The following is a 169,735-nucleotide window of genomic DNA, read 5'->3' on the forward strand; positions in this document are numbered from 1 at the left end:
GTCGGCGAGGTGACGGTACGAACGGGGAGCACCCGGTACCGCCCGTGGGAAAGTGGGGATAACTCAGAGGTTTGAGGTCTTGACCACGGGCGACCGGTTCGCGAGTCTACCGTACCGGGGGGCCTGCAGTGCCGTCAGGAGAAGCGGGATGGGAGAAAGAACGGCAGTTATGGCGGGAGGGCTACCGCCTGATAGCCGGCGTGGATGAGGTGGGACGCGGCCCGCTGGCGGGGCCGGTGGTGGCCGCGGCCGTGATCTGGCCTCCGGCGAGTTCCCTGGCCGGCCTGAGGGACTCCAAGCGCCTCACTCCCCGGCAGCGCCAGGTGCTGGACGCCCTCATCCGGGAGCGTGCCCTGGCCTGGGCGGTAGCCGCAGTTCCGGCCCGTTACATAGACACCCTGGGCCTGTCCCGCGCCGTGGCCAACGCCATGTGCCGGGCGTTGAGCCGGCTCTCCGTAGCCCCGGAGTACGTGCTGGTAGACGGTTATCCCGTTTCCCAGATCCCCTGGCCCCAAGAAGCCCTTATTCACGGGGATGCTTTTTGCGCTTCCATCGCCGCCGCGGCCATACTGGCCAAGGTGTGGCGCGACTCCCTCATGGAAAACCTCTCGAGAAGGTATCCGCAGTACGGGTTCGGGCTGAACAAGGGCTATCCCACTCCCGCCCACCTGGAGGCCCTGCGCAGATACGGCCCCTGCCCCCATCACCGGCGTTCCTTTGCGCCCGTACTGGCCGCGGTCGGTGCCGGCGGCGGACAACCCGATCGGGGCGAGCAAGGCCAATGAAACGAAGGACTGCGAACCGACGCCATGAGTTGGGCCGTCGGGGAGAAGAAGCCGCGGTAGCCTACCTTCAGGCCCACGGGTACATCATACTAGACCGCAACTTCCGCTGCCGCTGGGGAGAAATCGATATCGTGGCCCGACAGGCCAGAACTCTGGTCTTTGTAGAGGTAAGAACCCGCACCGCTTCCCCATTGGGTTCGGCCGAGGAGAGCATAGGACCGCAGAAAAAAGCCAGGCTGCGTCGCCTGGCCGCCTACTATCTCTACCGAACCGGCAGAGGGGAAGTCGACTGTCGTTTCGACGTGATCGCCATCACCGCCGATGCCAACGGCAACATCCTGGATCTGAGGCTATTCACCGACGCCTTCTAGCCGAAGCATGACCAGACCGGCGGGGAGTTTCGGCCAGAAGTAGGTAGACTTCTGCGGCATGCGGCCGCCGGCCGCAGCCACGGCGGTAATCTGCTCCAGGGTGGGGGGATTAAGAAAGACCGCCGTCTGGCAGTCGCCGTCGCGGACCGCCTTCCAGGCCTCCACGGGATCTCGGGTATAGGCCACACAGCGGCCGTGGGCAACCTGATCCGGATGCAAGTTAAACACCGGCAGCAGGATTTCCTGGTGCAGGACGGTCACGTCCAGCAAGGGAAGGGTACCCGGGGCCGGGCGGTTCTCGCGGGTGCGCCCGGGGTCATAGACCAGCTCCAGGGTGTCTCCTCCCTGGTAGAAACCGAAGCTGTAATTCCCGCGGCCGGCTTCGGCCAGGAGGCGGAGAAAGCCCTCCAGCTGCCCGGGATCTTCCGATAGCCCGGCGTAGGTGTAGGACCGGCGTTCAAAACCCCCGGGAAGCAGGGACCATCGCGGCGGATCCAGGTCCCGCAACAACCGGTGGGTAGGCAGTACTATCAGCCCGGGATCTTCCAGGGCCACCAGGGTGGCCAGTACAAACCCGTACCGCTCTCCGTGTTCTTCGGCAAAGCGGCAGGCGGTTTCGTAACGGTGGTGGCCGTCGGCGATGTACACGAGCCGGTCGGTAAAAAGGCGGGAGATTGCCGCGACGGTTTCCGGCTCGTCTACGGACCAGAGCCGGTGAGTCACCCCCTCCCGCGTGGAAGCCTGGGCAAGAGCCGGCCCTTCCAAATAGGGCCGTAATCGAGCCGTTACCTCACCGGCCGGGTCCCGGTAGAGCACAAAGATGGGGCTGAAGTTGGTTCGGCAGGCAAGCAAGAGTTCGTAGCGGTCGCCCTTGGCCTTGGGGAGGGTATCCTCGTGCGGCAGAACGGTTCCCCGGGAATAGGGGACCGCACGTAAGGCGGCAATTAGACCCAGACGGCGGACGGTTCGGCCCTGCCAGGAGAACTCGTCCTGGCACAGGTAGAAGCCCGGCGCGGCATCGGGCACCAGCACGCGCTCCTCCAGCCATTTCTCCAGGTAGGCGCGGGCACGGGTATAGCGGTTTTGCTCCGGGCCGTCGTCCGCCAGGGTTTCGCCCAATTCAAGGCGAATGACATTATAAGGGTGACGCCGGTAATACCATTGCTGCTCCTCAGGCGAAATCACGTCGTACGGAGGACTGATGGCGGCGGTCAAGTCGGGCACCAGGGCCGGGTTGTACCGCAGCCCTCGAAAGGGAAGCACATCGGCCACGGAAGTTGTCGCCTCCTCGCTGCGAGCTGGGGGGCCGAGAGGTGAACCGACCTTTTTCATTGTAGTATACCGGAGGGGAGCGGACAACCCGCCGACGTTCTGGCTTGAGCGTCCAGGAAAACCGTGCGCAAGACAGTTCCGCCTAAGGACTGACAAGTTACAAGCCGTTAGGGAGGTCGACAGGAGATCATGCTGGCCCGAGCTTACGGAGTGACCCTCCTCGGACTGGAAGCCCAACTGGTAGAAGTAGAGGTAGACGTGGGCCCCGGTCTGCCCGGCTTTACCCTGGTGGGGTTGCCCGATACTTCGGTACAGGAAGCCCGGGAGCGGGTACGGGCGGCACTCCGAAACTCCGGCCTTGATTTCCCCGCCCGCCGGATCACCGTGAACCTGGCGCCGGCCGACCTGCGCAAGGAGGGCCCGGGACTAGACCTGGCCATGGCCGTAGCCCTCCTGGCAGCCACGGAACAGGTGCCGGCCTCTACCCTGGCCGAGTACCTGCTGGTAGGTGAGCTTTCCCTGGAGGGCAACCTGCGCCCGGTAGCCGGCGTCCTGGTGGTGGCCGGAACCGTAAAGGAACAGGGCTGGGGCCGAACGCTCATAGTGCCCCGGGCAAACGCCGCCGAAGGCGCCCTGGTGGGAGAAGAAGTCCGGGTGCTGGGAGCGGATACCCTGGCCGAAGTGGCAGCCTTCCTTCGGGGAGAGCTACAACTGCCCGGCGGTGAGGCTCCGCCCGGGGAAGCGCTTCCCGGCTCTTCGCCCGGGCCGGACCTCTCCGAGGTGGTCGGGCAGCGCCTGGCCAAGAGGGCCCTGGAAATAGCGGCCGCCGGTCACCACAACCTCCTGCTGATCGGTCCCCCGGGTACGGGCAAGACCATGCTCGCGCGGAGATTGCCCGGTCTGCTTCCACCCATGACCCGGGAGGAGTGCCTGGCGGTCAGCAAGATCTACAGCGTGGCCGGCATGCTTCCTCCCGACCGGCCCCTGATTACCGACCGTCCCTTCCGCTCGCCCCACCACACGGCCTCACCGGTCAGTATTATCGGCGGCGGCCGCACCCTCAGACCCGGAGAGGTGACCCTGGCCACGCACGGTGTACTCTTTCTTGACGAGTTACCGGAATTCCCGCGAGAGGTAATAGAAGCCCTCCGCCAGCCTCTGGAGGACCGGCGGGTCACCATCAGCCGCGCCGCCGGCAGCGTGGTCTACCCGGCGGACTTCCTGCTCGCCGGCGCCGCCAATCCCTGCCCCTGCGGCCGTCTCGGTTCTCCGGGGCAACGCTGCCGCTGTACCGAGCGGGAATTGAGGCGCTACCGCAGTCGTCTCTCCGGCCCCCTCATGGATCGGCTGGACCTCATCGTGGAGGTGCCGCCCGTGGACCTGCACGAGCTGAGGCGGGGCGACAACGAAGGTCCGACCTCGGCGGAGGTAAGGGAGCGGGTGGCTGCCGCCCGGAGCCTTCAGCTCCGCCGGCTGGCCCCCTTGGGCCTCACCAGCAACGCCCAGATGGAAGCGCGCCACCTGCGGCGCTTCTGCCCCCTCACCGCCAGAGCCCAGGCCTTGCTTCACCAGGCCTATCGCCGCCTGGGCCTTTCCCTGCGGGGGCACGATCGCCTGCTAAAGGTGGCCCGAACCATTGCCGACCTGGACGGCTCGGAGGTTATCCGCGAAGGCCACCTGGCCGAGGCCATCCAGTACCGGAACTGGAGCTGGGAATCCCGAACCGAAAGCCTCTAGGGAAGCGGCCAGAAAAGAAAGCGCAGCGGAAGATTGGTGCCGCCCGGCGGCATGAACATGATCTCGGCCCGCCCGGCCGGCAGCACCGCCGCCTTGATCATGTCCGCGGCCGCCGACCTCACCCCGGTACGCGGGAGGGGCACCAGGAATCCGTTTGCCCATACGGCTCCTGCCATTGCGCCGCCCCGGGGGTTGAGCAACACCACCCGCTCCTCGGGCGTATCCAGAGTGAAGGAGTAGACCACGCCGTATCCGCCGCGGTTCTCCACCTCCCGGCCGGTCAGAACGTCTGTGCCCCGCGGAAGCCAGTCCCCGGGGACGGTCCAGCCTGCTACCCGGCCCTCCGGCAGGGAAGCCTTTATCTCCCAGTTCCCGGCGGCAAAAGTACCCCGCGTATGTACGTTATCCGGAGGCAAGACCGAGAGCTGGGGGTAGATGGGCCCTATCTCTCCCTCGGCGGGTAGGGCGGCCACGGTAAGCGTAATCCGGCCTTCGACTCTTAGATCGTAGATTCCGTAAAGGACCTCTCCCGGCTTGATCGGCCGGTACTGGCTGTAATTCACGATGTAGAGTTCACCCGGGGACAGTACCACTTCCGACCGGGGTGCAGACCCCCAGTAACGGAGCATACCCTTCCGGCCCACTCCGAGGGGGTCCCGTTCGGGACCGGCGATGCCCTCGCGCTCCACAGTAAGGCGGGCGGGCGTCTCGGCAGGGTTCTCCGCCAGCAACAGGATCCGCAGGGGCCCACCGGTTCCGTTGGCGTGCCAGAAGAATACCCGGGTCGGTCCTTCGGCCGTATCCCGATAGAGAATTCCCGGGCCGGGCACCGCTTCCGGGCTGTTGCTGAGCAGCAGGCGGGGGCCTCCCGCCGCCTCCTGGGTAATTACGGAAACCAACTCCGGGTAACGGTTGCCGGGGAGGGTAAAGCTATCCCCCGGTAGAGTGTGAAGCAGGTAGTAGGCAATCTCGTCCATCAGCCGCTCCTGAGTGACGGTAATGGTCACCCGGTAGGGCTCGCTCCACAGCCCGTGTTCGTCCTTTACCCTCAGGCTGACCGGATAGGTGCCCGGGGCGAAGAATACCTCTCTCCTTCCCTGCCACTCCTTCTGTACCAGATCGTCACCGTCCGGATCGTAGCTGTCGTCCACGTACTCCACCCGTTCCCCCTGCGCCACCACCGTCTTGCTGACCTGGAACCGGGCTACCGGCGCCCGGTTGGGCGGAGGCAAGACTTCGATCGTCACCTGAGCCGGCAGGCTCCACCGGCCTTGCTCGTCCCTGACCTGAAGGGTAAGGGTATACTCGCCCGGCGCCGACCAGGGGGGGCGATTGGTCCAGCGTTCTTCTACCAGGGCCAGCCCTTCCGGGCTATAGCTCTCACTCCGGTATTCCAGCTTCTCCCCCAGATAGACCTGCTGCTTGTTTACCGCAATTACCGCCACCGGCAGCTTCTCCGGGGGATATACGAGTATTTCTCTGGTTTCCGCCCGATAGTCCACCCGGCAGGCCAGGTTTTGAACCGCAAACCGCAAGGGTATCAGCACGACGCCCCGGTCCAGCACGGGAGCCACCGGCAATACTTCCTCGCGCTCGTCCACCTTGGCCCGGGTACTGCCCACCTGGAGAACGAGGCGCGGCGTACCCTCCACGGTTGCCGTCCGGCTCTCCTGATCCCATGCCACCGCCAGGCCAAGGCTTTGGGCAAAAAAGCGCAGAGGCACGAGAGTGGTACCGTTAACCATCCTTGGTGCCGCCGCCAGTTCCACCTGGCGGCCCTGAATCTCTGCCCGACGGCTATCCAGTTTGAGTACTGCCAGGACCTCCCCCGGGGCGGCGGCCCAGGCCGAAGCCGAAAGGAAGGCCAGCACCGCGAAGAACAGCACTGCCCCGCCAAACCAAGAGAATGCGACCCTTCTACCGTACATTCGGTACCCCACCTCCGGCGTGTGTCGGATACGGCTCAACCCCAGGTTGGCCGCTTCCAGATATTAAGACGGGCGAGCTTGCGGTCGGAGTTTCACCCTTCCTGCCGGTAATGGCGATGTATGGCACATTACAATCTGATATAATTCTTTCCAGGAACGTCCCCGGCCTTCGCAGGTTCTGCTTTTTTCGGTGAGGAGGAGAGAGGTTTGAGCCGGCCGCGCCGGCGGCAAAGGGCGCGAATAATTGCTCTCCTGACCGACTTCGGTTCGGAGAGCTACGCGGGCATAGTGAAAGGAGTGGTTCTTTGCCACTGCCCTGAGGCCGTCCTGGTAGACCTTACCCACGACGTCGCGCCCAGGGCGGTGCGTGAGGCAGCGTGGCACCTCTTGACCGCCTACCGCTTCTTTCCCTTGGGGACCGTGTTCCTGGCGGTGGTAGATCCGGACGTGGGAACGGAGCGCCAGGCCCTGGCCCTGGAGGCCGGGGGTTATTACTTCGTGGGACCGGACAACGGTCTGCTCTACCCGGCGGCCGCCTCCGCCGGCATGACCGCCGCGGTGGCTCTTCCCATACCCCCGCATGCCAGCCCTACCTTCCACGGCAGGGACGTCTTTGCCCCGGCGGCGGCCAGGTTGGCGGCAGGAACGTCCCTGGAGGATCTGGGCACGCCCACCCGGCCGCGCAGCTGCCTGAGCTTCTACTTGCAGGGCCGGGAGGGAGAAGTGGTAAGCGTGGACCACTTCGGAAACGCCATTACCAACCTCCCGCCCCTGCCCGGGCGTAATAGTTACCGCCTAACCCTTTCCCGCCGGGGAGAACAGTACTTCCAGAGCGAACTCCCCGCTTACGAAACCTACGCCCGGGCGCCGTTGGGCACCCCATTTCTGCTGGTGGGTTCGGCCGGAACCCTGGAGGTGAGCGTCAGGAACGATTCTGCCGCCCGCCTTCTGGAAATTGAGGCCGGAGACCGGATAAGGGCGGAATAAAAGCGGCGGCAGCCCGCGGGTGGGGCGAATCGACCGGGCCATGACCTTGCAGAACGGCAGACAGTTAAGTCGACGCATAATCGGGGGCACGGTAGTAACCGGCGCGAGCATCGTGTCTCCGGGGGAAGTGTGGGTGTCCGGGGGGCTCATCAGCGCCGTGGGCCCCGTCGGTATGCGCAGCCCGGGCACCGGCACCGTTACCCTAGAGGTGCCGGACCACCTGGTGGTACCCGGGTTCATAGACCTGCACCTCCACGGCGCGGCCGGGGCGGCGGTCATGGAGGCCTCAAAGGCGGGCTTGATGCGGATTGCCCGTTTCCTGGCCGCCCACGGGACCACGGGGTTTCTTGCCACCACCCTGAGCGCCTCTCCCCGGGAGGCCGTAGCCCTGTGCCGCGCGGTCCGAGAGCTGCAGGACGTCCGCACCGGCGGAGCCAGGGTCCTAGGGGTGCACCTCGAAGGACCCTACCTTAATCCCCGGTACGCGGGTGCCCATCCGCGGGAACGACTGCGGGCCCCGGACGTTGCGAAAGTGGAGGAGCTCTTGACCCAAGAGCCGCAGGCCATAAAGATGGTCACCCTGGCCCCGGAAAGGAAGGGTGCGCCGGAGGTAATCGGCTTGCTTCGCAGCCGGGGAGTAGTCGTGGCCGCCGGTCATTCCGGCGCCACCTACGAGCAGGCCGGGCAGGCCTTACAACTGGGCGTAAGACACATAACCCACCTGTTCAACGCCATGAGGGCCTGGCATCACCGGGAACCGGGACTGGCCGGTGCAGTCTTCTCGGATTCTGTCGCACCCCTGAGTTTCGAACTGATTGCCGACGGCCACCACCTGCACCCGGTTACGGTAACGATGACCCTTCTGGCGGCCAAAGCCCTCCCGGTACTGGTTTCCGATGCCCTGCCGGTCCTGGGCCTGAGTGAGGGCAGATACCGGGTGGCGGAGCAGGAGATAATGGTAGAGGGAGAAACGGCCAGGCTTCCCGACGGCCGGCTGGCCGGCAGCCTGCTAACCCTGGATAGGGCTCTGAGGAACGTGGCCCGTTGGCTGAACCGGCCTCTGCCGGAATTGATCCCCCTGGCCACGGTCAACCCCGCCCGGGTGCTGGGACTGCAATCGCAGTTGGGGGAGTTGCTGCCCGGCCGCCGGGCGGACTTGGTGGTGCTTGACGCCGAGGGAAAGGTTTGTCTTACAATGGTAGGGGGTGAAGTCGTCTATTCTCTCCCCGAATTCGACCAAAGCTGGCGGTAACACGGGTTACGGAGACTATAACGGTTAGGAGGTAGAGGAAAGATGTATCCAACGCGGTGGGAGCGCGGCCCTTTCGGCGACCTCATGCGCGAAATCGGGCGGCTGCGCGAGGAAGTTGACCGGGTAATGGGAAACGTATTCCAGCAACTGCCGTTCCTGGGCCGAGAGGCCCCGGCCTGGCAACCGAGCATTGAGCTTTTTGAAACCGACGCCGAAGTGGTGTTCCGGGCCGACCTGCCGGGCGTCGACCCCAAGGAGTTGGAGGTGGAAGTGCAGGAAAGGGAGCTGACCATCAAGGGGCAGCACAAGGAGGAAAAGGAGACCCAGACCGAAAACTACTATCACGCAGAACGCCGCTACGGCACATTCTTCCGTCGGGTGCCCCTGCCGGTCCAGGTGAGGGCCGGCGAAAGCAAAGCCTCCTATAAAAACGGGGTGCTGGAGGTAAGGATGCCTAAGGTCCAGCCGCGGCAGAAAGGATATCGGGTTCCGATAGAAGACTAGTCTGCTTTCCGTCCGGCGTTGCCCCCGCAGACCCTGCTGGTGTATACTACCGTTGTCTGGCCCCGGCGCCTGGCGAACGGCCTCAGACCTTCGCCGGGCGCCGAAGTCCGCCGGAAGGCCGACAACAGGGGATGATGAGTCTGGAAGCGCAACTCGACCGGCGCCTGAGCTGGCTGGCCCTGGGCATGATAGAGGGGATAAGGCGGCAACGTCTTTTCCGGTTGGTAGAACATGCCGGATCGCCTGAGGCTGCCTGGCACTTATCCCCGGCGGATCTGGCGCAGGTTCCGGGGTGGAGCGAGAGAACGGTTGCGGCCTTTGTGGCTCAACGATCGCAGGTTTGCCCGGGAAAAGAATACGAAACGGCCAAGAGGCTCGGCGTGGAGATCTGGACCTGGGAGGACGAAGAATATCCTGACCTGCTCAGAGAAATAGCCGACCCCCCTCTAGCCCTCTACGCCCGAGGTGGGCGTCTTCGCGACGGGCTTCTTACCGTGGCCGTAGTCGGCACCCGTCGCGCCACGGCCTACGGACGCCAGGCGGCCAGGCGGCTGGCCCGGGAACTGGCCGCAGCCGGCGTCTGCGTAGTCAGCGGCCTGGCCCGGGGAGTAGACAGCGAGGCCCATCTGGGGGCTCTGGAGGCCGGCGGCTTCACGGCAGCAGTGCTGGGGTGCGGCGCGGACGTGATCTATCCTCCGGAGAGCGCACGGTTGTTCGAGGCCATCGGGCGCAAGGGGCTCATCCTGAGCGAGTACCCGCTGGGCACCCCGCCCCGGGCGGCCAATTTCCCGGCCCGGAACCGAATCATAAGCGGGCTGTCGCGGGGTGTGGTGGTAATAGAGGCGGGTGAGAAGAGTGGAGCCCTGATTACCGCCGACCTGGCCCTGGAACAAGGCCGAGACGTTTTTGCCGTCCCAGGACCCATCAACAATCCTTACAGCCGCGGGGCGAACGAACTGATAAAGCAGGGAGCCAAACTGGTACAGTCGGCGGCCGACATTCTCGAGGAATACGGGTTACAGGGCTTTCCCTTCCGGGCGGTGGGAGAGCCCCCGGCCATGGGCCCGGAAGAGAGGAAAGTCCTGCACCTGCTGCGCGGCGGCCCGGTACAGTTGGAGGAACTGGCGGAAATAACCGGGTACCATGTATCGAAGCTGGCGAGGATCCTAACCCATCTGGAGCTGAAAGGGCTGGTAGAGCAGCTGCCCGGCAAGCAGTTCGTGGCCCAGAAGGCGGATTGAGGTGAGGCAGATTGGCCAAGACCCTGGTAATAGTCGAATCTCCGGCCAAGGCGAGAACGTTGACCCGGATCCTGGGGCGCAACTACCTGGTCAAGCCATCCATGGGCCACGTCCGGGACCTGCCCCAAAGCCAGTTCGGGGTGGACGTAAAGAACGGGTTCGAGCCCAAGTATATAACCATTCGAGGCAAGGGAGAAATCGTGCGCGAGCTGCGCGAGGCGGCCAGGAAAACCGGGCGGGTGCTGCTGGCCTCAGACCCCGACCGGGAAGGAGAGGCCATAGCCTGGCACCTCCAGCACCTCCTGCAGCTGGGTGCAGATGAGCCTTGCCGTGTGGAGTTTCACGAAATCACCCCCCCGGCGGTTGCCGAGGCAGTACGGCACCCCCGCACCATAGACTTCCGCCTGGTTGACGCCCAACAGGCCCGCCGGGTGCTGGACCGCCTGGTGGGTTACAGCCTCAGTCCGCTGCTGTGGAGAAAGATTCGGCGCGGACTCAGTGCGGGTCGGGTACAGTCGGTGGCGGTACGGCTTATATGCGAGCGAGAGGAAGAGATCCGCAATTTCGTTCCCGAGGAATACTGGACGCTCACCGCCAGACTGGTCACGCCCGACGGCCAGCCTTTCCAGGCGCGACTGGTTACCTCGGAGCGCATTCCCGACCGGCAGAGTATGGACAACGTGCTGCGTGCCCTGGAGGGCGCGGCCTTCCGAGTAAGGGAAGTCAAGAGCAAGGATAAGAGGCGGCAGCCGCCGCCGCCGTTCATTACCAGCACCTTGCAACAGGAGGCGGCCAAGAGGCTGAACTTCACCGCCCGGCGCACCATGTCCGTGGCCCAGCAGCTTTACGAGGGCGTCCCGCTGGGGCGGGAAGGTCCAGTGGGCCTGATAACCTATCTGCGTACCGATTCCACCCGCGTTGCCGCTGTGGCCCAGGAGGAGGCGCGGGCCTACCTGCGCCGGCGTTTCGGTGAGGCCTATCTGCCTCCTGCGCCTCCCGGACCGGTCAGGAAGAAAGAAGGGTCGGTACAGGACGCACACGAGGCCATCCGGCCCACCGGCGTTTACCGGGAACCAGAAGGTCTGAAGGAATTCCTGACGCCCGATCAGTATAAGCTCTACCGCCTCATATGGCAGCGCTTCCTGGCCAGCCAGATGGCGGCAGCCCGCTACGAGATCACCACCGCCGACATCCCGGCCGGGGAGTACCTCTTCCGGGCCGTAGGTCGGGTGCTCAAGTTCACCGGCTTCCTGGAGCTTTACGAGGAGATTCCCGACGAGGAAACCGAGGCTGGCGAAGAACTACCGCCTCTTGAAGCAGGCATGCTCCTTGAACTAGAGGAGCTGTGCCCCAAGCAGCATTTCACCCAGCCGCCTCCCCGTTATACCGAGGCCTCCCTGGTAAAAACCTTGGAAGATAAGGGAATCGGCCGGCCCAGCACCTATGCCCCCATCATCGAAACCATCCTGGCACGGGGATACGTAAAGCGCGCCAACCGCCAGTTCGTGCCCACCGAGCTGGGATTCGTGGTGGTCAACCTGCTCAAGCAGTACTTCTCCCAGGTCATAGACGTGGAGTTCACCGCCCATATGGAAAAGCAGCTTGATCTGATTGAGGAAGGAAAGCTGGCATGGCGAAAAGTAGTAGGGGAATTCTACCGGCCTTTCCAGCAGGTACTGGCGCAGGCGGAAAGGGAGATCGAGGTAATAGAGTTGGAAGAAGAGACCGTCGACGAGTATTGCCCCAAATGCGGCCGGCAGATGGTAGTCAAGAGCGGGCGCTTCGGCCGGTTTCTCGCCTGTCCCGGCTTCCCCGAATGCAGGACCACCAAGCCTTACCAGGAATCGATCGGGGTTAGCTGTCCCCTGTGCGGGGGGAAAATAGTCCTGAGACGGGGCAAGAAAGGGCGGGCCTTCTACGGTTGCAGCAACTATCCCCAGTGCACGTTTACCTCCTGGGACCGACCGACGGAGAAGGACTGCCCGGTCTGCGGGGAGCGCCTCCTGGCCAAGGGCGCACGCTCCAGGCTGCTTAGATGTCCCAAGTGCGGCCACCAGGAGAGGGAGGAAGCAAATGAAGGCGGTTAGGATCATCGGCGGCGGGCTGGCCGGCTGTGAGGCGGCATGGCAATTGGCCCGGCGCGGCGTTGAAGTTGAGATCTGGGAAATGAGGCCCGAAAAACTCACCCCTGCCCACCGTACCGGCTATCTGGCCGAGCTGGTTTGCTCCAATTCTCTTCGCTCGCAAGCCCTGACCACCGCTCCCGGCCTGCTGAAAGAAGAAATGCGCCGCCTGGACTCGCTGATCATTCGCTGGGCGGATGCCACCCGGGTGCCGGCCGGCGAAGCTCTGGCGGTAGACCGAGAAGCCTTTGCCGGCGGGATTACCGACGAGCTTCGGCAACTGCCCCGGGTAAAGGTGGTACACGAGGAAGCGCGCGAACTACCAGAGCCACCGGCCATAGTGGCTACGGGCCCTCTTACTTCGGACGAGCTGGCGCGGGCCATCGGCGAGTTTTTCGGCGAGGATCACCTATACTTCTACGATGCCCTGGCGCCAATTGTCAGCGCCGAATCCCTCAATTTCGAACGCCTATTCCGGGCCTCCCGCTACGGAAAGGGAGAGGACGCCTACCTCAATTGCCCGTTGACCGAGGAAGAGTACTACACCTTCTACCGGGCCTTGCGCGAGGCGGACACCTATGTCGGACACGAGTTCGATCGGCCCGGATTTTTCGAAGGGTGTCTGCCCATCGAAGAGATGGCCGCCCGAGGTCCGGACACCCTGCGTTTCGGCCCCATGAAGCCGGTGGGCCTGACCGATCCCCGTACCGGTCGCCAACCTTTTGCCGTCGTACAGCTGCGCCCTGAAAACCGGGCGGAAACCATGTTTAACCTGGTGGGCTTCCAGACCCGGCTGCGCCGGCCGGAGCAAGAGCGCGTCTTCCGGCTCATACCCGGCCTGGAAAGGGCCGAGTTCCTGCGCTTCGGGGCCATGCACCGCAACACCTACCTCAACGCTCCGAAGCTTCTGTTACCCACCTTTCAGGCCCGGCAGGAACCCGAACTGCTGTTCGCCGGCCAGATCACCGGGGTAGAGGGGTACGTCGAGTCCGCTGCCTCCGGGTTGATAGCGGGAATCAATATGGCCCGAATCCTGAGCAGAAAACTGCCGGTAGTGTTCCCGGAAGAAACCTGTCTGGGCGGTTTGAGCCGACATATTGCCACGGCGGTTCAGCCCTTTCAGCCCATGAATATCAACTTCGGCCTGCTTCCTCCCCTGTCGAAAAGAGTCCGCAATCGACGGCAACGGCGTGAGGCTCTGGCCCGGCGGGCGTTGGAGGCACTGGAACAATTCAAGGAAAAGGAATTGGGCTGATCTTGTCAGAACATTACGGATGTGTTAGTATAAATCGAAAGGCGGAGGGTTATACTCTTAGGAGGGTGGATTTTGGTACCGCAGTTGGAGGATTTTCTCCAATATTTGCGTCTGGGACGAGGGGCGTCGGAGCACACGCTGCGGGCCTATCGGGCAGACATCGAGGAGTTTCTGCGGTTCTGCCACGGCCGGGGCAGAGAATTCCTTCGCGCCGATCAGTGGGTGGCGAGGGCTTACCTCAGCGGCCTTTACCGGCGCGGATTGAGCCGGATTACCGTAGCCAGAAAGGTAGCGGCCCTGCGGTCCTTTTACCGATATCTCCTGCGTCAGGGCGGGGTGGAGACCAACCCTTTCTCCCTGGTAAGGCCCCCGAAGCTCCGGCGCAGGCTCCCACGGTTCTTTTACTACCACGAAGTCGAAGCCCTGCTGGCCCTGCCCAGGACCAATACGCCGGCAGGCAAGCGGGATCGGGCCCTACTGGAAGTGCTCTATGCCAGCGGGGCCCGCGTAGCAGAAGTGGTAGGGCTCAATCTGGGTGATGTGCGCCTGGAGGAAGGCTACGCCCTGGTACGGGGCAAGGGCGCCAAGGAGCGCGTGGCCTTTCTGGGCGCAGAAGCGGCGGCGGCACTCAAGTCCTACCTGGAGGAGGGCAGGCCGGCGCTGGCACGAGGCGCTCCCACGGAAGCCCTGTTCTTGAACTGCAGGGGGAACAGGCTCAGCCAGCGCGGCGTTCGCTACCTGCTGGCCCGCTACATGCGTCAGGCAGGGTGGGAGAAGAAGGCCGGGCCTCATGCTCTGCGCCATTCCTTCGCCACCCACCTACTGGAGCGGGGAGCGGACCTTCGGGCGGTACAGGAATTGCTGGGGCACGCCAGCCTCTCCACCACCCAGGTTTACACGCACGTGAGCGGGGCGAGGTTACGCGCGGTGTACGATCGTACCCACCCTCGGGCCTGAAGGGAGCGGGGTTATGTTTCACGGTACTACCATCGTAGCCGTGCGCCGCTTCGGCCGCATGGCCCTGGGAGGAGACGGGCAGGTAACTCTGGGCCAGCACACGGCGGTCAAGCACCGGGCCCGGAAGGTGCGCCGTCTGTACGACGGCCAGGTTCTGGCGGGTTTTGCCGGTGCCGTAGCCGATGCCCTAACGCTGTTTGAGAAGTTCGAGGGTAGACTGCAGGAGTTTCACGGCAACCTGCCCCGCGCGGCGGTGGAACTCACCAAGGAATGGCGCACGGATCGCTACTTGAGGCAACTGGATGCCTTATTGGTAGTAGGAGACAAGGAAAGGCTGCTGGTGATTTCCGGGACGGGCGAGGTGTTGGAGCCCGACGATGACATCGCCGCGGTGGGTGCCGGCGGGCCCTATGCCCTGGCTGCGGCCCGGGCCCTGATCAGGCATACTCAACTGGAGGCAGCAGCCATCGTTCGGGAAGCCCTGTTGATCACCTCGAGCATATGCGTTTATACTAACGACCAGATCACCGTGGAGGAGCTTTAGGCCCGAGATGGAGCAATTAACGCCCAAGGCCATAGTACGCGAATTGGACCGCTACATCGTGGGACAGCACCAGGCCAAGAAATGTGTGGCCGTTGCCTTGCGCAACCGGTACCGAAGGATGCGAATACCTCCTCCCCTGCGGGACGAAATTGCGCCCAAGAACATCCTCATGATCGGGCCTACAGGGGTGGGCAAGACGGAAATCGCCCGACGCCTGGCCAGGCTGGTAAAAGCGCCTTTTGTCAAGGTGGAGGCCACCAAGTACACGGAGGTGGGATATGTCGGAAGAGATGTCGAATCCATGGTACGAGACCTGGTGGAGGCAGCCGTACGCATGGCCAAACAGGAGAAGGCACAGACGGTCATGGAGCAGGCGCGAGTCCTGGCGGAAGAGAGGATCCTGGACCTTCTGGCCCCGGACACCAGGCGCCAGGCCGGCACGGCCAATCCCCTGGAGTTCCTGTTGAGGGGTCCCGGCACCGGGTCGACAACCGATCCCCAGGCGGAAGAGCGAAGGGCGATCCTCCGCCACAAGTTGGCCCGGCAGGAACTGGAAGACGAGTTGGTGGAGATAGAGGTGGACGAACGAACCCCGCCGGTGCTGGAGATGTTCGGCGGCGCGGGTTTGGAGGAGCTGGGGATCAACCTGCAGGACCTGCTGGGCGGGCTGGTTCCCCGCCGGAAGCGGCGAAGGCGGGTGAAGGTGAGCGAGGCGCGCCGCCTGCTCACCCAGGAAGAGGCGGAAAAGCTGGTAGACATGGAAGAAGTGATCGGTACGGCTATTGAAAGGGTAGAGCAAAGTGGAATAATCTTCATAGACGAGATCGACAAGATCGCCGGCCGCGAGGGTGCATACGGGCCCGACGTATCGCGCGAAGGGGTGCAAAGGGATATACTACCTCTGGTGGAAGGCTGCACGGTGACCACCAAGTACGGACCGGTGCGTACCGACCACTTGCTGTTTATTGCCGCTGGGGCTTTTCACATCTCCAAGCCCCAGGACTTGATACCCGAACTTCAGGGGCGCTTCCCGCTTCGGGTGGAGTTGGATAGCCTCAGCGAGGAAGACCTCCGGCGGATACTGGTGGAACCCGAGAACTCCTTACTGAGGCAATACATCGCCTTACTGGGAAGTGAGGGAATCAAGCTCAGCTTTACTCCGGGGGCAGTTGCCCAAATTGCTAAGATCGCTTATACTGTAAATTGTCAAAGTGAAAATATCGGGGCTAGGCGACTGTATACCGTCATGGAGCAGCTCTTGCAGGATTTGCTCTTCGAGGCGCCGGATGTCGCCGTTTCCGAGGTGGTAATCGACGAAGATTACGTGGAGGCAAGACTGGCCGGAATAGTTAAGGATCGGGATCTCAGTTATTACATTCTTTAAGTTAAAGAGGAGGTAGGCCAAGGTGAAGTCGTTGCTAGAAAAAACCCGCGACATCAACCGTCTGCTACAAAAGAGCGCGGGGAATCCGGTGGATTTCAGAGAGATGGCCAAGGTGCTTTCCGAAACCATCGGGGCCAACTGCTATCTCCTGAACCGCCAGGGGAAGATTCTGGGGTACGGGTTCATGGAAGGTTTCACCTGCCCGATTATGGAGGAAATCGTCTACCGCTCAGAGGAATTCCCCGAGGACTATAACGAGCAGCTCTTGCGCATGGACCGCACCCATGCCAATTTCGGACAGGTGGGCAACGCCTGCGTATTCAGACCCGCGGGGGAGAAGTGCCTCTTCACCGGCAAACTGGTCACGGTGGTACCCGTGATGGGTGGCGGGCAGCGTCTGGGGACGCTGGTACTGGCCAAGTTCAACGTCGAATTCAACGAGGAGGACCTCATCCTGGCCGAATACGGGGCGACCGTAATGGGAATGGAGCTCTTGCGCTCCAAAGCCGAGAAGATCGAAGAAGAAGCCCGCAAGCGGGCGGCGGTGCATGTGGCCCTCGGCACCTTATCGTACTCGGAGCTGGAGGCCGTAGAGCACATCTTTGCCGAGCTTGACGGCAAAGAGGGAGTACTGGTGGCCAGCAAGATCGCCGACCGGGCAGGGATAACTCGTTCGGTGATCGTCAACGCCCTGCGCAAGTTCGAGAGTGCCGGGGTTATCGAATCCAAGTCCCTGGGCATGAAGGGAACCTACATCCGCGTGCTCAACGACAACCTCTTCGAAGAACTGGCCAAGCTCCGCCACCGCTGAGGCATTGCCCCCAATAGCGGTTTGTGCTATACTACCTCTGGCTTAGCACACACGTATCGGATCCGGGTAGGGGTGCCCGGCGCTGCCGGGTTCTACCCGGAAATGAAGATATGGAGGCCAAACCGCTATGGAGGTGGCATGAATCGGCGTGGCTATTATCTCTATGAAACAACTGCTGGAGGCAGGGGTACACTTCGGCCACCAAACCCGCAGGTGGAACCCCAAGATGGCTCCCTACATCTTCACCGAACGAAACGGGATCTACATCATCGATCTCCAGAAGACGGTGAAGAGGACTGAGGAAGCCTATAATTTTGTCCGCGACCTGGCCGCCCAGGGGGGCAAAATCCTCTTCGTAGGCACCAAAAAGCAGGCTCAGGAATCAATCCGCGAAGAAGCAGAGCGTTGCGGCATGCCCTACGTAAACGTGCGCTGGCTGGGTGGAATGCTGACCAACTTCCAGACCATCAGGCACCGCATCGAACGATTGCTGGAATTAGAACGGCTGGAAGGCTCCGGGCGCCTGGCCGCCCTGCCCAAGAAAGAAGCGGCCCGGCTCATGGCAGAAAAGGAAAAGCTTGCCCGCTTTCTGAACGGTATCAAGCACATGAAAGGCCTGCCCGATGCCCTTTTCGTTGTAGATCCCCGAAAGGAAAAGATCGCGGTAGCCGAGGGCCGACGGCTGGAAATCCCCATCGTGGCCATCGTAGACACCAACTGCGATCCGGAGGAGATCGACTACGTCATCCCCGGCAACGACGACGCCATCAGGGCGGTGCGCCTGCTCACCAGCAAGATGGCGGACGCCGTTCTGGAGGGCTTGCGGGGCCAGGAGTCAGAAGTGGCCGAGGCGCAGGCCTAGAGAAGTGCAGCGAGGAGGGAGCAATTCGTTGTCCGCGATAAGTGCCTCTTTGGTGAAGGAACTGCGCCAGCGCACCGGCGCCGGGATGATGGACTGCAAGGAGGCCCTGGTGGCCACCGGAGGGGACCTGGACCGGGCGGTAGAGGTCCTGCGACAGAAGGGGCTGGCCAAGGCGGCCAGGAAGGCGGCTCGGGTGGCGGCCGAGGGTCTGGTGGAGTCCTATATTCATGCCGGAGGCAGGATTGGGGTTCTAATCGAGGTCAACTGCGAAACCGATTTCGTAGCCCGCACTCCGGAGTTCAAGTCTCTCTGCCGGGACCTGGCCATGCAGGTAGCCGCCTCCAAGCCCGAATACGTCAGCCGCGAGGACGTGCCGGCCGAGGTACTGGAGAAGGAAAAGAGCATCCTGCGGGCCCAGGCCCTCAACGAAGGCAAGCCCGAGCGCATAGTGGACAAGATCGTGGAGGGACGGCTGGCAAAGTTCTACGAGGAGCGCTGCCTGCTGGAGCAGCCCTTTATAAGGGATCTGGACCGCTCGGTAAAGGATTACCTGGCCGAAAAGATAGCTGCCATCGGCGAAAACATCGTGGTACGGCGTTTCGTACGCTTTGAACTGGGCGAACGCTAGGCGGAGGTCCGGCCACCGATGCCCGAGCCGAAGTACAAGCGGGTGGTGTTGAAGCTCAGCGGGGAAGCGCTGGCAGGCACCAAGGGTTTCGGCATCGACCCGGAAGTGCTGAATTCTATTGCCCAAGAGGTCCAGGAGGTTCGGGACCTGGGGGTGGAAGTGGCGATTGTGGTCGGCGGCGGAAACCTGTGGCGGGGCATCACCGGCAGCGCCCAGGGGATGGATCGGGCTACCGCCGACTATATCGGCATGCTGGCCACGGTCATGAATGCACTCGCCCTGCAAGACGCCCTGGAGAAGCACGGGGTGGACACGCGGGTACAGACGGCCATTGAAATGCGACAAATCGCCGAGCCTTATATCCGGCGGCGGGCCATCCGCCATTTGGAGAAAGGGCGGGTGGTTATTTTTGCCTCCGGAACCGGCAATCCGTTCTTCTCTACGGATACGGCCGCAGCCCTGCGGGCGGCGGAGATCGAAGCCGAGGTCATCTTGATGGCCAAACGGGTGGACGGGGTCTACGACGCCGACCCGCTGGTTAACCCCAGGGCCAAGCGCTACAAAGACCTGGCCTACATCGAAGTAATCAGCAAGGGCCTGGCGGTCATGGATTCCACCGCCACCTCTCTTTGCATGGATAACAAGATTCCCATTATCGTTTTCGGTTTGGCAGAGCGAGGAAACATCAAGCGGGCCGTTATGGGTGAGGATATCGGTACTTACGTGGGGGGAAAGGCCTGATGCAAGACCTCTTGAAGGACGTTAACGAACGCATGCAAAAGGCCTGTGAAGTCCTGCGCAAGGAACTGGCGGCCTTGCGTGCCGGCAGGGCCAGCCCCGCCCTGCTGGAGAAGATCGAGGTCGACTATTACGGCGTTCCAACCCCGGTCAACCAAGTAGCCACCATAACCGCTCCCGATGCTCGCCTGCTGGTGGTTCAGCCCTGGGACAAGAGCCTGGTGCCCAAGATAGAAAAGGCCATACTCAAGTCGGACCTGGGAGTGAACCCCACCAGCGACGGAACGGTGGTGCGGATTCCCATACCGCCCCTGACCGAAGAGAGACGCAAGGAAATGGTCAAGGTGGTGCGCAAGAAAGGCGAAGAGGCGCGGGTGGCCATTCGCAACGTCCGCCGAGACGGCAACGAGCGGGTCAAAGGGGCGGAGAAAGAGGGCCTTATCTCCGAAGACCAGGCCAAAAGGACGCAGGAAGAAATCCAGAAGCTTACCGACAAGTACATCAAAGAAGTGGATAGGATCCTGGAAGCCAAGGAAGAGGAGATCCTGGCCTCCTAGGTGACGCGTCTTGACCCTGCCGCCCGAAATGCCGGATCTAATCGGCCTGCCGGAGAAGGAAGCCCGGGCGCGCCTGGCGGAATTGGGGATGGCGGTGGAGATCCGGGTTACAGTGCCTCCCCGCAAGAAAACCTCCGAAGAACCACTGAGGGTGGTACGGCAGAGGCTCCTGGCCCCCGGGCGCGTGGAATTGGTGCTGGCCGCCTTTCCCGAAGGAATACGGGAATCGGTCTGATTGTGGCTTCCACTTCCTTTTTCCTGCCCGACGAGCTTTGAGCCCCCTTCCTGCGAGGGGGTTAATAAGTTGAAGGAAGGTAAATCGAGCGTGGTCGCGTGGCTATGGCGGAACCGAAGGGTATGGCGGCGTCTCCAAGCGCGACGGCTCAGGCGGCGCATAGATCCCAATCGCCTTCCACGGCACGTAGCCATAATCATGGACGGCAACGGCCGCTGGGCCCGGCGCCGTGGCCTTCCCCGAGTGCTGGGGCATCGGGCGGGCGTGGAAGCCCTGCGTTCAATAGTGGAAGCCTGTATTGACGTGGGCATCGGCGTACTTACGGTTTACGCCTTTTCCACCGAAAACTGGAAACGGCCGCCGGAGGAAGTCAACTCCCTGATGGAGCTCCTGGTTGAGTACCTGCAAAAGGAACTTGCGGAATTGAAGCAGAACGGGGTGCAAATCCGACCTATCGGCGACCTGGAATCGCTGCCCCCGCGGGTCCGGGCCGAACTGCGGAAAGCCCAGGAGGAAACCAGGGAAGAACACAACCTGATCCTTAACGTAGCGGTCAACTACGGCGGTCGGGCCGAACTGGTACGGGCAACGCGGCTGATCGCGCAGGCGGCGGCCAGCGGCAAGCTGTCTCCGGAGGCCATTGATGAGCGCACCCTGGCCGAATACCTCTATACTGCCGGCCTTCCTGATCCCGACCTTATAATCAGGCCGTCCGGGGAAATGCGTCTGAGCAATTTTCTGCTCTGGCAAAGTGCCTATAGCGAACTGTGGGTCACTCCCACCCTTTGGCCGGATTTCAGCCCCGCCGAACTGTGGGCGGCCATAGCCGAATTCCAGCGGAGGCATCGGCGCTTTGGCGGACTCGAGCCTGAGTAGACGTGCATTTACGGCTGCGATAGGCATCCCCCTGCTGCTGGCTCTGGCCTATGCCGGTGGCTGGCCCTGGCTGGCGGCGGTCGCCCTCTTGCAAGGCCTGGCTACCGCCGAGGCAAGACGAATGGGTGCCCATCTGGGATGGGAACTGCCGGCATTGCCGGATTACATACTTGCCGTTTTTTTTCAGTTGGCGGTGTATTTCTGCGGATTGCCGGGCTATGCTGGGGCCGTACTGGTTGCCTTGGCCGTACGGGTGGGCGTTTTCCTCCTCGCCTATCCGCGCTACCCTTTGGTTTCGGTAGCCGTCGGCTGGCTGATCGGTACCTATTTGGGGCTCTTTTCTTTTCTGGTAATGATCGAAAGAAGCCTGGGGTGGTCTTTCTTGTGGAGCCTCTTGTTCATTACCTGGGCCAACGATACCGGCGCCTACCTGGTCGGCCGGAAGTACGGCCGGCACCGTCTGGCACCCGTACTGAGCCCCGGTAAGAGCTGGGAGGGGACCATCTCGGGATGGATGGCGGCAGTGGCAGCAGGTTTGATCCTGGCCCACTGGTTTTCCGGCCCCGCAGTAGAATGGGCGGCATTCGCCTGGGTCCTGGCCGTAGCGGGCCAGATCGGGGACCTCTGGGAATCGGCGCTCAAGCGCCAGGCGGAGATGAAGGACGCAGGTGCACTCCTGCCGGGGCACGGGGGGGTGCTGGATCGTTTCGACAGCCTGATGTTCGCGGCCCCCGTAGCCTTTTTCTTGGTCCCCGCCCTTGGCCTTTAGGCGCAATTGGGAAGGCACTCTAACCGAGCCTTCCAGGGTCCCTCAAAGAGGAGGAGAGCATGAGAAACCGGCTTGTCCGGATACAACGATTAGGCATAGTGATCTTCCTGGTACTTGCCAGCCTTTACCTCCTGTATTATCACCTCCTGCCCGCTCTCTGGCAAGTACTGAGAACGGTGGTTCCCTGGGTACTGCCGTTTGTGGCCGGCTGGTTTCTCGCCGCGCTGCTCGACCCGGCAGTAGACTGGCTGGAACACCGGGCCCGCTGGCCGAGGACGTTGGCCTCTGCAGTGCTGGTGCTCCTGGCAACCATCGTCCTGTCGCTGTTCCTGGCCGTATTGGTAGCCAAGATGGTTGCCGAACTCGCACACCTGGCGGTAGAACTCCCCCGCTACGGAGCCCTTCTTAAGGAAGGGATACTGCAGCTTGACGCCCTCTACAAACAACTTCCACCCCAGGTACTCGAGGCCACGCAGGGCTCGATCGAAACCCTGATGGGTTACCTGCGAGGTCTGCTAACCCGGGTAGTTCAAGACCTGGTCGGGGTGGCCGCCGGCATTCCCCGGGGGTTCATTGCCCTAATCGTGGCCCTGGTGGCTTCCTTCTTCTTCAGTCGGGACCGGGATCTCATTCGCAAAGGGACCCTTTCACTCTTCCCGTGGTTATACCGACCGCAGGTGGCCGACGTCTTGCGAGAAGTAGGCGCGGGAGTAATAGGGTATTTTAAGGCCCAGGGATTACTCATAGGGTTCACCGCACTCCAGGTACTGGCCGGCCTTTACCTCCTGAAGGTGAAGTACGCGCTGACCCTGAGCCTTTTTATCGCCTTGCTGGACATCCTACCGGTGGTGGGACCGGGCACGGTGTTCCTGCCCTGGGCGGGCTGGGAATTGGTCAACCGGCACTACGGCCTCGGGTTGGCCTTGATCGCTCTTTATGCTACCATAACCGTAGTCCGCCAGATTCTAGAACCCAAGGTGGTGGGCCGGAACCTGGGCCTGCATCCTTTGGCCGCTCTGGCCAGCATCTTTATCGGCATCCAGGCTCTGGGCCTGGTTGGAGCCGTACTGGGACCGCTGCTGCTCGTGTTCCTGAAGGCAGCCTACCGGGCGGGATTGCTTCGCAGGCAACAACCTTAGGTGGAGAAGGGAAGGAACAGGTGAGCAAGGGAGTAGCCGTGTTGGGGTCCACCGGGTCTATCGGCCGACAGGCCCTGGAGGTGATCCGGGCCTTCCCCGACCGCCTCCGGGCCGTTGCCCTGGCCAGCCGGGGCAAAGACCCGGCACTGCTGCGGCAACAGGCGGTGGAGTTCCGGCCAAAGCTGGTAGCCGTGGCCGATCCCCAAACCGCCGCCGCCCTCAAGACCGAGCTTCCCCCGGGAACCGAAGTGGTGTGGGGCGAGGAGGGCCTTGCGGCCTGCTGCAGCCTGGCGGAGGTGTCGCTGGTGTTAAACGCGGTAGGCGGGGTGGAGGGGCTTGCCGCCAGCCGCGCGGCGGTACACGCCGGAAGGCATCTGGCGCTCGCCAACAAGGAAAGCCTGGTTGTGGCCGGAGCGCTCCTGCTAAGGGAGGCGGAGGCTCGCGGCGTTTGCCTCCTCCCGGTGGATAGCGAGCACGCCGCGCTCCACCAGTGTCTTGCCGGCCGATCCCGACCCGTGGCACGACTCATACTTACCGCCAGCGGGGGTCCGTTCCGAGACTGGCCCGTGGAGAGACTGCCTCAGGTTACCCCGGAAATGGCCCTGCGGCACCCCACCTGGCGAATGGGTCCCAAGATCACCGTAGACTCCGCCACGCTGGCCAACAAGGCCTTGGAGGTCATCGAGGCCCACTGGCTCTTTGGGGTACCCTATTCCCAGATCGAGGTGATCTTACACCCCCAGAGCTTGGTGCACTCGCTGGTAGCCTTTGCCGACGGCAATCTCCTGGCCCAACTCGGGCCTCCCGACATGCGGCTGCCGATTCAATATGCCCTGAGTTACCCGGAAAGCTGGCCTTCGCCCTTCGGAGCCTGGAACTGGGAAGGCATACCACCCCTAACCTTTGAAACCCCGGACCAGGACCGTTTCCCCTGCCTGCGCCTGGGTTACTGGGCGGGGCGGCAAGGGGGTACCTACCCGGCGGTGCTGGCAGGTGCCGACGAGAGTGCAGTAGAACTCTTCCTGGCCGGCATCATAGGTTTCGAAGAGATCCCCAGGCTAATAGAGGAGGCGTTGACCTGCCACCGCCCCGTCGCCGAACCCACCTGGGAAGAGGTTAAGGAGGCCGTGGCCTGGGCGCGGCGGTGGGTAAAAGAGAGGAAGGGTGGGCGCTGGTGAGCCCTCAGGAGATATTGATAGCCCTCGTGTTCTTTTCGCTCCTGATAGCCGTACATGAGTTCGGTCACTTCCTGGCCGCCAAACTATGCCGGGTACGGGTAGAGGAGTTTTCCGTGGGCATGGGGCCGTTGTTGGTCGGGAAGAAGTGGGGTGAAACCTTCTATTGCCTTCGGGCGGTGCCGCTGGGCGGCTACAACAAGATGGCGGGAATGGAACCGGAAACGCTTGACGACCCCCGGGGCTTCTATCGGCAGAGCGCCGGGCGGCGCCTGGCGATCCTGATTTCCGGATCCCTGATGAACTTTCTCCTGGCGGTTCTGATTTACGCTTTCATCTTTTGGGCCCTGGGCTCTCCGTCCAACCAACCGGTGATCGGCCGGGTATTGCCGGATTGGCCGGCCCAGGAGGCAGGCCTGGCCGCCGGCGACCGGATAGTGGCCATAAACGGCCGGTCGATAGACTACTGGCAGGATATGGTGAGCATAATCCACCGGAGCCCGGGAATGCCGCTGGAACTCACGGTAGAGCGGAAGGGCCGGGTGTTCAGGGTAGAAATCGTGCCCCGGCTGGATCCCCAGAGCCAGGTGGGAATGATCGGGGTCGAACCCTCCCTGATACGATTCAGCCCGTTCGGGGCCCTGGGGCAGGGAATACGACAGACCGCGTTGGTGCTCTACCTGGTCCTGGTAGGTCTGGGCCAGATGTTTGCCCGACAGGTGCCGGTAGACCTGGTCGGGCCGGTGGGCGTAGTGCAGCTACTGGGTGAGGCGGCGCGCTTCGGAACCGCCAGCGTACTGAGCTTTGCTGCTTTTATCAGCCTAAACCTGGGCCTCTTCAACCTGTTTCCCATTCCGGCTCTGGACGGAAGTCGCCTGCTGTTCCTGGCCGTGGAGGCCCTACGGGGCCGTCCCGTGGACCCCCGCAAGGAGGGACTGGTCCACCTGGTCGGCTTCGCCGTTCTGGTCGGTATGCTGCTAATCATCACCTACCGCGATCTGCTGCGGATATTCGGCTAGGGGAGGGCAAATATGCGCCGGCCCAGCCTGGCTCTGCGCATCGGAACGGTCACCGTGGGGGGCGGCGCCCCGGTAGTGGTGCAGTCCATGACCAAGACCGACACCCGGGATGCCTCGGCCACCCTTGCCCAGATCCGAAAACTGGCCGCAGTGGGCTGTGAACTGGTCCGCGTGGCGGTACCCGATTGGGAGGCGGCCGCCGCGCTGAAAACCATCAAGGCCCGGTCGCCTCTGCCGGTAGTGGCCGACATCCACTTCGACTACCGGCTGGCGCTGGCCGCCCTGGAGGCCGGGGTAGACGGGTTGCGCCTGAATCCCGGCAACATAGGAGGCCCGAAACGCATCAAGGAAGTGGTTCGCGAGGCGGCGGCCAGGCAGGTGCCCATCCGCATAGGCGTTAACGCCGGTTCCCTGGAGAAAGACCTGCGCGGCCGTTACGGTCGTCCCACGCCCGAAGCGCTGGTGGAAAGCGCCCTGCGCCACATCCGGCTGTTGGAAGATCTCGGGTTTACGCTGATAAAGGTCTCGCTTAAGGCCGCCGACGTACCCCTGACGGTAGCCGCCTACCGGCTGCTGGCCAACCAGGTACGCTATCCGTTACACCTGGGTATCACGGAAGCCGGGCCTCTGGTTAGCGGAAGTGTGAAGTCCGCCCTGGGCATCGGCATTCTTCTGGCGGAGGGCATCGGCGATACCATCAGGGTTTCGCTTACCGCGGAGCCCCGCTGGGAGGTAAAGGTAGCCTACGACATCCTGCGCAGCCTGGACCTGCGCCGGCGGGGAGTGGAAATCATCTCCTGCCCTACCTGCGGCCGGTGCCACATTGATGTGGCCGCCCTGGCCCAGGCGGTGGAAGAAAGGCTGTCCGGCGTCGCCGAGCCCCTTCGGGTGGCGGTAATGGGCTGCGAGGTTAACGGGCCGGGAGAGGCCCGGCAGGCGGACGTCGGTGTGGCCGGGTCCCGCCGAGGCGGGGTGATCTTCCGCCGGGGCGAGATAGTGAGACGGGTGAGCTCGGAGGCGCTGCTGGAGGCCTTGACCGAAGAAGTAGCCCAAGTCCTGGGTCGACCTATCCACTAGACGGAGGTGTTCGCCGATGCGGTTTTCCGCTCTTCTCGCGCCTACCCTGCGGGAAGTACCGGGTGAGGCCGAAGTGGTCAGCCACCAGTTGCTCCTGCGTGCCGGGATGATTCGCCGGGTGGCGGCAGGAGTTTATACCTACCTGCCTTTGGGGTGGCGGGTGGCAGAAAAGATTATGCGCATAGTACGGCAGGAGATGGATCGGGCCGGCGGACAGGAATTGCTGCTTCCCATCATTCAGCCCGCCGAATTGTGGCAGGCTACGGGCCGCTGGGACGTGTACGGTCCGGAAATGTTCCGGCTGAACGACCGCCACGGCCGGCCCTTCTGCCTGGGGCCCACCCATGAAGAGCTCATTACCGCTCTGGTCAGGGCGGAGGTCCGCTCCTATCGACAGTTACCCCTGCTTCTCTACCAGATCCAGAACAAGTACCGGGACGAGCGCCGGCCGCGTTTTGGCCTCCTCCGGGGCAGGGAATTCATCATGAAGGACCTCTATTCCTTCGACCGGGACGAAGCCGGAATGCAGGCCAGCTACGAACGCATGTACGAGGCCTACTGCCGGACTTTCAGCCGGCTGGGACTGAGCTTCCGGGTGGTGGAGGCAGATCCCGGAGCCATCGGCGGTGGGCTCTCCCAGGAATTCATGGTTACCGCCGCCACCGGGGAGGCGGGAATAGTGTTCTGCCCGGCCTGCGGCTATGCCGCGGACGTGGACAAGGCCCCCTGCCGTCCCCAGGAGTTGCCGCCGGAGGAACCCCAACCTCCCAAAGCCGTTCCCACCCCAGAGGCGCGTACGGTTGAAGAGGTGGCCGCCTACCTGGGAGTGCCGACCGATCGCATTCTCAAGACCCTGTTCTACATAGCCGACGGCCGCCTGATAGGCGTAATACTGCGCGGTGATCGGCGGTTAAACGAGGCCAAGCTGATCAACCTCCTGAGGTGCACCTCTTTAGAGATGGCCGAAGACCGGCAGATCGAAGAAGCTACGGGGAGCCCGCCGGGCTTCGTTGGACCGGTGGGCCTGGAACAGGTCCCGATGTACGCCGACCAGGAAGTGTTCTACCTCACCAATGCCGTCGCCGGAGCCAATCGCGAAGGATACCACCTGGTGAACGTGAATCCCGGCCGGGACTTCCGGGCCCTCAAGGGCGATCTCCGCTGCGCGGAGGCTCAGGACCCCTGCCCGCAATGCGGGCGGCCCCTGGAGGCAACGCAGGGAATCGAGGTAGGCCAGATTTTCCAGCTGGGCACCAAGTACAGCCGTGCTCTGGGCGCCACCTACCTGGATGAGCGGGGCGCGGAGCGCCTTATCGTGATGGGCTGTTACGGAATCGGCATTAGCAGGACCATGGCTGCGGCAGTCGAGCAGCACCACGACGATGCGGGCATCATCTGGCCGGCCTCCATAGCTCCCTATCAGGCGGTAGTAGTGGCGGTCAACCCTGCCGAATCCCGCCAGCGGGAGGTGGCGGAAGCCCTCTACGGGCAGCTCCAGGCGGCCGGAATAGAAGTGGTTCTGGACGACCGTCCGGAGCGGGCGGGAGTGAAATTCGCCGATGCCGACCTCATCGGTTTTCCCTGGAGGATAACCGTGGGCAGGAAGGCGGCAGAACAGAGCCGGGTGGACGTCCGGCGCCGGGGAACCGCGGACGAGATCTCCCTGCCTCCCGAGGGGGTACGGGAATACCTGAAACGGCAATTGACCGAAGAAGGTATAAACTAGGGCGGTCCGGCCCAGAATCTTCCTGGGTGGCGGATCGTGTCAATCTCGGTAATCATTCCGGCCTACAATGAAGAACGGACCGTGGGGAGCATAGTCAGGGCGGCTCTGGCCGCCCGTCCCCTGGTAACACAGGTGATCGTGGTAGACGATGGTTCCGGCGACGGCACGGGAGCGGAGGCCCGGCGCGCCGGCGCCGAGGTGTTGGCCTGCGCACACAACCGGGGTAAGGCCGAGGCACTGCTCCGGGGAGCGGAAAACGCCGGCCAGGACACGCTGATGTTCCTGGACGCCGACCTCCTGGGGCTCAAACCGGAGCACGTGCGGGCCCTGGCCCTGCCGGTAGTCGAAGGCCGCGCTCATATGACCATAGGAGTCTTTCGGAACGGACGCCCGGCCACCGATCTGGCCCAGCGCCTGGCGCCCCAACTCTCCGGACAACGCTGCCTCACCAAGGCGATGTTCGCGGACACGCGCCCTCTCCTGGGGCCCGGATACGGAGTGGAGAAGGCGTTGAACCTTTATGCCCGGCGCCACGGCCTGACCGTAACCCATGTCCCCCTGGTAGGAGTAAGCCACGTCATGAAGGAAGAGAAGCGGGGTCTGTGGAGGGGAATCGAGGCCCGGGTCCGGATGTACCTGGACCTTTGGCGGGCCTGAGCCGCCGGAGCAGGCGGTGAAACCCTGGGGCGAGAATGCCGAGACGGGGGCAGACGCAAGCTGCCTTGCGGGCGCCGGTGAAGTATGGTATACTAGAGTTGCATAAGCCGGGGGAATGACTTTGCGCTACTCAGAGTGGGTGAAGGAGACTACCCACTCTTTATTTTGGTGGGTTGAGCCAAAAGGAGGACTGCAGTTGACGGAAAGGGCCAAGGATAAGCTGACCGCCCTTCTCGAACCGGTAGTGGAGGAGACCGGTTATGAACTGGTAGACCTTGAGTACCAGAAAGAAAGCGGACACTGGGTCTTGCGCCTGTTCATTGACCGTCCGGAGGGCATCACCCTGGACGATTGCGAAGCGGTGAGCGAGAGGGTGGGGCGTTACTTGGACGAGGTGGACCCCATCCCCCACCGGTACTTTCTCGAGGTTTCCTCGCCGGGGGTGAACCGCACCCTGCGAAAGGACAGGGATTTCGAGCGGTTCCGGGGGCAGAAAGTGTGGGTGCGCACCTACGGGCCGGTCGAAGGGCGTCGCCAGTTTCGGGGGCAACTCCAGGGATTAGAGGCCGGCTGCGTACTGGTTCGGGAGGGGGACATGGTATGGCGCATCCCCCGCGAAGCGGTGGCCAAGGCCAGGCTGGAGGCGGAGTAAGCAGGGGAGGACCAGAAAGCATGAACGCGGAGTTTATGGAGGCTTTGAGAGAGATCGAGCGGGAGAAGAGCATACCTCTGGAGATGCTACTCGAGGCCATCGAAGCCGCCCTTCTGTCTGCCTACCGGAAAAACTTCGGTACGGCGCAAAACGCACGGGTGGAAATCGATCGCACCACCGGCGCCCTAAGAGTACTGGCGCAAAAAACCGTGGCCGAGAAAGTAGACGATCCGCGAGAAGAGATCGGCCTGGAGGAAGCCCAGCGGCTTAACCCCCGCTATCAGCCCGGCGACAAGGTGGAGGTAGAGGTCACGCCCCGGGATTTCGGGCGCATCGCCGCCCAAACCGCCAAACAGGTGGTAGTCCAACGTATCCGTGAGGCCGAGCGCAACCTGATCTACGACGAATTTTCCGGCCGGGAACAGGATATCGTCACCGGCGTTGTACGGCGGGCGGAGATGAAGACCGTATTCGTAGATTTGGGTAGAACCGAGGCCATCCTGGCTCCCGCCGAACAGGTGGCTACCGAAGTCTACCGGCAGGGAGACCGGATAAAAACCTATATTGTCGAAGTCAGGAAGACCACCAAGGGGCCGCAAATCCTGGTTTCCCGTACCCACCCGGGTTTGGTCCGTCGTCTTTTCGAGCTGGAGGTGCCAGAAATCCACGAGGGTGTGGTAGAGATCAAAGCAGTGGCCCGCGAGCCCGGCCTGCGCACCAAGATCGCCGTGCATTCCCACGATCCTAACGTGGACCCCATTGGCGCGTGCGTGGGGCCCCGAGGCGTAAGGGTGCAAACCGTAGTCAACGAGTTGCGGGGCGAGAAGATCGACATTATCCGCTGGAGTCCGGACCCGGCCGAGTTCGTGGCCAGTGCCTTGAGCCCGGCCAAGGTGGTTTCCGTAGAGCTGGACGAGGACAGCCACGCCGCCAGAGTGGTAGTTCCGGATTACCAGCTCTCCCTGGCCATAGGGCGCGAAGGACAGAACGCGCGCCTGGCGGCCCGCCTTACCGGGTGGAAAATAGATATCAAGAGCGAATCCCAGGTAGCCGGGTAGGCGGCCGGGGGCGACCGGAACATGGTCAAACCCAAGAGGATCCCGGAACGAATGTGCGTGGGGTGCCGGGCCAAGCGTCCCAAGAAGGAACTGGTGCGGGTGGTAAGAACCCCGGAGGGGCAGATCCTGGTGGACGCTACGGGCAAACAGGCAGGGCGGGGGGCCTATATATGTCCCGAGGAAGCCTGCCTTAACCGGGCGGTCAAAAGCAAGGCCTTGGAAAGGGCCCTGGGCGTTCCCGTTCAGACGGAGATCCTGGTCGACCTGGCGGTCCAGATCCGGCGGCGCAAGGAAGAGCAACTGCACGGGGGTGACTGAATGACGAAAAGGCGAGTATACGAGCTGGCCAAGGACATGGGCCTGGGCACCAGAGAACTGGTGCGTATTCTGGAGATCCTTGGCATGACGGTAAAGTCCCATATGAGCACGGTGGAACCGGACGTAGTGGACAAGGTGGCCGAATACCTTAGGCAGGGCAGGGGACAGGGCAAACCCCCAGCGGAAGCGCGAGCCGTGGTTGCTCCGCCCAAGGAAGAACCCAGGGCGAAGTCTGCTCCGCCCAGAGCGGGAGCACGCGACCGGACTGCACCCGCGCAGCCTCCTGCGGCTGCGGCCAGGGCACCAACCGGGGAAGGCAAGACCGGTGCCCCCACGACAGAGAAGGCCGCCGCCGCACCGGCACGCGGAACCCCCGCACCCCCGGCTCCGGATAAGCGCCGGGTAAGACCGGTTCAGGTAGCAGCCCATTCCTACCTGCCGGAGCTGGAGGAAGAAGAGGAGCCCCGGGTGAGACCCCGGCGCCGCAAGAAGGCCAGAGCCTTTCGGGAAGGACCACCCAAGCCGCCTACGGCGCCGGCCAAGAAGGTGACCCTGGAGGGCAGCCTTACCGTGCAAGAGCTCGCCAACAGGATGGGTCGCCAGGCCAACGAGATCATTCGCAAGCTCATAAGCCTGGGTATCATGGCCGGGCTAAACGACGAGCTCGATCAGGAAACCGCTGCCCTGGTCGCCGGCGAGTTCGGAGTAGAGGTTCGGCTGAGGACTGAACGCCCGGCAACCGAAATCGAGGAGCCGAAAGACGATCCTTCGGCCATGCGCGAGCGCCCGCCGGTGGTCACGGTGATGGGGCACGTGGACCACGGCAAGACTTCCCTCCTGGACGCCATTCGGCATACCAACGTGACCGCCCAGGAGGCCGGAGGCATTACCCAGCACATCGGCGCCTACCAGGTAGAGGTTAACGGCCGCAAGATAACCTTTATCGATACCCCCGGGCACGAGGCCTTCACCTCCATGCGGGCGCGGGGCGCGCAGGTAACGGACATCGCCGTACTGGTGGTGGCGGCCGACGACGGAGTAATGCCCCAGACTGTGGAAGCCATCAACCACGCTCGGGCTGCCGGAGTGCCCATAGTGGTGGCCATAAACAAGATGGATAAACCGGATGCCAATCCGGAACGCGTGAAACAGCAGCTTGCCGAGCACGGTCTCATTCCCGAAGAATGGGGCGGGGAGACCATCTGCGTTCCGGTTTCCGCCCTCAAGCACCAGGGCCTGGAGGATCTCCTGGAAATGCTCCTTCTGGTGGCAGATCTTCAGGGACTGTCGGCCGATCCCACCCGACCGGCCAAGGGCGTGGTTCTGGAGTCGGAGCTGGACCGCGGTCGCGGCCCCGTCGCCACCGTCCTGGTGCAAAAAGGCACCCTGCGTGTGGGGGATAACTTCGTAGTCGGGGCCAGTTTCGGCCGGGTTCGGGCCATGCTGGACGACCAGGGCCGGACGGTAAAGGAGGCCGGCCCTTCCATGCCGGTGCGGGTGTTAGGGCTGGAGGAGGTTCCCCAGGCGGGGGATATTCTCCAGGTTGTTCCCGACGATAAGACCGCCCGAGAAGTAGCCGAGGCGCGACGGGCCGAACAGCGGCGCGGCCTGCCTCAGGAGCGGCCGACTTCCCTGGAGGATCTTTTCCGGCAAGTAGAAGCCAAGGAAACCAAAGAACTAAACGTGATCGTAAAGGCCGACGTACACGGTTCGGTGGAGGCGGTAAGGCACGCCCTGGAGAGACTGGGCAACGAGGAAGTCAAGATCCGGGTAATCCACGGCGGAGTAGGCGCCATCAGCGAAAGCGACGTGATGTTGGCGTCGGCTTCCCGGGCCATGATAGTGGGCTTCAACGTGCGGCCGGAGCCGGGGGCCCGGCACGCGGCCGATGAGGAGAAGGTAGAAATACGGCTGTACCGGGTGATCTACGAACTTCTGGAGGAGATGAAGTCCTTACTCAGCGGCCTGCTGGAGCCGGAAATCCGGGAGGTGCAGCTGGGCCGGGCCGAAGTCAGGGCCACGTTCCATGTGCCCAAAGTGGGAGTGGTGGCCGGGTGCTACGTGCTGGAGGGTAAGGTAGCCAGGAATGCCTTGGCCCGCCTGATCCGAGACGGAAAGGTAATCTACGAGGGCCGGGTCGGCTCACTTAAGCGCTTCAAGGACGACGCGCGCGAGGTAGTGCAGGGCTACGAGTGCGGTATCGGGCTGGAGAATTATAACGATATCAAGGTAGGAGATACCATCGAGGCCTACGTGCAGGAAAAGGTCAAGAGGGAACTGTAGGCGGAAGAGGGGAAGAAGCCATGGCCCGGCAACGGGTACAGCGGGTGGCCGAGCAGATAAAGAAGGAGATAGCGTCCATTCTGAAGCACGAGATGAAAGATCCCCGGCTCGGTTTCGTCAGCGTAACCGACGTGGAGCTATCTCCCGACCTTCACTACGCCAAGGTCTACGTCAGTGTTCTGGGGGATGATCAGGCCCAGAGGGAGAGTCTGGAGGTACTCAACAAGGCCACCGGCTTCGTCCGTCGCGAGATCGGTGAGCGGCTATCCCTCAGATTCGTTCCGGAGCTGGCCTTTAGGTTCGATCCTTCCATCCAGCGGGGAGCCCGCATCGCCGAGCTTCTACACCAACTGCGGCGGGAGCAAGGGGAGACCTCAGGAACAGATAACGGAGAAAGCAAGCATGAACCGGCCGATGAATGATGACCTAACCGCCTTGGCAACGGTCCTGGAGGATGCCGAGGAGCTACTGGTAGTCACCCACCAGATAGCCGACGGCGATTGTTTGGGCTCCATGCTGGCAGCCTACCTGGCCTTTAATCGGGGCCGCCGCCGGGTCCGGGCGGTGCATCCCGAACCGGTTCCGGCCATTTACCGCTTCCTGCCGCGCTGGGAGGCAATAGAGCCGCCCCGAGTTCTTACCGAGGCGCCCAGGGCGGCGCTGGTGCTGGACTGTACGGACCCGGCCCGGGTGGGGCAGGAACTGGCGTTGCTGCTGGAGAGAGTTTCTCTCATTGTCAACGTGGATCATCACCTGGGCAACCGTTATTTCGGCCACCTCAACTACGTGCGACCCGAGGCGGCGGCCACCGCCGAGTTGATTTACGACCTGCTGGAAACCATGGGTATCGGCCTTACGCCGGAAATAGCCCTGGCCCTTTACACCGGGCTGGTAACCGATACCGGTTGCTTCCAATTCGAGAACACTTCCCCCCGCAGTCACCTTATTGCCGCCCGCCTGCTGGAGGCGGGTGTGGCTCCCCAGGAGGTACACCGGCAACTTTGGGAGGAAAAGCCGCTGGTCACCCTGCGGCTACTGGAAAAGGTGCTATCTACCTTAAGCTTTGCCGCCGACGGTCGGGTAGCCTGGGTCACGGTAACTCAGGCGGTGCTGGCCGCCGTAGGGGCAGAGGCGGAACACTGCGAGGGGCTGATCGAATACCCCCGGTCGGTGGCCGGAGTAGAAGTGGCCTTACTCTTTCGAGAAACCGAAACGGGCGAAACCAAGGTGGGCTTTCGCTCTAAGCAGAAGGTTGACGTAAACCGTCTGGCGGCAAGGTTCGGTGGGGGTGGCCACCGCCGCGCCGCCGGCTGTCGCCTCCGATTGCCGCTGGAACGGGCCGTACCCCTGGTGGTGGAGGCCGCCGCCGAAGCCCTGCGCGAAGAGGACTAGCATGGACGGCTTCCTGTGCGTACTCAAGCCTCCCGGCATGACCTCCCATGACCTGGTAGCGGAGGTCCGGCGGCTGACCGGGCAGAGACGGGTGGGCCACGCCGGTACTCTGGATCCCGACGCCGCCGGGGTGCTCCCCATGGGACTGGGTAAGGCCACCCGTCTGCTGGAGTTTGCCCGGGACGAGCCGAAGGCCTACCGCTGCCAGATGATACTCGGACTGACCACCACCACCCAGGATCTGAGCGGGGCGGTGCTGGAACGCCGTCCGGTAGGCGACCTAACGCCCGGGCAGGTCCGCGAAGTGCTGCGAGAGTTCGAGGGTGAGTATCGGCAGCTACCCCCGATGTTCAGCGCCCGGCACCACCGGGGGCGCCGCCTGTACGAGTGGGCCCGTGAGGGGATAGAAGTAGAGCGCCGGCCGCACCCGGTTTACATCTACGGTATCAGGCTCTTGGACCTCCGGCGGGAACAGGGGCGGTGGGGGGTTCTCCTGGACGTGAGTTGCTCCTCGGGCACCTATATACGCACCCTCTGCGCAGACATAGGCACGAGGCTGGGCTGCGGAGGCTGCCTGGCCTTTCTCATCCGTACCCGCGTAGGCCCGTTCCGGTTGGAGGCCAGCCTTACCCGCGAGGAACTGGCCGACGCAGGCCGAGAAGGCATAAATCGGACTTTCCTTCTTCCTCCGGATTTCGTCCTGCAATCGCTGCCCCAGGCCCGGGTGCCGCCGGCGGTTCTCAGACCGGTCCTCAACGGCAACCCCGTTCCCGTCACGACCGTAGAATGGGCGGGGAAAGGTGTCGCGGAGGAAGGCCGGCCGGTGCGGCTCTATGCCCCCGACGGCCGGCTGGTAGCCGTGGGAAGGGTAGAGGGATCCCGCATCAATATGCTCAAGGTGCTGGGTTGGGAGGAGAAATAAGGTGAAAGTCATCGTCCCTCCGCCTTACCCGTTCCTGTCCGATTCGATAGTCACCGTGGGTAGCTTCGACGGCATCCACCTGGGACATGCCCGACTTATCCGCCGGGCGGTGGCCGGGGCCAACCGGGACGGCCTGCCGGCGGTTCTGCTCACCTTTTCTCCGCACCCCCAGGAGGTATTAAAGGGCAGGCCGCTGCCCCAGTTGCTGTCCCCGGCGGACCGGGAAGCGCTGCTGGCGAGCCTGGGGGTCCAGGTGTTGGTCTATTGGCCTTTTTCTACCCGGCTAATGTCCCTATCCCCGGAAGAATTCGTGGAGCGCCTTCTGGTGCCGCATTTCCGGCCCCGCGCCGTGTTCGTAGGCTTCAACTTTACCTTCGGCCACCGCGCCAAGGGAACGGCCGAAACCTTGAGGGCTTTGGGCCACAAGGCCGGATTCGAAGTCTGGGTTGAGCCGCCGGTGACGGTGGACGGGCTGGTGGTAAGCAGCAGTGCGGTGCGCGCCGCCCTCGGCCGGGGCGACGTCCTTACCGCCCGGAGACTCCTCGGTTACTGGCCGTTCCTTCGCGGCCGGGTGGCCCCCGGGGAAGGCCGGGGCCGCCACCTGGGTTTTCCCACGGCCAACCTCGAGCCTCCCGAGGAAGTCCTGTGCCCGCAGGAGGGCGTGTACGCCGCCTTTGCCGACCTCGGGCCCCAACGTTGGCCGGCGGTACTGAACATAGGCCACCGCCCCACCTTCGGTTGCGACCTTCCCCGGACGGTGGAGGTCTTTCTTCTGGACTACCGGGGGGAAGAGCTTTACGGTCGGGAACTCAGGGTCGAGTTCAGAGGACGGCTGCGCCCGGAGCGCCGGTTCACCCACGCGCAGGAACTGGCTGCCCAGATTGCCAGGGATGTGGCCGAGGCCAGACGCCTGCTGACCGCGTCCGTGGAACCCTAAGCACGCCCTTCCGGCCGGAAACGTAATATGGGTTAGGCAAGGCTGGGCCGGGAAGGGATGACAGGTGCGGGTCATTCTCAGCCGACACGCCCGCCGTCGGCTCATGGAATTGAGGCAAGAAGGAATCACCTTGGAGGACGTGGTGGACGCGGCCCGGCGCCTGCCGGGGCGTCTGCCGACGGCTACCCGCTTCCGGGGTTTCATCTCCGTCGGCGGCCGGGTATTCGACCTGGTAGCCAAGGATACGGTTGCCGGCCGCCTGGTAATAACTATAATCGGTCAAAAAAATTGAGTTGCTAAGCGTACAGGCTTACACTATAATTATTGCAGGATTGGGTTAGGCAGGAGGTGAAACCGTTGGGGCTAGAAACGGCCAGAAAGAGAGAGATAATCGGCGCCCATCGGCGGCACGAACAGGATACCGGGTCCCCTGAGGTACAGATAGCCCTGCTCACCGAGCGCATAAACCATCTGACCGAGCACCTGCGGACCCACCGCAAGGATTTTCACTCGCGGCGGGGCCTGCTGAAGATGGTCGGCCACCGGAGGCGCTTGCTCAACTACCTGCAGGAGAAGGATGCCGACAGGTATCAAGAACTGTTGAAGGCGCTGGGGCTACGGCGGTGAAAGCCCACCCCGCTTTTTTTATGGTTGCAAAAGGAGGTCAACGATAGCGTAGATGTCGGTTTTGCGGAAGACTTTGTCTTTGGCAGGGCGAGACTTGATTGTGGAAACCGGCAGGGTAGCCGGTCAGGCCGGAGGCAGCGTGCTCGCCAGCTACGGCGATACCGTGGTGCTGGTAACCGCTACCGCCTCTGCCGAACCGCGGGAAGGGATCGACTTCTTCCCCCTTACCGTCGACTACGAGGAGAGGCATTATGCCGTCGGCCGCATTCCCGGCGGCTTCATCAAGCGCGAAGGCCGTCCCAGCGAGAAAGCCATCCTGTCCGCGCGTCTCATCGACCGCCCGATCCGGCCGCTGTTTCCCTCCGGCTATCGGAACGACGTACACGTGGTGGCTACCATTTTGTCCGTCGATCAGGACAACCCGCCCGACGTCCTGGCGGTCAACGGGGCTTCGGCCGCCTTGACCCTGAGCGAGATCCCCTTTGGCGGGCCTATCGGCTGCGTATTGGTCGGTCTGGTAGACGACGAACTGGTGGTCAATCCCACCCTCCAGCAACAGGAGAAGAGCCGCCTCCACCTGGTGGTAGCCGGAACCAGGGAAGCGGTGATGATGGTGGAGGCCGGAGCCGAGGAGGTTCCCGAGGAAGTAGTCCTGGAGGCCATTGCCCTCGGGCATCGGGAAATACAGAGGATCGTCGACTTCCTGGAGGATCTCCGGCAGGAGGCCCTAAACTCAGGTCTGGCCAAGGAGAAGCAGAGCGTTACCGAACCGGTACTGCCTGCAGAATGGGAAGAAGACCTGGCGCCCCCCGCCGAGGACATTCTCCGCGCGGCGCTGGAATCCTGTCTTAGCCAACGGGCCGATAAGAAAGCGCGCGAGCAGCGCCTCGAAGAGGCCAAGCAGGCCGCGTGGGAGAAATTCCTTGAGCTGTCGGGCACTCAAGAGCCGGACGAGCAGTTAGGCAGCCTGGTAAAGGCTTTTCTGGATAAGCTGGCGAAGAATCTGGTTAGGCAGATTATCGTCAATCGAGGGCTGCGTCCCGACGGGCGCAGGTGGGAGGAGATCAGACCGATAAGCTGCGAGGTCGGGGTCCTGCCCAGGACGCACGGTTCCGCCCTGTTTACGCGGGGTGAAACCCAGGTGCTGACCGTGGCCACACTGGGAGCGGTAAGCGACGAGCAGATCCTGGACGGCCTGGGAGTGGAAGAATCTAAGCGTTTCATGCATCATTACAACATGCCCCCCTACAGCACGGGCGAGGCCCGTCCCATCCGCGCTCCCTCGCGCCGGGAGATCGGGCACGGCGCCCTGGCAGAGAGGGCTCTCGAAAGGGTACTCCCCGGGGAAGAGGAGTTTCCCTATACCATTCGTCTCGTTTCCGAAGTACTGTCCTCTAACGGTTCAACCTCCATGGCCAGCGTCTGCGGGAGTACACTGGCCCTGATGGATGCCGGCGTGCCCATCAAGGCGCCGGTGGCAGGTATAGCCATGGGCCTGGTCAAGGAAGGGGACGCCACCGTGGTGCTCTCCGACATCCAGGGTCTGGAAGACGCCCTGGGGGACATGGACTTTAAGGTGGCAGGGACGGAAAAGGGAATCTGCGCCCTGCAAATGGACATCAAGGTCCCGGGAATAGGGACGGAGCTCCTGGCCCGCGCCCTGGAGCAGGCCCGCCGGGGCCGGCTGGAGATTCTGCAAAAAATGCTGGCGGTCATAGACAAACCTCGGCCGGAAATCTCGCCCCTGGCTCCGCGTATACTCCGAATCAAGGTCGACCCGGACAAGATCCGGGATATCATCGGTCCGGGCGGGAAGATCATCAAGAAGATCATCGATGAAACCGGTGCTAAGATAGACATCGAAGACGACGGTACGGTCTTCATCGCCGCAGCGGACGGCGAGGCCGGCCGGCGCACGGTGGAAATCATCGAAGCCTTAACCAAAGAGGTAGAAATCGGCCAGATCTACACCGGCCGCGTGACCCGGACTACCGATTTCGGGGCGTTTGTGGAGATCATCCCGGGCGTGCTCGGCCTACCGGGTAAGGAAGGCCTGGTGCACATCTCGCAGCTGGCCGAAGGGCGGGTAGGCCGGGTGGAAGACGTGGTGAAGCAGGGAGAAGAAATTCTGGTTAAGGCCATTGGCTTTGATCCGCAAGGACGATTGCGCCTCTCGCGCCGGGAGGCGGTAAGGGCAGAGGTGCAACCGGATAAACCCGGCGGCTATAGCCGGGTACGGCCGAAAAGGCGGCGGCCGCAGTGAGCCGGTCGCCTTTCTAGTTTTCCGGTTCAAGGGGGGAGGAATAAAGGCTATGGAGGTAAAAAAGATCTTGGTGGTAGGCGCGGGACAGATGGGCGCCGGAATCGCCCAGGTAGCCGCTCAGGCCGGACTGGAGGTAGTCGTAAACGACGTGGCCGATGAGTTCCTGGAGCGCGGGCTGAGGATTATTGACCAGAATCTGGAACGCAACGTGGCCAAAGGGAAGCTCACGGCCGAGGAGAAGGCTGCAGTCATGGGCCGGATTCGCACCAGCCTTGACCTGGCGGCCGGGGCCGACGCGGATCTGGCCATAGAGGCGGTAATCGAGAACCTGGAAACCAAGAAGCGGGTATTCCAGAACCTGGATGCGGTGCTTTCCTCCGAAGCCATCCTGGCGAGCAACACCTCTTCCCTTTCTATCACCCAATTGGCAGCCTTCACCAAGAACCCGGCCCGGGTGGTGGGAATGCATTTCTTCAACCCGGTGCCGGTCATGCAACTGGTGGAGGTTATATCCGGCCTGGCCACCAACCCGGCAGTAGTGGAGACGGCCATGGAAACCTGCCGCCGGGTAGGGAAGACTCCCGTACTGATCAAGGATTCTCCCGGCTTTGCCGTGAACCGCCTGCTGATTCCCATGCTCAACGAGGCCATCTACGCCGTGTACGAGGGCGTGGGTTCACCGGAGGACATCGATACGGTGATGAAACTGGGGGCCAATCATCCCATGGGTCCCCTGGCGCTGGCAGACTTGATCGGGCTGGATACGGTGCTGGCCATCATGGAAGTGCTGTACCAGAATTTCGGCGATCCCAAGTACCGACCCTGCCCGTTGCTGCGCCAATACGTGCAGGCGGGCTGGTTGGGTCGCAAGACCGGACGGGGCTTCTACCAGTACTAGCACAGCCGGCGGGCTGACAAGGTGGCGGCTGCGGGGGTCCGGCCAACGGGTCGTTTCCCCCAGTCGCCCTTTGTTGTGTCCGGGCCACCACGGACCCGTAGTCACCATGACCCCTGCAGTTACATTAACAGAGGAGGACGCATTCCGACCGACATGTACCAGAAAACAGTACTACCAAACGGCACCCGCCTGGTGGTCGAGGAAATCCCGTATTTCCGCTCTGCAGCCATCGGGATATGGGTGAGGGCGGGCTCGCGAGACGAGGATCTGTCGATCCGCGGGGTTTCGCATTTTCTCGAGCACCTGCTCTTCAAAGGCACTTCGCGCCGCTCCGCCAGACAGATCGCCCAGGAGCTGGACGCCGTTGGCGGCGTGCTCAACGCCTTTACCACCAAGGAATACACCTGCTTTTACGCCAAGGTCCTGGCCGAACACCTTCCGATGGCGGTGGACGTTCTGGCGGACATGTTCTTCAATTCCCTGATGGCGGAGAGAGACATCGAACGGGAGAAGCGGGTTATACTGGAGGAAATCCGCCTGTACGACGACTCGCCCGACGAACTCGTGCACGACTTGTTTGCCCAGGCCCTGTGGCCCCACCACCCGCTGGGATGGAGCGTGCTGGGCACGTACGACACCGTAGGCGGCCTTAACCGGTCACGAATCCTTTCCTACTACCATGACCTCTACACGCCCGAGAATACGGTGGTGGCCGTGGCCGGAGGGGTATCGGCCTCCCAGACCGTAGAACTCCTGGCCCCCGTATTCGGCTCCCGAAAGGGTCAGGGCCGGAACCGCTCAACCGAGCCGCCCCGGTCCCAGGCCACGGTTCGGCTTACGCCCCGGGACACGGAGCAGGTCCAGCTCTGTCTGGGTACCCCCGGGCTGGCCCAGGACGATCCCCGCGTTTACGCCCTTCAGATCCTGAATAACGTGACGGGCGGGGGCTTGAGCTCCCGGCTCTTTCAGGAGGTCCGGGAAGAGAGGGGGCTGGCCTATTCCGTGTATTCCTACCACAGCGCCTACATGGACGGGGGTCTTTTCGCCGTGTATGCCGGGACCGGTCCGGGCGCGGTGAAGGAGGTAGTGGGCCTGGTCTTGAAGGAATTGGGGCGGCTCAAGAGGGAGCCCATCAGTGAGGAAGAGCTGCACCGGGCCAAGGAGCAGATCCGGGGGAATCTCTTGCTCAACCTGGAGAACGTGAGCTATCGTATGAGCCGGCTGGGAAAGAGCGAGCTGTGCTACGGCCGGATCATAACTACCGAGGAGATATTGGAGAACGTCAATAAGGTTACCCGCGAAGAGGTGCAGGAGGTGGCCGAACGCCTGTTCGTGCCGGAGAAATTCGCTCTAACCGCCATCGGCCCTCTAGGCAGGGAGGTCGATCTGGAAGGCCTGCTTGCCGAGGCGGGGCTGTAGGGCAAAGGGGGCAGCCGAATGGATAAGCTGGAAGCAATCTTTGCCCGCCAGCGGGCCCTGGACGAATTCCTGGTTCGGGCACGGGACATTTCTTTTGACCTGCCCACCTGGTTGGAGAAGGAGGTCCTGGCCCTGTTGGCCGAACTGGGAGAGCTGCTTCAGGAGCTCAACTTCCGCTGGTGGAAGGACCCCCGGCCTTTGAACCGGGAGGCGATTAAGGAGGAGGTCGTAGACCTACTTCACTTCCTGGTCAGCCTGTGCCTGAAGCTGGAAATCGGGCCGCAGGAGCTTTACGAAGCCTACCTGGCCAAGAACGAAGAGAATCTCCGGCGCCAACAGGGTCTAAGCCACAGGGAGGGTTATGCTGCACCCCGGCGAGAGCAGGTCTAAGGTCCGGGACCCCCACATAAGTATGGGGTGGAGGCGAGGGTGATGTATCCCCAGTCTGCCGGCAGAAGGCGGGGATAACTCAGGGGGTGAGGGTGTTGACCTGGTTTGCCGGTCTGCTCGCCTGCCTCATACTCGGTTCCGTGTGGATGCGGGTGCTCAACCTCCGGCACCGTGCCTGGCGGACCAGGGAACTGCCTACCGATCCCATACCTTCTCTGCTTTCCCGGGCGCTGACGCAGTTGCTGGGCGTGGCTGGGGGAATCTACCTGGTTCTGGTCATGGGGGTTTCGTTTCTCAGACTCTCCGTTCCCTCCGAGGTACGGTGGTTCGGGATCACCGTGGAGCCCCTGGCCTTTGTATCCATAGTACTGGCCGCCGTTCAACCCTTCCTGGAGCGCCTGCAGCCGCGCCAGGGCTAGGGAGAGCGCGATCCGGAGCGCCATGAAGCTCAGCGAGTTCATAGGCAAGGAAATCGTAAACGTGCACGACGGCACCCGCCTGGGGGTAGTCGGTGAAGCCGACCTGCTGCTCGACGGAGAGACCGGCGCCATAGAGGCCATAGTGGTGCCCGGCCGGGGAGGGCTTATGGGGCTGTGGCCCGACCGCCAGCCGGTAGTCATCCCCTGGACGGCGGTAAAGAAGATCGGCACCGAATTGATCATCGTGGACCTGGGTCAGGCCCACCTCCGCCGACACTATCCTTTCTAGACCCCACCCGGCATTACGCCGGAACAAATCCCACCCTCATGCTCCTTCCGGGCCGCTCCGGCCCATTCGACTCTTCCGCCCGACCATCGGCAGGTAAAAAGTATATCCGTGTGCAAATATGTCTAACCTGTAGACAAGCTCTAGCCCCGCCGGGGCCGGGAAAGGAGGGACGGGTGTTGATCAGAGTGGTAGTAACCGGAGCCGGGGGAAGGATGGGCAGAGAGGTCTGCCGGGGCGTCCTGCACGACCCGGAGCTGGAACTGGCAGGCGCGGTAGACGTCCGGTCCGTCGGTGCGGACATAGGCGATCTGATAGGCGAGAGACCGGTCGGGCTGCGGGTTACGGAGGACCTCAGGCGCTGTCTGGAAACCGGCCAGGCCTCCGTAGTGGTGGATTTTACGAACTCCCAGGCCTGCATGGGCAACGCGCGGTTGGCGGTTCGGTTCGGCCTGAACCTGGTAATCGGTACCACCGGCATGTCTACCCGGGAGATTGATGAATTGCATGCCCTGGCCGAAGAGCAGGGAGTCGGAATCCTGCTGGCGCCCAACTTCGCCCTGGGAGCCGTGTTGATGATGCACTTTGCCCAAACCGCCGCCCGCTACTTTCCTCAGGTGGAGATCATCGAGATGCACCATGACCAGAAACTGGATGCGCCATCCGGAACTGCGCTCAAGACTGCCGAGCTGATTCTGTCGGCCCGGGGCGAGGCTCCCGGAGCCAAGGTGCAGGAACAGGAACGCCTGGCCGGGTGCCGGGGCGGCAACTACGAGGGCGTCCGCATCCACAGCCTGCGTCTGCCGGGCTTCGTGGCCCACCAAAAGGTGGTCTTTGGCGGCAACGGACAGACGCTCAGCATCCAGCACGATAGTCTGAGCCGGGAATCCTTTATTCCCGGCGTATTGCTGGCCATCAAAGAGGTCGGACGGCTAAGGGGTCTGGTATACGGGCTGGAGAATATCCTGAACCTGTAGGCGTTCACGGCAACTACCGGGGATGCCGGGTTACCTTTCCCCGGCGGGCGGCGGGCACGCACGCCCCGCCCCGCTTCGCCATATAATAGCCAGCAGCAGGGGAAAGGAGGTCAAGGCCGTGCAATCCAGACTGCTGGCGAACCTCACCGTCTCGGTGGTGGGGGGGGACGATCGTGAACTCATCCTCATTCCCGCCCTGGTCGACCACGGCGCATCGGTGAGGGTAGTGGGATTCCCCGGTCTTTCCTTCCGGGGGGCAGTGGCCATGGCCGACCTTCAGGCCGCGGTACAAGGGGCCCATGTCGTCATTTTTCCCACCCCGGGGACCGACGAACGCGGGGCGGTGCACGCGGTCTACAGCCCTTCCCCGCTTCTGCTGAACGAGGAAACAGCCTCTCGCATTTCCCCCGGAACCGTAGTGATCATCGGGCAGGCCCGACCTTTCTTCCAACAATGGGCGCTCCGCTACGGCTGGAAGCTGGTAGAAACGGCCCGAGAAGACGAGGTGGCAATCTTAAATTCCATCCCAACGGCAGAGGGCGCCATCCAGCTGGCCATGCAGGAGTTGCCCATCACCATTCACGGGTGCCGGGCCCTGGTCCTGGGGTTCGGACGCGTGGGCCAGACCCTCGCCGGCGACCTTCTGGGGCTGGGAGCCAGGGTGGCCGCGGCCGATCGCAGTCCGGCGGCGCTGGCGCGGGCCTTCGCCATCGGGTGCCGCCCGGTACCGATGGCCTTCCTGGCCGACGAAGTGGCCGATACCGACGTGATCTTCAATACCGTGCCCGCACCGGTCCTGAATGCGCGTCTATTGGCCCGAGTGTCCTCGCAAAGCCTGATCATCGATTTGGCCTCACCGCCCGGCGGTACGGACTTTGAGACCGCCTCTAGACTGGGTATCAAGGCCAGGCTGGCCCCGGGGCTTCCCGGTAAGGTCGCTCCCCGAACCGCAGGTGACATACTGGCCCGGGTCATCCCCCGACTAATCCGGCAGCACCTGGGTCTGGATCCTCTGCCCGAGGATCAATGGGGGGGTGCTACGCGTGCGTCTGCAGGGGGTTAGGGTCGGATTTGCCCTTACCGGCTCGCATTGCACTCTGAACAGGGTTCTACCCGAGCTGAGGCGGTTGGTGGCCGAAGGCGCCGAAGTCTGTCCCATACTCTCCCCGGCGGTGGAGACTACCGATACTCGTTACGGCCGGGCCGCCCAGTGGGCGGAGGAGGTCACGGCCATTACCGGGCGACGGCCCATTACCAGCATTGCCGAGGCCGAGCCCATCGGGCCGCAGAAACTGCTCGACGTACTGATAATCGCGCCCTGTACCGGCAACACGCTGGCCAAACTGGCCAACGGAATCACCGATAACGCGGTGCTTATGGCCGCCAAAGCCCAGTTGCGCAACCAGCGGCCGGTAGTGCTGGCCATCTCCACCAACGACGCGCTGAGTGCCAACGCTAAGAACCTGGGCTTGGTGCTGAACATGAAAAACGTCTACCTGGTCCCCTTCGGCCAGGACGACCCGTACAACAAATGGGCCTCGGTCGTAGCCAAGATGGAACTGTTGCTCGACACCACCCTGGCGGCACTGGAAGGCAGGCAGATCCAGCCCCTCTTGGTGGGTTCCGGTGCCGTCTCCGCCCGGTAAGGAGTCCGGGCAATCCGGCCTCCCGGTTCTCCCGCCCCCCTGAACCGCCGGACACCGAACGGGGCAAAGCCCCGTTCGCTCCTGGCCGGCGGCCGAACGAGGGCGGCCGGCATGCCGGTAGGGCGACCCGGTATCCCGGGAAAGTCGGCGGATACTCACTCTCTTGAGGGCAGTGCTGGTTTTGCCCGAGTGCCTAAAGCGTCCGGGCTGCCGAACCGGGCGAGAGCCGAGCGCGAGGCACACGCCAGGCTCATGAATGACCGGGCCCGGCCGGCGCTCCGGACGGTTCTTACGCGGGGAGCCAGCCGAAAGCGCGAAGGCAAAGCCGTTCGGCCGCCTGAGCGACCGGCACGAGGGGACAGCACTGCCCCGGGACAAATTGGGGATGGCTCAGGGCAAAAAAGTGCTACCGCATCGGGCGAGAATGCGCTAAAATGGGGACAAATACGCATGGCAGGAGGTGCTGGGATCTTGGCCGGCCTAAGGGTTGCGGTAGTGGGTACGGGAGCCGTGGGGCAGGCCATGCTCCAGGTGCTGGAAGAAAGGTCCTTTCCGGTGTCACAGGTGCGGGTCCTGGCCACCAGCCGCTCGGCGGGCAAGAAGGTAATGTTTGCCGGTGAAGAGGTCACGGTAGAGGAGACTACGCCAACCTCTTTTCGGGGCGTGGACCTGGCCCTCTTCGCAGGCGGAGCGGCCAGCAAGGAGTTCGCCCGGCCGGCAGTCTCCTGCGGGGCCGTAGTCATCGACAACAGCAGTACCTTCCGCCTGGAGCCCGATGTGCCCCTGGTGGTGCCGGAGGTCAATCCGGAGGCGGTAAAGGATCACCAAGGCATCATAGCCAATCCCAATTGCTCCACCATCCAGATGGTGGTGGCCCTCAAGCCCCTTCACGACGCCGCCCGCATCAGGCGGGTAGTCGTATCCACCTATCAGGCGGTCTCCGGAGCGGGAGCAGAGGCCATGGAGGAACTGCGTTCCCAGGTACCGGCCGTTCTTTCCGGCCAAACGGTTCAGCCGGAGGTATTTCCCTGGCCCATAGCCTTCAATCTCTTCCCCCATATTGACGTGTTCCTGGAAAACGGATACTGTAAGGAAGAAATGAAGATGATCCTCGAAACCCAAAAGATCATGGCCGCTCCGGAGATGAGGATTACCGCCACCACGGTGCGGGTACCGGTTTTCGTAGGACACTCGGAAGCGGTCAATGTGGAAACGGAAAAGAAACTTACCGCCGAGGAGGCGCGCCGCCTGCTTGCGGCAGCACCCGGCGTGGTGGTGGAGGATGACCCGGCCCGGAATCTCTATCCTCTTCCCATAAGAGCTGCCGGCCGGGACGAGGTTTTCGTAGGACGCGTACGCGAGGATTTCAGTGTAGAATGCGGTCTTAACCTCTGGATCGTGGCCGACAACCTGCGCAAAGGCGCCGCCACCAATGCGGTACAGATTGCCGAGCTCTTACTCCGGTACGGGCTTCTCTGAGCCCGGGGACAAACTCGGAGGTGGGATCCTTGCGTGATTTCGGCCGTGTAGTTACGGCCATGATCACCCCTTTCACTTTGGACGGGGCGCTGGACGTGGAGGGTGCCCAAGTTCTCGCCCGCTGGCTGGTGGACAACGGCAGCGACGGGTTGGTGGTGGCCGGCACCACCGGAGAATCGCCCACGCTCTCGAGGGAGGAGAAGCTCACCCTCCTGAAGGCGGTCAAGGAGGCGGTGGGCAGCCGGGCGGCGGTGATTGCCGGTACCGGCTCCAACCACACGGCGGCCAGTATTGAGGCGACCGTCCAGGCTACGGCCGCCGGAGCGGACGGGATCATGCTGGTGGTCCCTTATTACAACAAGCCCAGCCAAGAGGGGATGTACCAGCACTTCTCCGCCTGCGCCCGCGCCACCGACCTGCCGGTAATGCTCTATAACGTTCCCGGCCGGACCGGGGCCAATTTGCTGCCCGAAACCGTGGCCCGTCTGGCCGAGATATCCAACATCGTGGCCATAAAGGAAGCCAGCGGGAACCTGGACCAGGTGAGCGAGATCAGGCGCCTGGTGCCCCCCGCCTTCAAAGTATACAGCGGCGACGATTCCCTCACCCTGCCCATGATGGCCCTCGGGGCCTACGGGGTGGTGAGTGTGGCTTCCCACCTGATCGGCCGCGAGCTGAAGGCCATGGTGGAGGCAGCGGCCTCCGCCCGCATGGAAGAAGCACAGAGTCTGCATTTGCGCTTCTTCCCCCTTTTCAAGGCTCTCTTCCTGGCTCCCAACCCGGTACCGGTAAAGACCGCACTTTCCTGGCTGGGCCTTCCTTCCGGCAGGCCGCGCCTCCCTTTGGTGGGTTTAGCCCCGGGCGAGGAGGAACGTCTCAAGAAGGCGCTGGAGGAAACGGGAATATCTTTAGGGCGCTAAATTGCCGAATAACGAGCTTGCGGCTTGAGCAGGGCAGAAAAACGGTTTATAATAGGCCCGGAGAGACGCTGGCCGCCGGCACGAGGAGTGCCGGTGCTTTACTGTTCGCGGGCGGGGTGGTTCGGGAGGTGTATGGATGCCCAATTCGGATGCCAAGCTGACCATTATTCCTTTGGGCGGCCTGGGTGAGATCGGCAAGAACATGCTGGCCATCCGCTACGGCGGTCACCTGTTGGTAATCGACTGCGGTCTCATTTTCCCGGAGGACGATATGTTCGGGATCGACGTGGTCATCCCGGACATGACTTATCTGCTGGAGAATAGGGGCCAGCTGCGGGGAATAGTCCTCACCCACGGCCATGAGGACCACATCGGAGCCCTGCCTTATCTCCTCCGCGAACTGGACGTGCCCATATACGGCACCAAACTCACGTTGGGATTGGTTGAGGCCAAACTGCGCGAACAGGAGGCTCGGGCTACCCGCCTGTGCTGCCTCAAACCCCGGGAAGTGGCCAAGGTGGGACCGTTCCGGATAGAGCTGATCCGGGTGAGCCACAGCATAGCCGACGCCGTGGCGGTGGCGGTGCATACCCCGGTGGGAACAATAGTGCACACCGGTGATTTCAAGTTCGATCCCACGCCGGTAGACGGCGAGGTTACGGACTTCTACAAGTTCGCCGAGCTGGGGGAGAAGGGCGTACTGGTGCTGCTGTCGGACAGCACCAATGTGGAGCGTCCGGGACACACCCTTTCCGAACGCACGGTCGGCGAGGCCTTTGCCGAGGCCTTCGGCCAGGCTAAAGAGAGAATTATCGTGGCCAGTTTCGCCTCCAACATCCCCCGCATCCAGCAGGTAATCAACCTGGCGGGCAAGTTCAACCGCCGGGTGGCGGTGGCGGGACGCAGCATGGTGAACGTGGTTTCCATCGCCACCGAACTGGGCTACCTGCACATTCCCCCGGGAACCCTGGTCGACCTGGAGGAGGTCAACCGTCTGCCCCTCCAACAGGTGGTTATCCTGACCACCGGCAGTCAGGGTGAGCCCATGTCCGCCCTGAGCCGCATGGCGGCTGCCGATCACCGCCAGCTGGGCATTGTGCCCGGCGATACGGTGCTCATCTCCTCCAATCCCATCCCGGGCAACGAGAAGATGGTAGGCCGGGTGATCGATCAACTGTTCCGGCAGGGGGCGGATGTAATCCACGAGGCCATATCCGGGATTCACGTGTCGGGCCACGCCAGTCAGGAGGAACTCAAACTCATGCTGAACCTGGTACGGCCACGATTCTTCGTACCCGTGCACGGCGAATACCGCATGCTGGTCAAGCACGCCCGCCTGGCAGAACAGGTAGGGATACCTCGCCAGAACATCTTCGTGTGCGAGAACGGGCAGGTGCTGGAGTTTACCAAAGAAAAGGGAGTGGTTTCCGGCACGGTACCGGCCGGCCGGGTGTTGGTAGACGGGCTGGGCGTGGGCGACGTGGGGAACATCGTGCTGCGGGACCGGAAACAGCTGGCGCAAGACGGCATCCTCATTGTGGTGGTAACCCTGGACCGGGAGGCGCACGCGGTAGTGGCCGGTCCGGACATCGTGTCCCGCGGGTTCGTCTACGTGCGGGAGGCAGAAGCCTTGCTGGAAGAAGCCAAGGAGAAGGTGAATGCCGTCCTTTGCGAGTGTCTGGAAAGACAGGCCAGCAACTGGGGAGCCATCAAGGGCAGCGTTAGGGAGTCTCTGGGTCGCTTCCTCTACGAACGGACCGGGCGTCGGCCCATGATACTCCCGATCATTATGGAAGTCTAGAGTGCCGATTGGCGGGGGTAGGGATGCTAAGGAGCGAGGCGCTTTTTCGGGAGACGGAAGAAAAATTCCGGGAGGTGTTGGCCGCCCAACAGCCGGCGCTCGCCGACCTCGGCGAGGTCGATCTGGTCATAGGAATCCCCTTTTACAACGAGGCCGATACTCTGGACCGGGTGATCCAGGAAGCGGCAGAAGGGGTGAGGACCTACTACCCGGAAGGCAGGGTGGCGCTCGTATGCGTGGGTTCTCCAGCCGGGGTAGCCGCGCTGGAAAGCGTGCGGGAGCGCTCGCCTGACGGACGGTTGCAGAAGCTGGCCTTTCTCCTGCCGGATGAGGCCCTCAACGGGCGCGGCTGGGCTATAAGAGCCATTATGGAATTGTCCCACCGGCTGGGAGCGGACCTGGCCCTACTGGAGGCCGACCTGATCGAGGCCAACGGCGAGAAGGGGCTACACGGGCAGTGGCTGCCCGCCCTCCTGCAGCCGATACGCGAGGGCGGATTTGACCTGGTGCTGGGCCAGTTCAACCGTCACTACTGCGAGGCCACGGTGACCCGGCATTTGGTATATCCTTTGTTGGCATCTCTCTACAATTACAAGATTCGTGATCCTCTAAGCGGGGTTATGGGCATTCACCGCCGCCTCCTCAGACAGTTTTTAGAAAATCCGAGAATCTGGCACGGAGACGTGGGCGGATACGGGGTAGACCCGTGGCTCGTTACCACCGCCATATGCGAGGAGGCCAAGATCTGCGAGGCCAGGCTCGGCTCCAAGCCCCGCCATTACTCCGCCGGCAAGCGGGAACTGGTCTTCCGTCAGGTGGCCAAGACCCTCTTTGAAAGCTACATTGCCCAGCGGGAACGGCTGGCCGGCATCTACTCCGGGCCGGTACAGTACGCGGACCAATACGGCGCCTTGACCGTCCCGAGCCCTTCCGGACCGGAACTGCACCCGGCGGATGTGGTGTCGCGCTTCCGCCAGGGCTTTAACCTCTTCTACAGCACCTTGCTGCCCAGGGTCCTGCCGGAGGAAGCTTTTGAGGAGCTGGCAGAGCTGGCAGAAGCTCCTCCGGAACGTTTCCGGTTCTCCGCGCGGCTCTGGGCCCGAACCGTGTATTCCTTCCTCCTGGCCTTCAAGTTCCGGCAGGACATAGCCCGGGGAGACCTGCTCAACGCCCTGGTCTATCTTTACCAGGGCCGGGTGGCCGGCTGGCTGAACGAACTCGGCACCACCAGGGACTACTTCGACCGCCTGCTGCCCGAACAGGCCGAGCACCTGATTTCCCTGGAGGCGGAACGTCTGATCGAGGACCAGGTCCAGGAGTTTCTCCGGGAAAGATCTTCCTTCCTGGATGGCTGGAAGAAGGAGGAGGGCAGGCGACCCGTACTCCCCAAGATTACCTACCACGAATTCATCCCCGGGGTACCCCTGGTGCTGCCCCAGGAAGTGGCTGCCGCCTCGGGGGAAAGGGTGGAGCTGGCACCGATCTACGAGGACCTGCTGGCCCGCTACCGCCGCCGGTTCGATACTTTCGTACATGAACGCCTGAATCTACCTCCCTCGGCGGATTCCGTCAGCATAGCTCAGGGGATCCGGGATTTTCTGAAACGGGGGGAGGACATCTTGGCACGGGAACTCCTGCGCGGCGACCTGCACACGGTAGAGGGAACCCGTCAGGTGGTGGAAGCGATTTTCGATAACCTGCCACACGGGCCGGTTTTTGCCCTGAACCCGGAGGTGATCAGCCAGCTGCTTTGGAGCCATCCGCCGGTTAATCTCCTGACCCTCCTGGGCTATGAAGAAGTGGTGGAGCTGTTCTCCCAGTGGTCGCCCGAGGAGGCCCTGGCTCTGGCGAGCTGGTCGGAAGAGCGAGAGTACATGCACCGAATTTGGGATTGGCTGAAGAACAACGCCGGGCCGGAGCACTTTATCACCGCGCGACTGAAGCCCCTGGTGGTCAGTCACGAGGACTTCCCCTCGCTTGCGGAAATGAAGGAGGCCAGTGCCCTCAGCCGCCTCACCGGTACGGTGGTGGTCAGTAACCTCCGCAAGGGCAGGGGGGGAGAATTCCCTTACCTCCGGTACTTTACCCTGATCGGCAAGCACATAGTTGAGGCGGAACGGTTCAGCGCCATCTGGCAGGAGTACGCCCACGAACGGAAGGACTTCGCCAGGCGCGTTATCAACTCGCTTACCGGGCACTGGGGTAGGAGCCCGCTCTCGGCCCACAACTTCTTCGAGAACGGCCACCAACGGGTTCTGGCACAGCGTTTTGGCCAAATGGCGGTCGATCTCGGCCGTCGCGCCGGAGAAGAGGCCAGACCCGGGCTGGCGCAACTGGCGCGCTTCCTCGAGGACATGGTTTTCTCCTACCATTTGGCTCAGACCATGCCCGACGGTCGCTTCATTCCTTGCTCGGCCTGGACCTGGGCCAGCTACAGCTTCAAGGGAGGCAGGGGCGTTCCCACCCCGCTTTCCCTGCACGTAGAGCGCGACTGGTTTACCCGCCAACTCCTGGAGGCGGTGTACGGTGCGCTGGGAGGGGACGCGGCAGGGATCGAGGCCCTCATAGCCGAGCTCATGGGCGAGGGCAGGGAAGCAGAGGAATTGACGGAGGAACTCTGGGGCACTCCGATTCAAAAGGAGTTGCTGCTGGTCCAGCATTTGCCGGCCAGACAACCGGCGGCAGAGCCGCTCGTGCGTTACCCGGGCAATCCCATACTGGCCCCGGTGCCCGAGCACTGGTGGGAATCCAAGTACGTGCTGAATACCGGTGCCCTGCGCCTCCAGGACAAGGTATACCTGTTCTATCGGGCGCTAGGCAACGACGATGTGTCGCGCATCGGCCTGGCCATCAGCAAGAACGGATTGGAGATTGAGGAGCGGCTGCCGGAACCGGTATTCGTTCCCGTGGGAGAAGCAGAAAGCCGCGGCTGCGAGGACCCACGATTGGTGGTGCTGGACGATCGCATATATATGCTCTACACCGCCTACGACGGCACCACCGCCCAGATCGCCCTGGCCTCCATAAGCTGCGAGGACTTTCTGGCCCGCAGGTGGGAGGCCTGGCGGCGGCACGGCATGGTCTTTCCCGGCTACTGGAACAAGGATGCCGTGCTCTTCCCGGTCCGGTTCAAGGGCCGCTACGCCCTCTACCACCGGATCATGCCCAGCATATGGCTTACCTATGCCGAGGAACTGACCTGCCCCTGGCCGCAGAACCAGCACCACATCGTCATAGGGCCGCGTTCGGGCATGATGTGGGACGCGCTCAAGATCGGCGCCGGCTCGCAGCCTCTCCGGACCCGCTACGGGTGGCTTCTCATCTACCACGGGGTGGACTACTCCCGGGTATATCGGTTGGGAGTCATACTGGTGGCCGCGGACGACCCGGGCAAGGTGCTCTACCGCTCTCCCAATCCGGTGCTCGCGCCGGACACCGAGTTCGAAATCGGTCAACCCGGGGTGAGCTGGGTTCCCAACGTAGTGTTTACCTGCGGGGCGGTGCCCCGGGAAAACCGGGAGATACTAGGCGATGAAGACGAAATCCTGGTCTACTACGGGGCTGCAGATACGGTAATAGGAGTGGCCACCGCCAGGGTAGGGGATCTCATACCGGCGGAGGTCAGACGGGAGCTCAAGACCAACCGGCTTAACGGCGCACGCTCACGCAGGTAGGTAAGGAGTGCTTTTCGGATTGGGCGCGCACAGGCGGTTGGCCAAGGCCTTGGCCGACCTGGGGGTAGCCTCGCGGCGTCGGGCCGAGGAGTTGATCCGGGCGGGCCGCGTGCGGGTAAACGGGGTAACGGTCACCGATCCCGCCCGAGGAGTGGGGGAGGGCGACGTGCTGGAGGTAGACGGAAGGCGTCTTCGGCCTGCCCCCGAGCGCGTCGCCTTGTTGTTGTACAAGCCTGCGGGCTACCTCTCCACGGTTACCGACCCTTTCGGCCGGCCCACGGTGCTGGACCTGGTGGGGCCGCAACCCTACCGGCTCTATCCCGTGGGCAGGCTTGACCTGGACGCCGAAGGCCTGCTGCTTCTCACCAATGACGGAGAGCTGGCCTTCCTGCTTACCCATCCCCGGCACGAAGTGGAGAAGACCTACCGCGTACTGGTGAAGGGCCGGCCCGGGCCCGGCGCACTGGAGCAGCTACGGCAGGGAGTAAGACTTGAGGACGGTCGGACCTCACCCGCGCGGGTCCGGCAGGTAGGGCGGAGGGGAAGCGATACCTGGCTGGAAATCACGGTTCACGAGGGGCGCAAGCGGCAGATCAAGCGCATGTGCCGGGCCGTAGGGCATCCGGTCCTGTCTTTGACCCGCACGCGCCTGGGTTTTCTTACCCTTAAGGGACTGGCCCCGGGTCGGTACCGACGGCTGACCGCCGAGGAGATTGGTCGCCTGAAGGCGCTGGCCCGCGGGCAGGGGAAAGAATTACCTACCTAGAGCTTCTCCTGCGAAATCATAATAAGTCTATGGATCCCAGGTTGTCTCCCCGGACCATCGTGGCCACTTACGTAGGCACGGTGGTGGGTGCGGCTTTCGCCTCCGGCCAGGAGATCCTGCAGTTCTTCGGGTACTTCGGCGCCTGGGGGCTGGCCGGGCTGCTCCTGACCACCGTCCTCTTCATCCTCTTCGGCTACCTGATCATGGAAGGCGGACACCGCCTGGAGGCGCGGTCCTACCGGGCCGTGATCATGGAGGCCGGAGGCCCGTGGCTCGGCCGGGCACTGGACGGGGTGGTCACCTTTTTCCTTTTCGGCGCCCTGCTGATCATGGCCGCCGGTGCCGGAGCCTTTTTCCGTCAGCACTTCGGACTCCCCTTCGCCCTGGGCAGTGCGGCCATGGTGGTGGCCGCCGCGGCCACGGTTCTCGCCGGGCTGGGCGGGGTCATTGCCGCCATAAGTATCATCGCCCCCGCGTTATTGCTGGGCGCCCTGGGGCTGGGGGCTTATACGGTCATCAGTGCCTGGCCGGGAACATCCGGCGGGTTCTTCTGGTCGCTGCCGCAAGAGGCGCCCGTGCCGTCCTGGCCCCTATCCTCGGTCCTGTACGCCTCCTATAACCTGCTGTTGGCCGTGGCGGTGCTGGCGCCTATAGGCCCTCGGGCACGCCGGAAGGATCTCTGGTTGGGCGCGCTGGGCGGAGGTACCGCCCTAGGCCTGGCGGCCACCTCCATTTTTCTGGCCCTCATGGCCCAGGGAAGGGCAGGCGCGGCCTCGGAGCTACCCATGCTGGCCGTGGCCGCCAGGCTGGGTCCGCTCGTGGCCTGGAGCTACGGCCTGATACTGCTCGCCGAGATCTATACCACGGCGGTAAGCAGCCTTTTCGGCTTTGCCTCCCGGCTTGGCACCGAAGGAGCCCGCTTCCGGCTGGCGGTTTCCGCCGCCGGCGCCGCGGCCTTCATCCTGGCCCAGTTCGGCTTTTCCGTGCTGGTGGGAACGATCCTTCCCGCAGTAGGGTATGCCGGGCTGCTCTTCTTGGGCGCCCTGGCCCTGGGGTACCGGCCCCTGAGGGAGGCCTGGCCACGAGTGGCACGACTCGTCGCCGCGCCGCACCCTCTCAGGAAGGCCTTTCCCAGAGGGCGGGTCGTGGAGAAAGAGCCCCATGGGAACGCACCGAAGAACGGTCAGGAGGCCCCCAGGGACGAGTCTCCGCGGAGATAAAGCCGGTTTTACGGGCTGACGCAGGCGAGCAGGCGAGGGAAGATAATCTCGGAGGTCCCGCTACGGGTGACTTTCCCGGCATATAACTTCCGATAAGAAATATTATGTTAACCTAGGTAGGAACAACCGCCGCTGGATAAGGGCGGTAGCACCGGCTTGCGGCGCCCCTCGGGGCCGCAGGCACCGTTGGCAGGACTAAGACCCAGCAGAAGGCCGGTAGACTTCCTGCCACAGGCGCGCCGGCAGCACTTCGCGCAGCAATACCTGACCGTAGTCCGTCTTGCCGCTGAAGGCATTCTTATCAGTCCAGTCTTCCGGCCGGAGGTCCGGAGCGTCGGCTTCATTTATGGGAAAGCCTTCTGGGCCCGCGCACTCCAGCAGGAGGCGCACCAGTTCGTCCTGGCCGAGATTAACCAGCGTTTCTCTCAGGCGCCGCGCCCGGCGGGTCACCGGGCTGCACAGGTAGGTTCTGCACACCAGCGGCCGCAAATCGTACCGTCGGCACAGGCCGGCCTGCCGGTCCAGCAGCACGCACTCCCCTTCTTCCCCGCGCCTTAGTGTTATGTCAACCGCGCGGCCCCAGACCCCTACCCAGCCGTAGGCCCTCACCGCCTTCAGCGCGCGCCCGGCCGTCTCCCCTGCCGCCGGTTCGCCCGCCTTCTCGGGCCGGAAACGGCCTTCCGAAAGCCCTCCCCTGCCCCGGCCCGCTTCCGGCCCCGTCCCCGCCGCCTTCCCGCCGCCGGCCGACCGCTCACCCAGCCGGAGGGCATCAATACTGGTGAGCGGGATGCGCTCCGCGCAGCAGCGCGGGCACCCGTAGCAGGCTCCGCCAGGGTTCCGGCGCCGGGCCAGACGCGGTTCGGCGCTCAGAAGCTCCATGGCCCGCAGGTAGTCGCCCACGGTGGCCCGGGAATCGAGTACCAGCAGGTCGTAGCCGCATTCGCCGCCAAAAGGCACCAACTCTACTCTTACCATCGGCCCTCACTCTTATCTCCGGAAGCCCGCACCTCACGGCCCACCGCGGGCCCGCTCGGAGGCCCACAGCTCCCGCATGGTGGCCCGGAGGTGGTACGGGTACAGGCTCCTGAGCCTGCCCTCCTCTCCGCGCGCCCATCCCAGCGAGAAGCCGCCCACCGTGACCAGCACCCATCCCGGCGGCGTCCGGGCTTCCAGCGCCTCGCCCCGCAGGTAGGAGCGCAGCGCCCGGTCCTCGGGGGCAAAATCGTGCACCTGCCGCGCCCGGCCGGGGTCCAGAGCCACGGCCAGGGCGTGGTTGGGCTCGAACCTTCCCTTGCGCACCCTTCCCAGCCACCAGCCCGGCCGCAAGACCCGCAGCCCCTCCCACGCCTTGGGTGACAGCGGGGGTCGGAAGAGCTCGTTCCCCTGCTCTACGACTTCTTCCTCCGGCACCGGCAGTTCCCGAAGGTACTCCCGGCAGAACTCGAGATACCGGTCGCGGGCCTCCGGGGACAGCGGCGGCAGCGGCGCGGGCTTCCGCCTGGGAGCGGGCCCTTCGCGCCGACGGAGGAGGGCGTAAAAGTGGCCGTGCCCCTCTCCCCGCTGCGGCCACAGCCGCACCGCCCGCTCCAGCTCTCCGGCGCCGTCCGGCAGCCATTCCGGGTGCCCCCGATCGAACCGGAGCGCCGGCGGAGGCTCCACCAGCTCGAACTCCCGGTGGTGCCTGAGGAAGCGATGCACCACCCCCTCGTTCTCTTCCGGAGAAAAGGAGCAGGTGGCGTAAAGCAGCCGGCCACCCGGCCGGACCAGCCTGGCCCCCTCCTCAAGCACGGCCAGTTCCCGGCGCGCGCACCGGATAACGGTTTCCGGGCTCCAGTAGCGGGCCGCCCCGGGATTCCGCACCAGGAGGGCTTCGCCCGAGCAGGGGGCGTCGATCAGCACCCGGTCGAACCAACCGGCCCAGCGCGCCGCCAGCCGCTGCGGGGACTCGTTGGTGATGAGGGCGTTGGTTACCCCCATCCGCTCCAGATTCCAGGCCAGGACCGAGGCCCGCCGGGGTTGTATCTCGTTGGCCACCAGGCACCCGGTATTCCCCATGCGCGCCGCCAGGTGGGAGGCCTTGCCCCCGGGCGCGGCGCACAGGTCCAGCACCCACTCTCCGGGCCGCGGATCGAGCAGCAGGGCCGCGGCCATGGTGGCCAGATCCTGGGGGTAATAAAGCCCGGCGTAGTAGAAGGGGTGCGCGCCCGGCCTGGCCCCGCTATCGGTAAAGACGAAGCCCTCCGGGCACCAGGGCACGGAGGCCAGGGCAAAAGGCGAGCGGCTCCGGAATTCTTCCGGGGTTACCTTTAAGGTATTGACCCGCAGTCCGGCCCGGTAGGCGGTCAAAGCGGCCTCAAAGGCCGGAAACTCCGGTCCGAGCCAGCCGGCCATGCGGGCGGCAAAGCTACGGGGTAACTGCGACGAACCGGCCATGCGCTCTCTTCGCCGTCCTTTCTCCACCCTTACTGGTTTCTCCGCTTTCGGCGGCAGCCCTTCCCGGCCGGGTGGCCGGGAGCCCCGGCAGAGGTAAAGGCGGGCCGATTTCAAGAGGGCCCGTCTCCCCCTTCCGTATGTTATAATAAGCCAAACTGCCGGTAAATCCGTGCGGACGGGGTGAGAACGGTGCCGAAACTGGGTATACTCACCGGCGGCGGAGACAGTCCCGGTCTCAACGCCGTAATCCGGGCGGCAGCCAAGACCGCCTTCAGACAGGGCTGGGAAGTGACCGGCTTCCTGCAGGGCTACAGCGGCCTGGTAGAGGAACGCTACGTCATACTGGACCAGAGCGCCATCAGCGGGCTCCTGCACCGGGGCGGAACCATCCTGGGCGCCAACAACCGCGATAACCCCTTTCACTACCCGGTCCGGGAAAACGAGCGGATCGTCTACCGGGATCTGTCCGACCGGGCCCTCCTCAACCTGGAGCGCCTGGGAATACAGGCTCTCATAACCATCGGCGGCGACGGCACCCTGGCCGCGGCCTCCGAGCTGGCGGCCAAGGGAGCGCGCATAGTGGGCGTGCCCAAGACCATAGACAACGATCTCCTGGCCACGGACCAGACCTTCGGCTTCGACACCGCCGTGACCGTGGCCACCGAGGCCCTGGACCGCCTGCACACTACCGCCGAATCCCACCACCGGGTCATGGTGCTGGAGCTGATGGGCCGCTACGCGGGCTGGATCGCCCTGCAGAGCGGCGTGGCCGGAGGAGCCGACGTGATCCTCATCCCGGAAATCCCCTGGCGCATCGAGAAGGTGGCGGAAAAGATTCTGGAACGCAAGGCCCAGGGGAAGCCCTTCAGCATCGTGGTGGTGGCCGAGGGGGCCAAGACTCCGGAAGGCACCCACGTGGTGCGGCAGTGGGTGGAGGGCAGCGTGGAGAAAGCCCGGCTGGGCGGTATCGGCGAGGTGGTGGGCAGGATGATCGAAGAGCACACCGGCATCGAAACCCGGGTAACGGTGCTGGGGCACATCCAGCGCGGCGGCTCCCCTACTCCTTTCGACCGGGTGCTGGCCACCCGCTTCGGCGTCCTGGCCGCGCAACTGGCCATGCAGGGCGTGTACAACGTGATGGTCCGGCTCCAGGGGCTGGAAGTGGGGTACGTACCCCTGGAGGAGGCGGTTCGCGGCACCCGCAAGGTGCCGCCGGAAGGCCAGCTGGTACAGGCCGCCCGGGCCATAGGCATAAGCTTCGGCGACTGAGCCGCAGGGAGGCGAGCGAGACTTGAACGCTTTCGATACCGCACAGGATCTGCCCGACGCGCGGGGCTACTTCGGCCCCTTCGGCGGCCGCTACGTTCCCGAGGTGCTCGTTCCCGCGCTGGTAGAGCTGACCAGCGCCTATCAGCAGGCCGTCGCCGACCCCGGGTTTCGGCGGGAACTGGAGGAACTCCTCAGACGCTGGGCCGGGCGCCCTACCCCGCTGTGGTTTGCGGAGAGGCTTAGCCGCCACTGCGGCGGAGCCCGCATCTACCTCAAGCGGGAGGACCTCGCCCACACCGGCGCCCACAAGATCAATAACGCCCTGGCCCAGGCCCTGCTGGCCCGCAGAATGGGCAAGCACCGCGTCGTGGCCGAAACCGGTGCCGGCCAGCACGGGGTGGCGTCAGCGGCGGCCTGCGCCGTGCTCGGGCTGGAGTGCGTGGTCTACATGGGCGAGGAGGACGTGCGGCGGCAGGCCCTCAACGTCTTCCGCATGCGGCTGTTGGGCGCCGAGGTGCGGCCGGTGTCGGCCGGAAGCCGCACCCTCAAGGACGCCATCAACGAGGCCATCCGCGACTGGGTAACCAACGTGGGCACCACCCACTACCTCCTGGGCTCGGCCGTGGGGCCCCATCCCTACCCGGTGATGGTGCGCGAGTTCCAGGCGGTAATCGGCAGGGAGGCGCGGGAACAGATGCTCGAGCAGACCGGAGCCCTGCCCGACTGCGTGATCGCCTGCGTGGGAGGCGGCTCCAACGCCATCGGGATCTTCAGCGCCTTCATCCGCGACCCCCAGGTCCGCCTGGTGGGCGTGGAGGCCGGCGGGCGGGGCCTGGATACCGGCGAACACGCCGCCTCCCTGGTGGCCGGGAGCGTCGGGGTGCTGCACGGCGCCAAGATGTACCTGCTGCAGGACGAGCACGGACAGATCGGCACCACCCACAGCATTTCCGCCGGGCTGGACTATCCCGGGGTGGGGCCCGAGCACAGCTTTCTCAAATCCGTCGGCAGGGCCGAATACGTGGCGGTCACCGACGAGGAGGCTCTGGAGGCCTTCCGGCTCCTCTGCCGGACGGAAGGCATCCTCCCCGCCCTGGAGCCGGCCCACGCTCTCGCCTACGCCACCCGCCTGGCCCCCGCCCTGGGCCCGGCAAAGTCGATCCTGGTCAACCTTTCCGGACGGGGCGACAAGGATATGGACATCGTGGCTTCCGCCCTAGGAGGGAGACTATGAGCCGCATCGGCGCGATATTCTCGCCCGGCCGCCCGCCTGCCCTCATACCCTACCTTACCGCGGGCTACCCGGATGAGCGGGCCACCCTGGAAGCGGTGAGGTTGCTGGCAGCCGAAGGTGCCGACCTGGTGGAACTGGGCATCCCCTTTTCCGACCCTCTGGCCGACGGGGTTACCATCCAGAAGGCCAGCCACGAGGCGCTGAGCGCCGGAACTACCGCCGAGCGGTGCCTGGAGATGGCCCGGGAACTGCGCCGGCAGGTAGAAATCCCCCTGGTGTTCATGACCTACTACAACCCGGTGCTGCGCTACGGGCCGGAGGCCTTCTGCGCCCACTGCGCCCGGGCAGGGATCGACGGCCTAATCGTGCCGGATCTTCCCCCCGAAGAAGGCGGCGAACTGGAGGCCGCCTGCCGGGCGCACGGGCTGGACCTGATCTACCTCTTGGCCCCCACCAGCACCCCGGAGCGCATCCGTCTGGTGGCCGGCCGCTCCACCGGCTTTATTTACCTGGTTTCCGTTACCGGCGTTACCGGCGCCCGCGACACCCTGCCCCCGGAACTGGCCGACCTGGTGGCGGCGGTCAGGCAGCACACCCGCCGGCCGGTATGCGTGGGCTTCGGCATTTCCACGCCCGGGCAGGCGGCCGAAGTGGCCCGCTTGGCGGACGGGGTCATAGTGGGAAGCCGCATCGTGCAGATAATGGGTCAGGGAGAGAACTGGCGCTCGGAACTCACCCGGTTTGCCCGGCAGTTGAGGCAGGCGCTGGATAACAGCGCCGCCGACCCCCGCCGCGCCGGGCCTACTTCACCAGCCGGCCGCGCATGAGCCGGACCGGCAGGTTGAACAGGAGGCCGGCCACCACGGCCAGCCAGAGGGCGTGGGTCCAGAGAGACGAGCTCACGGCCCCCAGGACGAACGCCCGTACCAGGGCCACCGAGTGATAGAGCGGGGTGAGCCAGCTCAGGCTGCGCACCACGGCCGGCAGACCTTCCACGGGAAAGAAAACCCCGCCGAAGAGAAACATGGGGGTGATCAGGAGGGTGAAGAAGTAGTTGAAGGTCTCGATTCGCGGGGCAAAACTGGTCCAGACCATGGAAAGCTCGGCGAAGATCAGGCCGGCCAGGGCCAGCACCGGCGGCGCCAGCAAGACCCAGGGAGAGGCCACCAGACCCAGCAGGCAGAGCACGACGATTATTACCGAACCGTAGAGCACGCTCTTGAAGGCGCCGTAGAACATCTCCGCGGCAATCAGTTCCTCTACGCTCACCGGCGTGGCGGTAATGGCCTCGTACACCCGCTGGTAATGCAGCCGCACGAAGCTGTCGTAGGTGCATTCGGCCGCCGTGGCCCACATGGCCGAGGAGGCCACCAGACCCGGGGCCACGAATTGCAGGTAACTCATGCCCTCTATGTTCTGGACGTAGCTCCCCAGGCCGTACCCCATGGCCACCAGGTACAGCACCGGCTCGATGAAGTTGAACATGAGGTTGGACTTCCAGTTCTTCTTGAAGACCACCAGGTTGCGGTAGCATACGGTCCAGACCAGAGGGGTGAGCCTCGGCCACAGGAACAGGGGCAGCGGGTTCTTCAATCCCCTATCCCCCTCCCGGTCAGCTTGAAGAACACGTCTTCCAGGTTGGCGGGACGCACCCGGCGGTACGGCAGAGGAAATGAAAGCCGCGGCAGGACTTCTTCGGAAAGGCCGTCGCCGTCGAAGGGAAAGAAGAATACCTCGCCCACCCGGTAGTAATCCCGGCAGTACGGCCGCAGGCGCTCCAACAGCTCCGCCTGCCACTCCGGTGCCACGCTTACCTCCAGCACCTGCCGGCCGATGTGCTTGGCCACCAGGGCCTGGGGTTCCCCAATTTCCAGTATCCGACCCCGGTCCATTACGGCCAGGCGGTCGCACAGGGCGTGGGCCTCTTCCAGGTAGTGGGTGGTCAGTATCAGCGTGAGCCCCTCTTCCCTCAGGTGGCGCAGCCGCTGCCACACCAGCTGCCGCACCTGAGGGTCCAGACCGGCGGTAGGCTCGTCCAGAACCAACAGGGCCGGCCGGTTCACCAGGGCCCGGGCCAGGGTGAGCCGCCGCTTCAACCCGCCGGAAAGCTCCTCCACCGGCCGGTTAGCCCTATCGGCCAGATCCATGAATTCCAGCAGTTCCCACGCCCGCCTTCGGGCCTCCGCACCCTTCAGGCCGAAGTAGCGGGCGTAGACCAGCAGATTCTCCAGCACGGTCAGCTCGGGATCGAGATTGTCGCTCTGGGAAACCACTCCCAGGCGCTGCTTGATCTCCCGGGCCTGCCTGAGCGGTGAGCGTCCCAGAACCCGCAACTCGCCCCCGCCCGGAGGCAGGGAGCAGCAGATCATCCTTACGGTGGTGGTCTTGCCGGCGCCGTTGGGCCCCAGGAAACCGAAACACTCCCGGTACGAGATGGCAAAATCGATTCCGTCCACGGCCTTAAGGCCGGAAAAATCCTTGGCCAGGCCTCTGGCCGTTACTGCGTATTCGTTCTCCGGTGCGTACATCGGCGCGTCACCCGCGAAACCGGCCACGGCGGCAAGAAACGGGCCCCTCTGCCAGGAGCCTCCCGCCCCGGACAGCCGGGCCGGGAACGTCTACCAGGGGAACCCCCGGGAGGGAACCGCAAGGGCCTGCGGCCGCGGCCCCGATCGGGCCAGGATCGCGCCGGTCAGAGCGCCGAAAACCAGGTTGGACCCCGCCAGCTCCATCAGGTGGATCCTGGCTACCGCCTCCGGCATGTACGGGTTGGGCAGCAGCAGCTGCAGGCTCCAGACCGAGAAAAGCATCGCCGTGGCCAGGCATACCTCCCAGCGCCCGCCCGGGTGCACTCCGATCACGGGCAGGGCAAGGACAGCCCAAAGCAGGCCGCGAAAGGCCTGAAAGGCAAACATCCAGGGAGTAGAATCCCACACCGCAGCCACCTGGGCGACGAGGCTGGCGGCCTCGGCACCGCCGTAGAAGGCGCGCACCTCGGGCCTTGCCCAGGCCACGAAGTATCCGAAGCAGAAGTATAACGCCACGTAGATTCCCGCTACCGCCGCCAGCCGCCAGACCCAGCCCCAGGCCGAACGGCGTAAACCCGGCAGCCTGGGTGCGGCCACCAGCCGGGCCTGCCACTTCCCCAGCAGGGCCACCGCCGCTACCGCAAAGACGGCGGCCACCAGCGCGCCCGCTCCAATCAGCCGGGTTACGGTGTCCGGCGGCAGGCCCAGGTATACCAGGGATTCCAGCTGGTTAATCAGGGTGTTAAGGCCGAAAAAGGCCACGAACACCGTGGCCGCCAGTGCCCAGCCGGTTTGTCGCGCCCGCAGGATCAGGTAGGTCATCACCGCCGCCTCGGCCAGGCCGACCAGGAACAGCAGCGCCAGGGTGCGGCCCCCCTCGGCCGCCAAGGCCTCCGCGTCGATCTCCCCTGCGGCCGGCACGCCTACCAGGACGGAGAATAGGGGGGTACAAACCGCCAATACCACCGCGAGCAGCACTATCTTGGCTACAAGAACCCCTGCCCGCCTTGAGCCTCGAGACAAAAGGCCTCCTCCCCTCTCTCGGACGAATGGCCGCGAGCCCTCCGGACCCGCCGTTTTCCCTCTCCCCTATAGTTCTCGCCCGAGAGAATTTTCCCTCCCCAAGCCGGGCTGGGATTCACTGCAATCCGGCATGGTAAGTCCCCGGATACAGGCTCCGACGTCATTGTCTACCAGGTCAATTTGGGAAACGTGACGGCCGAGACATGGCTCTCCAGACGGCCGGCGCCAGGCTTCTCTCAGACACGCTGCAGCCAAGCGCAGTCGAAATGGGTAGGCCCGCGTCCGGTTCAATCCCCTTTTTTCAGCACGATCACATTGACCGCCAACGCCTCTGCACCCCCCCTGAGCACATTAGGGCAATGGTCTAACGGACTAAAATCGTACGCTCCCAATCCTGACGGAAGCAGCTCACAAGAAGGCCGTTTTTACGATAAAGGCTGAGAGACAGCAAGCATCCATAATACAGAAGTACGATCCTGGTAGTTGTTTGAATTACTGGGCTTGCTCGTTGCCATGACCATTAGCAAGCATTGAGTCGAGAATCCTGGGCAATACTGTTTCACATGTTCCGCAGGCCTTAAGTATTCTACCATGGTCAAAGCGATCGATATGCACATCGAATCGGCCCCTTAACGCAGGTACCAAACTTGCGTCAGTGTCAACCACGATCATCTTCTGATTCTCATTCGTTGCCATAGATCTCGAGATGATCTTGGTTATGTAGGCGTCAGATTCAGAGAATGAGTATCCAACGATTATCAGGACAGCTGCTTCTTCAATGCTCTGCCTTGCATAATTCCATATATCTACCAAGCTTGGAAACATTAAGAACTTGAATGATAGAGGAGGAACTAGCAGCGGCCGACGCAAGCCGCCGCACTTTTTGCAAATGCCGAGTACCGGGTAACTAAGTGTGTCCGCCTCGAATATTTTCTTCACTTCAAGCAAATTAAATTCGCGTACATCCTGGCAGGAACTACAGTATGACCAGTTTATAGAGCCGTGCATTTTGATCAATTGAACGGCATTCGGATTATCTTCGTTTTTTCCGCTAATCGTTCCTCTAAGGGTAATTTTCTCAGTTAGCAGTGCTTCATCCATGCAACCGTCATAGTTCGTTGTAATAATCGTTGTGTGATTATGCTTTTGAATGAAATTAACAATGGCCTTGTGTGTTTCATTAGGAGGTGCAGCAATCATAGTACTCGTTAGGAGACCAAACAACGTTTGTAGAGTATCCTGGAGAAAACCAATGGACGATACGTCTGCCATAATTCGCCTAATGCTTCCGAAGGTTTCACCCTCCCCACCAACTTCTTGACCCATAGAGTACAAGAAATAATCAACTAGGGCAGTAATATGTCTGTTCTTAGCGATAAAATCAGAAACATAAGCGGCAGTCAGCAGATCTTCTATATTCTTTATTTGTCGCCTGTCACACCACCTGCGTAGGTTCTCCAAGTCTTCACGGCCTATTTTTCTCGCTCTATTCCACAGCTCCGGCAGCAACTGCTTGACCGTGGGGATGCCTGAGTAGGCAGAAGCTCCAGCACCTAGCAAGAAGGTAACCTTAGTGTCATTACTAACCCTTATGCCCCATACTTCTTTATCTATTACAGGTTCCTCTTCTACTGACATTATCGCTTGACTGATTTCCTTGATTATAGCCGGAGGGAACCTATCTGCGAATACCTCATACTTTCGCCATATCTCTACCCACCTCGGATCCAACGGTTCGTCCTCTGGTTTCCGTTGTAGAAACTCATGCATAATGCGGATGGCAAATGTAACAGGGGGGTATTGTTCCAATCTTGTCAATACATGTTGTTGTCGTGGAGAAATGTCTGCCATTTCATCACCTCCTAGTAGTGATTTTGCGGTTCCACCCTCATGGTTTACCGCTCGTTCGCCTCTAGCTGTTGATTATGGTCACAAACCGTTCCAGTCCCTCGTCGGCTCAGTGTTCCGATTGCACGGCGAATTCTTTACACCCTGTACCCCTTTGGACCTACAGTCCACGCCGGGCAACCAAGCGTCGCGCCGCCTTCGGCCATCGACCAGCCTCAGCCGCCGGTATCTTCGACACGTCGCCTCCTAGATATCATTCGAGGTCGACGACAGGATTCCTCCTACTATCTGGCAACTCATGGAGGAATTACCGGCGCCCGGTGCCGCATAAGGGGCAGTCGGGGTTGCGCTCTATCTTCACTTCCCGGAAGGACATGCAGAGGGCGTCGAAAAGAAGGAGCCTGCCGGCAAGGGGGCTGCCCGCCCCCAGGATGAGCTTTAGCGCCTCCGCCGCCTGAATGACGCCGATGACGCCGGGTGCCACGCCCATTACCCCGGCCTCGCGGGCGCCGGCCACCGCGCCGGCCGGTGGCGGAACCGGGAAGAGGCACCGGTAGCAGGGGCTCTGCCCGGGGAGGATGGTGGTCACCATGCCCTCCCAGCGCAGGACCCCGGCCTCAATCAGCGGCTTTCCGGCCGAATGGCAGGCGTCGTTCACCACGTAGCGGCTGGGAAGGTTGTCCACCGCGTCGATCACCAGATCGTAACTGGCGACGAGGGAAAGGGCATTGTCCGGAGAAAGGGTGAGCGGGTGAGGCTCAACCCTCACCTCGGGGTTGAGGGCTTCCACGGCCTCCTTCGCCGAGAGGGCCTTGGGCCGGCCGATCCGGCCGGTGGCGTGCAGAACCTGGCGCTGCAGGTTGGAAAGCTCTACCCGGTCGGCGTCCACCAGCCCCAGGGTGCCCACGCCGGCGGCCGCCAGGTAGAGCGCCGCCGGGGAGCCCAGGCCTCCGGCGCCTACGATCAATACCCTGGCCCGGCGCAGCTTTTCCTGGCCCGCCTCCCCTACCTCGGGCAGGACAAGCTGGCGCGAGTAGCGCGCCTGCTGCTCAGGAGTCAGTCCGGATGCTTTCACCCTTTCTCCCCTCATCCCGAGATTCGGACGGTAACGTACTCGCCGGTTCGACTAGACAATATTATACTATATGAAGGTGGGGCCGGGGGCGAACCGCGGCAGGCCCGCCGGCACCGGAGCCGGGGGCGGGACCGTCCCGACGGGCAAGAAGTCCGGCCGCCCCCGGTTCTAGATGATTATGCATATCAGGCCGCCGCTGCCCTCGTTGACTATGCGCTCCAGCGTCTCCCTGAGTTTGGCCTGGGCGTTTTCCGGCATGCGGTAGAGCTTGCTCTGGATTCCTTCCCGCACCAGCTGGCTCAACGGCTTGCCGAAGATGTTGGTCTGCCATATCTTCTGGGGATCGTCCTCGAATTCGTCCAGCATGTAGCGCACCAGTTCCTCGCACTGGCGCTCGGTGCCGATGAGGGGCGTGATCTCGGTGGTGATGTCGGCCCGGATCAGGTGGTAGCTGGGCGCGGTGGCCTTGAGCCTCACGCCGAAGCGCCCGCCCTGGCGGATAAGTTCGGGCTCGGAGAGTTCCATCTCGTCTACACCGGGGGTGACGATGCCGTAGCCGGTGTTGCGCACCTCGGCCAGACCCGCCGCCACCTTGTCGTACTCCCGCTTGGCCAGGGCCAACTCGCGCATCAGGCGCAGCAGTTCGTGCTCGCCGCGAATGCTCAACCCGCTTACTTCTTCCAGAATGCCGTGGAATACTCCGTCCTCCAGCGCCACTTCCACCGTGGCCACGCCGGTCCCCAGGTCCATGTGCTTCAAAGCCGCCCGGGCCACCTTCTCTTCCCGGCCGAGGTTTTCCACCAGGCGGTCAACGTCCCGCAGGCGCCGCACCTGATCCACTTCCCGGGCCACCGCCTCCTCCAGCCGGCGCCGCAGCCAGTGTTCCGGTTCCAGCTCCTGCACCCACAGAGGCAGGTTCACGTTGACTTCTACCACCGGGAACTCGTAGAGCACCTGCTCCAGGATGTTTAGCAGGTCGGACTCGCCCAGGTTGAGGCAGTCCACCGGGATAACCGGCACCCCGTACTGCTGCTCCAGCTCCTGAGCCAGGCTCACGGTTTCCGCCGCCAGCGGGTGGGCGGAGTTGAGCAGGACCAGGAAGGGCTTCTCCAGCTCCTTCAGCTCCCACACCACCCGCTCCTCGGCAGAGACGTAATTCTCCCGGGGAATGTCGGTCACGCTGCCGTCGGTGGTTACCACCACCCCGATGGTCGAGTGATCGGCGATCACCTTGCGGGTGCCCAGCTCCGCCGCCTGCTGGAAGGGAATGTCCTCGTCAAACCACGGGGTTCGTACCATGCGCGGACCGGTTTCGGTCTCGTATCCCAGCGCTCCCTCCACCGTGTACCCCACGCAGTCTACCATTCGCACGCGCATCGGTACGCCTTCGCGAACCGTGATCTCTACCGCCTCGTCGGGAATGAACTTGGGTTCGGTGGTCATAATGGTGCGACCGGCGCCGCTCTGCGGCAATTCGTCCTTGGCCCGGTCGCGCTCGTTGGGGTTTCTGATGTTGGGAAGAACCAGAAGCTCCATAAAACGCTTGATGAAGGTAGACTTGCCCGTACGTACCGGCCCCACTACGCCTACGTAAATGTCGCCGCCCGTACGCTCGGCGATGTCCCGGAAAATATCGTGCTGTTCCACCCTTCTCCCCCCTGGCCGTGTGGCCCGCCGGCCCCACCGACTGTTCCTGGATTTGGCACGCCTGGACACTATATTTATATGAGCCGGCAGGAACAATATTACCGGCCGCCGGGGAAGAAGGGAGCCAAATCCTCCACTTCGCGAGTCTTGCTGCGCAGCATCAGGCGGGCCACGCCTTCCTGCGGGAGGCAGCCTTCAAAGAGCACCCGGTAGACCTCGCGGGCGATGGGCATCTCCACCCCGTGGGCCTGGGCCAGCTCGCAGGCGGCGCGGGTGGTGCGCACGCCTTCCACCACCATACCTACCTGGCGCAGGGTCTGCTCCAGGGTGTGGCCCCGACCCAACAGCAGGCCGGCCTGGCGGTTGCGACTGTGCGGGCTGGTGCAGGTGACCACCAGATCGCCCAACCCGGCCAGGCCGGCGAAGGTAAGGGGGCTGGCCCCCAGGCGCACGCCCAGCCGGGTGATCTCGGCCAGGCCGCGGGTGATGAGCGCCGCCCGGGTGTTGTCCCCGAAGCCCAGCCCGTCGGCCATACCGGAGGCCAGGGCGATCACGTTCTTGAGCGCCCCGCCCAGCTCTACCCCCACCAGGTCGGGATTGGTGTATACCCGTAGATGGTGGGTCACGAAAAGGTCCTGCACGGCTTCGGCAGTACCCGGGTCGGCCGAGGCTACCACCACCGTGGTGGGAAAGTGCCGGCTCACCTCCTCCGCGTGGCTGGGCCCGGAAAGCACGGCCACGCGGGCCGAAGCATCCCCGCCCAGTTCCTGCGCTATTACCTGCGAGAGCCGGAGCCGGGTGCCCTCTTCCAGCCCCTTGGCGGTGTTGACCAGCAGCGCAGGCGCGGGCAGGTACGGCCGCGCCCGGCGGACGGTCTCGCGCACGGCGTGCGAAGGGACGCTGAGCACTACCACATCCGCGCTATGTAATGCCTCCTCCAGGTCGGCGGTAACCAGCACCTCAAAGGGGATCACGATTCCGGGGAGATAGGCCAGGTTCTCCCGGCGCCAGCGCAGTTCCTCGGCCGCCTCGCGGCGCCTGGCCCACAGTGCCACCCGAAACCCCTTCTCCGCCAGCAGCACCGCCAGGGTGGTACCCCAGCTGCCCGCCCCCAGGACCGCCACACATTCGCCCACGTTTCTCCCTCCCCGCCGGCGCTAGCGTCCGCTTCTGCCTGATCCCACCCTGAACTCCGTACCCTGGCGCAGCCTCCGCAGGTTCGGCCGGTGCTGCAGGACGATAAGCGCGGCCACGGCCGCTCCCAACAGGACGTAGGCTGCCGGCTGCCCGTAAAGGAGCATGAATACGGGGGTGGAGAGCCCGGCCACTATGGAGCCTACGGAAACGTAGCGCGTGGCCAGGACCGTGACCGCCCAGACCGCCACCGCGGAAACCGCCACCCAGGGAGCCAGGGCCAGCACGGCCCCGGCGCTGGTAGCCACGCCGCGGCCTCCCCGGCCCCCGAGAAAGATCGACCAGTTGTGGCCGGCCACCGCCGCCAGCCCGCCCAGGGCGGCCAGGACCGGGCCGCCCACGGCGTGGCCCAACCAGGCGGCTATCGCCCCCTTGGCCACGTCTCCCAGCAGCACGGCCAGGCCGGCGGCCGTGCCCAACACCCGGATCACGTTGGTCATGCCGATGTTTCCGCTCCCGTGCTGCCGCACGTCCACACCCTTGAGCCGTCCCGTCCAGTACCCCACGGGGATGGACCCCAGAAGGTAGCACGCGACCAGTACCAGTACGTAAGAAGACAAGGTCCTCCCTCCTTAGACCGAGCCCTTTTCCCTCACCAGTATCCTCAGCGGCGTGCCTTCAAAGTCGTAGGCTTCGCGTAGGCGCCCTTCCAGGTGCCGTAGATAGGCGGAAGTAAAGCACTCGCTGCGGGCAACGAAAAGCACGAAGGTCGGCGGATGCACACCCGCCTGGGCGGCGTAGAAGAGTTTGGCCGGCTTGCGGCTCTTCTGCGGCGGCGGGGTTAGGGCTACTGCCTCGGTGAAGAAGCGGTTTACCTCGGCGGTAGGAAGGCGCCGGGCAGAAGCGGCAAACACCGCCCGCACCCTGGGCAGGATCTCCGCTACCCGGCGGCGAGTCAGGGCAGAAACGTACAGTTGCGGCGCCCAGGCCACGAAGGCCAGCTCCCGTTCCAGGAGGGCGGGGTACGCCCGGCGCGCTCCCGCGTCCAGCAGGTCCCACTTGTTGACCACCACCAGCAGGGCCTTGCGGGCCTCGGCGACCCGCGCCGCCAGACGCTTGTCCTGAGAGGTTACGCCCACAGGGGCCTCGAGCACCAGGACCACCACCTGGGCCCGTTCCACCGCCCGCAGCGCCCGGCGTACCCCGTAGTACTCGGTGGGAGTATCGATGCGGGACCGGCGCCGGATGCCGGCCGTGTCCACCAGGACGAACCTCTGCCCCTCGTGCACCAGCTCGACGTCCACCGCATCCCGGGTGGTGCCCGGCACCTCGCTGACCACCACCCTTTCCGCTCCCAGCAGCCGGTTGACCAGCGAGGATTTGCCCACGTTGGGCCGGCCCACTATGGCCACCCGAATGGCCTCGGCCTTCTCCTCCTCCGCCCCTCCGCCTATTTCCTGCAGCACCCGGTCCAGCAGGTCCCCGGTTCCCCTGCCGTGCAGGGCGGACACGGGAAAGGGCTCGCCCAGCCCCAGGCGAAAGAAGTCCCATGCCCGGCCTTCCGCCTCCGGGCCGTCCACCTTGTTGACCACCAGGATCACCGGCCGGTCCTGGCGCCGGAGCCAGTCGGCCACCTCTTCGTCCTCGGCGGTTATGCCCTGCCGCCCGTCCACCACGAAGAGCAACAGGTCCGCGTCCCGGACTGCCTGCTGCACCTGCCTCTCTACCTGTTCCTCCAGGCGGCCGTCCGGATAGCCCAGCCCGCCGGTATCCACCAGCAGGAAGTATTTCCCCCTCCACTCCACCTCTTCCTGGAGCCTGTCCCGGGTGATGCCGGGGCGGTCTTCCACAATGGCCACCTGCCGGCCCACCAGCCGGTTGAAGAGGGTGGACTTCCCCACGTTGGCCCGCCCCACTATGGCCACTACCGGTCTTCCCATGCCACCACCTCGAGCTGACGGAGCAGGGCTCCGGCCCTGGGTTCCACCGCTACTACCTCAACGCCAAGCTCCCGCTGCAGATCTTCCAGCCGATAACCGTCCAGGAACAGGCTCCCCTCCCGCAGGGCAACCCGGGGCAGAAACACCACCGTCCCTTCGCGGCGAAGCCGCGAGCGCAAGGGCGCCAGGGCCCGAACGACGTCCCCGCCGGTGAGCAGCCCGGCTGCGGAAACCGACGGGCCGAAGAAGCGGTTGGTGACGGGCAGGAGCTCGATCCTAAGGCCCGGCCGGCGCCGCCGCAGGCCGGCCAACAACGGAAGCCAGACGGCGGCCGCGGCCCGGCCGGTAACCAGCATCACCGGCCGCCCGCGCTCGGGACGGTAGGAGAGCTGCCGCAGCTCTTCCTCCCACTCGGCCCGGAAGTCGGCCACCAGGCCCACCCCGTTCTCGAGCTGGGGAAAGCCCTCGTATTCCTCGGCCGGGGGAAAGGGCCACCCGCTCAGGTGGTAGAACTCGTCGGCGGCGAACACCAGCCGGCTGCCCAGGCGGCGCAAAAACTCGTGCTGCCGCCTGTGTACCTGGTTCAGCACCGCCACGGCCGAGGCGGCGTCGAAGGGGACGAGCGGAAAGAGCCGCTGCCGGTAGCGGGTAAGGCCCACCGGCACCACCGCCACCGATCTGACCTGGGGCCACAACGAGGCCAGAAAGCGCAGGGTTTCTTCCAGGAAGGCGGCGTCGTTCAGGTGGCGGCAGAGCACCACCTGGCAGTGAAGCTCGATCCCCGCCCGGGCCAGCCGCAGCAGGGGCGGACGGACGTCGGCCCGCTCCGCTTCGGCCAGGCCCAGCAAGAGGGCCCGCCGGACCGGGTCAACCGTGTGCACGGAAACGTAGAGCGGGCTCGGTCTTAAGGCCAGGAGGCGCCGCCAGTCGCGGTCGGTCAGGTTGGTCAGGGTAACGAAATTACCGTACAGGACCGAGTAGCGGTAGTCGTCGTCCTTGACGTAGAGCGAGGGCCGCAGGCCGGCAGGGAGCTGGTCCACATAACAAAAAAGGCAGCGGTTGCGGCAGCGCCGCAGGCCGTCGAAGCTGTCGACCGAGAAAACCAGACCGAGATCCTCGTCCCAGTCCTTGCGCACCGTTACTTCCCGGTGGCCCCAGGGTCCCTCGACCTCCAGCACCGGGTCCGGTTCGGCCGCCGCCCAGCGGTAGTCCAGCAGATCGCGCAGGGGCTGCCCGTTGATCGCCAGCAGCCGCTCCCCCGCCCGCACCCCGGCCCTGGCCGCCGGGCTGCCCGGCTCCACCTTTTCCACCAGGCCTCCTCTTGCCGCCACCCCCGGGCTTCACCTCCGCTCGCTGGCCCCATTATCCCCCATTGCCGGAGGAGCGTCAAGGTAGTGCGGGACCGGCGCGCCCGTCCGCGCTTCGGGTGCCCGGCGGGAACGAAACCGCCGCCGGCGCGCACGGTCCGGGCTTCCCGGCCGGGCCGGTCGTACTAGTGACGCACTATCACGTACACCCCGTTCTCCAGGTCGTGAACCATCCCGTCCAGGATGCGGCTCAGGGCCAGGGCCATTCGGTTCTGCTCCCCGGCATCCGGCGCCACGAAAACCGGCGCGCCGCCTGCCGCTACCCGGTGCCGCTGGGCCTCCAGCACCACTACGGCCAATATGCGCTCTTCGGCCATGCGTCCCACCTTCTGCCGCGCGGGGGCGGGGCCTGCCCGGGCGGGCAAGACCGCTCCTCCCCCACCCTCCGTTCCCCTAGTCCTGTGCCAGGCGGCCGGCGGCGGTGGCGAGGGGCCGGCGCTTGGCGCTTTCCAGCACCGGTACCCGCTTGACCGCCTCGATGAGGGCGGGAAGATCCGGCTCGGCCGGCAGGATAAACAGGGCGATCTCGCCCGTGTCCACGTTCTTGCGCGCCAGCGGGGCCCAGTCCGGTTCCCCTATCTCCCGCTTGGTGCCGATCAGTGCGGCCGCAGTATGAACGATGGCCTGGCGCTGTCCCCGGTTGTGCAGGGTGGCGCGGGCGTTATCATTCTTCGGTTTGATTGCCACCGCCAGTCCCTCGCGCAGGAGCTTCTCCCTCGCCTGGGGCAGGCCCACGTTCATCATCACCACTTCGCCCACCTTGAGGAAGGCGCCGTCGAACCAGGCCCGGGCCGGTACCACCTCGGCGATGTCCCCCACCATCTCCCCGCGCATGAAGAAGCGGACGGCCACGGCCGTGGCCGCGGCAGCCCCCGCCAGGCCTGCCGGCCAGCCCCAGAGTCCGGTAAGGCTGCTGGAGACCAGGGCCACCAGCATGGCCAGGTAGTTGCGGGCCTCGAAGGTGCGGGCGATGCCTTCGATGTAGTCCGCGCCCCGGGGCACCAGTTCTTCTTCCTCCAGCTTCTCCAGCATCCTCCTCTCCATGTCCCGGATCTGCCGGAACTCCTGGGCGGCCAGGGCCAGGAAGGTGACGGCGGTGAACTCCCGGGCCTCGAGCGCCGGGACGGCTACCGCTCCAAGGAAGGCGGCGATAAAACCCAGGGAAAGGTGGGTGACGTGCCCGTGCGGATAGGTGGGGTATTGCCGGTAGTCGCTGCGCAGCATTAGGAAACGGGCCGCGGTCCCGGCCGCGGTCCCGAGGATGATGGCCGTGCCGTAATCCATGTCAGTCCTTCTGGTAGTCCGCGCGCTGCCGGTTGGGATCGGTTTCGGCCCCCCGGGTCTCACCTTCCGCCTTTTGGCCCGTCAGGGGCTTGGCCGCCGGCCGCTCCCTCAGACGCCAGTAGAAGCGCCAGCGCCGGGGCCGGCCGCCGAGCCTGCCCCACTCCCGGGCCAGGAACTCCCGCATGCGCTCCTTCATGCCGGCCAGGCTGCCGGTGCTGAGGTAGAGGTAGCCGGCCACCGAAGCCACCAGGGCGATCACCACCCAGAGCACCGACACCCAGTCGGCACCCGCCCCCATCGCACCCGGAGCCAGGGGGGAAGGCGCCACAGCAATTCCCAGCACCCGGGGCAGAGCCTCGGCGAGCAGGGCGGCGCCCCGCTGGGCCCGCTCCCGGCTGTTGGTGTAGGTTCCCACTTCGACCAGCAGCGAGTGCGGGGAAAGGTCCTGGTTGTAGTTCCCGTGGGCCAGGAATATCCCCCGCACCAGTCCCGGATAGCGCTCGTCCAGATAGGCCTTGACCCGTTTGGCAAAATCGAGGTTGGCGCCCATATTCTGGTTCTGCCGCCCTACCACCAGCCTTATCCTCGCCACCGGCTCGCCGGCTACCTGCGCCTGGTAGGTGTCGGCGTTGGGAATGCCGTCCCGGTGGAGGTCAACGATGGCCGCCGGTCCCTTTTCCGCCAGGCGGAAGGCGGTGCGCCGGGACCGCCGGTACGCGTCCGCATCGTGGGGCTCGTGGGGCTGCTTGTTGTACTCCACCTGCACGCCCAGGGTGCGGAGCTTCTCGGCGAAGACCTCCCCCACCCTGTAGATGCCTCCGTCCCCCGGGCGGCTGCTGGCGCCGTCGGTGGGAAGATAAGACTCGTCGCTGTGGGTATGGTATACCGCCACCAGGTTGCGGCCCCCGCCCTGTACTGCCAGCACCCCCTCGCCGGAGCCGGCCGCGGTGGGCGGTCGCCACTGCAGGCGCTCCTTGCCCACCAGTTCGGCGTAGGCGGTGTCTCCCGATACCCGCACCACCCGGTAGCGGTAGTTGTCGGAAGTGATCAGCTCGTCTCCGGCGTGTACCACCCTCGCCGTCTGGTCGATCACCCGGCCGTGCGCGTCCACGATGGTAAAGTAGGTGCCGTCGGTGCGCTCGTCCGCTTCCCCGGCGGCTGCGGCGATGGGGCCTGCGGCCGTCCCGGCCGGGCCTGTGGTAGACGTCAAGACCAGGAGCAGTGCCAGGCAGACCAGAGGTACGGTCCTACTCACCGTTCCTCGCCTCCCGGTTCCGGCTTGCGGGCCGGGCCGGCAGGGCGAAACCGCGGGGGCCGCAGGGCGGCCAGGAGGCTTCGCGGCCTGCCGGCGGTTGCCACTCCGCCCTGGAGCCTCTCCCGCAACTCACCCACCACTTCGGCCAGGAGTACGGCCACCACGCCGGAGAGCACCATCACGTCGAAGACCCCCGCGCCGCCCAGGGCTACCGCTCCCGGCAGGCCGGTTGCGGTCAGCCGGATCCAGTCGGCGATATCCAGGATGAGTACCCCCAGCACGGCGGCGATAAAGGCGGTTCGACGGGAGCGGCCTACAATGTAGGCCACGCCGCCGGCCACCAAGGGATAGGCGAGCAGGGGGTCTAGCACGTCGGCTCCCCGCTGCCAGGGGTCGCCCCGGCCCAGCACGCTGTTGAGCACGAAGACTGCCCCGGCGGTGGCGGCGATGGCCAGCAGCGCGCGCCCCCATTCCCGGGCCGAGCCGGCCCGCACCAGGACGTAAACCGCCAGCGCCACGGGGATCAGGGCCCCGCCCACGTTCAGGGATACGTCTATGGGGCCTCGCAGGAGGGGAATATCGATAAAGCTGCCTACCGCCATGGCCGCCACCACCGCCAGGGCGGCACTGTCTCCCAGGTAGAGACGGTCCAGAACCCGGTGGGCAAAACCGAAGTAGATGAGGGCGGCAATTATGACCAGGACTACCATTCCCAGAGGGAAGCCGGGCATAGAAACCCCTCCTACCGCAGTATCCCCGAGCATTCTAAGCTTCCCCCGGAGGAATGAGTATTATGCAGCTCTTAGCGGCGGGCGTAACGGGAAGTGTCTATTCCCCGAAGTCTCAGCCAGTCCTCGGTGGCGCCGGTTATCACCAGCGGGCGGCGCCGCAGTTCGACGGGAGTGCGCGCGCCCACCAGGGTCATCACGTCTTTCAGCTCCTCCTCCCAGGCCCTTATGAGGGACACCACCTGCTCTGCCGAACCCTCCCGGAGCCTGCGCAGGAAAGGTCCGGCCGCCCCCGCCATTTCCGCGCCCAGGGCCAGGGCCCGGGCCAGGTCGGTGCCGGAGCGGATACCGCCGGAAGCGATTACCTTGAGCGGCACGCCGCTCTCCAGAACCTCCACCAGCGAGGCGACCGCCGGTATCCCCCACCCGGCCGAAGACGACCCGGAATCGCCCCGCCGGCGCCTTTCTATACTGAGGAAATCCGTTCCTCCCCGGCCGCCGGTGTCCACCCAGCGGACCCCAAGCGCGTAGAGGTGGATGACCGCCTCCCGGGATAGACCGAAGCCCACCTCCTTGACGATAACCGGCACCCGGACCGACGCCACCACCCGGGCTATACTGTCCGCCAGGCCCCGGAAGGAGCGCTCCCCCTCCGCCATGGCCAGTTCCTGGGCGGCGTTGAGATGCAGCTGCAGGCCGTCGGCCTCTATCATCTCGCAGGCCCTCCGGGCCTCCTCCGGCGTGGCCCGGGCGCTCAGGTTGGCCAACAACACTCCCCGGGGGTTCTTGCGGCGGGCTACGGCATAGCTGGCCGCCCACCGCGGGTCCTCCAGGGCGGCGTGCTGGGAGCCTACGGCCATGGCCACCCCGGTTTCCCGGGCCACCTCGGCCAGAGCGGCGTTGATTTCCAGGCTTGCCTCCGAGCCCCCGGTCATGGCGTTAATGAGAAGGGGAAGCCGCAAGGGCTTCCCCCACAGGTCGTAAACCGTACTGATCTCCGCCCGGTCCAGCTCGGGAAGGGAGAGGTTAACGAATTGGACCTCCTCCCATCCCGCTTCCCGGCCGTCCCCCTCCAGTTCGAGTGCCAGGCGTATATGGTCCAGCTTTCTCTTTTCCCGGAGGTTCATTTACCGCCTTTCCTCAAAGAGGTTGCCGACCAATTCGCCGATGGTTACTCCGCCGCTGTCGTTTTCCGTTTCCTGACGCGCCGCCGGCTGACGGGCACCCGTCTCCCGCTGGGCCTGCTTGAGGCTGAGGCTCATGCGCTGGGCGGTCTGGTCCACCGACAGCACCTTCACCGGGATGATGTCTCCCACCTTGACCACTTCTTCGGGCCTCTCCACCCGCCGGTCGGCGAGCTGGGAAATGTGCACCAGGCCTTCGATCCCCGGCTCTACTTCCACGAAGGCGCCGAAAGAGGTAAGCCGGAGGACCTTGCCGTTAACTATGCTGCCCGCCGGATAGCGCTCTGCCGCCGTGTCCCAGGGGTTGGGCTGGAGCTGCTTGAGGCCCAGGGAGACCCGCTCCCGCTCGCGGTCCACCCCCAGCACCTTGACTTCCAGTTCCTGGCCCTCCTGGAGCACGTCCCGGGGATGCTCCACCCGTCCCCAGGAAATCTCGGATACGTGCAACAGGCCGTCCACGCCGCCCAGGTCCACGAAGGCGCCGAAGTTGGTAAGCCGGCGCACCACGCCCTTTCTCACCTGACCCTCGGCCAGCGAGGCCCAGGTTTCGGCCCGCTGCTTCTGGTACTCCTCTTCCAGCACCGCCTTCTGGGATAGCACCACCTTGTTCTTTCCCCGATCCAGCTCTATTACCTTAAGTCGGAGCGTCTTGCCCACCAGGCCGTTCAGATCCTCCACATAGCCCCGGCCCACCAGCGAGGCCGGCACAAAGCCCCGTACCCCGAGGTCTACCAGGAGACCGCCCTTCACCACTTCCGAGGCCTGGGCTTCGATCACCCCGCCGCTTTCGTAGGCCTCTTCCAAGCGTTCCCAGGCCCGCTTGCGGTCCGCCCGGCGTTTGGAGAGAATGGGGTGCCCCTCCTCGTTCTCCGGCCGGATCACGTAGACTTCGAGCTCGTCGCCCACCTTGACCACTTCCTCCGGCCGCTCTATCCGCCGGTAGGAAAGCTCGGAAAGAGGAATAATGCCCTCGGACTTGGCACCTACGTCTACCAGTACCTCGCCGTTATTTATCTGCACGACCGTGCCCCGGATAATGTCACCGCGGCGGAAAGTAAAGGAAGACACCATGGCCTCTTCCAGGCCCAGGTTCTCCCCGTCTGCCTCCGCCGCCCGGGAGCCGGCGCCGACATCTTCCTCTGATTGCGCGCACTGCGCCTCCGAACCTGGACTCTCTTCGGACTCCGCAGCCCGGGCCTCCGGCTCGGCCGCCTCTGCCCCGCCGGCCTCCACCGGCCGGTCTTCCCCGGGCTTACCCGCCTCCCCCTGTGGTTCCGGTGGCGCCTCAGCGCTAGCCGCCTCCGCAGGTAGGTTTTGCTGCTCCTTGTTCTCCTCGATCTCCCACATCTTGCGCACAACCTCCTCGATAATCCAGTCTGGGGTTGAAGCACCGGCCGTTACCCCAACCCGGGAAGCGCGAGCTAACCACTGAGGACACAGATCGCGGGCTTCCTCCACCCGGTAGGTGGGCTTGCCGGAAGCACGGCAGATTTCCACCAGTCGCGCGGTGTTGGCACTGTCGGCGCTGCCGACCACCACCAATACCTCCGCCTCCTGGGCCAGCCTCCGGGTCGCCTCCTGCCGCTCGCGGGTAGCCTGGCAAACGGTCTCCTCCGCAACTACCTCGGTCGCCTTCCTGTGCAGTACCTCTACTACCTGCCGGAAACGCTCAACCGGTTGGGTAGTTTGCGCCACAACCCCTACTTTCTGCATGGGAGGCAGGCCTTCCGCCTCCGCCACGCTCGCCAGCACTATGGTATCGGGACCGGACCACCCGACTATACCCTTGACCTCCGGATGATCTCTCTCCCCTACCACCACTACCCGGTATCCCTGCTCCGCCAGGGACCGGGCGCGCTCCTGAACCCGCCGCACCAGCGGGCAAGTGCAGTCGACTACTTCCAGGCCGCGAGATTGAAGCTCGGCCAGGTCCGCCGGGGAGATCCCGTGGGCACGGATGACCACCCGGCCGCTCCGGATCTGCGCCGGATCTTCCAACGGCTCCAGCCCCTTTTCCCGAAGCCAGTCCACGGCCTGGCGGTTGTGGATCAGCGGCCCCAGCGAATACAGGGGGCCTTTCTCCTTCTCCAGTTCGGCTTCAACCAGCCGAATGGCCCGCCGCACACCCGGGCAAAACCCGGCATGGGGAGCCACTCTAACCTCCAATGTCGACCGCCTCTTCTCCGCCTCCCGCGAAATACACGGGTTCAAGCATTATTATCATTCGTCTCCGCACTATGAAATCCTGCCACGGGGAAAAAATTCGCCTCCCCGTGTCGCAACAACTCGGCTACCGCCCGCTGGGCGAGCAGAGAATACCGGTCTGCCTCTGCCCCCCTGGCCAGGAGCACCCCCGGGTCGGGCCGGATGGGCGACCCGATGCGCACCTGAAAGCGGTGAAATACCCCGCCGCGCCCCAGGATACGGTTGGTATCTATGAGGGCGACCGGCACCAGCGGCGCCTGGGTGCGCAGGGCCAGCAGCGCCGCCCCACGCTGGAACTCCTGCAGGCGCCCCTCCCGAGCTCGCCCCCCCTCCGGGAAAACCCCTACCACCTTACCCTGCCGCAGCAGACGCAGGGCATGGCGCATGGCCGCCAGGTCTACCTCCCCTCTCCGCACGGGAAAGGCGCCGAGACCCCGCAGCACCAGGCCTGCCACCGGGATGCGGAACAGCTCTTCTTTGGCCATAAAATATACGCGGCGGGGTAATGCTACTCCCACCGCGACCGGATCCCAAAGGCTTATGTGGTTACATACTACCACTACCGGCCCGCGCTGCGGCAGGTTCTCCCTTCCGGTAACCCGCCAGCGGCAGAAAACCGTAAAGAAGATCCAGAAGATGACCTTACCTATCCAATATAGCACCGGTTGCTCCCGTCTCTCCCCGGATTACCGCCAAAACCCGCGCCAGGACCTGATCCGCATCCAGGTCGGTGGTATCGATGCAGACTGCGTCCGGCGCCATTGCCAGGGGCGCCACCGCCCTCTGGCTGTCCAGGCGGTCCCTTAACGCAACCTGTTCCCGCACCTCGTCCAGGCTTACCGCCCGGCCCTGGTCGAGCATCTCCCGCCAGCGCCGGCGGCAACGCTCCTCAAAGGAGGCGGTAACGAAGAACTTGTGTTCGGCTTCCGGCAGTACCACCGTGCCTATATCGCGGCCGTCCATTACTACCGGATGCTTCTTCGCTATGCGGCGCTGCAGTTCGGTAAGGCGCGCCCGGACTCCCGGCACCCTCGCCACCAGGGACACCCCGGCATTTATCTCCGGCTCCCGCAGGTGGGCGGTCACGTCCTGGCCGTCCAGGATCACCCGCGGCCCCTCGGCGTCGGGAACCAGCTCCATGTTAGTGCTCTCGGCCAAGGAAGTCAAGGCCCCTTCGTGTTCCAGGTCCACCCCCAGCTGCAAGGCCTTGTAGGTAAGGGCCCGGTACATGGCGCCCGTATCCACGTACAGGTATCCCAACCGGTGGGCCAGGCGCCGCGCCAGGGTGCTCTTGCCCGCCCCCGCCGGGCCGTCGATGGCTATCCTTGGCGGCAATACGCTTCACCTCCGGAAAGTCGGGCCAGCTCCCGGGCGAAATCCGGGAAGGAAACGGCTATGCAGTCCGCCTCGCGTATGACGGTCTCGCCCTCGGCCACCAGTCCGGCCACGGCTACGGCCATGGCCACGCGGTGATCACCGTGGCTGTCGCAAACCGTCCCGTGCAGGCGGGTGGGTCCCCGGATAATAAGTCCATCCGGCGTGGCCTTGACGTCCGCGCCCAGGCGGGAGAGCTCCCGCGCCATGGCCTCCAACCGGTTGGATTCCTTCACCGCCAGCTCGGCCGCATCCCGGATCACGGTCACGCCCTCGGCCTGGGTTGCGGCCACGGCCAGAATGGGCACCTCGTCGATCAGGCGGGGGATGAGCGTGCCGCCCACCTCTACCGCTCTAAGACCGCACGCACGCACCTCCAGGTCGGCCACCGGTTCTTCTCCCAATTGGCGGACGGAATCAACCTTGATCTCGGCCCCCATCTCCAGCAGCACGTCCAGCAGTCCGGTCCGGGTGGGATTGATGCCCACACCGGTCAGGTATACCCGGCTGCCCGGAACCAAGAGTCCGGCCACCGTAAAGAAGGCGGCGGCGGAGAAATCTCCCGGCACCTCCACCTCCCGGCCTTGCAGCCTCGCCGGGCCCTTCACCCGTACCCAGGCTTCCTCGCGTGTTATTTCCGCCCCAAACGAAGTCAGCAGGCGCTCGGTATGATCGCGGCTGGGCGAGGGCTCCCACACCGAGGTGACCCCGCCCGCCTTAAGACCGGCCAGGAGCAGGGCCGACTTCAGCTGGGCGCTGGCCACGGGCAGACGGTACTCCAGGGGCCTAAGCTCCCGATTCCCCAGAATGCTGAGCGGGGCCAGCCGCCCCCCCTCCCGGCCCCAGATTCGCGCGCCCATAAGGGTGAGCGGCTCCACCACCCGGCCCATGGGCCGGCGGCGCAGCGACCGGTCGCCGGTAAGCACCGCGTAGAAGGGGCATCCGGCCAGCACACCCAGCAGCAGGCGTATGGTGGTGCCGGAATTACCGGCATCCAGAACGTCCTCGGGCTCCGCAAGCCCTGCTTTGCCCGCACCCGCCACCCGCACGGTGGTGGGCCCTTCCTGCCTGATCTCAACCCCCAGGGACTGAAGGCAGGAGGCGGTACTCAGGCAGTCGCGGGCGGGCAAGAATCCCCGGACCAGGGTCTCTCCCTCGGCGAGGGCTCCCAAAATAAGGGCCCGGTGGGATACGGATTTATCCCCGGGCACCCGAACCGTCCCGTGCAATCCCAAACACTTGGCCACCTTGAGATCCATGTCCCGTCCGCTCCCCTATTCCCTAGCGGCGCCGGCAGCGCACTCCCGCCGACCGCAGAATTTCCAGGGCCTGGAGTGCCTCGCTTTCCCGGACGAACCCCAGGCGGATGGAGCCGGCCTCCCCCTCCCGAACGCCCATTATTTCGATGTCCGCAATGTTTATCCCTGCCTGTCCGAGCATCCCGGTTACCAGCGCCAGTGAACCCGGCCGGTCGGGGATGGTAACCACCACCTCTTCCAGGCCGGGAAGGTAGGGCCGCAACCCCGAGGGCAACCGGCGCCGGCCCTCGCGGGCCCGGCACAGCCTTTCCTCCAGAGCGGCCTCGCGGCCCTCGGCCAGGACCGCCGCCAGTTCCTCCAGGCAGCAGCGGAAGCGTTCCAGCACGAGCAACACCTTCTCCCGGTTGCCGGCCAGGATTTCTCTCCACAGGCCCGGGTCACTGGCCGCCACCCGGGTAGTATCCCGAAAACCCCTCCCGGCAAGCTTTACCGCCGCCTCGTTCCCGTTAAGGGATTCCACCAGGGCCACGGCCGCCAGGTAGGGCAGGTGGCTGGCCAGGGCCACGCACAGGTCGTGCTCGCCGGGACTGAGGGTGAGGGGATGGGCTCCCAGCGTGCGCACCAGCCAGGTGACCCGCTCCTCTGCCCGGGGAGTGGTGCGGGCGGTAGGGGTCAGGGCCCAGACCGCGTTCTCGAAAAGGTAGGGATCGGCCGCCCCGATGCCCGCGCGCTCCGAACCGGCCATGGGGTGACCGCCGAGATAGGCCACGCCGGGAGGCAGGGACTCCTCCACCTCCCGGCACACCCTCTGCTTGGTGCTGGCCACGTCGGTTACCACCGCGCCCGGAACCAGGTAGGGTGCGAGATCGCGTGCCACCCGTCCCATCCGGCCGGGAGGGATGGCCAGGATCACCAGCTCGGCTCCGGCCACGCCCTCCGCCACCTCGGTGGTAGCGCGGTGCACGGCCTCCTGCTGCCGGGCCCGGGCTACCACCTCGGGATCCACGTCAACACCCACAACCTCCGGGCCCCGGTGCCGCTGTACCAGGGCCATACCGATGGACCCGCCGATGAGGCCCAGCCCCACCAGACACACGCGCCGCGGTTCCTGCAACTCGCTCCTCCTTTGCCACACCTCACCGCCTCAGCAGGCGGGCCTAGGCGGTACAGACGGCAGCCTGCTCCACGCTCCTGCCCACCGCCGCCGCCACTGCGGCCAGCCTGCGCATGAGGCGGGCGAACTCCTCCGGCCTCAGCGACTGCGGCCCGTCGGACAAGGCCTCCGCCGGATTGGGGTGCACTTCCACCATGATGCCGTCCGCCCCCGCCGCTACCGCCGCCAGGGCCATGGGCGCCACCAACTCGCTCTTGCCCGTACCGTGGCTGGGGTCCACCACTACCGGCAGGTGGGTAAGGCGCTTGGCCAGGGCTACGGCGCTCAAATCCAGGGTATTGCGGGTGGCGTTTTCAAAGGTGCGTATGCCGCGCTCGCAAAGGATTACCTGGTGGTTGCCGGCGGCCATCACGTACTCCGCCGCCAGAATCCACTCCTCCACGGTGGCCGACAGGCCGCGCTTGAGCAGCACGGGCTTATTGGCCGAGCCCAGCTCCCGCAGGAGATTGAAGTTCTGCATGTTTCTGGCCCCCACCTGCAGCACGTCCGCGTACTCGGCCACCAGGGGAACGGCGCGGGGGTCCATGACCTCGGTTACCACCGGCAGCCCGGTGGCGGCGCGCACCTGGGCCAGGAGCTTGAGGCCCTCCTCTCCCAGGCCCTGAAAGCTGTAAGGAGTGGTGCGGGGCTTGAAGGCGCCGCCGCGCAGCATGGTGGCTCCGGAGGCCTTGACCGCCTCCGCCGTGGCCAGGAGCTGGTCGAAGCCCTCAACCGCGCACGGGCCGGCTATAACCTGCACGGCCCGCCCTCCCACTTCTACTCCGTTGCGCACCCGTACTACCGTGTCCTCCGGCTTGAACTCCCTGGCCGCAAGCTTATAAGGACGCAAGATGGGCACCACTTTCTCCACGCCCTCCATGGCCTCCAGGGTCTCCGGGCCGAGGCGGCCTTTGTCCCCGACCGCACCGATCACCGTACGGCTTACACCCTGAGAAACGTGCACGACGAAACCCTCGCTTTCCAGCCGCCGGGTAACCCGCCGCAACTGTTCCTCGGTAGCGTCGTGGCGCATGACGATAATCACCCTACCGCCCTCCTTTTGGCCGCGGTTTTGGGAGCAGAGAGGCGTGCCGTGAAGCTGCGCGAATCAAAAAGGCCCCCCGGGGAGGCCAATGCGCAAGGACCGGTGCCAACCTCCCTACCGTGCTCCCATCCTACCCTCGACTGCTTTTGCCAAGTATATTACCATAACCTAGCGATTGCTACAAGAAGCCCCGCTATTCCCTTCCGCCTGCCTCCGGTTGCCAGCCGGCGATCAACTCGATTATCTGCCGGTGCCGGCAGTGTTCCCGGAAGTCGCGCCGGGCCTCCTCCAGCCCCTGCCGGTCTTCTGGACGGAGCTTGCGCCCGGCAAAACGCAAGAGGTCCGCGACCACGTAGGTGTCGTAATCGGTTAGGAGCACCGGCACTCCCTTTTCCTCCGCCCGGGAAAGCAGCCTGGCTTCCGGATAAAGCCCCCCGGTAAGCACGATCACCGACGTGCTGGTTTCCAGCGCGGCCAGGGCCAGATCGGTGCGGTCGCCTCCGGTAATCAGCGCCTTGTTGGGCGCCCGGCGGAAGTAGCGCATGGCGCTGTCCAGAGTCATGGCGCCGATGACCACCTCCTCCACCGGGTTGGCCAACCCCTGCTCCCCGGCCAGCACCTCCGCGCGGAGAAGCTCCACCAGGTCCCGCGCGCCCGGCAGCGCCGCCTCCGTCCGCTCGGGCACCACCCCCAGCACCCGGTGGCCCCGGCCTTCCAGCACGGGGCAGAACAGGCCCCGCGCCTTATCCACCAGCGGCCGCGGCACCTGGTTGAGCACCAGGCCGGCCGCCTCCGCCTGCAGGGACTTCAGGTAATCCTGATAGAACAGGGCCAGGTCGAGGCTGAGGTCGTTCATCACCCGGTGGACGGTGAACACCAGGGGTCGAAAGAGCCGGATGACGCCGGCCGCATCCAGGCCCAGAGAGGCCAAATGGTAAGGTGAAGGCGCCCCTCCGATTATGACCACCTCCGCGCCCCGCGTTACCTCGGCGTAGGCCTCGCGCACCCGGTCCAGGTGAGAGCCCGCGGCATCGTACCGCCACAGGTAAATGGGGGAGGAGCTCAAGGGGGCGATGCGTTCCGGCGGGCTGTCCATCTCCAGCAGTTCCCGGAAAAGCAGGGCATCCTCGTCGGCCTTATCTTCGGCTGCGGTTCCCACCGGCTTGAAATAGGCCACCCGCCAGCCCAATTCCTTCAGCTCCAAGGCCAGGGCGGCGCAGAACCAGGTCTTGCCGGATCCGGTCGGTCCGATCACGTAAAGGTTACGCACCCGCGCCACCATCCCCGATGGTCATTTTGGCGTCCAACGCCGCCAGGCCCCGTTCGTAGGCCACCAGCGGGTTGATATCCATCTCCACCACCTCGGGAAACTCCTCGGCCAGACGGGCTACCCGGCAGAGGGTCTCCACCACCGCCGCCACGTCCCGGGGCGGTTCCCCCCGGTAACCCCGAAGCAGCGTGTAAGCTTTGGTCTCCCGTATCATTTCCTCGGCCTCCGCCGGGCCGAACCCCCGAGTCAGCCGGAAGGACACATCCCGGAGCAGGTTCACGTACACCCCGCCCAGGCCGAACATGAGCAGGGGGCCGAACTGCAGATCCCGGCTGAAGCCCACCACCAGTTCGGTACCCGGGGGCATCAGGCGCTGGACCTCCACTCCGTAAACCTCCGCCCGGGGAAGGTAGCGGTGCACGTTCTCCATAATCTCCAGGTAGGCCCGCCGGACCTCGTCCGGGCTCTCAAGACCCACCCTTACTCCTCCGACGTCCGTCTTATGCGTGATGTGGGGCGAGGCCACCTTGAGCACCACGGGAAAGCCCAGTTCCTCCGCCGCGCGCACCGCGTCTTCCGGCCCGGCCGCCAGGCGGCTGGGGGCGCAGGGTATCCCTCCGCTCTCCAGCACCGCCAGGGCTTCGCTGGCCAGCAGCACCACGCGGCGATCCGCCCGCACTCGGTCCAGGACTGCGGCCATGCGAGCCTTTTCCCGGCCGGATAGGGGCGGGCAGGGGGAAGGTGCGCGCATCGCCCGCCGGCACCGGGCGGCGTAACGGGCCAGTGCGGCCAGGGAGGCCACCGCCCTCTCCGGACTGAAGTAGCAGGGAATATCCGCCTTCTTCAGCCGTTCTACGGCCCCCTCCACCGACGCGCCGCCCATGAACACCGCCGCCAGCGGCTTGTCCTGGTGTTGGCGCCGCCACTCCACGATGAGTTGCGCGGTTTCCTCCGGCCGGGACCCGGCCTGCGGGGCCAGTAGAATCAACACCATGTCCACCTTCGGATCCGCCGCCACCCGGTCCAGGGCCCAGGTGTAGCGCTCGGGAGAGGCGTCGCCCAGGACGTCCACCGGGTTGTAAAGGCTGGCCTCCCGGGGAAGCCCTTGGCCCAGTTCGGTTATGGTCTGGCGGCGTAGCCGGGCCAGGGCCAGCCCTTCCGCTTCGGCCGCGTCGCTGGCGAGAATTCCCGGGCCGCCGGCATTGGTGACTACGGCCAGCCGGTTCCCCCGGGGCAGCGGCTGGCTGGAGAAGGCCAGGGCAAAATCAAAGAGTTGTTCCAGGGTGCGGACCCGGAATAGACCCGCCTGGGCAAAGGCGGTATCGTAGGCCACGTCGCTACCGGCCAGGGCCCCGGTATGCGAAGAGGCGGCCCTGGCTCCGGCCTCGCTTACCCCGCTCTTGATCACCAGCACCGGCTTGCGCCGCGTCACCTCGGCCGAGACCGAAAGAAACCGCCCGCCGTCCTGCACGTTCTCCAGATAGCAGAGCACGATTTGGGTGCGGGGGTCGGCGAGGGATTCCTGCATCAGATCCACTTCGTCCAGACCCGCCTTGTTTCCCAGGCTTACGAAACGGCTGAATCCCAGGTCTACGGTCAGGCTCCAGTCCAGGATGGCCGTTCCCAGAGCCCCGCTCTGGGAAAAGAAGGCTATTCTGCCCCGGCGGGGCATCCGGGGAGCAAAGGTGGCGTTAAGCGGAGTATAGGTGTCGATTACCCCGAGACAATTGGGCCCCACCAGCCCCATGCCGTAACGGCGGCAGATGTCCACCAGTTCCTTCTCCCGGCGGGCGCCCTCTCCGCCTATCTCCCGGAAGCCGGCGCTTATAACCACCAGGAAGCGCACCCCCTTTTCCCCGCAGCGGCGTGCCACCTCGAGCACCCCGGCGGCGGGTATTACCACCACCGCCAGATCTACCTCTCCGGGGACCTCCTCTACCGAGGGGCAGGCGCGTCGACCCAGGATCTCTCCCGCCTTGGGGTTAACGGGATACACCTCACCCGGGTAACCACCCTCCACCAGGTTGCGCACCACGGCGTGACCCAGCTTGGCGGGATTGTTCGACGCTCCCACCACGGCCACGGCCCGCGGCCGGAAAAGTGCCTCCAGACCCGAGTCCCTCTTCTCCCTCGAGGGCAAGGCTGGCCTCGTAAGCACGGAGGATAAACTCCCGTATCCGTACCGGATCCTTGCGTCCCTCCCGCTCCACCCCGCTGGCTACGTCCACGGCGTAAGGCCTTACCGCGTTGATAGCTTCGCCCACGTTGTCCGGCGTCAGACCGCCGGCCAGGATCAAGGGGCCGGACCACATCCGGCGCAAGGCCGCCGCCGTACGCCAGTTTAACCTAAGGCCGGACCCGCCGTAAGTCCCGGGAACCAGGGTGTCCAGAAGCAGCGCGTCCATGCTCCCACCGGCCACAGCGGCCAGGATCTCTTCCGGCGCCTGGCACCCTACCCTCACGGCCTTGATGATTCTGGGACCTCCGGGAAAGCGATAGGCCTCGGGGTCCTCATCGCCGTGAAGCTGCACCGCGTCCAGACCGCAATCCCGAGCCACCTCCCGCACCCGGGAAGGATTCTCGTTCACGAACACGCCTACCCGGACCACGAAGGGAGGGATCTCCCGGAAGATCAGCCGGGCCTCCTCCGGCGAGACCCGGCGCGGGCTGGGAGCGAAGACCACTCCCACGGCGCTCGCCCCGGCCTCCACCGCCCACCGGGCCTCCTCGGGCCGCCTCACGCCGCATATCTTTACCCGGACCACCATTTAATCTTCCCCTTTTCTTTCCCGGCTAAGCTTCCGCTTCCGACCCCAACAGCTCCCGTAGCTTCGCTGCCGCATCGGCCGCGCGGACCAGGGCTTCTCCTACCAGGAGGGCATCCACCCTGCAGGCCGCCAGCCGCATCACCTCTTCCCGGGAGCGAACCCCACTCTCCGCCACCACAACTACCCCCCGGGGAATTAGCTTCGTCAGACGCTCCGTGACCGAAAGGTCCACCCGGAAGGTATTCAGGTCGCGGTTGTTGACGCCCACCGCCTCCGCTCCTGCGGCCAGGGCCGCTTCCAGCTCGGCCTCGGTGTGCACCTCGACCAGGGCACCCATATCAAGTTCTCTGGCCACGGCCAGGCACTCCCGGAGCAGGGAAGGCTCGAGCGCGGCCACGATTAGCAGCACCGCGTCCGCTCCGGCCGCGCGGCCCTCGAACACCTGATAGGGGCCGAGTATGAAGTCCTTCTGCAGGACCGGCAGGGAGCTGACCGCCCTTGCCCGGGCAAGATAGTCGAGACTACCCCGGAAGAACTCGCGGTCGGTCAGGACCGATAGGGCCGAGGCCCCGCCGGCGGTATAGGCCCGGGCCAGCCCCTCCGGCGAGAAAACGGGGCAGAGCAGGCCTCTGGAGGGAGAAGCTTTCTTGAGCTCGGCGATTATGCGCACCGGTCCCCCGCCCCGGCGCAGTGCCCCCGGGAAATCCCGGGCGGGGCCGGCCTCTCGCGCTGCCCGAATGACCTCCGCGAGTGGTCTCTGGGCGGCACGTACCTCGACCTCACGGCGCTTGTGGTCCAGAATTCTCCCCAGCATCAGGCCGCCACCTGCCGGCTAAAACCCACCAGTTCCTCCAGCTTTTCCCTTGCCCGCCCCGAATCGATGGCCGCCTCCGCCAGGGCCATTCCCTCGCGGAAGTCCCCTGCCCTTTCTGCCGCCACCAAGGCAAAGGCGGCATTGAGGACCACCGCCCGGCGCCGCGGCCCGTGCTCACCTTCCAGCACGGCGCGGATCAGGGCAGCGTTGGTCCGGGCATCGCCGCCGGCCAGATCGGAGGGCCGGGCGTAGGGTATTCCCAGATCGGCAGGGTCAAAGACATAGCTCGTGACCCGGCCTTCTTTCCATTCCGCCACCAGGGTGGAGCCGGTAACCGTGACCTCGTCCAGGCCATCGCTGCCGTGCACCACCAGCGCGTGTCTGCTCCCCAGTTCTCCCAGGACGCGGGCAACGGTTTCCCCCAGGTTTCGGTCATAAACCCCGACCAACTGCGCCGGGGCGCCGGCGGGGTTGCACAGGGGTCCCAGAAGGTTAAACACGGTCCGAACCCCCAGCTCCTTTCGGGGACCGGCGGCGTGCTTCATGGCCGGGTGAAAGGCCGGGGCCAGGAAGAAGCCAAACCCCACCTCCTCCAGGCACCGGACCACCTCGGCCGGTGCCAGGTCCACCTTAATCCCCAGTTCCTCCAGCACGTCCGCGCTGCCGCACAGGCTGGAGACCGACCGGTTACCGTGCTTGGCCACCGGCACCCCGCAGGCGGCCACCACCAGAGCGGCGGCAGTGGAAATATTGAAGGTACCGGCTCCATCCCCGCCGGTGCCGCAGGTGTCCACCACCATCGGGTGCCGCGTCCGGACGCTGAGGGCACGGGCGCGCATGGCGCGGGCAAAGCCGGTGATTTCGGCTACGGTTTCTCCCTTGAGCCGGAGCACGGCCAGAAAGGCTCCGATCTGGGCGGGAGTGGCCTGACCCTCCATGATGGCGGCCATGGCCGCCTCGGCCTCCTTCTCGTCCAGGTCCTGGCCCTCTACCAGCCGCGCCAAGCAGTCCGCCAAACTCATTAACCATCCACCCCTTCCCGTGACCCTGTGAAATCAAGGAAATTGGCCAAGAGCTTGCTTCCCTCGGGAGTCAGGACCGACTCGGGGTGGAACTGCACCCCTTCTACCGCCAGATAGCGGTGTCGCAGGCCCATAATCTCGCCCTCCGCCGTCCAGGCGCTGACCTCCAGCTCTTCAGGCAGGTACTGCGGGTCAACAATAAGGGAATGATAGCGGGCAGCCACAAAGGGATTGGGGAGCCCACGGTAGATGGTCCTTCCGTCGTGGTAGACCAGGGAAGTCTCACCGTGAACCGGGTACCGGGCGCGCACCACCCTGGCCCCCCAGACTCGGCCCAGGCATTGGTGCCCCAGGCACACGCCCAGAATGGGTACCTTCCCCCTAAGGGCGGAAATGGCCTCCGAGGAGATACCGGCCTGCTCCGGCGCACCGGGTCCAGGCGAAACCACCAGCGCCTCCAAAGGCAGGGAAAGCAGCTCTTCTACGGTTACGGCGTCGTGCCGGTAAACCCGCACCTCTGCTCCCAGAACGGCCAGGGCCTGATAGAGGTTATAGGTGAAGGAGTCGTAGTTGTCGATTAAGACTACCAGCGGTGCGGAGGCTTTGGCCCGCCGTCGGCATTCGCCAGCCGTCTCCACTGCCGTCCACCCTCCCCTCTACGGTACGGTGGCCAGGTCGGTCTCGTGGCGACCGGCCAATTCAAGGGCCTGGAAGAGGACCCGGGCCTTGTTCACCGTTTCCCGGTACTCGGCTTCGGGCCTGGATCGGGCGACGATACCCGCACCGGCCTGGATGTAGGCCCGCCCGCCGCAGAAGATCAGGGTACGGATGGCCAGGCAGGTGTCCAGGTTCCCGTTGAGGCTCACATACCCCACCGCCCCGGCGTAAGGTCCCCGGCGAACGTTCTCGAGTTCCTCGATAATCTCCATGGCCCGCACCTTGGGCGCTCCCGACACCGTACCGGCGGGAAAGCAGGCGGCCAGCACGTCTACCGGCCCCAGTCCGCTGGCAACCTCTCCCTGCACCCGGGAGACCAGGTGCATAACGTGGCTGTACCGCTCTATCTCCATGAAGTGCTCCACCTCCACCGTGCCCGGCGCACACACCCGCCCCAGGTCGTTGCGGCCCAGGTCCACAAGCATGACGTGCTCGGCCCTCTCCTTGGGGTCGGCCAGCAGCTCGGCCTCCAGCGCCCTGTCCTCTTCAGCCGTTCCGCCCCGGGGCCGGGTGCCGGCTATGGGATTGGTCTCCACCTTTTCCCCTTCCACCCGCACCAGCATTTCCGGAGAGGAGCCTACCAGCTGCAGCGGCCCGAAATCCAGATAGAAGAGGTAGGGAGAAGGGTTGAGGTAGCGAAGCGCCCGGTAGACCGCCAGAGGGTCGCCCTGGAACGGCATTTCCCACCGCTGGGATAGGACTACCTGGAAGACGTCACCGGCGAAGATGTACTCCTTAGCCCTGGTTACTGCCCCGGCAAATCGTTCCGGAGTGAAGTTGCTCCGAACCGCTCCGGTTACCACCCCTCCTACCGGCGGCAGGGATGCCGGCGTGGCCAGACGCCTGCGCAGGGAACCCAGCTCCGCCGCCGCCGAACGATAGGCGGCCTCCACCTGCCCTTCCGGCCGGGTAAAGACTACCGCCCGAAGCGACCGCCGCCAGTGATCAAAGAGGATCAATTGCCGGGGAAACATCAGCCAGCAATCGGGAAGGCCCAGGTCGTCCGGCAATGTCTCGGGTAACCGCTCCAACTCTCTAGCCCAGTCGTAGGCAAAATAGCCCACCCCTCCACCCCAGAAGCGGGTCCCGTCCGACGGGGCCGGCACCCGGTAGCGCGGCAATAGTTCCTTCAGGACTTCCGACGAGCGTTCTTCCCGGGCCTCTTCGCCGCTGTCGGTAATGATCTCTGTGCGCCCCTCCCGCGCCTTGACCCACATCCACGGCTCCCTGCCCAAAAGGGAGTACCGGGAGAATCTGCCTTCCTCGGCGCTCTCCAAAAGGAAACTGCCCGCGCCTCCTCCCAGGCGACAGTAAGCCTCGATGGGGGTCAGGGCGTCCGCCAACCACTCCTCCCATACCGGTACTACCGACCGGCACGCGGCTTGTTCCCGATATCCCGCCAGCTCCGGCTGCACTTGAATCCCCCCCAAGACAAAAAAACAAGCCAGAGCCGAAACAGGCCCTGGCTTTGCTCACGCCTTGGCCTCTTCTCGCCTCGCCTCTCCTCTGCTCGCCTCGTCTCTGCTCCGCCCTATTCAGTTGAAAAATATTCTAGATCCCTTAACGATCGCTGTCAAATCCCCTCGGGCCGGTCCTGGTTCCGGAAACACCGCCTCCGGCCCTCAGCGTCTGCCGGTCGGGCCAGGACGGCCTAAGGCTCCAGATCCGGCCGCAAGGCGGCTGCCTCGCCCAAATACACCGGCCGTAGGGCGGCCCCTTCCTCCACCCAGCAGTGAAGCAGCACCCGTACGATCCGCCCCGGGCTCCCGGGAACCGCCAGTTCCTGCGCGCCCAGAAGCGGCACCTGCTGCCATCCCAGCCTTCGGGCCGCCGTGGCCGGAAAGGCGGCGTCGAGATCCGGGGTGGCGGTAAAGATGGCGCTTATGATTTCCTCTACCCGCAGGCGGTTCACCGCCAGCAACTCTTCTAATAATCGGGCCGTACCTTCCCATATGGCCTCGGCCGAGTTTTCCGCAATACTGACCGCCCCCCGTACTGCCCGTACCGCCTTGGCCAGTTCTTCTCCCTCCCTGCTAATCCCCGGGCAGGGCCCGGTGGCCCAGGCCGATGGCCACCTCGTCCAGGTGGAGCAGGCCCACGCCGAAGAACACTGCCACCGCCACATGCTCTCCCTGCCGGGCAATGCCGATCTTGCCGCCTACGTTCAGCCCCATAGCCTTGACCATCAGCTGCGACAGCGCCTCGCGGGTGGCGCCCGCCACCGCCCCTTCGTCCACGTGGCTCTCGCGGATCACGCCCTCCCGCTTGGCAGCCACTACCGCCCTCTCCACGATCCTACTGACCGATGTGGCGAACTCTCCGCCGTAGTCCACCGCCGCGGCTCTGATGCTCTGGGAGGCCAGGTCCTTCTTCACCCGGACCTCTTCTTCCCGGCTCTCGGTAATGGCCATGCGCACGGCTGCCCCCGCTACCTTCCTGCTGGTGGCCGGCACCACCCAACCCTCCCTGACCATCGCTTGTCAGGCTGGCCTCCCTTACTGCCGCGCTCTAAGCCTTGAGCCAGGACATCATGCTCCGCAGCCTCTGCCCCACCTGCTCGATGAGGTGCTGTTTCTCCCTCTCGTTCAGGGCGTTGAAGACCGGACGCTGCGCCTGGTTCTCCAGTATCCACTCCCGGGCAAAGCTGCCGTTCTGGATCTCTTCCAGAATCCGCCGCATTTCCGCCCGCACGTGCTCGTCGATGATCCGCGGGCCCCGGGTGAGGTCGCCGTACTGGGCGGTATCGCTGATGGAATAGCGCATCCAGCTCATGCCGCCCTCGTAGATCAGGTCCACGATGAGCTTAAGCTCGTGCAGGCACTCGAAGTAGGCGATTTCCGGCTGGTAGCCGGCCTCCACCAGGGTCTCGAAGCCGGCTTTGATCAGCGCTGTCACCCCGCCGCAGAGCACCGCCTGCTCGCCGAAGAGATCGGTTTCGGTTTCCTCCTTAAAGGTGGTTTCGATCACGCCCGCGCGGGTGGCGCCTATTCCCTTGGCGTAGGCCAGCGCCAGGGCCTTGGCCTGGCCGGTGTAATCCTGATAAACCGCCACCAGCGAAGGGACGCCCCGGCCCTCGGTAAAGACCCGCCGCACCAGATGACCCGGCCCCTTGGGAGCCACCATGATCACGTCGATCTCCGAAGGAGGAACGATCTGCCGGTAATGGATGTTAAAGCCGTGGGAGAACATCATCGCCTTGCCCGGGGTAAGGTGAGGGGCGATGGCCTCCCGGTAAACGCGAGGCTGGACGTCATCCGGCACCAGTACCTGGATGAGCTGGGCCTGGGCGCAGGCCTCGGCCGCCGACAGCACCGTGAAGCCGTCCTTCTCCGCCTGCCGCCAGGGCTCGCTGCCGGGCAGTTCCCCCACCACCACGTCCAGACCGCTGTCGCGCAGATTCTGGGCCTGGGCGTGTCCCTGGCTCCCGTAGCCCAGAACCGCAATGCGCCGGTCTTTTAGTATCCCAAGATCGGCATCCTGGTCGTAATACATAACCGCCATCTTTCGCTCCTCCCTTAGCATTGATGGATCTTAGGGCTGGTAGGAGGCCTCATCCGCCAGGCTGTCCGCCAGTTCGGTAAGAACCTCCTCCATACTCTCTTCCGTCAGCCCGATGCCGGCTACTGCCTCCGCGTCCAGGGGATAATTCAACCCGTCCGCACCCAGGCCCGCTCCCAGCATTAGGGCCAGGGCGTCGCCGGCATGAGCCAGGACCGCCAGCATCGGTTGCTTTGTAGCCGCCGCCGGCTGGTGGTGGAGGCTTACGGCCTCTACCAGGGCCTCGGGGAGATTCCACTTCTCCGCCACCAGGCCCCCCGCCTGGGCATGATCGAAGCCGAGCGTGGCCCGCTCGGCTTCCATAAAGGGCAATCTCTCCTGCGTTACCCGCTCCCAGATCTGGGCGTAGGTTTCGCCGACATACTGGGACAGTACCAGTTTGCCTATGTCGTGAAGCAGCCCGGCTACAAAGGCCTCTTCGGCGCCCCGGTACCGGACCTTGCGCGCGAGGAGCCTGGCCGCCATGGCGCTGGTCAGCGAGTGCCGCCACAACTCTCCGCGCGCCAGCTGATATCCCGGCGCCTCGCGCAGCAGCACGTTGCTGACCGAGGCCGCCAGCACCAGGTTCCGAATGGTGTTAAACCCCAGCAGTACAACCGCCTCGGTCACGGTGCCCACCCGCCGGGGAAAGCCGTAATAGGCGGAGTTGGCCAATCGCAGCACCCTGGCGGTCAGGGCCTGATCGCGCCCGATTACCGCCCCCAGATCCATCGCCGTGCTATCCGGGTCCTCGGTCAGGCGCATAACCTGACCTACCACCACGGGCAGGGCGGGGAGATCTTCGACTTTGGCCACCAGATCTTCCAGCCGGACTTCCATGTTCGGCCATCCCCTTCGGCGCTTCACCCACACCCACCGTGCCTGACGGCATCCGGACAATCCGGCTCAGCGGCCGGCCAGCTTCTTCTCCAGGGCTACCCGGGTCTCTTGGGCGCCTTCCCCTATGCGGAAGAGCAGCCGCTCCAGCTGGTGCCGGTCCAGCACCAGCTCCTCGGGTTCCAGGATCTCTACTTTGCGAAACTCTTCCCAAAACAGCATCCGCACCACGTCTTCCAGGCTCTCGGCCCGGAGGGTGAGAACCACCGGCGCATAGGTAACCTCTACTCCCCGCGCCTCGTCGTAGAGGGTATAGGTGCTGGGCTGCATGTCCACCTGCTCGATCTCAATACCCTGCAACGGCAGATTGCGCAAGAGGTTCACCTTCTGCTCCCGTGAATCCTCCGCCACCTGCTGACTGTTGCGGCTGCCGAACAGGAAGCGGCCGCGCGCCACTCCTCGGTAGTCCAGGCGAATACGTAACCTCAGGGCCGATCCCAACTTGACCCCCACCTGAAGCCAGAGTCAGTACTCGATACCCCGCCGGGGCCCTACGCCCGAACGGTAGGGATGTTTGACCTCGCGCATTTCGGTTACCAAGTCGGCCCGCTCTACGATCTCCGCCGGCGCTCCCCGGCCGGTCAGCACCAGTTCCACGGTTTCCGGTTTCTGGCGCAGGAACTCCAGGAGTTCCGGCACCGTCAGCACCCCGAGCCTAACCGCCACCAGGACCTCGTCCAGGATGATCAGGTCTGCCTGCTGCTGCAGCATTACCTGCCGCGCATATTCCAGAGCCTCCCGCGCCAGGCGGAGGTCTTCCTCCTGAGGACCCTGCGGCCCAACGAAACCCGACCGGCCGAAAGAACGCACCTCCAACCGAGGCGCAAAGAGCTCCAGCGCCCGGTGCTCGCCGCAGCCACCCGGCTTCATGAACTGCACGATGAGCACCCTCAGCCCCTGCCCCCACGCGCGCAGGGCGAGGCCGAAGGCAGCGGTGCTCTTGCCCTTTCCCTCGCCGGTGTACACCTGCACCAGCCCCGCACCAAAGGCCAAATACCGCCGCCCCCTATCCGCTGCTATTCTTACCCACCCCCACCGGCCGCATGCGCGGCCAAGGGCGCGTCGCCTTACTTGATTCTACCCCGCAAGCCGATTTCCTCTCGAAAAGGGTAAAATTTGCCCCTGGCGCCTGGACCGTGGGGCCGGCCGGGCGGGCCGGTGACCAGACCGCAGCCCGAGTAAGACCGGGGAGCGGTACCAGGCAGGTTCACCGGTGACCGGCCGCCTGACCATACGAGAGGCGGCAGGAAGGAAGCCTACCGATCGGTCTCGGCCGGTTCGCCCCACCGGAAATCGGTGAAATGACGGCCGTACACTTCTTCCAGCTGCCGCACCGCCTCTTCTCGGAAGCGACGGTAACGGTTCACCAGCTCCCGGGCCCTGGGCGTAACCACCGAGCCGCCTCCGCACCAGCCCCCGGCGCGCCGCTCCAGGAGGGGGAAGCCCAGCGCCTTCTCCAGCCGGCGCACCAGGTACCAGGCCTTGTTGTAGGACATGCCCATCTCCGCCGCCGCCTGCCGCAGGGAGCCGGAGCGCTCCACCCGCTCCAGCATCTCCAGCGGGCCGTCGCCGAAGGCCTTACCCAACTCCTCGTGCTCCAGCCATAGCTTATAGCGTAGCCTCAACCCGCACCCTCCTCGGCCAGGCCGAGCCAACGCCGGCCAACTTTCCCCGCCCTCTTGCTGCCAGTGCGCTTCAAGGCTGGGTTCCTCCCGAGGCGGCCCTAGGTGCAGATCCTGCAGCTCGGAGGCCGTAGGCCTCCAGCACTCGGGCGGCGTCCGGCGAGGACAGATAGTCGAGAAAAAGCCGCGCCTCCTCTGCCTTCCGGGTAGCGCTCACCACCGCCGCCTCAAACCGGATGGGGTCGTGCGCCTGCGCCGGCGCCACCGCCGCCAACCGAGCCCTTTCCGCGCCGTGCAGGGTGCTGCGGTAGACCAGCGCCGCCTCGGCCTCCCCCTGCTCCACGTAGACCAGCGCCTGGCGTACCGTGCGCGCGTAAACCAGTTTCGGCCGCACCGCCTCCGCCAGCCCCAGGTGACGCAGGGTCTGGAGGGCATAGGTTCCGGCCGGAACCGCCTTAGGTTCACCGATCGCCACCCGCCGCACCTCGGTCCCCGCCAGCCAGGACCAGGGGTCCGGCGGAAGCTCTACCCCCGTGGGCACCGCCAACACCAGATCGTCCTCGGCCACGAGCCGTCTGGAACCGGCGAGGATAAGACCCTCCTGCTCCAGGGCGTCTAAGTGGCCGCCTCCGGAGGGAAAGACCACCGCGTCCACCGGCGCGCCCTGCCTCACCTGGGCGGCGATGGCGCCGCCACTGGCAAAGGTAAAGGTAACCTTGACTTTGGGGTAGGCCTTCTGGAAATCCTCTCCCACCACCGGCAGCACTTCGCTCAGGCCCGCCCCGGCCGCCACCGTGAGGGCTCCGGGCTCCGCCGGCCGGGAACACCCGGAGAGAACGGTGGCCACCAAAAGCAGCCCCGCCCACACCACCGCCAATTTTGCCATGGACTTCCACCTCCGTCTAGTCTGGCTAAGAGCTCCCGCTTTCGAACTCCCGCAACGCCATGCTCCTTTGCGGCCCGCCCAACCGGGATCTTCCCCGGTCCAGGTGCAGAATGGCGTCGCCCAGGGTTTCCGCTTCCTCCCGGTCGTGGGTAACCAAAATAAAGGGGACCCGCCAGCGCCGCTGCAGACCCACCACCTCTGCCCGTACCGCCCCCCGCGTCTCTTCGTCCAGAGCGCACCAGGGCTCATCGAGCAACACCAACTCCGGACCCGCCGCCAAGGCCCGGGCGAGGGCCACCCGTTGCCGTTCTCCCCCGGAAAGCAGGGCGGGATAGCGGTCCTGAAGGTGGGTAAGACGCAGCGCCTCCAGCACCTCCGCCACGCCCGGGCGGTGCCGGCGAAGCCCACCCCGATACCGCCTTAGTCCGTAGGCCACGTTCTCCCTGACGGTGAGGTGGGGAAAAAGGGCATAGTCTTGAAAAACGTAGCCGATCCTTCGCTTCTGGGGCGGTAGATTTATCCTCCGTTGCGAGTCGAACCACACTCGGCCGTCAAGAACAATCCGGCCCTCGTCGGGAAGCTGTAACCCGGCCAGGCAATCCAGCAAGGTGGTCTTGCCCGCGCCGGAAGGACCGACCACCGCCAGGACGCCACCCTCCCACTCCAGCTCTACCTCTAGGGTAAAGTCGGGCAGTTTCTTGCGCAGCTTGACCGTTAGCAAAGCCTCACCCCCTGCGGACCTGTCGGTACCGACCGAAACGCCCCTCCGTGCCGGTACGGCTGACCCAAACCACCGCGAAAGCGAAGACCAGCATGATCCCTACCAGAAGGCCGGCGGTCCGCATGTCCCCCACCTCAACGGCCGCCCAGACGGCGATGGGCAAAGTCTGGGTCTTCCCCGGTATGTTTCCGGCCACCATCAAAGTGGCGCCGAACTCGCCCAGGGCCCGGGCAAAGGAGAGCACTAGCCCCGCTCCCAGTCCCGGCCAGGCCAGGGGCAGGGTGACGGTGAAGAAAATTCGCGCCTCCGAGGCTCCCAGGGTGCGCGCCGCCTTTTCCAGGGCCTCGTCCACGCCCTCCAGGCCGGCCCGGGCGGCGTTATACATGAGGGGAAAGGCTACCACCGCCGAGGCGACCACCCCTGCCCACCAGGTGAACAAGATTTCCACCCCACCCGGCCCCAGCAGCCGCCCCAAGGGACCGTTCCTACCCAGCAAAACCAGCAATACAAATCCGGTAACCGTAGGGGGAAGCACCAGGGGAAGGGTAAAGAGGGTATCCAGCACCTGTTTGCCGGGCCAGCGCCACCTGGCCATAGCCCAGGCTACGCCGGTTCCCAGGCAGAACACCACCGCCGTGGCCACGGCGGCAATACGCAGAGAAAGGAGTAGCGGGGTTAGCCAATCGTCCAAGATCCCCTTACCCTCCTCCGGCGCCTCCCCTGCGCAAGGTCGGGCAGGGCCCCCGCGGTCCCCGCTCCCGGATGCCCTTGCCCTCGCAATTCGCAAGCTCAGCCGGCCCCCAGTTTGCCCCTCGGCAGTCCCGGTTTCCCCTCTAGCCAAGGTCGGTGCTTGACGGGACCAAGCCGCAGACCCCAAACCCGCGGGTCCAGGTGCGACCCGTTATCCTCGCCTGAGGATAATGATAGCACGATTAAACCCTGCCCGCAATATACGCACCTCATTCCCGGAGATCCTCCTCCGCGCCCGGCCCGGTGGGTTCAGTAACACCCGGGCCGGAAGCAAAAGCATAAGATCGCGGTTATCTCGGGCTAAGATGGTCTGGAGAGCTGCTCTCCACCCTTGTAGGGCCAGACCAGGATCTGCTAGCGAGTGGTCTGTATTCCTAATTTGACCACCAGACAATTTTATGGTTAAATATAAGTTGGCGAATTGCCGAAAGGAGGGAGCCGAGGCAATGCCGAAGGCGATGCTAATTTCCATGCACGGCGATCCCCTGGCCCGGCTGGGGGGAGTTCAATCGGGCGGCCAGAACGTTTATGTCCGCCAGGTGGCTTTAGGGCTGCAACGCTTAGGCTGGGAGGTGGACGTCTTCAGCCACTGGCAGGACCCCGCTACTAAGCGCCAAGAACAACTTGGCCCCAGGGGCAGAGTTATCCGCCTGACGGCAGGACGAAGGGAGTTTATCCCCAAGGATGAGCTTTATCATTACGTGCCGGCCTTCACGGCGGAACTGATAGATTATATAGAGCGGGACAAAGGGCGGCGGTACGACATCATCCATTCAAATTACTGGCTCTCGGGAATGGCCGGCCTATCCCTCAAGGAATATCTCGGCATTCCCCAGGTGCACACCTTCCATTCCCTGGGCAGTGTAAAGGCCAGGGAAACGAAACGCGACGGGTTGCACCTGTTCCGGCGCCTGGAAGCGGAAAAGAAAATTGTTCAGGCCGTCGACTACTTAGTGGCCACGGCGCCTGAAGAGAGGGCGAGCCTCATGAGGGACTACGGAGCCCGTGGAGACCAGATTGCTCTGATCCCTTGCGGAGTAGACCCCGCATCATTCCATCCCGCGAATCGGGAGGCCAGCAAGGCGGCGCTGGGTCTTACCGGAAAACGAGTGGCGCTTTACGTAGGACGCTACGAGGAGAACAAAGGTCTGAGGACGCTCCTGGCCGCCCTAGAACTACTGGGCAAGGGTGATCCCAGTTTCGCTCGGGACGTGCGCGTGCTGATCGTCGGGGGAGACGTACGGGACAGAGAGCGTCTAGACGAAGAGCTCCTCGCCCGCGGGCTGGCGGGCTGGGTTGCCGCTGTCGGGGCAAAACCCCAGGAGAAGCTGCCGCTTTATTATCGGGCCGCCGATGTCTGTGTTATGCCCTCGTATTACGAGACCTTCGGTCTGGTGGCGGTGGAAGCCATGGCCTGTGGCACCCCGGTTATTGCCAGCCGGGTGGGCGGGCTAAAATCCACCGTACTTGACGGTGTTACAGGCTACCTCGTCCCGCCGCGCGACCCAGGCGCCCTCGCGGCCAGACTTGCGGAGGTATTGGGCGAACCTTCCCTGGCACTTCACCTGGGCCAGTCGGCCGCCCGTCGGGTGCAGCACCTGTTCACCTGGCCTCGCGTGGTGGAAAGGCTCTCCTGGCTCTACGATGAGGTGATAGAATGCAGTCAAAGCCACAAGATGATCTCCTCCTCGTTTTAGCCACCGATCTTGACGACACCCTGGTCGGGGATCCGGCTGCCCTGGCGGAGCTCAACTCCTGGCTGGCCCTGCGGCGCCGGCAGGTGTTCCTGATTTACCTGACCGGCCGGCATGCCCTTTCCGCGCTGAACCTAATAGGGGCGGAAGCCCTCCTGGTTCCGGACGTTCTGGTTGCCGACGCCGGGACTACTATTCGCTACCGACCGCAGTTTCGTCGCGACCGCGTCTGGGAAAGCCGGTTTGCCGAGCGCTGGGACCCTAGAAAAATAGAACAAATAGCATCGGGTATCCCCGGTCTTTCCCCCCAAGGTATTCGCTCCCCCTGGCGCCGGAGCTATTACCTGGGGGAAGAAAAGGCCCTGGCCTTGCTCACGGAAGCTCTGGGTTGTTTGGCCGTGCGCGTAGTGGTGACAGGCCGCAACGTAGACGTGCTTCCTGCCGCCGCCGGCAAGGGCCCGGCGTTACGCTACCTTGTTTCCCGCTTTACGCTGCCGTCCGAGAAAGTGTTCGTTTGCGGCGACGGCGGTAACGATCTGGACATGCTGCAACTTAACTATCGGGGCGTTCTGGTCGGCAACGGTTCCCTGCCGCCTTCCTTGTTGCCGCCGACGGTCTATCGAGCAAGCAAGCCTTATGCGGCGGGCATTCTTGAGGCCCTTCGCCATTTTGGCCTGGCCCCTTGACCCGCTGACGCAGGACCTGCGGTCGGGTGGGAATGGGTTGGCAGGAGCTAGGAGGAGGCGCCATATGACCATCCTCCCTCCTCTTCAACGGCAGCCCGCGAAAGCAAGGTAACACCGCTTGCCTCTTGCCCCGCCCTCAGGCCATCTGCTTTACCCGTGCGGGTTTTTCCGTGCCGGCTCGGTAAAGGAAGACCAGGGGCGGATGGAAAAGGCCTTGGCCCTCCACGTTTTCCAGCTTTGTCAACTCGATCCTCTAGAGACGGCTACCAACTTTCCTGGTGCCACCTGGGTAGCATGGGCGTCTAGGCTGAGGTAAACGCATGGGGGGAGCCGGATCGTGGCCGCCTAAGGGAAAAACCTTTGAGAAGTGAAGAAAGGCCGGCAAAATGCTTCAAACAGGCCCGTACACACCCTCTCGGCCTACCTGAAGAGCCGTGATAAAAGGCCGAGGCATTGCCTGGAAACGGCGGCGGCAGTACAATAGGGACGCACGCGCTTAGGTTTCCCAGCTAAAAGAGGGCGAATAACACATGGCCGTCCTACAAGAGGAGCTACAGACCAGCGCGCGTCTCTTGACGGTTTGGCGGAGCATGCGGTTCCGCCTTCTTGTGGAAGGCATACTGGTGGGCTTTGTAGCCGGCCTGGTTGCCGTAGCTTTTCGCCTAATCACCGAAACCGAGGTGGAGGCCATTGCTCAGGAGTTCTTCTGTGCTTCGAAAACATGGTGTTTCAGGTGACTGGCCTCCGTCCCCGATCCTAGCTGTTTTCGAAAGCCGGTTGTGGTAAAAGGAAAGGCAGAAGTTGGGTGGTTAAGCATCATGCAGCCAGGAAGGGGCTAGGCCCGCCATACCTGCTCGCGCCGATCTGAACTAAGCGAACACCTGCCGGCAGATAACCACTGCCGCCAGGAAGCTGACGACGTCCGCGGTAAGGCCGAGGGCTACGGCATAGCGGTAGCGGGTAATACCCACCGAGCCGAAGTACACGCTGAGCACGTAGAAGGTGGTGTCGGTGCTCCCCTGCATTACCGAGGCCAGGCGGCCCAGGAAGCTGTCGGGCCCATAGGTGCGGATAAGGTCGGCGGCCACGCCCAAGGCGGCGCCTCCGGAAAGGGGCCGCATGAGGGCCAGGGGCAGAACCTCTGCCGGTATGCCCAGGGGCTGCAAAACGGGAGCCAGAAGGCGGGCACATAGATCCATGGCCCCGGAGGCGCGAAACACGCTTATCGCGGTCATCATCCCCACCAGGTAGGGAATGATCCTCACGGCGGTAACAAAACCCTGCTCAGCCCCCTGTACAAAGGCCTCGTAGAGCTTTACCCGCCTTATCCAACCCACCAAAGCTATGACCAGGAAAAGCAGGGGCACGGCCCACCGGGATAGCTCGGTTAGCAGGGTTTACCCTCCCCCGGGTCCGGGCCACCGCGAGCGGCTCAGGCGCCGGAACGCGAAGTCGGCCAACACTGCGGCCACGGTGGCGCACGAAGTGGCCAGGACCGCGGGGCCGACTATTTCGGTAGGAGCAGCGGAGCCGGCGGCGGCCCGAACGGCGATAATAGTCGCGGGGATGAGGGTGATGCATGAGGTGTTCAGGGCCAGGAAGGTACACATGGCCTCGCTGGCCTCCTGGGGATGGGGGTTGAGCTTTTGAAGTTCCGCCATAGCCCTAAGCCCGAAAGGCGTAGCAGCATTACCCAGGCCCAGAAAACTGGCGCTGAGGTTCATGATAATCGCCCCCAGCGCCGGGTGTTCGGAGGGGACGCTGGGAAACAGGCGGCGCAGGACGGGACGAAAGACGCGGGCCAGCAGCCGTACCAGCCCCGCCTCCTCCGCGATGCGCAGCAGTCCCAGCCACAGCGCCATTACTCCCACCAATTCCAGTGCCAGCGTCACCGCGCCCTGGGCCGCATCCAAAGCCGCCCTGGTCACCGCCTCAGGCCGGCCCTGGACCACTGCTACCAGCAGCCCGGCCAGGAAGAGTGCGGCCCACAGAGCGTTGACCACGCGCCCTCACCCCTTGTCCGAGTCGTATTTCATCTGTATTCCCACCGGACAGGAGGTAGAACTCCCGGCGGCCGGAGCCGTCGTACGCAGGCATCACGGCAGGCCTGGACGGATCCGGCCGACGGAGAGAGCGTTCGGCGGAGCTTCAAGGAAGCAAGCCCGGAGAAGGCCGACCACGATCGAGCGCTCCGCATGGTTTCTGGTCGGGTCCACGCGGCCGATACCACGCACGGCAGCGGGTACTCGCCGCACCCCATGGCTCCAGATGATGGGGAACCACCGCTTTACAAGGCGTTCTTCTCCCGCAAGAGCCCGTTGATTCGGTCAACGAAGGCGGCACCGCCCTCGGGGGGCTTGGTCAGGGCGCTCACCACCACAAACACCACCGTCGCCAGGATTATGCCCCATACACCCGGCCAGAGGCCGAGAGGCTTTACATTGCCAAACTGGAAATAGGTCACGAAGACGCCGGCCAGCACGATACTGGCAATCGCCCCGGCTGCCGTGCCGCGCTTCCAGAAGAAGGTGCCGAATATGGCCGGCACCGCCACCAGCAGCCCAGCCGAAGAGGCTACCGAAAGCACGGCGATAAGGTCAAGCTTGAGGAAGGCAAAGGCCATGGCCAGCACCGAAATAATCGGAATGACCCATCGGCCGACGGCCAACTGTCGGAGGTCGTCGGCCTGTGCCGTGAGATTGCGGTAGACGTCACGGGCGAACATGGAAGAAAGGGTTAACAGGATCGAATCGATGGTGGAAACGGCCGCAGAGGTGACGCCGATCATGGCAATAAGGGCCAGTACCAGCGGCACGGAGGTTGAGCCGAGAAGGGTGGGCGTAGCCATGTCCGCCTGGGGCAGATTGGGCAGGAGCACCCGCGCCGAGAGGCCCCACGTTACCGAGATCAGCGTGTAAACGAAACCGAAAACGAGAAAGCCGGCAATCATGCGGCGCATGCTGGACAGCGAAGCCGGCACGAAAAGGCGCTGGCTAACCTGGGGGTTGGAAAGACAGAAGAAGAACCACGGGAGAGTCAGGCCGAGAAAGGTCTGGAACTTGAAGTAGCCGGGGCCGGGCACCGTAAGCCACTGCGGGTACTCGCTGCCCAACCGGCCGAAGAGCTTGCCGAAACTCCCAATGTCCACGTAGACCACCAAGAAAACGAGGGCGATCGCTGTGACCAGCATTATCAACGCCTGCAGCGCATCCGTCCAGGCAACAGAGCGCAAGCCCCCGATCCAGGCCCAGGCAATGGCCAGCACCGTGGCCAGGATTACCCCCACGGCAAAAGGTATGGCCCCCTTGCTTACCCCTTGCATGAGGTAGGCTATCCCCATGAGCTGCACGCCGCTGTACGGAATGAGGAAGATCATGCAGGCGAGCGAGGCGACGACGGCCAGAGCGCGGCTTTGGTAGCGGTCACCCAGCATTTCCGCCGGCGACACGTAACCCCACTCCTTGGACGCCAGCCAGAAACGCGGGCCAAAAAAGGCAGCCAGCAGCAGGCCCGAGAGGTAGATCAGCTCAAAGCCGAGTGCGCCCACCCCGCCCTGATATGTGAGGCCGGCAAGGCCGACCAACATGAACGCGCTGTAGGTGGTGGCGCTGTAGCTCAGGGCGTTAACGAAGCTGCCCAGGGTGCGGTTGGCCAGGAAAAAGTCGCTCATGCTCTGGCCCAGTCCACGCCGGGCTACAAACGCCACCACCATGCCTATCACAATGTAAATACCGACGGCCAGGTAGACCCAGAAGGCGTTCACGCTAATCCCTCCATCTCCGCATCACGCCGACAATCGATACCATGGCCACCAGGGCGAAGACGGTCCAGTAGAGAAAAGCCCCCGCCGCGCTTACCACGTTGCGTAGTAGGGTAAAGGGCACAATAAAGGCGGATAGCACCAGCAAACAGAACCAAACCACCCAACCCACGCGGGCACCGGTCAGGCTTTTCTCGGCCAATTCAGGCTTCCCAGCGGGCATGTGCTCGTCCCTCCCTTAACAAGACTGACGTTAGAGACGCCGCGTGGCGATACCTCTACCTCCGCGACCACTTGGGTGGCGTAGCCGCAGGCGCATAGGGCACGCCCTGACCGTCCTCGCCAATACTAGTCGCTAGTCGAATCAACCACTGCCGAGGGTTAAGAGGCACTTGGCGCATCGGCGGACGGAAGACCAGGGCGGCTCCCACCAGCCGGTAAGCCCCAATGTGGATACGCGTAGCCCGCCACGAAGGGGCGGGCGCTCAACCGAAAGAGAAGACGCTCAGCAGCGCCTGCAGGAAATAAGACCAGAAACCGCGGCGCGAAACTGCCTCCGCAGCTACCAGGTTGGCCGTGCCCATTTCCTGCCCGTCCAGAAGGACTTCGATTCGGCCTACTATCTCCCCTTGCGCCACCGGCGCCGTGAGCTGCGGAGGGAGGGTAAACCTGGTTTCGATCCGGGCAGCTTCTTCGGGGCGCACCGCCACCCTTACGTCGCTCCCCGCCACGATCTTCACCCGGTCAGCCTGTCCGCGGCTGACCGGAAGCCAAGCCACTTGCTGGTTCCGGCGCACTGCTGCCTGCGAGCGAAAATGCTCAAAGCCGTAATCCAGAAGACCCTTGACTTCCCCGTACATGTCGGGCGAGTTCAGCACCACGGCTATGAGCTCCAGGTCGCCGTGCCGGGCCGCACCCACCAAGCAGGAGCCGGCGCGCCGAGTATAACCCGTCTTCACTCCTATCGCCCCGGGGTACGGATCGGGCCCGACCAGAAGTCGGTTGCGATTATGTAATACCCTTTCCCACGGGTGGCCCGCCCAGGGGATGGTCCTTTGCTTGGTGCTGACGATCCGGCGGAAATCGGGAAGCGTAAGAGCATGTCGCGTAAGAACGGCCAGATCGTAGGCAGAAGTGTAGTGATCGGGATCATCAAGGCCGTGGGGATTCACGTAGTGCGTGTCCCGAGCCCCCAGCTCTCGCGCCCTCTCGTTCATGAGCTCGACAAAATCTTCCTGGGTGCCACCAACCGCTTCGGCTATGGCCGCCGCCGCGTCGTTCGCCGACCGCAGCATGAGAGCGTACAGCAACTCTTCGAGGGTTAATTCCTCGCCCTCCTCAAGCCAGATGGCGGCCTCCGGCGTTTCCGCCGCCTCCTTGCTCACCTTAACCACCTGATCCAGGCGGCCCCGTTCTAGAGCCAGAATGGCGGTAGTTATCTTGGTAGTGCTGGCCGGAGGAAGAGACAGGTGGGGGTTCTTCGCGTAAAGCACGCGGCCGCTGGACGCATCCATCAGCACCCCGCCAGCGGCGCCGATCTCGGGCTCGTTCTGCGCGTGGGCCGGAACGCTCCAGAGCCAAACGAGTATACCCAGTAAGACCACCCATGGCCACCGACGGCGCGGTGTGCCCATGGCTCCTCACCCCCGGCTTCTCCCTTGCTCACCTACCCCCTCACCTACTGGGTAGGACGCCAATCCTGTACTTCTATACTCACCTTACCCTCCCCTTCCAGTCGCCGCCCGCTCTGCCCCTTAATCTTGTCGATCAGGTCGGGGACCATGTCCAGCAGGCGCTCCATTACGGCGTTGGTTTCGATCGGCAGGAAGCGCAGGTGGGTGCCTACCACCAGGAAACCGATGGGGACTACCGACACCCCCGCCCCGCTTCCTCCGGCAAAAGGCGAGCTGCGCTGTGCTTCCGGCCCCTGATACTCCCCTCCTCCTGCCACGAAGCCGCAGCTAACGCGGGAAACGGGAATTATCACCGTGCCGTTCGGCGCTTCTACTGCCTCCCCAACGACCATCTCGATTTGTACCATTTGCTTAATACTTTCTAGTGCCGTCTTCATCAAACCTTCTATCGGATGGCTGTCCACGGCTCTCACCCTTTCCGCTAACTAACATGTCTCACCCCAGGGCTAGGTATGCCGGGAAGCCCACACTAGCATACCACGCAATCCTCCCGCCAGAAGTTCAGCCTCGCCGAACCCTGGCAAAGGGCAGGCACCTTGGAGGCTTGTGGCGGCGCCGCACTGTTCTACACCCGAACGGGTTCGCGCCCCTCGCGCTCTTATTTGCCACAAATCTCCAATTCGGTTGGAGGCTACGGCTTCCAGGCCGTGAGCAGGTACCGTTCAGGGGTATCGGCAATGTCCACCCTCGCGAACCCGGCGCCGGTGAAGATCCTCGCCATTTCTTCCTCGTCCGGCAGAAGATGGTGGCGCACTATCCCCGCCAGGGAGGCATGAAGGGAATTCACGGCTTCACGGCTCATGGCATGGCAGATTACTGCCCTACCTCCGGGCTTCAGAACCCGCGCCATCTCCTGGGCGGCGCGAAGCTTATCCTCCACGTGGGGAAAACACGAATTGCAAACTACCACGTCGAAATCAGCGCTGAGAAAGGGGGCGCAGGCAATATCACCGACCACGTACTCTACAACGTGGCCGTATTTCGCGCGGGCCCGTGCCAGCATCTCCTCGGCGATGTCAAGGGCCACCACTTTGCCCTGCGGGCCCACGGCCTCCAGGAGGAAGGGCAACAGAATACCCGTGCCCGTTCCCACGTCAAGCACCCGGCTTCCGGGGGCGATAGCAAGCTCCTCTACAAGTCGTTTGAGTTGGCAGGGGGTTTTTGGCGGGACAAGGTCGTCCCACCTGGCGGCCATTCGATTGAAGTACTCTCGAACCGTAGTCTCCACGCGCCTACCCTCCTCCGGAGCTAGACTTCCCAGCAGGCCACGAAATGGCCCTTCTGCACTTCCCTCAATCCGGGCGCTACCCGGCACGCCTTGCCTGCCGAAGGGCAGGCGGCATAGAACTTGCAGCCGGATGTATGGCCGACCTCCTCGGCAAGATCCGGCACCTTTCCAGACCCCAGGCCGCGGTGCCCGGCACCGAAAAAGGCACCAACCAGCAGGGAGGTATAGGGGTGCTTCGGGTCCTTACAGACTTTTTCCACCGGCCCCAGTTCAACGATGCTTCCCCGGTACATGGCTGCCACCCGGTCGCTGATCCAGGCGACCACCTCCAGGTCGTGGGAGATGAAGAGGCAGGCAATGTTAAACCGCCTCTGGACTTCCTTGAACAGTCTAAGCACTTGCGCCTGGACCGACGCATCCAGCATGGAAGTGGGTTCGTCGGCCACGATAAACTCCGGCTCCAGGGATAGGATGCGTGCCAGGACCACCCTCTGGATCTGGCCCCCGCTTAGCTCGTGAGGATACCGGTTCAGGTGCTCCGGGTGCAGTCCTACCAGGTCAATGAGCTCGGCCGCCAGGCGTTGCTCTTCGGCCCGGCTCCCCACAACCCGGTGGATGCGGAGGGGTTCCACCAGGCTGTCGTAGATCCTCATCCTGGGATCTAGCGCTGCCTCCGGATGCTGGAACATTATCTGCATTTTCCTCCGCAGCCACTTTAGGTCCGCCCGGCTTGCCCGGGTGATTTCCAGCTCGTGAAATAGAATTCGGCCGCCGGAGGGAGGAATCAGACCCAGGACGGCCCGACCCAGGGTGGACTTGCCGCAACCGCTCTCTCCCACCAGCCCGAGCGTCTCACCGCGAGCGAGCGCAAAGGACACCCCGTCTACCGCGTCAATGAGCTTTCTCTTGAAGACCCCCGTGGCAAAGACCTTCTTCAGGTCCTCTACCTTCAGCAACATGAAGACACCTCACCGTGCATCCGTTCAACCGAGCCAGGGGTGGCCGGACCTCCGCACAGGCTTTGCTGGCTTTGGCGCAACGGGGATAGAACTTGCACCCCGGGTACGAGTCCACCAAGCTGGGACTGTGCCCCGGAATGGGCACCAGCCCGTTCCGGGGCAGCGAGCCTATAAGGCCCTTGGTGTAGGGGTGCAGCGGGTGGGCCAGCACGTGCTCGGCAGGGCCGTGCTCTATGACCTCGCCGGCGTACATTACCGCCACTTCCTGACAGAGAGCGGCAGCCACCCTCAGATCGTGCGTGATCAGAAGCATGGTGAGCTTGCTTGCCCGGGTGAGGAGGCCTAGCACTTCCACCACCTGCATTCTGATGCCCGCGTCCAAACCTTTGGTGGGTTCATCAGCAACCAGCAGCGAGGGTTGCCCGGCAACTCCCATGGCTGCCAGCACCCTTTGCCTCATGCCCCCGCTCAGTTGGTGCGGATAGCGCCGGGCCGTCTTCTCCGCCGCCGGGAGCCCCAGGGAACGAAGCAGTCGCACTGCCGCCGCCTCTGCTTCCCTCGGAGTCAGCCCCTGGTGGAGCCGCAGCGCCTCCGCGATCTGAACGCCGGCCGTGAGGACCGGGTTCAGGGAAGTCGACGGGCTCTGCGGTATCAGGGCCAGCTCCCTGCCTCTCAGCCGGCGCATTTCCGCTTCGCTCATTCTCAGGAGGTCCTGCCCCCGGTAATAAATGCTGCCCTCTATACGGGCATTGCCCGGCAAAAGACGAAAGATGGACAAACCGAGTACCGACTTGCCGCAGCCGCTTTCCCCAATAAGACCCACCGTTTTCCCTTCCGTAATGTCCAGATTTATGTCGTCGGCGGCCTTCACCGGCCCGTCTTCGGTGAAAAAGGTGATGCTCAGGTTCCGGATACTGAGCAGAAAGCCCACGCCGTCCACCTCCTATTCCGGCGCCCTTGTCCTCTGCCGGGGGTCAAGGAGATCCCGCAGCCCATCACCCAGGAAGTTAAACGCCATTACCGTAATTATGATGGCCAGGCCGGGAAACACGGTCAGGTGAGGTGCGCTCCGGATGAAGGCCTTCCCCCCATTCAGCATTGCCCCCCAGTCGGCAACCGGGGGTTGCGCTCCCAATCCCAGAAAGCTTAAACTGGCCGCCACCAGAATTACGCGGCCGATGTCAAGTGTGGCCATCACCGTGACCGGGGCGCTGATGTTGGGCAGGACATGCCGATACAGGACGTATAGGTCACCGGCACCGAGCGCTTTGGCTGATTCCACGAACTCTCTCGCCTTGACCGCCAGAACGGCACCCCGAACCACGCGCGCATAGGAAGTCCAGCCCACCAGGGCCAGGGCGAGCATCACATTGAAGAGCCCCGGTCCCAGAAGACCGGCGAAGACCAGGCCCAGCACCAGACCCGGAAAGGCCAGCAACGTGTCTACCAGCCTCATGATTACTTCATCTGCCACCCCACCCCAGTACCCGGCCACCAGCCCCAAAACAACGCCAAGAAGAACCGTGATGACGGTGACGAACACGCCGATCTGAAGCGACACCCTGGTGCCGAAAATCACGCGGCTGAATACGCACCGGCCGAGATCGTCCGTCCCGAAGGGGTATTCCCGGCTCAAAGGGAGCAGAGCCTGATTCAGGTCCTGCTCATAGGGGTCGTGAGGAGCCAGAACCGGCGCCAGCACGGCCACCAGGACCAGAAACAACCCCACGATAAAGCCCACCAGGGCCATCCGGTTCCTGCTCAGCCGGCCCAGCAGGCCGGTCTTCGTCCCGCTTCCGCTCAGGAGGACGCTCACGGCCGTGCCTCACCTTCGTACCTGATCCTGGGGTCCAACAGAACGTAAAGGATGTCTACCACCAGGTTAATGGCCACAAAGACCAGGGCGAAAAGGATTACGCAGCCCTGGATTAAGGCGAAGTCCCGGTCAAAGATGGCGTCCACTAGGAGCTTTCCCACGCCGGGCCAGGCAAAGATGCTTTCCACCACTACCGCGCCTTCGAGCAGGTGGCCGAACTGCAGGCCGATCATGGTCACTACGGGGATGAAGGCGTTCCTGAGGGCATGCCGGGCCACAACCACCCGCTCCGGCAGCCCCTTGGCCCTGGCGGTGATAATGTAGTCCTGGCTCAAAGCCTCCAGCATGCTGGACCTTGTCAGCCGGGCGGTTACGGCCGCGGTGGCGCTGCCCAGAGTAAGAGCCGGAAGCGCCAGGTGCCTTAATCCCCCGTAACCGCACACCGGCAAGAGACCCAGGTGCACCGAAAACAGAAGAATCAACAGCAGACCGAGCCAGAAATGGGGCACGCAAACCCCGATCAGCGCCCCGGCCATGCCCAGGTAATCAACCAGGGAGTATTGTTTCACCGCCGAAGCCACTCCTACGGGAATGGCGATGAGTAAAGAAACGATCATGGCGGCGAACGCCAGCTTCAGCGTGGCCGGAAAGCGGAGCAAGATCTCTTCAAGCACCGGCTCGCCGGTGCTCAGGGAGCGCCCGAAATCGCCTCTGATTACGTGGTAAAGCCATTTGGCGTACTGCACGTGGAGGGGGGCATCCAGGCCCTCAACCTTTCTTATGACCTCGATCTGCTCGCGAGTAAGATTCTCCGCTCCATATCTGGCGATGGCCACCATTTCCGCCGGATCACCGGGGGCAAGGTGCATCAGGAAGAAAGTCAGCACCGTGACCCCCAGGATCACCACCGCCGTCATTAACAGGCGCCTGGCCACGAACCTGAGCACCGAAACCACCCCCAGCCTGCAGAGCTTGCCTGGCCGAGTGTTCGTCCTGGCCTGCCCCGCCTTCAGGGCAGGCCAGGACGGGGCCGGGCTTTACTCGAGGTAGACGCTCTTCAAGTCCAGCCAGGGATCTTCAGCGGTGATCTTGAAGCCCTGCACGTTCTTTCGGGTAGACACAATCTTTTCCTCGTGAACAATGTAAAAGGCGGGCACTTCCTCCAGGATCATCCGCTGGATTTGGGCGTAGATGTTTTTTCCTGCTCGTCATTGGTGCTCCTACCCAACTCGACCAGGCGGTCATAGGCCGGATTGGCATAATGGCTCCTGTAGTTCTTCGAATGGTGGAGCTGAACGTGGTGCGGGTATGGGCCCCAGACGAAGAAACCGGTCCGCAGGATCAGGTCGAAATTCCCCTCGTTCTCCAGCCGCGTCAGGGCCGCACTCTCCAGCTGCTTTACTTCTACCGCAAAGCCCGCCCTGGCCAGCTGGGCCTGGACCGCCTCGGCCTCCTTGAGCTCCCTGGCACTCCAGGAAGGCGCCACCAGGAGGTCTATCTTCAGCTTTTTCCCGTCTTTCTCCGCCACTCCGTCACCGTCGCTATCGCGGTAACCGGCGGCAGCTAGCAACTGCTTGGCCTTTTCCAAGTCCGGGCGGTAAAGAGGCAGATCGGGCGCGGAATAAAGCATTACCGGGGAGTAGGGACGGCCGCTGGCCGCCACGCCGATGCCGTCCAGAACGTTTTTGACTATGCTCTCGGTGTCAATCGCGTAGGCCACGGCCCTGCGCAGGTTGACCTCGCTGAACGGCTCGCGCTTGCAGTTGAAGTGCAGAAAATCGGTAAAGGTGGTTAGCTTGCGGTACACCTCGATGTTGGGGTCCTTCTCCAGATTCCTAACCTCTTGCTCCGGCGTCTTGATGAGCATGTCCACGTCCCCGGCGGTTAGGGCCAGAACCTGCGTGGAGGGATCAGGTATAATCTTGAAAATTACCTTTTCCAGTTTCGGTCTTTCTCCCCAGTACTCTTCGTATCTTTCCACCACGATTTCCTGATCCTTGGCATGGCCGGCCAGGCGGAAGGGCCCTGTCCCTATGGGGGCAACAAAATTGCCCTGGGCGTCGAGGCTGGTGGGGCTGGCGATCGGCCAGGCCACGTGCGTTAGGTAGGTGGGCAGGGGAACCGGGGCCTTGCAGGTAAACTTCACCGTGTAGTCGTCTATGGCCTCTATGCTCTCGAACTGAAGCGTCTTGGCCTGAACCACGTAGGTTCTATCGCTGTAGGAGTATTTTACGGCCTCGGCCGTAAACGGGGTCCCGTCGTGGAATTTCACGCCCCTTCTGAGGTGAAATATCCACACCCTGCCGTTATCCTGGGCTTCCCACGATTCGGCCAGACCCGGGATCAGGTTGAGGTCCTCGTCCAGCCGCACCAGGGTCTCGTAGATCTGCGCCCAGACAAACCGGGCATCACCGTCCGGGAACTGGCTAATATCCCAGGTGTTGACGTCGGAGGCAACCGCCACGGTAAGGACCTGCGCCGAGTTCGGGGATCCCCCGCCTTGAGTTGCCGTCTGCTTCCCGCAACCCGCGAACAAACCCACGATCATCGCGCAGGCAAGCAACCAGGTTAAAGGCTTCTTTTTCATCGAGTTTCCCTCCCTGTTTCGGGTAGTGAAGAGTACAGTAACTCATGTGTGGCCACTATTCCGATGCAAGGACTCCTCCGAGTCCGGCTCTCAGTTGCACCAGTTCCGGGCGAAGAAGAGCCGTGTTCAGCGGAAGGCCACGAAGGCCAGCCCGGGCGAGAGCCGGCGAATGGGCTAGCACGCCTTCAATCTCGATGCCCTTTGACGCCAACATTTCTCTCAATACCGACTCCGTTTCCCCGCTTACCTTGTTCAGGACCGCACTGAAATCTCTCCTTGCTTCCTTAGCCAGTGTCGCCGCCTTTTCAGCCAGGACTACGGCGTCACGGGAAGGATCGACTACCATCACTACCCTATCGACGCCTTCCAGAACCCCGCGGCCGAAGTGTTCCACCCCGGCCTCGGTATCAACCAGTACCCACTCGCCGGGTGCCACTACCAGGCGGTTAAGAAAGTCGCGTACCACCGCTCCCATGGGGCAAGCGCAACCTTCCATGGCGTGCTCGATTTTTCCGACCTGCAGCAGGCCTATACCACCGCTCCAGGACACGCATTCCGACGGCACGGTGTCCAAGCTAATCTCTTCTGCGAACAGGCGCACATCCTCGTTTTTCTGACCCTGGATGGCAGCCATGAGCTTTTCCCTCACGGCTGGCTTGCCCCCCAAGTGGTCCATGAGGGTCCTGCCCGGCGGTGCCACCCCGAGCATCGTACTTAGCCCCAGGTTGGACTCGTCAGCATCCACAACCAGCGCTTTCCCGTCTTCTCCCAGCCACCCGGCCAACAGGGCCACCAGCGTAGACTTCCCGCTGCCACCCCGGCCACACACGAGGATTTTGGGCAATGGGACCACCTCCCTCAATTTCCTGCCCGACCTGAGCGCTACTGGGGCGCGCTACCGGGCCTTCAGACGCAATAGGGCCACGGATCCACCCCGGCTCCAGCCGGAGTCGTGGCCTCCGTGGCCCTGTGTAAACAAGTCCCGAGCTATGAACTGAGTCCTTCCCTGCTCCAAGCAGGGCAAAGTATTTCGCGAGGATCGTTGGGTAGGGGGCCCTCTGTTCCCTGGTTCCTCGTACCAGGGGTTTTGAGCGTTAATATTAGTCATTCGCCCTCTTCCTCCCATATTCCTGCCAGGAATCTTAGTCCAACGTTACGTTACGAAAACGATTGAGAAAAGGCCGGCACTCCGGAGAATGCCGGCCCACCCAGGAAGTAGAGAGGAGAACCTTAGGGCAGTTAGGGAACCGCCCCACCCAGAAGAGATAGGGCCTCGCGCGGGAAATACACTTCCTTGCCGTTGAAAACCGTTATGCCCTCAAGCGTAACCGCTTGGCCATTTACCTCGGCCAGGTTCTTGTTCACCGGCAGCCTCAGCACCGTATTGCCTTTGACCACCTCTAGTACCGGGTGGGAGGGTGCGCTTTCGTCCCAGAAAACTTGTGCTCCCAAGGCCCTGAAGGCGGCTAGTGCCGGCACGAAGAGTTGCTCGGTCGCCTGCTGCAGGTTGAGGGCCAAGCTCTTTTCCATGTACCTGGCCACCTTAGTATTCTCCACTACCCCCTCGGGCCGCTGACCGCTCGGCGAGTACACGCCCAGGACAACATCCTCGCCCGTGTGGCCGTTGGTGGTCCAGCCAATGTGCGCCCGCCGGCTGATTATGGGGCCCAGCACGTAGTTCAGGCGTCCGGCCGGCGCTTCTTTCAGGGCCTTGATTTCCTCCTCGGTAAGATCGGTAATCCCATAGTAGGTTCGCACTACCTCCACCAGGTTGCTCCGGTCCGGGTTCAGCTTCTTTTCCACTCCTTCACCGGTCAGTTTGGCCTGCTTCAAAGGAGCCAGGAAGTCGGAGAGGGTCAGCTTGTCGTAGTTGCTGCTGGTCTGGCCATCGCCAATGCTAATACCACCGTTGCCGTGGTCGGGAACCACAATTACTACCGTGCGGCCGTCCCGCTTGGCAAAGTCCAGGGCTGCCCTCACCGCGGCGTCAAAGGCCAGGGTATCGCTTATTACCCCGATGGGGTCGTTGGCGTGGGCCGCCCAGTCGATCTTGCTGCCTTCTACCATGAGGAAGAAGCCCTCCGGATCGCGGGAAAGCACCTCAATGGCCTTCCGGGTCATTTCCGCCAGGCTGGGCTCTTTGGCCGGGTCCCGGTCGAAATCGTAGGCCAGGTCCTTGGGCGCGAACATCCCCCATATCCGGTCGGCGGTGGACCAACGCAGCTCCTCCGGAGTGGTAACATACTCGTAGCCCAGGCTCTTGACCACCTGCACCAGGTCTTCTCCGTCTTTCCTGGCCTTGGCGGCCATATACTGATACCCCCCGCCCAGCACCACGTCCAGACCCTGGTAGACCTGCTGCTCCAGAATATCGTCGTAATTATTGCGGTCCGGGTAGTGGGCGGAAAAGCCCGCCGGAGTGGCGTGGGGAAGCTCGCAGGTGACCACCAGTCCCGTGGCCTTGCCCGCGAGCCGGGCCGCCTCCAGAACCGTGGCCACCGGCCGCCGGGCCTCGCTTGGGTCAATCGGGGCCTGGCCGGGCATGGCGGCCACGTCGGGCAGGACTCCTACGTAACCGGTGTGAGACTTAAACCCGGTGGCAAAGGCGGTGGCCGCGGGGGCGGAATCGGCAATGGGAGCGTCGGCGGAGTAGGTCCTAACCAAGCCGCAGATAATCTCGTCCATGGCCAGGGGCTTGCCGTCCTGGTACCACCGGGCCAGGGTGATGGCGTCCAGGCTTAGGCCGTCGGGGATCAGGATGATCGCGTTCCTCACCCCCGACCCGGCAGCCGGCGGCGCCGCCCAGCTCACTGACGCGACGAAAAGCACCACAACCAACAGAACTGCCGTCCAAAGCCTCACTGTTCGCGTGCGCATCCCAATTTCACCTCTCCTCTCGGCATATAGTTCTCGCGGGTGATTATACGCGGGCAATATTAATCCGGCATTGGCCACCTGTTAGAACTGCGTTGGCAGCAGGTTAGCAGAGCGAAACGCACCGGACCCGTAGGCCTGCTGTTGTGCAACTGGTTTGCCCCCGCTCTTGTCTGGCGCTTCTCCGTCTGATATTCTGAACTGTGGAGGAGGGGCTAGGTGAGCAGAGCATCATGATCGGTCCCGAGCAGGAGTGGATGGATCAGGCTGAATACGACTTTTCCGCGGCTGAGGCCATGTTCAAGGCTCGCAAGTACATTTACTGCGTCTTCATGATCCAGCTTGCGCTAGAGAAAGCCCTTAAAGCCGTGTTCGTACAAAGGACGGGCCAGGCTCCACCGAGAACTCACAAGCTGGTCTATCTGGCAGAGCTTGCGCAGGCAGCGCTAACTGAAGAACAAATTCAGTTTCTCGGACTGCTGGACGCTGTCGGGCCCAGCGCCCGCTATCCAAAGGACCTCAAGGCAGCGATGAAAGAGTACTCGCGAAGGATAGCGGGGGAGCATCTCGCCCGAGCGAGGGAGATCCTACAATGCGTCAAGAACCAAGTGATACCGAAACCGTAATTCGCGACTTTGTCCAAGCGCTTAGGGAACAGGGCCTCCGAGTCGACAAGGTGATACTCTTCGGCTCACGCGCCAGAGGCGCCCAAACACCGGATAGTGACATAGACCTGCTGGTCATTTCCCCCGATTTTGCCGCCATGCCCTTTATGAAGCGTGCCCAGGTGTTGGGTAGGGCCATCGCCAAAGTAAGGAGGCCCGTTGATCCTCTAGCCTGCACTCCTGAGGAGGTACAGGTTGAACGCCTCAGCAAGACGAGCTTTCTTTACGACGTTCTAGTTCGCCAAGAAACTATAGAATACGCAGGCTTCTAGCCGGAGTGAAGCCTTGCGCCGTCCAAACCGCTGTGAAATGTCTCACTACGAGCACCTGCGCCACCCCGGCGTTTGCCGCGGGCGCAGGGTTTATGGCGTGCTGAGATGTAAGCCCAGGGATTACTTGACTGCCAGATAGGCGTTACACCAAGTGAAACGCCAACTCATAACTTGATCTTCCTTACTATCTGGTCCATCTTTACGGGCTCATAATCTTCAATAATAAGGCTAATCTCCCCGTACTCTATGCCCCGAATGAAGTCCAGCAGTTTCCTTTCCTTTTCCGTCAGTTCGTCCTCGGTCACCAGGGCTTCCGGCCTTCTCGCTTCCACGCGCATCACCTTCCCGTGCGAGATTTCCGCCTGGCCCATATAAAGACCCCGGCCTCCGAAAGGAAGCCGGGGTCTTACCCGCCGATGCCACCACGCCGATCTAAACGGCCTGAGCACGGTTGCAGCTGTCCGCCTTTCCTCGGAAGGCTGGGAGCAGTGGCCGTCGGGGCAGGTCTCCTGGCTTGCGGCTCCTGGCTTCCCTCCGCCTTCCCGCCCCTCACCGGCGCCAGCGCTGCGCACTTGGCCGCCCGCTAGCCGGACAGTGGCACCCTGGAGGGTTGCTCCCCGCTCACAGTGGCCGGACCGCCCGGGATTCGCACCCGGTTCCCTCTCAGTCCGCTCTTTCCGCGGAACCCCGACGGTCGGTTATTCGGTTTTTTGGTCTTTACCCGTTTACCTAGTCCCTACTATTCTTCTCAGCCGCGCCACGCTCCAGGCACATTGGGCGCGGGTGACGGGCTTTTGCGGTTCGAACCCGGGGTAGAGCCAACCCAAACTCTCTGCCACCCGGATATACCCCTCCGCCCACCCCTTTCCCGGCTCCCGCAAAGCCTCGGTTTCCTTTTCCCGGCCGGCCACCCGCACCAGGATGGCCATAAGCTGCTCGCCGGTTATGTTTGCCCCTGGAGAGTAGACTCCTTCGCTCGTGCCTCCTACGTACCCCCGGGCGGCGCATACCCCTATGCACCCATCTGCCCAATGCCCTGGAGCCACATCCCGAAATACGTCCGAGCCCCGGTTGTTCTGCGTTTCTCCCTTCAGCCCCAGGCCGTACACCAGATACTTGGCGAACTCCGCCCGGGTCAGCGGTGCCTGGGGCCGAAAGGTGCCGTCGGCATATCCGGAGAGCACGTAGCTGTAGACCAGCTCCATGGTCTCGTCAAAACCGAACTGGCCCGGCTGGTAGTCACTGAACAGGTACTTCTGGGCCTGGGGCCGGTATTTCTCGTGCAGCAGGTCGTAGACTGATCTTCGGTTGTACGCGTCCGCCAGGGCGTACAGGGCTTCGTAGGTGGAAATGGCGTTATCGTAGATGGGAAGGTTCTCCTCTTCCCGGAGCACGTGGGTAAAGCTGCCGTCCGGAAGCTGGAACCTCAGGAGGGCGCTCACCGGATTACCGCCAGAGGGCTTGGTCCACTCCGGCCCCATGGGATCCTGCCCCAAGAGGGTGAGCGCTTGAATCACCCAAGCGCAGCTTTCCGGATTCTCCGTTCCCCAGGAATGAAACCCGCCGTTGTCCAGTTGCTTCTTCCTGAGGAAGTCCAGGGCCCTGGCCACCGCCGGGTTGCTTTCGTCCTCGCCGAGGATGGCGAAGGCCATCAAGGCGGCCGCGGTCATGTCTACGTCGGACTCTACGAGTTCGTAGTCCTTGGGGTCGTCGAAGTATTTCACGTCCCAGGTGAAACCGCCATCCTGATGCTGCTGCTTCTGGAGCCACTCCAGGCACCGATCCCGATTGGGTATCGGCTCGCCCGCGCAGTGCAGGGCGATGATGGCGAAGATATGGGCATTCACCAGGTCTTCGCCTACTGGCAAACCGGTCTTGTTATCCGCCACCGAATCGGCAAACTTGCCGCTGGGCAGCATGGTGCTTTTCACGATCTCCACCAGGTTCAAGCCCCCGAAGTTCCGAGGGTCCTTTCCCGCAGCGCACACGCCGATGATGGTGCGCTGAAAGTCGGTATTCTTGGTTTTGGAAAGCCCGATGCCCTGCCGCACTTCCTGCTCCCGCCACCAGGCACCGTTCTTGCCGTTCACGGTCCACCGGGGCCCGCTCACATCCTCCCCGAAGCCGAACAGACCCAGGGCGGGCCAGTCCAAGATGCCCCTGTACTCCCGCGGCCGGTAGGCCTCCTGGTAGTAGGCAATGGTTTTCTGCGCCGCCCGGTACACGTCTTCGCGGCTGAGCCCGGCTGCCGCAGCCGGAGCGGGCCTGAACCACACCGCCGTGAATAAGGCAAGCGTTAAGATAAGCACCGGCGCCAATCTCGGATTCCTACCCGCCAATGGCTCCCCTCCTTTCCTCAAGCAGCCGACATAAAAACAAGAGGCACCCCCCTGGCGGTGAAGTGCCTCCGGCTTTCCGGTCGGCGCATTTTTGCGTAAGCTATACCTCGGCAGCTAAATCTTACCACGCTCCAGCCCCTCCGTCAATGCGCCCAGTTGCGCCGCGACGGCCCGGGCTCCCGCGGCCGGGGGCCTAGAGAAGGGGCCAGGGAGCGGGCCCGTAACCCGCTCCCCTAGATTTTACCTCCTCTGATCCTCCGTTCCCTTGCTACTTCCCACCTACTTCCCCAGCTCCGGCAGCTTCTGCAGCAGCCGGTAGAGCACCACCGCGGCTTCCGCGCGGGTGGACTGGCCCCGGGGCTCAAAGCGGTTGGCCTGCCGGCCCCGCATCAGGCCCTCCCGCACCGCCAGGGCTACGGAGTTTTTCGCCCAGGTGGAGATCTCCCCGGCGTCGGCAAACCCGGCCAGCAACCGGGCCGTTTCCCGGTCGTCAATGCTCAGGTCCGGGCCGCTCTTGGCCAAAAGCCGCACCATCATGGCCGCCATCTGCTCGCGGGTGATGGGCTGCTGGGGGGAGAAGGTGCGCTCGCCGGTGCCGGATACCAGGCCGGCAGCGGCCGCCGCCCCCACCATGCCCCGGTACCAGGCGTCAGCCGGTATGTCGCCAAACCGGGCCGCGGCTTCGGGGTTGGGTGCCAGCCCCGCCATGCGGGCCAGGATGACCGCGAACTGGGCCCGGGTGACGGTGGCCTCGGGGGCAAAGCGGTCCTCGCTTATACCCACTACGTAGCCCTTGCCGGCCATGAATTCGATTTCTTTCTGCGCCCAGTGCCCGGCAATGTCCGGGAAGGTCTTTGCTGTCCCCGGCGCGGTGGTGACCGCCGCTGCGGCCGCCGGAGAGAGGCTCTCCAGGAGGGCGTACTTGCTGAGGTGCTCTACCTTCACACTTATGGTCCCTTGGGCCGCATCGTAAGTGCCGCCCACTTCTTCCCAGCTTTGCTTGGCTTCGTCGTAGCGGTAGGCTTTTACCCTACCGGCCGCCGCCGCCTCTTTGGCCGCCTCGGGCACCGGGAGGATCACCCTGAGGTCCGGCCAGCGGGCCACGCTTTGCCGCTTGCCGTCCTTGTCCACTACCGCCAGGTCCAGCTCGTACACTTCGCCTACCAGCCGGTGCTGCTCTCCCAGAGCGGCGAGCAGATCACGAACCGCGCTCGCGTCTAGCTTCTGCGCCTTCAGCTCCAGTTGCGCCGTCCCGGCGGCGGTTACCTCCGGCACTTTAAGGCTATCGGCGGACAGGACAAACTGCACTCCCTGAACGCTGACGGCCAGCGGCTTTTTCGCCTCCCAGATTTTGCTCAACTGTTCCCTGGACAAGACCAACAGGGTTTGCACGCCGTCCGCCTCTAGGGCTACTACGCCGGTGGTGGCAGCCTTCTTGAGGGCCTCCTCCAGGGCGGTGTCGCTCACCGGGGCGGCCGGGCCGCCGGGGACAATGGCGCTTCCGGTCACGGTGATGGTTACCGGCACCGGGCGCACCATGTCCCGCAGGCCCCGGCTGTCATACCTCTCCGCCGACACCTCATAGGTGCCCGGTTGGTAGAACCTGATCACCGCCTGGCCGTTTTCATCGGTCGCCACGGGTGTGCCCTCCGGCTGGTACTCCTGGCCGTTGACGTATATCACCGCCCCCTTGAGCTTGGCGCTGACGGTGGGGCCGGTGCCGCTGGAGCCGGACAGGTCGGTCTTGGTCCCGGTCAGGGTGAGGGTTATCTCCTCGCCGGTTTTGGCGCTGGTCTTGGAGGCGCTGAGCTGGGTGTACCAGGTTTCGAAGCCGTAGACGGCAAAGTACCAGACGATGTCCTCACCGCCCTTGAGCGTGTAGGCCTGGCAGCCGTAATCGGGCAGGACCCCGTTTACCCGGTACAGCCAGCCGGAGGTGCTGCGGTAGTCGAACTCCCGGTCGCCGGCGATCATGGCCACGTAGAGGGCCCAGCCGTAGTCCTGGAGGTCCAGGCCGCTATCGTGGTCCGTGCAGTCGATACCCACGGATTCCAGGGCTCGGATCAGCGCGTGGGCCACCGTCGGTTTCGTCAACTTGTCCGGCCCCCAGCCCGGGGAAGGCTCGGCGGAAATGCCGGAAGCAGGTCCCAGGTAGGGCGTGAGGTCGAAGTTGTCCACCACCACTCTGGTCCTCGGCACTATGGTACAGTCATACCCTTCCACCCGGATGTATACCGACACGCTGCCCGAGGAGGGGGGCTGCCCGCCGCTACCGGACGTGGTCTGGGTGTAGATGACGAACCGGGTGAGGTGCTTGGTCCAGACCACCAGGTCCTGGCCCACGTCTATTCTGCCGTCACCGCCGGCGGGCAGGGCGTCTCCGGCTTGCTGGCTGTCGGAGGTCATTACGGTGGTTATCTTGGTGAAGACGCCTTGCCGGTAGTAGCCCACTTCCTTGCCCGCCTGGCCGGCAAACACCAGCCTTACGGCCCGGTCAAAGACCAGTTCCTGGTCCTCGGCGCCCACTTCGATGACTGCCTGCACGGTGGCGGTCTTGCCGGGGTCCGGGGTCACGGTGACGCTGCTGTTGGGCTTGATGGTGGGGAGGTTTAGGGTGCCCGCCCAGGTGAGGGGCGCACTGATGCCGGTGTTCTGGGGTATCTCTACCTTTACCTGCCCCGCACTGGTCTCAGCCTGCACGGTTAGAGCTTGGGGGATGGTGGCGCGCTTTTGCCCCTCGGTTTCAGTAACCAGCGGTATTAGGTTGAGGCGGGCTTCGGTGACGTTTTGCGGCACGGTTACGGTGGCCGCAGGACTGTCTTGGTCCAGGGTGAGGTCTTTTTGGGCCTCGCTGACCATTACCTCTTGCTGTCTTACCGGTGCGGGGTTGAGGTATAGGGTTATGGGAGCGGAGTCGACCGCCCCGGGCTCGACTACGGCGCTGGCCTTTATGACCACGGTTACGGGGGTGAGGCGGCTTAGGGCCTGATGGGCCGCGCCGGTGACGGTGATTATTACGGTGTTGCCCTCGCCTTTGGCCGCGGCAGCGCTAAGCCCCGCCGGCAGGCCGGTAAGGGTGAGATCGGCGGCGGAAAGGTTGTCCTTCACCGTTCCCGAAGTCAGTTGTATGCTCCAGGCGTTGTCGCTCTGGGCAACCTCCCGGTTCCCCGCCGCCAGGGTCACGCTGGGGTCGGTAGCCTTCCCGGCCACTTTGACCGCCGCGTATTCCCCGAAGTAGTAGATGGAGGTGCGGCCGCCGTTATAGGCCCCGTTGTGGCGCACGAACTTGTCGTAGGCCAGAAGCGCCTGGTAGCCCTGCTCGGTGGCCATGCCGGTTACGCCGCTGCCGTCCAAGGTGTGCAGGATGGAGCCGTCGGCCTGCAGGAAGTCCAGCAGCGCCTCCACCAGATTCTTGTTCTTGGTGAACCGCTCCGAGGTGGGATCGATGCCGTTGGCGCACAGGGCGATTATGGCCTGCGACACGGACTCGCTGTTATAGGTGCCCCAGGAGTAATAACCGCCTTCAGGCGCTTGTTTTTGCGCCAGCCACTCTACCGCCCGGTCGATGGCCGCCGAAACGTCCTCCCGGTCACGATAGGGCGCCAGACCGATGAGGGTCATGGCGGTGATGTCCACGTCGCTGTTGCCCGTGGCCCCCAGATCCCAGCCGCCGTCGGCGTTCTGGTGCTCCAGCAGGTACTGAATCATCCAGTCGCGGCTGTAGCGGGCGTCGGCCGGTATCGGCCAGCGCATGGTGTCCAGGGCGATCAGGCCGTAGATGACCCCGTTCAGCCCCTGGAAGGTGATGTCCCGGGGCTGGCTGGGGCCGGCGGGCGGGTTGGCGGGGATGTAGAAGTTGTATATTCTTTCCAGCAGGTTGTAGCCGCCCACGTTCCGGGGGTCACCCCCGGCGGCCACAATGCCCAAAACCCGCCGCTCGTGGTCGGTTACCTTTTCCAGCTTGGTGTTGACTATGGTGGCAAAGTAGTTCTGGACCTCAGCGGTCACGTTGCTGAGGTAGTTAGCCGGGATTTCTTCACCGGCGTTCCTAAGCCCCACCACCAGCCAGTCGGAGCTGTAGGTTCCCTGGGTCTTGACGTAGTTGGTAACCAGGCCGATTGCCTGCCGTACCCGGGTGATGAGGGCGTCCTGCGCCTGGGGTTGGTAGTATACGGTGTAGGTCCGATGGGCTTTGTTCCCGGCGGCGTCGGTGGCTTCCACGGTGATGGAGTTGCTGCCCTCGGCCAGGGTGCAGGTGTAGCTGCCGCCCTCGGCCGGGGTCAGGAGGGTTTGGTTCAGGCGCACTACGGGTGTAACCGGCCCGTCGGTTTCGTCCTCCGCCGCCACGGTGAAGCTCAGCTCGGCCAAGGCTACGCTCATGCCGTCACTAAGCCCGGTTACGGTGATGGCCGGCGGGGTGGTGTCGGTCGGCGCCTGGGGGGTTGAGAGCGTAAATTCCTCTTTCTCCCCGGCAACCGCCACCACTGCGGTGTACTCCCGGCCCGGCGGCAGCCGGAAGACCTTCTCTGCTTGACCCTGAGAGTCGGTGTCAAACTGGTCGATGTAGTAGCGGGTGGAATCGGCCTCAACCACCAGGGTCACCGGCTGCCCCGGATAGGCGGTTTGCAGGCTTAAGGTAATCAGACCGCCGGGCTCCACCGTGGGGTAAACCTGGAGGTGGTCTCCGGTGGTGGAGGCCACGGTTATGAGAATGGAGGCCGGCTTTACCGCGCCGTCGGCGCCGAAGATGTTCCAGCCCTCGCAGCTCACCTCGTAGGTGCCGGGCGCGGTGAAGGTGATGGCTGCCCGGCCCTGGGAATCGGTGGTTACGGGGTTATCCCCCACCAGCCAGGGCTGGCCGTTGACCAGCAGGGTGGCGTTGGGGATGGGCCGCACCTCGGTCTCGCCCACCCCGCTGGGGGCGGAAAGATCGGTCCTCTCGCCGGTTAACGTGAAGTGAACGGTTTCGCCCGGCTCCACTTCCTCCCGGTCGGCCCGGAAATTCACGTACCAGGCGTCAAAGCCGGTGGCGGAGTAATACCAGACCACTTCGTCCCCGTCGTTTAGGTAGTAGGCCTGAGAGCCGTAGTTGGGCAGCCAGCCGTTCACCCGGTAGAGCCAGCCGGACATGGGGCCCTGGTCGAATTCCCGGTCCCCGCCGATCATGGCCACGTACAGGGCCCAGCCGTAGTCCTGAACGTCGAACTCGGTGGGGCCGTCTACCGGATTATTTGGGTCGTGCTTGGTGAAGCCCCTATCCGTAAGGGCCTTGAGCAGGATGTGCAGGGCCGTGGGACCTTCAAACCGGTCCACCTCCCAGCCCTGGGAGTAGGGGTTGGCCGAGGAGCCCGTGCCCGGGTTAAGGTAGGGGCCGCCGGCGCTGCCCAGGCCGAAGCGGGCTACGCTGATCCTGGTTCTGGGGATGATGGTCCGGTCGTAGCCCTCTACCCGGAGGTAGGCGGTCACCTCGCGGTCGTAGTTGACCGGAGGAGGGGCGGGAATGGTGCTTCCGTAGTAAAGTATGGGGGTGTCGAAATAGTTGTTGGCGTAGGGGGTTCCCAGCCCCACCACCAGGAAGTCCCGCCGATCGAAGACGTGGAAGTCGCAGACCGTGGCGGCCAGCAACTCGTCGCTCTGCCTTCTTACCTGGTACCAGTTGCCGTCGGCCTTGCGCAGGTAGAGCTTGCCGTCCATGACGGCGTAGAGGTCGTCCAGAGCCGTGCCGGCAAGTTTGGTAGGCGCGTGGGGCGCCTGGCCCAGGCTGGCCCACTGGCCGGTAGCGGTGTCCAGAACTGCTATTTCCCGACCGTAGCCCACCAGGAGCTTCCCGTCGGCGGTTTTCCCGGTGCAGGTAGCGGCCTTGCCCGCCACTTGCGGCAGGGGCGTTACCGGCGTCCAGGCCCGACCGTCAAAGTAGTGCAGGCCTTCGGCCGTGCCCGCGTAGACGGCGGTGGTTACCGTCCCGTAGACGCTGTCGGCAACCGAGAATCCGTCCAGGCAGGTCACGGTCTTGCCGCCGAAGTAGTCCAGCAGGCTCCAGGAGAAGCCGTCGTAGCGGTAAAGCCCGCCGTCTCCCCGGGCCACGTAGATCTCGTCGGCGCTAAGGCCCCAGATGCGGGCCGGGTTTTCCACCCCTTCTACCCGGGTGAGGTCGGCGCCGTTGTAAAGGTAGAGGCCGGGGCTCATCGGGCTTTGGGTGCCGAGGTTCACCAAATAGATGTGGTTTTTGTCCGGACCCCACAGATCGGTGAATTCGTACTGGTGGTTTTTGCGGTCAATGGCGTCTACCTTGTAGCCGCAGTAGAGGCTGGTCCAGCGGTCCTCCCCCACGTAAGCCACCAGGGAGCCGTAGACGCTGATCCCGTACATGTCCTGGGGGGAGAAAACCAGCAGCTTGGTTAGGCCGTCTTTTACGTAGTCGAATATGCCGCCGATGGAAGAGGCCGGTTGCATTTCCAACCGGTAGGGGTGCATTTCCCGGAAGTCGTACTTTTGCACATATACTTCTTCTGCCCGGGCCTGCCCCGGGGGTAGCGCCAGGGAAGTGGCCAGCAAAAGGGCGGCTACCAGGCAGGCAAGCAGCCTCTGGGAGAGACGGCTCGGCTTTCTCATTCTGGCTAGCATTCTTGCTCACACCTCCCCGAAAAGCCTTACTCTACGCTCCATACCAGCGGCACCGCCAGCAGGGGCCGCATGCCCTCAAAGCTGTCCCACACCAGGGCCTTTAAGGTGTAGGCGCCGCTTGAGGGAATGGTGAGGCCGCCGGCGGTGAGCTCCGCCTGCTCTCCGGCTCCGACCTCGCGCGAGGTCGAATCATAGGCCACCATGGCCTTGCTCTGCTCGTCGTAGAGGCAGACGATCAGGGTGACCGGCTGGGAAGCAGTGGTCTGGTTGCTGATGCTCACGGTTACGCTGGCGGTATCGTCCAGGGAGAAGCCGCCGGTGCCCACCCTTTCGATCTGCAGCTCGCCACCGGCCGCCGGCGGCAGGGTGACGGAAAGTTTCACCGGAGCGTTCTGCCAGTTGCCCGCCGCGTCTTTGGCGATGAGGTATATCTCGTAGGCCGTGCCGGCGCTGAGGCCGCTTATGGACCGGCTCACTTCCTCCGTGCCCGGCACCTCTGCCGGGGTCCAGCTCTCATACTCGCTTCCGGGAGCCACCCCCTCTTCCACCACCCGGTAGTACGCCGTGCCGGGCTCGTTTAGCTTGAGCCTGAGCGTAAAGCCGGTGGGTACTATGTTGTCTACCGAAGGATAGCCCGGGGCGAACTGCGGCGGGGTGGTGTCCGAAGGGGCGGGGTTATAAGTCACGGTGTAGGTGGCCGTGGCTCGGTTGCCGGAATCGTCCGTGGCTTCGATGTGGATGCTGTTCTCGCCCTCGGCCAGGGTTACGGCAAAGAGGAAGCTGCCGTCTGGCTGGCGGGTGCCGAAAATAACCTGGCCGCCAGCCCCGCCCAGCTTCACCACCGGCACTACCGGGCCGTCCACTTGGTCGTAGGCGCTGACGGTAAAGCTCAGCTCCGGGGAGGACACGGTCATGCCCTCGCTAAGCCCGGTGACGTTAATCGCCGGGGGCGTGGTGTCGCTCGGCGCGTAGCGGGTGAGTTTGTAGAGGTCGGAGCCGATGGCGAAATATACGCTGCCATCCAGGCCGGTGCAGGCGTTGGTGGGGCTGGGGGTGCCGGTAAGGTCAGCCGGCAGCTCTAGCTCCCTCCAACTCGTGCCGTCAAAGAACTGGGCGGTATCCCGGTGGACGAATATCAGGCCGGCACCCAGCCCAATGCTTCCGGAGGTGGTACCCTGCAAATAACTGACATCAAAGGCTGCTTCTTCCGCCCAGTTCCCGTTTCTGTACCGATAAATATGTCCAGTATCACCAAAGGCGGCGCTGGTAACGGCGAGTATATCCTCGTCATTTAGCGCCCATATTCTCTGGAGGCGGTTCAGGTTCAAGCCCACCGGCGAGATGTCCGCCCACTCCCCGCTGGTTCGGTTGTACCGGTAGAGTACGGGCCGGTTAGTGTTCGAGGACAGATACCCCCCGAGGTACAGGTAGCCGGAAGTGCACGCCCCGGTGAGGAATCTGGCTTGGGGAAGACCTGCGGCCTCGTAGTCTATCTTCTGCCAGACGTTTAGCGCGGGATTATAGCGCGCCACCCCCTCGCGGAAGGAAAAGACTTCGTTGCTGTCCCCAACCAGATACTGCGGATTGGTTATTTCGCATGGCATCCGGTCATACACCACACCGCTTACGCTGCGGCGAAGGTAGTAAGTGCCTGATCCGGCCCGTTCCGTGAAGAAGAAGTCGTCCTCCGCCAGGGCATACGCTCTCATGATCGGATACCCTAGGTCGCGCGAGGTTCCCTGGGCAAAATCAACTATGGACGCGTTCTGGGACGCCTTCGAGCCCCGGACCACAAACCTATCCGGGCCTATGTTGACCAAGACTCCGGAGGCGTCCACCGGTCCAAGCTTCTGCCAGGTATAGCCCTGGACCTTGGCAGTGGTGGTGAACTCTAGCTTGTACGTGGTGGCCGGAACTCCATTTTTGGTGAAAAGAAGGTAAGCATCGTACGAGTGCTCGGGTTGGAGGCCAGACACCGTTCCAGTTCCCCTACCAGTGCCGTACCAACCCCAGTCAATCTGGCGACCACTGCCTATGATGCTGTCCACCGAGGGCTCCGGCGCCCCATGATCCAACAACAGGATATAGCTACTACTCATATCGAGCCCCTCGGCGGCATACTCGATAACCACAAAGGTGGAACTTAAGGTGGCCACCGCGGGTGGATAGGTGAACTCCGGACCGTTAGCCGCATGTGCATTCCCAGGCACCGAAGAGTAAGCGGAAAGAAAGATTAGCGCGGCGAGCGCTGCCAGAACCAAGCGATTGCCGCTTCTTTTCCTTATGGTAAGCATGGGCTGACACCTCCCATGAAAAAACCACTAGATTTAGGGGAAGACCCCGGTATAGGAAAGGCACCTGCGTTTCTAAATAGTAATAAGGCAATAACGAGCCAAAACGGAGAGGTGCCTCTGCGCGGGCGTAGCCCCGCGCAGAGGCATATTCTCGGCTTCCTAGTGGACATAGTAGAGATAACCCGAGTCATCCCCGTAGAAGAGCTTGCCGTCAGCGGCCGCAAAACCCTGCAGCACGTAGTTTTGGCTGGTATAGGTCCATCGGCCTTCTGACTTCCATTGCTCTTCTTCTTCGTCGTAGTAATGCTTTACGCAGACGGCCCGGCCTCCCTGGTTGTTTTCCGTGACATAGATGTAAATCTCGGTATCGGAAGCCGGGTAGACCACAGGTGAGGACTGGATTATCCGCAAATTCAGGTCATTGGGATCCTCACTTACCAGTTCGACAGGACGTCCAAAACCACCGCCGGAAACCGGCACCGCCCACAAGCCGGAACCGCCGTAAATCCGGCCCATTCCCACGTACACCCAGTCGCCGTACCTGACCGGCGTAGAGGTGCAGTAGTTCTGCGGCTGTACGGGAGTTACTGCGCCCACTATCCTCTGGGTTGTTGGGTTATACTCAAGCTGGTACAGGTACCCGTCAGCAGAGGTCAGGTAGAGATAGTCGTTCCCAGTGGCGTTGTCGTAGTAACAAATAGAGGAGCGTATAGGCTCATTGCTCTGCGTCAGGTCGTAGGCCTGCACGCCGGGGGTGTTGGTGTCCTGGTCTACCTCTATTGCATTGCCGTCCTGGTCCGGCTCCAACTTTACCACGTGGACCTTACCGTCTTCGTCACCGAAAATGGCCACATCGTCCACGCAGGCGGCTCCGGCCCAGTAGTAACCCTTGGGCGAACCTCCGGTGTACTCCCACTTGACCTGTCCCGTATTGGCATCAATGCAGAAGTACTTTCCGCCCGTACTGCCCGTCCATTTACCCAGCAAGAGGTAGGAGCCAGTGGCGTTCTGGTAGTACTTCAAAGGCGTATTGGCCTGGCCGGACTGGGCGAGGTTGCAGAAGTTGCTGTTCAAGCTGAGCGCACCCGTACCCAACCCCGTCACCTTCTCCACCCCCATGCTCTGGGCTATCACCTGGCAGTCGGTGAAGCAGCAGGTGGCGGTGGAGGAAGCGGAGGTAGTATAATCGAACACGAAGCGGATGTCGTAGTTTACGCCTGAATTAGGGAAGTAGGTGGTGCTGATGTTTTCATTGACCGGTACCCACGTATCGTAGGCCGTAGGCGTAATGGTCAGCGCCGTGTTCCAGGTGGAATCGCTGGGCCTTTTTACTTGCACCTTGATGAGCCGCTGGCTGGGCGGAGATCCGGTATACTGCTGCAAGTAGGAAAAGGCAATGCGCACGTTGGAGTTGCTGGGCACGTACACGGTCTGCTGGATATAGCCGTCTCCGTCGGTGGAAGGATCGTTCTCGTGGATCCGGGCACAGGTCTTACCCGATACGGTGGTCTGGGAAAACTCCGGGGAACCGGCCGAGCTACCCGTGGTCCACCCGTCTAAACTCGTGGTAAAGTCCTTGTTCTGAGTCTGGTTTAAATGGGTGTTTACCCCAAGGAAAATGCTGTTCCCGTCAGAGGCCGGGGTGCAAAGTTGGAAACCCCCCGTGTCTACGGTCAGCGGTGTGGATCCTGCCACCAGGGAATTGCCGCTGGTGTAGTACTCGTATAGCTTCTGGAAGGGGAAGACGTAAACGTAGCCCGTGTCGTTGGTGGTCACGTAAATAGGGGTGGAATCTATGCCGAAAAAGCTCCCGTATTCGGTTTGCACTGAGGTGACCGTAGCGGTAGACCCGGTGGGCAGCGCCGCACCGGTGTAAATCCCGCTGTTCTTCGCGTCCTTCTGGAACTGCGGCCAGTCGGCGGCAAGCGCCGGCGTGGCCGCAACCAACGCAACCAATAATAAGGCAAGAAAGATTACCAACGTCTTCTTCCCCACGTTTAAAGCACCTAGACTGATAGGCATTTTCCTACGAACCTCCCCAATCGTGAAATTGGACTTGGGCCTACAGCCCTGTCCAGTTCCCCACCCTTGCTTCTGCCGCTTCCGCCCGACCTTTGTGGTTGCTCGGGATTACAGACGTTACACGGCAAGATGGCAACTGTTTATCTCGCGTAATCCCTCACCTCCCCGGGGGCAGTCGGAATACCCACGTGCCCGACACAACTTCTCCCTACCTACTTCCCCAGCTCCGGCAGCTTCTGCAATAGCCGGTAAAGCACCACCGCTGCCTCCGCGCGGGTGGACTGGCCCCGGGGCTCAAAGCGGTTGGCCTGCCGGCCCCGCATCAGGCCCTCCCGCACCGCCAGGGCTACGGAGTTTTTCGCCCAGGGGGAGATCTCCCCGGCATCGGCAAACCCGGCCAGCAACCGGGCCGTTTCCCGGTCGTCAATGCTCAGGTCCGGGCCGCTCTTGGACAGGAGCCGCACCATCATGGCCGCCACCTGCTCCCGGGTGATGGGCTGCTGCGGCGAGAAGGTGCGCTCGCCGGTGCCGGATACCAGGCCGGCCGCAGCCGCCGCCCCCACCATTCCCCGGTACCAGGCGCCAGCCGGCAGGTCGCTAAACCGGGCCGCGGCTTCGGGATCGGCCGCAAGTCCCGCCATCCGGGCCAGGATGACCGCGAATTGGGCCCGGGTGACGGTGGCCTGCACGCCTCCGTTATTTACCCACCCCCGACCCTGGCTGGCAGCCCAGCCAAGCAAGAACCCCGGCTGCTTCCGAAAGCCGGGGTCTTGACGGTGCGCAAGGCACTATCGGGAGCGGTACGCCCCTGGCGGCCGTTTAATCGCCCGTCGGCCGCCCGGCATTACCGCCACCAGCTTCCCGCCTTTCCTCGGAAGGCCGAAGCGGTCCACCGCCGGGGCAGGTCTCCTGGCTTGCGGATCCTCGCTCTCCTCCGCCTTCCCGTCCCTCACGCGCGACAACCTGCTGACAGCGCCGCCGCACGGCAACGGACAGTGGCACCCTGGAAGGTCGCTCCCCGCTTACAGTGGCCGGGCCGCCCGGGATTCGCACCCGGTTCCCTTTTAATCCGGAAATCTCCCGGAACCCCTGCGGTAGCTCTGTTCAGTTTTGCGGCCGGCATACACCGCCATAAAATACGAAAGGCACTCCCCCCTTGGGTGAAGTGCCTCCGGTGGTCCGGTCGGCCGGCAGAGGTTTTTAGACAGTATTTCCCGTCATCAGATAGCTTAACCGGCCTTTGGGCGTTCAGTCAATCCCGGATTTCGCCTCCGGCTACAGCATTTTTCGCGCCCAGAGCTCGCCTAGCAGCGCCGCTAAGGCCAGAGCGGCCAGAATCGGCTCCATCGGCACCTCCGCGCCGGTTTTCCTTTCCAGCGGCAGGGCGAAGACATTGGCGTTCCAGTCCACCACCCGCCCGTAGGCGGCGGGCAGGAAAATATCCTGCTCCCGGAGGGCGTCAAACTCTGGGGAATAGTCCAGGTAGACCGTCCGGCGGGCCTGCTTTAGAATACTGCCGCTCCTTACCAGCCGGAAGTCCAGGGCGTAGCTGCCGGTTTGCTCCAGGTCGAACTCCCCCACCCATGCCCCTTTACCGACCGGCTCTAGTTCCAAGAGCCGCTTGTTTTCCTCTGCCGAGGGCGGAAGGACCAGCAGTTGCAGCGCTTCCCCGGCCTGAAAGCTGCTGGCGGATACGCTGGCCTTCACCCGGCACCCTCTTTGTATCAGGCTTATGTCCAGGCCTTCGCCGTCAGCGGCGGTCAGATCCCCCAGCACCCGGCTGAAGAAACCTTGCAGGCCGCTCCAGCGTATCCAGTCCCGGCTCCATTGGCCGCTTAAGTCCGGCGTCCACGCGGCTACCCGGCCCAATCCGTACTGCCACCGGGCCAGCACCGGGTCCCCGGTATCGCTCACCAGGATGGCTTCCGCCCCTTCCTTTAGACCGGTTCCGGTATAGCCGTAAAGCCTGGGAAGAGCCGGCGGCTCGCCCGCGGTCCCTGGAGGCCGGGGAATGAACTCCCGGTCGTTCAAATACCGCTTGACCGCGGCGTAGGCCTCTTTCACGAAGATTCCCGGTACCTCCCCCAGATAGTCGGTATAGTAGCTGCGCCCGCCGCCGCCCTCGGCCAGCCTGCGAATGAGTTCACGATCCGCGTCCCGGCCCACCGCCACGGCCGAGAGGGTAATGCCCCCGGACTTCATGCGCCGCAGGATGGTTTCGTAGCCCTCCTTCTCCGCCTGGCCATCGGTAAGCAGAATAAGGTGCTTTACCTTGACGTCGGCCTGCTCCAGGGCCTCGACCGCCAGCTCCAGGGCGGGCAGGATCAGGGTGCCGCCCCCGGGAGCCAGCCTGCCCACCCGGTCCCGCACCGTTTCCCGGCTGGAAAGCGGCGCCAGGGGCACCACCCACTCCTGCCGGTCCGAGAAGGCCAGCACTCCCAGCCGGTCGCCTTGGTCCAGCACCTCTACCGACTTCAGCACCGCTTCCTTGACCATTTCGATCTTGCGGGTCCCCTGGCTTTCGTCGTTCATGCTGCCGGAGCAGTCCACCACCAGCACCAGACCGGTGTCCGGCACTTTTTCCCTCCCCTTCATGCGGCAGCTCACCGGAAGCAGGCGCTCCAGCACGGTGCCCTCGTAACCTCCCGGGCCGAAGGCGTGCTTTCCCCCCACCACCAGCAAGCCCGAACCCTGATCTTCCACGCTTTTCTGCAGGGCGGTTTCGAAACCTCCCGGCAAATCCCGGTGCTCCACGTTGGCCAAGACCACCAGGTCGTAGGAGGAAAGGCCCCCCGGTTCCGTAGGGGCTTCTTGGGGCCGTCGCTCTACGACCGTGTAGCCGAGGCTTTGCACCAGCCGGGCCACGTTGGTGGCGTCCTCCTTCTCGCCTATCACCAGCGCCGCCGGAGCGCCCAGCAGAGGCACGGAAACCGTGAAGCTGTCGTTGCGCGGGTTTGCGTCCCCGGCAAAGCTTATTTCCCCCCAAAAGACCGCCTCCGCTTCGCCCTCCGCCGGCACCGAAAAGGAAAGCGAGTTGTAGCCCGGCTTTACGGCTACGTTTTCCTCCCGCACCTTGCGGCCCTGGCTAAGGAGTCTGAAGACCCCCACCCGTTCGTCATCCGCGTACAGTTGCGCCTCCAGCGTAATCCGGGTCCCCGGATAGGCGCCGGCCGGTCCCCTGAGCGAGACCAACTGCACATCGCCACTTTCGGTATCCGACACGGGGAGCACCACCAGGTTGATTGCTTCCTCTCCCAGGCGGCGCAGGACCGGCTCGGAGTTGCCGAGGTTCTCCCGGCCGTCGGTAATCAGGACCAGCCTGCGGTTGCCTCCCCGGGGGAAATAGTCCCGGCAGAACTCCAGCGCCTTCTGAATATCGGTAAAATTAGGGTCAACAACTGCTTCCAGCCTCACTTCCCCCAGGGTTCGGGAAACCGGGTGCTCTACCGCCGGCTCCCGGGCGAAGCTCACCACCGCCACTTGATCCCACCGGCCCCGGTTTTCTCTCACCTGGCGGTTGAGGAAGGCCTCAATCTCTCTCGCCTTTTCCTGCACGCTCAGGGAGCGGTCCACCAGAAAAACGGTGGTAGTGCGGGTGGCAGGCAAGCTTACCCTCAGCCCCCACGCCGGGGGAAACAGGCAGGCCAGGGCCAAAAACTTGAGCGCCCCCCAGGCCAGATATTTCCGCCGGGAATATACCCGCCTGAGCTGAGCTGCCCGGCACACAAAGTAGGCGAGCACCAGAGCCCAGGCCGCCGTGAGCAGAATTTCTGCCCGGTCATAGCCCACGCCTGGCCACCTCCCCCTCCAGGAGCAGCAGAGCCAGCACCAGGGCCAGAGCCGCCCTTGCAAGCGGCACGGCCAGCGGATTTGGGGGCGGGCGGCTTGCGGCCGAAGCGGCGTCGAGCCCTTCTCCCGTTATCAGGGCGGCGGGCGGGTTGTCCGGGTGTTCCCCGGCCGCGTCGGCGGCCAGCCATTGGACCAGGTTGTTCACCAGCAGGGGAAAGTCGGGCCGGGTGACGAGGTTGGTGCGGCGGAAGTCCAGACTGGAGTAGACGGTTCTCCGCCCGTTTTCTACCCCGGCGACCATCACCGGCAGGTCGCCCGCCTTCAACACCACTTGCATCCCCTCCCCCGCCGGAAGGGCCACCGCCCCCTCCAGGTAAACCTCTTTCAAAACCAAACCCTCGGTTAAGGGGGAGGGAAGCGCCTTTAAGGGGAGGCGCTCGTTAACCTCCGGTAGCGCGGAGCCGGCCGCCAGGCACCAGACCCCCGCCCTCTCCGGGAGAGCGGGCGGCAGTTGGCCGTCGGCTGCAATCACTACCTGGGCCCGACTTGCCTCCTCCCCGGCTGCCTCTTCGTTGCTTTCGACCTTGAGCAGCGCCGCGTCGGCCATGGCGGCGAGCGCCTTTTCCACAAAAAAGTCGCCCCCGAGCAAAAGCACTCTTTTCTTTCCCTGGTTTCCCGCCGGCACGAAATAGGCGTTGTCCTCTGCCAGCGCGTCCGGGTCCTCTATTTTAAGGGTGAGCACCCCTTCGGCCGCCGGCGCCGCCAGGGAATACTCGGCCTCGGACTGAGGAGACAGCTCGGCGGCAACAGCGTCCAGCAGCGTAGACCCCTGCCACAGGCTTAGGGTGACCTTTTTCTTCCCGGAGGAATAGTTCTTTACCGCGAACAGAACTTCCCCGTGGTAGTAATCGTAGCGCGCCCGGATAAGGCCCACGTTGTCCAGCGCTCCTCCCACCCTCACTATCCGGTCGCCCAGTTGCAGGTTCTTGTCCGTCACCAGGATGACCGGGGAGGGATAGGCGGCCAGCCGGGCGGCCGCCAGGGCGGCGTTCAGGGGACGGGAGGCGCACTGAGCGCGGGCCAGGGCCTCCAGCGCCTCGCGGGGAGCGGCATCAACGACCAGCTCCTGGACTCCTTCGGCCAGCAGGACAAGCGTCACCCTGGCGCCTTCCGAAAGATCGCGGATAATCCGGCCCGCTTCCTGCCTGGCCTGCTCGAACCTGCTGGTTCCCGCCTCCACCGCCCGCATGGAAAAGGACCCGTCCAAGGCCACCACCACCCGCTCCGCGGGGAAGGGGCGGGCCCAAAGCGGCCCGGCGGCCGCCAGGACCAGGAAGAGCCCCGCCAGGAGTTGCAAGAGGAGCGACAGGTACCGGTCCAGGCGCCTAAGCCGGAACCCCTGCTCCTCCCTCAGCGCCTCCTCCCAAAACCGCAGGCTGGGCACCCGGTATTCCACGACCGGCTGCTTCTTGAGATAGAGCAGCACCATTACCGGCAGGAGTAGACCCAGCAGCCACCCTTCCGGTCTAAGAAAGCTCATCCCCCCATCGCCACCGCCTGTCTGAGGACCAGCACCGGGTCCGCGGTGGTAGGCGCCCACACGTACCAGGCGCCCCGCCGAAGGCACTCTTCTCTGGTCTCCACCAGGAAGCGCTTCACCTTCTCCCTGTAGCGGCTCCTGGCCTCGGCCGGGAAATGCACCCTTGTTACCCTTCCGGTTTCCGCGTGCACCAGCTTCAGCTCCTCCCCCACTGGGGGTTCCAATTCCTGGGGAGAGATTATTTGCACCAGCGCCACCTCCCGGCCACCGGCACCCAGCCGGTCCAGCAGGGCGCCGACCTCCAGATCCAAGAAATCGGACAGCACGAAAACCAGCCCCGCCCCGCGGAGGCCGGCGCCGGCAAAAGCCCGGCCCGCCGTAACCCCACTTGGCCTTAAACGCAATACCAGCCGCGTGAGTTGGTAGAAAGGCTCTATTCCCGCCGCGTTTTCCGTCAACGCCTCGGACTGCCCCCGGGCGATGAAGAAGGAAACCCGGTCCCGCTGGCGCAGGGCCAGGTAGGCAAGGCCCAAGGCCAGCTTCACCCCCATTTCCCACTTGCCCGGACGGCCGAAATCCATAGAGGCGCTGCCGTCGAGCACTACGGCCACCTGCGCCTGCCTTTCCTCGCTGAAGTCCTTAAGAAAAAGGCTTCCCGTCCGGGCGTAGGCCTTCCAGTCGATCCTCCTCGGGTCTTCTCCGGGGATATAAGGGCGGTGGCCGTGGAAGTCCAGGGAACTCCCCGGCCGCAGGCCGGGGTGGATGCCCTCTCCGGCCCCGGTGAGACGTTGGCGCAGCCGGATGTTCCCCAGGTGCCGGATTTCCCGCAAAAAGCCTTCCAGTTCCGCCGGTCCCGGCATCCTAGCCCAACCTTTTCAGGATATCTCTAATGATGGCGTCGCCTTCCACCCCGTCGGCTACGGCCTTGAAATTCAAAAAGAACCGGTGCCGCAGGCAGGGCAGGGCCATTTCCCGGACGTCCTCCACCGACACGTTGAACCGGCCTTGGGCCAGCGCCCTCACCCGGGCGGAGGCGATCATGGCCTGCACCCCGCGCGGGCTGGCTCCGTAGCGCACATACTCCCTCACCAAGGGCACGTCCGTCCGATCCGGGTGGGTCTGGAGCACAATCTGCACCGCTTTTTGCCTTGCCGTCGAGGGAACCGGCACCCGGCCGGCCAAATCCTTCATGAGCAGAAGCTCTTCCCGCGATAGCCGCTTCTGCAGCCGCAGGCCGTCCCCCCCGATGGTGGTCACGTCGAGGATCCGGTGGATGTCCCGCTCGCCGGGTAGCCGCACCTGGAGCTTGAAGAGGAAGCGGTCCAGTTGGGCTTCCGGGAGACGGTAGGTGCCTTCCATTTCGATGGGATTCTGGGTGGCCAGAACGAAAAACGGTTCCGGCAGGCGGTAAGTAACCCCGCCGACGGTGACCGCCCCTTCCTGCATGGCCTCTAAAAGGGCGCTTTGGGTCTTGGGGCTGGCCCGGTTGATCTCGTCGGCCAGTACCAGGGAACCGAAAAGGGGGCCGGGGCGGAAGGTGAATTCCAGCCCCCGCTCCGTGCGGTTTACTACTTCGGTGCCGATGATATCCGCGGGCATCAAGTCCGGAGTGAACTGGATGCGGGAAAAGGGAAGGTCCAACACCCGGGCGAAGGACTTTACCAGAACCGTCTTGCCCAGTCCCGGCGCTCCTTCCACCAGCACGTTCCCTCCGGCCACTATGGCAATCAGCACCTGCTCCACTATTTCCCTTTGCCCGACCACCTGCTTTTCCACTTCGCCCACCACGGCCTCAAACCGAGCCTTAAAGCTCTCTAAGACCTGAGTTTCCCTTTCCGCCTCAATTGCCGGCTCCATCGGTCTGGTCCCCCCTGAGCGCCCGAAAATACCCCATCACCAGCCGCTGCTTCTCGGCCGGCAGATTGTACCCGTCAAGGTAGGCCGCCTCCCCAGCCGGAAAATCCCGGTAAAGGGGTTGGCGCAGGGCGGCTTCGCCGGCCAGGCCGAGGACCCGGTCGGACGGCCTTTCCTCCACCCGGCCCCGGTCTTCCTGCCACTGCCCCCGCGCTTTCAGCCAGGGCGAACCCGAGCCGGAGGCGAAAACCGGGGCGTCGCTCTTTTCAAGACCGGCCTGCAACCCGGCCTCCCCGGCTCCTCCGCCGGGCACGTCCCCTCCGCCCAAGGCCCAGGCCTTCCGCTCGGGCCGGCGCCCAAACTGGCCTGCGGCCGTGGCCGCCTCCCGGCCGGCCGCCTCGCCGTCCAAGGCCACGGCCCTATTGTTGGTCCCCAGTTCGCCCCCGCCGACGTGGGCCACTTCCCCCACCTCCCGGCCCGCTCTGGCCAGCAGCCGCTCTTTGGCGCTTCTTAGCTCGGTTTGCGCCTCCTCCAGCTCGGAAAGCTTCACTGAGGACGCCAGCACCCCGGCCAAATCCTCCGGGCGAAAACCTGGACGGTCCAAAACGGCCTTCATTTCCTGCAGGATCCGCCCCTCCTCCGGTTTCAGTCCCCCTTCGGCCAGCATTCTCCGGACGTTTTCCCAAACCACGCGGAGTTCGCTTTCGCTCCCGCGCCAATCACCGAGCGCGCGGGCCGCTCCCACTACGTCTCCCGCCCGCAGCCGAGCGGCAGCTTGGGCGGCCTCTTGCCCCGCGCCCTCAAATACTCCGGCCAGGCGGCCGGCATCTGCCGAATCCAGCTCTCCCCCCAGCCCACGGAGGGTCTGCAGCGCGCCGGCGACCTCCAGGGCGGCCTGCCGGTAATCGTAGCTCCGCTCCAGCTTGCTCTCCAACTCGCGCAGAAGGGCCACCGCCTGTTTGATCAAGGCAGCGCTCGGCCCCTGGGCTTCCGAGGCCTTATCCTCCAGACTCTTTCGGATTTGCGCCAACTCCTGGACTTCCTCCTGCAAGGCGCGGTTTACCTCTTCCCGCCGGGTCGCTTCCTCCGCCCGGGGCGAGGGCAACCAAAGGATTCCCCCGGCCGCGGCAAGGAGAACGAGCGCGGCGAGCAGCTTCTTCCCCGGGAAGGCCGGCCGGTAGCTTCGGGCCGGGTTCACCAGCGCCAGAGTGCCCAGCAGTTCTTCTCGAAACGCCCGCACGAGGGGGTCGTTCCGGTCCCCGTACTCCAGGTAGGTGCAAAGGCGCTCTTTTAGGCCCAGCCGGTCGCCCACCTCCGCGGCCTGCCTTATCCCCGGCCGGCCGGTCAGAGCCCAGATCCCGCCCCCGGTCATCGACACCGCCAGTACGACCGCCGCCTTGGCGCTTACGTAGGGCAAAACCAGGAGGTGTCTCCCCAGCGCCAAGGCCAGAACGGCCGCCGCCCCCGCCAGCAGGGTCAGCGAAAGCCTCTCCAGGGCTGTTCCCAGCCAAATCCGGTTCCTCAGCCTTCTTAACGCTGCCTCTACCTTGGCCTCAACCACGGGTCAGACGACCTCCCGAGACTTTCTGGGTCGCCAGCACCAGGGCCGCTGTCACCAACCCCCAAAAGCCCAGGCAGGCGTACGCCGGAAGCAGACCTAACTGGGTGCCGCCGCCGGCCTGGCAGTAAGCTAAGCCGGCCAGGGCCAGGAGGGGATTAAGGAAGAAAACCTTCGGTATATCGCGGTCGTAGAGAGTGGTGATCACCGCCTGCCGGTACTGAACGCAGAAGTAGGCCAGTAGGCCGCCTAGGACGAGCACGCAAAAAATGAGGAACCCGGTGAGAAACCCGTTCCACCGCCAACCGGGCTTTACCGCCTCAAGAAAGCCCCGCCCAACCACCACCGCCATGCCCCACACCGTCTTTAAGGCCAAAGGAAGCAACAAGTCGGCAGGCATGGTCCGTCCGGCCACAAAAATCGCCAGGGCGACCGGAACCGTAGACGCGGCCATGACCGCAATTCCGACGCAGCTTTTCCAGAGATAACGGTTCTGCGAAGACGCCGCTTCTCTTTCCCAATAGGGCACAAACAGTGTAAAGAGGAGGAAGTCGAAGACCAGAAAATAGACGTAGGCATTACGATACTGGACCGGATTATACCCCTCCTCCCGGCCTATCCCCACCCACAGGTACAGGGCCAACACAAAAACCAGAACCGCGAGGTACACGGTTCCCAGAAGCAGATTCTCTCTCTCCACAGCAAGGACCTCGGTCAGTCGCGCCAGTCTGGGTTTCACCGGCCCGCTGCCACCCCTTTTACCGCCACCTGGGGAACCAGCATCCTGAGCTCACCTCTCAGGCTAAGAACCAAGGGGCCGTCAGACAGGTACTCTTGCAACTTTTCGCCAGATAGAACTTCTTGCTGAAGAATCTCATGCCTTCTGCCCACCGGATTGAAGACGAGAACATTCGGATTACCAGCGACAGAGGCAGGGGCAAGAACGATTTCCGTGGGCTCCAGCCCCCGCGGGATTACGTAATATACCTTCAGTTCCCCTTCCGGAGCCCCGGGGTATTCCCTTACGGCCTCGTTCTCTCCCGTCAACCCGTGCCCTCTTATCGGCCTTATAGTCTCTGGCGGAAGGTACTCCATCCGTCCGTCCTCAGGCCCTATTCGGATCGGGAATACGTGCATAATCGTGCGCCAGAAGCGTAGTTTCCGGCCGTTAATCTCCACCGCCCCTTCTTCCCGGGTAAACCCGATGAGCCTGCCGCCGGGGCCATAATCGTCCAGCTGGCAGAAGTAGTAGTCAATCAGGTGCCGCCGGTGACCCTGGACGCCGGCAGCTCGGTAGAGAAGCTCCAGATAATTGTAGTCCCCGGTTTCACTGAGGTTGTGGTCCAGCCGATAGTCTACGGTAAATCTTTCCCTTCCCTTCATTCGACCCACGGGAATAACGGTGTCCCCTACGATAAGAAAGCAATGCTCCATGGTATACGGCAAGGGATTGGTAATTCTTCCGGACAGAAGTCCATCAGGGCTTACGGTCAGGGCAAGATCCCCATCCCCACTCCCCCCTACTTCCAGAAACGAGCTGAAAACGTAATTTTCGCTGGCGTCGCTGTAGATTTCTCTAGCGAGGGCATCGGCCCGCCCACCCTGCAGGGCCCAGGCAAAGGAGGAGCCTGGAAAGGCGATCCGGGCGCCCTCCCCGGCGTAGGGATAGACGCAAGTCAACAGGAAGGTCCGGTTGAGGGGCCCGTGTAGTCTCACTCCCGCCCCTCCCGCCGCCGCCCTAGAAATGCCGGTGTACAGCGAAAGCCCAAGGAAAAGCAGGCTAAAGCAAACCACCAACGCTCCGTAGGCCCATCTACTCTGTCGCCCGAAGAAGGCCGCCACCCCTACGCACAGCACGTACAGCAGAAGCAAGGACATAACTAGGTACCAGCTGCTCTCCTCCGGTCGGATGCTTTCCGTCGCCGCTCCGCTCAGTTTCCTCGCCCCGGCAAGCTCCCTGGATAGGCCGGTCCCCCTTACCGCCTTGGCAAGAGCGTAAGCCGTAAAGTGCCTGCCGACGACTTGGCGCAGAAAATGCAGATCCTGACCAACGAGGCCTCCGGCCACCGGCACTACTATTCCGTCTCCCAGGGGCAGAGGTGCCCGTAAACCGGCCAGCACCCCGGTAAGGGTCTTGTGGCTATACTCCCCAGCCCCCACCAAAAGGCAGTTCCCCAGCCGAACCCAATCCTCCAGCAGCCGAGCCTGGTTCTCGTTCAGTTCCGCGGTTCGGAAATCCTCAACAGCGATAAGGTTTATGTTATCCAGTTCCTCCAACCGATAGGGAAGCTGCCGGTCCAGCGCCACCGTCACTACCTGCCCCTCGCCCAGTCCCTGGGTATCCAGACTAGTTAGGTAGGAAAGGGAGGCGGGGGAATCGCTGAGCAGGCCAAGCAGGAAAGTACTTTCCGGAAGAATTACCGGCGCATGATCCGTCCTGGCCTGCTCCCTACCCTCTACTTCTAGGGCAGCCTCTATTTTTTCACCCGCGCTAAATAAGGGTACGGAGAAGCGTACGGTTTTGGCCCCTCCGGCTTCCAGGTCTACCGGCGCCACATAAGTCCGTTCGCCGACCTTCAGTTTCAATTCCCCCCGACAGCCGTCGGCAGAGGCCTTTACCTCCACGGTGACGGGATTCAGCCCGCCCAGCTTGCACCTTCCGTCGAACCCGGAGCGAATGGTGAGCTCGGCGGAGGCGGCCCGGGCACCGCTGCTCCAACCCAGCAAAACCGCCCCCAGTATCAACACGGCCAGCGCCCGATAAGCTTTAACTCTGCTCCTAATTAAGATAGGGAACACGAATCACTCCCTCCGGGGTCACTACGGCTCCGAAATAGTGCTTGATAGCGCCAGGCCGATCGATGAGAATATCCAGGGCCCGGTTCAAACTCTCTTCGTCCGTACCCGTCAGCACCCACACGGGATACAGGCTGCCGATGGAGGAGCCATAGGCGTAAATCGCTCCCGCCCGACGGTGTGAGGAAACAGTATTGCCCTTAAAGTCCAGGGCTTTCACTTCGCCGTCCTCGAACTTGACGTAAACCCCTACCAGCTTATTCCGCCGGTTAACATCGTTTAATACCTCGCTTCCCGCGGCCAGTTCGTCCCATAGACCCATGAGAATGTAGTACTTCTTGGGCTCCCTCAGAACTTCCGGATCGTAGGGCGCAGTGTCCACCTGTTTGACTCCTCGGCTTTCCAGGCTCTGCTTCAATCGTTCGGCCTCCCCTTGGTACGTCGGAGTGTGCATCACCACCGTGCCGGGGTTTTTCCCCCAGAAGCCGTTCTTGAAGGGCTGGGGATAGGAACCGATCACGGCGGGAATGAACATGGTCACGCTCCAGTCGTGATAGTCCCACCAAATAACGTCTCCAGGCTGGGGGCGGTACTCCGCAACACCCACCGGAGCCAGAATGCCGTTAACCCAGTAAAACCAATCCAGCTTTTTCCTGTCCTTGCCAGTATAAAAGGTATAGCCCGACTCCAGGCCGTTAATGGCGTTCACGAATCCGCCTCCGTAGGCGGTCTGGATATCCAGGTTCCTGAACATGACTTCCATTCCCACTTCGTCTCGGACCAGCCCCACGGTCTTGGCAAACATTTCTTGATGGCCGAAGTCCCGGGTAACAATCAGATCAACCTTATAGGGGCTTTCGATATCCCCCGAGGCCTTGTAGGTTTTGGCGTTCTCGCTGGCCGGGGTGCCTTCCTTATACTTGACCTCCCCCTGCACCGGCCCCTTGTAGCCCCTATAAGCAACGCCGTCGATTACCGTTACCTGGTCGGCGCCTTCACCTGCGGCCGCGCTCCCGCCGGAGCCGTTTCCGTCCTGGCTCAGCTTGGAGCCCGGAGGCCGGTCCTGCCGGCTAACAACCGGTTCGTGGTGCCGTCCTTCCTGCCCGGTCCTCTCTTCTTCGCTCCGCTCTGAGGCGGGCTCGGACGGGTTCAAGGTTGACTGGGCGCTAGCCCTGGCATCGCCCCTCGTCTCCCGAACTCCCGCCTCCTCACTCCCGGGTTCGCTTTCCGGAACCCTCACAGGTTGGCTGCTTTCCGCTTGCCGATTGGTGATCACGGAGCCCGAATCCGCCTTGCCGGATCCGCACCCACCCAAGACGACCAGAAATGCCAACAGAACCAACGCGATCAGTCGTCTGAGATCGGGCCGCATGCTGACGATGCTCATGCCTAGTTACCCCCTGACACTGGCCAGAAAAAAGTAAGGAGGCACCCTCTTGTTGAAAGAGTGCCTCCGGTCTTCCGGTCGGCAATATTCGCCCTCGAACGCCAATCCCGTGGCGCCCTATAGGCGGCGCCACCAAACTAGCAGGGACGTTGCTTTACAATTCCATAGAACTCTTCTTTTCTTCTACCCTTACAGGCTGGCCCTCGTGAATGATAATCTTGATCTCGCCGGACTTGGTAGTGCGGATAATCCGGATCAGGTTAGCCTCTTTGGTGGTCAACTGCCGGACGCTGCTCAAGGTTCCACCACCTTTGTAGGGCCCCATAGGAAACTGGAAGACTGCTCCGGGTAGATGATAGTCTGCGACGGCCAGTCTGTCAATCTCAACTTTGAAACCTCGATCGTCTAGATCCTTGCGTCAGCCCCTTTCCGGACACTTGTCGCCTTCCCCAGGGGAACTATGCTTCTCCTTGGGCAGTATCGGAAAGTTTTCCACCAGGAAGCAATAGACAAGGATGAGCGCGCTCCACATCCCCAGGGTAATCAGGAATTCCCAGACGCTGGGAAAATAGGGCTGCCCGGCCGCTTTGGCCATGCCGGTAAATACCACGTTGAGGCGGTTGAATACGACCCCGCCCACCACCAGGCAAGAGGCGGCCAGCACCCCCCAGGTCTTACGGCTTATGGCCGGAACCGCGTACATTATAATAGGCAGAATCACGAACCCGACCATTTCCACCAGGTACATGTGGCTCTCAAACGAGCCCTCGAACAGCCGGGGAAAGGCGCCGCGGTAGCCCAGGTCGATCAGCTTTACGGCCAGGTAAACCAGCATCATCCCCAGGGTCACCCGGGTCAGGCTTCGGAATAACGGCGTCTCCGGCTCCCGCCGGTAAGCCCGGGCGGCCAGAGTTCCCTCCAGGGTGACCATGGCCGGGCCGAGGAAAAAGGCGGACCAGACGAAAAAGAAGGGAAGCAGCATGGACCACCAGAGCGGGTGCAGTTTGTTTACCGCTATGACATATAGCGAGCCCAGCGACGACTGGTGCAGGGTGGGTAACACAATACCCAGGATTAGCAGGAGGGGCATCAGCTTTTGCAGTAAGCCCTTCAGGACGGGGGCTCTTACCCTCTCGAAAAAGACTTCGCCGAACTCCAAGATTTGAACCAGCGTGTAAAGAGAAATGCACCAAAACACCTCGAACAGCACCGAGTGGTAGCCCCAGAAAAAGAACGGCCGCCAGAAATTGTACCAACGTCCGATATCCAGAAACAGGCTCACCAGCGCCACCAGGTAGCCTATTAAGGAGGTAAGCAGCGCCGCGCGGGCTACGGGCAGGTACTTATCCCGGTGCAGCACGTGCACGATCAGGGCGGTGCTAAAGCCGCCGCCGGCCAGGGCGATGCCGCACAGCAGGTCGAAACCGATCCACAACCCCCACGGCCACTGATCGCTCAGGTTGGTCACCGCGCCCAGGCCGAAGATGAAGCGATACAAGGCGGTTAAGGCTGCTACTAATACCAGCCCGATTAGTACCACCCTGGGAAGCGTGATCCTAAAGGACCAATTCCCTACTTCCATCCGGAAGAAGAAGGCTAGCCCCGGCCCAACTGTGGGTATAATCCTAACGGAGCAATTCCCTTCTGGCACCTTTTTCATCCTTATTCCCCCATCCGTTACCGCATTTTGCTTGTTCCGGCGAGCGGTCCTCCACGTCGGTTGCCAATTTCCCGGGCAACCGCACGCCGTCAACTAAGGGGTAACCGGGCGGCCCGTTTACCTGCCTGGCGATACCAGTCCGCTACTCCTCCGCATCCACCGGGGCGTACATCTCTTCTTCCGAATGGGCTACCGCTCGGCGCCGGTTGTACAGGTACATGACCGCCAGCAGGGCCCCCCAGCCCACGAATAGGTGCGGGGTCCAGCGGAGCACCGCCCAGGTATACTCCGGGAGCGGCCTCTCCGGAACCCCGGTCGGGAACCCCAGCCGTTCAAAGGGAACGTCCGAGAGGTAAAGCCAGGAGGTGCCTCCGGCTTCGGTCAGTCCGTATATCTGGCTCACGTAAAGGTCCGGCCGGGAGTACTGGCGCTGCCTGGCTTCCGCTATGATCTTGTCCCGGTCCCCGAAGGTTAGGGCGCCAGTAGGGCACGCGCTTACACAGGCAGGCATTTGATCGTTTGCGATTCGCGCCAGGCACATCTGGCATTTGAGCACCCTGGGAAACGGTTTGTCCCACTCGTACCTTAATACCTCAAAGGGACAGGCAATCATGCAGTAGCGGCAGCCCACGCAAAGTTTTTCATTGTAAACCACCGGGCCTTCCGGGGTTTTCTGCAGGGCCTTGGCGAAACAGGCGGAAGCGCAGGCCGGGTCGAGGCAGTGGAAGCACTGCCTTTTCACAAAGCGCCTCACCCGGCTCCCGTCCTTCTCCACCCGGAAGGACTGCACCACCGTCCACCGGTCAGGGGCCAGCTCAGCCGGCCCGTCGGGTTTGGCCTCCCCGCCGGCTCTTGGACCGGGCTTCAGGTCGTTGTACAACCGGCAGGCGACCACGCAGCTCTCGCATCCCACGCATTTAGTAATATCTACCAACACGGCCTGGCTACGACCCATTGCTACCACCCTTTCCGGTTTACCTTCCTGGCCCTTTACTTAGGCGGCCGGTTTGCTACCCCGCCAGAGACAGGGGCCGCAGTTTGTCGGCCCGGGAGTAGTACCGGGTGTGGAGCAGCTCCTCGGCCAGTTCGCTCATCGGGTGCTTGAGAAACCCCTGGTATAGAGCGGCCAATTCCGCATTCTCGTAGCTACTGCGTTTGCCAAGGCTCGCGTCGGCCCTATAAAGGGCGGCGATGCGTTGGGCGCGCAGGGCATCGGTGGGCGGCACGGCCGTACGGGGCTGCCCGCCGCCGCCGATGCAGCCTCCCGGGCAGGCCATAAACTCCACAAAATGCCAGGGGGTCTCTTTCCGGCGCACGGCCTCCAGGACCTTGCGCCCGTTGGCCATGCCGTGGCAAACAGCCACCCGGAGGGTGCCTACGCCCGGCATCTCCACCGCCGCCTCCTTCACCCCGGCCAGGCCGCGAACCGGCGTAAGGTTTAAAAAGGAGGCGGGAGGATCTTCGCCGGTAATGAAGAAGTAGGCGGTGCGCACGGCGGCCTCCATGACTCCTCCGGTGGCGCCGAAGATCACCGCCCCTCCGGTTTTCTCACCCATAAGCTGGTCGTATTGCTCCTCAGGGAGAGCGGCCAGGTCGATTTGTTTCTCCTTGAGGATCCGGGCCAGTTCCCGGGTGGTAAGCACAACATCTACGTCCCGCAAATCTTGGCGCTGCCAGTATTTTGCGCTGGCATTCATCTCCGGCCGCCGGGCCTCAAACTTCTTGGCCGTACAGGGCATGACGGAAACCGAAACGATGTTGCCGGGATCTACGCCTCTCCGGCCGGCGTAATAGGTCTTGACCAGAGCGCCGAGCATCTGCTGGGGCGACTTACAGGAAGAAAGGTGGGGTAGTAACTCCGGATAAAAATACTCGCAGAATTTGACCCACCCGGGCGAGCAGGAGGTAAATTGCGGCAGGGGCCGCTTGGCCTCGCCCTTGATCCGCTTGATCAACTCGGTGGCTTCCTCCATTACGGTCAGGTCGGCGGCAAAGTTGGTGTCCAATACGGCGTCAAAACCTAGCTTTCTCAGCGCCGCCACCTGTTGCCCTTCCACCCAGGCGCCGGGAGGCAGGCCGAATTCCTCGCCCAGGGACACCCTGGTGGCCGGTGCCGTCTGAACCACCACGAACTTGCTTTCATCCGCCAGTGCCGCCAGTACTTCTTGGGTGTGGTCGCGCTCGCGGATAGCACCCGTGGGGCAGAACAGGGAGCACTGGCCGCAGTGGATGCAGATGGTTTCGTCTATGACCGGTAGCCCGTAATAGCCGTAGACACTCTGCACGCTCTGGCAAACCTCCAGGCACTGCCCGCACAGTACGCACTTTTGATCGTCGCGGCTGAGGGAAGGGTTATCGGGATCGATGGGCACGCGGCCGCGCACTTGGGCCGGCAGATGGCCCGGCAGGTCGTACTGATACGGCAGCCAGCCCTTCCCGCCCACGTATGCCGGGCTCTTATCCTCCATGCAGCCGCCCAGCAGGCCGCTCAGCCCCAAAAGTAATCCGCTACCGGCCACCATCTTGAGAAACGAACGGCGGGTAAGTTCTCTCTTCTCCGGATCCATGGCGTTTGTTCTGGCCTCCATAGCACTCTCCTCCAACCAAATTCGCGACGAATACCTCGTGAGGAATAACGAACTTGAGGCTGGTATCCAGGAGGGCAGTCCCAACCCCGGCTTCTTCCCGTCCGCACGCGCCGACCCTCCCAAAGCAAGAAGGCCACGGCAACCCCGCCCGGCTGCTGCCGGGCTGAGGCCTCCGTGGCCCCAGGTCCGCTGCCACTCCAAAAAGATAAAACCATGGAGAAGACCTCCATGGTCTTAAGGATCCTTAACGCAGGCATGCCTTGTTGCCCGGTAGCTGGCTCCGGCCAGCCGGCATCCTTGTTGCTAATCTATTCGACGGGGAACGGCGGATTCCTGCTCGACCCTATGACGGTGCTGCTTGTCAGTCGCTTTTTCAGGCGCCGCATCTCCTCCACTGGAAGGCACAGGAGGGCGGGCCCCGTCCCGCCCGAACGCCTCGGGCCAGTGGCTGGGCCGCGGTGGTGCCTCTGGCCTAGCGAACCACCAGGAGGGCCAAGGTGGCGCTGTACACCCGCCGGCCGTACTCTTCCTCATCCGGGGTGTCAATCACGTGCCGGATATAGAACAGCCAGTGCCCGGGGTGGGCCAAGGCAAACCTTGCCCTTCCCGCCGCATCCGCGGTCTGAACCAGCGCCCAGCCTTCTTCCTCCCGCTGAACCCAGGTGGCCCTAACTTCCGCTCCGGGCATGGGGTGGCCGCGATAACGTGCCTCCAGGATGACCTCCTCACCCGCACGATAAACCCCGGGGGCAGCCGCCAATTCCAGTTCGTGGCCGAGATAGCCCGCCTCGAAGGAGGACTCGGGCGCGACGTAAGGGCGGCCAAGATGCCCCACCTCCACCCAAGTCTTGGCGTACTGGTAGTAGTAGCCGACTTCGCGGGCGTCGGTGCTCTGCCGGTAATAGCCCTCTCGGATAACGGCCACCGGCCCCACATTGTTTTCCACCGTCACGGCCCAAAAACCTTCCCGGTCGGGGGTAAACCGCAACCTATGAGAGGTGTTATCACCCGGGTCTACCGGCAGAGAAATGCGTGCCCCGCCGGCAGCCGCCACCCAAGCCGAAAGCCGCTTCCGGTCCGCCAGGCCGCCAGGCCGTCCCGCGTGCCCGCAAAACACCCGGCAGCGCACCTCGCGCCCCGCGTGGCCGTGGCTGGCCTCCGGCAATACCCAGATCTCACAGCCTGGCCCTGCATTAGACATTAGCGACACCTCCCTCCGCCTTTTGCCCTTGCTCGAGCCGGCCAGCGAGCCCAGCCAAGCACCCAGGAGGGCGCTAGTCCTTCTGCCTCACGAACATTTCCGCGTACTCCGCGTAGCGGCCGGCGAAGACCGGCCGGGTAAACCAGGAACCGCGCTCGCCGAGCATCACGCACAGCGGCTTGGCCCGCTCGTAGTCCATCTCCCCGGCTTGGTTGAAGAACCGGTCATCCGCCTCCAGGTGGACTACCCGGCCGATCACCAGCGAGTACTTTTCCCGGCTGATCTCCTCTACCAGAGTGCACTCCGCCCAGGCCAGGCAGCCCTCGATCCCAGGGGGCTTAACTTTCCGGGAAGACCGGGGCTTCAGGCCCGATTCTTCAAACTCGTCCACTTCCGGCGGGTAGTTGCGCGAACAAATCATTACCTCCTCCGCCAGGTCCGCTCCCGGCACGTTGACCACGAACTCGCCCGTATCCCGGATGTTGCGTAAAGTGTCCCGCTTGATCCAGGAGGCCAGAAGCAACTCCTGGAGCGGCCTCAGTATGGGGGTGATGCACGACCAGGGAGCGATGTTGTTCACCCCGTCCTTTCCCACGGTGGAGATCAGCACCACCGGTAGGGGCATTATCTGTTCCCTCTTGTGCGGGGCCAGAATCACGCTTCCTCCCCTCCATATACCGGTATCCCGCCGACCGGCTTCTGAATCACCCTTCGTGCCGGGCTACCCTGCCAAGAGCCTCCTCCCGCCATAGATGCAATCCTTTCTCACCTCCTGAAAAAACAAAGGCCACGGAGAAGACCTCCATGGTCTTAAAGTTCCTTAAGGCTCCAAGCGTGCTTCTTGCCCGGCGGCTGGCTCCGGCCAGCCGCCTCCCAGTGTTTTCTTAAATTCACCGGAAATCGACAGGTTCCTGCTAAAACCCTATGGCCGTCTGCGCCTCCCTCACTTCCGAGGTGGGTTAACCCACAGGAGATGGCAGATTGCCTCCAGCACCCCGCCCGCCACCGCCCGGGCTCTATCGGAGATGCTGAAGCAGTACTCCGCGCGGCCACGAGGATCTACGTCGCCCACCTTCTGCCCCGGCCTCACCTCCAGTCCCGGCCGTAGCAAGCCCCTTACCACGCCCGCAATACGGCTACGGACGGGCGTGTTTCCTACCCAGGCCACTACCTCTTCAGCGCTTACCTTGTGGCCGATTTCCACGTTCGGCTCCCAGCGGCCGGCCGCCTCCGGCGGCACCCGCAGTACCCGCTCCTCGGAGTAGCCCAGTATCTCTCCTGGTACCCCGGTGTGGGGGTCGGCTGCGCCCCGATATATCACCCGGCCCAGGTAATGGCCGCATTGGGTTTCCACCACCGCGTCTGCGTCCAGACCGGCGACGAAACCCGGCCCCACCCCGATCACCACCGGGGCGAGGTCCCTACGAGTACCCACATTCATCTTGGCCATGATGGCGTCCACGAGAACTGTCGGCCTCAGTTGCCCCAGGCAGCGGGCCTCGGGGTCAACCAGAACCGGAACCGCCCCTCGAGCCCATGCCCCCTGTACCGCGCCCGGTTCCTCGATTCTTATGCCCCGGACCCCTTCTACAGTAACCTCCCCCTCGTAAACGGCTTCAGCCAGGGCTACAGTCCGCCTTTCCACTGTGGGCTGGGGTAGCTCAAGCATCACCACGGGAAAACCACTCCGCCGCAGCCGGTGGGCAATTCCCGTAGCCAGCTCACCCGCACCCCTGATCACCACCGTTTCCGGCCTCACGTTCGTTCCCCTTCTTTCTTCGCCGGCCAAAGGCGTCTGGGACCCGATCGGCCGTTACGCCGGACGTTATAATGGGCTAGGACTTGACTTTCCCTAGCGCCTTCAGCACCCTGTCCGGCGTTACCGGATATTCGGTCACCCAGGTGCCCAAGGCGTTCGATACCGCCATCAACACCGCCGCCGGTCCGGGGGAGGTGGCAATCTCGCCTACGCCGACCGCCCGGAAGCGGTGACTGGGGAAGGGAGTTTCCAGTATCACGTTTTCAATGCGAGGCAGGTCGGCAAAGGTGCGCCATTTGTAATCAGCCAAATTAGACGTAAGCACCCAACCGTGCCTGGGATCGAGCACCGTTTCTTCGAAGATGGCGCTGTCAATCCCGGCCGAGCCCAGACAGCCGTTAAGTTGCCCTTGGACTCCCAAGGGGTCGATTATCTGTCCTACGTCGGTGGCGTTCACCACCCGCCGCAGTCTTACTTCCCCGGTTTCGGTGTCTACCTCCACCTCTACGAAGCTCATCAGACAGTTGGCCAGGGTAAAATCAGGCTCGAAGCGGCCGAAGCCCACTATGGTGCGGTCCACGCCCATAGCTTTCCAGGACAGTCGCCGCTTGGGATCGGCCTTAACGAATACCTCCCCGTTTTCCGTGTCTAGTTCCTCCGGAGCCACGCCCAATTTGGGAGCCAAGAGCTCGAAAAGTTGGCGTTTGGCATCTTCCGTGGCCCGGATAATAGCGCTACCGATGGCATAGGTGCCTCGGGAGCCTACCGAGCCGAACTCAAAGGGCGTGATTAAAGAGTCCGCCGGGGCGAAAGAAACCCGTTCTAACGGTAGTTGCAATACCTCAGCCGCCATCTTCATGTAATTGCTCCAGTTGCCGGTGCCGAACTCATTTACACAACAAAAGATTACCGCCTTGCCTTCCGGGTGCAGGCGCACCAGAGCTTCGGAGGCGTCTTCGCCGATGTCCGCGTTGCCGTGTGCGCCCACGCCTACTCCCGTGCGCTTGCAGCCCCGAACTTCCGTCGGCCTTAACCACCCTTTCCATTTCTCCTTCCAGCCGAAGAGCTTTGCTCCCTTCTCCATGGCGGCAGCGTAGTCCGGCCCCCGGTAAGTGTACCAGTTTCCGTCCCGCCAGTAGTACCCGTCGCCGGGTTTGACATAGTTCTTCTTCAGGAATTCAAACGGATCCAGATCCAGTTCGGCAAGGGCCCGCGATAGCACCGGCATCAGTGAGCACTCCAGCTCCTGGCCACCGAACCCCCGGATTTGACCGGAAGGGGCCCGGTTGGTGCAGACTATAGCCGTCTTCAGATCCCAGTTGGGGCAGCGCAGCAGTATCTGCACCTCACCGAGGCCCACCGCCACCTGAGCCTGGGTGGTCATGGAGTAGTACCCGGTGTCCACGAACCATTTCCCGGCTACTGCGGTCACCGTGCCGTCTTTCTTTAGCCCCACCCGGGCCTGGATTCGCGAACCCAGGCGCAGAGTGAAGGCGGCCAGGTGCTCCTCCTTGCTCATGACCATCTTGACCGGCCGCCCCGTAGCCCGACTGAGCAGGAGGGCGTAGCAGTATAAGGGCCACGCCAGGATTTTGGAACCGAAGCTTCCGCCGCACGGCAGGCCGATGGTTCTAACCTCTACCTCCTTATTCAGTGCGTGGTAAAGGATGATCTTGTCTTGGTAGGCAAACTGGGTGGACAGCCAGAAGGTGGCCCGATTGGGTTCCTCCCAAAGGGCAATGACGCCCGGTGGTTCCGCCGGCAAAGGATTAGCGAGGCCTTCGTAGCCGGCAGTACCTTCCACGACCAGGTCGGCTTCGGCCAAGCCCTTTTCAACGTCGCCCATCACCAGTTCCTTTAAACACTTGGGGCCAAAGATGGGCATGCCGGGCGGCACCACGTTACCGGGGAACTCGGAGAAAAGTTGAGGAGCATCGGGCTTCAGAGCCTGGTCAATATCAAATACCGCCGGAAGAACCTCGTACTCTACCTCGATAAGGTCCAGCGCCTGCCGGGCGACCTCCTCGCTGGTGGCCGCCACCAGCGCCACCGCATCTCCTGCAAAGCGTACTTTTTGGTCCAGCACCCGGGTGTAGCGCGGCGTACCTCCCCTCCATCCGGGAGGGACGTCTTCGTAGGCTAAGACCGCCTTGACGCCCTCCAGTTCCAGGGCTCTGCTCTTGTCAATGTGTTTGATAACAGCATGAGCATGAGGGCTTCTCAGTACTTGGCCGTACAGAAGGCCGGGCATCTCGAGGTCATCAAGGTAACGCACCTTACCGGTAACTATTTCCATGGCATCCCGTCGCGGGAATGGCTGGCCTACGTAGCGGTAATTACCGCCCACCACCCTCACCCCTTACACCCCGTAAGGATGATCCGTTCGGCTCCGGCTCCGCTTCCCCGCTGCTCGTAACCGGTCTCGATCATGACCAGTAACCACCCCCCTCCTAAAGACTGCGATTGACTTTGAGGCGATTCTATCATAGGTTCAAAAGGCTCTCAATTACCGCTCAGCCAAAACCTGACCGAAGTGCCCTGGGGAAAGGTTTGACCCAGGCTTAACAAAATCTTTTTGGCACCTTAATTCGAGGCGGCTATTATGATCCCGGTCGGATCCACCAAGAACAATTCCGGGCAAGGAGGGACCGGTGATGTTCACCCCCGGCCAGGTGGCCGTCAGTACCATGGCCTTGAACAACCCACCGGAACTGGTTAGGTTGGTCACCGCTGCCCCGGAGCTGAGGCTGGGCGTAGAATTATTCGCCGAAGGGCCGGAGTGGGAGGACTGGGAAAGGGCTGTTGGCCTGGTGCGGACCCTGCTACGTGACCACCAGGGCCGCCGTAGCCTTCACGCGCCTTTCTACGACCTAAACCTGGCCTCCGAAAGGTACTCCAGCCTCCGAAGCCTTACCAAGGCGGTGCTGGAGCGTTCCGTTTTGGCGGCCGCGGAGCTAGACTGCGAGTACCTAGTGGTCCACCCCTGTAGCGGCACCAGTTACCTGTTCTCGCGTTCGGCAACCCAGCGGCTTGTCAAAGAGGCCCTGGGAGAGCTGGCGGAGAAAGCCCGGTCGAGCGGAGTGAGGCTGGCGGTGGAAAACGTGGGCTACGGACCCACGCAGCTCTTCGACGCCGGGGAGTTCGTCCGGCTGGTGCGCGAAATCCCTCACCTTTATGCGGTTCTGGATGTCGGTCACGCCTTTGTCAATCGGTGGGATATGCCGGAAGTGCTGGTGCAACTCGGGGATAGGCTTTTGGCCTTACATCTCCACGATAACCACGGGCAAGTGGACGAACACCTGCCCATCGGCCAGGGCGCTATCGATTTCGGCCTGCTGTGGTCGGTGCTGGAAACTAGCCTCTGGCAACCCGCTTTGGTGCTGGAATACCACCGCGCCTCGGCGCCGGAGGTGCTGGCGCACGCCCGCTACCTCAGCGGCTTGGCGGCCGAAAGGGTAACGCCGGCCGGCGTTTGAGGCGACGCGGGTTTGGCTCCCTCCGGGTTAAAGCCACAGGCAGGTCGAAAGAAAGGTCCGGTACGACCCCGCATAAGGAGGTGAAGCGGGGGTGGACGTTGATAGTCTGACGGGCACGGATAACTGCCAACAGTCTGGTATCCTCGGAAACGAAGGGTCTTCACCTCGCCTCCGGTCCAAACGCGCCGGGCCGGCAGTCCTAATTTATCTGGAGGCCCAGCCCCAGCAGATGGGTTTTGGGTTGTGGCCGGGGGCCAGGGAGTGCCTGGAAAAGATCCTGGCCGAAACCCTGCCCGACAGTGAAATCCTGGCGGTGGAGGACCTGCCCAACGGGGCCCTGACCGTCCTGCTGGCCGCCGACGGCCCGGTGGGGCCGGCGCACCGGCAAAGGACCGCCTGCGCCGCGGTTCTGGCTCTGAAGGAGAGAATACGCTTTGAGCACCTGCGCCAGACCGGCCGAGAGCCGGAGGTCCGGGCGGGCTACGCCCCGGTGGACCTGGATTTGCCCAACCCCGAAGTCCACCTCCGCCAGGCCCTGTGGGAGGCGCGCCGCCGGGCGATCAGCCCCGCCAACCTGGAAACCGCTCCTTTGCTGAGCGAGCTCGGCGAACTCATTGCCCAAGCCCGCTTCCAAACCGTGTACCAGCCGATTGTTTCCCTCCGCTTTGGCAGCATCCTGGGCTGGGAAGCCCTCACCCGGGGCCCAAGGGATAGCTACTTTCACCACCCGGAGGTGCTCTTCGGCTTTGCCGAGAAGGCCGGGCTGCTGTACCCCCTGGAAAGGGTCTGCCGCCGCCTGGCCCTGGAGAACCTGGGAGAGCTAGCGCCCTCGCAAAAGCTTTTTCTTAACCTCCATCCTCGAACCATCAGCGACCCCAATTTCGTGCGCGGAGAAACCATTAAGTGGGTCGAGGCTATGGGCCTGAGGCCCCAGAATATCGTCTTCGAGATCACCGAGCGGCACCGCATCGAGGATTTCCTCCTGTTCAACCGCACCCTGGAGCACTACCGCAGCCAGGGATACCTGGTAGCGGTAGATGACGCGGGATCCGGGTTCTCAAGCCTCAAAACCGTTGCCGAGGTTCGACCCGACTTTATCAAGATCGACCGCTCCCTAATCAAGCAAATTCACCTTGACTCCCTTAAGCGGGCGCTGCTGGAAACTCTAACCGCTTTTGCGGAAAAGATCGGCTCGGCCATCATAGCCGAAGGCATAGAAACCGAGGAGGACCTAACTACCCTGGTGCTGACCGGGGTACACTTCGGCCAAGGTTTCTTCCTCGGCCGGCCTCAGTACCCCAAGCCCCTTCCGGAACCCACCGTGCAGGACAAGATAGCTACCCTGGCGGTTAGAGGCCGGTACCGGGCTTTCCGGCACGTTTTGCCGGTGGGGCACCTGGCCAAGAAGCCCCTCACCGTTGGCCGCGAGGCTCCCTTGCGCGAAGCCTGGGAAAAACTCCACCAAGATCCCGCCGCCGAGGCAGTGGTGATTACCCAGGCCCGTTTTCCCGTGGGCCTGCTTACGCGACAACGCCTGGAAAGCTGCCTCGCCCAGCCCAATGAGGAGCCCTCGCTCTTGGACCGCCCGGTGGTCGAGCTAATGGACGCCCGGCCGCTGGTGGTGGAGGAAGACGTTCCGGTGGAGGCCGCCTCGCTGATGGTGACCAGCCGTCCCCGGCATCGCCTGTACGATTGCGTGGTGATTACCAGAGATCGAGAACTTACCGGAGTTCTGCCTCTGCAGACGCTGCTGGAAGCCATGACCAAGATTCGGCTGGAAATGGCCAAAGGCGCTGGCCGTGGTGGAAGGTGGCAGCCGGGAAGGGGCTTACGACCTTAAGACCATTGCCGAAAAAGTGGCCCAGCTCAAGCGCTACGCCAAGTCTCTGCCCGGAAGCGTATACGTTGAGGACCGCCGAAAACCGGAAAACGCCTAAGGGTCTGCCCACCCGCAGGAACCGGTGGCGGGGAAATAGAATCTACCTCAAAACAGATGAGGCTTATCGGCCCGGCCCTACCGGGGAAGGTGCCGGCGGGGAGGCGGTCAAGAGCGTGCTGATCCTGGCGATTAACGGTAGCCCCCGAGGACGGAAAAGCAACACCGAGCGCATCCTCCAGGCCTTCCTGGCCGGAGCCGAGGAGGCCGGGGCCCGCGCCGAAACGCTGTACTTAAGCGAGATGGAGATCCAGCCCTGCCGGGGCTGCTTCACCTGCTGGACCAAGACTCCTGGGGTATGCGTCCACCGGGACGACATGGCGGCGATCCTGCCCCGCTTATACGAGGCGGACGCGCTGGTGTACGCCACTCCCCTTTACGTCTTCACCGTCAGCGGGCTGATGAAGGATTTCCTGGACCGCCACCTGCCCGGGGTAGACCCCCACCTGGTTTGGCAGGGCAGGCACCTGGCCCACCCGCCCCGCTACCGCCGGGGTGGAAATAAACAACGGGTAGTGCTCATTTCCAACTCGGGCTTTCCCGAGCGGCACCATTTTTCCGCCCTGCTGGAAACTTTCCGCCGCTTCACCGATAACCCGTACCAGGAACTGGCCGCCGTCATTTTTTGCGCCGGCGGGGAACTTTTGCGGCAGCCTGCCCTGGCGGACACCTTGCGCTGGTACCCGGACGCCGCCCGCGAAGCGGGAAGACAATTCGTCCTCTACGGCCGCATACGGGAAGAAACCCAGCAGTTGCTGGACACCCCCCTGGCGGAGGCGGAAGTGTACGCCCGCATGGCCAACCTGTACTGGGACAGCCACCTGGCTGGCGCCGAAACCCAGGAGCAGCCCCAATCCCCCGCTCCCGACCGGGAGGAACTTTCCCCGCCCCTTCCCCTGCCTTCGACCCCGCCCGGAGAGGCCCCCACCACCGCTTACGAGGCCATAGCCGGCATGCCCCTGGCCTTTGATCCCTCTGCCGCCGGCAACCTCCAGGCCGACATCCAATTCGTGGTGAGCGGGGCCGAACCGGGCCACTACGTCCTGCGCCTGGGCTCCGGCCGCTGCACCGTTCACCGGGGAACCGTGGCCCGTCCCCACCTCACCATCCGCACTCCTTCCGAGGTATGGGTCAAGATTGCCCGCGGTGAGCTGTCCGGTCAGACCGCCTACGTAAAGGGTATGTATCAGGTAGAAGGCGATTTCGGCCTCCTGCTGCGCCTGGCCGACCTTTTCCCCGGCCCCCAAGGCCAGCCCCGCTCAACGGAGCCCGCGCCCGCCGCCGCGCCTGAGCCCTCGCCCCCACCGGCTGCCCCCGAAGCTACTCCCGCCGGACCGGTCCGCCTTCCGGGCATGGCCTGGCTTACCCTGGCCTTCCTGCCCTGGATCGCCTTTTGGGTTCTCGCGGATCTGCCCGGCCTGGGCGAAGGCGTGAAGCTGGGCCTGCCTTTGGCCCTGGCCGCTGCGCTGTGGCTCTACCGCCGCCATTACCGCCAGGCCACCGGGATGGAAACCGGCTCCGCCCTTTACTTCCTTCTTCTCGCCGCCGCCACCCTGGCGGGCAGCGATTTCTTCCGCCACTACCGCGAGGTGCTGGGCTACCTGGCCCTGGCCGGCCTCTGGTTCGGCACCCTGGCCACCGAGGTTCCCCTCACGGCCGAATACTCCAAGTGGAGCTACCCGCCGGCCCTGTGGAGGCAACCGGTTTTCCTGCGCACCAACGCGGTGATCACCGCCGTGTGGGGCGGAATTTACCTGGTACAGGCCGTACTCGCCCTGGCCGAAAACGCCGCCGGATCTGCCTGGGGCTGGATCCTGGCCCGCAATCTCCTGCTGGTCCCGGGCCTGGTGTTCACCGCCTGGTTTAAAGACTGGTATCCGGCCTACGGCTCCCTGCGCCGACCCAGCCGGCCCCACCGTACTTAAGTTAGCCGTTGCCCGGCAGTCCCTTACCGTGGTAAGATGCTGCCAGGAGGGAAACCAAATGGCAGTGCCGGAAGAGGAACTGAAGAAACAGATCGCGGCCGGAGAAGAAAGCCCGGGAGCCTACCGGGGCTTCGACCCGTTTATCCAGTATCTGCTACACCGCCTCGACGCGTTGGAAGCCGGGCTGCGTGCCGAAATAGTCTCCCTGCGCGGGGAGACCCGCCACGAAATGGGCAACCTGCGGCAGGAACTCCGCGACGAAATAGGGAACCTGCGGCTGGAAGTCCGCGACGAAATAGGGAGCCTGCGGCTGGAAGTCCACAGTGAAGTAGGGAACTTGCGCCAGGAAGTAACCGGGCTACAACAGGAAGTCCACGGCCAAGTGGGAAACCTGCGCCAGGAAGTACGAGACGAGATAGGAAAGCTGCGCCAGGAAGTAACCGGGCTGCAACAGGAAACAAATGCCCGCCTGAATTCCCTTCACCAGGAGCTCCACTCCACCACCCGGTGGATCGTGGGCACGATCATCGCCGCCACCGGGGTGGTCCTGGCCCTGGCGCAACTTCTCAAGTGGTGAACTCCACCAGCCCAACCTCTCTACACCTTTAATCTACATCTTTAACCCCCGCTTAACCTAACTCTCCAACCCTCTTAACCGCTTCCTGCTAACCTACTGCTTGAAGAAAGAGTGCGGCCCTAGAAAAACGAGCCGAGGGGCCTCGTGCGGGGCACTACGCTCCGTGGCGCTGCCGAGGAACTGTTCTGGCGCCGTACGGCACCGGTCTTGGCCGCACCGACCGGAGCCGACGCTAGGCCCGGTGACCCTGGCAGGGAGGTGAGGTTTCCGAGGAGCAGGGGTGAGCGACCCAAGCGACCCGAGGAAGAGCTTCAGAGGATAGTCAGAAGGTCCCTTTAATGCTCAAGCCGCGAGATCTGACCGTACACCCAAGGAAGGAGGATTGGGCGAATGAGGAAAGGCTTACTGTTAGTTGCCCTCGGGGCCCTGCTGGTCGGCCTCCTAGGTTGCCAAACTGGCGCTCAGGAGGCCAGCCCTCCCGGTGCGGCAGAAGCGCCGCTGGAGGGGGAACTTAAGCTCAGCGGCTCTACCTCGGTGCAGCCGTTGGCCGAGGAGCTGGCCCAGGCCTTCACGGCCAAGCATCCGGAAGTGAGGGTGAGCGTGGCTGGCGGCGGAAGCGGCGTCGGAGTCAAGGATGCGGCCGAGGGCCGGGTGCATATCGGCAACGTTTCCCGGGCCCAGAAGGACGGCGATCCGACCGGCCTGGTCTGGACTACCATTGCCAGGGACGCGGTCACGGTGGTCGTCAACCCCCAGAACCCGATCGGCGCTCTGAGCAAGGAGCAGGTGAAGGACATCTTCACCGGCCGGGTCACCAACTGGAAGGAAGTAGGCGGTCCGGAGGCGCCTATTGTGGTCCATTCCCGCACCGTGCCTTCCGGGACCTACGACTTCTTCGTGGAAGTCTTCCTGGACGGAGGAGAGGTTATCGCTACCGCCAGGCAGCACGCCTCCAACGGCCTGGTGCGCCAGGCGGTGGCCTCGGACAAGCACGCCGTCGGGTTTCTCTCCCTGGGCTATCTGGACGCCACCGTTAAGGCTCCGGTCATAGACGGCGTAGAGCCGAATATGGAAAACGCCCGCGCCGGCCGATACAAGTACGTGCGGCCCTTCAACATGGTCACCAAAGGGGAGCCCGCCGGCCTGGCCAAGGCCTTCCTGGACTTCGTTCTCTCCCCGGAAGGTCAGGCCATCGTGGCCAAGGAGTACATTCCGGTGCAGTAAGGCCAGGAGTAGGCGGGATCTCGCCCCACCCGGCGTCGATCCAACCGGATTTAACCGGTTTTTAACCCGGACCCAGCCCAGATTTTACCCGGTTCTGCTAGGTTCAAATCGGAGGGGGTCAAGAGATGGCGGGTATGCATTTGACCGTACTGGTAGCGGAAGATGATCCTCACGTCCTGGAGCTGGTGAAGTACCACTTGGAACGGGAACACTACCGGGTACTTACCGCTGCCGACGGTCATTCCGCCTGGCGGCTCGCCATCGAGGCCCTGCCGGATCTCGTGGTGCTGGACCTGATGCTTCCGGGTCTGGACGGTTACGACGTGTGCCGGCGCCTGCGCCGAGACCCGCGCACCGCCTCGGTTCCCATAATCATGCTGACCGCCCGGGCCTCGGAAACCGACAAGGTACTGGGCCTGGAGCTGGGCGCAGACGACTACGTCACCAAGCCCTTCAGCCCCCGGGAACTGGTGGCCCGCATCCGCGCCCGCCTCCGCCCCCTTGCTACCGAATCGCTGCCCGACGAGGAGCTGCGCTACGGCGATCTGGTGATCAATCCGGCCCGCTTCCAGGTCACAGTCCGGGGGGAGGAGGTCCGGCTGACCGCCAAGGAGTTCTTCCTGCTCCACCATCTGGCGTCCCACCCCAACCTGGTGTTCACCCGGCAGCAGCTCCTGCGGGCGGTGTGGGGCTGGGAGCACCCCGGCCAGACCCGCACCGTGGACGTGCACGTCCGCTACCTGCGCCAGAAGCTGGAGCCCGATCCGGAGCGCCCCCGCTACATCGAAACCGTCCGCGGGGTAGGTTACCGCTTCAACGGCCGCCCCTCACCGCCGGTAGAATCCAAGCCCAAGAAGGAGGGTGATAGGCTCGAGGCGAAGGCGACCTGTTCCTTCTAAAGGCGGGAAAGTGTAGAGCATGCGGGCAGATAGTCACGCAAACGGCCACTTCCGGCCGTGGCAAAGAACCTTTCTAACCACAAGGGAGGTCAAGGAGCACATGCGCAAGGGATTGGTGGTGCTGCTTCTTCTGGCGCTTGTGTGCTGCCTGGTGGGCCCGGCGGCAGCGGCCCGGGCGGCCGACATATCCGTCCGGGTAGACGGAAAAGAGCTGGTCCTGGACAGTCCGCCGGTCCTGGACCAGGGCCGGGTCCTGGTGCCCATGCGGGCGGTCTTTGAGGCTTTAGGAGCCACGGTCAAGTGGGAGGCGGCTACCCAAACCGTAAGCGGCCAAAAGGGAAACACTTCCGTAATCCTGAAGGTGGGCCAGAAACAGGCCACGGTTTCCGGTAAGAGCGTGGCTTTGGACGCTCCCGCCCGCCTGGTGTCCGGCCGGGTGCTGGTGCCCTTACGGTTTGTAGCTGAGGCCCTGGGGGCTTCGGTGAGCTGGGACGCCGCCGTCCGGCGGGTGAACATCACCTCCCAGGCCACCGCCACCGGCTCGACCGCTGCCGCTCCGCTGGCAGGCGAGCTGAAACTAAGCGGCTCCACCTCGGTACAGCCGTTGGCCGAGGAGCTGGCCCAGGCCTTCATGGCCAAACACCCGCAGGTCAGGATCAGCATCGCCGGCGGCGGTTCGGGGGTAGGGGTTAAGGACGCGGCCGAGGGCCGGGTGCACATCGGCAACGTCTCCCGGGCCCAGAAGGACGGCGACCCGGCCGGGCTGGTGTGGACTACCATCGCCAAGGACGGCGTGGCGGTGATCGTACACCCCTCCAACCCGGTCAGCGCCCTCACCAAAGAGCAGGTTAAGAAGATCTTCACCGGCCAGATTACCAACTGGAAGGATGCGGGCGGGGGCAACGCGCCCATAGTAGTGCACTCCCGCACGGTGCCGTCCGGAACCTACGACTTCTTTGTCGAAGCCTTCCTGGACAAGGAAGAGGTCGTAAAGACAGCCAAACAGCACGCCTCCAACGGCCTGGTGCGCCAGGCGGTGGCCTCGGACAAGAACGCCGTGGGGTTCATCTCCCTGGGCTACCTGGACGCCAGCGTGAAGGCGCCCAAGATGGACGGGGTAGAGCCCACTCTGGACAACGCCCGCAGCGGCAAGTACAAGTACGTGCGGCCGTTCAACCTGGTTACCAAGGGCCAGCCTAGCGGCCTGGCCAAGGCCTTCCTCGATTTCGTGCTCTCTACCGAGGGCCAAGAGATCGTGGCCAGGGAGTACATCCCGGTGAAGTACGGCCTGTAAAGGGCCCGGCTCGGCAAGCGAGACGGCGTCCCACCCTGCCCGCTCCGACACCGGGGCGGGCAGGGTCCCCTACCCTCCAGGCGCCGGGCCCGGCCCCGAAGGGGCGCGAATTGCGCCGGCGCGGGTCCGGCGGTCCAAAGCCCGGGCATCCGCCTTCACCGGCGCCGGCGCCCAGTTCGGTGCCCGGCGAGACTTTAGGCGCTCGGTGGAAGCCGGACGGCCGGAAAGGAGAAGCAGGGGTCCTTTAGCTGCCCTACCCCGGCAAATGGGATCCGATAAGGAGGAAAAACTAGGTGAGCGTTCTCCCCCCTACCCCGCGGAAACCCGCCTTATATCGTCCCTATCTTGACCCGGTCCGAGGACGTTATTTCCAGGAACAGGCGGTGCAAAAGGCGCTCCTATTGGTTACCGCCGCCAGCGCCGGGGTTATCCTGCTGATCCTGTTCTTTCTGTTCCTCAAAGCCTGGCCCATCTGGCGCATCAACGGCTTAGGCTTTATCACCGGGACCGACTGGGACCAGCAGTTCGCCCGGGCCTGGTCGGCACCGGGGGAAAGCCCGGTCTGGGAGTTCGGAGCCTTGCCTCTGGTCGCCGGGACTCTTTATACCACCGCCGGGGCCCTGGTGCTGTGTCTTCCCTTCGGTTTGGGGTGTGCGGTATTCCTGGCGGAGCTATGCCCCCCTCGCCTCAAGGCCGGCCTGGAGTCGGTGGTGAGGCTTCTGGCCGCCGTGCCTTCGGTGATTTACGGCCTGGTCGGCCTGATCGTGGTGGTCCCCCTGATCCGCCAGGCCCTCATAAGCGACGAGCTGGCCCTTGAGATGATCCGGATCTGCGCCCTGGACGGCACCGGGCTTCTTCCCGGGATACTCGTCTTGAGCATGATGATCGGGCCCATCTTCATTGCCCTGGCCACCGACGCCTTACGTGCGGTTCCCTACCGCTACAAGGAGGCGGCCCTGGCGCTGGGCCTCTCCCACTGGCGGGCCATTGTGCTGGTGATGCTGCCCGCGGCCCGCAAGGGCCTACTGGCCGGCGCCGTCCTGGCCGCAGCCAAGGCCCTGGGAGAGGCGGTGGCCATGTCCATGGTGACCGGCAGCGTGGCGCATTTGCCCAGCCCGGGGCACGGCCTGGTTTTCTTTCTGGAACCGGTACGCACCCTGGCCTCCAACTTGGTGGATCACGCCGAGGCCATGACCGTGCCCAGCTGCGAGGCGGCCCTGTTTGCCTGCGCCACGATCCTGCTGGTGTCCTGCACCCTGCTCAGCCTCTTCGCCCGCCTGGTGGTAGGAATGAGCGCCGAAGGAGGCGGCAGAGGTGTCTAAACGAGACCTAATGGGAACTGCTCTTGCCTGGGTTTCGGGCCTCGGGGGACTGGGGATCTGCGGGTTGATCCTGGGTTTTCTGGTGGTTAAAGGAGGGCCGGCGTTGAGCTGGGACTTTGTCTCCCAGGATCCCCGGCCCAGCCTGCAGGAGGCGCTGAGCGGCGGCATCCTGACCCCCATCATCGGCACCGCCCTGCTCACCCTCCTGGGCGTCGCCCTGGCCTTTCCCTGGTCTTTTGGCAGCGCCGTGTACCTGGCGGAATACGCCCGCGAAGGCCGGCTGCTGAACCTGGTTCGCACCGGCATCGAGGTCCTGGCCGGGGTGCCCACGGTGGTGTTCGGGCTTTTCGCCCTGGCCCTGTTCTCCCACCCCAGCCTGGCCCTCTTCAGCTCTATGGTGGAAGGAGTAGAAGGCGGCCGGGCCTTCGGCCGGAGCTTCCTGGTGTGCGCGGCGGCCATGGCGGTGATGGTGCTCCCCTACGCCATCAAGTGCATGGAAGAAGCCCTGCGGGCGGTGCCCCCCGGCTACCGGGAGGCCGCCTACGCCCTGGGCCTCACCAAATGGCGCACCATCAGGAAAGTGGTGGTGCCGGCGGCCATGCCGGGGATAATCACCGGAGTGATCCTGGCCGTGGGCCGCATTGCCGGAGACACGGCCATCGTCTGGCTGTGCCTGGGCGGCAGCATGACCCTGACCGGGCCAGAGCCCTGGTGGCATCCCCAGAACTGGCTGGAGACCTTACGCAGCACCGGCAGCACCCTAACCAGTTACATCTACTACTCTTCTCCGGCCGGAGAAGGAAACTCTCCTACCAAGGCCTTCGGCGCCGGCCTGGTGCTGATGGCCATGGTATTGGTGCTGAACTTTATCGTGGACTATCTGGGGCGCCTGGCACGGGCGCGGGAGGAGTGAGATATGAACCGAACGGACGCAGAGAGTAGTCACGGTAAGGTAACGGTATCCGGGCTTTCTACGTGGTACGGGCGCCAGCAGGTCCTGCGGGAAGTGAGCCTGAGACTTCCACCCAATTCCATCACCGGACTGATCGGCCCTTCCGGATGCGGCAAGAGCACCTTCCTGCGCTGCCTTAACCGGCTGAACGACCTGGTGCCGGGGTTTCGCCTGCAGGGTGAAGTGCTGTTGGACGGCCAGGACCTTTACCGCCCGGGTACCGATGTGGTGCAGGTCCGACGCCGAGTGGGAATGGTGTTCCAGCACCCCAACCCTTTCCCCAAGACCGTCTTCGAGAACGTGGCCCTGGCCGTGCGGGAGCACAACCCCCGGATAAAGAAGGGGGAACTGGAGGCCATAGTGGAGCAGAGCCTGAAGCGGGCCATTCTGTGGGAGGAAGTCAAGGATAAGTTACACCGCTCGGCCTTTGAGCTCTCCGGCGGCCAGCAGCAGAGGCTCTGTATCGCCCGCTTACTCGCGGTGATGCCCGAGGTGATCCTGCTGGACGAACCCTGCGCCAGCCTGGACCCCGTATCCACGGCCCGCATTGAAGAACTCTTGCTGGAGCTGAAGAAAAGCTACACCGTGGTGGTGGTTACCCACAACCTGGGCCAGGCCCGGCGGATATCCGACTACCTCGGCTTCTTCCTGGAGGGCAGGCTGGTGGAGTTCGGCGAGGCGGGAGAGCTGCTGGCAAACCCGCGCCAGAAGGCCACCGAAGATTACCTCACCGGCCGATTCGGGTAAATCACGTCCGGCCGGCTTACGCAGCCCTACCTTCGCGAAGCGACGTATCGCCTTCACTGACGGACTCTTAGCCATCGCGCAAAGGCAGTCCGGGGAGCAGGCCCTCACCTCGGGCGGTCACCCACTGCCAGAAGGTACGGCGCATTCGGCACTCGCCCTCGTAGGGCAGGTCTGGGCGGCGGTGGTAGGCGTAGGCGCGGGCAAGGCAACCTCCGCCGCACCAAGACCTCACCGGACATGCCCGGCACCCTTCCCCGGCGGCACTTGATCTCTGGGGCCATCGGACTTAACCTCCCCGACCTTTTCCCGGTACCATGCGCCGTTACTTGTTTTTGCCTGCCTGGGCTGCTCTTCCTCCTAATAATAGCCACCCGGCTTAAGTTTAGCCGACAAGGGAGAGTGGTCCGGAAAAGAAACTGGCGCTGGCGCCCGGAAAGCGGAGTGCGCTATAATGTGATCGAGGTGAAAGGGATGGCCGTCGCGCGCGAGTATGTTAAGGCCCTAATCGACCGGCTTACGGACGACCAGGTTGAAGCCCTAAAGATCATCTTGGAAGCTATGGCCCTGCCGGCGGAAAGCCTTGAGCCCGGAGAGGCGGAAGAAATAGACCGGGGTTTCGCGGAGATAGACGCGGGTAAAGGTGTGAGGGCGGAAGATGCCTGGAAAGAGCTTGGAATTTGAGATAATCCTCTCGCCCAAAGCCATGAGGCAGCTTAAAAATCTCGAACGCGAAACCCAACTAAAAGGATTAAGAATGCGGTGGAAAAGAGCCTACGGCCCTTTCCTCCGCGGGGGGACATCGCGAAGCTGGAAGGCAAGCCGGGCGTGTACCGACTTCGGGTTGGCGACTGGAGGGTGACCTTCCGGTACGATTTCAACCGCCGGGAAGTCCACGTGGCCGAGGTAGCGCACCGGGGCCGCGCCTACCGCGGCTAGTTCTCGCCGGTTCGGGCCTCCAGTTCCGCCTCCACCTCCAGGTAAACCTGCTTCAACGCCTCGGCCGTCTCGCGCTCTGCCTTCCACATGCCCCTTTCTATCGCCTCCAGCAGGTGGGCCACGATGTTCTCCAGGGCCCAGGGGTTGACCTCCTTGAACCACTGCTGCATTTCCGGGTCCAGGGCGTATCTCTCCGCCAGGGCCTGGTAGAGCCAGTCTTCCAGCACCTCGGCGGTGGCATCCCAACCGAAGGCAATCTCCACCAAGTGCGAAAGGTCTCCGGCCCCTTTGTACCCGTGCCGCTTCATGCTCTCGATCCACTTGGGATTGAGCACCCGGCTGCGAAAGATGTGCCGTGTCTCCTCGGCCAGGGTGCGCACCTTAACGCGTGTGGGATCGGAGCTGTCACCGCCGAAGGACCGCGGGGCGCTCCCGCGGAGGGCCTTCACCGCCGCCACCATCCCTCCGTGGTAGGAGTAGAAGTCGTCACTGTCGTAAATATCGATTTCCCGCGTGTCCTCGTTCTTCACCGTAGCCTCCAGGGCGGCCAGACGGCGCCGGAAAACGGAGCGGGCCTCCCGCCCGTATAGTCCTCGGCCGTACGCGTAGCCGCCCCAGGTGACGTATACCTCCGCCAGGTCGCGTTCGTCCTTCCAGTTCTTGGCGGTGATGAGTTCGCTCACCCCGGCGCCGTAGGTTCCCGGCGGGTCGCTGAAAACGCGCCACATGGCCTGGGCCCGCGCCTCGGCCGGCCCCGCACCCTGACGCGTCAACTCTTCCGCCTCGGACCGCACGTGGGCGGCCACATAATTCCGGTCGGGAGGCTCGTCGAGCGAGGCCACCAACTCCACCGCCTGATCCAGAAGGTGGACCAGGTTTAGAAACACGTCCCGAAAGAGACCGCTGGCCCGCACCGTGACGTCAATCCGGGGACGGCCGAGCTCCCCCAGAGGAATCACTTCCAGCCCCTTCACCCGTCCCCCCTTCTCCCAGACCGGCCGCACTCCCAACAGGTACAGGGCCTCGGCCAGATCCTCGCCGCCGGTGCGCATGGTGTTGGTGGCCCAGATGATCATGCCCACGCTCTCCGGATACTTCCCTTCTTCCTCCCGATAGCGGGTCAGCAAGGCCTCGGCCAGGGCCCGGCCGGTATGCCAGGCAGTGGAGGTGGGAAGAGCCTGGGGGTCGACGGAGTAGAAGTTGCGACCCGTGGGGAGCACCTCCGGCCTTCCTCGGGTAGGAGCACCCGATGGCCCCGGTGGGACATAGCCTCCTTCCAGCGCCGCCACGCAGCTCCCCAACTCCCTTTCGGTTGCCGCCAGGCGCGGCACCAGGGTCTCGCCCACGAACTCCAGCACCCTGCTGAGGCCCTCCTCTTCCCGGCCCAACACCTGCTTCACCGCCTTGGCCGCCCTTTCCGGGCGGTAGCCCTCGGAGGCAAACGCCACCAGCAGGTCCCTGGCGGTACGGTCCACCTCCTCCAGCACTTCGGCCCCGGTGCGCCCGAACTCCGGCAGAAAACGACCGGGCCTCTCCGCCAGCGCTGCGTAATTCAGACCCCGGAACCGGGCCACTTCCTCCCGGAGCGAGGGGGCAGAAGCATTACCCAGGCGCGTGAGGGCGAGAAGCATGTCCACCAGTTTCTCCCCCTCCGGCGGCCGGCCCAGCACATGCAGGCCTTCGCGGATGAGCGTGTCCTTCACCTCAAAGAGGTAGGTATGGAGCCGCTCCAGGAACCCTTCCCAGTCCTGGGCAGCCTCTTCCCGGGTCAGGTTCAGGTCCCGGTCCAGCCGGGCGGTCTCCACCACCTTCCAGATCATCTCCCGCAGGGTGGGAAGCTTCGCCGGGTCGAGAGTCTTGGCCGTGTGGTACTCCCTCACCAGTGCCTCTACCTCCGCCAGCTCGTCGTAGACGTCTGCCCGAATCATCACCGGGATGAGGTGGTCTACGATGGCGGCGTGGGTACGGCGCTTGGCCTGGGTGCCCTCTCCAGGGTCGTTAACAATGTAAGGGTATACGTGGGGAAGGTCCGGGAGGGCCAGATCCGGAAAGCAGGCGGCAGAAAGTCCGATTCCCTTTCCGGGAAGCCATTCCAGAGAGCCGTGCTTGCCCAGGTGAAAGACCAAATCGGCCCCAAACTCATCCCGCAGCCAGCGGTAGTATGCCAGATAGTGGTGCGGGGGAGATAGGTCCGGACTGTGGTAAATACGGGAAGGGTCTTCCAGGAACCCCCGCACCGGCTGGATGCCCACAAAAACGTTGCCCAGGACAATGCCCGGTACCAGGAGACGGTTTCCGTAGGCGAAGACCCGCCCCGGAGGAGGCCCCCAATCCCGAAGCAGGTGCTCCCTCGACCGCACAGGAAAGCCGGAAAACCAGGTCGTGTAGACGCCTTCCTCTACGCCTGCCACCGCCCGGCGCTCAATCTCCCGGGGGTCAAGCCAGCCCCGCTCGTTGGTAAGTCCGGCCAGGATCCTCTCCATCAAAGCAGCCCCATCCGGCGGTAGATCCTCCACGCGATAGCCCTTCTCCCTCAGGGCCGCCAGAAGGCGGTAGAGGCTGGCCGGGGTGTCCAGGCCGAAGGCACAGCCGATGCGGTCGTTCCGTGGGGGATAATTGTGGAGGATCACCGCCACCTTTTTGTCCGAATTGGGCTTGCGGCACAGGCGGGCCCAGCGGAGAGCCAGAGAGGCCACCTTCCTTACCCGTTCCGGCTCGGGAAGGTAGCCCGTCAGCGCCGCTCCCGTAAGGGGGTCAAACTCCTTCACCTCCCGGAAGGCAATAGGCACGGTAATGAGGGCGCCGTCGAATTCCGGCAGTGCCACGCCCATCACTACCTCCAGCGGGCCCAGACCCTGGAGACTTTGCTCCCATTCGACCTGCGAGGAGAGGCACACCAGGGCCTTGATAAGGGGCACACCCAGCTTTTGATAGAGGTTCTCCGGGGCCGCCGGCCGCGCTCCCGACGAGCTGGCCACCGTCTGCGAGAACATTAGAGCGGTGATTACGGCGTCTACCAGCGGCCGCCCCTCCCGCATGAAGTAGTGCTCCACCGCCCACTCTATTCCCCGGCAGCCCAGCTCGTCGTTGCGGGCCGAGTAGAGAAAGACCGGTACCGCGGTACCGCCCTGGTCTTCGATCTCACGGATCAGAGCGTCCACAAACTCGGTGTTTCCGGCCAACCACCAGGTCTGGTAGAAGAGCACACCTACTACTGGCCCCGAGACCTTTTGCCTCCGCTCTTCCAGGTAGGCGGCCACGGCGGCCTCCTCGGCAAAGTCGGGGTGGTAAAGCCCCTCCCAGGGCCGGGGTCTCGGCTCCTCCACCGCATGAGCGGCGCCGAGAAACCGGTTGGCCGCCCACAGCAGGAGCTGCCGGAAGTTCGTCTCCCCGCCGTAAAGCACATAGCCCGCCACCCGCTCGTAGTCCTCGGCGGGGAGAGAGCCCAACGCCATGACGCCCGGCAGGTCCTCTCCCGAGGAAGGAATCACCGCCAGGGGAACCCTGGCCTCTTGGGCAACACGCCGGAGTTCCCCAAACCCCGGAAGGGATTCCGGGTCGCCCATGAGGCGCACTATCATCAGGTGAGAGCCGGGCACCGCCGCTGCCAATTCGGCGACCGCCCCCGGTGCCTCGAGCTGGGTACGGGAGCGCGCCACCACTTCCACCGAAGGCCCGCCTCCTTCGGCCAGGCTGTGCGCCGCCCGGGAAAGGCTTGACAGCTCCGCCTCTACAGCGGTGCAGAAGATGACTCTCAACAAGGCTGCTCCACCTCCACCCGCTATGGTTTGCGGGAACCGGGGCTGAGTTATCCCCACTTTCCCACGGGCGGTACCGGGTGCTCCCCGTTCGTACT

Annotated in this window: 147 protein-coding genes, 2 pseudogenes and 2 riboswitches; of the genes and pseudogenes, 70 read left to right on the forward strand and 79 right to left on the reverse strand. The window is 63.8% G+C overall.

All coding sequences use genetic code 11. The annotated features are described in order from the left end of the window. Positions 1 to 128 precede the first annotated feature (128 nt). Together NUV99_02025 and NUV99_02030 are read left to right on the forward strand one after the other, a co-directional pair. Positions 129 to 785 (forward strand): ribonuclease HII, encoded by a 657-nt coding sequence (locus NUV99_02025; GenBank protein MCR4418908.1) that lies wholly within the window; start codon positions 129 to 131, stop codon positions 783 to 785. Continuing rightward, a complete protein-coding gene (locus tag NUV99_02030) occupies positions 782 to 1,156 on the forward strand; it encodes a YraN family protein (GenBank protein ID MCR4418909.1) in 375 nt (124 codons plus the stop codon). The genes NUV99_02025 and NUV99_02030 overlap by 4 nt, the downstream gene beginning before the upstream one ends. Here NUV99_02030 and NUV99_02035 read toward each other — a convergent pair. After that, the gene (locus tag NUV99_02035; protein ID MCR4418910.1) at positions 1,136 to 2,428 is read right to left on the reverse strand and encodes a DUF1015 domain-containing protein; all 1,293 of its coding nucleotides are present in this window, start codon (positions 2,426 to 2,428) and stop codon (positions 1,136 to 1,138) included. The two genes, NUV99_02030 and NUV99_02035, sit on opposite strands and share 21 nt — an antisense overlap. A gap of 189 nt (positions 2,429 to 2,617) precedes the next feature. Between NUV99_02035 and NUV99_02040 the strand changes: the two genes are divergently transcribed. Then, a complete protein-coding gene (locus NUV99_02040; GenBank protein ID MCR4418911.1) occupies positions 2,618 to 4,165 on the forward strand; it encodes a YifB family Mg chelatase-like AAA ATPase in 1,548 nt (515 codons plus the stop codon). Here the strand turns inward: NUV99_02040 and NUV99_02045 are convergent. Further along, positions 4,162 to 6,093, reverse strand: coding sequence for a copper amine oxidase N-terminal domain-containing protein (locus NUV99_02045; protein MCR4418912.1), 1,932 nt, complete (start codon positions 6,091 to 6,093; stop codon positions 4,162 to 4,164). The genes NUV99_02040 and NUV99_02045 overlap by 4 nt on opposite strands. 207 nt (positions 6,094 to 6,300) lie before the next feature. Between NUV99_02045 and NUV99_02050 the strand changes: the two genes are divergently transcribed. The 48 genes from NUV99_02050 to NUV99_02285 all read left to right on the forward strand — a co-directional run bounded on the left by NUV99_02050 (position 6,301) and on the right by NUV99_02285 (position 54,956). Then, positions 6,301 to 7,080 carry an SAM-dependent chlorinase/fluorinase gene (locus NUV99_02050; protein ID MCR4418913.1) on the forward strand — a complete coding sequence of 260 codons (780 nt, stop codon included), beginning with the start codon at positions 6,301 to 6,303 and terminating at the stop codon, positions 7,078 to 7,080. 19 nt (positions 7,081 to 7,099) lie between these two features. Further along, positions 7,100 to 8,332 carry an N-acetylglucosamine-6-phosphate deacetylase gene (gene nagA, locus NUV99_02055; GenBank protein MCR4418914.1) on the forward strand — a complete coding sequence of 411 codons (1,233 nt, stop codon included), beginning with the start codon at positions 7,100 to 7,102 and terminating at the stop codon, positions 8,330 to 8,332. Positions 8,333 to 8,374: 42 nt separating this feature from the next. After that, entirely contained in the window at positions 8,375 to 8,836 is a 462-nt protein-coding gene (locus tag NUV99_02060) for an Hsp20/alpha crystallin family protein (GenBank protein MCR4418915.1), read from the forward strand. A 131-nt stretch (positions 8,837 to 8,967) separates the two neighbouring features. Beyond that, entirely contained in the window at positions 8,968 to 10,077 is a 1,110-nt protein-coding gene (gene dprA, locus NUV99_02065; protein MCR4418916.1) for a DNA-processing protein DprA, read from the forward strand. An 11-nt stretch (positions 10,078 to 10,088) separates the two neighbouring features. Beyond that, on the forward strand, positions 10,089 to 12,164 hold the full coding sequence (topA, locus tag NUV99_02070) for a type I DNA topoisomerase (protein MCR4418917.1): 2,076 nt from the start codon (positions 10,089 to 10,091) through the stop codon (positions 12,162 to 12,164). After that, entirely contained in the window at positions 12,151 to 13,455 is a 1,305-nt protein-coding gene (trmFO, locus tag NUV99_02075; protein ID MCR4418918.1) for a methylenetetrahydrofolate--tRNA-(uracil(54)-C(5))-methyltransferase (FADH(2)-oxidizing) TrmFO, read from the forward strand. Before topA ends, trmFO begins: the two co-directional genes overlap by 14 nt. Before the next feature lie 72 nt (positions 13,456 to 13,527). Further along, positions 13,528 to 14,412, forward strand: a complete 885-nt coding sequence (gene xerC / locus NUV99_02080; GenBank protein ID MCR4418919.1) for a tyrosine recombinase XerC — start codon at positions 13,528 to 13,530, stop codon at positions 14,410 to 14,412. Between the two features lie 13 nt (positions 14,413 to 14,425). Continuing rightward, on the forward strand, positions 14,426 to 14,956 hold the full coding sequence (gene hslV / locus NUV99_02085) for an ATP-dependent protease subunit HslV (GenBank protein ID MCR4418920.1): 531 nt from the start codon (positions 14,426 to 14,428) through the stop codon (positions 14,954 to 14,956). A 7-nt stretch (positions 14,957 to 14,963) separates the two neighbouring features. Then, positions 14,964 to 16,340, forward strand: a complete 1,377-nt coding sequence (gene hslU / locus NUV99_02090; GenBank protein ID MCR4418921.1) for an ATP-dependent protease ATPase subunit HslU — start codon at positions 14,964 to 14,966, stop codon at positions 16,338 to 16,340. 22 nt (positions 16,341 to 16,362) lie between these two features. Next, on the forward strand, positions 16,363 to 17,151 hold the full coding sequence (codY, locus tag NUV99_02095; protein ID MCR4418922.1) for a GTP-sensing pleiotropic transcriptional regulator CodY: 789 nt from the start codon (positions 16,363 to 16,365) through the stop codon (positions 17,149 to 17,151). Between the two features lie 148 nt (positions 17,152 to 17,299). Next, complete coding sequence (gene rpsB, locus NUV99_02100) at positions 17,300 to 18,013, forward strand: 30S ribosomal protein S2 (GenBank protein ID MCR4418923.1); 714 nt, start codon at positions 17,300 to 17,302, stop codon at positions 18,011 to 18,013. A gap of 85 nt (positions 18,014 to 18,098) precedes the next feature. Beyond that, positions 18,099 to 18,641 (forward strand): elongation factor Ts, encoded by a 543-nt coding sequence (locus NUV99_02105; protein ID MCR4418924.1) that lies wholly within the window; start codon positions 18,099 to 18,101, stop codon positions 18,639 to 18,641. 18 nt (positions 18,642 to 18,659) lie between these two features. After that, positions 18,660 to 19,382, forward strand: a complete 723-nt coding sequence (gene pyrH, locus NUV99_02110; GenBank protein ID MCR4418925.1) for a UMP kinase — start codon at positions 18,660 to 18,662, stop codon at positions 19,380 to 19,382. Next, a complete protein-coding gene (gene frr, locus NUV99_02115; GenBank protein MCR4418926.1) occupies positions 19,382 to 19,936 on the forward strand; it encodes a ribosome recycling factor in 555 nt (184 codons plus the stop codon). Before pyrH ends, frr begins: the two co-directional genes overlap by 1 nt. Positions 19,937 to 19,946: 10 nt before the next feature. After that, complete coding sequence (locus tag NUV99_02120; GenBank protein MCR4418927.1) at positions 19,947 to 20,171, forward strand: PASTA domain-containing protein; 225 nt, start codon at positions 19,947 to 19,949, stop codon at positions 20,169 to 20,171. Positions 20,172 to 20,240: 69 nt separating this feature from the next. Next, complete coding sequence (locus NUV99_02125; protein ID MCR4418928.1) at positions 20,241 to 21,047, forward strand: isoprenyl transferase; 807 nt, start codon at positions 20,241 to 20,243, stop codon at positions 21,045 to 21,047. Then, entirely contained in the window at positions 21,025 to 21,816 is a 792-nt protein-coding gene (locus tag NUV99_02130; protein MCR4418929.1) for a phosphatidate cytidylyltransferase, read from the forward strand. Before NUV99_02125 ends, NUV99_02130 begins: the two co-directional genes overlap by 23 nt. 59 nt (positions 21,817 to 21,875) lie before the next feature. After that, positions 21,876 to 22,955, forward strand: coding sequence for a sporulation integral membrane protein YtvI (gene ytvI, locus NUV99_02135; protein ID MCR4418930.1), 1,080 nt, complete (start codon positions 21,876 to 21,878; stop codon positions 22,953 to 22,955). 20 nt (positions 22,956 to 22,975) lie between these two features. After that, entirely contained in the window at positions 22,976 to 24,133 is a 1,158-nt protein-coding gene (gene dxr / locus NUV99_02140; GenBank protein ID MCR4418931.1) for a 1-deoxy-D-xylulose-5-phosphate reductoisomerase, read from the forward strand. After that, on the forward strand, positions 24,130 to 25,149 hold the full coding sequence (rseP, locus tag NUV99_02145; protein MCR4418932.1) for an RIP metalloprotease RseP: 1,020 nt from the start codon (positions 24,130 to 24,132) through the stop codon (positions 25,147 to 25,149). The genes dxr and rseP overlap by 4 nt, the downstream gene beginning before the upstream one ends. 12 nt (positions 25,150 to 25,161) lie before the next feature. Next, positions 25,162 to 26,226: a flavodoxin-dependent (E)-4-hydroxy-3-methylbut-2-enyl-diphosphate synthase gene (gene ispG, locus NUV99_02150; GenBank protein ID MCR4418933.1), complete on the forward strand. Its 1,065-nt coding sequence runs from the start codon at positions 25,162 to 25,164 to the stop codon at positions 26,224 to 26,226. Between the two features lie 16 nt (positions 26,227 to 26,242). Beyond that, positions 26,243 to 27,952 (forward strand): proline--tRNA ligase, encoded by a 1,710-nt coding sequence (locus NUV99_02155; protein ID MCR4418934.1) that lies wholly within the window; start codon positions 26,243 to 26,245, stop codon positions 27,950 to 27,952. A 36-nt stretch (positions 27,953 to 27,988) separates the two neighbouring features. Continuing rightward, complete coding sequence (locus NUV99_02160; GenBank protein MCR4418935.1) at positions 27,989 to 28,609, forward strand: glycosyltransferase family 2 protein; 621 nt, start codon at positions 27,989 to 27,991, stop codon at positions 28,607 to 28,609. A gap of 196 nt (positions 28,610 to 28,805) precedes the next feature. Beyond that, a complete protein-coding gene (locus tag NUV99_02165; GenBank protein MCR4418936.1) occupies positions 28,806 to 29,261 on the forward strand; it encodes a ribosome maturation factor RimP in 456 nt (151 codons plus the stop codon). 20 nt (positions 29,262 to 29,281) lie between these two features. Continuing rightward, complete coding sequence (gene nusA, locus NUV99_02170) at positions 29,282 to 30,319, forward strand: transcription termination factor NusA (GenBank protein MCR4418937.1); 1,038 nt, start codon at positions 29,282 to 29,284, stop codon at positions 30,317 to 30,319. Between the two features lie 21 nt (positions 30,320 to 30,340). Further along, positions 30,341 to 30,637: a YlxR family protein gene (locus NUV99_02175; GenBank protein MCR4418938.1), complete on the forward strand. Its 297-nt coding sequence runs from the start codon at positions 30,341 to 30,343 to the stop codon at positions 30,635 to 30,637. After that, the gene (gene infB, locus NUV99_02180) at positions 30,638 to 32,920 is read left to right on the forward strand and encodes a translation initiation factor IF-2 (protein MCR4418939.1); all 2,283 of its coding nucleotides are present in this window, start codon (positions 30,638 to 30,640) and stop codon (positions 32,918 to 32,920) included. Between the two features lie 20 nt (positions 32,921 to 32,940). Continuing rightward, complete coding sequence (rbfA, locus tag NUV99_02185; protein ID MCR4418940.1) at positions 32,941 to 33,342, forward strand: 30S ribosome-binding factor RbfA; 402 nt, start codon at positions 32,941 to 32,943, stop codon at positions 33,340 to 33,342. Beyond that, entirely contained in the window at positions 33,323 to 34,312 is a 990-nt protein-coding gene (locus tag NUV99_02190; GenBank protein ID MCR4418941.1) for a bifunctional oligoribonuclease/PAP phosphatase NrnA, read from the forward strand. Before rbfA ends, NUV99_02190 begins: the two co-directional genes overlap by 20 nt. A gap of 1 nt (position 34,313) precedes the next feature. Beyond that, complete coding sequence (gene truB / locus NUV99_02195; protein MCR4418942.1) at positions 34,314 to 35,234, forward strand: tRNA pseudouridine(55) synthase TruB; 921 nt, start codon at positions 34,314 to 34,316, stop codon at positions 35,232 to 35,234. A 1-nt stretch (position 35,235) separates the two neighbouring features. After that, positions 35,236 to 36,171 carry a bifunctional riboflavin kinase/FAD synthetase gene (locus tag NUV99_02200; GenBank protein MCR4418943.1) on the forward strand — a complete coding sequence of 312 codons (936 nt, stop codon included), beginning with the start codon at positions 35,236 to 35,238 and terminating at the stop codon, positions 36,169 to 36,171. A 64-nt stretch (positions 36,172 to 36,235) separates the two neighbouring features. Next, complete coding sequence (locus NUV99_02205) at positions 36,236 to 36,463, forward strand: hypothetical protein (GenBank protein MCR4418944.1); 228 nt, start codon at positions 36,236 to 36,238, stop codon at positions 36,461 to 36,463. A gap of 65 nt (positions 36,464 to 36,528) precedes the next feature. Further along, complete coding sequence (rpsO, locus tag NUV99_02210; protein MCR4418945.1) at positions 36,529 to 36,798, forward strand: 30S ribosomal protein S15; 270 nt, start codon at positions 36,529 to 36,531, stop codon at positions 36,796 to 36,798. A gap of 52 nt (positions 36,799 to 36,850) precedes the next feature. Beyond that, the gene (gene pnp / locus NUV99_02215; GenBank protein ID MCR4418946.1) at positions 36,851 to 39,061 is read left to right on the forward strand and encodes a polyribonucleotide nucleotidyltransferase; all 2,211 of its coding nucleotides are present in this window, start codon (positions 36,851 to 36,853) and stop codon (positions 39,059 to 39,061) included. A gap of 49 nt (positions 39,062 to 39,110) precedes the next feature. Next, a complete protein-coding gene (locus tag NUV99_02220; GenBank protein MCR4418947.1) occupies positions 39,111 to 39,959 on the forward strand; it encodes a 3-hydroxybutyryl-CoA dehydrogenase in 849 nt (282 codons plus the stop codon). Positions 39,960 to 40,112: 153 nt separating this feature from the next. Next, positions 40,113 to 41,378 (forward strand): insulinase family protein, encoded by a 1,266-nt coding sequence (locus tag NUV99_02225; GenBank protein ID MCR4418948.1) that lies wholly within the window; start codon positions 40,113 to 40,115, stop codon positions 41,376 to 41,378. 18 nt (positions 41,379 to 41,396) lie between these two features. Next, positions 41,397 to 41,768, forward strand: coding sequence for a dUTPase (locus tag NUV99_02230; protein ID MCR4418949.1), 372 nt, complete (start codon positions 41,397 to 41,399; stop codon positions 41,766 to 41,768). 95 nt (positions 41,769 to 41,863) lie between these two features. Next, positions 41,864 to 42,187: a hypothetical protein gene (locus tag NUV99_02235; GenBank protein ID MCR4418950.1), complete on the forward strand. Its 324-nt coding sequence runs from the start codon at positions 41,864 to 41,866 to the stop codon at positions 42,185 to 42,187. A 22-nt stretch (positions 42,188 to 42,209) separates the two neighbouring features. Further along, the gene (locus NUV99_02240; GenBank protein ID MCR4418951.1) at positions 42,210 to 42,476 is read left to right on the forward strand and encodes a YlmC/YmxH family sporulation protein; all 267 of its coding nucleotides are present in this window, start codon (positions 42,210 to 42,212) and stop codon (positions 42,474 to 42,476) included. Positions 42,477 to 42,652: 176 nt separating this feature from the next. Further along, complete coding sequence (gene dapB / locus NUV99_02245; protein MCR4418952.1) at positions 42,653 to 43,450, forward strand: 4-hydroxy-tetrahydrodipicolinate reductase; 798 nt, start codon at positions 42,653 to 42,655, stop codon at positions 43,448 to 43,450. A 118-nt stretch (positions 43,451 to 43,568) separates the two neighbouring features. Further along, a complete protein-coding gene (dpsA, locus tag NUV99_02250; GenBank protein ID MCR4418953.1) occupies positions 43,569 to 44,513 on the forward strand; it encodes a dipicolinate synthase subunit DpsA in 945 nt (314 codons plus the stop codon). Next, a complete protein-coding gene (locus tag NUV99_02255; protein MCR4418954.1) occupies positions 44,494 to 45,096 on the forward strand; it encodes a dipicolinate synthase subunit B in 603 nt (200 codons plus the stop codon). The genes dpsA and NUV99_02255 overlap by 20 nt, the downstream gene beginning before the upstream one ends. A 471-nt stretch (positions 45,097 to 45,567) precedes the next feature. Then, a complete protein-coding gene (locus NUV99_02260) occupies positions 45,568 to 46,575 on the forward strand; it encodes an aspartate-semialdehyde dehydrogenase (protein MCR4418955.1) in 1,008 nt (335 codons plus the stop codon). A gap of 29 nt (positions 46,576 to 46,604) precedes the next feature. After that, complete coding sequence (dapA, locus tag NUV99_02265; GenBank protein ID MCR4418956.1) at positions 46,605 to 47,495, forward strand: 4-hydroxy-tetrahydrodipicolinate synthase; 891 nt, start codon at positions 46,605 to 46,607, stop codon at positions 47,493 to 47,495. 136 nt (positions 47,496 to 47,631) lie between these two features. Then, on the forward strand, positions 47,632 to 49,296 hold the full coding sequence (locus NUV99_02270; protein ID MCR4418957.1) for a ribonuclease J: 1,665 nt from the start codon (positions 47,632 to 47,634) through the stop codon (positions 49,294 to 49,296). Between the two features lie 23 nt (positions 49,297 to 49,319). After that, a complete protein-coding gene (locus tag NUV99_02275; GenBank protein MCR4418958.1) occupies positions 49,320 to 52,970 on the forward strand; it encodes a glycosidase in 3,651 nt (1,216 codons plus the stop codon). A 19-nt stretch (positions 52,971 to 52,989) separates the two neighbouring features. Next, positions 52,990 to 53,736: an rRNA pseudouridine synthase gene (locus NUV99_02280; protein MCR4418959.1), complete on the forward strand. Its 747-nt coding sequence runs from the start codon at positions 52,990 to 52,992 to the stop codon at positions 53,734 to 53,736. A gap of 29 nt (positions 53,737 to 53,765) precedes the next feature. Continuing rightward, positions 53,766 to 54,956, forward strand: coding sequence for a hypothetical protein (locus tag NUV99_02285; GenBank protein ID MCR4418960.1), 1,191 nt, complete (start codon positions 53,766 to 53,768; stop codon positions 54,954 to 54,956). Positions 54,957 to 55,151: 195 nt separating this feature from the next. Here NUV99_02285 and NUV99_02290 read toward each other — a convergent pair whose 3' ends face one another. Next, entirely contained in the window at positions 55,152 to 55,931 is a 780-nt protein-coding gene (locus tag NUV99_02290; GenBank protein ID MCR4418961.1) for a YkgJ family cysteine cluster protein, read from the reverse strand. Positions 55,932 to 55,964: 33 nt separating this feature from the next. Continuing rightward, entirely contained in the window at positions 55,965 to 57,416 is a 1,452-nt protein-coding gene (locus tag NUV99_02295; protein MCR4418962.1) for an RsmB/NOP family class I SAM-dependent RNA methyltransferase, read from the reverse strand. Between the two features lie 162 nt (positions 57,417 to 57,578). Between NUV99_02295 and NUV99_02300 the strand changes: the two genes are divergently transcribed. The 3 genes from NUV99_02300 to trpA are packed head-to-tail and all read left to right on the forward strand — an operon-like array spanning position 57,579 to position 60,719. Beyond that, complete coding sequence (locus NUV99_02300; GenBank protein ID MCR4418963.1) at positions 57,579 to 58,658, forward strand: ATP-dependent 6-phosphofructokinase; 1,080 nt, start codon at positions 57,579 to 57,581, stop codon at positions 58,656 to 58,658. A gap of 22 nt (positions 58,659 to 58,680) precedes the next feature. After that, positions 58,681 to 59,892, forward strand: a complete 1,212-nt coding sequence (gene trpB, locus NUV99_02305; GenBank protein ID MCR4418964.1) for a tryptophan synthase subunit beta — start codon at positions 58,681 to 58,683, stop codon at positions 59,890 to 59,892. Next, a complete protein-coding gene (gene trpA / locus NUV99_02310; GenBank protein ID MCR4418965.1) occupies positions 59,889 to 60,719 on the forward strand; it encodes a tryptophan synthase subunit alpha in 831 nt (276 codons plus the stop codon). The genes trpB and trpA overlap by 4 nt, the downstream gene beginning before the upstream one ends. Here the strand turns inward: trpA and NUV99_02315 are convergent. The 38 genes and pseudogenes from NUV99_02315 to modB all read right to left on the reverse strand — a co-directional run bounded on the left by NUV99_02315 (position 60,694) and on the right by modB (position 98,889). Then, entirely contained in the window at positions 60,694 to 61,485 is a 792-nt protein-coding gene (locus tag NUV99_02315) for an ABC transporter permease (GenBank protein ID MCR4418966.1), read from the reverse strand. The two genes, trpA and NUV99_02315, sit on opposite strands and share 26 nt — an antisense overlap. Then, entirely contained in the window at positions 61,482 to 62,420 is a 939-nt protein-coding gene (locus NUV99_02320; GenBank protein MCR4418967.1) for an ABC transporter ATP-binding protein, read from the reverse strand. The genes NUV99_02315 and NUV99_02320 overlap by 4 nt, the downstream gene beginning before the upstream one ends. Positions 62,421 to 62,510: 90 nt before the next feature. Further along, complete coding sequence (locus NUV99_02325; GenBank protein ID MCR4418968.1) at positions 62,511 to 63,443, reverse strand: hypothetical protein; 933 nt, start codon at positions 63,441 to 63,443, stop codon at positions 62,511 to 62,513. 492 nt (positions 63,444 to 63,935) lie between these two features. Further along, a complete protein-coding gene (locus NUV99_02330) occupies positions 63,936 to 65,294 on the reverse strand; it encodes an SIR2 family protein (GenBank protein MCR4418969.1) in 1,359 nt (452 codons plus the stop codon). Between the two features lie 304 nt (positions 65,295 to 65,598). Continuing rightward, positions 65,599 to 66,366: a HesA/MoeB/ThiF family protein gene (locus NUV99_02335; protein MCR4418970.1), complete on the reverse strand. Its 768-nt coding sequence runs from the start codon at positions 66,364 to 66,366 to the stop codon at positions 65,599 to 65,601. A 168-nt stretch (positions 66,367 to 66,534) separates the two neighbouring features. Further along, positions 66,535 to 68,013, reverse strand: coding sequence for a stage IV sporulation protein A (spoIVA, locus tag NUV99_02340; protein MCR4418971.1), 1,479 nt, complete (start codon positions 68,011 to 68,013; stop codon positions 66,535 to 66,537). Positions 68,014 to 68,111: 98 nt separating this feature from the next. Next, complete coding sequence (locus tag NUV99_02345) at positions 68,112 to 69,149, reverse strand: NAD(P)H-dependent glycerol-3-phosphate dehydrogenase (GenBank protein ID MCR4418972.1); 1,038 nt, start codon at positions 69,147 to 69,149, stop codon at positions 68,112 to 68,114. A gap of 21 nt (positions 69,150 to 69,170) precedes the next feature. Next, positions 69,171 to 69,767: a glycerol-3-phosphate 1-O-acyltransferase PlsY gene (gene plsY, locus NUV99_02350; protein MCR4418973.1), complete on the reverse strand. Its 597-nt coding sequence runs from the start codon at positions 69,765 to 69,767 to the stop codon at positions 69,171 to 69,173. Between the two features lie 12 nt (positions 69,768 to 69,779). Next, a complete protein-coding gene (gene der, locus NUV99_02355) occupies positions 69,780 to 71,087 on the reverse strand; it encodes a ribosome biogenesis GTPase Der (protein ID MCR4418974.1) in 1,308 nt (435 codons plus the stop codon). After that, a complete protein-coding gene (locus NUV99_02360) occupies positions 71,072 to 72,418 on the reverse strand; it encodes a DUF512 domain-containing protein (GenBank protein ID MCR4418975.1) in 1,347 nt (448 codons plus the stop codon). Before NUV99_02360 ends, der begins: the two co-directional genes overlap by 16 nt. Before the next feature lie 161 nt (positions 72,419 to 72,579). Continuing rightward, positions 72,580 to 72,771 (reverse strand): hypothetical protein, encoded by a 192-nt coding sequence (locus NUV99_02365; protein MCR4418976.1) that lies wholly within the window; start codon positions 72,769 to 72,771, stop codon positions 72,580 to 72,582. A gap of 76 nt (positions 72,772 to 72,847) precedes the next feature. Next, entirely contained in the window at positions 72,848 to 73,738 is an 891-nt protein-coding gene (locus NUV99_02370) for a YIEGIA family protein (protein MCR4418977.1), read from the reverse strand. A gap of 1 nt (position 73,739) precedes the next feature. Beyond that, on the reverse strand, positions 73,740 to 74,993 hold the full coding sequence (locus NUV99_02375; GenBank protein MCR4418978.1) for a stage II sporulation protein P: 1,254 nt from the start codon (positions 74,991 to 74,993) through the stop codon (positions 73,740 to 73,742). Beyond that, a complete protein-coding gene (locus NUV99_02380; protein MCR4418979.1) occupies positions 74,990 to 75,724 on the reverse strand; it encodes a DUF1614 domain-containing protein in 735 nt (244 codons plus the stop codon). The genes NUV99_02375 and NUV99_02380 overlap by 4 nt, the downstream gene beginning before the upstream one ends. A 71-nt stretch (positions 75,725 to 75,795) precedes the next feature. Continuing rightward, positions 75,796 to 76,848 carry a type 2 isopentenyl-diphosphate Delta-isomerase gene (gene fni / locus NUV99_02385; GenBank protein MCR4418980.1) on the reverse strand — a complete coding sequence of 351 codons (1,053 nt, stop codon included), beginning with the start codon at positions 76,846 to 76,848 and terminating at the stop codon, positions 75,796 to 75,798. After that, a complete protein-coding gene (locus NUV99_02390) occupies positions 76,849 to 79,071 on the reverse strand; it encodes a bifunctional 4-hydroxy-3-methylbut-2-enyl diphosphate reductase/30S ribosomal protein S1 (GenBank protein ID MCR4418981.1) in 2,223 nt (740 codons plus the stop codon). It abuts the gene before it with no gap. Between the two features lie 41 nt (positions 79,072 to 79,112). Next, positions 79,113 to 79,772 (reverse strand): 1-acyl-sn-glycerol-3-phosphate acyltransferase, encoded by a 660-nt coding sequence (locus NUV99_02395; protein ID MCR4418982.1) that lies wholly within the window; start codon positions 79,770 to 79,772, stop codon positions 79,113 to 79,115. After that, positions 79,753 to 80,445, reverse strand: a complete 693-nt coding sequence (gene cmk, locus NUV99_02400) for a (d)CMP kinase (protein MCR4418983.1) — start codon at positions 80,443 to 80,445, stop codon at positions 79,753 to 79,755. The genes NUV99_02395 and cmk overlap by 20 nt, the downstream gene beginning before the upstream one ends. Then, positions 80,430 to 81,743, reverse strand: a complete 1,314-nt coding sequence (gene aroA / locus NUV99_02405) for a 3-phosphoshikimate 1-carboxyvinyltransferase (GenBank protein ID MCR4418984.1) — start codon at positions 81,741 to 81,743, stop codon at positions 80,430 to 80,432. The genes cmk and aroA overlap by 16 nt, the downstream gene beginning before the upstream one ends. A 22-nt stretch (positions 81,744 to 81,765) precedes the next feature. Continuing rightward, positions 81,766 to 82,857: a prephenate dehydrogenase gene (locus NUV99_02410; GenBank protein MCR4418985.1), complete on the reverse strand. Its 1,092-nt coding sequence runs from the start codon at positions 82,855 to 82,857 to the stop codon at positions 81,766 to 81,768. A gap of 43 nt (positions 82,858 to 82,900) precedes the next feature. Further along, entirely contained in the window at positions 82,901 to 83,941 is a 1,041-nt protein-coding gene (gene aroF, locus NUV99_02415; GenBank protein ID MCR4418986.1) for a 3-deoxy-7-phosphoheptulonate synthase, read from the reverse strand. A 193-nt stretch (positions 83,942 to 84,134) separates the two neighbouring features. Next, the gene (locus tag NUV99_02420) at positions 84,135 to 85,211 is read right to left on the reverse strand and encodes a DRTGG domain-containing protein (protein ID MCR4418987.1); all 1,077 of its coding nucleotides are present in this window, start codon (positions 85,209 to 85,211) and stop codon (positions 84,135 to 84,137) included. Further along, positions 85,204 to 87,288 (reverse strand): acetate--CoA ligase family protein, encoded by a 2,085-nt coding sequence (locus NUV99_02425; protein MCR4418988.1) that lies wholly within the window; start codon positions 87,286 to 87,288, stop codon positions 85,204 to 85,206. The genes NUV99_02420 and NUV99_02425 overlap by 8 nt, the downstream gene beginning before the upstream one ends. A 76-nt stretch (positions 87,289 to 87,364) precedes the next feature. Next, a pseudogene (locus NUV99_02430) lies at positions 87,365 to 87,976 on the reverse strand (phosphoribosylanthranilate isomerase). A 28-nt stretch (positions 87,977 to 88,004) separates the two neighbouring features. Further along, the gene (gene trpC, locus NUV99_02435) at positions 88,005 to 88,793 is read right to left on the reverse strand and encodes an indole-3-glycerol phosphate synthase TrpC (protein MCR4418989.1); all 789 of its coding nucleotides are present in this window, start codon (positions 88,791 to 88,793) and stop codon (positions 88,005 to 88,007) included. Next, positions 88,793 to 89,815 (reverse strand): anthranilate phosphoribosyltransferase, encoded by a 1,023-nt coding sequence (trpD, locus tag NUV99_02440; protein MCR4418990.1) that lies wholly within the window; start codon positions 89,813 to 89,815, stop codon positions 88,793 to 88,795. Before trpD ends, trpC begins: the two co-directional genes overlap by 1 nt. Then, positions 89,815 to 90,405, reverse strand: a complete 591-nt coding sequence (locus NUV99_02445; protein ID MCR4418991.1) for an aminodeoxychorismate/anthranilate synthase component II — start codon at positions 90,403 to 90,405, stop codon at positions 89,815 to 89,817. Before NUV99_02445 ends, trpD begins: the two co-directional genes overlap by 1 nt. Before the next feature lie 66 nt (positions 90,406 to 90,471). Further along, positions 90,472 to 91,947 (reverse strand): anthranilate synthase component I, encoded by a 1,476-nt coding sequence (gene trpE, locus NUV99_02450; protein MCR4418992.1) that lies wholly within the window; start codon positions 91,945 to 91,947, stop codon positions 90,472 to 90,474. Between the two features lie 236 nt (positions 91,948 to 92,183). Further along, complete coding sequence (aroH, locus tag NUV99_02455; GenBank protein MCR4418993.1) at positions 92,184 to 92,657, reverse strand: chorismate mutase; 474 nt, start codon at positions 92,655 to 92,657, stop codon at positions 92,184 to 92,186. After that, positions 92,566 to 92,985, reverse strand: coding sequence for a HutP family protein (locus NUV99_02460; protein ID MCR4418994.1), 420 nt, complete (start codon positions 92,983 to 92,985; stop codon positions 92,566 to 92,568). Before NUV99_02460 ends, aroH begins: the two co-directional genes overlap by 92 nt. 55 nt (positions 92,986 to 93,040) lie before the next feature. Beyond that, positions 93,041 to 94,033 carry a ketol-acid reductoisomerase gene (gene ilvC / locus NUV99_02465; GenBank protein MCR4418995.1) on the reverse strand — a complete coding sequence of 331 codons (993 nt, stop codon included), beginning with the start codon at positions 94,031 to 94,033 and terminating at the stop codon, positions 93,041 to 93,043. Positions 94,034 to 94,063: 30 nt separating this feature from the next. Further along, positions 94,064 to 94,909, reverse strand: coding sequence for an HDOD domain-containing protein (locus NUV99_02470; protein ID MCR4418996.1), 846 nt, complete (start codon positions 94,907 to 94,909; stop codon positions 94,064 to 94,066). Positions 94,910 to 94,975: 66 nt separating this feature from the next. Beyond that, positions 94,976 to 95,407: a hypothetical protein gene (locus NUV99_02475; protein MCR4418997.1), complete on the reverse strand. Its 432-nt coding sequence runs from the start codon at positions 95,405 to 95,407 to the stop codon at positions 94,976 to 94,978. 24 nt (positions 95,408 to 95,431) lie between these two features. Further along, a complete protein-coding gene (gene cobO, locus NUV99_02480; GenBank protein ID MCR4418998.1) occupies positions 95,432 to 95,959 on the reverse strand; it encodes a cob(I)yrinic acid a,c-diamide adenosyltransferase in 528 nt (175 codons plus the stop codon). Positions 95,960 to 96,222: 263 nt separating this feature from the next. Beyond that, positions 96,223 to 96,591 carry a LysR family transcriptional regulator gene (locus tag NUV99_02485; GenBank protein MCR4418999.1) on the reverse strand — a complete coding sequence of 123 codons (369 nt, stop codon included), beginning with the start codon at positions 96,589 to 96,591 and terminating at the stop codon, positions 96,223 to 96,225. Between the two features lie 70 nt (positions 96,592 to 96,661). Beyond that, positions 96,662 to 97,474 (reverse strand): molybdate ABC transporter substrate-binding protein, encoded by an 813-nt coding sequence (modA, locus tag NUV99_02490; GenBank protein MCR4419000.1) that lies wholly within the window; start codon positions 97,472 to 97,474, stop codon positions 96,662 to 96,664. 25 nt (positions 97,475 to 97,499) lie between these two features. After that, complete coding sequence (locus tag NUV99_02495; GenBank protein MCR4419001.1) at positions 97,500 to 98,195, reverse strand: ATP-binding cassette domain-containing protein; 696 nt, start codon at positions 98,193 to 98,195, stop codon at positions 97,500 to 97,502. Between the two features lie 4 nt (positions 98,196 to 98,199). Further along, on the reverse strand, positions 98,200 to 98,889 hold the full coding sequence (gene modB / locus NUV99_02500; GenBank protein MCR4419002.1) for a molybdate ABC transporter permease subunit: 690 nt from the start codon (positions 98,887 to 98,889) through the stop codon (positions 98,200 to 98,202). Between the two features lie 502 nt (positions 98,890 to 99,391). Between modB and NUV99_02505 the strand changes: the two genes are divergently transcribed. From NUV99_02505 to NUV99_02515, 3 genes are all read left to right on the forward strand, one after another. Beyond that, positions 99,392 to 100,642 (forward strand): glycosyltransferase, encoded by a 1,251-nt coding sequence (locus NUV99_02505; protein MCR4419003.1) that lies wholly within the window; start codon positions 99,392 to 99,394, stop codon positions 100,640 to 100,642. Further along, positions 100,603 to 101,325 (forward strand): HAD family hydrolase, encoded by a 723-nt coding sequence (locus tag NUV99_02510; GenBank protein ID MCR4419004.1) that lies wholly within the window; start codon positions 100,603 to 100,605, stop codon positions 101,323 to 101,325. The genes NUV99_02505 and NUV99_02510 overlap by 40 nt, the downstream gene beginning before the upstream one ends. Positions 101,326 to 101,855: 530 nt before the next feature. Beyond that, the gene (locus NUV99_02515) at positions 101,856 to 102,062 is read left to right on the forward strand and encodes a hypothetical protein (protein ID MCR4419005.1); all 207 of its coding nucleotides are present in this window, start codon (positions 101,856 to 101,858) and stop codon (positions 102,060 to 102,062) included. 132 nt (positions 102,063 to 102,194) lie between these two features. On the opposite strand, the gene NUV99_02520 is transcribed toward NUV99_02515, so the two are convergent. The 14 genes from NUV99_02520 to NUV99_02585 all read right to left on the reverse strand — a co-directional run bounded on the left by NUV99_02520 (position 102,195) and on the right by NUV99_02585 (position 116,246). Further along, a complete protein-coding gene (locus NUV99_02520; protein MCR4419006.1) occupies positions 102,195 to 102,692 on the reverse strand; it encodes a spore maturation protein in 498 nt (165 codons plus the stop codon). Positions 102,693 to 102,722: 30 nt separating this feature from the next. Then, positions 102,723 to 103,328: a spore maturation protein gene (locus tag NUV99_02525; protein MCR4419007.1), complete on the reverse strand. Its 606-nt coding sequence runs from the start codon at positions 103,326 to 103,328 to the stop codon at positions 102,723 to 102,725. A gap of 284 nt (positions 103,329 to 103,612) precedes the next feature. Beyond that, on the reverse strand, positions 103,613 to 105,088 hold the full coding sequence (locus tag NUV99_02530) for a sodium:solute symporter family protein (GenBank protein MCR4419008.1): 1,476 nt from the start codon (positions 105,086 to 105,088) through the stop codon (positions 103,613 to 103,615). A 1-nt stretch (position 105,089) separates the two neighbouring features. Then, entirely contained in the window at positions 105,090 to 105,308 is a 219-nt protein-coding gene (locus tag NUV99_02535; protein ID MCR4419009.1) for a hypothetical protein, read from the reverse strand. 262 nt (positions 105,309 to 105,570) lie between these two features. Beyond that, positions 105,571 to 106,689, reverse strand: a complete 1,119-nt coding sequence (locus tag NUV99_02540) for a D-alanyl-D-alanine carboxypeptidase (GenBank protein MCR4419010.1) — start codon at positions 106,687 to 106,689, stop codon at positions 105,571 to 105,573. 74 nt (positions 106,690 to 106,763) lie between these two features. Then, positions 106,764 to 107,183 carry a GerW family sporulation protein gene (gene ytfJ, locus NUV99_02545; protein ID MCR4419011.1) on the reverse strand — a complete coding sequence of 140 codons (420 nt, stop codon included), beginning with the start codon at positions 107,181 to 107,183 and terminating at the stop codon, positions 106,764 to 106,766. A 227-nt stretch (positions 107,184 to 107,410) separates the two neighbouring features. Further along, positions 107,411 to 108,007 carry a methyltransferase domain-containing protein gene (locus tag NUV99_02550; GenBank protein ID MCR4419012.1) on the reverse strand — a complete coding sequence of 199 codons (597 nt, stop codon included), beginning with the start codon at positions 108,005 to 108,007 and terminating at the stop codon, positions 107,411 to 107,413. 20 nt (positions 108,008 to 108,027) lie between these two features. After that, a complete protein-coding gene (locus tag NUV99_02555; protein ID MCR4419013.1) occupies positions 108,028 to 108,966 on the reverse strand; it encodes an ATP-binding cassette domain-containing protein in 939 nt (312 codons plus the stop codon). Beyond that, a complete protein-coding gene (locus NUV99_02560) occupies positions 108,899 to 109,897 on the reverse strand; it encodes an ABC transporter ATP-binding protein (GenBank protein MCR4419014.1) in 999 nt (332 codons plus the stop codon). The genes NUV99_02555 and NUV99_02560 overlap by 68 nt, the downstream gene beginning before the upstream one ends. A gap of 12 nt (positions 109,898 to 109,909) precedes the next feature. Continuing rightward, a complete protein-coding gene (locus NUV99_02565; GenBank protein ID MCR4419015.1) occupies positions 109,910 to 110,782 on the reverse strand; it encodes an ABC transporter permease in 873 nt (290 codons plus the stop codon). Continuing rightward, on the reverse strand, positions 110,779 to 111,729 hold the full coding sequence (locus tag NUV99_02570) for an ABC transporter permease (protein MCR4419016.1): 951 nt from the start codon (positions 111,727 to 111,729) through the stop codon (positions 110,779 to 110,781). The genes NUV99_02565 and NUV99_02570 overlap by 4 nt, the downstream gene beginning before the upstream one ends. Positions 111,730 to 111,950: 221 nt before the next feature. Next, complete coding sequence (locus tag NUV99_02575; protein ID MCR4419017.1) at positions 111,951 to 113,369, reverse strand: ABC transporter substrate-binding protein; 1,419 nt, start codon at positions 113,367 to 113,369, stop codon at positions 111,951 to 111,953. A 55-nt stretch (positions 113,370 to 113,424) separates the two neighbouring features. Beyond that, complete coding sequence (locus NUV99_02580; GenBank protein ID MCR4419018.1) at positions 113,425 to 114,213, reverse strand: nitrogenase reductase; 789 nt, start codon at positions 114,211 to 114,213, stop codon at positions 113,425 to 113,427. Between the two features lie 395 nt (positions 114,214 to 114,608). Further along, positions 114,609 to 116,246: an alkaline phosphatase gene (locus NUV99_02585; GenBank protein MCR4419019.1), complete on the reverse strand. Its 1,638-nt coding sequence runs from the start codon at positions 116,244 to 116,246 to the stop codon at positions 114,609 to 114,611. A 230-nt stretch (positions 116,247 to 116,476) separates the two neighbouring features. On the opposite strand from NUV99_02585, the gene NUV99_02590 reads away from it, so the two are divergent. After that, positions 116,477 to 116,869 carry a HEPN domain-containing protein gene (locus NUV99_02590; GenBank protein ID MCR4419020.1) on the forward strand — a complete coding sequence of 131 codons (393 nt, stop codon included), beginning with the start codon at positions 116,477 to 116,479 and terminating at the stop codon, positions 116,867 to 116,869. A 475-nt stretch (positions 116,870 to 117,344) separates the two neighbouring features. On the opposite strand, the gene NUV99_02595 is transcribed toward NUV99_02590, so the two are convergent. The 22 genes from NUV99_02595 to NUV99_02700 all read right to left on the reverse strand — a co-directional run bounded on the left by NUV99_02595 (position 117,345) and on the right by NUV99_02700 (position 152,938). Next, positions 117,345 to 117,551: a DUF2292 domain-containing protein gene (locus NUV99_02595; GenBank protein MCR4419021.1), complete on the reverse strand. Its 207-nt coding sequence runs from the start codon at positions 117,549 to 117,551 to the stop codon at positions 117,345 to 117,347. Between the two features lie 110 nt (positions 117,552 to 117,661). Continuing rightward, positions 117,662 to 117,885, reverse strand: a riboswitch (cobalamin riboswitch). A gap of 20 nt (positions 117,886 to 117,905) precedes the next feature. Then, positions 117,906 to 119,519 carry an S-layer homology domain-containing protein gene (locus NUV99_02600; protein MCR4419022.1) on the reverse strand — a complete coding sequence of 538 codons (1,614 nt, stop codon included), beginning with the start codon at positions 119,517 to 119,519 and terminating at the stop codon, positions 117,906 to 117,908. A gap of 279 nt (positions 119,520 to 119,798) precedes the next feature. Continuing rightward, a complete protein-coding gene (locus NUV99_02605; protein MCR4419023.1) occupies positions 119,799 to 126,143 on the reverse strand; it encodes an S-layer homology domain-containing protein in 6,345 nt (2,114 codons plus the stop codon). 26 nt (positions 126,144 to 126,169) lie between these two features. Continuing rightward, positions 126,170 to 128,437 (reverse strand): hypothetical protein, encoded by a 2,268-nt coding sequence (locus NUV99_02610; GenBank protein ID MCR4419024.1) that lies wholly within the window; start codon positions 128,435 to 128,437, stop codon positions 126,170 to 126,172. A 159-nt stretch (positions 128,438 to 128,596) separates the two neighbouring features. Next, positions 128,597 to 130,459: a PQQ-binding-like beta-propeller repeat protein gene (locus NUV99_02615; protein ID MCR4419025.1), complete on the reverse strand. Its 1,863-nt coding sequence runs from the start codon at positions 130,457 to 130,459 to the stop codon at positions 128,597 to 128,599. A gap of 212 nt (positions 130,460 to 130,671) precedes the next feature. Beyond that, complete coding sequence (locus NUV99_02620) at positions 130,672 to 131,199, reverse strand: S-layer homology domain-containing protein (protein MCR4419026.1); 528 nt, start codon at positions 131,197 to 131,199, stop codon at positions 130,672 to 130,674. A gap of 141 nt (positions 131,200 to 131,340) precedes the next feature. Continuing rightward, positions 131,341 to 131,565, reverse strand: a riboswitch (cobalamin riboswitch). A gap of 169 nt (positions 131,566 to 131,734) precedes the next feature. Further along, on the reverse strand, positions 131,735 to 134,248 hold the full coding sequence (locus tag NUV99_02625) for a VWA domain-containing protein (protein ID MCR4419027.1): 2,514 nt from the start codon (positions 134,246 to 134,248) through the stop codon (positions 131,735 to 131,737). Then, complete coding sequence (locus NUV99_02630) at positions 134,238 to 135,788, reverse strand: BatA and WFA domain-containing protein (GenBank protein MCR4419028.1); 1,551 nt, start codon at positions 135,786 to 135,788, stop codon at positions 134,238 to 134,240. The genes NUV99_02625 and NUV99_02630 overlap by 11 nt, the downstream gene beginning before the upstream one ends. Further along, complete coding sequence (locus NUV99_02635; protein MCR4419029.1) at positions 135,785 to 136,648, reverse strand: DUF58 domain-containing protein; 864 nt, start codon at positions 136,646 to 136,648, stop codon at positions 135,785 to 135,787. Before NUV99_02635 ends, NUV99_02630 begins: the two co-directional genes overlap by 4 nt. 1 nt (position 136,649) lies before the next feature. Then, positions 136,650 to 137,645 carry an AAA family ATPase gene (locus NUV99_02640; protein ID MCR4419030.1) on the reverse strand — a complete coding sequence of 332 codons (996 nt, stop codon included), beginning with the start codon at positions 137,643 to 137,645 and terminating at the stop codon, positions 136,650 to 136,652. Continuing rightward, the gene (locus tag NUV99_02645; protein MCR4419031.1) at positions 137,629 to 139,203 is read right to left on the reverse strand and encodes a hypothetical protein; all 1,575 of its coding nucleotides are present in this window, start codon (positions 139,201 to 139,203) and stop codon (positions 137,629 to 137,631) included. The genes NUV99_02640 and NUV99_02645 overlap by 17 nt, the downstream gene beginning before the upstream one ends. Next, positions 139,196 to 139,939 carry a hypothetical protein gene (locus NUV99_02650; protein ID MCR4419032.1) on the reverse strand — a complete coding sequence of 248 codons (744 nt, stop codon included), beginning with the start codon at positions 139,937 to 139,939 and terminating at the stop codon, positions 139,196 to 139,198. The genes NUV99_02645 and NUV99_02650 overlap by 8 nt, the downstream gene beginning before the upstream one ends. Continuing rightward, complete coding sequence (locus NUV99_02655; protein MCR4419033.1) at positions 139,936 to 141,999, reverse strand: hypothetical protein; 2,064 nt, start codon at positions 141,997 to 141,999, stop codon at positions 139,936 to 139,938. Before NUV99_02655 ends, NUV99_02650 begins: the two co-directional genes overlap by 4 nt. Beyond that, positions 141,980 to 143,383 (reverse strand): DUF4430 domain-containing protein, encoded by a 1,404-nt coding sequence (locus NUV99_02660; GenBank protein ID MCR4419034.1) that lies wholly within the window; start codon positions 143,381 to 143,383, stop codon positions 141,980 to 141,982. Before NUV99_02660 ends, NUV99_02655 begins: the two co-directional genes overlap by 20 nt. 154 nt (positions 143,384 to 143,537) lie before the next feature. Then, the gene (locus tag NUV99_02665; GenBank protein MCR4419035.1) at positions 143,538 to 143,681 is read right to left on the reverse strand and encodes a DUF2292 domain-containing protein; all 144 of its coding nucleotides are present in this window, start codon (positions 143,679 to 143,681) and stop codon (positions 143,538 to 143,540) included. 120 nt (positions 143,682 to 143,801) lie between these two features. Next, a complete protein-coding gene (gene hybB / locus NUV99_02670; protein MCR4419036.1) occupies positions 143,802 to 144,965 on the reverse strand; it encodes a Ni/Fe-hydrogenase cytochrome b subunit in 1,164 nt (387 codons plus the stop codon). Positions 144,966 to 145,185: 220 nt separating this feature from the next. Next, a complete protein-coding gene (locus NUV99_02675) occupies positions 145,186 to 145,998 on the reverse strand; it encodes a 4Fe-4S dicluster domain-containing protein (protein ID MCR4419037.1) in 813 nt (270 codons plus the stop codon). A 55-nt stretch (positions 145,999 to 146,053) separates the two neighbouring features. Further along, entirely contained in the window at positions 146,054 to 147,631 is a 1,578-nt protein-coding gene (locus NUV99_02680) for a [FeFe] hydrogenase, group A (protein ID MCR4419038.1), read from the reverse strand. Positions 147,632 to 148,103: 472 nt separating this feature from the next. After that, positions 148,104 to 148,832 carry a DUF4198 domain-containing protein gene (locus NUV99_02685; GenBank protein MCR4419039.1) on the reverse strand — a complete coding sequence of 243 codons (729 nt, stop codon included), beginning with the start codon at positions 148,830 to 148,832 and terminating at the stop codon, positions 148,104 to 148,106. A gap of 73 nt (positions 148,833 to 148,905) precedes the next feature. Further along, a complete protein-coding gene (locus tag NUV99_02690; GenBank protein MCR4419040.1) occupies positions 148,906 to 149,490 on the reverse strand; it encodes a flavin reductase family protein in 585 nt (194 codons plus the stop codon). A gap of 285 nt (positions 149,491 to 149,775) precedes the next feature. Next, entirely contained in the window at positions 149,776 to 150,591 is an 816-nt protein-coding gene (yqeB, locus tag NUV99_02695; GenBank protein MCR4419041.1) for a selenium-dependent molybdenum cofactor biosynthesis protein YqeB, read from the reverse strand. Between the two features lie 76 nt (positions 150,592 to 150,667). Continuing rightward, complete coding sequence (locus tag NUV99_02700; GenBank protein ID MCR4419042.1) at positions 150,668 to 152,938, reverse strand: xanthine dehydrogenase family protein molybdopterin-binding subunit; 2,271 nt, start codon at positions 152,936 to 152,938, stop codon at positions 150,668 to 150,670. A 307-nt stretch (positions 152,939 to 153,245) separates the two neighbouring features. Between NUV99_02700 and NUV99_02705 the strand changes: the two genes are divergently transcribed. The 12 genes and pseudogenes from NUV99_02705 to NUV99_02760 all read left to right on the forward strand — a co-directional run bounded on the left by NUV99_02705 (position 153,246) and on the right by NUV99_02760 (position 165,879). Beyond that, on the forward strand, positions 153,246 to 154,067 hold the full coding sequence (locus NUV99_02705; GenBank protein ID MCR4419043.1) for a sugar phosphate isomerase/epimerase: 822 nt from the start codon (positions 153,246 to 153,248) through the stop codon (positions 154,065 to 154,067). Between the two features lie 229 nt (positions 154,068 to 154,296). Further along, positions 154,297 to 155,907, forward strand: coding sequence for an EAL domain-containing protein (locus tag NUV99_02710; protein ID MCR4419044.1), 1,611 nt, complete (start codon positions 154,297 to 154,299; stop codon positions 155,905 to 155,907). Positions 155,908 to 156,119: 212 nt separating this feature from the next. Continuing rightward, positions 156,120 to 157,928 carry an NAD(P)H-dependent oxidoreductase gene (locus tag NUV99_02715; protein MCR4419045.1) on the forward strand — a complete coding sequence of 603 codons (1,809 nt, stop codon included), beginning with the start codon at positions 156,120 to 156,122 and terminating at the stop codon, positions 157,926 to 157,928. Positions 157,929 to 157,986: 58 nt separating this feature from the next. Further along, positions 157,987 to 158,505, forward strand: a complete 519-nt coding sequence (locus tag NUV99_02720; GenBank protein MCR4419046.1) for a CCDC90 family protein — start codon at positions 157,987 to 157,989, stop codon at positions 158,503 to 158,505. 390 nt (positions 158,506 to 158,895) lie between these two features. After that, the gene (locus NUV99_02725; GenBank protein MCR4419047.1) at positions 158,896 to 159,729 is read left to right on the forward strand and encodes a phosphate ABC transporter substrate-binding protein; all 834 of its coding nucleotides are present in this window, start codon (positions 158,896 to 158,898) and stop codon (positions 159,727 to 159,729) included. 134 nt (positions 159,730 to 159,863) lie between these two features. Next, a pseudogene (locus tag NUV99_02730) lies at positions 159,864 to 160,541 on the forward strand (response regulator transcription factor). A 187-nt stretch (positions 160,542 to 160,728) separates the two neighbouring features. Further along, positions 160,729 to 161,922: a phosphate ABC transporter substrate-binding protein PstS family protein gene (locus NUV99_02735; GenBank protein MCR4419048.1), complete on the forward strand. Its 1,194-nt coding sequence runs from the start codon at positions 160,729 to 160,731 to the stop codon at positions 161,920 to 161,922. A 293-nt stretch (positions 161,923 to 162,215) separates the two neighbouring features. Then, positions 162,216 to 163,244, forward strand: a complete 1,029-nt coding sequence (gene pstC, locus NUV99_02740) for a phosphate ABC transporter permease subunit PstC (GenBank protein MCR4419049.1) — start codon at positions 162,216 to 162,218, stop codon at positions 163,242 to 163,244. Next, complete coding sequence (pstA, locus tag NUV99_02745) at positions 163,237 to 164,157, forward strand: phosphate ABC transporter permease PstA (GenBank protein MCR4419050.1); 921 nt, start codon at positions 163,237 to 163,239, stop codon at positions 164,155 to 164,157. The genes pstC and pstA overlap by 8 nt, the downstream gene beginning before the upstream one ends. Before the next feature lie 3 nt (positions 164,158 to 164,160). After that, entirely contained in the window at positions 164,161 to 164,943 is a 783-nt protein-coding gene (gene pstB, locus NUV99_02750) for a phosphate ABC transporter ATP-binding protein PstB (GenBank protein MCR4419051.1), read from the forward strand. A 399-nt stretch (positions 164,944 to 165,342) separates the two neighbouring features. Beyond that, a complete protein-coding gene (locus NUV99_02755) occupies positions 165,343 to 165,624 on the forward strand; it encodes a hypothetical protein (protein MCR4419052.1) in 282 nt (93 codons plus the stop codon). A 78-nt stretch (positions 165,625 to 165,702) separates the two neighbouring features. Beyond that, positions 165,703 to 165,879 (forward strand): type II toxin-antitoxin system RelE/ParE family toxin, encoded by a 177-nt coding sequence (locus tag NUV99_02760; protein MCR4419053.1) that lies wholly within the window; start codon positions 165,703 to 165,705, stop codon positions 165,877 to 165,879. On the opposite strand, the gene cobN is transcribed toward NUV99_02760, so the two are convergent. Then, positions 165,876 to 169,640, reverse strand: a complete 3,765-nt coding sequence (gene cobN / locus NUV99_02765) for a cobaltochelatase subunit CobN (GenBank protein ID MCR4419054.1) — start codon at positions 169,638 to 169,640, stop codon at positions 165,876 to 165,878. The genes NUV99_02760 and cobN overlap by 4 nt on opposite strands. Positions 169,641 to 169,735 lie beyond the last annotated feature (95 nt).

Source organism: Clostridia bacterium, assembly GCA_024653205.1.
Lineage (GTDB): Bacteria > Bacillota > DSM-521 > Neomoorellales > SLTJ01 > JANLFO01.

Coding starts and splice junctions, on each gene's coding strand:
- NUV99_02030 (MCR4418909.1), top strand. CDS start 782: ATGAAACGAAGGACTGCGAACCGACGCCATGAGTTGGGCCGTCGGGGA.
- NUV99_02040 (MCR4418911.1), top strand. CDS start 2,618: ATGCTGGCCCGAGCTTACGGAGTGACCCTCCTCGGACTGGAAGCCCAA.
- NUV99_02045 (MCR4418912.1), bottom strand. CDS start 6,093: ATGTACGGTAGAAGGGTCGCATTCTCTTGGTTTGGCGGGGCAGTGCTG.
- NUV99_02060 (MCR4418915.1), top strand. CDS start 8,375: ATGTATCCAACGCGGTGGGAGCGCGGCCCTTTCGGCGACCTCATGCGC.
- dprA (MCR4418916.1), top strand. CDS start 8,968: ATGATGAGTCTGGAAGCGCAACTCGACCGGCGCCTGAGCTGGCTGGCC.
- trmFO (MCR4418918.1), top strand. CDS start 12,151: ATGAAGGCGGTTAGGATCATCGGCGGCGGGCTGGCCGGCTGTGAGGCG.
- hslV (MCR4418920.1), top strand. CDS start 14,426: ATGTTTCACGGTACTACCATCGTAGCCGTGCGCCGCTTCGGCCGCATG.
- hslU (MCR4418921.1), top strand. CDS start 14,964: ATGGAGCAATTAACGCCCAAGGCCATAGTACGCGAATTGGACCGCTAC.
- NUV99_02105 (MCR4418924.1), top strand. CDS start 18,099: ATGATGGACTGCAAGGAGGCCCTGGTGGCCACCGGAGGGGACCTGGAC.
- pyrH (MCR4418925.1), top strand. CDS start 18,660: ATGCCCGAGCCGAAGTACAAGCGGGTGGTGTTGAAGCTCAGCGGGGAA.
- frr (MCR4418926.1), top strand. CDS start 19,382: ATGCAAGACCTCTTGAAGGACGTTAACGAACGCATGCAAAAGGCCTGT.
- ytvI (MCR4418930.1), top strand. CDS start 21,876: ATGAGAAACCGGCTTGTCCGGATACAACGATTAGGCATAGTGATCTTC.
- ispG (MCR4418933.1), top strand. CDS start 25,162: ATGCGCCGGCCCAGCCTGGCTCTGCGCATCGGAACGGTCACCGTGGGG.
- NUV99_02155 (MCR4418934.1), top strand. CDS start 26,243: ATGCGGTTTTCCGCTCTTCTCGCGCCTACCCTGCGGGAAGTACCGGGT.
- nusA (MCR4418937.1), top strand. CDS start 29,282: ATGAACGCGGAGTTTATGGAGGCTTTGAGAGAGATCGAGCGGGAGAAG.
- NUV99_02175 (MCR4418938.1), top strand. CDS start 30,341: ATGGTCAAACCCAAGAGGATCCCGGAACGAATGTGCGTGGGGTGCCGG.
- infB (MCR4418939.1), top strand. CDS start 30,638: ATGACGAAAAGGCGAGTATACGAGCTGGCCAAGGACATGGGCCTGGGC.
- rbfA (MCR4418940.1), top strand. CDS start 32,941: ATGGCCCGGCAACGGGTACAGCGGGTGGCCGAGCAGATAAAGAAGGAG.
- NUV99_02190 (MCR4418941.1), top strand. CDS start 33,323: ATGAACCGGCCGATGAATGATGACCTAACCGCCTTGGCAACGGTCCTG.
- truB (MCR4418942.1), top strand. CDS start 34,314: ATGGACGGCTTCCTGTGCGTACTCAAGCCTCCCGGCATGACCTCCCAT.
- pnp (MCR4418946.1), top strand. CDS start 36,851: ATGTCGGTTTTGCGGAAGACTTTGTCTTTGGCAGGGCGAGACTTGATT.
- NUV99_02220 (MCR4418947.1), top strand. CDS start 39,111: ATGGAGGTAAAAAAGATCTTGGTGGTAGGCGCGGGACAGATGGGCGCC.
- NUV99_02225 (MCR4418948.1), top strand. CDS start 40,113: ATGTACCAGAAAACAGTACTACCAAACGGCACCCGCCTGGTGGTCGAG.
- NUV99_02230 (MCR4418949.1), top strand. CDS start 41,397: ATGGATAAGCTGGAAGCAATCTTTGCCCGCCAGCGGGCCCTGGACGAA.
- NUV99_02240 (MCR4418951.1), top strand. CDS start 42,210: ATGAAGCTCAGCGAGTTCATAGGCAAGGAAATCGTAAACGTGCACGAC.
- NUV99_02270 (MCR4418957.1), top strand. CDS start 47,632: ATGCCCAATTCGGATGCCAAGCTGACCATTATTCCTTTGGGCGGCCTG.
- NUV99_02275 (MCR4418958.1), top strand. CDS start 49,320: ATGCTAAGGAGCGAGGCGCTTTTTCGGGAGACGGAAGAAAAATTCCGG.
- NUV99_02285 (MCR4418960.1), top strand. CDS start 53,766: ATGGATCCCAGGTTGTCTCCCCGGACCATCGTGGCCACTTACGTAGGC.
- NUV99_02290 (MCR4418961.1), bottom strand. CDS start 55,931: ATGGTAAGAGTAGAGTTGGTGCCTTTTGGCGGCGAATGCGGCTACGAC.
- trpA (MCR4418965.1), top strand. CDS start 59,889: ATGAGCCGCATCGGCGCGATATTCTCGCCCGGCCGCCCGCCTGCCCTC.
- NUV99_02320 (MCR4418967.1), bottom strand. CDS start 62,420: ATGTACGCACCGGAGAACGAATACGCAGTAACGGCCAGAGGCCTGGCC.
- NUV99_02330 (MCR4418969.1), bottom strand. CDS start 65,294: ATGGCAGACATTTCTCCACGACAACAACATGTATTGACAAGATTGGAA.
- der (MCR4418974.1), bottom strand. CDS start 71,087: ATGGGAAGACCGGTAGTGGCCATAGTGGGGCGGGCCAACGTGGGGAAG.
- NUV99_02365 (MCR4418976.1), bottom strand. CDS start 72,771: ATGGCCGAAGAGCGCATATTGGCCGTAGTGGTGCTGGAGGCCCAGCGG.
- NUV99_02370 (MCR4418977.1), bottom strand. CDS start 73,738: ATGGATTACGGCACGGCCATCATCCTCGGGACCGCGGCCGGGACCGCG.
- NUV99_02380 (MCR4418979.1), bottom strand. CDS start 75,724: ATGCCCGGCTTCCCTCTGGGAATGGTAGTCCTGGTCATAATTGCCGCC.
- fni (MCR4418980.1), bottom strand. CDS start 76,848: ATGAACCTCCGGGAAAAGAGAAAGCTGGACCATATACGCCTGGCACTC.
- aroA (MCR4418984.1), bottom strand. CDS start 81,743: ATGGATCTCAAGGTGGCCAAGTGTTTGGGATTGCACGGGACGGTTCGG.
- trpC (MCR4418989.1), bottom strand. CDS start 88,793: ATGCTGGGGAGAATTCTGGACCACAAGCGCCGTGAGGTCGAGGTACGT.
- trpD (MCR4418990.1), bottom strand. CDS start 89,815: ATGAGTTTGGCGGACTGCTTGGCGCGGCTGGTAGAGGGCCAGGACCTG.
- aroH (MCR4418993.1), bottom strand. CDS start 92,657: ATGTGGCGGTGGCAGTGTTCTTCGGCGTGGGCCTGCTCCACCTGGACG.
- ilvC (MCR4418995.1), bottom strand. CDS start 94,033: ATGGCGGTTATGTATTACGACCAGGATGCCGATCTTGGGATACTAAAA.
- NUV99_02470 (MCR4418996.1), bottom strand. CDS start 94,909: ATGGAAGTCCGGCTGGAAGATCTGGTGGCCAAAGTCGAAGATCTCCCC.
- modA (MCR4419000.1), bottom strand. CDS start 97,474: ATGGCAAAATTGGCGGTGGTGTGGGCGGGGCTGCTTTTGGTGGCCACC.
- NUV99_02505 (MCR4419003.1), top strand. CDS start 99,392: ATGCCGAAGGCGATGCTAATTTCCATGCACGGCGATCCCCTGGCCCGG.
- NUV99_02510 (MCR4419004.1), top strand. CDS start 100,603: ATGCAGTCAAAGCCACAAGATGATCTCCTCCTCGTTTTAGCCACCGAT.
- NUV99_02515 (MCR4419005.1), top strand. CDS start 101,856: ATGGCCGTCCTACAAGAGGAGCTACAGACCAGCGCGCGTCTCTTGACG.
- NUV99_02535 (MCR4419009.1), bottom strand. CDS start 105,308: ATGCCCGCTGGGAAGCCTGAATTGGCCGAGAAAAGCCTGACCGGTGCC.
- NUV99_02555 (MCR4419013.1), bottom strand. CDS start 108,966: ATGTTGCTGAAGGTAGAGGACCTGAAGAAGGTCTTTGCCACGGGGGTC.
- NUV99_02575 (MCR4419017.1), bottom strand. CDS start 113,369: ATGAAAAAGAAGCCTTTAACCTGGTTGCTTGCCTGCGCGATGATCGTG.
- NUV99_02585 (MCR4419019.1), bottom strand. CDS start 116,246: ATGCGCACGCGAACAGTGAGGCTTTGGACGGCAGTTCTGTTGGTTGTG.
- NUV99_02590 (MCR4419020.1), top strand. CDS start 116,477: ATGATCGGTCCCGAGCAGGAGTGGATGGATCAGGCTGAATACGACTTT.
- NUV99_02595 (MCR4419021.1), bottom strand. CDS start 117,551: ATGGGCCAGGCGGAAATCTCGCACGGGAAGGTGATGCGCGTGGAAGCG.
- NUV99_02605 (MCR4419023.1), bottom strand. CDS start 126,143: ATGCTAGCCAGAATGAGAAAGCCGAGCCGTCTCTCCCAGAGGCTGCTT.
- NUV99_02610 (MCR4419024.1), bottom strand. CDS start 128,437: ATGCTTACCATAAGGAAAAGAAGCGGCAATCGCTTGGTTCTGGCAGCG.
- NUV99_02615 (MCR4419025.1), bottom strand. CDS start 130,459: ATGCCTATCAGTCTAGGTGCTTTAAACGTGGGGAAGAAGACGTTGGTA.
- NUV99_02630 (MCR4419028.1), bottom strand. CDS start 135,788: ATGAGCTTTCTTAGACCGGAAGGGTGGCTGCTGGGTCTACTCCTGCCG.
- NUV99_02635 (MCR4419029.1), bottom strand. CDS start 136,648: ATGCCGGGACCGGCGGAACTGGAAGGCTTTTTGCGGGAAATCCGGCAC.
- NUV99_02640 (MCR4419030.1), bottom strand. CDS start 137,645: ATGGAGCCGGCAATTGAGGCGGAAAGGGAAACTCAGGTCTTAGAGAGC.
- NUV99_02660 (MCR4419034.1), bottom strand. CDS start 143,383: ATGAGCATCGTCAGCATGCGGCCCGATCTCAGACGACTGATCGCGTTG.
- hybB (MCR4419036.1), bottom strand. CDS start 144,965: ATGGAAGTAGGGAATTGGTCCTTTAGGATCACGCTTCCCAGGGTGGTA.
- NUV99_02675 (MCR4419037.1), bottom strand. CDS start 145,998: ATGGGTCGTAGCCAGGCCGTGTTGGTAGATATTACTAAATGCGTGGGA.
- NUV99_02680 (MCR4419038.1), bottom strand. CDS start 147,631: ATGGAGGCCAGAACAAACGCCATGGATCCGGAGAAGAGAGAACTTACC.
- NUV99_02685 (MCR4419039.1), bottom strand. CDS start 148,832: ATGTCTAATGCAGGGCCAGGCTGTGAGATCTGGGTATTGCCGGAGGCC.
- NUV99_02705 (MCR4419043.1), top strand. CDS start 153,246: ATGTTCACCCCCGGCCAGGTGGCCGTCAGTACCATGGCCTTGAACAAC.
- NUV99_02710 (MCR4419044.1), top strand. CDS start 154,297: ATGGGTTTTGGGTTGTGGCCGGGGGCCAGGGAGTGCCTGGAAAAGATC.
- NUV99_02720 (MCR4419046.1), top strand. CDS start 157,987: ATGGCAGTGCCGGAAGAGGAACTGAAGAAACAGATCGCGGCCGGAGAA.
- NUV99_02725 (MCR4419047.1), top strand. CDS start 158,896: ATGAGGAAAGGCTTACTGTTAGTTGCCCTCGGGGCCCTGCTGGTCGGC.
- NUV99_02735 (MCR4419048.1), top strand. CDS start 160,729: ATGCGCAAGGGATTGGTGGTGCTGCTTCTTCTGGCGCTTGTGTGCTGC.
- pstB (MCR4419051.1), top strand. CDS start 164,161: ATGAACCGAACGGACGCAGAGAGTAGTCACGGTAAGGTAACGGTATCC.